Source organism: Paenibacillus sp. Mc5Re-14 (genome assembly GCF_001049835.1).
GTDB classification, from domain to species: Bacteria; Bacillota; Bacilli; order Paenibacillales; family Paenibacillaceae; genus Paenibacillus; species Paenibacillus polymyxa_C.
Window position 1 is genome coordinate 2097501 of sequence record NZ_CVPD01000001.1, and the last position, 230686, is coordinate 2328186.

The window sequence follows — 230686 nt, forward strand, 5'->3', positions numbered from 1 at the left end:
CCTTCTGGTTCGAACACCTCTACTGGCCAATGCAGCTCCACACCTTGACGAAGGAGAACATTTTGAAAACGTCCAAGATGTTCTTCTGACCGGCTCACTTCAATAGGATATACTCCGTTGGAGACACAGTAAGCCGCCAAGCTTCCCGATGACTCTCCTATATTCCATTCTGTAGGATGTAGCCGATAGCAACCATTGGCTATTTGAGTCATCCCTATATTTTTGCAAGCAGGAAGCAAATTACGAACTCTGACAGGAATCAGTGAACCCAATGGAATTTCATAAGGATAGTTAGGGATGTAAAAGGTTCGCTGAGATACCGTAGTCGGATGAAGATCTAAATGATAGCTGCCCACACCTACACTGTCTGAATACCGTTTGGGTCCCTCCTTCCCCCGAAGCTCACGACTTACATCAAACTCCGAAATCGTATACTTGGCCTTAATCCGGCGCGACTCGCGAATATAAGCCGTTTTAGCCAGACCGTCAGAAGTGCCAAGAAAATCACCCCGTGGTCGAATTCCTGGATAGCCGAAACCTCCATCTAATCGGGGAGCCTCAGTTTGAAGCCAATATATTAATGAACGAGTCAACTCACGCGCTCCTTCTCGATGCCTTGCCTGCTCCTGAGCGGTGACACCGATCAATGGTCCCAGGTAATAATCATTTTGAGCCCAGTTTAAAAGAGTAACCTCACCATCGTTTAGCGGTTCGCTCCATATGGAAGGATCTACGATACGACGATAATCCCATAAGGATACAATACCCTGATCGTTAGGGAATAATGTAAACTGTTTTAGCTTACTGGTATCATCTGCATCTGTTGCAAACCAGCTCAAAATCGGAAAACGGGAAAAGGACGGGATATAATTTCTCCAGAAATCGTATTGTTGCGGTCGCTCTATAATGAAGCTTTCCTGAGGAATGTAATCTACAGCAGCCACATGCGTGATAGATTGCATATCAAGAGGATTAGCATACTCCAGTGCATGAGGCTCCCCCGTTGCAGCTCGGGACTCCGCTCCACTCGTATGCTCCACACCCGCCATGGGAAGGAGATCACCACACTCTGTGGCATCCAGATAAAACGTTCCATGCAGCACTCTGAGGCCACTCTTATGATCAGGATTATACGAGGTACGGACGGTAACAGAAGTGATAGTATCTCCATCTGTCTGAACAGCAATAGGCACGGTGTGATAATATACACGAACACGTCCCGTATTTAAATAAGGAGCAAGCATATCCTCAAGCACCTGTAGAGCTACCCGTGGTTCATGAGCCAGACGACTTACCCAGCCGTTCCCAGGATTAAGAATCGGATCATTGTAGGCTTCTTCAGTTAATGGATAGTTCTGACGGTAGTAGTCGCGTACACGATTGCGGAACTCACGATACGTTGCTGTGCAACCAAACTGTTCGATCCAGCGGTGCTCATCCGGAGGAACAGCCTGTGAAGTTAATTGCCCTCCCAGCCAGTCCGTCTCCTCTGTCATGATGACTCTCATACCAGCTTTCGCCGCTGCAAGGGCTGCCGATGTCCCACCCAGACCTCCGCCAATCACAACAATATCGGCATCAAGCCGTTTTTGCGTCATGGTTCGTTCCCCTTTCATTTTTACTAAGATTCCGTCATCTCAAAAGCAAGCCTGGCAGCGCCAATGAATCCAGCGCGGTTTCCCAACATTGCCCGACTTACTTCTGTCTGAACTCCCAGTCGGTCCAGATGCTTTTCCAGCAAGGGCCACCAGACATCTCCCGCGTCCGCTACTCCTCCCCCAACAATGATCAACTCAGGATCAAGAGTCACCGATATATTAGCCAGAAGAACAGCTAAATCTGCTGTGTAGTCATCTAGCGCCTGAATTGTCTTCAGGTTGCCGTGAGCGGCCTCTTCCACAATCTCGTTCCCAGAACAATACAGTTTTCCGGTGCATTCACTACCTCGACGTAACAGGGCGCTACCTGATACGTATTGCTCAGCACATCCCTTTTTCCCGCAATTGCAGGGGTGACCTCCAGGAAACAAAATACTGTGCCCCCAATCGCCGCCGCTCCAATGAGCACCTCTACACAAGAGGCCATTTTCCATATACGCGCCTCCGACCCCTGTTCCCAAGGTGAGCATGGCTAGGCGCTGCTTACCCTTCCCGGCCCCCTGCCAAGCTTCTCCAAGTAACGCAGCGTTCGCATCATTATCAGCAACCGCACGTAAAGCAAGCTTTTCTCTAGCCCACCTCACCAAGGATGTACCCTGCCAGCCAGGTAGGTTATCTGTAGCGTACACAACTTCACCGCTCTCCACATTCACTCTGCCAGCAGTAGCAATACCTAAAGCGCCTATACCTACAGGGGTACTCACACTGGTATCCCCAAAAGAACGCATCAGTCCGAATACAGACTCAGATACACGCGACAACACCCAGTCACGCCCACGGGAGGCATCTGTATCCATTCGAATTTCATCAAGTACAGATCCATCCCGTGCCACTATGGCGGCCTTTACAGAAGTCCCCCCAATGTCGATCCCAATGACTTTGTTCAATGCAACTGCCACCACCATATCCTCCTTGTTCCCCCACATAAAAGCTTACGAGCTCTTAGCACAAACCTTCTATAGATAGAAAAACATGATGAACTGTCGGAGCGTGCCGTATTCCAATCCACAATCGCAGAATTTCAATAACTTCGTTCAATCACCGCTCTCGCTGTTTTTTCCTTCATTTGTTTGGTGTGACTCGTGTGCTTGCGAGCAAGTCCTTCACAGATGAGGTCAATCACGAATAGCTGTGAGATTTTGGCGCCGATTGAACCGCCTTCTATCGGAGCTTCCTTCCCTGCGGTCAGTAAAACAATATCTGCAATGGAGGTAATAGGTGATTTTGCATAATTCGTAATTGCGATAACTGTTGCACCGTTCTGCTTGGCCTTGTGCAGCATGTCATTCGTATCCAGCGTACTTCCTGATACACTGATACCAATAGCGACATCACCAGGACTCATGGACACCGCCATCATCGACTGAATATGTCCGTCTGCCACAGCCTCGGCGCGCCGCCCAATCCGCAAGAAGCGGTTTTTAGCATCCTGCGCGGAAATGCCCGATGCACCTACCCCGAAAAATTGAACATAACCCGCTTGATCGAGACACGCTATCGCACGACTAAGCTCCGAACGATCCAAGAGCCCCATACTGGAATGCAATATATCGAGCATATTGTGATACACCGTGCGGGTAATATCATGTTCGTTATCTGGGTCGATGTTCTCCTCGCTCATATCGGTTTTGCGATAAGTCTGGTTTTGCGCCAACGACAGTCGGAAATCCTGATACCCTTTAAAACCAATTTTCCGGCAAAAACGCATAACAGTCGTTTCGCCTGTACCTGCAAAGTCAGCCAGCTCCGTCACGGAGAAATATATGATGTCAGCGGGGCACTCCAGTACGCACAAAGCGACCTTTTGCTCCGATTTCGTTAATGAAGGATAATACGTGTTAATTCGGTCGTTCATCTCCATAGATGCATTTCACTGCCTTCCTTGCGGCATCGGCAAACCGCTGCGTAATCAATTGGGGTCTAGTAATCGCCGAGCCTACAACCACTGCATGTGCACCCAGCCGAAACGCTTCCTCTACTTGTGCCGGATCATGGATTCTGCCCTCTGCAATGACAGGAACAGGAACCAGCTCTGATGCTCTCCGAACCAATTCCAGATCCGGACCCTCTATCTGAGTAGAATATGGCGTATAACCGGATAACGTCGTGGATACGCAGCCTATACCAAGGGAAGCCGCATGAAGTGCTTCCTCTAGTGTCGATATATCCGCCATGGAAGCGACTCCGTGCTCATGGGCGTAATCTATGAGGTGTTTCAACTTACACCCCGCTGGGCGCGGTCTCAATGTGGCATCCAGCGCAATGATATCCGCACCTGCCTCCACCAGTTCCTCCATTTCACGGAGGGTAGGCGTAATGTAAATATCAGAATCATTATAATCCCGTTTAATCAAACCAATGACTGGTAGAGGGATCGCCTGTTTAATCGCACGTACATCCGATGCACCATTGGCACGAATCGCTACAGCTCCACCCTCCTGTGCAGCACGCGCCATTTTGACCATAGAATCTGCTCCATGCAACGGTTCGCCTGGTAGCGCCTGACAGGAAACGATCAGTCCATGCCGAACCTTGGATAATACACCTTCCATTCCCATAGGAATCACTCCCTCCCCTCGGCATAATGCCGTACAGTCAATCCAACTTCAAAGGTACGGTTCCACGGCATGTAGCAATCTGTAATTTCCACGCGACCTTCCGGCCCGTTTACATATTCATCGAGTGCCTGCTCCAGCCGTCCGCGAATGACTGCAGCTACCGACCCTCTAGAGCCATCGAGCATAAACTTGTTAAAACCCATCTGCTCCACAATTCCATTATTCATAGCTGTACGTACCACGGCGCAATAACAGGCATCCTCAGCGTAGCGTAGCCCCAGAAAATCCAGGTGTTCCTCCGTAGGACCATAGCGGACATAAAGCATAGACTGAGCAATGACAGTACCGAGCGTGTTAGAACTAGTATTCCAGCCTGCATAGCCTGCCAGCTTAAATAGCAATCCCTTTTGCCTCAATAGTCTAAGTAGCTTGAGATCGGCGCCGTTGGCATAGGCTACATCCGCAATTGCAATATTTTTATTGGTATGATGCTGCATATGAGCACCGTACTCAACCAGCTCTACCAGATTCCGATGTACATCATATCCGGCCATCGCATGCTGCTGGGATGAAGCTTCTGCCATCGTGTCGCCGGGCGTGTTCGCCAGCAAAATCAAATCAGCCTCCGCTGCTGAGGAAGCAATCAGCCCACCTGCCGCTATAATCTGATACTTTAACGTCTCGTAAAAATAACGATCCTCAAAAAGCGGGACTACAAATGCTCCCTGCAAAGCAGACAATCGAGGATACACCAGTGGAACTACATGATTCGTCTGATTCACCCAACGAGCTAGCAACGTACAACCCACTTCGTCTGCCCCCGGGTACATATATACTTTCAAATCTAACCCAAGCTCGGAAATACGACTTCTTAGCCGCTGTTGATCCTTGGCGGTATAGCCGTAGGGAGCCGAATCATCCTGTGGGATGATCATAAAATCAATCACGCCTTCTGCTACCAGTTCCAGTGCTACTTGATTGGCTTCCAAATTCACACGGCGACGCCCTAGATAATCATCCAAAATCTCTATAGGCAAACGCTCATCGATGTCCGCTAATTCCAGCAACTCTTCTGCGGTAGCAATCGCTAGCTCCTGACGATGCTCAATGAAGCCCTTTCTGAATATCTCACGGCCCCAATCAGCATAGTAGTCTGGTTCCTCATCAGCTAAAGAGTACTGCGGACAACGCATAATCAATTGAAATGCATACAGAGTCAGTTGCGGGTATAGCTGCTTTAACCTGCGAAGACGATTAGCTCTGTCTCCGACCTGCTCACTCGACATTCTGTGTAGCCGAGAGGGTACGATCCCCCCGTACAGCAGCGTATCCATCGCAATAATAGCTCCATCAGCACTCGCCGCACGTTCTTCGAGCCATGCCCATAGTCTAGTCGTATCGCCAGGGGTTTTCTTTTGTCCCATCCATTCTAATGGAGGGCGCTCCATTTCAAGGTCTGTGCCCTGTGCTAGTAAGTACGGAAATTGATAATTACAGGGCCGCTCATCCAGCGGCACAAAAAGTAATCGAGTATTTGGCTTCACCATACGTTCCACCTCTCCTGAAAATCACCGTTATCCTAACGGCAAATGGTAATTTTCAAGGCAGCTATGCTGCCTTGTCTCTTAACCATCACAAATTCTCACAAGATCAGTCGATGTTTGCCTTGTTCATCCTGATCGACATAGCCCCACTGCACGGCGGCACGGATCGCCGGATTGCTCCCCAGCCGAGCCTCCGCTTCCAGGCAAGCCGTAATACTGCGTCGTAGTTCGTCCACGACCTCGTCCGTCAGAGGCGGCGGCTCTTGTCCGTCAGTTGCTTCGCTCTGCATGAGATTTCCTAGCGACTGCACATCCTTCTGGCGCTCGCTACCGAGCGCAGCTTGGCGCAGCACTTGCCACAGGCTCACGTCCAACTTGGCACGTTCCAGCCAAGGCGCAGCCTGTGCCACGAAGCCTGCCGCCGGATCATCGGCAGATATATTCTGTAGGACGCTCACGACGTAAAGCAGCCGCTCGAAGTATATATCCAGCGCAGGGATATCGCGCATTTGCAAGGCAAGGTCCACATCCTCATACGTGCTGCCGCCCAGTCGGCTGTTCTTGTTTTGGCGACAGAAAAACATCAGTTCATCTGTATGCTCCCCCGCCAACTCCCGCACAGCCCATTCCCAGGACAGCTCTGGCATATACCGCTCACTGTTCCACATATAGTGGGACATCGTAATGAGCGTCACTTTGGAGCACTCCCACTGGTTCATCGGGTTGGCTACCATGCCGGTATGTCCGCAATCTGGAAGACCGGAATACCGTCCGCGCAGTGGATCGAGGAATAACCGATCATGGTCACAATCATTCACCGGAACGTTATCCCACAACCACAGCTCATGCCCATAGAACGCATGATTATCGGCAGCATGCTGGCGACTAATCTGTGGAGCAAAAACAAAGTATCCCGTCCAGAACACCTTAATCTCCGGATGCAATCGCTCCCGGAAATCCTTTTTGTATTCGGTATCCCAATAGGACCAATATTCCGAAGGACAGACTGTCAGCGTAAATTCAGGCAGCCGTTCAGCCAACCATGTATGAACCTTATTCGTTAAAAAGACATGGGCGTGGCCCGAGCGGCCCAGCAAATGTCGATTTTCTCCTTTAAGGACATAATCAATGTCATCCATTAATATAGAAAAATGGCGCACGCCAATCGCCATCATGGCCGCCAGCTTTTCCGTTAATTTGAGGAAATCTTCATCGCTGCCAAAACTCAGGTCATTCCCTGGACTGATACAATAATGAAAATCAACCTCGTGCCGTTCACAGGCTTCCTTTAATTCGCGGATTTGGGCAAACGTCTCCTCAGGGTACGGTTCCCTCCATAGCTCACGATGATATGGATCGTCCTTGGGAGCGTACATGAACGTGTTCATCCGATGCGCAGCCATAAAATGGACGGCATCCAACCGATTCGCAAAACTCCACGGTTTCCCATAGAAGCCTTCAATGATTCCTCTGACCGGAAAGGAAGGCTCATCTCGAATAGACATCACCGGTAGCGTACATCGTTCCTGTTCTACTTGAAGCAGGAGATGCAGGGCATCCATGCCGTACTTGAGCCCTCTTTTATTGGACGCATGGATTTCAATTCTACCTTCCTTCTGAATGTCCAAACGATATCCATCTGCAGTAAGCGTTCCGTCATACTCAAGTACCAACTGCACGCTTCCCCTTGTTTCAGTCGGAACACCGGGTCCCGGAGGTGCAATGAGCCTGATCGGTCCCTCGGGGTCCAGTGCACCTTCATATTCCTGGTTCATTGCGAAGCGCGAGGACAGTTCACAGATCAGGTTCGGTTCAGAGATAACCAGTTTGTCCCCACTGTCATACACATCACGAAAATAATATTGAATCTCCTGCGGTGTTAGCCCTACACCCGAATTAGGCCTCATTCCTTTGGACAGTTCCATCGCAATCGTCTCCTTCCATTTACGGACTCTCCGTAGCCGAGACTTGAATTATCCCTTTACCGCTCCCGCCAAGCCTTCCATATAATAGCGCTGTGTGAACAGGAACAATATAATGATCGGCAATACCGAAATCATTGTGCCTGCAGCAATCCAGCCAAAATTATAAGCAAACTGACCATTGAGATACGTAAGTGCAGCTGCCAGCGGGTATAGCTCCGTATCGTTCAGAATAACGATAGGCCACAGGAAGCTGTTCCAGAACGACATGGCCTCCAACAGAGAAATCACAGCAAGCGCCGGTTTGACCAGCGGAAGCACCAACTGCCACCAGATTCGAAACTCCGAAGCACCGTCCATTTTACCCGAATCACGCACGTCGGCGGGGATATGAATAAACGTCTGCCGCATTAGAAAAATGTTGAACACAGAGACTGCCCCAGGCAACACTACACCCATATATGTATTGCCCAGATGAAGTCCTTGAATGGTCAGATAATGCACAATAAATGCCGTATAAGAAGGAATAATCATTGTAGCAATCAGCAACGTAAACACCACATTTTTACCTTTAAAACGAAATACAGCCAGGGGATATCCCGTCAAACTGGCCAGTATCACATTGAGCACAACGCCCAACACCGTAATGATGACTGTATTCAGCATATATTTAGGAAAATCCATGAACTGCCACACCTGAACATAGTTGTCGAAATTAATAAAGGTCGGGAAGATCGCAGGCGGCGTTGAAAAAATATTACGGCCTGGCATGAGGGATACACTAAGCAGCCATAGAAACGGTCCCATTAAAAAGAGGGCTAGCAGCACTAAAAGCAAATACATTATCGTCATTCTGAGCACTCGACCAAGACTACGCATGATGCGACTGCTCTCCTTTTTAGGAAGAGACGAGTGTAGCATTTTATCATTCTGTAGATTCATCAATAGGGATTGACACCGCCTTTCCTATTGAATCGGAATACGATAATACTAAGTACTGCAATCATTGCACCGACAATTAAGCCAAGTGCCGAAGCGTACCCAAAATTAAACTGCTCCATCCCCTTTTGAAAAATATACAAGCTGGATGTCAACGTGGCCGTTCCCGGTCCACCCTTGGTTAACACATATACCTCATCAAAAACACGAATAGCTGCCATAAGCGATATGAGGGTACAGAATAAAACGTAAGGTTTTAGCAGCGGAAGCGTAATATGAATAATCAAACGCCATCGACTTGCTCCGTCCACCCTAGCGGCTTCGTACAGATCATGAGGAATGTTTTGTAATCCTGCCAGATAGAGCATCATATAATACCCGAGTCCCTTCCACATCGTGATGAACATCAGTACATACAAGGCTAAATTACTGTCCGATAGCCAGTGTATGTCTTTGCTAATCAAACCTGCCTGTATAAGCAAATAGTTCACTACGCTGTTATTGCCCAACAGCCAACTCCAAATTAAGGCCACAGCTACCATCGAAGTCACAACAGGGATGTAGTAGGTCGTACGAAATATTTTAATTCCAGGGATACGGCTGTTCACCAGCACAGCCATCAGGATAGAGAAAAGTTGAAGAAAGGGGACAATGAGCACGTATAACAATGAATTCCAAATCGAAATAAGAAAGTTACGGTCCTTAAACGCTGCTTCAAAATTATCCAAGCCGACAAAATGGGTATCTGATATGACAGAGTAGTCCGTCAATGCCAGCGGAATGCTGTAAATAATAGGCCAAAATACAAAGACGGCAAGCAATAACAGTCCCGGCGTCATAAAGGCCCAGGCCGTAAAGGACTCCGACCTCAACCATTTGATCATGCTGCATCACCACCTGATTTTGATAAATGAACAGGGGAGTATTCGCATTACTCCCCTGTCATACCTATTGCTTTAAAATATCGTTTACTTCCTGCTCCAGGGCAGTAAGCGTCTCCTTCGCATCTCTTCCGTTCAATAAAATATTTTGCAAGGCTCGCGCGATTGCACTGTTCACATCCTTGGCATTAGGCACACCGACCATATAATCTGTCGCCTTATCCAAGCTTTGTGCAGATACTACCTTGGCTTGTGCTTCTAATGATTGGTCAGACTGAGTAAAATACGGGTCTTTAATGGATTCTTTCGTGGAAGGTAGGGTATTGGCCTCTTTAGAAAAAGCCGTTTGACTCTCAGCATTTGTTAAGAAAACAGCAAATTTCACCGCCTCGTCTATATGTGCAGACTTAGTAGGTACGACCAGGTCCATAGAGTTGGAGAGCCGCACATCAGCTTTGCCAGTTGGGACGGGAACAGCAATCGTATTCTTATATACGTCCGGCGCCGCCGTTTTGATAAAATTGATGAACGTCGGACCTGCCAGCTCAAAGGCAACCTGCTCGCCGGCATAATATTTCACTTGCTGTGAAAAATCAGCATCTTCCTTGAGCACGACACCATCTTCCATCTGTTTTTTTAGATTATCAACCATGGTGACTGCGTCTGGAGTGTTGAATGCAGCTGCTGTCTTCTCTTTATTTAGAATGGGAATACCGTCAACCGCAAAAAGCTTGGATACGAGCTGCTGAGCATAGCCGGCCTTACCGATTTTTCTATTGATTTGGCGGCCCCATTCTGACAATTCTTCCCGCGTTTTGGGCGGATGAGCAGGGTCCAATCCAGCAGCTTTAACCAGCTTTGTATTCATGTAAAGTACTTCCGTGCCGGTATACCAGGGTAGTGCATAAGCTTTACCGTTAATAACCGTAGAATTATAAATACCCTCGAAATAAGCAGCCTTTTCCTCGGGCGACAAGTGTTCATTCATATCAACAACAGCACCCTTAGAGCCCATTTGGCTAGCAAATTCCGTATTGAGATTCACTACATCCGGGCTGCTGTTGCTAGCAATACTCGTCAATAACTTATTGGTCACTGCATCATACGGGTAATCCTTCCAATCAATTTTGACATTAGGGTTCTTCTGCTCATAATCGGCAATGACCCGATTAAAATACGGGGTAAATGTAGGTTGTAGCGCAATGGTCCAAAATTGCAGTGTCACTTTCCCTCCGTCTACCTTTTCCGGCTTTGAGCCTCCGCCACCGCAGCCGCTCAGCAGTACAACCAGTGCCAGCATAGATACAAGCAACCGTAACCTGCCTTTCGCTTTCTTTGTCACATGGTGACCCCCTTGTTCTTAGTTGATTAAGGTAAATTATAACAGAAATACCGTTATAGAAGGAACATTTTTTCAATAAAATAAATTTAGAAGGAATAATTTTTCTTTTATTGGATACAAAAAAGACGCCTCTTCAATAGAGACGCCATGTTTTCCAAATCAACCTACAAAGGATTCACATCTATTAATAATATGGAGCCATGAAAACGTACACCAAAACCCCAGTCAAGCTCACATATAGCCAAATAGGCATCGTCCAACGGGCAATTTTACGATGTTTCGCTACCTGCATCGTCCATCCCCATACAACTGTGAATAGTGCCAGCGGTACGATAATCGCAGCCAGTATACTGTGCGAAATCAACAGCGTAAAGTAAATCGGCCGCAGGATACCCACACCACCATATTTTGCAGTTTCCGGCGAAATGTAATGGAAGGTTAGGTAGGAAAATAAAAACAAAACGGTACTGGCAAAGGCCAGCAGAATAAAGGTTTTATGCACCTTAATGTTTTTCTTGAAAATCGCAACCAATGCAGCCACCAAGAAAATAAATGTGAAGCTGTTAAAAATCGCATTCAACCTTGGGAAAATAGTGAGATCAAAACTAACACTCCCCTGGTATCCGATCGGCGAAAAGAACAGCAGCAAAATAATCACATTGGCTATAATGGAAACGGTGATAATCAAGGCTGTAAAATTACGATTGCTCGTTGGAACGTACTGCTTGTCCTCACTCGCTTTATTCATCATGAGCGTCTCCTTCGTTTAAATTCAGGTTTTCGTTATTTTTGCGGTCATAACCATAATATATTATATAGAACTCATAGATAGCCTGTGAAGTGACAACAGTATGAACAATTTCATAGCCATTCTCCAGAAAATATGCTTCATCGATTTGGGAATCGCTCTCATTTCCCCATATCAACGGTAGAATGCATTCATTTTACAAGCTTTATGCACACAAAAAACACCGAAAAGGGATCGTTCCCCACTCCGGTGTTGTGTCGGCTATGCAATACGCTGCCATGATATCATATTTATTGCTGCCAGACGTCACTGTATTCCTGATGACGCTTGAACAGAGCCAGCGCGTACGAGCAAGCAGGGATCACCTTTTTGTGCTGTTCCCTTGCCATAGCAACAACTTTGTCGATAAGCTCCTTGCCAATTTTTTGACCCCGTAACTGCTCGGATACAAATGTATGGTCAATGACCAAAGAGTGGTCATCTACGGATTTATAACCTACTTCTGCAACTACCTGTCCATCATCCACCATGACTACTGCATGGTCTTCCTCGCGAATTTGTCTCATGAGACCAATCCCCTTTCTGACTGAAGAAAATGCCGGTACAACTCCATGCGAACGAGTACTGCAATCACTTGATGCCCACGCTAGATATCCTTATCATTCCCCTATTTAGGGGACAGCGAAACATCACATACATAAAAAAGGAACTATCGTCGACACTATATTTATTCCAATTAAGGTAAAGGGAGGTGCTGTGTTGGGCACGGAAATGAAGCCTGTCATCCCGTTTGAACCGGAACTGAGCGAAAAAGTCCCTGTAGATGCAGGCCTTTGGCGTTACGAAATAAAATGGGACGGTACAAGAATTTTAACGTATCACGATCAGGGCAGCACGCGTCTGTTCAATCGCAAGCAGCATGAACGAACGCTATTGTATCCGGAGCTTGCTCACTTCTCCTCCTACTGCAGGGCAGATTCAGTCATACTGGACGGGGAGATGATCGCACTTGGTGCCGACGGTAAACCGTCGTTCCATGAAATTATGCGCCGGGATCTGATTCGCCGGACGGATCGAATTCAGGCAGCCTATACAGCCGTACCCGCTACTTACATGTTGTTCGATATTGTTTATCTAAATGGGGAATGGGTTCATCGCAAACCGTTACAGGAAAGGCTTGAACTGCTGCATCAGATCATCATACCGAATGAACGGATCCAACTGGCTCCCGCTCATCCTGATGGACAAGCTCTATTTCAGGTTATGTGCAGCCAAGGAATGGAAGGTATTGTGTGCAAAAAACTGGATAGTCCATACACATTGGGCGGACAGGACAGACGATGGGTCAAGGTCAAAAATTATGGTGATATCATTGCCGTTATCGGTGGCTATACCCTAAACGGAGGCGTTATCAACGCTGTATTGCTGGGCCAGTATGATAGACAAGGAATGCTGCGCTATATCGGGCACGTGGGTACAGGTAAGCTGACTCGTGGAGATTGGCGTCAGCTAACTGAGCGCCTCTTGCCACATACCATATCGGAGCGACCTTTTATTAATAAACCGGATCGGCATCAAGACGCATTTTGGGTAAAGCCCATGTTTACCGCCAAGATTCAATATAGTGAGTGGCGCTGGCAAGAAGGACGTACCTTGCGGCAGCCCTCCATCCAAGCTCTTGTGGATCAAGGTATTGAACAGTGCATCGGACCTTGGAAGTGACGTTTTACCGATACTTTTTCAAAAAATGCAGAACAAAGTTTGTATAAATCATTGCAACCAGTGGTTAATTAAATTACAGTTAACTAATTAACTACATCGAGGTGGATCGCATGTTCTTTTTTTTGGACTCCGAAATTCGTCAACTGGCCTATAATCTATTTCCAGGTGGCAATAAGCCGATTGGTGTTTTGGTAGATTTATTTTCTATAACGTACGAAATAAGAAAAAATATGGAAAAACGTTCGCGTGAATTTGGTCTCTCCTACGGGCAATATATTGCACTTTGTGTACTTTCTGCGCAAAGAGATGAAATGTCCTCTCCTTCTGCTTTAGCTGAAAAGATGGGTGTCAGCCGAGCAGCAATCAGTTCTATGGTCATTTCTCTTGAACAAGAAGGATTCATTAATAAATACGACGATCCCAATGACAAGCGGGGAGTGTTTGTTTCCCTGAATGATAAAGGAAGAAGTAAAATTCAGCAGATGGACCCTTTTTTTATAGGGCTGGCTTCACGTCTGATGTCAGACTTTACTGAAGCGGAACTCTGCCAGTTTCAGACCTATTTGTCACGCGTACGAGATGCTTTTGAAGATGTTAAAGGTTCGCGTCTAACCACCCCCAGTGCCCTCAGAGAGGAGAAAGACCAATAGTGCGAAGACTGAGACAAAATCTGTTCGTCAAACTTGCCCGCAGATCGGCTGGCCGGATGATAACAGCATCCGATTTTAAACCTTCGCATTCTCCCAAAGTACATCGGACAGAGAGGATGATTCCCACCTCTGTAGGTGATTCCAGGGTGATTGTATATGAGCCTTCCCTCAGGTCTGCTGATCCACTCCCAGTATTCGTCAATTTTCATGGTAGCGGATTCATTATGGGCAGCGCTGAAATGGATGACCCCTGGTGCCCGGTCATTGCCGAACGTGCGAATTGCGTCGTCGTTAATGTCGATTATCGCTTAGCCCCGGAGCACAAATTCCCTATTCCGCTACAGGAAAGCTATGATGTGACCCAATGGGTGTACAAGCATCCTAACGTGCTGAACATCGATCCCCAACGCATTGCGGTCGGCGGACATAGCGCAGGAGGTAATCTTGCAGCAGCACTGTGTCTTATGGCCCGAGATCGCAAGGAATTCCCGATTGTGTATCAGGTGCTGGATTACCCTTCACTGGATATCGCTACAGATCCCAAGCTGAAGCCTCAATTTGAGAAGGCGATTCCGCCTCGCGTGGCAAAAATCTTCAATGAAAGCTATTTGCGCTCGCCAGATGAGGCGCAAAATCCGTTGGCTTCTCCTATTTATGCAGAATCGCTACATGATCTCCCTCCTGCGCTGATCATAACGGCCGAGCTGGACTCCTTGGCTGATGAAGCTGAGTTGTATGCCAAGCGGCTGATTGAAGCGGATGTACCCGTAATGTATAAGAAATACATGGGTGCCGCACATGCTTTTACTCATAGCGGGGATCTCGCTGTAGCTGAAAGTGCCTGGCACCTGATGAGCGACCAGTTGAAATTGGCATTTGAATTTCGTATCGAGGACGTTCTGGAAGATCTGAGGAAATAAAAATAAGCCTCCTGCTACCACTGCCTTCATGCAGTCGGGTTCAGGAGGCTTATTTTATATCATTACAAACTGTTAAAAGCTTCTGTCAATACAGGCACAATTTGCGATTTGCGCGATACGACACCTTTCAGAACAGCTTTGTTGTCATCCAACTGTACATTGTAGGCTTTTTCAACTGCTTGGGCTTGGCTTCCCAGCGCAATACCAATGGAATCACTGTTCACAATGTCTGTTACGACGAACAAGAACAGATCAAGATTTTTAGCTGCAATGGTTTGGGCCAATGCAGCTTCCAAATCAGCTTGACGGGACAGCACATCGTTTACGTCTACTGCGTTCACTTGTGCAATTTCCACTTTGCGTCCATTCATCTGGAATTCTTTTGCGTCCAAGCTTACTAACTGCTCAATCGTGTGACCACTCAAATCAGCACCCGCTTTAAGCAAGTCAAAACCGTAACGATCTGCATCTACACCAGCAATTTCGGCCAGTTCGCGGGCAGCGGCTACGTCCTGATCTGTGCAGGTCGGGGATTTGAACAACAGGGAATCGGAAATAATCGCGGACAACATCAGACCTGCGATTTCTTTGGGAATGGCTACACCGTTTTCCTTGTAGAGCTTGTTCAAAATGGTGGCTGTGCAACCTACTGGCTCAGCGCGGAAGTACAGCGGCTGGCTTGTTTCAAAGTTAGCGATCCGGTGGTGATCGATGACTTCAGTTACGCGCACCTTGTCAATGTCCGTTGCGCTTTGCTGGCGTTCATTATGATCGACCAGAATGACGCTGTCTGTTTCAGTAGCAACCTGCTCAACCAGACGCGGCGCGCTCACTTTGAAATAATCCAGCGCATACTGCGTTTCCCCGTTAACCTCTCCCAGACGAACCGGCTCTACGTCCGCGCCCAGTTTGGTTTTCAAGTCTGCATAAGCAATAGCTGAGCAAATGGTATCCGTATCCGGATTTTTATGCCCGAAAATCAATGTTTTTGCCAACATAATCGACTCCTTCACCTTAAGCAATTTACGTGATTGTGTAACCTCAACAATTCCAATGCAGATTATATCATTAAATCTTGCATTCTCCCATTCCCCTTCGATTGATTTCAAAAATAATCTAGTAAATTCATAACATTTCCATGGAATCTATATGTGAAGTTAACCTTATTTTTTCTAAAAATATAAAAAACATATAGTAATATATCCCACCATTATGGTAAGATATGCCTCAAAACTGGCAAGTTAGTCACCAGTGGTCAATTCTATTATTTTAGATATTAAGGGAGGCGTGAGAACAACGGCAGTGGCTTCAAATCCTAGTATGTAGAGATATCATATTTTGATTGAAAAGAGGGAAATCTTTGAAAAAGCCGATCATTTTGCAAAAAATACCTGTCGTATCACTCGCTCTTGCCTTGACGGTAAGCTTATCTCTGCCGTCTTTCAGTTCTGCCGCTCCTGCGGATCTGTCCATCGACTCATTTTTAAAAGCTCAGGAAGCATTAACTATTGAGTCGGCTCCGGCCTTTATCTCACCTGAGCTGAGTACAGACTCCTCCCGTCAGGTCAGAGTCATCGTGCAGCTTGATGGTGAGCCCCTAGCAGTGGACAAATATGCAGCACGTTCAAGCGCCAAAGCTTTCACCGCTCAATCCGAGCAAAAAGCCGAATCTGCGATCGCCACCGAGCAAACCACGTTCGTAGACCAAGCCGCTGAGCACGGTATTTCTCTTCAAGTTAATTACCAGTACAACACGGTGCTTAACGGACTGGAGGTTACGGTGCCAGCCAATAAAATTCCAGAGTTGGCTAAACTGCCAGGCGTTAAATCCATTCACGAAAACAAAACATATTATTCTATCCCCGTGCAGGACCCGCCAACACTTACAGCCAGTGAAGCCACTTATGACAATGCGCCACTGGACCAAATTGGTGTTCCTGAAGCCTGGGCCAAAGGATTGAACGGCGAGGGAATCAAGGTCGGGGTTATTGATACCGGTATCGATTATGAGCATCCGGATTTGAAAGAAGCCTACAAAGGCGGTTATGACTCTTTTGAACAGGACAACGACCCTTACGAGGAACCGTTCCTTGAAAAAGAGAATGATCCATACGGCACAGGTTTTAGTGGAACGACACATGGTACTCACGTCTCCGGTACAATTGCCGGGAAAGCCGCGAATAAATCCTCAGATATTGTACAAAAAGGGATTGCCTATAAATCGGACTTATACGTATATAAGGTGCTTGGACGCAATACCAAGACCGGTCGTTCCTCCGGTTCCTCGGCACAGGTCATTGACGGTATAGAACGTGCTGTCAAAGATGGCATGAACGTCATCAACCTGTCGCTAGGCTCGGATTCTGAAAAGGATCCCAACTCCCCAGACGCCATTGCCATCAATAATGCGGTACTTTCCGGGGTAGTCGCGGTCATCGCGAACGGTAACGCTGCACAACAAGGGCCCTATTTTTACTCCATGGGTTCTCCCGCAACATCTCAGCTGGCGATTTCCGTTGGTGCAGCCACTTCCCCCAGCCACAGCTATTCCAATAAAGCATCCGTCAATCTTGTAACCTATGGTGATGATGAAAAGCCGATAACAGTTACATCAGATACCTATTACAATTTTAACATGATGGGTTGGCAAACATTTCACGAGGATTTTTCTTCTATTTTGGGGACAGAACCATTGGAATTAGTTTATGCCAACTTGGGATATCCAGATGATTTCACTTCTAAAGATGTAAAAGGTAAGGTTGTAATCGTATCGCGTGGCGTCTTGGGCTTCGTAGATAAAATCGCGAACGCACAACTAAATGGTGCAAAGGCTATTATTATTTTTAATGGTCAAGCGAAATCTAGCGACAGTACACAAGCCAATCTGAGTGAAGCTATCCCTGGTTACGACGGTTACATTAATTCGAATCAAGGAGACAATGTAGATTATATTCCTACCTTTGACATGATAGGAAAAGAAGGTAGAGCACTGGCAAGACAAATCATTGAAAGCCAAAACCACAAACAAAAATTCTTTATTACTTTTGGTGAAGAGTATCGTCGTACTGACAATCCTGGTAATACCATGGCCGGATTTAGCTCCCGCGGACCAAATGGCGATGAACTGCTGAGCATCAAGCCGGACGTGAGCGCACCAGGGGTTGGCATTATGTCAACGTACCCTGCCTTCGCCAAGTTCTATCCAGATGCATCCTATGAGCAAGCTTACAAACGCAGCAACGGAACGAGTATGGCATCTCCGCATGTGGCTGGACTTGCCGTGCTGCTGAAGCAGCAGCATCCGAACTGGACACCGTTTGATATCCGCGCTGCTCTGGCAAACACTTCGGTTACACTATTTGATGAGGATAAAATCCAATATGATGTGTATTCCCAAGGTGCAGGTCTTGTAAACATTGCGAATGCGATTCAGACTCCAGCCCTGCTGGAAACCGTTGAAAAGATTACGATTCTTGACAAGAACTTTAATCGGCAGGAGGTTGTGAATTATAATCCTTCCGCCAGCTTCGGGCTGTTACGACCTGGTAGTGATGCGAAGCAGATCCAGCTTCAACTCAAAAACTTGTCCGCAAACCCTGTGCAGTATGAAGCCAGCTACGTTTTACATGATAATGTCACCTCTGATCCGACTAAGCCTATTGCTACCCCCGATGTGAGCAATATTAGCGTTCAGTTGCAGGGTATTGGCGCGAATGGATCTATCTCGGCAGAACCAGGCAAATCGCAACCGTTCTTCCTGTCTGTACAACCAAGTGCGAATGCAGCTACTGGTGTATATGAAGGAGAGGTTATTCTAAAAAGCGCTGGACAGCCGACACTTCATCTTCCGTTCGTTGTGCATGTCGGCAAAGAAAATCCAACGACAGGCTTCGGCTTGCAGGACCTGAGTTTCACGAACCCGATTATTTACCCAAATCGCACAGGTGCGCAGCGCACAACAGATTTGACTTTCCGTCTGACCACAGATAAAACCAATCAGATCGCGCTCTATGTATATGGATTAGATGATAAGCTGATCGGTCTGATTGATGGGATTGCCACTACCAAGGAACAAGGTGCTAACGCTCGCCTCAAACAAGGCGCATATTCCTTCAAGGGGATTAACGGAAGTTACGTTGAATTTGATGACAATGGCAAGCCTGTTCTGGATGCTAACGGTCAGCCTGTTATTCAGCACTTGAAGGATGGCGTGTACAAGCTGGAAGTCAGCTCTCCAGAACTGAATGAAAAGGGAGAAGTCGAACGCAATACCGATGGTCCTAGACTGTTCACTGCCACTAAATCGATCCGTGTGGATAATAGTGCCCCATCCGGTGGTAGTAGTGGCGGCGGAGGGGGTGGAGGTGGCGGCAGAAGCAATACTACACCTTCTGCTGCAACTAATACATCCACCCCTGTCGCTACATCTGCACCTTCACTGCAAAGCGTAGTGAAGCAAGGACAAGCTGTAAAAGCTGTGCCTACAGCCGTTGCGTTAAACAATAATGTACAGTCACTGACAGTAGCTGATGCAGACCTGCAGGCTGCTGTGACAACAGCTGGCTCCAGTCCGACAGCTATTGTATTGTCGGCTACTAGCCAAGCAGGCCAAACGACTAAAGCATCACTCACTTCGTCACAGCTGGCAACGCTGGGCAAAGCCGCAGCAGGAAGCAGCCTGATTGTGAGTAATACAGGTTCTTCCCTGGCATTGCCAGTATCTGCTCTAAAAAATGCACCTGAAGGTGCGGGCATTGAAGTGGTCATCAGTAGCCAAGCAGAGGCGAGCGGCACATTTACAGGCAAGCTTAAAGGCTCGAATGTGATCGGCACCCCGGTAGGGTTTGAGGCCAACGTAATCACTGGCGGTAAGAGCCAACCGCTCAAAGTTTCGCCAGGACAATTTATTAGCCGATCCTTTACCGTACCTGGTCAAATTGATCCTAATACAGCCGGTGTGCTCTATACAGCGAACGGAAATGTCTATCCCGTCCCATCCGTCTTCACCAAGCAAGTTGATGGATCTACCGTCGTTAAGGTAAGCCGTCCGGGCTTCTCGACGTATGCAGCGGCGACACGACCTGTTAGCTTTGAAGATATTTCATCGTCGTATGCCCAATCCGAAATTCAATCGCTTGCAAATAAATTGCTCATTAACGGCACAACCGACACGAAATTCTCACCGAAGCAAAACGTGACGCGTGCAGAATTTGCAGCCTTGGTCACCCGGGCACTTGGCCTGACACCAGGTACTGCTGCACCATTTAGTGATATTCCGGCAGGTAGCTGGTATGCCGGGGATGTGGCGGCCGCTTATGGGGCCGGATTGATTACAGGTCGCAACAACGACAAGTTTGATCCGCAAGCAAATATCAGTCGTCAAGAAATTGCTGTTGTGCTGGGCAAAGCAGTAGACTTGCTTCAAATCAAAACAGCAGCCGATGGTCCTGCACGCACACCATACCATGATACTTCATCCTTTGCAGGCTATGCCAAGGACAGTATTGAAAAAGTAAGTGCGGCAGGTATTATTAACGGAGCCACGATTAAAGGCTCTTCCTACTTCCAGCCGAATGCACCTACAACACGTGAGGCATCTGCCAAGGTGCTGCATGTGCTCTTACAAAAAGCTGCACTCATTAACTAACAATTACAAAGCCCCCCGAGCCGTTATTTAACCAAAGTCGCGGTTCGGGGGGCTATTCTTATGTTAGACCATAATCTGCGATACTATACTGTTCCTGCTAAAGGCAGCGTTACTTTAAATATACTTCCCGTTCCCAGTGTACTTTCAGCTGTAATGCTCCCTCCGTGTGCTTCCACGATTGATTGCGTAATAGCCAGACCAAGGCCCGCTCCGCCTGAGCTGCGTGTACGCGATTCATCTCCACGATAAAATCGCTCAAATATCCGCTCCAGCTGTTCCTTCCCAATGCCGGGTCCATTATCACGAATTTGAATATCTGCCAGCTTCTTACCAGCCGATAGGTTGACATGGATCACGCCCTGCTCTATATCGGTATGTTGAACAGCATTGTGAAACAGGTTAAGTACGACCTGTTTGATCTTATCGCCTTCTGCCAATACGCGAACACCTGCCGTCATATCAAAAAATACCTTACGTGTGCCTGCCAGCATAAGGAGCTGTGGCTTCATTTCCAGCAGCAATGCATCTAGCGATATATCTTCCAGCTTCAACTCCGGTGTTCGGTCCAGCTTAGCCAACAATAGCAAATCAGAGACAAGCTTGTTCATGCGCTTGGATTCACCATACATACTTTCTAGTGCTGATTGGAGCTGCTTCGGATTGGATGCTGCTCCACGAAGCAGCACTTCCAAAAAACCGTGGATGGATGTGAGCGGGGTACGCAGTTCATGAGAAGCATCCGCAATAAATCGTCGCATTTGCATCTGCAATTCCCGCTCGGCAGCAAAAGAATGCTCCAGCCGCTCCAGCATTCCATTAAATGAAACTGCCAGGCGATCTACTTCATACTGACCCTGCTCTGCGTCAAAGCGCTCGTCCAAATTGCCCGCATCAATACGTTTGACTGCCTCGACCATTCTGGAAAGGGGCACTAATGTACGGCGAAGCACAGGAAGCATAAGCGCCAAACCAATCGCAAGTGCAATCAGAGACAATAAAATAAAGGTGCGGAGTTGATTAATCAGCTGCTCTTGCATGGAATTCGTGGATACGCCCATTTGCAGTAACCCTGACGAACGGTCTGGTGGACCGAGCGGGCGAAATACAACCAGCTGCTCTTTTCCCTGTGCATCCGTAATTAATTGATAGCCGTGACGCATACGCTTGCTCTGTTGCATTGCTTGATACTGCTGAGTGGTGAGGCGCGGCGGTTTAAGCCCATTTTCGTTGGACAAGCTCTGGAAGGTGCCGTCTATACCTATAGAAGCAAGCGACATATCCGGCCAAAACAGAAACGGCCCCGGTCGATTACCTCTCCGATTGGTATCATCTTGGGGAGCGGCGATCCCATCCCTACTATTTTCCTGTGAATCCTTAATCAATAAGTCGACAGGAATTGAATTCAGCTGTGTATTCATAGCGTCTGCTCGACTGCGATACAGAAAATCTTTCATTAGAAAGTATTGGAGAAAACCGATCAACACGAGCAGCAATGCCAAAATGAGTAAGGTTCTGGCCAAAAGCTGGGACCGGAGAGAACGAAGCGCATATTTTCTCCGTTTTTTCCTCCCCGCCTTCATAACAGATCCACTCGGTACCCAACACCACGCAGCGTCCGAATGACCCGATGCTCCTTATCTTTGAGTTTTTCTCGCAAGGAGCGAATGTACACTTCCACAATATTATCCTCTCCCCCAAAGTCATACCCCCAGACTCGGTCCAGAATACGACTTTTACTCAGCACGATTCCGTGGTTTAACACCAAAAACTTCAATAGTTCGTATTCGGTAGGCGATAGCTCCAGCACCTGACTCTGATAGCGAATCTCCTTTCGTCGATCATCCACTTGAAAGGGTCCGTGAACCACTTCCCCCAACAGGTCAGGGAACTGATTTCGCAAACGCGCTTCAATACGAGCCAGCAGCTCATTAAAACTGAAGGGCTTAACGATATAATCATCCGCGCCGAGCTTGAGCCCTTTTACCCGATCGTCCACATCATCCTTGGCGGTCAGCATAATAACTGCGATGTTATCCTCTGTCTCCTTGAGACTTTGGCATACCTCAAATCCGTTCATTTCAGGCATCATTACATCCAGCACCGCTACATGCGGACGAAACTCTCTTGCCAGATCGAGTGCATCACTCCCGTTCTCGGCGGTTCTGACTTCATATCCTTCATTAATCAGTCCAAGCTCTAAAAATTGCAAAATATGAGGCTCGTCGTCCGCCAGCATAATCTTAACTCCGTGTATTGGATTCATTATTAATCTTCCCTTTCATATTGCTTCATTTTTATCATATTAAAAGTCGATTCATTTTTACCTGTATCTAATATACCTGAATCCTGCCGTAAAAAAAGCACCTCACCCCAGCTTTCAGCTAACGTTCAGGGAGCACTCAGAACCCATTAAGGTACGTCTGGCATGATAATAGCAAGCCGGTAGTTCACCGGGCCAAGATCGGAATAAATACAAAGAAACTTTCACAGGGAGTGGAATGAACATGATTAAGAAATGGTTTAAGACCAGGGCGGACATCCCCTTGATCATCATTATGCTGATATCCGCATTTTTGAACGGATACAACATCTGGCAAGACAAGTACGTAAACACCTACTACACGACGGCAGTAGCAAGCATGCTGCAAAGCTTTCACAATTTCTTTTTCGCCTCACTTGATTCTGCAGGATCGGTAACGGTAGACAAACCGCCTGTGGTGTTCTGGATTCAGACGTTGAGCGCCTATATATTCGGACTTCACGGATGGAGCGTGATCCTGCCGCAGGCACTGGCTCAGGTCGGCTCGGTCTTGCTCGTTTACTTACTCGTTAAACCAAGCTTTGGTACACTGGCCGCACGTTTGGCTGCCTTCGCCATGGCAACAACACCGATAGCCGTAGCGGTTAGCCGCACGAATAACATTGACGCTATGTTGGTCTTCACATTATTGCTCGCAACTTGGCTATTGTTCAGAGGCCTTAAAAATAGCAAAACCGGGCTGATCCTGGCTGCTTTCGCAGTCGTCGGCATTGCCTTTAACGAAAAAATGTTGCAAGCCTATATGATCGTTCCTGCGTTGGGCCTGTTCTATCTGCTGGCTTCCAAGTATAACTGGAAACGAAAAGCCATAACGTTGGCAGGATCGGCAGTGGTTCTCCTGATTGTATCGCTCTCTTGGGCAGTCGTAGTGGATTCCACTCCGGCCGATGAACGTCCTTATATGGGGAGTAGCGGAACCAACTCTGTACTGAATTTGGCCTTCGGTTATAACGGCCTGTCTCGCCTGACAGGAGATCAGGGGACAGGTGGCAATCGTGGCGGTCAACGCTCAGAGCAAAACAATAACGCTGCAACGAATAGCAACATTACGAACACGGATCAGATCCAGACGACTACATCCTCCAACAGCACTACCACTACGGATGACTCTGGTGCCAACAACATGGCAGCAGGCGGACCCGGTGCAGGTGGTCAAATACCACCCGGCGGATTCGGGGGGAACGGACAAGGTGGAGAGGGCCAGGGTGGTCCAGGCGGTGGCCAGGGTGGAAATTCCGGTGGCGGCATGTTCGGTACTGGTGAAAAGGGACCTTTGCGGTTGTTCCAATCTTCCCTGTCAGGCCAAGCCAGCTGGCTGCTTCCGTTCGCAATCATTGCTTCCATCGGCCTGCTTGCCAGTATTCGACGCCGTAATATCACACGGAAACATAAAGAAGTTATCTTCTGGCTCGCCTGGTTGATTCCCGTAGCTGCATTTTTCAGCGTAGCAGGTTTCTTCCATCATTATTACCTAATTATGCTCGCACCACCGATTGCAGCGCTCTTCGGAGCAGGATTCGTAGAATTGTGGCAGCAGTATCGTGAGCGTTCCAACTGGCTCTCCTGGCTGTTACCCGTGGCAGTATTAGCAACATCGGTATTTAGCTGGTTCATTCTACAAAATTACAACGATACCATCGGCAGTGGCTGGTCCATCGCGGTATTGATCCTAGGGATCATCGGCACAGCACTCCTGGTGGTAGCACGAATGAAATCCGAGAAGTTCACAAGATACGCTATTATCGCAAGTGTACTCGCTATGTTTATCGGCCCTGTGTACTGGGCATTGACACCAATCGTCTACGGGGGGAACAGCATGATTCCGCAAGCTGGACCGACTCAATTTGGCGGCGGCGGTGGCGGAATGCCAGGCCGCAATGATGGCAATAGAGGTGCAAGCTTCAATGGTCAACAAGCCGAAGGAACTCAAATGAATAACCAGACTCAAAATGCAGAGAATTCCAACTCTGATGGAAATACCTCAAGCACACAAACAAGTGCAGACGCGGAACAGAAATCTTCTACCCGCTCCAGAGGAATGGGAGGTCCGAACGGCAGCCAAAGTTTAGATCAAAAAACATTGAGCTACTTGCAAAAAAATAACACAGGTGAAACCTATCTTTTCGCAGCAAGTAATTATTCAACAGCCGCTCCTTACCTGGTCGAGGCCGGACAAAAAGTAATTATTATGAACGGTTTTGTGTCTTCCGATCCGGTCTATACCGTCGATAGAATCAAGGCGCTGGTCGAAAGTGGGCAAGTGAAATACTTTATGATTTCTGGTGGCGGCGGTGGACCGGACGGCGGCAACTCCGAAGTCACTGCTTGGATCAAAGAACACGGCAAAGTAATCCCTACAGATGAATGGAAAACAACAACCACAGCAGAAACAAGTACAGCAGTGAAAGCAACGAACAGCGGAAACGACACCACGAACACCAACGCAAGCGCTCAGGATGGTCAAGGTGGATTTGGCGGAGACGAGCGTGGCGGAAGCGGTACTTTATACGAAATCACATTATAAATGAGGAGGAACTACGAATGAGTGAACCTATCCGTTATTCCATAGTTATCCCGATGTACAACGAGGAAGCCGTTATTACAGAAACCTATCGGAGACTGAAACAAGTCATGGGCTCAATGGGCGAGCCCTACGAGCTGATCTTCGTAAATGATGGAAGTTCGGACCGCAGCGTCCAACTCATCAAGGAATTCAGTCTCAGAGATGACACGATTATATTGATTGATTTCTCTCGCAACTTTGGTCATCAGCTAGCAATTACCGCCGGGATGGATTATGCGGTGGGAGAGGCGGTCGTCGTCATTGACGCTGACCTCCAAGACCCGCCGGAACTGATTGTTGAGATGGCTAACAAGTGGAAGGAAGGCTATGAAGTCGTCTACGCCAAACGACTCAAACGCAATGGCGAAACTCGCTTCAAGAAATGGTCTGCCAGCCTCTTTTACCGCGTACTTAAAGCATCAACGGATATTAATATCCCGGTCGACACCGGGGACTTCCGCCTAATGGATCGCAAGGTCATAAATGAATTGAAACGTCTGCCGGAAAATAACCGATTCGTACGCGGTCTGGTCAGTTGGATCGGTTTTAAACAAACTGCTGTTGAATATGAGCGCGATGAGCGGCTCGCAGGCGAAACCAAGTATCCGCTAAAACGCATGATCAAGCTCAGTCTCGACGGGATCACATCCTTTTCGATTAAGCCGCTCAAGCTGGCAGGTTATATCGGCGTACTTTTGTCCATGTCCGGCTTCCTGTATCTGATGTATGTATTGTTTCTTAACTTTTTCACCGATTCCTATGTGATGAAAGGCTGGTCATCCATGATTAGCATCAGCCTGATCTTCGACGGAGTGATTCTGATTATTCTCGGTATCATGGGTGAATATATTGGACGGATTTATGACGAAACCAAAGCACGTCCACTCTACATTGTCCGTGAGCGTCTAGGTGGACAATACGATAACGGTCCGACACATGCTATGAAGGTTCCTGAACAACGCGAGTCCCTGTACATGAAAGGAGCCCGTGACAGTCTGATTTCGGGTGGACGTACAGTACGCGACAACAGCGCGGTATATACTGGACCCCAATCCGGTCATGGGGCCTAATCTATGAAAAGTCGCATGGCCCAGCTGCTTCCTATGATCCGATTTGGCATCGTAGGTCTGGTGAATACAGGAGTAGATTATATCATTTTTATGCTACTGGCTTGGAGCGGAGTGCCGGTCGTGGTGGCGCAGATCATTTCGTACAGCTGCGGCACAGCCAACAGTTATATTTTGAACAGCAAATGGACATTCAGCAAACAACAAGCAAACAACACAAGCAAAGGTCAGTTACTCAAATTTATCGTCATCAACCTCATCGTATTGGGGATAACCTCCTTATTGCTGCAAGTGCTTCACACTGAAACCGAGCTGCCGCTTGCTTTAGGCAAGCTGATCGCCACCGCAGCCGGAATGATCATCAATTATATCGGGAGCCGATACTGGGTGTTCGGTTCCCCATCCCGAAAGGAAAGTGAATCTCTATGAGAAAAATTACAAAAGCCGTTATCCCTGCCGCCGGTTTGGGAACCCGTTTTTTGCCAGCTACGAAAGCTTTACCAAAAGAGATGCTTCCAATCGTAGATAAACCAGCCATTCAATATATCGTTGAAGAAGCCATCAAATCTGGAATTGAGAGCATCATTATCGTTACGGGGCGTAATAAAAAAGCCATCGAAGACCATTTTGACAAGTCTGTAGAGCTGGAGCAAGTACTGGAGAGCAAGGGAAAATATGATCTTCTGCGTGAAGTTCAAAGCATCGGGGGCAAAGCCGTCATTCACTATATCCGTCAAAAAGAACCGCTCGGCTTGGGACATGCGGTGCGCTGCGCCCGTCAGTTCATTGGCGATGAGCCCTTCGCCGTGTTATTGGGCGATGATATTATGAATTCCTCCACTCCGGCGATTCGTCAGATGATGGATGTATACGAAGCCACTGGCAAGCAAGTGGTCGGCGTGCGTACGGTAGAAGAACAGGATGTAAGTAAATACGGCATTATTGGCTCCACTCACCAAAATGGCCTTATTCATGAAGTCGGCGGACTTGTTGAAAAACCATCCCCGGCAGATGCTCCTTCGCGGCAGGCTGTCATTGGTCGCTATGTATTGGAGCCTTCTATTTTCTCCATATTGGAGAACATGTCCACTGGAGCGGGCGGTGAATACCAATTGACAGATGCTCTGCATCAAGTAGCATTGCAAAACCAGCTGCTTGCATTGGAACTGGAGGGCACACGCTACGATATTGGTAATAAAGCTGGCTATCTGGAAGCAGTGCTCCACATGGGCATGCAGCGCGAAGATTTGCGTCCAATGCTTGACTCCATGATGCGTGAGTGGGCACTTGCTTCAATGATAAAATAGGCAAATTTCCTCCTACCGAAATCCGATGATGTTGTGAAATCACGAAAGTAGCTGGTTAAGCACATAAACTTGTACAATGTAAAAGTATAGAGCATCGGAATTTACGCGGTCGCCCGGCCGAAACTAAGGAGGAAAAGAAGCCCCTATGATACCTGAGGGAAATCTGCAAAGTAATGTGGATCGTTTCAATGGCTTTGCCGACAACTACGATCAACACCGTCCAGAAGCGCCATCACTCGTCGTGGAAATCATCAGCCGCTATCTGGATCGGAACGTAGCGCTAGTTGCCGATATTGGCTGCGGTACTGGGCTCTCTACTTTCATATGGAAAGACACCGCTCGTCGAATCGTCGGCATCGAGCCTAACCCGGACATGAGAGGGATAGCGCAGCGCAAGCTGGAGAGAGCAGGAACGACAATGACAGGTACCATTTCCTTCGAAAGCGGGTTCTCCAACAACCTGCCCTTTGAGGACGGCACTGTAGATGTCATCACCTGTTCTCAGTCCTTTCACTGGATGGACCCCGAGAGCACACTCCAGGAAGCAGGCAGGGTCTTGGCACAAGGCGGCGTGTTCGCAGCCTTTGACTGTGACTGGCCTCCTGTGCTGCAATGGCAGATAGAGCAGACTTATACAGAGCTTATCACCAAAGCTGATACCGTTTTGGAACAGGAAGCTCCTGTAGAGCAACAGGCTCATAAATGGAGCAAGGATCAGCATCTAGCTAATCTGCATCATAGCGGGCAATTCCGCTATATTCGGGAGATTGTCTTCCACAATCGTGAGCAATGTGACGCTGCTCGTTATACTGGGCTCGCTCTTAGCCAGGGAGGAATTCAGAGCCTGTTCAAACTTGGCAATCGAACGCTTGACGACGATATAGCCGGCTTCGTGAAGCTGGTTGAGAATCATTTTGAAGGCAGAACACTGGATATCCTGTTCAGCTATCGTATGAGACTCGGCATCAAGTAGAACGGAATCAAAATCGTCGTGATGATATTCACTTCGGCTCAAGCCAAAAAAAGACTCTCCTTGTCTCGTGAAAGCGAGTACGTAGGAGAGTCTTTTTTCTTTTAATACATAGCTACATCTACTTCCCTACACTCCTTAGCTGTAGGTTTACTGCGTCTTCCTCTTAGGAAGAGTGGACAGCTAGAATGTGCGCCAACCGATCAGGATAGTCTGTGATGATCCCGTTCACTCCGGCCTCCAGCAGACGCTCCATTTCCTCCGGCTCATTCACCGTCCATGGGTGGTAGACGACGCCTAATGCCAAAGCCTCGGACACCGCTTCCGGTGTAACCACTTGCTTGTAGGCATGAAGTGCTGTAGCCCCGAATTGGGTTGCATACTCCGATGGGCGAACCATAATCTCAATATAGAGCGCTCCCGTCTTGATCTCGGGGGCAATCTGCGCACAGAGCGCGAGCGATTCATGATTGAAGCTGGATAAGATCACCCGCTCTTCCAATCCAAAGCACTTCACAGCGGCAATGACCTCTTCCTCCATCCCCGGATAGAGATGAATGCTATTTTTCAGTTCCAGATTAATAATAGTATCCGAGGACTGTGCCAGTTCCAGTAACTCACCCAGCATCGGTACCCGCTCGCCTCGAAATTTCTCATCAAACCAACTGCCTGCATCCAGTTTATTTAATTCTTCCAGCGTGATATCTCTTACATCCAGCGGGCAACCTGTCGTGCGCTCCAGCGACTCATCGTGAATCAGCACCAAATGCCCATCTTGGGTACGCTGCACATCCGTTTCAATGCCTGTTGCTCCCAGTTCCAACGCGTGGCGGAAAGCCGCCATCGTATTTTCAGGACATACCCCGGAAGCTCCGCGATGCGCAAAATTAATTACCTTCTGGGTCATAGTCACGATATAATCCCTCCTGTCATTTCAAACAAGAATATTCTACTCGTTCATTGTTTGGGCTGTATAAAATATTCGCCACAGTCGCCTGTTCTTCTACGCCGGTTGAACAATCTTCCCAATCCATTTCGAATAAAATGCATTTCCATTCCGTCGATCAAATTCAGCTACCGCAGACTCTGCCAGTGGTCTGAAGTACGCAATGATCTCTTCTAACGTACGTTCCTGTTTGCCCCATTCAAAAGATGCAGGCATCCGAATCAAACGAAGTTTTCTCGAAGTATCCAGCTTTTGCAGCAGCCCTACCATCGCTGCGTAAAAATACATTTGCTCCAATCCGCTCTCATAGTCCAATGCGATGTGCAAATGACGTTCCACCACTCCGATTCCTTCAATCGGATTTGCAACCGTCAAATACTCAATATGCTCTGCTATCGTTTTCAGGAAGTCACGGTCATCACGAACCAGGCGATAGCCTTTGCGATGCTGCTCCTTCGCTTGATCAACCTCGCCTTGACGATACAGCGGCAAAAGCACCTGTGAGAGCGTCACATGCGGCACTTCTGCACATCTCATCCGTCCCGACAAAATCGGCTTGGCCACGGCAAGCGCCTGCTCGTCTTCTCCGGTCAAGTAATAGAACCGCACCATCTGGCTCTGCTCACAGGCTTCACAATCACTCATACTGTCTGGCTCAATCACGCGGAACATATCCAGATACCGCCGTGCTTCATCCAATTCACCCATGTCCATCGCGATGCGGAATTTATAATAGTAATATGGACGCTCATTATATCCGTACTCGGCATAACGTCTGCGCATATCCTCTACCAGATCCTCGATTTGAGTCTTCGATATATTCGGAAAACTGCACACCTTCCCGAGTATCCATTTATAGTTCCACAACAGCTCAACGGGGTCGTACTCCTCTGGATTTTGGTCAAATTGACCCAGCTGCCATGAAAAAGCAATCAGCGATTTCAATGGATATCCGTTAAAAATAGCACAGTCTACAATCTCTCCCCGAATTTCATAAGCGAGCTCCTTCAAGCCTGAAGAATCGGCCAAGCGAACAGCCTCTTCCAGAATCGCCAGCTTTGCCGCCCCTCCGGGCATATCCTGCGCCTGCTCCATCAATTCATATATCGTCTCTTCCATTTGAATCCTCCTCTAGTTACGCAATTACGTGTTCTGTCCGTTCCCTAATCCCCAATTGATAAAATACAGTACACTTCGGTTCATCAGCCCTAGCTCACTGCGGTTCATCGGATAGTGACCCATCATAAGCGCATTCACATACATCATTTCGGTCGCAGCCGTAATCATCTGTGTATCAGTAGCCTCAAAAATCCGTGCCACTACCGGGTTATTCAAATTAAAATATAAGGTCGAGTAGCCTGCGTTCTGCTGGACTCCTGCCTTTAGACTATCGAGCACATTGGAAAAAAGTGAAGTTGTCTCTTCAACGGTGTTTTCCATAGAGCGCAAGGTTAGTGCATCCTGTGAAATGGTGTACAGCACAGGCAAGCTCGCAGGCTCAAAACGTTTCAACTCAGCGCGGCAACGCATCGGCTGTAAAGCAGCATCCATCACACGCAGCACACCGTAATACTTTGTATGCTCTTCCTGCGTCAGTCCGGTAAAAGAAAGAGATACGTCTTCAGGGCTAAGTCGTTCTGTGTGCAGGGTAGCGTCGACCCAGTGCAGCCTTTTTAAAATTTCCGAATCATAGATATATCCGCCATTGATCACTAGCATGGATTGTGCTGCCGCCACATGCGTAATCTGACGATACTCATCCACGGTCGCCGTGTAATGGAGCGGACGTCCGCCCGCCTCTCGGATCAGATCACTCAGCTCGCGCCGTCCAAATGTACTTTCGAAGGAAAACCAGCGATGCATAATCCGCAGAAATTCATCATCCTCGACCGCGAGCGCCTTCATGGACAGCTCGTGTAAATAAATCCAGTTCTGCAAGCGGTCTGGCTCATATTCCGCCATGCGTAGCAGTTCTTCGCGAATACAGGTCCCCAATTCAGAACGAACCGCATCAAGCTGCTCATTTTCATAAAAGTATTCACGAGATGCCGTTGGTTGCAATTCGTCTGTCCAAATCAGGCTTTTAATGAAAAATGCCCATTCTGGCAATACATTTTCCGCTTTGTCGGACACGAGCATATGCTTCAGATACACCCGATGCAGCCGCTTGCTGTTCAGATTAACACTGCGAGGCAAAATGAATGCAATCCCGCCTGTTCTGCCCGATGCCGTCCGCAGCGGTATAAAATCACTGAAGCGCTCACCCATTAGGCGATAGCCTAAATCCAGCACCTCACCGCGTCGACTCCGTAATTGTTCCGGGTCCTGCATCCAGCTTGTCGATGGAAGATTGACCTGCTTAGTCTCCCCGTCTACAGACAGCAGGACAGGATATGGCAGCAAGGCTCCATAATAAAATAAGGAGTCTTTCACCTGCGCTGGCTCATAATAAAACTCGCTCCCCGGCTTACAGCGCAAATAAATTTGCGTCCCTATAGGCAGCTCAGTCTCTAATCGACGAATCGTATACGTCCCATCTGGCTTCCCTCTCCATTCCATAGAGATGCCTTCCTTCACCGAACGGGTCAGTACTACAATTTCATCGCTCACCATAAAACAAGACAGCAAGCCAATCCCAAAACGCCCGATAAATGAAGTCTCCGAGGTTAGCAAATCAGCCCCCTTCTTGGAAGACTGCCCGATGATCGACAGAAACCGATGAATGTCTTCTTCAGACAATCCAATACCGTTATCCTGAATCATCAATACCTGCTGATCCCCGGCACCGGATAGCTCTACGATGACTTTGCCTTCATAGTCGTTACTCTCAGAAACTGTATCTTCAAAGGTATTGTCTTCTTTCAATGATCTACTTTCAGCTTCAGTCTTTCGTAGCTCCTTGCGAGCCGTGATCGCATCTGTTGCATTTTGTAGTATTTCACGTATAAACACCCGTGGACTGCTATATAAATGATTGGCCAAAATATCAATCATGCCGCCCAAATTTACTTGAAAACGATATTCGTCTGTTTGACTCATAGAGATCATTCCTTTCACGAAATGCTACAGCCATCTTTTATTTAAAATAGCTATCTTTTAAAGTATAACGTGGATTTAAGACGGATTACACACCTTCATTTCAGATATCAATTCATTGACAACGGTACAACAGGGCCTTTTTTCACCCAGGAGTGTGGGCACTGGGTCTAATTAACTTCACAAAAATGTACGAGGCACGAACACTTAGTGATTAAGGATCATCTTTACCTAGTTAAATTTAGGAATAAATATAATATTTATTGAAATTACCTCTTCCTTTCGAGCACTATGTTGATGGAGGGACAAATGGCTCATTTTATACAAAAAGCCCGCATTCCTGCTCTTGTAGTAGCCTTACAAGAGAGAATGCGGACTTTTTTAGGTATAACTCAGTCCGTTCCTTTTAGAAAGAGAATTAATGAGATTTAGCAAGACGAATAACGTTCCACGAGGCTTTGCCCAAATGAGCTTTTACAATTCCGTCTTCAAGCTTGGCATTGCCACCGTTATGAGGCGTAACCTTTTCTCCAGCTGGGCTATTGGTCGCTTTGAGATCATCATGCTCCAGCACGGTATGCTCGACAATACGGTAGCCTTCGAAACTGCGTACATCTACCGTCAGCTCCAGCGATTCAGACAAGTGACGGTTCACTGCAAAGACAGTCAGCGCGTCTCCCTCTTCATCATAAACCACAGCGCTATCCAGATAAGGAATGTCTGTAAAGTCCTTGGAATCGTATTTTTCGGAATCCACTACAGGCATCAGTGATACCCCACGACCATAACGGGAAGCATGCAGATACGGATAGAAGATCGTTTGCTTCCACGCTTTTCCGTTATTCTCGGTCATGATTGGCGCAATAACGTTGACCAGTTGAGCCAGGCAAGCCATTTTTACACGGTCCGCGTGACGCAAGAACGTAATCAACATGCTGCCCACCAACAATGCATCCTCAAAGTTGTAAATATCCTCAAGCTGCGGTGGTGCCACAGACCATGGATCGATTTTTTTGTCTGCATCATTGGAGTGGTACCATACGTTCCATTCGTCAAAGCTGAGCATCATTTTTTTCTTGCTACGTTTCTTCGCTTTGATATAATCACAAGTCGAAATGACAGTATGAATAAAATGATCCATGTCCATGGAACGTGCCAGATAATTAGCCGTATCATTGTCATGGTTGCCGTAGTATTGGTGCAGGGAAATATAGTCGGCTACCTCGTACGTATGATCCAGTGTGGTTGCCTCCCATTCCGGGAACGTCGGCATCGTGGAGCTGGAGCTTCCACAGGATACAAGTTCAATGTCAGGATCAATCAGCCTCATGGCTTTTGCAGATTCTATAGCCAGACGACCATATTCCTCCGCTGTCTTGTGCCCAATCTGCCACGGTCCGTCCATCTCATTGCCAAGACACCAGGTTTTAATCTTATGTGGCTGCTCTATACCGTGACTACGACGTAAATCACTCCAATAGGAGCCTCCTGGATGATTGCAATATTCCACCAGATTACGCGCCGCATCAATTCCACGCGTACCCAGATTTACCGCCATCATTACTTCAGAGCCAACATCCTTGGCCCATTTAAAGAATTCATTCGTTCCTACTTCATTCGGCTCCACTGTTCTCCACGCCAGCTCCAACTGTCTAGGTCTGGATGCAACAGGGCCGACACCATCCTCCCAATTGTAACCGGATACAAAATTGCCGCCCGGATAGCGTATAATAGGAACATCCAGCTCTTTTACCAGTTCTTTAACATCATTGCGGAAACCGCTTTCATCACTAGTCGAATGAGTAGGCTCATAAATACCACCATATACAGCACGCCCGAGATGCTCTACAAAAGAACCATAAATGCGTTTATCGACTTCAGCAATACGAAAAGATTTGTCTACAATCATCTTTGCTTTTACAGCTGCTGCCACCTAAACCATCCTCTCTGAATGCGAAAATAAAATTTGTTGTACCTAAAATTAACAAGCCATTTTATTAACGCTTCCAATATAACACACCGTAATTAGCATGGTCAATATTATTGTTAAATACTTAATAATAATATTAAGTATTTAACAATAAAAGATAAGCATTTGGTTACGTATTTTGAACACTTCATTTTATAAACAAACCTATTGAGCAAATAGCCTCTTTACTAAATAGCAATAATAGTCCGATTAAACTGCAATATTAATCTTCACACCTGCATTCTTAGCTTTGTCTTTAGTCGAATCTACATAGGCATTGATCTCTTGTTCAGTCCACACCCTACCAACCTCTATACTTGATTCTTTCTCATCCTTTGGTTCATCTCGATCTATTATCGTCGCTTCCTCATTCACTGCTTTTCTAATGCACTCATTGATATTTGAGGCAATCTCCATAATTTTCCCATTAAGGCCTTCTGCCTTCTCACGCAAAGTAGTTGATCTTGAAGGGTTAGTGTTTTCCCAACCTTTAGCTTCGCTTTCTAATGTAATTTGTGCCCTTTTAGTGATTTTGGAAATCTTCAGCTGGTTGTTTGCTGAAACAATACTATGCATCGTATAAGTCATGAGACTTTGCTTCTGCTCCTCTGCAGTCTTGTGCGTATATTGTTCCTTTTTATCTTCCTGGGCTTCTTTTTTACTTTCCTCATCCATTCCAAATGCTTTTTTTTGTTCTTCTATTGATTGCTTCTGAATATTCTCGTCAATTTGTTGAATCTGCTTATCTATCTTTTCCATTTCAGCTTTTACAGCCTCCGAACCGAGGCCACGTTTTAGAGCATTACTTATATAGTCCGAACGCCTCTCCATCAGATTTTGCTTCTGCTCTATTAATTGCTGAATAATCTTGTTTTGCGGCTTGCCTATACTCTTCCTTTCAGCCTGAGGGGAAAGGGGATGCCGTAGTTCAAGTCGGTTGTTATCTGTGGTGTGGAACGGCGATTGGTGAGATGGTGTAAAAGATACATTCATCTTAAAACCTCCATTTCTCTTCTAAATAGTAATTCTAGAGGTATATCGGTTTTTTTGTATGTTTTTGTATATTTTATCATCACTTTTCATATTCGCACATTATCCCATCAATATTGGCTAACTCATATAGAAAATGTCCAATGTGAAGCCCAAAAGCGGGGCCTCTCGAAGGGAAGCTCCGCTTTTTTTGTTATAGTCTACTTCTCATAAGGTAAAAAACAATTCTGTTCGCAGTCCCACTATTTGCCAGAATCTCAATGCACAGTTAGCGTACATCATTAATAACTAGCGCTTTCTGGAATGTATGAATTTCGTCAGAAAATAAATTATAGTAAAACCCTCTATTTTCAATTAGTTCTTGGTGGGTTCCTCCTTCTACTATCTGACCCTTTTCCATAACTAAAATTTTATCTGCATATAAAACAGAGGTATAGCGATGAGATATGTAGAGGCATAGTCTATTATCAACGAATTTTTGAAATTGTTTAAATACTTGTTTTTCCGATTCTGGATCAAGAAATGAACTAGGCTCATCTAATACATAAACGTCAGCATCTTTGAAGAGCGCTCTCGATATAGCAATCTTTTGCCACTGCCCTCCTGAAAGCTGTATCCCCCCTTCGAAGTTTCTTCCTAGCTGTTGTTCTAATTGATTAGGCAAATCCCGTATTACCGAATCTACTCCTGTATGTTGCGCCGATTCCCATATCCTGGTATCAAGTTCAAGATCCCCTATACTGCCAAAACCTATATTTTCTCTTACTGAAAAATCAAATTGGACAAAATCTTGAAATATAACACCTACTTTCTTGTAAAGCATTTCTTTATTGTAATTTCGAACCGAGATAGAATTGATTAAAATATCTCCTTCAAAGTCTTCATATAACCCCGTTAAAAGTTTTATCACTGTTGTTTTCCCTGATCCATTCCTGCCCACTAGAGCAAGAGATTCACCACGTTTCATTTTAAAACTTATATCTTTGAGAGCCAATTCTTTTTGATCTGGGTAAGCAAATGAAACATTCTTAAATTCTATGCATTCTATCGTTGAATCAGCTTGTATACCTGACTCTCTTAGCAACATTCTAGAACTGTCTTGTTTAGGTTTTATGTTAAAAAAAGCGAATAATTCATCTAGATACAGATTATGATCACACAATGAAATCAATCCTTGAGATACTGTGTTAATATTTTGATTAGCTAATAATACTGCTTGAACTAATGCATAAATACTGCCAACGAGAAATTCTTCTTTCCATGATATTTGTATAATCATAATCAAAGCAATGGCTATAAATAATGTACTTATTACTTGAAAAGACAAATATAACGCAATACGTTTTTTGGCTAAATGCTTATCCTCTTTATAGAAAACATCAAAAATGCTCTTATATCTTGCCGTTAAATAGTCACTAAGTTGATACAATACGATTTCTTTAAAAGACTTGTCATTAGTGAGCAAATAATTAATATACCTAGATTTGCGTTGTAAAGGAGCACGTTTCTTTTTAGCTATATACTGAATTTGTGTGAACCTCAGTAAAGAATAAAAGGATGCTAGGGGAGAAAGAATGAGAATAAGTAAAATCCACCATCTGAACGCTAGTAAAATGGCAATACTAGAGCATAGTGTAACCATGGAACTTAACAAATTAATGAGTTCTTTATAGATCTGGATAGGTCTATCTATCGAGTCGTTCTGAACTCTTTTGAGCTGATTATGTACTTGCGGGTTTTCAAAATCCGAAAGATTAAATGTTGATGTTTGTTGTACTATCAATGTTTGTAATTGGTTTATCAGAGTAATTTGGAACAGTTTATCAGAGTATTCAATTAAACTTGAAATGAGCAGACCACAAAACATCACAAGAACTAAAGGGTACACTGTGCTTATTTGAAGCATATGCGATAATGGTCTTGTTTCTATTTCAGAAACCAAAAACTGTATGGAAAGGAGATTGGCAATCGGGAGTATTCCTTTTAAAAGATAACCAATGATGATGATAATAAAATAGATAGGTTTTGTATTCCATAACAACCTAGTTAATTTCGGCCAATATTGGAATGAATGAAATATAGCTCTTATATTCAAATGGTCTATCTCACGTTCCATTCATTCCATCCCTTTCTTTTATATCCACTATTATTGGTTCTTCACGAATTCTCGTTATTTTAGCTCTCAATCTCCCTGAATTGTATAGACATTTCCGGGATTTTTTCTGCGAACTTCCACAATGATATTACTTTTGACGCGCCTAAATGCGTCCACTTGCTCATTGGAGAAGTGAGTTGATTGCGGCAAAATGTAATCAATCCACTTACTCGCCCAATCCATTCCGAAATTAAACTCTAAAAGCTTATTTGAATAAATATTGATTTGAAGTTTATTATAATTTTGAACTATTATTTTCGGCTCGAACGATGACATGGAGTGTATTCGGGTGATTTCCAAGGTATAGCGAACCGGGTGTGTCCCATTTTTCTTAGCCACTTGATACAGCGTTTCGAAAAGGGTGGCAAATTGCCTCGCCTGATACAAACTAATTCCCTTATACTCTACTTGTGTTTGCCCCACAGTTATTTTTTGAAACGACGATGTCTGTACATTCTCATTAAATAGCCTCTCATATCCCCATACGCCCATCAATATACTACAAGCAAGGACTGTACTAATCCAAGGGATTATAGACTTTTTGCCGCCTCCACGCCGACTGGATAACATTGTGCCTAATCCGTAAAATAATAAACTACAGCCTAAGAGTCCAAAAAGATTTCGCCAGTTGACCATATAGGGGTTGAATATATTCACTACAGGAGATATATAACGTAACTTTTCATTAAAAGACCAGGAAACTAAACCTATAGGAAGGTAAAAAGCAATGAGAAAAGTAAAGGCTAACCCATAATGCTTTACTACCTGCCCCAGGAAGAGACCCAACATCGATGAAAAAACACTAGAAAAAAATACAATGATAACCAAATTCCATAGTGAAACATCAGCGAATGATTTCCATAAAAGTCCTACCATCATGAGCAAGAGAGGAAACGAAAGAATTAAAGAAACATAAAGCTGGTAAGCGATTAGACGGTAATTAGGAAAGACAGAAATATATATATACGGTTCTGTATGATTACGATTGTGTATACTCGCAATCTGTAAAGAAAAAAAAGCTACAAATAACAAGTTAACACTATAAGTTATTGCAATACCTTCATTCATTATTAAATTGAATAAAAGAACCACACTAAAGGAAACGAGCAAGGTTACTGCTTGTTCTCTTCGAAATAAAAGCTGTAGCCAGAAACGAACTATAATTCCATTCATCCTTGTACCCTCGCCATCCATAGATGATTACTGACTTTCATCAATACCCATATAAGCAAAAATAGGAATACTCGCCCAAAAGAAAACGACTGTGTGAAGAAATTGGAAATAATCCAATCCGGATTAAACCAGATTGAAATGTAAGGAAAGTTGATAGTAATACTGATTAGAAGGTAAACGAGCATCACAATGTTCACATACAGTTGTTTACGTAAGACCAAGTTCAATATGACGGTAATTTGAACAGAATACCCCATAGTTGCTACACCTGCTGCTGTTAGCTGAAGCAGTATCAAGAATGGAGCCTTACTATGAGTCGTCCATTGAACTACACCAATCATAGCTAAAGCGACAAATTGAAATAAGCAAACCACTCCCCATAATACACAGCTCTTACAATAAAAATATTGGGCTCCTTTAAGTAATTTAGGCATAATAACAGAAGAGATCATTTTTTGCTTCTCACTATCATAAAGAACAGAATACATTAACGGCATTAGTAATATGGTAAAGAACATTTGTCCATGATGCAAAAATATCCATAACTCGTTATTCTTATTCCCTGCTCCTAGATATAAAAATAAAGGAATTAAAAAACAAGAGAACGTTAGTGCTATAAAAAACACTACACTCTTTTTCATAAGCAAAACTTCAAATTGAACTAGGGCTCTGATTACTTGTCCCATTCTGCTAACTCTCCTCCGGATCGGAAATGTACAGATACGCATCCTCAAGATTAGCCGTTTCGGGTGTGACTTCTGTACAACAATCTGGAGGGTAGTTACACAATAATCGAGCCTGAACTCTTCCTTCCTTCCGCACAATGGAAGTGATTCGAGCTTGTTGGCTTAATTGTTCCAATTGACGCTTTCCAACATCAACCAACCACACTTTACCCTCGACAGTTCGAATCATATCGTCTATAGCCCCTTGGTACAGACAACGGCCTTCTTTTAAAACGAGTAGTTTGTCACATGTGCTTGAAACGTCAGGAACAATATGAGTAGATAACAATATAATCCTGTCTTCTCCATAATTTTGAAGCAAGTTTCGAAAAGCAATTCGTTCTTTGGGGTCCAGTCCAACCGTAGGCTCATCAACAATTAACAACTTAGGCTGTCCTAACATAGCTTGAGCAATTCCTAAGCGCTGCTTCATTCCCCCAGACAGCTGTTTTATTTTTTTATCAACTTGATCGATAAGTCCCACCTCAATTAATCGCTGTGATGTCTCCTCTTGAATATGATGTTTACCTTGAATACCTTTTAAAGCCGCAAAATAGTTCATGGATTCCAAAATAGTCACATTTGGAAAAAAATCAAAATACTGAGGCAAGTAACCTAGTAAAGAACGAATAGCATCAGGTTCTTTTTTCAAAGAATGTCCGAATATTTCAACTTCCCCTCGGTCGAATCTAAGTAAAGTGGCAAGAATTTTCATTAAAGTGGTCTTACCCGCTCCATTGTCTCCGAGCAGTCCGAATATACCATTATCAATGTGAAAATGAAGCTCGTTAAGTACTTGGTGAGAACCATATGACTTACTTAAAGCTTGAATATCAATTGTCAAATGAGGCATCCTCCAATAGTTGCTCTCGCTGCCGCTTAGCAGAGAACAGGTTTTTCTTGTCTTCTTTAGTTAATCGTAAATACAATTTCATACAATCCATTATTGCACTACGAGTAAAGTTACAGTATTTATCCACTGGCTCATTAATTGAACCACTAAGCACCATATTTTCTTGAGGACAACCTCCACCACATAGATTCTTAGCCCAACATTCTCCGCATACAGTTCTCTTCTCTAAACGCATCTCACTAAGCATGCCACTCTTCTTTCTTACATCCATCCCTTCCCTTACATTTCCTAAAGAGTAATCCTTTTCATTAACAAATCGTTGACAAGGATAAAGATTACCATGCACATCAACGGCAAGCATATGCGAGACCGCTCCACAAAAATAATCTCGCTTAGAAGAAGAATGAATCATCTTCAAGTATTTTAGAATGTTCGATATTTGACGTGCTTCCCCATATTTTTTGACCTGAAGCAAAGATTCAAAATGAACAACCAATTTGGTGAATTCTTGTGCATACTTCTCAAAGTCATCCTCACTAAGCATCTCGACTGCAGGATACATCGCAACATGGCGGATACCAATCCCCAATAAATGTGTAAGTGTATGTGTTATATCCAATTGTACTGGTGAAATCGTAGCTCTTGCTGTTATGGCACCTTTTTTTCTTAAACTTTCTGTTCTATTTAAAATGATTTCATAGGTACCTTTTCTGTTCTGATAATATCGATTGAAATCGTGCGTCATTTGATCACCATCTAGACTTATCTGAATAGAAACATGATGATCTAATAAGAAATTTTCAATTTCTTTGGGAATCAAGGTGCCGTTCGTTGTCATACTATATGTAACACGTTTATTTGATTTTTCTTGTTTTAGCTTAGTGTAGGCTACAACTTCTTTAATCACTTCAATGTTCAGAAGTGGCTCCCCTCCAAAAAAGCAAATATTCAGTTCTTCTTCCTCGCCAGAATGATTAAACAGATAATCAACTGCTTTTAATGCGGTCTCTGTGTCCATGCGTCCTCGATCATTATATTCTCCGTCTCCTCCATAACAGTAAGAGCATCTTAGATTACACTCTTGAACCAGCATAAGGATTATAGATGATAGACTCACTTGCTCATCATTGCAACTTTTACATTCCTTTTGAACAGACAAATCTTTATTATATATAACCGATGCTTCCTTCAGACTGGCTAATAACCTATCTACCTCTTCTCTACTAGAACGATGCTTAAGTAATTCATATATTTCTTCAATTTCCTTACCTTCGCTATTGCATATATCTACTACGACATCATCAATCTGAAAAAGCCCATTTGTTTTTTATATTGTATAAGTGTAACTTTTCATTTTGTTCTATGATTTTGACGGGATTTTTTTCAAATGGAGCACTAATCACTATTAATCATCCTCTCAAAGTTACAAAATAGGAGGAAGTCCAAGAAGATTAGTTCCCAGACCTCCTAAGTTGACTACCTGTGTTTGAAAGCTCTATCGTTGCGAGTTTTACTTCAATTAATCGAATTTATCGCTATCATTATTAGTACACCAATGACCACTTTCTTTGCTACAAAACCAGTCGGTAGCATCACAACCTACACAACGATCACGTGTATCACAAAAAACACACGTCATAGGAGAAACACTGCCTTCAGCTGCTTGGTTAATAGGATCAAACAATTTGATTCACCTCATTTTTTGTATTTTTTTATTTTTTTTCCAATATAATCATTTTTTTAATTGGCCTCTATACTTTTTTTGAAGTAATTATGTAAAATTTGTTAACATATTATTTTTGAAATATTTTCAAATAAATATAATAAAAGTATAGTTCACTTTGCTGAAAAAAGCCGGTCGTTGTTAATGTAATGCATACCCTAATGATTCTGGAGACCGAAACTTTTATTCACCTTCGTAACACTCAATCTGAATTCTAATTCTTTCATTTTTCCGTTCCCCATATATAAACAAAATCCTGATGCAGCTTCTCTAAGAATGAACATGAGCTGACCAGGAATTTTCGTTTTTTTATACACAAAAAACGGAGGGCTTCTTTTGCCCAAACTAGGAAGTCCTCCGTTTTTGTGTTTTTATCAATTTACGTATTAAGCTATTACTTAATCCCCGAAATCGTATAATTCTCGATAATATACTTTTGGAAAATAATGAAGATAATCATGATCGGAACGACCATGAAGGTCGAGCCCGCCATTTGCAGAGCAAATTGACTTTCGTTCTGTCCCTTGAGCAGTGACAGACCGACGGACAAGGTGTACAGCTTTTCATCGTTCGCAATAATGAGCGGCCATAAGAAGCTGTTCCAGCCGCCGATGAAGGTCAGGATGGCCTGTACCGCGATAATCGGCGTCGAAATGGGTAGCACGATTTGTAAAAAAGTGCGGAACTCACCTGCTCCATCAAGACGGGTCGCCTCCAGCAGTTCTTCTGGGATATCGGACATGAACTGCCGGAAGAGGAAGATCGCAAACGCGCCCACCAATCCAGGAAGGACAATCCCCAGCATAGAGTTGGTCAACCCCATCTGGTTCAGAATCAAATAGACGGGAATCATCGTCACTTGACCTGGAATCATCATGGTTGCCAGCACCAAATAGAACAGGAAGCCCTTGCCCTTAAACTGAAATTTGGCAAAACCATAACCCGCCATGGCGTTAAGGAATAATCCGAAGAAGGAAGCTAGGACAATGATCAGCGTATTCGTCAGATAGGTTCCAAACGCCATGCTATCGAATAGGATTTTAAAATTATCCAGTGTAAAATGCTCCGGCCAGATGGTTGGAGGAATTTTGGTTACCTCGCCCTCTGTCTTAAAGGAGGATAAAATCATCCACGCAAAAGGCAGCACCATCAACAGACCTCCCACAGTCAGGAGAATCGCCACGAACCATTGAAATGTTTTTTCACCACTGCGCGTATTGGCGCGGGCTTGCTGAACAGCTGTTTTCACGTTCATCACCTCTCTCTATCAGGACTCCGCTTTATTTTGCAAACGGAACTGAATCAGCGTTACCGCGATGATCGCAAAGAACAGAATGAACGATCCCGCCGCGGCATACCCGAATTTACTAAATTGGAAGCCGTTATTGTAAATGAACAAGGATGCCGTTAGCGTGCCGTCCAGCGGTTTCCCTTTGGTCATGACAAAAGGTTCCTCGAAAAATTGCAGCCAGCCGATCATCGTTGTGATGGACACGAAGAAAATAGCGTAACGAAGCTGCGGAAGCGTAATATAACGAATTTGCTGCCATGTATTGGCCCCGTCAAGCTGTGCCGCTTCATAATAAGAGCCCGGAATCCCTTTAATAGCCGCAATAAAAATAATCATGTTTAAGCCGATGCCCCGCCAAACCGCTAACACAATCAGCGAAATTTTCGCTACTGTTGGATCGGTCAGCCATGGGACGGGACCTAAATTCATCAGACCAAGTACGTAGTTGAATAATCCAAGCGTCGGATTATACAGATAGCTCCAAACGACTGCGACCGCAACTACATTCGTTACGGACGGCAGATAGAACACGACGCGGAATATTTTGAAAGCACGTGATTTACCCATGTTAATCAGGATCGCGATGCTGAGCGAAAATATCAGCACCAACGGAACACCAATGATGACAAAGAACAACGTATTACCAATGGACTTCAAAAAGGAAGGGTCCAAAAGCACGTTCGTGTAATTTTCCAATCCTATAAAGCGAATACTTTCATAATTAACGAGTCCGGACAGATCCATATCCGTGAAGCTGATCACGAGCGCCAGTAGTATCGGCAACAACGAAAACAGCGTTAACAGGATGATGGAGGGACCGATAAACAAGTATGGCGCAAGCTTCTGCGAGCTTCCTTTCATGCCTTCACTCCCTTTGACAATGACGGATATGGATCATTATTTTTTCATTATACTTGCAGCCTGCTGATTAAAGTCATCCATTTCCTTCTGTACATCGGCATGACCGCGGTAAATACGTTCGAAGCTCTTGATGAATTGTTGAGAAACCTCTTCCCATGCGGCCAGTTGCGGCAATGCTGCGGAATGATCCAACTGTTTGCGAATCGTCCGAAGCATCGGATCACTCTTCAGTTTGGCATCTTCCCACGATTTAGTAGTCGCAGGCAAGTTACTGGACAGATCCATCCATTTCAGCTGTGTTTCTGGTTTGCTCATGTAAGCCAGGAATTTGGCCGACTCCTCTGGGTGCTTGCTGAATTTCATAATTGAAAGGTTGGCTCCACCCAAAACGGACAGGTTGTTTACTTTGCCAGGAAGCTCCGCTATATTCCACTTACCTTCCAATTCTGGTGCCTTGCTCTTGATTTCTTTAATCATGAAAGGACCGCTGATAAACATTGGAACAATACCCTCGCCTTGCAAACCTTGAACGGAATCAATTCCAATATCCACTGCGTTAGAGCCATTTTGGAAAAAGGTATTTACATACTTCACAGCATCTACAAACGGTGCTTGGTTAAATAGCGGATTGCCCTGCTCGTCAACCAGCTTGGAACCGTTCTGGAGAGCAAACATAAAGCCCATGGACTGCTCCTTTGCACTAAAGGAGATACCATATTTGCCTTTACCCCGAGCCGCTAGCTTTTGAGCAGCATCGGACAGTTCCTCCCACGTTTTAGGTGCTACATTATATCCAACCTGTTTCAGTAGGTCCGAACGATAGAATAAAACTCGCGTTTCAGTGTACCAAGGTACGGCGACCGGTTTACCTTCAAATTGAGCCGTACTCACAGCGCCCTTGAAGAAATTTCTCGCTTCAAGCTCAGGGTATTTGCTGATGTAAGGCGTGATATCTGTTAATGCACCCGCAGATGCTAATTCCGGCACCCATGACGTACCTAACTGAACAACATCCGGACCGGATTTTGAAGCAACCGCTGTGAGCAATTTGTCATGAGCGTTATCCCAAGGCAACGCCTGTACATCAACGTGAATATCTGGATTTTCTTTCTCAAAATCTTTTACGATCTCAGGCAGCAGCTTTCCTTCCGCTCCCATGCCCCACATGGTGATGGTCGTCTTACCATTTGCATCTTTGCCTGACGAATCATCCTTGGATGAACAGCCTGCCAACGCCCCCCCCAGTAATAAGGTGCTTGCCAAAATGATCCCCAATGTTCTTTTCATCATACGAATTCCTCCCGAGATGATCTGTTTACCGATCATGCAATATAATAACGGATTCAAGTACATGAGTTTTGCAAAATTCTGATACATGCAAATACATAGCAGTTAAAGCATACCGTTATAACAATTATGTTTAAAGCCTAAGGACCATACTCATCAATAGAAACGTTTCGATAGTCATTATAGAACAAATTGAAACCGTATTCAATAGGGATATTATTTTTTATTTACTTAGAATCGCATCTTTTTTTCATTTATTTTATCTTTATTACGCTACTTATCCTATAAAAAGACCTCCGTTTTGCATTTGACTCTCTATTTGAAAGCGTATATAATCCAACTGAGTTCAACAATAGAAACGTTTCGATTAATAATACAACAGAATATTATGCTTCTATACTAGCTATTAGCCTGTTCAGCACTTTTTTGAATCAACTTATCCAAAAAATCTCATGAATCTGAAAAAGAGAGCTGTTCTACCAACCATACAGCTTATGGAGGATTATGATGGAACAACACCTGAATTCCTATTTACAAAACATGACGCTTGAAGAAAAAGTTGACCAACTGCTACAGCTTGTGGGTGGCTTTTTTGAAGAAGCGGGTACAGAGGGCCAAATTACTGGTCCTATGGCTTCTCTCGGCATTACCGAGCAAACGGTTCACAATGTTGGTTCCGTGCTCGGCCTTGCAGGAGCTCAGGAAGCGATTCGTGTTCAGCAGGCTCATTTGAGTAAAAATCGTCTGGGTATTCCGCTTTTAATTATGGCAGATATTGTACACGGCTTCAAAACGATTTTCCCGATCCCGCTGGCTATTGGTTGCTCATGGGATATGGAACTTGCAGAAGAGAGCGCTACTATCGCTGCCCGGGAAGCAGCCGTATCTGGTGTTCACGTCACATTCGCTCCTATGGTCGATCTGGTACGTGACCCCCGCTGGGGTCGTGTAATGGAATCCACTGGGGAAGACCCTTATCTCAACAGTCAATTTGCCCGTGCGTTTGTGCGCGGATTTCAGGGTAAAGATCTGACGAATGATACCGAGCGGGTAGCCGCATGCGTGAAGCACTTTGCTGCATATGGAGCCGGTGAAGGCGGACGAGATTACAATACCGTAGATGTATCCGCATGGCAGCTGCGAGAGTATTATCTCCCCTCCTACAAAGCTGCTTTAGATGAAGGCTGCGAAATGGTGATGACGTCCTTCAATACCGTAGAAGGCGTAGCGGCAACGGGCAATAAGCGCCTGATGCGTGATCTGCTTCGTGATGAATGGGGATTTGACGGTGTACTCATTTCGGATTGGGCCGCGATCAAAGAGCTTATTCCTCATGGCATCGCCGAAGATGAGCGGGAGGCAGCAAAGAAAGCATTGCTGGCAGGCGTAGATATTGAAATGATGACCTCCTGCTATAATGGACACCTGCCTGAGCTGATTCGCAGCGGACAGCTGGATGAAGCCCTCGTTGATGAAGCAGTGATGCGTATATTGAAGCTCAAGCAAAAGCTGGGCTTGTTCGAGAATCCGCTACGCGGCGCAGACCCTGAGCGTGAACGTGAAGTTGTGTTCTGCGAAGCCCATCGTGCGGTTGCCAAAGAACTAGCCATTAAATCATGCGTGCTGCTCAAAAATGATTCCGTGCTTCCATTGAATCGCAATCAACGTATTGCATTGATCGGACCTTTTGCAGAGAGCGGCGATATTTTGGGTTCTTGGTCGTGGAGCGGTTCACAAGAGGAAGCCATTCGTGTTGTCGACGGGTTTCATTCGAAAATATCCTCCTCGCTGCTCACCGTAGCGGCAGGATGCTCTGTAGACGACATAACAGAGGAGCAATATACAGAAGCTCTGCATGCTGCCAGTCAAGCAGAGGTCATCGTATTAGCGCTTGGTGAGCGCTCGGATATGAGTGGTGAAGCAGGCAGCCGTTCGAATATTCGCCTGCCACAGGCCCAATTGGAATTGGTGAAGCGCCTGAAGACACTGAATAAACCAATGGTAGCCGTACTGTTTAATGGTCGTCCATTGGATCTGCACGGTGTCATCGAAGAAGCAGACGCTGTACTGGAAGCCTGGTTCCCTGGTGGCGAAGGCGGCGCAGCAATTGCCGATTTGTTATACGGTGATGCCCAACCTACGGGTCGTCTGACGATGTCCTTCCCGCAATCGGTCGGGCAGGTGCCTGTGTATTACAATCATTTTAATACAGGACGTCCACAGTTAGATCCGAACACGACAGAACGCTATGTGTCCCAGTATCTAGATATACCGAACGAACCTTTATTCCCGTTCGGCTATGGCCTGAGCTACACCGATGTAGCCTATGACAGCTTACAGCTTTCCGGCGATACCCTTATTCCCGGTCAAGAACTGACCGTTAGAGTACAAGTAACGAACACAGGAACACGTCCAGTCGAGGAAACGGTTCAGTTCTATGTCCGTGATATCAGCGGTGATACGGTTCGTCCGATGAAAGAACTGAAAGATTTCTGCAAAGTCCTGCTTGCCCCAGGCGAAAGCCAGGAAGTGGAATTTACAGTGACCGAGCCTCAGCTGCGCTATCATCATGCAGATTTGAGCTTCGACAGTGACAGCGGTGAATTTGCCGTCTTTACAGGACCTAACAGCCGAGATACTACAGAAGGCCGTTTTCGGTTAGTAAAAGAAACAGGAAAGTGAGGCGTTCCCTTTGATGAATACAAGTCTAGATCAAAATATTTTGCTGCGAGCCGGAGACCTGTCTTTTACCTTCTTAAGCAGCGGTGATGTGTACAAGATCGCTCACGGCTCAACGATGATCAACCAGCTGTTGACCAATTCAGTCGATGGTTCCTTGAATAATCTGTACCTGAGACTGTATCGTCCTTCTGGCGTAAGCATCACTCCACTGCTTGGAGTTCGTTCGCCCGGCGTAATCAGACAAACGGATCAGCAGATTATTTGGGAAGGCTTCACCGCCGGTGTAGGCTATCAGGTGACCTTCACACTAAGCCGCCTGGGAGTATGGTTCTGGGATGTAACCCTACAGGGCGATGACGTTGAAGCAGATATTGTGTACGGTCAGGATATCGGTATTGCCGATACCGCTGCTGTGCGCAGTAATGAAGCTTATTTGTCTCAATATATTGACCATACTGTCTATCATGATGAACAAAGAGGCTATACCGTTTGCTCACGTCAGAATCAGCCGCAAAGCCAGGCATTCCCTTACATTCAACAAGGCTCGTTAACCCGTACTGTCGGATACTCGACTGACGGATTTCAGTTCTTTGGACTTTCTTACAAGGAAACGAATGAGCCGGAAGCACTGCGCCGCGACTCGCTCGCCAATGAAGTGTATCAATACGAATTCGCTTATACAGCGCTGCAATCTGAGCGGGTAAAACTCGCCGGGGAAGCACGCTTTACGTTTTACGGTCTGTTCCAGCCGAGCCATCCGGCTGCAGTGACGAAGCTGGAGTATCAGGACCTGGTAACCAAAGCACGCGATGAAGTAGTTGGCGTTCTAGCGGACGCTTCCGCGACCATCATACCAGCGCGCATCGCAAGTGACTTCCAGGCAGAACGTGTAGCTACAGGGCAAACCATCGGTGAACCGCTGCGCACGCTGGACTTGACCGATGCCGAAGTGGATCAGCTTTTCCCGAAACGCCAGGAAGAAGAACGGGATGGCGATGAACTACTTTCCTTTTTTACGGATAGCTATGAGCATGTTGTACTCAAATCCAAAGAGCTTCGTGTAGAGCGTCCTCACGGGCACATTTTAATGGGTGGGCATTACTCTGGAGGTAAGGAAGAAACCATTACAACCACCTCCTATATGTACGGGGTATTCAATTCCCAACTCGTGATCGGTAATACCAATTTCAACAAAATGATCACCAACGTGCGTAATGCGCTCAACATTCCCAAGACATCCGGTCAACGTATCTACGTCGGAATTCAAGGAAAATACCGCCTGCTCACCATGCCTTCCCTGTTCGAGATTGGCTTTAATTATGTGCGCTGGTATTACAAAACGGCTGACGATACATTCATTATTACAAACCATACGAATGCCGATCGCCCAGAAGTGCGGCTTCACATGCGCTCGGCAAGCGGTAAAGCCTACCCATTCCTGATCACTCAGCAAATGTCTATGCATGTGAACGAATACGAGCTTCCGTTTCATATGGAACGCGAAGGTGACGAGCTGCTCTTTAGAGCTGATTCCGCTTCCCTAAGCGCCGAGGCTTACCCGGATCTTTTGTACCGAATGCACATAGCAGGCGCTTCGTTACAGCAAGTGAGCGATGCTCAAGCGATGCTACAGGGTGGAGCCTCTCCTGATGCATCGCTGGTCGTTTTGGAACTGGACGACAGCAGCGAATGGACCTGCACTGTACAGGGCTGGCTGCATGGCCGCTCGACCGGAAAGGACCGAGCACACAAGGAGCTTCACGTCTCCTTTGAAGGTGAGCGCGAGCGCTACCGGGAATATTTTGCCGAGCTTATGAATGGCTTCCATCTGACGCTTGGCCAACAGGAAACCAGCGAGCTATTCCGTGTGAACGCAGTGGCTTGGTGGTACACCCACAATATGCTCGTCCACTATTCTGTGCCTCACGGTCTGGAGCAATACGGCGGAGCAGCCTGGGGAACACGCGATGTATGTCAGGGGCCTGTGGAATATTTTTCGGCGGTGCAAAAGTTTGATGAGGTTCGTTCCATTTTGCTAACTGTATTCAGCCATCAGTATGAAGACAGCGGAAACTGGCCGCAATGGTTTATGTTTGACAACTATACTCACGTGCAGCAAGAAGAAAGCCATGGGGATATTATCGTTTGGCCACTCAAGGTACTGGGCGATTATTTGACCGCTACCCGTGATTACAGTATTCTGGGAGAAAATGTGCCTTACACTCATCGGCATACTTTCGATTATACCAAGCAGACTGCGACCCTCATGGAACATGCTATGAAGGAAATCGAATATATTCGGGAAAATTTCCTGCATGACACGTACTTATCGGCTTATGGCGATGGCGATTGGGACGACACGCTCCAGCCAGCCAATGCGCAGCTGAAGCAATACATGGCGAGCAGCTGGACGGTTGCCCTCACCTACCAAGTGGTTCGTAATTTTGCTGCTGCGTTGGAGCAAGCACCTGCAGATGTAGTAAGCGAAGCTGATAAGATCGCACAAGATCTACATCAGATGGCGAACGGCATCCGTAAAGACTTCAATCGCTACATGCTGGAGAGTGGAATTATTCCAGGCTTCGTATATATGGAAGAGCCCGGTCAACCCAAGCTGATGCTCCATCCGTCCGACACCGAGACGGGAATCCACTACCGCTTGCTGCCGATGACACGCAGCATGATTAGCCAATTACTCACGCCTGAGCAAGCATTGGCTCATGAGCAGCTCATCCGCGACCACTTCCTCTGCCCGGATGGTGTGCGTCTGATGAACCGCCCTGCACAATATGACGGCGGTGTGAGTTCGCACTTCAAGCGTGCAGAGCAAGCGGCCAACTTTGGACGTGAGGTCGGGCTGCAATATGTGCATGCCCATATCCGCTTTGTGGAAGCTATGGCCAAATTAGGACGCAAGGATGACGCTTGGCATAGCCTGAAGCTCATCAATCCGGTCGGCATCCGTGCGACCGTACCGAATGCCGAATGGCGCCAAAGCAACGCGTATTTCAGCAGCTCGGACGGTAAATTTAACACCCGCTATGAAGCACAGGAACGTTTTGGTGAACTGCGGGAAGGAGCCGTGCCCGTCAAGGGTGGCTGGAGAATCTATTCCAGCGGTCCGGGAATCTACATGAATCAGCTCATATCGAATGTCCTTGGTATTCGTCAGTCAGGCGAGGACCTGATCCTGGACCCTGTGCTGCCAGACGATCTCGACGGATTGGAATTTAAATTTTCCTTTGCAGGAAAGCCAATCACCTTCGTCTACCGCATGCTGCAAGAGCATACGAGCGGTGAGCAAGGCCGTACAGTATTGAACGGTGCCCCTCTGGAAAGCGAGCCAGCCGATGATAATCGCTACCGTTCCGGTGCCTTGCGCATCAAACGCAAAACTTTCGAGCAAGCGTTAGCAGAACATGATGGTGTACACCGCCTGGAGATTATTTTATAAAATCGAATGATGCATAAGCAAAATCAGGTATAGGCAACAAAGTGATGGCGATCTTGCGGGATCGCCCTTTGCTGCTTGCATGTAGAACTACGACATTTGGAATAGATATGTGGTTAATAATGAATATACAATAGCAGATATAAGACGGACACAAGGAGGTGACGCTGTGGTCAGCATTAAAGATATCGCCAAACAGGCGGGCGTTTCCATATCTACCGTTTCATATGCTTTGAACGGTAGCGATAAGGTAACAGAAGAGACTTGCGCACGTATTTTGGCCATTGCCAAAGAGCTTAACTATGTGCCAAATGCCGCCGCACGGAATCTCAAAAAAAGGCAAACCAAAATTATTGGCGTATTCCTGACTGATTTTCGCGGAGATGTTTATGGAGATTTGCTGTACGGCATCAAGGAAATTTTGAACCGCAAGGGCTATGACCTCATTGTATGCAGCGGAAAGCAATCACATCGAATGCTGCCAGAACGCATGATTGACGGAGCTATTGTACTGGATCAGACGTTTGATAGTCAGGAGCTGCTGAACTACGCCGAGCGGGGACATAAAATTGTCGTATTGGACCGTGAACTGAATCATCCTAACATTAACCAGGTGCTGCTGGATAACAAAGCAGGTGCCGCGCTTGCAATAGAACATCTATTGGAATTGGGACACCGCAAGTTATATGTTGTGACCGGACCAGAAGGTTCTTATGATTCCTGGCAGCGGATGCAGGCGGTCAAGCAGACCATTGAGCGTAGCGGCGTCGCCGAGATGATTGAAATAGGCGGCAATTTCGAGAAATCGGGCGGCGAGCAGGCGGCTGAAATCATTTTACAGCAGCAAGCTGACCCGGATTCGAAGCCTGTAGCCGTATTTTGTCTCAATGATGAAATGGCCGTAGGCTTTTACAATCGAATGGCTCAGTCAGAGCTTACCATTGGCAAGGATGTTCATATCGTCGGCTTTGATAATATCGAGCTGGCGCAATATATTCAGCCCCGGCTGACAACGATTGACTATTCCAAACGAAAATGGGGCGCTGTAGCCGCCGAACAGGTTCTCAAAATCATTGCCGGGGAAGACGTGGAGCATGAGCGGTTGTACGTTACGCTTGTTCAAAGAGAATCGGCAGGCGCAACATTCATCACCCAAGACCAACAGAATCTCTAATGAACAGCAAAAGAGGTGCCCCACCCGCCAACCTCCAAAAAAAGAACTTCCACTGTCCCAAAAATGGGTTGGAAGTTCTTTTAGCTATACTTATTTAACCTAACAAAACCTTAATTAAATTCGCCAACGACCGTAAGGGATTGGCAATCGTCCGCCCCGTCTCCAGCTCTACTTGCAATGCAGCATCAACCATGGATAACTGTGCGACAGCCAGCTCTCTGCTTGGATCAGCATTCCTCAGACCATGCAATGAGCGAACCAGCAATTCCTCATACTCATCTTTACGTCCCTGCATAATCAGTTCAAAAGCGCTCTCCACCACCTTGACCTCTATCAGTGAAGAGAGTTCCGGCTTGCCTAATAGAGTGGCCGTATGATAAAGACGCTTCATCGTGCCCTCTACAGTAGCTGGATTCGTGAATACCAAGGTTCGTGGCAGCAAATCATCGCACATCTCATGAAAAAAGGGTTCATCCAGTGCGACTATTGGTGTAGACACGGCCCCTTGAGCCTTCTCCGCCAAAGCAATATAATTCGTGCACGTTATCAAAATAACGTCTAGATCGCTTTGAGACATCCAACTCAGTTGCTCTTCTACCTTGCGACTGGCATCATCCGCAGAAAAGTGCCGGTCCGATGAGACCCGGCGCATAAGTCCCGGTTCCACAAAATGTACCAGTTCCACCTCATAAGAAGCAAAAGCCCGTTCCACATAAGCTATATTCGAGTGATGCGCATGCAGGCAACCCACACGTTCCTTCAAACCTTCCATCGTCATCCCCCTGATCTATGTTTGCATCATTTTAACAAAAACAGGACGGTCTGGAAAGTGCCAATCAGATCGCACTATATGTGCATTTTTTAAAATTTACCGTTCGTATTTTTCCACTCTGTTTTAGCTGGAATCTCCTGAACTACATCCCAATGCTCGGCTATTTTGCCGTTCTCCACACGAAACAGATCATAGACAGCAGCTGAAGTCCCCTTAGGAGATTTCAATTCACTTACAACCAGCACGAAGTTGCCTTCTCCAAGAACCATATGCACCTGATCATATCCAATAGAAGCTCCCTGACCTGCTGCCGATAATGCTTGCTTCAGACTGGATACACCATCACCAAAAAGAGGATTATGCTGAATATACTGATCCCCATTATAATAGCTTTCCAATGCTGCACGATTTTTGCCAACCAGCACATCATCTACAAACTTGCGGATCAGCGTTTTGTTCGTCTCGGTTTGGTTGAGATCCGTAATTTGTGTTGTTCCGTCAATCATGGTATGTCCACTTGGATTGGTTGGAGCTGAGTCCTGCATGTTGTCCCAATGCTCAACAATTTTACCATTGCTATCGAAGCGGAAAATATCAAAACCAATACTCGTTTTCCCTGCAATGGACTTTTTATAATGTACTGCTACATCATTGCCGTCCTGAATAACCCGCTGGACCTCAACCAGTACGTTAGCTCCCTTCGATTGGCTAATCCCTTGCAAAAAGGCATCTCTCCCGCTAGCAAAGCTCGGATTATGCTGAATGTACTGATCTTTGCTGATCCAAGCCTCAGCTGCTTTCGTATTACCCGTTTCAAAGCTTTTCAGAATCTCTACAACCTTATCCTTATTACTCACCCCGATTTGCAAGGTTTGGCTGGCCGGATCCCAAATCACTTGCTTGCCCCACGCTTCTTTGACGACATCGACCGGCACATAGGTTACCCCTTGCTTGGTCAAGATGGTCGAGGTGGACAGTGGTACCTTAATCCCGTTGATTTGTGCTTCCGGACTGCCGGATACTAGTACAACCGTCGCTTGATCATAACGAATCGTCGTACTTTGACGCGCCGTATTGAATGTAATATGCTTGGCGTCCAGTGGAATTCCTAAACTGGTGGCCAACTGTCTCAGGGGGATCAACACCTGCTTGTTTCTCACGATAGGCGCAATTTTGTAAGCCTCCTTCTTGCCATCTACCCAAACCTGAATACCCGTGGCAGGTTTTACGTCGGCTGCTAAAGCCGGTACAGCAGAAGACAGAACAAGCAAGCCAGCAAGTGCAGCAGTAACCGTATGTTTTTTCATGAATGTAAGCCCCTCTCAACCTGTAAAATAGAGTATGAAAATTTTATGTAACCAATATAGTTGTAGTTAACCGCGGAAGTATAAACATTCCCCCCTATCTAACTTTAAACCCCATTTAAATCATTTGAAACCTTAGTAACCCTCCTTTGAATTTTTATACTTATGACTGTTGCCACACAAATCACAAACCTTAGAATAAAGGATATGGAAAGCAATAACAATGTATGATACTCTCCATAATTTTATTATGAATAACATGCACTAATAAAGTTAGCTCAAAAAAACGGCTCCTATCACCAAGCGAATAGACGCTTTTTGAATAGAAAGCCGCTGTTAACCTCATTAATATTGTTATACGGACAACGTTCTCCGGAACTTGATAAAGCTCCCAATTCGCCAGATTGAGATATACACCAGCGCCATCGTAATGGCCAGCATGCTAATTTCGGTCGTACCCAGACTACTGAGGTATTGGGTCAGAACAACGCGAATCAAAATAATAGCGATAATAATATATTTAAAATATTGGTTCGGCTTGGGATAGATGAGACCGTCATCCCGTCTTTCATAGGCCGTATGCAGCAAGATAACGTAGCCAAACAGAGCCCCTAATAACCCAGCAACCAACAGTTCCCAAAAGGCGGGGAGCGCGTACGTTTGACCAGGAATATGCATCAATTGATATACCGATATCATCATAGCTGGGAAAGCAATAAACATGGGAAGCAAAATCCGGAATCCATTTCCTTTTACCGGGCCCCTTCGTCTCTTGGTTCTCAACCAGATCATTAGCCCCACCAGAACAGCCATCAACGCATAAATAAAGATTGTCGTCATGGTGAAATTCCTTTCTAATATATAGTCATTTATCCAAAGTTAAATCGACAGCTTTTTCTCCAACAAATAAGCGTTCAAGCGGATCAATGCATATGCAGCAACCCAACTAATCAACACCGCAACCGGGAAATTCCAGGTAAAAGGAAACCAATGTCCGTTTTGGACACGATCAAACTGCTCATAAATCCGCTGATCGCCTGACCAATAAAAGATACTCCCTCCACCCATCAAAAGAATCCACAGAATCGGGCTAAGTGGCCGCAAAGTGCTGTATTTGGTACTAGCCGTCAGCAGACCCACCGCAATAACCAACGGAGTAAAACCAATAATCATCACAAACCAGTTCAAGCCGGCTATCATAAAAGACGCTGCATCCGCAAACGTATAAGCCTGTATGGTCGATGAGATAAACAGCGCGTATAGAGAACCTACCACAAACAGGATCAATATCACGACAATGGTTTGTAAAATAGCAGCAATCCATTTGGCGCTAATCAACCACATACGCGGATAAGGAAGGGTCAGCCACCAGCCGTAGGTATCATTTTCCCATTCTCTTCTGAGTGTTCCCACACCCATAAAAACGATCATGTACGGCAGGCCCAGGGTGACATACCACAGCCTTGTCAATTCGAGTTGGTTGTGAAGCGCAAAATACAAGGAAATCGTGAACGCCGCAATTAGAAAAAATGAGAAATATACAAGCCTCCATGATCTGGGCAGTCGATTACGGCTTTGCTTTCTCCAACTTCCTTTATTCCGAAATTCATGGCGTATTAAATCTTTGAACAGCCCGGATGAATTCACGCCTTCCACTCCCTTTTGTACAAATTGCGGAACACCTGATTCAGCGAGCCATGCTCTGCACGCAGATCATCCGATTCACCAGACCATATCACTCGCCCGCGGTCCATCATGACCGTGTAATCAAACAAGCCTTCCACTTCCTGAATATCATGTGTGCTAATGAGTATGGATTGTTGCCGATCCTCCAAATAATCAATAATCCCAGCTACGATCGCTTCTCTAGAGAGAACATCTATGCCTACAAAAGGTTCATCCAGGATCATAAGCGGTACTTCTCGTGCCAGGCACAGAATCAGCAGCACACGTGCCTCCTGTCCGCGACTCAACCCGGCCATCTTTAGCTCCAATTCCACATCCATATGGTCAGCAAGTTTATAGGCATCCTTTATATTGAAGCCAGGCAAAAAGGACTTCCCCCATTCCAGCGTCTGCTGAACTGTATGATTGGGATACCAGCGTGCCCGGTCAGGAAGATAGGATATATTCCGGTTGGTTTCCCAGCCTGGCTGTTGGCCCAGCACCTGAAGCTCGCCCCCATCCGGCTGAATCAACCCCGTGATGGCTCGAAAGAAGCTGGACTTCCCGCAGCCATTGGGCCCAAGCACACCTACAATACGTCCTGTCGGAATGACGACATCCAGTTGGTCTAATGCTTTTTTATTTCCATATTGCTTTATCAGCTTCTTTGCGGTTACCACAGACTCTGTCATGCCTTTTCGCCTCCTTCCTCGTGATCTCCGTCCTGTCGGTTTCTTATATATTGCTGTACATCTTCCCAGGATAATCCCAGGCTGCTCATCTGTCCGAGAAACTGATCTATATACGTCATAGCCAGTTGTTCCCGAAAGCTGGCAATCCGCTCACTGGACGAAGTTACATACGTACCCAGGCCACGCCGCTTCTCAGTCAATCCGTCCCGCTCCAACTCCTGATACGCCCGCATCACGGTATTCGGATTCATACGCAATTCCTGCGCCAGATCACGAACAGATGGCATTTTGCTTCCCATTTCGATCTCCCCTTTAGCAATGGAGCTTCGTACTTGATTTAATATTTGTTCATATAATGGCTGGCTAAAGTCAATTAAAAATCGGAACGAGCCAACCCGTTGTTCTTCCATGGGTGTTTTCCCCCTAATTCAGCTGTATCTATCGTGCCTGTAGTGTATTATATCACTTAATACACTTAATACAAGTGCAATTCGTTAAAATGTTAGTTAGTCCTGCCATCCAAATTTCATTCAGTAAATGCTCAGCTTGCGCTCAGATAGCATTCAAGTTAATCCCTTATGATGTATCACGTACCAAACAAACCATAACCGAAAGGTGGAAAATGAAGATGAAGAGCACCAAGAAAGCAATTTTGGCCGGAACGTTGGCGTTGGCATTTTTAGGAGGCGGAGCGCTGTACTCCACAGGCGCAGCCCATGCTGCTTCAACTACACCTGATAAGGCTTCCACTGCAAACAAAGCACAGGCACCTAAGGGAAACCCCGGCGATGCTAACGGTCCACAAATCGCAGGAGGAAACTATGCTGAGAACAAGGCTCTCCTGAAACTATTAAAATTGTCCTCCAGTCAGTTGGATACACAGCTGAAAGCCGGTAAATCCCTTGCTACGATCGCCACAGCACAAGGCGTGAGCGTAAACTCCGTGATTGATGTGATGGTTTCGGATATGAAGTCAAAACTCGCTACGGAAAAACAAAACGGCAAGATTACCACAAGCGAATATAATCAACGTGTTTCCAACCTGAAGCAAATGATTACCGATATGGTGAATGGCATTAAGCCCTCTAAGCCACCAGTGGACGGGGCTAAAGGAGAAACAGGTAAAGCTCCTACTAAAACAGATGCGGCGGCCAAGGCTCCCGCCAAAACAAATACAGCTAAAGCCTCTGCTAAGCAAAAATAGCTACAGCTTCTGTTTTCCAAAAGCTGTAGCTCGATAAGTCATATTCGTAAAAACCATTTGTTAATCTGATACAGCCACTCCATAATAATAAAATCTCCATCCGGCTTCCCTGTACGGATCGAGAATGAATAAGCCTGTCCTCTACTGCGATACAACAGAAGAGGACAGGCTTATTTTTCATGCATTACATACAATATGTGGTAAACTAACATAAACCAGAGATCACATTTTTTATCCTGATTCAGGTAAAGGGAGTATGTAATGAAAATAAATAAACAGGAATTTAATGTACAAGGAGTAAGCTATACCATCAGATCGGCTATGATTCAGGATGCGATGAACTTGTCGGAAATCCGCGTGCTAATTGATGGAGAGACTGAAAATTTAGACAGAGAGAAGGGAGAAGCATTCATAAGTACATCCGGTTTTGAACAGCTTATTAAAGCCGATACAGAGCATGCCAAAAATCTATTTTTAGTTGCGGTCGTTCATGATAAAGTCGTTGGATTTTCAAGATGTGAAGGTCATCTTCTGCGTCGATTCGCTCATAAAGTTGAATTCGGTGTGTGTGTACTAAAGGATTTCTGGGGTTATGGAATCGGTACGAATCTTTTGAAAAAATCTATTTCCTGGGCAGACTCCAACGGTATCCAGAAAATGACTCTACAAGTTTTGGAAACCAATAATAAAGCTATTGAGCTTTATAAAAAGCATGGGTTTGAAATCGAAGGGTTATTAAAAAACGACAAGATTCTCTCAGATGGTCAATACTACAACACCATAATCATGGGAAGATTTCATAACTAAAAAAGATCCTGTTCCACAGGATCTTTCATCATTTCGGCGCGATATTGACCCTAGTAGCGATAATCATCGTAGGGATTGCGATTACGATAGTGATCTCGCGGCTGTTGGGCTGCGGTAATCATCAAAAATATGCCTGAGAGCAAGTGCATTAACCAGCCCACAAATGGAATCCACCCAACAACTGAGGTCACGATCCCTAAAATAGATCCATAATAAGCCTCTTTATTAGTCACCGATAGCACCAACGTAACAATGTGGAAAATCAACATAAAGAACAATACAGTATACGCAGAATTTATGACGAGCAGCCCGCCCAAAACAGGAATAGCAAAAAATAGCTCCAATCCGCCTGTGATCCATTTTAATGTTTTTGATGGTGTCATTGTTCCACTCTCCCAATGCTGTTTCATTCCATAAGTATATCCTATCCCCATGCAGGATGACATACATATTTTACTAATTTCATACCTGCATAGCGACGATCTCACCCCTTTTTCGAATGAGCTAAGCCCTGGCTACATATATGTGAGAGAGAACGAAATTTCGTGATTTTTAAAGGGGGGAGCATCATGGGATATTATATTGAAGTGGAACGTGGCGTTAAGCTGTATGTAGAAGATATAGGAGAAGGCATCCCTGTTCTGATGGTGCACGGCTGGCCGCTGGACCATCGAATGTACGAATACCAGGTCGCCCTGTTGCCTGCTTACGGATACCGCTGTATTCAAGTAGATCTTAGGGGGTTCGGGAAGTCTGATCGACCATGGCATGGCTACCATTATGATCGACTGGCAGACGATCTCCTGGCTGTTATACAGGCCCTTCAATTAAGCCATATACGACTGATCGGCTTTTCCATGGGGGGAGCTATTGTTACGCGCTACATGAGTAGGCACCGGGGATGGGGTGTTGACCAGCTGATTTTGATCGGAGCTGCCACGCCTCGATTCACCCCAACCAGCGACTTTCCTTACGGTACTCCTGTCGCTGAGGTAGATAAACTCATCAAACAAGCCTATACAGATCGCCCGCAACTGGTAACATCATTTGGCGAAATGTTATTCGCCAATCCTGTCAGCCAGAGTTTACGTGACTGGTTACGTGATCAGGGCTTTGCGGCTTCGGTTCATAGCATGGCTTGTACTTTGTATTCACTGCGTGACTCTGATTTACGGCCCGATTTGCCATGTATACACGTGCCTACGTGGATTCTGCACGGCAAGCTGGATCGAGTCTGCCCCTTCCCCCTAGCGATCCAAACTCAAAAAGGAATTGCCGGTTCCAGGCTTATTCCTTTCGAACGAAGTGGTCATGGTGTATTTTATGAAGCACTACCTGAATTTAATTCCACCTTACTGAGCATACTATCCCCATCCTCTTTACACCCTAATTGAAAGCCTGTTCTCAGAAAAACAAAAAAGACGCCTCAGCGCCGTTATGGCTATGGGGCATCTTTCACTACAAACATGTATCCGCTTAGGATTGTTTGGTATGATTAAAGCTCGTATTATTCAAAACAGCCAGCTTTTTCTCGCCCTTCACCATGGCAGAACCGCAAATGGGGCATGTCGGCTCGACAGAAAAAGCGAAGTTATCCCGCATCCAGCCGTTGCATGTATCACTGGCGCAATTCCAAACTGTTGTTATTTCCTCAGGAATCTCATCCATTGGCTTTTTCCGTGAATTGTACATAAACATCCCTCTTTCTTCATGATTTATAAAGCGATAAGATGTAATCAGTTCAAAAACGGTCTTGTGAACAGATAAAAACAAATGCCCCAAACGCTATGTTCGGGGCATCTGAAGTAGGCTGTAATTTAAAATTACAGTTTTACAACGTTCTCAGCTTGTGGTCCACGGTTTCCTTCAACTACGTTGAATTCTACGCGTTGGCCTTCGTCCAAAGATTTGAAACCTTCGCCTTGGATTGCGGAGAAGTGTACGAATACATCGCTTCCACCTTCAACTTCGATGAAACCGAAACCTTTTTCTGCGTTAAACCATTTAACTGTACCTGTTTGCATGGAATTACCTCCAAAATATATTTATATGACCTTTATTTTTTACAAATAAAAATTCACATATTGCACAAGGTTATTTCAACCTAAAACAATAACCCTCTACAATATGTGAATCTCAGGTCACAATTTCAATATACTCATATTACCATAAGTGTATTGAAAACGCAAGCACTGGAGAATTTAATTTATGCAGAGTGCTCATGTCATCTATTGCTGCTTCAACCTGTCTTCATCAGACAAGAGTGAATCATCAACGCCTACTTAAAACATTATATCCGCAATTACCTTCTATTATACCAGTAATCAAGAAATAAATATACACAACGTTGCGCAGGAGATGAACTTCTTGAGAAAAAGTTCATCTTCTGCTTTATTTGCTCATTTTAATTACAAATCCGCCAGTGCTTTAATTTCCTCTGCTGTCAGCGCTTTGTTATATAACTGTACCTCATCCAGGCTACCGTTAAAGTAGGCATCGGCAACAAAGCGGCTTTTACCAAGATACGCCTCGTTCGTCAGCAACTCATTGGGGTTAAAGGTAATACCGTCATTTACAGCTACTTCTTCACCATTTACATACAGCTTCCCTGTATTCCCCTCCAGTGTAACCGCCACATGGGTCCACTGGTTTAGAGGTAATGATGATTTGGAAAGCAAGCTCTGATCCGTACCTTCATGGATTGTAAACTGGAGTACACCGCTTCCTTGAGAAGGGGTGAGGAACATATGGCGAGCCTGGCCGTTGCCGAAGTCAAAAATCCGTTGCCAAGCTGCTCCGCCCTTCCAGTTCACCCAAGCGGAAAAGGTAAAGTCTTTCGCATCCGTTACCGTATTGGGCAGCTGCACGTAACCATCCTTGCCGTTCAGGGCAAGAGCACCGCCAAGCTTCCCGTCTTTGTCCCATGTGGCACCGCCATAGGTCTTACCGTCGAGTTGGTTGTATGTGCTGTCAACAACCGAGGTGCCTTGATCCTCACTCCACGAGTAACATGCGAGCTGAGGACCCTGAGCCTGTTCAGGAACAATGGCTGTAAAACTTTTCTTTGCAGTCGCTTTGTCCTTTTTAATAGTCGCTGTCAATGTAACTGCTGCAGGCTGGGAACCAGCTTCTGGACGGTACACTTCACCAGTGACAGAAATAATCTCGGGGCGGGAAGATTCCCACGAAATAGTGGTATCTTGTGCAGCTTGAGTAGGTAACGTGAGATCATAAAAAACGTTGCTCGTATCGCCTAGGCTCAAATCCTTCTGCACCGCAGCTACAATCTTGCTGGCCTTCAGGTCAGGCTTTAGCGAACCCCATACCGCAACACCCTTGGAGGACAATGCGGTAAAAGCAAGCGTCTTGGCTCCCGTGTCTGGATCACGGTGCCGTAGGAATACCCCTTTGTACTTCGCACCATCTGCTGTAATTTCCAGCTGATTGTCTGCCCCCAGCTTCCATGTACCGTTCACTCCGCCAGACAGTTTGCCACCGCGATCCAGACTGACGGTAACAGCTTGCTTAATATTGGCCGAAATTTCCTTCCCGTGATTTACATACGAGTATTGACCGATGACATCCTTCTCTGACAGCTTTTTCAGTGAATCCTCATCTCCTGTATAGCGATAAGGAGCAACTACAGGCCAACCGTCGGCGTTCATGAACATTTCATGTACACGTACTTCAAACTGCTCGCCTCTCCCCGGAAAACGGGAGTGAAAAATGACAAAATGCTTTTTCGTCTTGGGATCATAATAAGCCGAGTTGTGTCCAGGCGACACATAGCCCATACCCAGCCCTGTTCCCGGATCGCCAATTTCTCTTGGAATCAAGTAATTACCTATTAACTTGACACCATATGGCTCAATGGAAGCGTCATCAAAAAGAGGTTTATCAGGATTCGCTTTAACCTTGATCATGTCGTTGCCCTCAGCATCGTAGAAAGGGCCATCTGGTGTTTTGGACCGAGCCACACGCAGGTTGTATCCGCCATCCGCTGACAATCCGCCATAGGATAGGAACAAGTAATAGTAGTCCGTTTGTGGACTGTATTGTATGTACGGCCCCTCCATACGAGCATGGTTACCGCCCGTCAGCTTTTTCCCGTAGCCTTGGCCTGGCAGAGGCTTCCCTGTTTTTTCATCCATCTGCAAAATGAAAATGCCTCCGGAGTAGGAGCCATATACCATCCACAGCTTGCCGTTCTTATCATAGAAAGTGTCAGGGTCTACGGCATTGGGATGCTTGGTTGCGTCATAGATCGTCCCATCTTCACTCGGTTGACCCCACATGCCGGATTTCAGAAAAATCCCTTTATTCTTATAAGGTCCTTCAATTTTATCAGCAACTGCTAGGCCCATAGCTGAACGCGGGGAGTCACCTTTGCAAGCGTTATAGTACATATAGAACTTGCCATCCGCCAGTTGAATGACATCAGCTGCCCACAGCGTGTCTGTCTGCGCCCAATCCAGCGCTTCCTTTAATTCCTCTTTGACGTTGGGAATCAATGCATTACCATTTGCCACACCTGTCGCAATTGTATCCCAATTCATAAGGTCCTTGGACTTGGCAGCCGCCAGATGTGAGCCAAAAATGTAAAATGTGTCTTTCACTTTCAGGATGGATGGATCATGTACGGAAGTCTCCTTGAAGGAGACGGCCTTTTTACTTTGGCTTAAAACATTTTCCAGACCTTGAGCTTGAAGGGAAGTTTGCTCTACACTTTGAATCCCAGCTGTATCTGAATTGAGTGTTGACTCGGCGCCCACCAGAGAAGCAGGCAACAACAGCGCACCTGCCAGAGAAGCGGCCGTTACTTTACGAACAAATAATTGCTTCATAAATCAATCTCCTCTCGTTTTGAACATTCCTGATAACATAAAACAATAATGAATAAGACGGTCAGGATTATGTTTGTATTAACTTCCTCACTCTCAAATTAAATGTTGATCATCTCCTCCTTTGTATTAAAGCGCTTTCAAATAATTCGAAAAATAAAACCTCCTTCTATTAAGAAGGACGATTCAAACCAGATGGTAATCGTATCTCTATATTATTCAATGGGTATAGAAAATTCAATATGTAATTTTATATTTTTATAAATAATTCATTTAATTATTAACATTAATAAATGTGTTGCTTTAATTCCTAGTTTAAAGTTATAATTTGACAAGTAAAATCCTATATGTTACCTGCCGATATATTTAAAAATAACTGTTTTATGATAATTGTAATACAAATATTTACATTTTATGAGGAGGTGAAAATTTATGCAATGGTATTTAAAAGTGCTGCAAAACTATGTAGGATTCCAAGGTAGAGCAAGACGTACAGAATACTGGATGTTTACTTTGTTCAATGCGATAGCTGGCCTGGTATTATACTTGTTGGATTTCCTCTTAGGACTTCCTTTCGTATTGTCATTTATCTATGGCTTGGCTGTTTTGTTACCGTCTCTGGCAGTTCTTTTCCGCAGACTACACGACACGGGCAAAACCGGGTGGTGGATTCTGATCGCTTTGGTTCCTTTTGGGAGCATTGTGCTGCTTGTATTCACATGTCTAGACAGTCAGCCTGGCGACAATAAGTATGGGCAAAACCCTAAATTGTAATTTGATGTAGTTGTCTAAAACCTCTTTCACTTTTGTGAAGGAGGTTTTTTTCATATCCTCTTTTTGTCATCTGCGAATTTTTTTAGCGCTACCTGTTTACAATCTTCTCTTTTAGTTTATTTTAAACGAGTATTAAGCTGGCGCTAAGATTGGGCGTGTATGATGTATTTAAGAATCTGGTAACTACATAGGCCGGATGGGCTAAAGGCATAAACATCACTCCCGTTGGATATCCATATACCGTTCCACCCCGTCAGAAATTTAATGAAACACAAAAGGAGATTTACACTTATGAATCGAAAACGAATGTTGGTCATCTGCACACTGTTGCTGGCGTTATCTATTGGGCAGTCATCCACTTGGGGAAGTCGGACTAATGCTGCTGCACTGGCTCCAGAGAGAGCCCTTCATGTACAGGACAATGAAGCTTCCAAGGATGATGACTTGTTGAAAACACTGGGTATATCCTCTGATGAGCAATTATATGATGCGTTATATAATGGTCAAACCTTGGCTGATATTGCACAAACCAATAATCAGGATGCTCAGGCTATCGTTGATTTACAGGTAGCTCAGTTGACGGAGCAGTTGGATCAACGACTGGCCAATAAGAGCATTACCCTTGAGCAATACCAAGCCCATAAGGCAGAACTGACACAAGTCGTTGCCAAAAGTGTGTTCGGCCTATAAGCCTAGGACACGACCGAACATAAAAAAGGCGCTGAATCCATAGAGGATCAGCGCCTTTTTTTGTATTTGATGTAACTTACGCTTGATATACCCGAATCAGATTGGTAGTGCCCGCCTCAGCGACAGGAACACCTGCTGACAGGACTACAGTATCTCCTTTATGGATATAGCCTGCATTCAGCGCGTTACGGATGGAAGATTCGAACATTTCATCCGTTGTGGCTACCTTATCCCCTTTAATCGGGAATACACCGGACAAGAGGCAAATTTTAGCGAATACTGTGTTATTCGGAGTAACCGCAATGATCGGTGCCTTCGGACGATATTTGGACACCATACGAGCCGTGAATCCACTGGCAGTCGAGGTAATAATCGCTTTGGCATCCAGCTCCAGAGACGAACTCACCGCACCCTGACTAATGACTTCAGTAATGTTGGTGCTTTGGCGTGCTCTGCGCTTATCGAACTGCTCCTGGTAATCCAATTGGGATTCTGCACTGGCAGCTACCGCAGCCATGGTCCGTACGGATTCAACAGGGTATTTACCTGCAGCAGATTCGCCCGACAGCATCACTACGTCAGCTCCCTGCATAACGGCATTGAACACGTCACTAACTTCAGCTCTCGTCGGACGCGGGTTCACCTGCATGGACTCCAACATGTGAGTAGCGACAATAACGGGCTTACCGACCAGATTACACTTGTCGATCATTTCTTTTTGCATCACAGGCACGTCTTGAATCGGCACTTCCACGCCCAGGTCGCCACGAGCTACCATAATACCGTCCGAAGCTTCGATGATATCATCCAGGTTTTCCATGCCCTCGGCATTTTCAATTTTGGAATAAATCTGTACGTGCTCGGCATGATGTCCCTTCAAAATCTCACGGATTTCACGGATGTCGTCGCCTTTACGCACAAAAGAAGCCGCAATAAGCTCGATACGCTGCTCCACCCCAAATTGAATGTGCTTCACGTCGCGCTCTGTCACGCCTGGAAGAGTTGTATGAATCCCTGGCAGATTCACACCTTTTCTCGGCTTCAAAATACCGCCGCTTACGATATTACAAATCATCTCGGTTCCTTCGATGGAGGTTACAGTCAGATCAACCAAACCGTCGTCGATGAGAATGCGGTCACCTGCTTTGATATCCTTCGGCATATCTGGGTAATTCACCGAAATACGATGCTCGTCCCCCAAAATCTCTTCCGTGGTCAGAATGAGCTGGCTGCCTGGCTTCAGTAGAACAGATGCCTCTTTCAGCTTGCCAATCCGTATTTCCGGTCCTTTAATATCCATCATGACAGGGATACAGGTATTCATTTCCTTCGCTGCCTGTCTTACATTTTCAATACGTTTAACATGATCCTCCAGCTCCCCATGAGCCATGTTTAAGCGAGCTACCGTCATACCAGCTTGGATCATTTCTTTTAACAAATCAATGGAGTCACAGGCAGGTCCCATAGTACAAATAATTTTCGTTTTAAGCATAGTAATGTCATCCTCCTGAATGTCTTTACTGTATGGTTTCTATTCCACTTTGCTTCTCTATCTACATTAAACTTATATGCTTCTATTCTACCTGTACCCGTGCACCAAGACTATGAACTATAGTATGATGAATGTACTACAGTATAGTGAATGTTGAAGACATCGGGGAGTGAGTTTCGTGATTACATTGGTGGATATACGGCAGGACAACGGTGTGGACTGGTATGAAAAGACTGGTGCAAATAGCGGCCACGATGACTTACTGTTCATTTTGGTCACCTTTGGCAAATGTGTATATTGGGTGAACGATTGCAAGTTCATTCTTGGCAAGGGTGAAGCACTGCTTTTACCCGCTCATCTGAATTACTATGGTAAGAGTATCCCTACGCTTTTCCATACCAAGTATGTGATACATTGCCGCAAAACATGTACGAACAGCGCACTTCCCATACTGAATACAGACCAGCCGTTATTGATCAAACCAGGATGCTACGATATGCTGCATGAACGGATCAAATCGATGTATTATCAATGGACAGAACACCCAAGCTACTATACTCTGATGGCTGACTGTCTGCTGACCGAGGCCATGATTTATATGAACCAGGAATGGGACAAAGGCGCCATTTCTTGCGATAAAGAGCGGCATGTGGAACATATGAAACAGTATATACAGAATCACTACAGGGAAAAGGTAACCAAAGAAGAGCTTGGCGACGCCATCCGCAAAACCCCCAACTATGCGGCGACACTGCTGCGTGAGGTCACACGCCAAACGATTAGCGAGCATGTACATACGCAACGTATTAAAACCGCCATCTACATGCTAACCGAGTCGCGGCTAACGATTCGTGAAATTTCGGAGTATGTGGGCTATAGCGATGTTTCCTATTTTCATCGGATCTTCAAACGCTTAACAGGCTGCTCGCCGTCCGAATTTCTGGATGAACGTTCCTCCATCGTCTAATCTGATAGCCTGAAGCGGAATATCATAGATAAAAAAATGGTCGCCCTACATGGAGTTCATGTAAAAGCGACCATTATCATTATACTTACGCGATAAATCTGCGTGTATTTGGGCTGACTGGATGATATTATTTGGAGGAACCCGCTGTTTTGACTTTATCCAGCATTTTATCGCTAAAGCCAAACATCCAAGTCAGGACAAAAGATACAGCCATAGCAGCCAAGTTCGCCAAAATGTAAAGCGGAAGCTGATGGTTCATGTAGAGCAACGTACCCGGAATAACTGTAACCGCCATCCCTGTAGCCGCCAAATGGAAGACTGAAGCAATAAAACCACCAACCGCTCCGCCGATGAGACCCATGACAAAAGGCTTCATATATCTCAGATTGACTCCGAAGATAGCCGGCTCTGTAATCCCCAGGAAAGCAGAGAACGAAGAAGGAAGCGCCAACGCTTTCAGCTTGCTGTCCTTCGTTTTCAGACCAACCGCCAGGCAGGCAGCTCCCTGTGCAGCCATTGCGCAGGTAATAATAGCATTGAAGGCATTTACGCCGTTCTTTTCAAGCAGTTGGATCTCCAGAAAATTAAATATATGATGCACACCTGTAACGACGATAATCTGATGCAAAAAGCCGATGACGATCCCTGCAATACCGAAAGGCAAATCAAGTACAAATATTGTTCCGTGCAGCACCCATTCTTCAAGTGAATGGAACACTGGACCGATAGCAAACAGTCCCAAAGTGATCATAATCAACAGTGTTAAAAACGGTGTCAGAATCAGATCCAGCGCTTCAGGCACCCGTTTACGCAGCGCCCGCTCCAGTTTGGCTCCGATCAAACCCACGAAGAAGGCTGGCAATACTGAGCCCTGATAGCCCACCACTGGAATGAATCCGAACATCGTCAACGGATGAGCTGAGCCGTCCGCAACACTATACGCGTTAGGGAGAGCCGGGTTTACCAGCATCAGACCGAGAACGATACCCAGCACCGGACTACCGCCGAATACTCTAAAGGCTGACCATGCGACTAACGCAGGCAGAAAGGCAAAAGCCGTATCCGTTAATACCTGTGTATATAATAAAAAGTTAGGTGAAATATCCTGCGGCGTCATACCGAGCAGAGCGAGAATTTGCGGCTGAGTAAGCAAACCGCGCAGTCCCATGAACAACCCCGTAGCGACCAGCACTGGAATAATCGGTACAAACACATCGCCAAAGGTACGAATGGACCGCTGGAAGACGTTGCCCTCCTTTTTCGCCTGACTCTTCACCTCTTCTTTAGATGAACCCGTCACGCCAAGCTTCTCAACCTCTTCAAAAATCCGATTTACCGTTCCTGTACCAAAAATAATCTGATATTGACCTGAATTGAAGAAAGCACCCTTAACCTTGTCGATCTCTTCAACTTTTTTCTGATCAATCTTCTCTTTATCATGCACCATAATCCGTAAGCGCGTTGCACAGTGAGCAAACGAAGCGATATTCTCCTTTCCACCGATCGCCTCGATCACTTCTTTAGCTATCTCTCTGTTTTCCGCCATGATGTTCATCCCCTCGTTCATTCCGTTATGTTTGATGATTAACGATCCACTTGATGAATTAGCCTACTCATGTAAAATTCCATTTTACCGCTTGGAAGAGAGCCTCTCCCTTGTCGGCAAAAAAGCGTATTTCGTCACTCTCTGGGTGCGGAAAAATACGACTGGTGAACACTTCTTCCCCATCATTGATGAAAATCTCAACCGAAGATGTATCTACAAACAGATGAAGTTTGATATGATCTTTATCCCATGCACACTGCCGCACTTCACCATACTCAGCGGCTACAGGCTCACCCGATTGCGAACGGTCCAATACAAGTTTGCGGCTGACGGCGTTATATTTTATCACCGTTTTCTCCGTCTCACTCGCACGGAATTCGATACCAAATGCCTTCGCATCCAAAAGATCTACTTCACAGATCAGCTCATACGCTGTACCTTTAAATCCTTCATAGGTTTTGCTCTCTGAAGACAACGTATCAGCTACCCGATCCTCACTATTTCTACGCAATGTGGTTAGTTCTGGGATTGGCCGCTGCAAGAGTTTTCCCTCATGAAGCGTAAGTTCTCTCGGTAACGTCAGACAATGGGCCCATCCGTTCGGATCTGTCGGGTATTCGATATCCGGCAGCCCCATCCAGGCCACCATAATACGCCGCCCCTGCGGGTCAATCATCGTCTGTGGTGCATAGAAATCAAAGCCTCTATCGAGCTCGTGGAATGCGCCATGCTCCAGTGTTCTTGTCTCTGTATTCAGCAGTTTGCCGATGACGTAGCCCGATTGATAAATATTGTGGTTTTCGTCCCCTGAAGGCTCCAAGCCCTGTGGAGAAAAGACCAAGACCCCTGCTCCGTTCAGTTCAAAATAATCCGGACATTCCCACATATATCCAAACAATTCCAGCCCAGTGTTCAGTTCCCCCTCGAACTGCCAAGTATGAAGATCGGTTGAACGGTAAAGGACAACGCAGCCTGTTGAATTCGTTCTCTGGGCACCAATCACACAATAGAAACTATCGCCGTCCTTCCACAGCTTGGGATCACGAAAATGATCTGTATAGCCTTCTGGTACATGGTCAATAACAGGATGCTCCCACTTGGTAATGCGACCGCTCTCATCCATCACAGCCATGCATTGATAAGGATGTCTAATCCAGTTTTCGTCTCTTGTATTTCCTGTATACATCATGTATAACTTGTCCTCATGCTCTAGCGCGCTGCCGGAATAAGCCCCATGCGAGTCGAAATCGTCCCCAGGTGTGATGCCAATGCCTGCACTATGCCATGTGACCAAATCTTTGGATTTCAAATGATACCAATATTTCATCCCATGATCGGTTCCGAGCGGGAACCACTGATAAAATAAATGGTATTCACCTTGATAATATGAAAATCCATTCGGATCATTGAGTAAACCTGTCGGTGGCTGGATATGAAACGACTGTCGCCACTGACATTGCTCCACCTTTTTCTGCAAGCTTGCTATTTCGCCAGGCTCTGCCTGCTCGATCAATCGATACTTTTGTTCTTTTGTCATTTTCATAGGTGTACCTCATTTTTTAAAAACTTAGATTTAGGGAACCGGTTCCAAATAAACGAAAAAAATATTATAACGGAACCGGTTCCTATACGATTAAAAAAATACTCATCCATGGATTTGCAACCGATTCCAATTTGCAAGAGTAAAATGGAACCGGTTTCGAAGAAATTATAATCCACTTGTTTAACGTTTGTCAACGCTTTCTCTTTCAATAAGGGAATAATCCATGACTGTTACTTGCTCTACCGTTTTATGTTCTACCAGCCGTACAATATTTTGTGCTGCTACACGTCCAGCCTCCATATACGGATATTGAACAGTTGTTAGCGCAGGGTGAATGACCTCCGTAATATCGTATCCCCCAAAGCCAGTTACCGACAAATCCGACGGAATGGTAATTCCTCTGGAATAAGCCGCGTTGATTACCCCAAGCGCGATATTATCTGTAGCACACACCATTAACGATGGTTTGAATTTGTCCAAAATAGCGGATGCAGCAATCCGTGCATCGGACATTTTAAACCCGGTTTCATAGTATCTGATATCATATCCTGCGGCTCGCATCGCCTCGTCCGTATAACACGCAGCAGGTAATGCATCGCGAACAGCCTGCCTAAAGCCCTCTTTGCGTTGTACACCGACAGCAACATCCCTTTCAGTCACACCGACATAGGCAATTTCACGGTGGCCCTGTGACAGGACATATGCACCGATATCATATCCGGCACGATAATCATCATGGATAAGACTATGGATCTGCTCATGTTGTTGGCCCACCAGCAATACCGGAATACTGATGTCTCGAATCGCGGTCAGATGGTCGTCTGTAATTTGAGCAGCCAGCAGAATGATACCTGAAATTTTTTGCCGTGCGAACTCATAGATCGCTTCGATTTCACGTTTTACATCCTGACTCGTATTAGAGATCAACATCTGGTAATGCTGGGAACGCAGCTCCTCATCAATCCCCATTAACGTATGAGATGTGGCAAAAGAATCCAGCCGTGGCACGACGGTTCCGATAATGTTGGTTCGTTTTGCCTTTAGACTCTGGGCAAAGGTATTGGGCACATACCCCGTGGCTTTGACCACCTTTTCAATTTTACGCTTTGTATCCAGGCTGACAGATCCGCCGTTCAAAAAGCGGGATACGGTGCTTTTGGATACACCAGCCATTTGGGCTATATCTGCAATCGTCTTATTCATGAGGTCCCCCGGAGATTTTCATTTTCATAAGTGTCCAAAACTTCTCATTTTACATAAATCTATAATACCATATGGCGGGATTGGATTGCTGTAGCTCCAAACTCATCATACACAAAAAGCCGTCCCTTCCATGAAGAAGGAAACGGCGTTTCATGATGAACTGAATTTAAAAATCGAAGTTATCCGGATCTGGACCTACCCGAAGATTGGCATTTAACGCCTGAATTTGATCCATATCCTCACGCGTCAATTCAAAGTCAAAAATATCGGCATTTTCGACGATTCGATGTGCCTTGGTGGACTTGGGAATAGTGACGACTCCTTGCTGTACATCCCAGCGTAAAATCACTTGAGCCACCGATTTACCGTACTTGTTCGCTATGTCTTGCAGTACCGGATGATCGAGCAATTGGCCTTGCATGAGCGGGGACCAGGCTTCCATTTGGATGTTGTTCTTTTGACAGAATTGCAGCAGCTCGGCTTGAGTTAATTGCGGGTGGAATTCCACCTGATTGACCATTGGCTTGATTTCTGCATCCTTCATGAGATCTTCCAAATGATGAATTTGGAAGTTGCTGAGTCCAATTGCCTTAATCCGTCCTTCTTTATACAAGGACTCCAACGCTCTCCATGCTTCTTTGTACTTCCCTTGAACCGGCCAATGAATTAGATATAGATCCAGATAGTCCAGTCCCAACTTGTCCAGGCTCGCTTCATAAGCTGCTCGTGTCTCTTCATAGCCTAAATCTGCATTCCACACTTTGGACGTGACGAACAGATCTTCTCTCGACAGATTATTCTCCGAGAGGGCTTCCTGAATAGCCTGTCCTACACTGTTTTCATTCGCATAGATTGCCGCTGTATCTATACTGCGGTAGCCATGCTTTACAGCAGCCTTTACAGCATTGACCAGCTCTGAACCTTCTTCCACTTTAAATACTCCGATGCCAAACCAAGGCATGCGAACTCCGTTGTGCAATGTTGTTGTGCTTTGTAGGTTTTGTGTCATTGTGTATCTTCCTCTCTATTTTTTAAAAGTTTTAGCCTGCCAAGGCGGTTGTATCCCTTTTTTCGAGCAAACGACTCCAGGCTGTCAGTAGAACCGCAACAAAAACCATTACCCCACCGACCCAAGTCGTATGCATAAGACCCAGTGAATCCGTCACCATTCCTCCCACATATGCTCCAATTGCGATCCCTGCGTTGAAGGCCGCAATATTAACAGCAGAGGCGACATCGACAGCTTTGGGTGCAAAACGTTCGGCTAACATGACTACATATACCTGTAGACCAGGCACATTCATAAACGCAAGCAATCCCATAAAGAAAATCGTTATCAGGCCTGCTGTTTGAAATGGCACGGTAAACCACAGCAGAAACAGGATCACGGCTTGAATGAGAAACATATAAAATAAAGCTGAAAGCGGTCTGCGATTCGCAGCTTTTCCACCGATAACATTCCCGATAGCAATGGCGATTCCATACAATAAGAGAATGAACGTTACCGTATTTTGTCCAAAACCGGTTATGTCATGAAGTAATGGAGATAAATAAGTAAACACGACGAATGTGCCACCATATCCCAAGGCAGTAATGATAAATGCAAGTAGCAAGCGACCATTCGTAACCAGTTTGACCTGCTCGCTGAAAGGAGTCTTATTTCCTTTTCGAAGCGTAGAGGGCAGCAGAATCAGATTGGCAATGAGGGCCACAACACCGACGACCACAATAGCCATAAATGCAGCCCGCCAACCCCATTGCTGCCCAACGTAGGTGCCCAACGGTACCCCTGTGACGGTGGCAACGGTCAAGCCAGAGAACATAATAGAAATAGCACTCGCCCGCCGATCATCGGGAACAAGGTCGGCCGCGATGGTGGACCCGATGGACATGAACACCCCATGGGAGAACGCCGAGATTACACGTGCAATCAGCAGCAGGGTGATTCCGCTAGAAACCGCAGCAAGGCTGTTGCCTGCTATAAATACAATCATGATCCACAGCAGCAGCGTTTTACGAGGAACACTCGATGTTAATGAGGTCAACACAGGTGCCCCAATGGTAACCCCTAATGCATACAGCGTTACGGTTAGTGCGGACATCGTTACGGATATGTGCAAGTCTTCAGCGATCAGGGGAAGCAGTCCTACGCTGATGAACTCAGTTGTCCCAATGGCAAAGGCGCTTACGGCTAAAGCCAGTAATGGCCAGATACTTCGCTTGGATTCTGGCGACATGTTTTTCACTCCTATCTATAGTAATCTTCGACCAGCAGATGTTATTATGAGTTATTCAATCAATTATGAACAGTACGTACTTTTTAGTGATATAGGTACCAAAAAGTACCCTACAGGTGACATACACGGAGGGATCGGCATTGGGAAAGAAAAAATACAATATCTCTGTTGAGGCGACATTAGAGGTAATCGGGGGAAAATGGAAGTGTGTGATTCTGTGTCATTTGACCCATGGAAAAATGCGGACAAGTGAATTAAAGCGAATGATGCCTTCTATAACACAAAAAATGCTGACTCAACAGCTTCGTGAATTAGAGGAAGACGGCATTGTCAATCGAATTAGCTATAATCAGGTTCCACCCAAAGTGGAGTACGAGCTTAGTGAATATGGATGTAGTTTGAAAAGCATTTTGGATTCACTTTGTGCCTGGGGAGAAAGACATATTATTAAAGAATACGGGGATAAATCCGCGGTTTTGGAGGATAATATTCTGAATAAGCTGTAAAGTAAAAAAAGCGTCTGCAATAGATCAGCAGGCGCTTTCTCTCTCTTAGAATTCCAAGAGTTACGAATTGGACATCATTTTATTTTGTGAAATCAATGACCATACGTCCTTGGATTTTGCCATGCTCCATCTCTTCGAAGATCTCATTGATGTCTTCAAGCGGACGTTTTTGTACAAGAGGTACAACTTTACCTTCTGCAGCGAACTGGAATGCTTCTTTAAGGTCTTCACGAGTACCGACCAAGGAGCCGATTACTTGAATGCCGTCCAGAACCAGACGCGGAATGTCGAGATCCATCTTATCAGTTGGAAGACCTACAGCTACGACACGCGCGCCAGCCTTTACAACGTCAATGGCTTGGTTGAAAGGTGTTTTGGCAACAGCAGTAACCACGGTTGCATCCAGACCAGCACCGTTGGTTAATTCCTTAGCTCGGGCGACTGGATCTTCTTTCATGCTGTTAACAATATAGTCAGCACCAATTTTTTTGGCCAGTTCGAGTTTTTCATCACTGATGTCAAAGGCTACAACTTTAGCATTGAACACATTTTTGGCGTATTGTACAGCCAGGTTACCCAAACCGCCAATACCGAAGATACCGATCCATTGCCCTGGTCTGATATCACTCACTTTAACAGCTTTATAGGTTGTAACCCCTGCGCAAGTTACACTGCTTGCAGCAGCAGGATCAAGATTATCTGGTACTTTGACCGCATAGTCAGCTGTGACAATACATTGTTCTGCCATTGCACCATCTACCGTGTATCCGGCATTTTTAACTTCACGACACAAAGTTTCTCGTCCGGTTAAACAATATTCGCAGTGACCGCAGCTTTCGAACATCCAGGCAATACTTACGCGATCGCCAACTTTAAGGCTGGTTACTCCTTCACCTAATTCAATGACTTTCCCAATACCTTCATGTCCCAGAACTCTGCCTGTGACATCACCGAAATCTGCATTTTTTACGTGTAAATCTGTGTGGCAAACCCCGCAATATTCAACTTGGACTAACGCTTCCCCATGTTTCAGGGAGCGCAAAGGTTTCTCTTCTACACTAACTTTCTTGTCTTTTGTAACAATCGCTGCTTTCATGTAGATCTCTCCTTTGAGTGGATATGGAATTAATTTGTAATGCACACCCCACTATTATAGTTACTTCCCCCAAAGAGGACAAACAAATATTTCACCACTCCATTATTCTCTCTACACCCGGTAATAATAAGCAACCAGTTCTACCTTTTTCCTAAGTCCTTGTACCCTTGCAGGAACTTTGTACAATAATTTACAATGTAAAAAGTTTCACATAATCTATTTGGAAGAAGGATAAAGAAACATGAAAAAACACTGGAGAGGTTGCTTGTTCAGCATATTTTCCATAATCTTGGCATTGTCGGTAACAGGATGTACACCATCCGCCACTTCTCGTACTACTAGCGCAACATCATCATCATCCGCTAACAACGTACATGCAGTTGTTCAGAAAAGCCCGCACTGGTCCTACGAAGGGGATGAAGGACCCGATCATTGGGGGGAGCTGGAAAAGGATTTTGTTGCTTGTGGTAATGGTCAGGAACAGTCTCCCATCAACATAGAGCATTCCCATCTAGAAGCTTCGCATACGCAGCAACCGCTACAGGTTCATTATTCAACCACTAAAGTATCCATACTGAATAATGGGCACACCGTCCAAGTCAATGCAGCTAGTCCCAGCAATGATATTGTCGTGGACGGCACTACATTCACTTTAAAGCAGTTTCATTTTCATCATCCAAGCGAACATCAAATAGATGGCAAAAATGCTGAAATGGAGCTTCATTTTGTTCATCAAAGCGACACCGGAAGCACAGCCGTCTTAGGCGTTCTTATTCAAAGCGGCAAAGAAAACAAGGCTTTCAATCGCATCTGGTCCAAACTGCCAAAAGATATTTCCCAAGAAGCGGTTCTGGATGAGGATGTAAATCTCGCTGCGCTGCTGCCAAAAGACCTGCACTCCGTTCGCTACAACGGGTCGCTGACTACCCCGCCATGCACAGAACATGTAAATTGGACGGTATTGGAACAGCCTATTGAAATGTCGGCAGACCAAATTAAACAGTTTGCTGCCATTTTTCCCGATAACCATCGTCCTGTACAACAACTGGGAACCCGTGAGCTGAAGGCCGATAAATAATAAAATATAGTGCCCTACGATGTAAAGTGCATTTATATCTAATACAAACAAGAAGCCTCCTCTGTTCATCTGAATAGAGGGGCTTCTTGTTATTAAAGGTGCTTCCTAGCTTACAATCGTTATAATCGCACCAGTTGCTCCACCTTCACCGGCTGGCCTGTACGCATAGAGCGGTTGGCGGCGATGCCTGTTAAAATGGACCACGCGCCGTCGATATGAGAGGCCGCACGATGAAACCGATCCTCTGCCGGCTTATCGAAAATATCCCGTAGCATGACCGGATCTCCTCCGCCATGTCCCCCCACGCCTTCCTCTACTTCGACCTCGTAAGGTGCTGCAAAGTGAGGATAGATCGTGATGGTTTTCTCTTTTAACGCCCCCTCATCTGCCTTGCTGCCACCGGAATTGACATAGGATTGCTCGGATACCCGAACTTCCATCCGTCCCTTGGTGCCGTTAAATACGATGATAAAGCCCTCCCAAGGCAGATAAGCGTTCAGTGAGTAGTTCATTACCGTTTTATTCTGATACTTCACCATGACACTCAGCGTATCCTCGATACTGATATTGTCGCCAAATACGCTTTGGTCCCGCACGTACCCATCCTCATGCTCCGCATCCAGATACATGTTTTTTAGATGTTCGTTACGATCCAAGTGTAAGGCAAATGGGTCATTTTCCGCCGCCTTGCTGCCGTAAGCGCGTTGATAGAACTCCGTCACGCCACGCTGCTCCGCATTTTCCCGGCCGTAAAATTTCAAGTCGCCCATCGCATATACCGTCTCCGGCTTTGAGCCAAGCCAGAAGTTCATCAGATCAAAATGATGCGTCGATTTATGCACCAGCAGACCGCCGCTATTGCGCTTGTCCCGGTGCCAGCGGCGGAAATAATCTGCGCCATGCTGGGTATTCAGCAGCCATTCAAAATTGACTGACAAGATGTCACCCAGCGTCCCGTCCATGATAACCTCACGGATTTTCGTATTATGCGGGGCATAGCGATAGTTAAAGGTGACGCGCAGCTTCCGTCCCGTGCGGTCTATGGCATCCAGAATGTCTTGGCATTTGTCTTCGTCGACCGTCATCGGCTTCTCGGAAATGACATCACAGCCCAACTCCATCGCCCGGATAATATACCGATGATGCACCCGGTCAATGGTGGTGACGATGACGATATCCGGCTTCGTCTCCGCGATCATTCGGTCAAATTCGTGGGCTTTATAGGTTGGAATCGGATGGTGTTCGTATTTCTCCTGCAACAGCCGATTGGCATAATCCATTCTCGTCTGATTGACGTCACAGAACGCGACCAGCTCTGATGTATCTTTGAAAACGGTAACAACTTCACCGTAAAAAAATTCAGCTCTTCCTCCGGTGCCCACAAGCGCATATTTGATTTTAGCCAATTGGTTCACACCCTTTACATGAATTACTTATATTTTATAGTATAAGAAAGAGCAAAATCTTCACTTTTATTGTGAATTCATCCAAAAAGTATGCATATATTATTCTCATGAATGCTTTCATAAAGGAGAACGCTGCTATGATCGCTACACCCCTTTTTGCCATCGAGCGAGCGCTTCGGATGGTGCCTTTTAGCATGTCTGCCGACCATGTCCATCAAGCGCATGAAATCTATTATCTGCTGGCAGGAGAGCGCTACTATTACATTAATCAACGTGTATACGCGCTACAAAAGGGCGATCTGATCTGGATTAGCAAACATGATTTTCACCGTACGAGTAACAAGGGGAGCGGCAGCCATGAGCGAATTTTAATCAACTTTGATGAAGCGTTTGTAGCCTCGTCCACGTCTGTTACTCCATCCAGCGATCAGAGCCACCTGCTTTTGCCTGAAAAAAGCTTTTTGCTTCGCCCCTCCGCGGAAGAACAACGCGAGCTGGAGCATCTGTTCCAGCAAATGCTGGATGAATACCATCAAGAGCATGCATACCGTCATATGTATCTTCAAAGCCTGTTGCTACAGCTACTGATCCGAATCCGCCGCATACAATCAGCGGCTCCTGACACCATAGCGCCGGAACGCAGCGAGCAGCAGCAACGTGTGTACTCGGTGATTGAGTACCTGCATGCCCACTATGCCGAGAAGCTGTCGTTGGAGCAACTGGCAGGACATTTTTATATTAGCAGCACATATCTGTGTCGCATCTTCAAGCAGACCACAGGTTTTACCCTGGTCGAGTATCTTCAGGATGTACGGGTCCAGCAGGCTCGGGCATATTTGAAGGAAACAAACTGGAAAGTGACCGCCATTGCTGAAAAAACGGGCTTTGACAGCATCGCTCACTTTGGCCGTGTATTCAAGCATTTCACCGGGCGTACTCCGTTACAGTATCGGAAATCGCACAAAAAGGAGTAGGGAAACGCCCCTACCCCTTGATGCCTGTTAAGGTAATGCCTTCAATAATTTGCTTTTGGGCAATGATGTAGACGATGAGCACTGGAACGACAGAGATGGTGGTGCCTGCCATCATCAGTGACCAATCGGCGGTATATAGTCCTTTGAAATTGTTGAGCAAAAGCGGAACCGTAAATTTCTCCGGTGTATTGAGATAGATCAGCGGATCAAGAAAGCTATTCCAGGCACCCAAAAAGGTGAAAATTCCGATCGCCGCCAATGCTGGACGAACGAGTGGCAGAATGACACTCCAGTAAATGCGAATGTATCCCGCCCCGTCCATGACTGCTGCTTCCTCCAGATCGCGTGGAATACCCATGACGAATTGACGGAGCAAAAAGACCGCGAATGCATTAAACAAGGCTCCAGGTACGATCAGCGACCAATGCGTATCCAGCCAACCGATACGATCCATCACCAAGTATAACGGAATCATCGTTACCTGCTTAGGCACCATCATCGTAGCGAGGAACAAAATAAACAATATATCTGAACCTGGAAAACGGATTTTAGCAAAAGCATACGCCGCCATAGAAGCGCTAATCAGGGTTGCTGTCACGATGATAAACGTAATGTAAAAGCTATTCATGTAAGCCTGCACGAAGGGCATGGCCTCTAGCGAAGCCGGATAGTTACTCCATACAAACGGATCGGGAATCCATTGCGGCGGAACGACAAAAATTTGAGAGATATCCTTTAGAGAACTGAGGATGGTCCACAGAAATGGAAAAAACATGATTAAAGAGCCGACAGCGAGCAGCACATGGCGCAGGAACATCCTGCCTCTGCAACTAATCTCCATAGTGCACCCACCTCTTTTGCATTTTAAATTGCAGCAGTGTAAATATGAGAATGATCACGAACAAAATCATTGCCGCTGCCGCACTTTCTCCCATCGTGAAATCTATGAATGCCTGATCGTAAATGTGATACACAAGCGTATAGCTTGCTTTGGCCGGCCCGCCATTTGTCATGACGAACGCCTGATCGAACACCTGGAAAGAGCTGATGACCATCATAATGGTGACGAAAAAGGTTGTTGGTGATAATAGCGGCAATGTGATATACCTTAGCTGCTGGAACTTGCTGGCCCCGTCAATTTCGGCTGCCTCGTAATAGCTTTTGGAGATGCCCTGAAGTCCTGCCAAAAAAATGACCATGTTGTATCCCAGTCCCAGCCATATGCTAAGTAGAGCAATCGATGGGATTACCCAATGCGTATCGGTAAGCCACATCGGGCCTACAATCCCAATCGTTCGCAGCAAGTGGTTTAAAATGCCGAATTCGCCGTTCAGTATCCACATCCAGATGACCCCAACCGATACCGAACTGGTTACGACAGGCATGAAAAAAAACAAGCGATAGATTTCCCTGCCCTTCACTTTATTGAGTACGATGGCTACGAGCAGAGCCAACACAATCCCCACCGGAATGACCAGCACCATATAGTAGACCGTATTGATAAGTGCCTTCCAAAAGTCAGGATCAGATAATTGACCTTTAAAATTGTCCAAGCCGACAAACAAAGGTACCCCGAAACCATCCCAATTTACAAAACTTAAGTAAAACGCATATAGCAAGGGCAACAGCGAAAAACATAACAGACCAAGAAACTGGGGGCCAATGAACAGATAGCCCCACAGCGCTTGATACTTTTTCTGCATCTTGTCACCTTCCTCCCTGGTCACGGCCGATCCCGTGTTTACTTGACCGCCTTGGATATGATCTGATTCAACTTTTCAATGGTTGTCGCAGCATCCTGCTTGCCCAGGAACATCAGGTCAATGGTTTCCGTGATATCGGAGTTCAACCCCGGCACCTGTGCATCATACGCCAATGCAGAACCATAAGCATGCCCTTTATCTCGTCCCTCAGTCAGATAGCCCGAGTGCTCAATCGTCGCCTTTTTCATGATGCTCTCGTCTGCGGCAGCAAGCGTACCCATGGCATTGCCACCTTCAACCAGCCGCTCCTCCTGCCCTTTCACAGAGACGTAGAAGGCTGCCAGTTTCATGGCCTCTTGCACATGCGGACTATTTTTGTTTACAGCTACATATGCAACCGGAATGGCAACAGGTTCATTTTTACCGGTGTTAGAGGGCCAGTAGATATAATCAAAGTCGAGGCTTTTATTTTGGCTAAACAAGGGCTCCAGCCATCTTCCTGCCGCCAGCATGCCGACTTGATTGGACATGAACATCGCATCTGCCCCCTGCCCTTTCGGAAGCGAACCAAGGTATACCGCATTTCCCTTTTTCACCATATCGTGCATGAAAGCGAAGGCTTCCTTACCCTTTTCATTGTGGTCCAGCACATATTTGCCTTGTTCATCAAAGATCCGGCCACCATTCGACCACACCCATGAATACCAGTGAGCCCACCAGTTTTCCGCAATATAGCCCTGCTTTCCGGCGGCCTTCAGCTTGGATGTAACCTCCTCAAAGGCGTCCCAGTTCCACTTGCCCTCATCATAGTATTCCTGCGGTGTCTTCACGCCTGCTTCCTTGAATACTTTTTTGTTGTAGTACATGACCATCGGGTTGGAGTCAGGAGTGACTCCATAGATTTCCCCATCACGCTTGGCCGGCCCCCATAATCCTTCCGGAAAATGCTCGGCCTTCACGTCACTTGCGTCACTTTTTAAAAATTCACCCAAAGGCTGCACCTGTTTTGCTCCGATCAAACGCGCCATCGTCGATTCATAGGAATAAAAGACATCCGGTCCGCGGCTTCCCTGTAACTGTGTCAACAGCTTTTGCTCATATTGGTCTCCTGGTACAGGTACCAGCTTAACCTCGATATTCGGATTCTCTTTTTCAAATGCATCCAGTGCCCGCTGATACACCTTCACCTCCGCAGGATTACCCCAAACCTGCATCGTAAGCCGCACTTTTTGCCCAGCTGTGTTCTCTATCTTGGGAGAAGTGCTGCATGCCGCTGCAAGTAAAAACAGAACGCTGAGGAAAAATCCAATCTTTATCCAGCTCATGTAATTATCCACCTTAACCGCCTCCTGTAGCTTCGCATGGTTGTATATCACCCTTCATTTGAAGCGCTTACAAACTTTCCCTATCATCATATGTAGAAGGAGAAAGCGCGATATCCCCATTTTCATTTTTATATAATTTTTTTTCTTTTGAGTGGATCTGATATGACAGCAATCCAGAAGAAAGACATCACGAGGACGTAAAGGTCTGCACAACAAAAAAAGAAGAATGCAGATCACCTGCTTCCTTCTTTTGTATTCCTTCAATTAGGATTCGTTTTTCTATGACTTTATTAGCATCTTTTCAAAAGTGTTATAGCCATTCGTTTCGCCCATATAAGTATAGCCGCATTGTTTGTAAAACCCACTAAGCTTGTCATTGCCCGCAATACAATCTAGACGGATTCGATCCTTGCCTGCAAAACGGATGCCTTGCTCAATCCACTGCATGAGCTCACGGCCCAGTCCCTTCCCACTATTATCTCGATCTACAACCAAACGATGCAGATATACGGAAGTTCCTTCCTCAGAATCTGTCTCCTCTAATCCCCACAATCTACTATCCCAAGCACTGGGCTGCTGCTGCAAAATTACTGCACCTGCCAAGCGATGATCCTCTGACGTTCGGAAAATAACCACTTCTCCGCGTGCAATAGCACCACCCAGATTGTGATCATCTTCTCCTTTTAGTAATTTGCCCCATTGCGTGGAGCCCTTGCTGTGCAGCCATCTAGCCGTCTTTAAAATTAATTCGTGAACCTCAGCCTGATCTTCAGCACTTGCCTGAAAAGCTGTTAATCCTGGTTTGACGGATGGATCGACAATAGTCATTGATGTCATGCTGCACCTCAACCCTCTGATTATTTTATTAATGTATAAAATATAGCATAAAAAAGAGAGTATGATGAGCTGGCAGAGCAGTATGATAACAGTCTAGCTGTCCGGTAAATATTACGTTTGATAATCTAGTACTTCTCAAGCAGAGAGCTTCTTTTCCATTCTCCCCGCACCATAAAGACCAAGAAGGGTATGCCAACGCAGGCCAGCACCGGGGTTAAGGGCAACCCAACCGGCTCGTTGATTCTAGCGGAAATGACTTTGGCCAGCATTAATAGGCCTCCCCCCCAAAGGATGGAGCCCAAAATGAGAAGCCGCGGACGGTTTCCTATCATACAACGCATGAAATAAGGCACAATAAGTCCTATATATCCGATGGCACCACACGCCCACACCGTAGCGGCGGTCAACACCATTGCAAAGGGAATGTACAGTGGTCTAAGCTGCTTGGGGAATGCGGAGACAGATCCTGCAACGAGAAGTGTAACCAAGGCAAGCCAAAACGTGAATGATCCTTCCCTTATTCCCCAGCCTCCCACAGAAATTGCCCACTCTTGCTGATTTTCTCCAAGTAGCACAATAAACCCAGAGATTGAACGAAGGGCTACATCCATAATGAAACCAATCATGAATAAATGAATTCCCGCAGACCGCCCTCGAATGAAACGGATTCTATTTAATTTAAATACAATGAATCCCCCAAATACCGCTCCTGCAATACAAAGGGCCATACTACCAAAAGAGTCTATGTCTAATCCCAATAAAAGGACAACACATAGCCCCACCATTGCCCCAGGCATAAGTCCGGTTAAGGTTGGTGATGCAAATCGATTAACTGTTCGTAATTGTAAAAGAGTTCCTGATACGGCCAGACATCCTCCGAGCAACAACATATCCAAGGCAAATGGCATACGAGTTTGGTATACAACTTCCTTTAATATGGGATCGGGATTGGAAGAAAACAAAACTTCCCATAACTCCGCATAGCTGATAGGGAATATGCCTGTGATTAGAGAAAGGGAGAAACTAAAGATCAAGAAAGCCAATCCTGCAACCAGGGTCAAAACAATTCTTTGTGGACGTGGTGAAATTGCGTTCGGTTCAGCGACGATCGTCCCACCTCCATATTCACTCCTATGTATTTCTTGTTCACTCATCAGTTTTAAAATATCCCCTTTCCTCACTTTCCATAAAATATAAATACTACTATACTTTTATCGGTCATATATGGTGAAAAATGTAACCTTTCTAATCATTTCAATCGATGATATCCGTATGAGAAAAGATGGAAAGGTTGTGAATGAGGCGCCAAGCCGTAACCGTATCTTCTCAAGTATGAAAATGATGAAGAAGAATCGCATTAAAAAACGAGCTGGCCTCCCTGGCCAGCTCGTTTCAATTTCTGGTAAAGTGGGTTACTCCCTCCCCACGATTTAATTCGTCTTTGCAGCAGGCACAATTCGGTACAATCCTGCAGTATCGCCAGTCGCGGGACGTGCTTCCTGAATGACCCAGCCTAACGACAGCACCTGCTCCAGCCGATCATACTCAGCCTGCGTCAGTTCGGATGTCACAGCTTCGCTTCCTTCTTCCAGAGACAGCTCAGGCTCACGTCCGGGCGCCACGGCAATCCACGAACGAATGCCACGGATCGTATTATATTTGATCTGATACCCGTCTGTTACCGCGTTGACAAACACCTCCGGCTCTTTGGACGCCAGCCCGGTGGCCAGTTCCGTATAATCAAACTGTCCGTCCGTTGGCAGCTCATTTTGCTGCGCCCGATGGATGAGTTCCTCATGGGACCAGCCTAATGAACGTAAAGATTCCAGCATGAGCGCGTCCCACTGGGAAATACGTACTCTTTTCGTCGATTCAGTCATCGTTTTTTACCTCCTATGGGTTATGTGCACCGTACCATCGATCTTAACCTAACGGCCAACCGGGTACGCCACATAATGGCCGGGACTAATTTCTTTCAGCTCGCCGGTATCGCTGCTATCCTTGTCCCATGCCCATTTTAATGAACGAAATGTGATCGAATGAGCAAAAAAGACACCCGTTAAGAGTGTCATTTAGAAGACCAGCAAACTGATTAATGCCAGAATGGCAGGCAAGCCTTGCTTTAGTAAAATAGATTTATTGGCAGTTAATGCACCATACACCGCAGCCACTACCACGCAAATGACAAAAAATAATTGGATTTGCCGCCCGATCACAGGATCGGGATAGAACAAGCCCCAGACCAATCCAGCAGCCAGAAATCCGTTATACAGCCCCTGATTGGCTGCCAGAGATTTGGTCACTCCTGCCAGTTCCTTCGAGGTACCGAACGTACGAATCGCGCGTGGAGTCGTCCACAGAAACATTTCCAACACTAAAATGTACACGTGCTCCAGCGCTACAATTCCAACCAATATTGAACTAAGTAGGCTCAAATCGTTTCCTCTTTTCCACATGAAGTTACTATGAGGTCATTTTTAGATCGATCGTCAAAAGTATAGTTCATCTACCAAAAACAGTAAAGAGACCGAGCCTATGGCCCGGTCTAATATTCACCTGAAATCTAAAACCTTACATCGTTCTCGCAAAATCCAACAAAGCTTTGGACATACTGTTGATCTCGTCCGTAGATGCATTCACTTGCTGCGTTAGCGCGGCTTGTGTTTGTGTCAGCGTAGACATGTTCCCGATGTTGTGCAGAATTCGCTCAATGAGTGTTTTCATTTCGTCCAGGCTGGTCTCGATATTCCCGGTCGCATCAGCACTATGGATGGCAAGTTTTCTCACTTCATCTGCAACTACTGCAAAACCACGTCCCTGCTCGCCTGCTCGCGATGCCTCGATTGCAGCATTCAGACCCAACAGATTCGTTTGATTCGCAATCTCTTTAATGAAGTTCGAAATGTTTTGCGTCTCTTCTGCACTGACTTTGGCTTGATTCGCTGCCTCTGTCGATTGCTCTTGAGCGGTAGCCAATTCCTGTGCCTGGTTACTAACCGAGTTAACACCGTTCACCATTTCTGTAATGGAATCAGAGAGATGCTGAATTTTGAGCGTAAGCTCATCCGCCACAGCCTGCTTTTCCTTTTCCACTGTGATATCACGGATTGTTCCGGCAATGCGAATAGGTACTCCCCTGCTATCGCGCAATGTTTTCCCACTGCAATAGTACCAGCGATGTTCACCATTCTTACGCACTAAACGGCATTCCATTTCGTACGGTGTGCGCCCCGTATAATCATTTAAATGATCATTCAAAACTTTAATCGCCATTTCAGCATCCTCAGGATACAGGATTGAAGCCCAGCTGCTAAGCTTGCTTGGAAAATCCTGCTCGTCCTTAAAACCCAGCGTTTCGCGGAATTGCGGTGACCACCAAAATGTATTATCCGGATTCTCTATGTCCCCTCCGATAATATTTACATCGTAAGGAGCTTCAACCAACACGAGGTTAATGAGGTCGTATCTTGTAACTAGAGCCTGAAGCTCCTCCGACTTAATCTTCTGATCGTGCACATCCAGCAGAGCGCCCGCAATCCGAAGCGGCACTCCCTTCTCGTCGCGGATCGTCGTTCCGGTAGCCCGGAACCAGCGGTATTCTCCATGCTTCAGCTTCAAACGATACTGTACGTCATATGGCGTCTTTCCCGTAAAATCCAGCAAATGATCAGACAATTCTGCCAAAGACCTGTCATAATCTTCGGGGTGCAGTCGAGATGACCAGCTGTCCAATACATTGGGGAATTCTTTTTCGCTCTGATATCCCAGCATAGAACGGAATTCTTCCGACCATGTGAACGTATTATTGGGATTGACAGGATCACCCGCAATGACCTCCATGTCCCATAATCCAATCTCTATCGCCTTGGTAACAAGCTTCAAACGGATATCAACATGCTGAGCATCATTTTTCATGGACTCTATCGCTTGGTTAACATTGTTTGCGATTTCTTGAACCTCAGGAGATGCTGAGGAGACTTGTATTGCAGCAGCATAATCCTTTTGCTGTATTCTCTGTGAAAGTTTGCGGCTTTCTTCTACTAAAGGAGCAAGTGATTGAGACTCATTTTTCTTGAGAAACATGCATGATCTTCCCTTCTAAGCCAATATATAAAACGGTATAATTTAATATCGGTATTTTATTAAGAATCATTATAAATAATTCTATAATCACATAGGTACTAAGGCTTATTTTTCATGCCCATATACCTATATATCCATACAAAAAACATCGAAAAATGTCGAAAAAGGAAGTGTGTTAACAAGTCTGGAAACAAAAAGAACACCTCTGCATTACTTCGCAAAGGTGCTCTTTTTATCCACTATACGGTTCAATGTATCTTATTTAATTGAGGCAACGTATTCCTCGCCTTTTTCTTTATCATATTGGCCTTCCCATTTGGACATGACTACAGCCGCAAGTGAGTTCCCTAAAACATTGACTACCGTACGCGCCATATCCAGAATACGATCAATACCAGCGATAAAGGCCAGACCTTCCAGCGGGAGATTCACTGCTCCCAGCGTAGCGAGCAACACGACAAAGGAAGCACCCGGCACACCAGCAATCCCTTTGGAGGAAATAATCAGTACGAGTACAAGCGTGATTTGGGTCGTGATCGGCATATCAATGCCATACATTTGGGCAATAAAAATGGCAGCTAGTGCCTGATACAGAGTGGAGCCATCCAGATTAAAAGAATATCCGATCGGAATGACAAAGGACGTGATTCCCTTCGGACATCCGAATTTCTCCATCTTCTCCATGATCTTAGGCAGGACACTTTCCGAGCTGGCCGTCGAATACGCAAGCAACAGCTCACTTTTCAAAATTTTAACCATGGTCCAGAGACGGGTACCGCAAAGCTTGGCGATAATTCCAAAAACAATCACAATGAACAGTAACATGGAGCCGTACACTGACAGGACAAGCTTCAATAACGGCCATAACGAAGCTAATCCAAACTTGGCCACTGTCGTTCCAATCAGTGCAAATACGCCAAACGGAGCCAAGCGCATAACCTGATTGGTTACCCAGAACATGGCGTCGGCTACACCTTCAAAGAAGTTCAGCACAGGCTTGCCCTTGTTACCAATCGCAGCTACTCCTAGTCCAAACAACACGGAGAAGAATATAATAGCCAGCATATCTCCTTCGCCCAGAGCTTGAATAACATTGGTAGGTACAATATGCACAATTGTATCTATAAAGTTATGGCCAGACTTTTCTGCAGTCTCCACATAGGAATGGATATCGCTTTTGGCCAGGTGGGACATGTCCACGCCCTCACCGGGTCGAACCAGATTGGCAACAAGCAGACCAAATAGGATTGCAATGGTTGTTACAATTTCAAAGTACAGAATCGACTTCCCGCCGAGTTTCCCCAGTTTCTTCATATCTCCGACGCCGGCTACACCGATAATGAGCGTTGAGATCACAATAGGTACGACAATCATCTTAATTAAGCGGATGAAAATATCACCGATCGGCTTTAAGTAGACTTCCACCCCTGAATTGCCGTAAAATAAGGCACCAACAATAATACCTAAAGCCAGACCGATAAAGATTTGCATTGTTAAATTAATCTTTTTCACTTCATGTCCCCCCTGGCTGGTTTGTATATTTTTGCAGTATGCAGCTCTTAATATTCAAATGATGTTATTTATACTACAATCCGAACTATAAAAACCGACAGTTATCTACACATGTATTTCTTTTTTTCTATAAATTCACAAACATTAATGTTGAGCCTGTGAATTTATCTTACATTGCCTTTCTGAAACAAATATCCGGAGGTGAATTGGGATGAAGCTAAATACCCTTCTTTTCCTGCTGATGCTTATCTTTGTACCACTGGCAGGTGAGTTGAATATTCACCCGTTCGATAATACATTTCGTCTCAGCTTCGGTACGCCTGTGTTTTTTTTCTTTCTGTTATCCATACGTCAAATTCCGCCTGCACTCTCGGGTGTGCTTGTCGGGATCGCAGTAGTCGCTTTTCGCATTTCACTCAATCATTATCTCCATCCCGGGTCTTCCTTTGAAGCGTTGGTGACCTTGCATGGACCTACCTTTTTTTATTACATGGTTTATGGCCTGCTCTTTCAGGTCCTTAACATTAATGCCGAGCCTTACCGCGCACTGCGCGTAGGCCTCCTCTCGGTGGGGATTGAGGTTGCCGCAAGTGTGGCGGAACTTAGTGTCCGGCGAAGCATTGACGGCGATTTCTGGGACATCATGAAGATCAGCAAAGTGGCTTTTATGGCCATGATCCGCAGCTTCTTCGTGCTTGGGTTCTATAATATGATTCGATTAAATCAATCTGTTCAGCATGAAGAGGCACAAAGACAGCAGACAGAGCGAATTTTACTTCTGGTGTCGGACCTGTACGAGGAGTCAGTCCAGTTAGGCAAAACTCTATCGCACGCAGAGCGGATTACCCGTGAAAGCTATGAACTCTACCGTGAACTGCAGCAGGATGAATCTCTGAAAGATAGAGAGCATTACGCCAGACAGGCGCTACGTATTTCCGGACAGGTCCATGAGATTAAAAAAGACAGCCAGCGGATCTTTGCCGGTTTGTCCAAGCTCATTGATTCGGAAAGCGACGTGCATTATATGACTTCACAGGAACTTGGTGAGCTGATCGTCCGAACGAACAGCAAATACGCCCAATCGCTGGGCAAGTCTATCCGTTTCACACTGAATTTCGATCCTTTGTTGCCTAAACTGCATGTTTATACAGTTCTCACGCTGATTAACAATCTGACATCCAATTCAGTGGAAGCGATGAAGGACAGCGGAAGGATTGACGTTTCCATTCATTTTCTACCGGGACAAGAGGATATAATATCCTTTAGTGTCACCGATAACGGTCCAGGTATTCCTCAGCGTAAACGGGAAATGATCTTCACACCGGGATACACGACCAAGTATGATGAGGGAGGACAACCTTCGACCGGCATGGGTTTATTTTATGTGCGTGAAGTCGCGGAGAGCCTTGATGGAACGCTTGAACTACTACAAAATGAAGATGAGCACACAGATAGATCACAGACCACTTTTAGAGTCATATTGCCTTTACGGAAACTGACGGAGAAAGGAAGATAGCCCGGATGCGTTTTTATATAGTAGATGACGATCAGGGGATTCGTTCTATGCTGGCAGACATTATTGAAGACGAGGGTTTAGGGGAGGTCGTTGGGGAAGCGGAGGACGGTTCCTACGTGAATAGCAGCCTGCTGGAGTTGAACCGAATTGATGTGTTACTGATTGACCTGCTGATGCCGCTTCGTGACGGCATTCAGACCGTGCGTGCACTCGGTGATCAATTTAGCGGAAAAATCATTATGATTTCTCGGATTGAATCCAAAAACATGATCGGTGAGGCGTACTCGCTAGGTATTGAATATTATATTGCCAAGCCCTTGAATCGACTGGAAATTATCGCAGTTATCCAAAAGGTGACCGAACGCCTGCGCATGCAACAGTCCATTACAGATATCCAGCGCACACTGCAAGGACTGTCGATGTTCACATCGAATAGCCCATCAGCGACACTGGAACCGACCCGAAACATTGTCAGTTCGGGGCAGTTTCTGCTCTCCGAGATGGGAATGATCGGCGAAGCCGGAAGTGTGGATTTACTGGATATGCTGGAATATCTGGAGCAATATGAGGAAGAAACCGGCAATCTATCGCCCTATCTGTTTCCCTCGCTAAAGGATATATTTGCGAATATAGCGTCCAAACGATTAGGAGACTCGGCCTCAGCAATAGAGCTGAGCAAGGAAATCAAGGCATCGGAGCAGCGTGTCCGCCGCGCCATTTTCCAGACATTAAGCCATATAGTATCGCTCGGATTGACCGACTATACCCATCCTAAGTTTGAAAATTATGCATCCAAATTTTTTGATTTTACAGAAATCCGCAAAAAAATGCTGGAGCTGCAAAACAATGTGGAGCCTTCACTGTCCCAAGCCCGCATTAATACGAAAAAGTTCGTCCAGGTGCTCTATATGGAAGCAAAACGACTATTGCATTAAAAGAAAAGCACCTGCATCTCCCCATGTGGCTATCACACAGAGATGAAACAGGTGCACATTGTCGATGATTTAAATGTCTCTTGTATTAAGATTCTTGTTCTGCTACTCCATAGCTTCCAAGAAACCTACGCCATCGGACAGCAGACGCTTCAAGACATGTAGTTCTTCCGAGCTATAACGATCTAAAAATTGAAATAACTGATGCTGTACCTTAGCATGCAGCCGCTCATGTACAAGAAAGAGCTTTTTCCCTAACGGGGTTAGCCGAAAATAAATTTCTTTCTTGTTGTCATTCAGCTGGGTTCTGCGAATCCAGCCTTCCTTGAGCAGCTTGGTGCTAACTTTCGAAATGGTACCTTTGCTCAGCTCCATTCGTTCCGCTAATGTCGTAACATTGATCGGCTCATGCCTACCAATACAATCCATAACGTGCACATCCGTCATATTGAGCGAAGTCATTCCATCAAAGTGCTCGCGGATTTCTTCGAGAAAGGTCATGCTCTCTCTCTGCTGATGCTGCTCCAGCTGGTGATTCATCTTAATAAGCAAATCATAGACATGCTGAACCGATGTCGCCTTCTCCATACGAACAAGTAGTCACTCCTTTGGCATACTCCTCCTTTCATTATAGCCCACATTTGTTTCACAGGAAACAATATGGTCATGATCATACCTTTTTCCTTTATATTAACGTGACAATGCCATCCTTAATAACACTCGCTATATCCGTTTGTTCCACCGAAATGGCCCAGGCGATATACCCATCGGGACGGATGAAAACCGTATGCACACCTCTCCATCCAACGGGCAATTCTTCGGCTACGGCCTCCACATATGAAATATGTGAAAGGAAGATATGGCGAAACTCATTCGATACCTTAGAATCCTGTGCAAGATGGAGAAGTACAAAGCGGCCTTCATGAAGAAGATCGTAAGCATACGATGTCACTCCGTCAGGCAACTGCAATTCAAAATCCGCAAACCGTTTTCCGTTCAGCGGATGCTGCGGTATATTGCCAGCCGCTGGATAACATACATCCAGTGCACTAATCTGCTCTGCCATAGACCGATTAATTTCCGGATGGCGGAACCATTCCTCGTGTAATTGGCGGTGTGCCAATACAGCAGGCGTAAAATCCAATAAGCGAGTCTGAACCTCGGTATTCCGTAAAAACTGCGTATTAACCGGATAACGTTCGTCATGATAACTATTCAGCAGCGTGTCTGGAGCCCAGCCACGAATCACTCCTGCCAGCTTCCATCCCAGATTCGCCGCCTCTTGCAAGCCAACATTCATTCCCTGTCCACCTGCCGGGAAGTGAATATGCGCAGCATCACCTGCTAGTAGGATTCTCCCTTTTCGATATGTCTGCGCTTGCCGCGTTGCATTCCCGAATCGGGATAACCAGCGAGGATTGGTGACGCCAAGATCTGTACCAAGCAGATCGCGCAGTTCTGTCCGCACTTCTTCCAGCGTCACAGGTACGTCTTTGGGGACATTTATCAGTCGAGGTGTAGTCAAAATAACCCGATAAATATCTGGAGACACAGGGGCAATCATCACCCCACCTCGTTCACTATATTCGGAATGTACGCCATTTTCAGGCGGATTGGCTAACTCTACATCCGCTAATACAGCGGTCAGAGTCGTATCCGTGCCCGGAAAAGCAATCCCGGCTTGTTTGCGCACGATACTCCCGGCCCCATCCGCTCCTACGACATAGGCAGCAGTCATCACCGATACATTGGCTTGTGCTCCAGATGCACATACACTAACCACCTCTACGCCCTGCTCTTGCTCTCGCACAGATACCACTTCCATACCACGGTGAACGACAACTCCCAGCTTGAGCGCATGCTCCTCGATCACTTGCTCTGTAATCACCTGTGGAATAAACAACGTATAATTGGAGGAACTATCAAGCACAGAAAAGTCCAAGCGGGTATTCAGCATTGAAAAGTGACCCGTACGTATAGGTCTGCCGCGCTTCATAAACCGCTCCTTTAATCCACGCATATCAAACATCTCAAGCGTCCGTGGATGTAGCGTAAGCGCACGCGACTGGCGAATAGGCTCCTCTAAACGTTCAATTACACATACGCTTACCCTCGCCAATGCCAACTCAGCAGCTAACCACATCCCAACAGGTCCGCCGCCTACTACAATCACTTCGTAATCCATGTTCGCACCCCTTATTTAAAAACTTTATTTCCACCACCTAATTGTTTCTAAAGAAACAATATACATATACGGAAAGCTCCCCTTAACATTTCCGTATATATTAAACAACACATACAAATGTCTTTTATTGTTTCTCTTGAAACAATATTATTGTAATTTAATTGATAACAATTATCAACTACTTTATTAAAATGATTTCTGCCCTTTACTTTAGACCACGCATTTATTTCCATTTCGAAAAATATAATTGTATAATTGCTAAATAAGACTAAGCAAGAAACAAGCTCTCCATAGAAGGGATGATTATACATGTCGGATGCCAACCAATTATTCGCTCAAGCACTGGTTAAATCACTGGTCGGGGATCGTGGGCATATTCGCGTGGCTCGGGCTTTGCCAGACATTGACGTTGAGCTGGCAGGGAAGAAAAACGCGGAAATGCCCTACAGCATTTATCAACTGCTGAAGCATATGATTTACTGGCAGCAATTTATGCTGGAGCATTTGGAAGGACGGAAGCCCCAGCTTCCAGGCAATGTCATGGAGAGCTGGCCCGAAGAAACTGGACCGCAAAGCGAAGAGGCATGGCAGGCTGTCATTAATGAATTTTTACAGGGCGTATATCGTGCTGTGCAAATTGCTGAAACCGCGCAACTGGATGAATTACTGGCTCATTTCCCAGGGGAAACAAAAGCGGGATTGCTGCGGAATATCGCTTCCCACAATTCCTATCATTTGGGTGAAATCGTACTGTTGCGCCGGATTTATGGAGCTTGGCCACCCCCAGGAGGCGGCTTCCCTGCTTAAAGGCTACGCCACTCCCTTGTCATACGTGTCACACCTCCAAAATTGCACTGGGATTTAGGCACAGCGTGGAGTACACCTGCGTATCCTATGAAGGAACCCACTAGCTCGAATGGAAGCCGTTCATTCATTATAAAGAGTCATCGAAAAAAACGGTCCCCATGATGCAAGCTCAAAGAGAGGTCTCGAGGATATGGTAAGAAACTTATATTTAAACCGTAATATTGCCTGTATGATCGTGATCAGCCTTATTGCTAACATGAGTGGAAGTATGATCCTTCCACTCTTTGCTATTTATGTAGAGCAATTCGGGATATCTACACTTGGCATGAGCATTTTATTTTCTTTGTTTTATGTGGGAAGATTTCTTGGCGGAGGCATGGCAGGACGAATCTATGAAAAGATTGGCGCAAAACGCTTGGGGTTAGGCTTACTCATCGCTGAAATCGCTTGTATGCTCCTGTTTCCGATTGCAACAAGCTTCATCATTCTATCCATACTGAGACTTCTTCAAGGCTTGGTGGCTATAGGGCTAACCGTCTTTGTAAGAGTCACGGTCAATCACATGAGCACCGCAGAGAATCGAGGCACGCTAAATGGATATATTAGCAGCAGTGAAGGTGCCGGTATGATTTTAGGCCCTCTTATAAGTGGAGTCATTGTTTCCTATTTTTCTTTATCCGTACCGTTTTACTTCGTTGCTATTTTTGCATGTATATCCTTCATTGCCGCTTCAAGAATGACTTTCGCTAATTCTCCCTTAAAGCCACAGCAACAGCATCCCCCCCTTCAAAAACCGCAAAGAAGAATCATATTAACAAAACAGTTGCTGCTTTATTCCACCGTTCATTTCCTTGAAATGAGTGCATTTGCTATATTTTTAACATACTTCTCTGTGTATGCAACCTACAAGCTCCATTGGAGTCCAGCAGAAATCAGCTTAGCTTTTACAATCATCGGCATATCTACCTTTGTATCAGCACCCTTTATTGGTAGAATATCTGATATGCTCAAGGATCGCTTGCTGCTATGTATCATTGGTCTATTATTAATCATGATGGAAATTATCTTATTTTTATGGTTCACAGAACCGTGGATCGTATACTTGGGGATGTTCATCGGAGGTATAGGAGGAGCCAGCTATCTGGATTCCTTTTACTCGCAGCTAGGGGATGTTATTCCTGAAGAAAATAGAAGCTTATTTATCGGCAACGTCGTATCTTTGTCCGAATTGGGGGCCATTGTGTCTCCAATCATTGCAGGCGCGCTCATGGACTGTTTTAGCATCAATACTCCCTTTTATTACAATATGATTTTGGTATTGATTGCGATTGTTATTCAATATACCATTCGATTAAAATCGAAATCCGTAAGAAAAAGGCCAATTGCATAAGCAAATGGCCTCCTTTGTGTGTTCATCACAGTTCCAACTCGACTGCAACGCCGAAATGATCGGATACAACCGGTCCTGTTTTCCCATTCAGTACAACTGCTGAGGATTGAACCTGTGCTGCCTTACTGAAGAAAATATAGTCAATACGAAGCGGCTCCGCGTTACTTTCCCAGCCAGCAATAGCTTTGATAACTGTGTGTCCTGCATCACGTACTGTAGCGTTCGAATAGGTGTCTGACCAACCGGATTGCATTACATAGTCGTATCCCTCTCCGCGCACTTCAGCCGCGTTGTTGAAATCCCCCATCACAAATACAGGAGCCGGAGCTAAAGGATCGAGCACTTCGGTTGTACGATCCCATAGTCCGCGGAAGGATTCCTCATCATTCCACCAGTTATAATGCCCACTGACAAACCAGGCCTGTACTCTGTCCACCACAGTCTGAATGCCTACAATTTTACGCGAGCGGTAGTTGTCATAATCCTGGATTGAGGAAATATATTCGTTCACCGTCGCTGTAATCGGTGTTTTGGACAGAATCGCCAAACCCTCGTCATATTTGGCAAAACCAATATGCGCGGGAGCCCACGTCCAGTGATAAGTATCGGACAATAGACCGTTCAGCACATAAGCATAGTTGTCGCGTTTAATGACAACTTCAGGATCTGCACTATAGTACGCGCCCAAATCGTCCGGTGTCAACGGAGTCTCTTCTATGGACTGGTTGACTTCCTGCAAAGCAATGACATCAAACTGCTGTTCATCAATAAAAGCAGCCAATTGCTTCAGCTTATCGTGTTGGTTTTCTTCCATCCAAGCATGTGCATTTAAGGTTAATAATTTCAAGCTAATCACCTATTGAGTATGTCTTGTATATCTGATTTAAGCACATCGGCCTTTGGTCCGTAAACCGCCTGTACCCCATTATCTACTTTAATTAAGCCCAAGGCGCCTAACGCTTTCCACGTCTTTTCATCCCCGACGGCTTCTGTATCCTTCACCGTTACACGCAGTCGGGTCATGCAAGCATCCACCTCGACAATGTTCTGCTCACCCCCAAGTGTCTTGATGATATCCGCAGCCAATTGATTTTTAGTTGAAACCGCTGCCAAACCATCGGCTTTTGTACTCTCTGCCTCGGAAGTCGCTTGAGGCTCTTCATCTGTATAATTCCCGAGTCTTCCTGGCGTAGCCATTTTTAATTTGCCGATCATAAAATAAGCGATAAAGTAGGTTGCTACCGCAAACACTACACAAGTCAGCACAAAGTTAATGATATCCTGCACCAACCCTGCATTTATAGACAATGGCAAGCGAGTCAGCAGCTCAATCATACCAAACGAATGTAAACGCAAATGTATAATATCAGCCATTCCGAAAGCAATACCGGTAAGAATAGCATAAACCACATACAATACAGGCGCCACGAACATAAACATGAATTCCAGCGGCTCCGTCACCCCTGTTAAAAAAACGGCTGCTGCTGCAGAGAAAATCATCGACTTGTACTTGCCGCGTTTATCTTTGTCTACACGGCGATACATTGCTACTGCCAGCCCCATAAGGATGCCCGCTCCGCCGATCATTTGTCCTACCTTGAAACGGGCAGGCGTCACGCCTCCCAGCAAGCTGTTGTAGGCTGCCGGATCGGTACCACGAAGCGCACTGAGATCACTAGCCCAAGCCAGCCACAGCGGGTCTTGCCCAGCAACAACACTTCCTGCTCCAGAACCCGTGAGTACCGTGTAAACGCCACCAAGTTGAGTATAGTTAATAGGAACGGTCAGCATATGATGAAGACCAAAAGGAATCAACAGTCTCTCCAGTGTACCATAGACAAATGGCGCTATAAAAGGAGCCGACTCTCCTGAAGTCGCCAACCAAACGCCAAATTGGTTAATCCCGCCTTGGACAAATGGCCAGACAGCAGACATGATCAAACTCACGATCACAGACCAGAGAATCACGACAAACGGAACAAAGCGCTTACCGTTAAAAAAAGCTAGAGCATCGGGGAGCTTGCGATAATTATAGTATTTATTAAACACCACGGCCCCGACAAAGCCGGAGATGATACCGACAAACACACCCATATTGAGTGCAGGAGCCCCCAAAATAGAGGTGAAATAACCACTGACCGGAATCGATGCACCGAAAAGAGTATGAGTGGTTGCTCCTTCCTGGGTTAGCATCTTCGAGGATACGCCCAAAATCGTTCCTGTTGATATATTGATGAGAACAAAAGCAATTAAGGCCGCAAAAGCTCCGCCCGCCCGTTCCTTAGCCCAGGAACCACCAATCGCCACGGCAAACAGGATGTGTAAGTTGTTGATAATACCCCAACCCAGATTCTCCATGACCCCGCCGACAGTCACCCAGAAATGAATATCGCCAGCCAACATCGCCACTACTTTACCAAGTGAAATCATAATCCCGGCTGCTGGCATGACAGCAACAACCACAAGAAGTGCCTTCCCAAGCTTTTGCCAAAAATCAAATGATAGAAGTTTTTTCATGCTCGTTCAGTCTCCATCCCTTATAGTATGTATAGCATGGGTAGTGCTCAATAAGAAAATTATGCAATCGGTTGCACGATTATTATAATGATATCGCTTTCTATTGGCAATACCCTAGTTATAAATATCTTGGTTAATGCTGATAGAAATACTCGAAAAAGCCGCTAATTTGTTGAAATTGGAGCAATATCGTATGATAGAACATAATATTTTCTGCTTGAGATAGCAAAAGGAGACGAAGACGATGGCAGTAACCATCAAAGATGTCGCAAAACGTGCTAAAGTTGCTACTTCCACCGTATCCCGTGTCATTCAAGACAGCCCCAAAATCAGCGAAGCCACCAAGGCACGCGTTCGCAAAGAAATGAAGGCGCTTGGCTATGAACCCAACTATTCCGCTCAAAGCCTGGCTAACCGTGTCACACAGTCAATAGGCATTATTATGCCTGAATCGGACGTGGCGATCTTTCAGAATCCTTTCTTTCCGGAAAGCCTACGCGGGATCAGCGAATGGGTAAACGAGCACAACTATACACTGTCGATTGTCACAGGCAAAACGAGTGATGAATTGCTATCCCGCGTAAAGCTAATGACCCGGACCGGACGCGTTGACGGCTACATTGTCCTGTACTCCAAGCAAAAGGATAGCATCGTGGAGTATCTTCATAAAGAGAAAATTCCCTATACCGTTATCGGCAAGCCTCAGCAGTTTGTCAGTGAAACTACCCATGTAGACAACGATAACTACCAGGCTGCCAAAGATGTGGTCACTTATTTGACGGGGCTGAATCATGAGCGCATTGCTTATGTTGGCGGTGATCAGGAACACATCGTAAATCTTGAAAGACTCCGAGGCTACCAAGACGCACTACGAGAAGCCGGCTTGCCTCTACCGAAGGAATACGTGGTCAGGGAGCCCTTTAATCTGGAGGACATGCGCACGTTATTGCAGGCTACCCCGCCGCCTACTGCGATGATCGTTAGCGACGACCTTGTAGCCATGGCCGTACAGAAAATGCTTGCTCAGTTAGGCGTATCTATGCCAGAGCAGCTGTCCATGGTGAGCTTCAATAACTTGATGCTGGCTGAGCTGATGAATCCCCCACTTACTTCCGTGGATATTGATATCTTCAGCCTTGGTTATCAGGCTGCCAAAAGTCTGATCGAAAAAATTGAAGACCCGAAAGAATTGACCAAGCACATCATTGTTCCCCACCGAATTGTAGAGCGCAAATCAAGCCAGACACTATGAATCTCTAAGAAATGAACAAGAACTGATTTTGTGGATATTCATAAAATCAGTTTTTTTTTGCGTTGACAGGGCAAACGGTTGCACTATATACTGAACTCGCTCATATATTGGTTCCGTTAAAACAACGATCTCATTTTCCGAGAGGGGTACGCAATCATGGTTTACAACCGATTATTTGACGTAGATAGTTGGAAGCTGACAACACACACTCTACATAGCACACACATGCGATTACAGGAAAGCTTAACGTCCATAGGCAACGGTTATATGGGCATGCGCGGCAATTTTGAGGAAACTTATTCAGGGGATCATCATCAGGGGACGTATATCTCCGGTATATGGTTCCCTGACAAAACAAAGGTAGGCTGGTGGAAGAACGGCTATCCTGAATATTTCGGCAAGGTCATCAATGCCATGAATTTCATCGGCATCCGTCTGATTGTAAACCAAGATGAAGTGGACTTATTTACGGCACAGATCAGCGATTTTGTGCAGGAACTGGACATGAAGCAGGGAATCCTGCGGCGCGCTTGTACTGTGAACGACCAGGTTCGTATCACTACAGAGCGTTTTCTGAGCATTACTACACGTGAATTATGCCTGATTGATTATCAGGTCGAAAATATAAGCGATCAGCCTTTAAGCATTGAGCTTGTTCCTTATTTGGATGGCAATACGAAAAATGAGGACACAAACTATGACGAGGTATTTTGGCTGGAAGAAGCCCGTGAGGTTCAAGAGCAATTCATCAGCCTGTCTACAACGACGATAGATAATCCCTTCGGTATTCCGCGCTTTACCGTAAACGCTACCATGGGTATTGTAACCGAGGGACAAGATGAGCAGACGACGGAAGAGAGCTTTTTGTATGCTGCACGCCACTATCAATACAACGTCTCGCCAGGTGACCGTATCCAACTGCAAAAAATTGTAGCCGTCACCACTTCACGCGATATGGAAAAGGATGCATTGATTCCGCAAGCTGAACGCATCGCCGTGGAAGCTGTCAACAAAGGCTACACCTCTCTTAAGCAAGAGCATATCGACGCTTGGGCCAGACGCTGGGACAAGGCAGATGTTGAAATTGAGGGGGATACGGAGGCCCAACAGGGAATACGCTTTAACATTTTCCAGCTATTCTCTACGTACTACGGTGAAGATGCCCGTCTAAATATCGGACCGAAGGGCTTTACGGGTGAAAAATATGGCGGTGCCACCTATTGGGATACAGAAGCATATGCCGTACCTATGTACCTCGCGCTTGCCGACCCGGAGGTAACGCGAAATCTGCTGCTGTACCGTCACCAACAACTGGAGGGTGCCAAGCATAACGCAACCCAGCAAGGGCTTCGAGGGGCATTGTACCCTATGGTCACTTTTACAGGCGTGGAATGCCATAACGAATGGGAAATTACCTTCGAGGAAATTCATCGTAATGGTGCGATTGCCTATGCCATTTACAATTACACCAATTATACGGGGGACTTGACCTATCTGCATGACTACGGAATCGACGTACTGGTCGAAATTAGCCGTTTCTGGGCTGATCGGGTTCATTTCTCCAAGAGCCGTCAGCAGTATATGATCCACGGGGTTACCGGGCCAAACGAATACGAAAATAACGTTAATAACAACTGGTATACCAATACGCTGGCTGCGTGGGTTCTGAAATATACATTATCAGTCTTGCCTCAAATTTCGACTGAGAAATCGCAGCGCCTGGCAGTTACAGCTGATGAGCGTGCACATTGGCAAGATATCATCAACAACATGTATTATCCTTATGATGAAGAGCGGGGCGTCTTCGTACAGCACGATACCTTTATGGATAAGGATTTGCAGCCTGTATCCACTTTGCATCCTAGCAATCTGCCACTTAATCAGAAATGGTCTTGGGATAAAATCCTGCGTTCCTGCTTCATTAAGCAAGCGGATGTACTGCAAGGGCTCTATTTCTTTGGAGACCAGTTCACGCTGGAGGAAAAAGCACGCAATTTTGCATTTTACGAGCCAATGACCGTTCATGAATCCAGTCTGTCTCCTTCGATTCATGCCGTACTGGCCGCTGAACTCAAAATGGAGGATAAGGCAGTCGAAATGTATAAACGGACGGCCCGTCTGGATCTGGATAACTATAATAATGACACCGAAGACGGACTTCATATCACCTCCATGACAGGAAGCTGGCTGGCGATTGTACAGGGATTTGCCGGGATGAGAACCTATAATGAAACACTCAGCTTTTCCCCTTTTCTGCCGAAGGACTGGAACAAATATACGTTTAAAATCAACTATCGCGGCCGCTTGCTAAGTATTCTCGTACAGGAGGGTGAAGTAGTCATTACCCTGCTGGACGGAGAACCGCTCACGTTGGAGCTGTATGGACAGCCAACGCATATTACCAGTGGACAGTCGTTAATGGCGAGCAGTGCTTCATAAATGGACCAGACAGGGGGAAAGCAAATGAAAGCAGTTATTTTTGATCTGGACGGAGTCATTACAGATACCGCCGAATATCATTTTCAGGCATGGGGTAGCTTGGCGGCAGCGCTCAGCATCCCTTTTGATCGGGAATTTAATGAACAGTTAAAGGGAATCAGCCGTACGGAATCGCTCGACAAAATACTGGCGCGCGGTAACCTGTCCGATACGTTATCAGAAGAAGGCAAGCAAGACCTGGCGGTGCGAAAGAACACCGAGTATCAGCGGCTCATCTCGGCTTTAACTCCCGCAGATGTTCTACCGGGCATTCAAGCGCTTCTGAAGGAGCTTCGTGAAGCCCGAGTTGGCATCGCGCTGGCCTCTGCGAGCAAAAATGCAGCGTTTATACTGGATCGGCTGGAGCTGACGCACTATTTCGACAGTGTGGTGGATGTCACAGCCATTCGGAATGGAAAGCCTGACCCGGAAATTTTCCTCGCCGGAGCTGCGAATCTGGGCGTTCGACCTGCCGACTGTATCGGCATAGAAGACGCACAGGCAGGCATACAGGCGATCAAGGGTGCCGGGATGTTCGCGGTCGGTGTAGGAACACCTTCGCAAATGCAAGGTGCAGATATCGTGGTAGCCACTACAGCCGAGCTTTCCTTGAGCATGCTGGAGGAACATTTTTACGAGTTCAAAAAATGATCGCATTCTGATTAAGTTCATATAGCGTTATGTATGACTAGAGACGAACACCATTAGGTGTTCGTTTTTGCTTTTGCTGGGAAAAACGATCAATGAATATTTATCACTATTTTACACATATTACATGCATATCATGCTTTAAGCTTTTTGAAGGGGGAAACGTCAGTGGCAAGATCACTCGAGGCAAAATTAGATTATCTTGAAAAGACTCTGGGTCATCTTCCTGATGTCGTCTTCAAAAAAATGAATGTGGGTCAAACGGGAATTCATGTCATTATGATCTATCTCTCCGGTATTGCGGATACAAGTATGATTAACGAACAAATCGTCAAGCCGCTCATTTTAACTGGAGTCCGTGAAAGCCACTCCCAAGTTAATCCCGAGAAAATAAAGGAGGAGCTGATACAACAGACAGCATTTACGATCGATATGGAAGAAGAGACAGACCTTGAGACGTGTGTACACGAAGTGTTATCGGGGAATACCTGTCTGCTGATCGAAGGAACCAATGAAGTCTTTTTTGCTTCTACGGGCCAGTTTCCATCGCGAAGTGTCGATGAACCAAGCACCGAAACTTTGGTTAGAGGGCCGAGAGAAGGTTTTATTGAAGATTTGGAAAGCAACCTAGCAATGGTAAGGCGGCATATCAAAGATCTAAGTTTCAAAATAGATAAAATAACCATGGGAAGGAGATCTTCACGGAAGTTAGCGATCTTGTACATATCAGATATCGCAAATCCGGAGCTAGTTCAGGAAGTTAAACGAAGAGTCGAAACGATTGATGTGGATGATGCTCCCGATACCGGGATTATTGAGCAATGGATTGAGGAACATCCATGGTCTCCGTTTCCCCAGATTCAGGCCTCTGAACGCTCGGATAAAGCTATAAATGCTTTAATGTCCGGAAGAGTTGTCATTATGCTTGATGGCACTCCTTTTGTCCTGATTGCTCCCATGACCTTCTGGATGTTGGCTCAATCCCCAGAGGATTATTACGAGCGTTTTCCTTTAGGAACATTTTTCCGTATGCTTCGTTTAATGGCTCTGTTCATTGCAACATTCCTGCCTTCGCTGTACGTTGCACTTATTTCTTTCCATCCAGGATTAATCCCGCCTGAGCTGGTGATGTCTATCGTTGCCTCAAGGGAAGGGATTCCTTTTCCCGTTTTTGTGGAAGCTCTCATTATGGAGTTATCATTGGAAATACTGCGCGAGGCAAGTCTGCGGCTACCTAAAGGCATAGGACAAGTTATCGGTATTGTAGGCGGTCTTGTTATTGGACAAGCCGCTGTCGAGGCGGCGGTCGTAAGTGCCTTTCTGATTATTGTCGTTGGTCTTACTGCCATTGCGTCCTTTGCAAGCCCGCAGTACAGCGGCAGTATTGGAATCCGGCTTCTTCGTTTCCCCATTATGATGATTGCAGGAATTTATGGGCTGTATGGTGTAATTTTAGCCTTTATTTGTTTAGGCGTACACATGGTCCAGATCAAAAGCTTTGGAGTTCCTTATATGTCACCTCTAGCCCCAATTCGCTTAAGAGATCAACAAGATACTTTAGTTCGGGTTCCTTTTAAATATCTCAAAAAGCGTCCTATGATGCTAAAGACAAAGGATGAGACACATTCTAAATGGAAAGGGAAGTAAGCCTATGAGCTCCTATATCTTTCTACTTCGTCGAACCCTGTGGGTGCAAAAATGCATCGCCACATGGATCGCATGTGCCCTCCTCACCGGTTGTTGGGATAGCAGGGAGATCGATAAATTGAGTATCATACAGGGCGTCGCCATTGATATGGATCAGGATATGCTGGAACTAACCTACCAGCACTTAATATCGCAGAAATCCAAAAAAAGTATGTACAGAAACGTAACCACCTTTAACAAGGATTCCATTCAGTCTGCTTCCAGAGAACAGGCCAAGCAGGTATCCCATGCTCCTTTATATAGTTTTATTCGCTTGATTTTGATTAGTGACCAAGCTATACAAGAAAGAAGAATCGACCAATTGTTAGATACATTTACTCGCTCCTATAAACCGAGTCGAAAATCACTTGTTATGATCACAAAAGGCAGCGCGAAAGAAGCGTTTAATAAGATGGGCAAACATCAAGATATACCTACCATTGACCTTGAGGCTTTGGCCAAAAATAGCGATCTCAACTCCGAGATTCCCCATGAAATAACATTAGGGGAGATCTCTACACAAACTTCACAAGAAGCTGACTTCCTCATTCAATGCATAGAAACCAATGGAGGCAACCACTTCTCAGGCGCAGCTTTGGTCCGCGGCAAAACGAAGAAATTTGCTAATTGGATAGATGAAAAGGAAGTCACCGGGATCAACTGGATACTAGGGAAAACGAAGGATTCAGTTATTAAAACAGAGGACCCAGAGTCAAAACAATCCATGGTCTTTGAAGTTGAGGATGTCCATACAAAACTTATTCCCCACCTCAACGGGCAGGACCTCTCATTCACAGTTCGTATTAAAACAGATGTCAAACTAAACGAAAGCACGGATAATTCTGTAGATTTCCTGAAGGAATCATTCATTCGATCGGCTAAAGAAGCGGTGCAGGATGAAATCAAACAGATAGTATCCCAATCGCTAAACACACTTCAGAAAGAATTGAGAGCAGACGTAGTCGGTTTTGGCACAAAAGTAAAAGTAAACTATCCCGCTTACTGGGATCGAGTAAAGGAAAATTGGCAAGACACTTTCAGTCAAATACCGATTGATGTTAAGGCTAAAGTACAAATCGAGCGAACTGGTGCTTATTCAAAAGAAGAGGGTGAGTAAATGTCTAACATACCTTCCATGAAACAGGAAAAAATATCCACACCACAAGCCTTATTCACCGTCACTTCGACTGTATATGCTGTGGGTATTGTTAGTTTACCAAGAACCATTGCGGAGAAGACGCAAACACCCGACGTGTGGCAGGGACTTTTGCTGGCAACTCTGCTTGGGATCGGCGTCATTTTTATCCACGTTAAATTGTGCCATAGATTTCCAGGGAAGACGTTCTATGAGTTCAATCCTGTGATTGCAGGTAAATTCATCGGCTTTCTGATCAATATCGCATTTATTGTATTTTGCACGATGATCTGCTCTCTTGTATGTAGAATGATGGCGGAATTCCTCAAAGGTCTTGCACTGGAGAGAACCCCGATAAGCATGATTCTCTTGCCGTTTCTTCTGCTTATTGGGTATTTGACCTGGGGCGGTCTCCATGCAATGGTGCGATTGATCGAGCTTTTTTTCCCTTTAACCTTTATTGTTTTTTTATTGTTGATCATTCTTAATATCAACCATTTTAATCTTGATAATTTGCGCCCTGTTTTCCATAAAGGTTGGCGTCCAATCTTTGAATCACTTAAAGTTATACCTTTCTCTACAATGGGTTTTGAATCGATCCTTATATTAACTAATGTGATGACCCACCCACAAAAAGCATGGAAGGCTGGGTGGATTGGCTACTCGATTGCAATGGGTTTGTATATTTTAATGGTAACGATGGTCATTGGCTGTATGTCAGTAGAAGAAGTTTCCCGATTGCAGTGGCCCGTCGTTTCTTTTGCACAGCAAATTGAATTCCCCGGTGCGTTCCTGGAACGATTTGAAATATTATTTATTATTTTGTGGACGATCAAAATTTTCATGACCGCCTCAAATTATTATTTCTATATTGTTGCTGGGATCAGCCAACTCACCCAAAAGTGGAACAGGTATATCTGTTATCTCCCGTTAATTATATTATTTTGCCTGAGCATGTATCCCCAAAATTTTATTGAAATAGGCAATTTCGATAAAATAATAGGTTATTCAGGAATTGTCGTATGCGCGGCAATACCCTTGGTGCTTCTTATCATCTCTAAGGTCTTCCATCGAACAGAGAATGCGGATGGGAAACAGTAGAGGATACTTCCTCCTCGCTCTTGCCAATGACTCCCCCCTTATGCTATAGCGTAAGGGGATTTTCACTTTTCACCCTGCGGTTATTCTTCGGAATTTTCCAACTGCTCCCTCCACTCAATTTACATCTGTGAACTGATATAATGGAAGAGTTAAGCTATTATCAGATCAACTATTCTCTCTTAGGAGACTATTGCATATGAAACCAACCTATCTTATGGATGATATACAGTGGCGGCAGCTTATTCAGAACGTGGCTGACCATTTTAATGATGTGACGATCAAACGAGGTTTCCAGTATTTCAAACAGGGAAAGGTAAAAGAATTTGCAATGCCTGATGCTGACCATATTGCGGCTGTCGTGGATGGGAATGAGCTCTACGAAGTGGATCTCCACTTGAGTGCTTTTGCTGCTAGCAGATGTACATGCCCTGTTCGCACCAACTGCAAGCATATGATCGCCGTATTGCTGAATTACGCGAATGAACAGGAACGTTCCGTTCATGCATTAGTGAACGCTCATTCGGCGGGATTCACTCGGCTGGCTGCAAAAGCAGACACCCGTACCCCACCTACTTTCCGGTCGAACCTTTCGCTGGAGCACAAGGAAACAACACGAGATGCTCTCAGTAAAACAGCAAGCAACATACCGGACATGCCCGTTTCCGAATGGCATGATCTGTTTGATCAGTGTATCGCCCTTAATCATGTACACACCCAAAATTCTCAATATGTCCAAAGTGCTTTAGCTTCGATCTATGCCGTGAAGCCGCAGCTCTCATCTGGCATGCAGCAGCTATATGGATTGCATGCTCATCTGCGTGTGTTGGAAAAGCTGGTGCCTCAGACCCCCGTGACGGGTTACCCTACTCATACCTATATGGGTTACTACACACAAATTGCCGCAGATGAGCTTAAAGAAGCGATTGAGCGTGATTTTGAAAGTCCACTGGAGCTGACTGATGAACCGATGCATGAGGCCCGTATGGCAGAAACTTTAGCTTATTTGCGCCGAAAAATGCTGACAGAGTCGCGGAACGGTACTTATTTTTCAGACACGTATTATCAGTTTTGGCTATACTGGGTGCATCCTGCAAGGCAGGACTCCAACATATATACGGAGGAATTGCAGCATTTACATGCAGCTGAGGAGGAGCATAGTGCAACGTTGGCACGGCTTCCGTGGATGCTGGCTCAGAGCTGGATGTATGTTTACCAAGCGCAGGATCATAAAGCCTGGGAACTGCTACAGGAGGCGGAACGGGCTTTTCCACTAAAAATCTCCTCCAGCCAATTGCTGTTGTTCTTACATGCGTTGCGACAGGCCGAAGATTGGGGACGTCTCAAAGACGGACTGCGACATATCGGCCCCCTCCTTCACAGTCATCGGGATGATCATTTACAGGATTATATGCATGATTGGGAGCTGGTTTTGCAGCACCTTCCAGAAGCAGAGGAGGACATGTGGGACACGCTGAAGGGTATGCTTCCATTTGCGGGTGGAATGTACGAAGAGGCTCTACTTGCTCATGAAAAATGGCGGCAATGGATCGACTATCAGCTAAGCATACGCAGTGAACCTTTAAGTTTTCGGGTGAGCGTGCTGCAACCGATTGAAAAGAACGCGCCTGAGTTGTTGCTGCCCTTTTACCATCAAGCGGTAGAACGTTATGTGCTGGAAAAAAACAGATCTAGCTATAAAGCAGCGGTTAAGCTGTTAAAGCGATTGTTCAAGCTGTACAAGAAAATGAAGCAAGAAACACGCTGGGAGCTGTTCTTCACGACCTTTACCAGCCGTCACAGCCGCCTGCGGGCGCTGCAGGAGGAATTGCGGAAAGGGAAATTGTTATCATGAGCCAATATACCGAAACGATTACGGTGCATATTCAATTAACTACCTATGGGGACGCGCTGATCTATGGCGATTCCTCCATGAACTATAGCATTTCCGGTCAAATGTTGAAGCAGCGTTTGTTTGCTTGGCATGAGGCTTCATTTTATGGCACCGAGCTGGAGATTCAGCATGTTCAAGACACAGATATTATCGTGCTGCCCTCGGAGCAAGTAATTCCTTTTCTGGCAGAGCAGGAGCTTCTACAGCATATCGAATGGATCTGGGACGAGGGCAATGCCCCGTGGCTTCGGCTGATCCCTCTATTGGCTCACTGTATTGAAACGAAAGCCTATGTGCCCAACTTCACGTCGTTCCAAGCAGGGAAGCTGCAATGGAAGTGGGATGCAGAAGCATTGGAAAACATCCAACCAGCAGAGCTTGCTTTGCTGGACAGCCTGGATGAGAACGAGCGCGATGGGCTGGTAGCGGCGTTCTCGGCCGCTGTATTTCAGCGCTGGTACGGCACTGAAGCGGAAGCCGCTGATTTGCGAAGAGAATATCCGATTCTCTTCGCTCCCCAACGCCAGGTCGCGGCAGGCCTGGATGCCCAAGCCTGGCTGATCGCCATTGGATGGAAGGCAGATACCGCGCCATTTCGTCCGCTTCTGCAACTGCTGGAGCCAGAGCTGGAGGACGACGAGCCATCTTGGAAGCTCAAGCTTGTGTTGCAGGACAAGCAGGACCCGGCCTTGCTGGTACCTGTACAGCTCGCCGATGATGGATATGCATCCGGCTCATGGCCCGATGCGTGGACGGTGCATGTGCGTGAGCGCTCAGGCGGATGGCTGGAACGCTTGACCGCTATTTTGCCCGCAGGGCAGCGTGCCGGAAGCCGCGATGACATACTGAGTCGCCCGCTCTCCGACGAAGCAGCGTGGCAATTCCTGACGACCGACAGCCAACGTCTGCTGGAAAGTGGTTGGCAGGTGCTGCTGCCAGCTTGGTGGGAGGCAGCCACCCGCAAGAAGCCAAAGCTGCGGGCCAAGGTTCGCCCCGGCGAGGGAGCGGGAGAGCGCTCGAAGGGCAGCTCGCTGTTCGGACTGGACTCGATTGTCCAGTTCGATTGGCGTGTGGCCATCGGCGATGCCGATCTGAGCGAGTCGGAATTCGCCGAGCTCGTGGCTCGCAACGAGCGCTTGGTGCGCTTCCGCGGGCAATGGATCGCGCTCGACCCTGCGCTGCTGGCGCAAATCCGCCGCGCCATGGACGGAGTCGACAGCGCTCAGGGATTGTCCTTTCAGGACATTCTGCAGCTGCATCTGCTTGGCAACACCGACGAGCCTGAAGGCGATGCCTCAGGCGAGCAGCCGGAGGACCCGGCACGCTTCCGACTGGAAGTAGAGCTGAACGCTCATCTACTGAAGCTGATCAGCCAGCTCGGACGGCAATCGGAATGGCCCGCTCTGGACGTGCCGGATGGACTGCAAGCCGAGCTGCGGACATATCAGCGGGACGGATACGCATGGCTTGCCTTTTTACGGCGCTTTGGATTGGGCGCCTGTCTGGCCGATGATATGGGGCTCGGCAAAACGGTGCAATTTATTACTTATTTACTGCACCTACAGGAAATTGCCGCTGAGACGGGTGTACGCTCCAGTTCGTTGCTGATTTGCCCGACTTCGGTGCTGGGCAACTGGCAGAAAGAGCTCAGCCGCTTCGCTCCTTCATTAAGGGTCATGCTGCACTATGGAAGCAAGCGGGAGCAGGGAGACTTGTTCCGCGAAAAAGTCGAGCAGGCCGATGTCATCCTGACCTCCTTCGCTACGGCAACCCTGGATCAAGAGCTACTACAAAGCATGACCTGGGATTCGGTCTGTCTGGATGAAGCGCAAAACATTAAAAATGCGCAAACCAAGCAATCCACAGCTGTGCGCAGTTTCCCTGCACGTCATCGTATCGCGTTGACAGGAACACCTATTGAAAATCGGTTGTCCGAACTATGGTCCATTTATGATTTTATCAATCCAGGTTATCTGGGCAGCTCACGCGCCTTCAGCAATCGCTTTATGAATGCTATTGAGAAAGAACATAATGAGCAACGCACGATGGATTTGCAGAAGCTGGTTCAGCCCTTCATGCTGCGGCGCAAAAAGAAGGACCCTGCGATACAACTTGATTTGCCTGACAAGAACGAGATGAAAACATACATTCACCTTACCTCCGAGCAGGGTGCGCTCTATGATCAGATTGTTAAAGAACTGATGGAACGGATGCAGAAGCTGGAGGGGATCGAGCGCAAAGGAGCTATTTTGTCAGCTCTGACCCAGTTGAAGCAGCTTTGTGACCACCCTGCTCTTTTAACTAAGGAGGCGCTTCTGGATGCAGCAGCTTCTGGTTATAGTCAGCCCGATCTTGAGGCGATCATTAGCCGTTCATCCAAACTGGAGCGCATTCTGGCTATGGTCAAGGAGCTACGGGAAGAGGGCGAGCGCTGCCTTATTTTTACGCAGTATATTGGTATGGGTCAGATGCTCCAGCAGGTACTCGCTCAGGAGCTCCAAGAACCTGTGCTCTATCTAAACGGCAGTACATCCAAAACTGCGCGTGACCGAATGATTGATCAATTCCAATCGCATACGCTCTCTCCTGACGAGCAGCCGTCCGTGTTTATTTTATCGCTCAAAGCCGGGGGGGTGGGTCTCAACCTGACGGCTGCCAACCATGTCTTTCACTTTGATCGCTGGTGGAATCCGGCTGTTGAAAATCAGGCTACAGACCGAGCCTACCGGATGGGACAAACCAAGAATGTACAGGTTCACAAATTTATCTCGTTGGGTACGCTAGAGGAACGCATTGACGAGATGCTGGAGAGCAAGCAGCAGCTCAGCGACCAAATTATCACCAGCACCGAGGGCTGGATTACTGAGCTGTCTACAGACGCGTTAAAAGACCTCTTTACGCTACGCCGTGAGTGGGCATAATGATGTCCCAAATCGAACTATAATGTATATGGAGTACCAGTTTGAGTTCACTACATGCCTATTTTTAGGAAGCCGTAGTTTATAGCACGGTCCAAAGCTCCTTTGTGTGCATTTACTATCTCATCACAACAAAGGAGTTGATTTGAAGTGGCCATTCGTCCTCCACAAACGCTGAAATCTACGGGCAGAAAGGTTCCTGTTACGAGATATCGCAATGTGAGTCCAACACAAACCCTTCGTAGATTTACAGTTATCTGGGCTAACAATGATGGTGTACCTTTTAACACGTCTGGATTTTTTGCAACACTCCGGCGTTTAGATGGAACCTTTGTTCAAGCTGCAGGCTTCGACCGCTTTGGTACTGCCCGATTCAACAGAGTCCGCACACCTACGAACCAGCCTTATATTCTGCGTACTTTTAGAGATGATGGAGTATTATTCCGTGTTAGATCCGTACCTGCTGGCGTGTCCTCATTTGTCGTAATCGGTTAAGTTCGTACCGAACGCAGCCTAGACGTAGTTAACAAAAAGAGCAGTCAGGAACAGAGCGTATCTGTCCTGACTGCTTTTTTCAAACTACCTACCTACTCAGAATCTTCTTCTACTTGTACGTCTTTCGTAGCGGCTGTATTGTACACCGTTTTGAGCCAGTTCTCACTCGACCAGTTCAGCTTGCCTGCGCCCGCTCCATCCTTGGCCTGCAATTGAGCAACCAGGTTGGCAGGGTCTTCGGCTGTATAGCTGTATGGCAACGTTGTGAACCCATTCCAAGAGAAGCTCTTAGCCTTCGCTGGATAAGGAGCTACCGGGCTATTCGCAGCGTCACTGCCTCCTCTGAACACGGCACCGTTGTCCGAAAAGATAACATCCTCGGCTTTGATTTTACCTGTATAATCCGCTTTGTTAGGGTCTTTTTGATTATTACGCACTGGAGAAAACACATCTATTAAATACGATTTTTCTAGCAAAACCGCCCCGTTTTCTGTTGAAATCGCACCATTACCCACGACGTCAAAATGATATCCTTTGGCAGCAATCGCCTTGGCCATGTCGGACGTAATTCTTTTTTTGGCTCTGGCCAATCCAGCATCATCCATAACGATGTTATATGCATGAGCATTACCACCGCGCAAACGTGGCATACGGTCTTGAATATCCAGATAGTAATTATGATGCAGCGTCACTTCCAAATCCGCATTGTCGCCTGCCATTTCCGTGGCACCCACCAGATGCGCTTTCTTTTGTCCTGCTGCAATATCAATGATATCTTCTTTACTCATGCCCACTGCACTGCTTCTCAAATAAGCGTACATAGGATAGGAGGACTTATCTGCTTCCATGGCATTGACTTGTTGGGTTACCCAGCTGTTGGAGCTGCGGTCATCTCCTTTGAACAAGGACCAGGAAATCGTAACTCCGTTACTGCCCTTTTTCACATCTACCAGGCCATCATAGGCTTTGTTAAACGTACAATGGTCGATCCATACCTTAGAGCTTGCACCTTCGATGGTAATATAATCCCAGTCATTCTTGTCATAGTTTCCTTTGGTTGCTTCATCCCATTCCCACAGTTCATCAAATTCAAGGTTACGAAAAATCAAATTAGAGCTTCGTTTGATGACAAAACCGGCATGCTTGATTTTCGCACCATTGGCCGAGAAAATCGTAACTCCATTCATATTCTCGATATAGACTTTGCTCACCCCTGTCTTTTTCAGAACAGGATGTGTTTGTACAGGATTGTTGGCGCTAAATGGCATTGCCTTCGCAGCGCTAGGGATTTCATTCCAGCCAAGGTCCAGATCGTTCATAATTTCAATCACTTTAACCTTGCTGCCTTTTTTCAGTGCTTCGTTGAGATCTACAGCATTGTACACCTTTTTGTAATTAGCATCTGTATCGGTAATATTCCCACCACCTGTATTACCATACGAAAAGCCAGTCAAATTATAATTATTTTTGGAGGTTACACCGGGGTCCATCCCTGGAGTTGGTTGTTCTGTACCCGGTGTCGGCTTCACAGGTGGTGTACTTGCATTCCCTTCTGAAGAAGCACCCGATACAATCACATTGTCGAACTGGGCAACTGCTTTAGACGTTACCAGACCCATAGCTCCAGCAGTGAGACTAGTGTCTGTGGCGGACAACTCCAGCTGATCATTAACATACATTTTGATTTCCGAATCGGATAGCTCCAGCTTCACTCTGTACCATGTATTGGTGTCTAGTTTGTATTTTTTATTGGTAGCCAATGTCTTCATAGAGCCTTTAACCTTTTTACGAATCTCAAGGGCTCCGCCTTTCTTATTGTACAACGATGCTGCATAGAAATTGTTTGAATCTGTGTATCTACCTGCCACATATACTCGATTAGAGCCATTAAAATCATTTACATATACATCTGCTTGCACACTATAATTCGTCCATGAGGTATTGCCTTTAACGGAATGGCTTTCGCTTCGACTAGATTGTTGGTATGTAGAACCATTCCCGTCCTTGACCACAGACCAGTTCCCTGAACCTGCAGACCATCCTTGAGCTTCTCCTTGTTCAAAATCATCACTTACCTGTACATTCTCATCAGCCTGTGCATGGCCTAAAAGCGGTAGTGATAAAGACAGTGCCAACGTACTGCTTAACATTACACTTGCACATTTTTTTAACAAACTCGATTTCATATCACAATTCCCTTCTCAATTAGATTCATGAATACTAAAGCAAACGGTATATAACGTACTGATGGATGGAATCATATCCACACACCAATGAGGGCCCTAATCGCTATACTCCAATAATTATAGGCACTTAAATAAATATTAAAATATGTCTAATTACTTATCTTTTGTCTTAATTTTTCTATTAATTTTTCGTTTTTTTTCGCGAACACACCAAATGATGTTTCATAAAATCACAAAAAACGAGATTTTTTTATTTTTGAATAAGACATACGGTTGTCATATTGAGAATGGTACATATAAAGGAGTGAGTATCACCCATATCATGTAAAGGAGCGATTAGATGTCTAGCTACGAATATGCTTCCAAATCAGAGTTAAAAGAAGCCATTCATACCTCCTACTTACGGTTTGACAGTGAGTTCCAAGAGATCGACGAAAGCCACAAGGATACTCGAATCGACGAAGTCGATAAAACACCCGCAGAGATGATTGCCTACCAGCTCGGATGGCTTCATCTTGTCATGAGTTGGGACAGAGACGAACGGGAGGGAAAAACCGTCATCATGCCCGCCGCGAATTATAAGTGGAATAGACTAGGCGAACTATACCAATCATTCTACAAGACCTATTCCGACCACTCTCTATATGAATTACGAAATATGCTCAAGCTGGCTGAGCAAACGTGGCTGGATTGGGTGGACACACTCAGTCATGAAGAACTCTTCACCCAGGGCGTTCACAAGTGGACGGGCACCAATCCGAACTGGCCTATGGCGAGATGGATTCACATCAACTCTGTAGCACCGTTTAAAACATTCAGAGCCAAGATACGGAAATGGAAGAAATACAACGCGCAACAGTGATGAAAAAAAGTGTGCATTGTGCTACAATACTTTAGTTGTATCGGGATACATTTAGGGAAGGGTAAGTGAAACGCCATGCTTATTATTGGTATTGCCGGCGGTACAGGTTCCGGTAAATCGACGGTCGCACGCGCCGTCGTTGAGCGTCTGGGATCTAATAAAGTGACTTTCATATCTCAGGATAACTACTATAAAGACCATTCACATCTGAGTTATGACGAACGCGCTTTGGTCAACTATGATCATCCGTTTGCCTTTGACAACGACTTGCTGATTGAGCATCTCCAATGTCTAAAAAAAGGACAAGCAACTCAAGCGCCCGTGTATGACTTTACGGTTCATGCCCGCTCCACGGACGAGACGGTAGAGCTTTTGCCAAATCATATCGTTATGTTGGAAGGTCTGCACGTACTGTCAGACGAAAAACTCCGCAGCCTACTTGATATTAAGGTGTTTGTGGATACGGATCCTGATGTGCGCATTCTTCGTCGGGTTCTTCGCGATATTGAGGAACGCGGTCGCACCATCCATTCGATCCATGATCACTATTTGACGACGGTTAAGCCAATGCACGAGGCATTTATTGAGCCTTCCAAGAAATACGCCGACCTGATCCTTCCTGAGGGAGGACATAACGAGGTCGGTATTCAACTGCTGTCTATTTTGACTGAAAAATATTTGGCAGGAGATCGGACATGGGGTACTGTATAAAGTAATCCCGGTTGTTCAGGCTGTCGAGATTTTCTCGGCAGCCTTTTTTGTCTTTTATATGCCATTGGAACTAAATTATCTTTGGAATCACCGTGTCGTTTATGTTAGCATGTAAAGATTAAATGCATTCGTTTTTAGTTAAAGTTGGAAGCGTTATCAACTATGTCCGTCAGGTGATTAGGCCCTCGCCTTAATGGCGTCTTTTTTGAATAGATATAATTATGGAGAGTGCTGTCATGAATGAGCTATGCAACATTTTGATTGTAGATGATGAGATATTGGTACGGCAAGGGATCAAGCATCATTTGTCGTGGGAACAATACGGATTTCGAATTGTAGGTGAGGCCTCCAACGGGAAAGAGGCGCTGGAGCTGATTGAAGCCTTACGTCCTCATATTATCATTACGGATATCGTGATGCCGATCATGGACGGCGAGGAGCTGACACGCATAGTCAGACAGAACTATCCAGATATCGAGGTCATTGTGCTCAGCAGCTACGGCGAGTTTAATTACGTACGCTCCACCTTTCAGCAAGGTGTGGCTGACTATATTTTGAAGCCGAAGCTGGACACAGATGAGCTGCTTCAAGTGCTTCAGCGAACGGCCCGCAAAATCCCATCCATTCAGTATCAGGAAGATGCCGGGAATAATCGAATTACGATGGATCATGTGATCGAAAAATTGATCTCCGGCTATACCATAGATTATGACGCTGAACTGCTGAAGCAAGCATTTCCTTATCCCCGTTTTGCGCTCATAGGTATAGAACAGTCGGTACAGCAAGATAAGGGGCGCTCTACTACTACCTCTGCTTCGGACCTATTTTCCAAGCTTACAGATCGGTTAGCCTCTGCCTGTGAACATATGGTTCTGCGACAACTGCCATCTGATGTCTATACAGCTATTTTTTTAGCCAATTTGGAGCCACGGGAATTAGACGCCTGGATGGCTACGGTTAGGGAAGTTGCTCAAGAGACGAAGCAGGTCGAGCCACAGACAGGCTGGGCGGTCAGCCATCTATTTGATGATTTTAACCAGATTAGCAATGTCTATCAGGATGAGCTGCCCAAATTACTGAGTTACCGCTTTTATTTCCCAGAAACGGCGCTACTGATGGAAGATGAACTCCCTCAGCCTGTTCAGGTGAATAGTTCGTTTAACCTAAAACTGTTTACGGAAGAGATGAAGCGTGAGCATTTTGATACGGCTTTTCAGGATTTGAGGTCCTATGTAGCCGCCATGTCCGGTAACTATACCTCTACCGCTTTTGAATTCAAATCGCTGCTCGGAAATATCGTGTTCAACATTACAATTTTGCTCGGGAATCAGGGGTATGATATGAAGGAGCTGGATGCGGCGAAATATTCGTATTTCAAAACAATTAATGATGCTCCTCATGTACATGAAGCCGTGCGGTTGCTGGAGACTTTTTTGGAGGAAGCGAACCGACAGATCCTGGCCAAAACACAGCAAGGAAGTAGTGCAAGCATGAAAAAACTGCTGGAGTATATTGAGGAACATCATGCTGAAACACTCAATTTGACGACCCTTGGGCAATATTTTCATTTTAACCCCTCTTATTTGTCCAGTTATTTTACGGCACACCATACAGAGGGATTTAGCGAGTATCTGAACAAAATCCGGGTTGAGAAGGCTGCTGAATTACTGCGATCGGGGACGCTGCCTATTTCAGATATTAGTAGTACAGTAGGTTATTCGGACCCCAGCTATTTTACTAAAGTGTTCAAAAAAGTGAAGGGCTACTCACCCAGCCAGTACCGCCGGGAGCATCTCCATTAGAGAGCAAGCGCATATCTGCCAGCAGAAAAGAGATTAAATATGAAAAGATATATCCACAAGATCAAATATCAAGGTCTGTTCTTCAAAATCTTTATTGTTATGGTGGTCAGCATCACTGCGGTGTCCTTGCTGACCTCTTTGGTGACGATTCGAATGTCTGAACGACTATTCGCTGAGACATTCAGTATTACGAATGCCAAGGTGCTTAGCCAGATTCAATCCAGCTTTGAATCCTTCAATGACTCTATCGTGAATGCTGTAACCCATGCTTCGGAAAATGGAACCGTCAAAAACTATTTGACTGGCGGCCAATCTGACTCGATTAACTCGGCAAGGATTTACTTTGGTATGGCACAGCAAATGAAGCAAATTAAATCGAACGTCGATGCTTATGATGTCGGTGTCGCTGTAACAGGGATGAACGGTCGGAGCTTTTACTCCGACGCGTCCTATTGGCCTGTAACTGCGGAACAGCTTAAGAGCAGTGCCATTACAGCCCGAAGCGTGACACGGCCAGCACAGCTTATGTATCAAATGGATACGGAGTTGTTTCATCAACAAATGAATAGCACCGCACAGAAGCCAACTCCCTATATTATTGCCTCCAAAGTATTTATGGAGCGAACGAGCGGCACCATGTACGGTATGATCTACATCGCTATCCGAGAGCCGGAATTCCGGCGTTTTTATAACAATTTCACGAGTAACGGTAATGATGTGCTTATTATGGACAAGACGGGACTGATTGTATCAAGCAACCGCCAGGATCTGATCGGACAACGCTCCAGTGAACTGCTGGGCTATGCCACCAAAATCAATGAACAGGGACTGAACTATATTAATGCAGGTGTGATGAATAAGGAGAGTATCGTTCTTTCCAACTATATTCCTTCATTTGATTTTTATCTGGTGAACATGATCGATAGACAAACGGCGGTTGGGCAAATTATTGACGTTAAATCTGTTGTATGGATCTGTATCGCCATCGTACTGATTGCTTTGGTGATTGTTTTTCTCATTTCCCGACGCCTGATCCGTTCCTTGACTCGGTTGGTCAAGCAAATGTCGACGATACGCGAGAAAAATTTTGATAATTATATCCCGGTCACAGGCAGCTACGAAGTCAGACAATTAAGTCATGCTTACAACTACATGCTCGATGAACTGAATGACTATATTCGTAAGCTTTTAGAAACGCAAAAAGGCCAACGAAATGCAGAGCTTGCTGCACTACAACGGCAGATCAATCCACATTTTCTGTACAATACATTGGCTTCCATCAAAATGCTAGTGCTCAAAGGAAACAAGGAAACCGCTGCCGAGACGATTAATGCGCTCATTTCCCTGCTGCAAAATACAATCAGCAATGTGAGCGAAACGATCACCATCGAGCAGGAAATGGACAACATGCAAAATTATGTATTTATTAATCATGTACGTTACGGGCAGCGGGTACAAGTGAATTATTTTGTATCCCCCGATTGTCTGGAGTACCATGTGCCCAAGCTCATCATTCAGCCATTTATCGAAAATTCCTTTTTTCATGCCTTTAATGAGAAAAATGCAGGGCACATCTATATATTGGTGTCCAAAACGGATGATACATTAATCTGTGAGGTGGTCGACGACGGAGACGGTATGGATTTGGATGGGCATACAGTGCAAGACGGACTGCCGAATCCCAAGAGCAAACGCCAACTATTTACGGGCATCGGCATCCAGAATGTACACAATCGCATTACCCTTCTGTATGGAGAAGAATATGGCGTAACCATCTCTAGCAAGAAGGGCGAGGGCACCAAAGTGAGGCTGACCCTGCCACTGATCCTAAAACCCGTCCCTCCTACCCCATAAAAATATAGGCTGAACTAAACAAAGAAGGTGGAACAAGAACGGAGTAGGCGGAATGATGCTTCGTGAAGAACTTTAGTTCAGTCTATAAAAAGTACCTAAAACTAAAAAAAGTACAAATGTAAGCGGTACCTTTTTAGATAAATCATAATAATAAGACCAATCTGTATAAAGATATTCCTAACTGCCAGCAAAGCAAGGATGATAAACTAAATTCATAAACAAGGTAACCGCTTTCAAAGAAAGTTTTACATGATTAGCAACATATAAAAAAAGAGTAGGGGTTGAACAAAATGAAAAAAATGTCTTTCCTTCTGCTGATCGCAAGCTTGATCTTGCTATCCGCGTGCTCCAGCAATTCCGAGAAAGCAGCTACGACCACAGATTCAGGCAAGAAAGAAATCACAGTCTGGGCTTGGGACCCGAACTTTAATATCGCAGCCCTGAAGCTGGCAAAAGATCGCTATGTTGCCAAACATCCAGATGTAACCGTAAACATTGTTGAATATGCTCAAAATGATATCGTACAAAAAATGAATGCCGGCCTCAACTCCGGTTCTACTAAAGGATTGCCGAACGTGGTTCTAATTGAGGATTACCGGGCACAGAACTTCCTGCAAGCCTATCCCGATTCTTTCCATGATATGACTAATTCGATCAAAGCATCCGACTTCGCGGATTATAAAATCGGGCCGACCAGCTACAACGGCAAGCAGTATGGAGTTCCATTTGACTCCGGCGTTATGGGATTGTATGTAAGAACGGATTATCTGGAACAAGCCGGCTACAAAGTAGCGGACTTGACCAATATTGATTGGGACAAATTTATTGAAATCGGTAAAGCTGTAAAACAGAAAACAGGCAAAGATATGCTGACTCAAGATCCGAATGACCTGGGTCTGATCCGTGGCATGATCCAAACTGCAGGTTCTTGGTACCTGAAAGAAGACGGTAAAACACCAAACCTGGCTGGTAACCCAGCTCTGAAGGAAGCACTCTTGACGTACAAATCCTTGTTCGACGCTAACATTGTTAAAATGAATGCCGACTGGAGTCAATTCTTGGCCGCGTTCAACAGCGGTGCAGTTGCTTCCGTACCTACAGGTAACTGGATTACGCCTTCGATTAAAGCTGAAGCTTCGCAATCCGGTAAATGGGCTGTAGTTCCTTTCCCTAAGCTGAAAAATATACCTGAATCCGTGAATGCTTCCAGCCTCGGCGGCAGCTCCTGGTATGTCCTCAACTCGGACGGTCAAGATACCGCTGCTGATTTCCTGAAAGAAACATTTGGTTCAGATCCAGAGCTGTATCAAGATATGCTGAGCAAAATCGGAATTGTCGGTTCATTGAACGCTGCTTCCAGCGGTAAAGCTTATGACGTGGAAGATGCTTACTTCGGTGGCGACAAAGTATACAAGAAGTTTGCTGATTGGACTAAGCAAGTTCCAAAAGTCAATTATGGCCTGCACACTTATGCCATTGAGGACATCATGACCGTTGAAATTCAAAACTACCTGAACGGGAAAGATGTAGACACAGTTCTGAAGGACGCTCAAGGACAAGCGGAAGCACAGCTTAAATAAGACAGTCCATCTAGCCAAGGCTAAACAATAAAACGATAAGCACTTAAAACCTTGGGCTTGCGAGTTCAAGGTTTTATTGCTGCATAGGGAGTTGACATGGTATGAAGACAGCCGCGCCCAAAATGACTACAACACGTCTCAAAGCAGGTATGACAGGATGGTTGTTCATATCCATCGCAGTGATCATGATTGCCGCCTTTTATTTTTATCCGATGATTCAGGCGCTGATCTTATCCTTTAAAACGGGTACAGGGTCTAATCTGAGTTTTAACGGCATTGATAACTATAAGCGCCTGTTCACCGACAAAATGTTCATCACCGCCGTAAAGAATACGTTTATCTACTTAATTTTCCAGGTACCTTTAATGGTCATTCTGGCTCTGTTCATTTCCGTATTGTTGAACGATAAAAACCTGAAATTCAAGGGCTTTTTCCGCACCGCCATCTTCTTGCCGTGTATCACATCTCTTGTAGCCTATTCGGTTGTTTTCAAGTATCTGTTCTCATCTGACGGTTTGGTAAACTCCTTGTTGCTGAATCTGCATGTGATTGGTACGCCAATCCAATGGATTACAGATCCTTTCTGGGCCAAAGTAACAATTATTATTGCGATCACATGGCGCTGGACTGGGTACAACATGATCTTTTATCTGTCGGGTCTTCAGAACATTGACAGCTCTATCTACGAAGCAGCCCGCATTGACGGAGCTTCCCCGATTCGGCAGTTTTTCAGCATTACCGTTCCACTGCTTAAGCCGATTATCCTGTTCACCTCGATTACATCGACGATTGGTACACTCCAGCTCTTCGATGAAATTATGAATATTACGAAGGGTGGACCCGGTAACGCGACATCTTCTATTTCGCAATATATCTATAATCTGTCCTTCAAGTATTCATCCGACTTTGGTTATGCGGCGACCGTATCTTATTCCATCGTCATTATGATCATTATCTTGTCGATTATCCAGTTTAAAGTGGCAGGTGAGAAAAAATGATGAAAACAAAAAGAGCATTTACGTACGCCTTTCTGATTCTTGTATCATTCATTTCGATTTTCCCGTTCCTGTGGATGCTATCCAGCTCCACGAACCTGTCAGTCGATGTAACAAAAGGCAAACTTCTGCCTGGCTCCCATCTGATGGATAACATGCACAATCTGCTGGAACAAGTAGACATCGTTACTGCACTCAGTAATTCTGCAAAGGTTTCCATCTCAACGACGTTGCTAGCTATGCTCATTGCATCACTGGCTGGCTATGGCTTTGAAATTTACAGAAGCAAAGCGAAAGACGTTGTCTTCAATATCCTGCTGATGTCGATGATGATTCCGTTTGCGGCAATCATGATCCCGCTTTACCGGATGTTCGGCAGCATTTCTAATGTCATACCATGGATCGGCATTGATACGCTCTCTTCTGTCGTTATTCCGACCGTAACTACGGCGTTCCTGATCTTCTTTTTCCGTCAAAGCACCAAGATGTTTCCCAAGGATCTGCTGGAAGCTGGCCGGATGGATGGATTATCCGAGCTAGGTCTGTTCTTCCGGGTGTATATGCCTACGATGAAAACAACCTATGCCGCTGCCGCAATCATCACGTTCATGTCCAGCTGGAACAACTACCTCTGGCCTCTGATTGTACTGCAAACGCCAGAAAATCAGACCATCCCGCTGTTGATCTCGAACCTCGGCTCCAGCTATGCACCGGACTACGGCGTTATCATGATCGCTATTGTCCTGTCCACATTGCCGACTGCGCTGGTATTCTTCCTGATGCAGAAGCACTTTGTCGCAGGTATGGTCGGCTCGGTAAAATAATAGATTTGTGTGTACGGTCTTCATTCAATTTAAAAATAAGGAGTGTTCGCCTTGACCATTCATACCCCTAGTCTGGACTGGCTCACCGATGTGACCAAGTTCGCGGTAAATCGCTTGCCTGCCTATTCCGACCATAAGTATTACGCCACGCTTCAGGAAGCAGAGCACCAGGCCGATATGGCCTGGCGTCACAGCCTGAATGGGAGCTGGAAGTTCAACTATGCGACGAATCCGGCCACTCGCCCAGTAGAATTCTATGCCCCTGACTTTGAGTATGGCGGCTGGAGCGATATTCAGGTACCAGGTCATATTCAGACACAAGGCTTCGGCCAAATGCAGTACGCCAATACGATGTACCCGTGGGACGGACATTCAGACGTTCGTCCACCCCATATTCCAGAAGACCACAATCCGGTCGGTAGCTATATCAAAAGATTTGTTTTGCCCGAAAATATGGCTTCTGACGCGCAACCTGTGTTCATCTCTTTTCAAGGTGTCGAGTCGGCCTTCTATGTATGGCTGAACGGACAATTTGTCGGTTACAGCGAGGACAGTTTTACACCGTCTGACTTTGAGCTAACACCCTACCTGCAAACTGGTGAAAACAAGCTGGCGGTAGAGGTATATCAAAGAAGTACAGGAGCTTGGCTGGAGGATCAGGATTTTTGGCGTTTTTCCGGCATTTTCAGAGACGTATATCTGTACACGATCCCTACTGTTCACGTACGCGACCTGCATGCCAAGGCGGATCTGGATGCTACCTACACGCAGGGCCTGCTGGAATTGAAACTGACTTTGGAACAACCGGCAACGGCCCATACAACTGTCGATGTGAAGGATGCCGCCGGTCATATCGTAGCTTGTTTAAAAGCTGACTTTACAGATGGCATCGCCTCGCTGTCGGCAACCTTGGAGCAAGTAGAGCGCTGGAGCGCGGAGAAACCTTATTTGTACACGTTGTTCATTCAAATTTATGATGCTGATGGATCACTTGTCGAGGTGATCCCACAAAAGGTCGGCTTCCGCAAATTCGAGATGGTCAACAAGGTTATGCATCTGAACGGCAAACGCATCGTCTTTAAAGGTGTGAACCGTCATGAATTTAACGCTCGTACCGGACGTGCGATTTCCCGTGAAGATATGCTGTGGGATATTCGGACACTCAAGCAGAACAATATAAACGCTGTCCGTACCTCTCATTACCCGAATCAGACACTGTGGTATGAGCTCTGCGATGAATACGGGATATACGTGATTGACGAAATGAACTTGGAAACACACGGTTCCTGGCAAAAACTCGGCGCAGTCGAGCCTTCGTGGAATATTCCGGCCAATCTGCCGGAGTGGCAGGATATCGTTATGGATCGCGCCATTTCCATGCTGGAACGGGACAAAAACCATGCATCCATTCTGATCTGGTCTTGCGGAAATGAGTCGTATGCAGGTGAAGTGCTGCGCAATGTCGCTAACTATTTCCGGTCCACCGATCCGAGCCGTCTGGTACACTACGAAGGCGTGTTTCACAATCGTACGTACGATGATACCAGCGATATGGAGAGCCGGATGTACGCCAAGCCCGCAGATATCGAGCAATACTTAAACGATAATCCACAAAAGCCGTATATCAGTTGCGAATACATGCATGCAATGGGCAATTCCGTAGGCGGCATGCACAAGTATACCGAACTGGAGAACAAATATGAGCTGTATCAGGGCGGTTTTATTTGGGATTATATCGATCAGGCGGTTATGAAAAAAGATCGCTACGGACGCGAGTACCTCGCGATCGGCGGTGACTTTGACGACCGTCCAACAGACTATGGTTTCTGTACGGACGGTATTGTCTATGCGGACCGGAAGATTTCACCAAAGATGCAGGAGGTCAAATTCCTGTACCAAAATCTGAAGCTCATCCCGGATACCAAAGGTGTGACCATTCGCAACGAAAACCTGTTCGAGGGTACAGGAGACTATGAACTGGTATACAGCCTGTTGCATGAAGGTCAAGAGATCGCGCGAAATGTGAGTCATGTGGATGTGGCGGCTCAGACCGAAGCCTATATTCCATTGACATTCCCGAGCACAGACGAGAAGCCTGGGGAATATGTCATTCACACAGCGCTCGTATTGACGGAAGCGACGCTCTGGGCTGAGGCTGGGCATGAAGTGGCCTTCGGACAACATATTTTCATTGTGGAAGATCCAAGTCCGCTGAAAGCTCCTACAGGTGGAGCCCTACGAGTAGTACATGGCGATGTAAATATTGGCGTTCACGGTACGGATTTCACCATCATGTTCTCCAAAGGAGCAGGCAGCCTGACTTCACTTCGCTACGCTGGACGTGAGATGATCGCTACGCCTCCTGCCCCGCTGTTCTGGCGAGCGACCACAGACAATGATCGGGGAACGGCACTGGGTTTTGAAGCTGGTGGTTGGTTCGCCGCAAGCCTGACGCATAAATGTGTGGATATCGAGGTTACGGAAGAGCAGACAGACCGTGTGACCATTACGTTCCGCTACACCCTAAGCATTCATGCTGACGTACAGGTAACGGTAACCTACACCGTCCTGGCGGATGGCAGTTTGAACGTAAAATCCACCTATGAAGGTGTATCAGGGCTGCCTAACCTGCCGATCTTTGCCCTTTCGTTCAAGGTTCCAGCGGACTATCGCCATCTGGACTGGTATGCGATGGGACCGGAGGAGAATTACATTGACCGAGCCCTTGGTGCTAGACTCGGCGTATTCCGCAACGAAGCTGCGGATAATGTGTCCGGGTATGTCGTGCCACAGGAATCCGGCAACCGTACAGGCGTGCGCCGGGTCGATATTACCGACGATTCCCAGCGAGGCATTCGCATTACAGCACCTGCCACCGCACCAGTGGAATGCAATATTTCGCCGTATACGGCATTTGAGTTGGAAAGTGCAGGCCATCTGTATGAACTGCCCAATGTGTATTACACCGTTGTCACCGTAGCTGGCAAGCAAATGGGCGTAGGCGGTGACGACAGCTGGGGTGCCCCGGTACATGAGGAATATCAAATTCCGGCCGATCAAAAGCTGGAATTCGAGTTTACCGTGCAGCGGATATAAATAAACTCTCCGTATAGACAAGTATATGTAATAAAAGCCCTTCCGCTGCTTCCCTCATGGAAAGCCGGAAGGGCTTTAATATTTACGTACCAAATAGTTGTACTTATCCTAATCGTATGGACTACTCTTCCTAAATTGACCTTATCTGTAGAATAGGCGGTGAACACCCTATCTATTTCAAAACAACTTCAATATTACGTCCAGGATCGCTGTACTTGTAGAGGCCAGGATTTAGTTCCAATTTTCCGTCTAATTCAATATCTTTATAACGGTCAACATTAACTCCTGTGGATACCATACCCTTCGCAATGATCTCAGGTACTACTTCTTTGCCGTTAATTCGCATCGTTGTTTGGTTGACACCTTTGAAGCCAGGGGAAACGGATTTCGATTCGACAATCAAATCTTTTCTCTCTGTATAGTATGTGAAATCAATTTGATAACCGTCTACATTAAGCTCAGCGAACTGTTTTTCTTCTTTGGGTTTATGAAGAGTAATCCAATTCTTGGAAGTATCACGTTTCTGGATGACAGCATCTTTCAATATAAGTTTCATTGGAACATCAGACCAGTCCTTATACCACTCTGAGGATTCAAATTGATATAAGTGTTGATAATTTTCAGGACCAGCCCCTTTAAGATTCCATCCTCCGTTAATTTTTTTATCACCTATAACCAACTGAGCCGTTTTATAATGGACATTTCCTTTTTTAAGTGAATCACGCTCTGTTACTAGAATTTCAATATCCAAGGGGGTAATAATCAGTTGGTCTAAGGTAGCGCCTGTATTTTCCTGGAATTCCGCGCTGCTATGCAGCTTCTTAGAATAAATCGCTTCACTTGCTTTTTTTCCATCCGCTTCAAATTCGAACTTCCAAGTACCTTCAATTCGTTTTGCTTCCTCAATGTAACAGAAATGAAGGTTTGCCTTTCTCCAATCTTGTGCAGTCATGTTGAATACCTGCTCAATATGCAACTCTGGGCTGTCACTAGGTAGAATGGTTGGGATGGCGTCTATTTCTTTGTCGCCCACTTTCATTACCAAATGCGGGTTCCCACGTCCTAAATCGGATGGAGCTGCAGCAACTCTAAAGCGGACAACAGTCTTGTTATTGGTTTGTCGAACGGATTCTATATAAATGTTAGGATACTGCTTGGTCCCCGTAACGAGGGTATCCCCAGCTTGATGATTCGTCTTTAAAGGAATATCCTGATTACGATAAAAAATTAGATTCTGTGCCTCAAGTGTATAATCTTTTTTACGATCCTTTAATGTATCAACAGTTTCATAAATGCCTAGGAGTTTCTGGCTTTTAGGATCGTAATTCAAATATCCGTGTGCTCGTTCCTTGTTATTAGAATTGCTAGTTACCATAGTTTTCTCTATAGCAAACCCAATATAACTGCTTGGGTCGGTTCCCGGATCCAGAGAGATGAGCATTTTCATTTTTTCGCCATCTGTTACAACACCATTCAAATTCATCGTAATGCCTGCATCGGTTACTTTTAGATCATACCGCTGACCAATACCACTATTTATCGCGTTGGTTACACTACGTCCGCCTATTCTATCCCAATTGATAGTCACACTAGCGAATACAGGGATGGCAATGAGCAGAAAACATGAGAATACAATACTCGCAGGAACAATTTTTGTTCTATGCATAGGTGCTTCCTGTGACTGTTGCAGAGTTGCTTTTCGTTTGGTTGCTTCCTGTTCTATATTTACCCACATTGCATCATATTCGGGTTGAGGAATGTGCTGTTCTTTCTCAAAATACCGACTCACTGCTATTCATCTCCTTTACTTGGGATACCACCATTTTTTTTAGCAGTTTAAGCCCTCGATTTAATCTGGATTTAGCTGTTCCTTCGGGTATATTTATAACTCTAGAGATCTCCGGCACAGTCAATTCGTTTACATAACGAAGGACCACGACCATTCGAATTTTATCTGGAAGCTTGTTATATAGCTGGTGTAGCTCTGTCTTAGTTTCTCGATGATATAAGCTCTCTTCCACCGGATTAAATGAATGAGGACGTGACAATAAAAAAGTTCGTATTTCCTTCATCAGCCCAGTTTTTCGCCTTCTAAGCACATTGCTGCACTCATTGGAAGCAATTCGTAAAATCCATGATTTGAGATCTTGTACTTTGGACCTGTCGGCCAAGATTGCTTTGACAAATACCTCCTGGCAAACATCTTCTGCATCTGCTTGATTTTGCATCAGATAATAACAAAAATAATATATCTGTTCCTTATATAGTTCAAACAGCTCTCGATCAGTCATATACGTGCACCTCCCTTGTTGTGGTCTCATCTATTAAGACTATTAACGGAGTACAATCGTTCATTTACATCGAAAAAAGGCAGTCCTATATAGGACCACCTATTATTGATCGTTCAATTCCCAACGCTCGGATACTGTGCCACATGCTCAATTCACTTCTTTTATCAATCAAAAAAAACCACCCTGCTCTAACCCCTGTCATTAGCCTCCAAAATAAACATGAGTCCTGGCGACCCGGCTAGCTTGTAGCCAGATTAACATACGTTCGCGTGAAATCAAGGTTTTGCAAGTCTCTTTGATCTATAAAAAATTCCAAATACCCTGCGTCCCACCAGCACATACCGACCTCATCCAAAGAAGATACCGAGAGCAGAACATGCCAATTTTCCGAAGCTTGATCGTGCTTTTCCCGATTCGCCTGGTATTCTTGCAGCTGAGGCAGCACTTCGGATCGCAAATGCTCCGCATACTCCGTACTTCCCCTATGCATAGCTTGCTCGGCTTCCTTATGGATCTGACTCTCACTCTTATGCCAATTAAACAGAAGACCCTTTAGCCCGTTACGGCACAGATAAGCATCCCGACGAGTGTTCCCGGCAAAAGACTGATGCTGTCCCCACACCGTGTCGCTATGTTCATATAAAAGCTCATAAAGCTCTTCGTACTGATCTAATAGAATATCTCCTAGCTCACCCTCCGATGGTAGCGTCAGGATCGGATGAAAAGAAATTGCATACGCAGTGAAATCCCGTTGATCCGCCGACACCTCTACGCGCCCAGCGGGCGGTAATGTTTTCTGCAAAGCACTGCTGTCGCCGTTATAGTAAAAGATTTTATGCTCAATATCGTAAGCTGGCTCATCCAGCCCAAGAAAAAAGTATAGTATGCCCTGATGAGGCAATCCCTCAAATGGTGAAAAAGGCAACTCGCTTAAATTGATCTGAGCAATAAACGTATAATATTCTCCGTCTGAATTACACGGCCACTCTATTGTGGGCGGCAGATCTGGATAGCCGGCGATCCGACTATTCCCAACGTGTTCATAGTTTTCCTCATGCTCTAGCTGAAATTGTATAGTAGCTTCGGCATCCTGATAGATCTCTTCTTTTAACTCATCATCAAGTGAATGCTCTTCGAGTATTCGAGTCAGTTCTTCCTTTAATGGTGGTTGCAGCATCTCACTCGCCCCTTTTGACAAAGTATTATGTATTGATTGCTCTCATTCAATCTCTCTTAAATCAGATTATCAAATTATGGTCTGATAAGCTATGCTGCTGTGAAGCGGAAATAGACTAGACATTGTTCATAAATGTTTTGTGATAGGCATTCCGATACTGTGAAGGAGTCATATGTACTCTCTTTTTAAACAACCGCATAAAATACTTCTCATCCGTGTATCCTGCTTCTTCCGCTACCTGCTTAATGCTCATATCTGTACGGGAAATCAATTCCTTAGCTTTGTTGATTCGAATACTGTGAATGAACTCCAATGGACGCATGCCCGTATTCTGCATGAACAAACGGGATATATAATCCTTGTTGTAATTGAACTTCTGAGCCAAATCGGTCACGGTCAGCGGTTCTCCAGCATGAATTCGAGTCCACTCAATAATCTTGTTCATGCTCACATTCCCCTGTGAATGGACAGGATTGGAGATCAAGCGACTGAGGGCCAGTTCGGATATCTCGATCAGCAGTGAGGTGAACAAATAGTTAGCACTGTGATACGTAAGATAATGCGAGTTGGCGACATGCAAGATTTGATTGACGATAATATGAATCCGATCTCCGTTATCTGCCTGTACACTTTGCGGCAAATAGATATCGCGTATCACGCCATGACGCTGTACAAGCCCGTCCATTGCACTTGTTTCCTGCTTTATTTCCTCACTAGATAATACATTCGGGGTCGCAGGTACATCGAAATGAAACCAATAAAATTTAACCCCAGGCAACGATTCCCGGTATCCTCGATGCGTACGACCGGGGTACAGCAATAGAATATCTCCTTCCCCTACTTCAAAATACTCCTCTTCCTCCCGTATATATACCGTCTCTTGGACACCAAGGATCAGCTCAAAGTTCTCAATGGAACGGCTCATATGCTTCCATGGCACCTCGGAAACGAACTCGCCTGCCGAGATCAGTTGGATCGGAGCATCTACATTCACTTTCAGATAGGTCATGTTATCGCCTCTTTAGATTCATGTTCGGATTTGTCCACCTATTGTATGGTTAAGCTACTGACATACCGCGGTTGCAATGCTAATGTAGTGGAGAAATATACACTTTCATCTTAGCTAAGGAGCGATGATTTTGAAAGCACAAGCTTTTGACTTGCATAAAGTAAGCATTGATTCCGGCCCACTTTACCACGCCATGGAGCTGAATACGACCTATCTGCTGAGTTTGGAACCTGACCGTTTATTGTCACGCTTTCGTGAATATGCGGGATTGGAGCCCAAAGCGGCTCATTATGAGGGCTGGGAGGCACGCGGCATCAGTGGACATACACTTGGTCACTACCTGTCTGGCTGTGCGCTGATGTTTGCCTCCACAGGCGACAAAAGACTACTGGAACGAGTAAACTATGTGATCGACGAGTTGGAAATATGCCAAAATAGTCATGGAAACGGATACATTTCCGGCATCCCGCGTGGGAAAGAGATTTTTGAAGAAGTCAAAGCCGGAGATATTCGTTCCCAGGGCTTTGATCTTAACGGAGGCTGGGTTCCGCTATATACGATGCACAAGCTCTTCGCAGGCTTGCGTGATGCCCACCTGCTCGCTCATCATCCCAAGGCTTTAGCGATGGAAATCCAACTCGGCGACTGGCTGGAGGATGTATTCCAAGGACTGAGCGATGAGCAGGTGCAACAGGTACTCCATTGCGAGTTTGGCGGTATGAACGAGGTGCTGACCGATCTGGCGGAACATTCCGGAGAAAAACGCTTTTTGAACCTGGCGGAACGCTTTTATCATGGAGAGGTGCTGAATGATCTGGCAGACAGTCGCGATACGCTGGCAGGACGACATGCTAATACGCAAATTCCTAAGATCATCGGTGCAGCACGGCAGTTCGAAGTGACAGGCAAACCTCTATATGCGGATCTTTCCCGATTTTTCTGGGATCGGGTGGTTCACAAGCATTCCTACGTAATCGGCGGCAATAGCTATAATGAACATTTTGGTGAACCCGGCAAGCTGAATGATCGTTTGGGCGAAGGCACCTGTGAAACCTGCAACACCTACAATATGCTGAAATTAACAAGACATATGTTCGAATGGGACGCGTACGCAGCCTATGCCGACTACTATGAACGAGCGATGTTCAATCATATTCTGGCTTCACAGCAGCCTGTAGATGGACGTGTATGCTATTTTGTATCGCTGGAAATGGGAGGACACAAGTCCTTCAATTCTCAATATGAGGATTTTACATGCTGTGTCGGGTCCGGTATGGAGAGTCACTCTATGTACGGCACGGCGATTTATTTTCACACGGCAAACACAATCTATGTCAACCAATATGTCCCTTCTACCGTGACGTGGGATGAGATGAACATACAGCTCAAACAAGAAACCCTCTTTCCGCAAAATGGGCGGGGAACGCTTCATGTCATAAGCAAGGAACCCAAGTTCTTCACGATTAAACTAAGATGCCCGCACTGGGCGGAGCAGGGAATGAAGATTAAAATCAACGGAGAAGAGTATGCCGCAGAGGCTTGTCCTACCAGCTATATTGTAATTGAACGAGAATGGAACGATGGGGATACGGTCGAGTACGATATTCCTATGACAGTAAGAGTTGAGGAAATGCCGGATAATCCGCGTCGGATTGCATTCATGTATGGCCCACTTGTGCTGGCTGGAGATCTGGGTCCTGTTGTACAGGAGTCCAACGAGGAACGTCTGCTGGCATCTGTTCTGATTGGATCGGCCGATTCCCTGACAGCCAAGCTGATTACTGATGAGAAGGAGCCGAATACATTCCATCTAAACGACCTGGGCTATATCGGAGACTTGCAGCTTCGTCCGTTTTATCAGATATATGATCGTTCTTATACCGTCTACTGGGATCTCTTTTCCAAGGAGGAATGGGTAGCAACAGAGGCAGAATACCGTACCGCGTTAGCGTACCAGCTAGAGCTGGAACGACTTACAGTGGATGTTGTGCAGCCTGCCGAAATGCAGCCTGAACGGGATCATGCCTTCACTGGAGAACACGTTGGCCTGGGGTCCATTTATAATCGCAAATATCGCGACACATGGTCTGGGGGCTGGTTCTCTTTTGTCATGAAGGTGCTCCCTGATAAGCCTGTCCAATTAGCAGTGACCTATCTGAAGGACTCCGACCGCTCTCATCGTGACTTTGACATCACTGCAGATGGTCAGAACTTAGGAGAAGGCAAGCTGGAATCCGAGGAAATGAATAAATTCGAGACATTTATCTATGAGCTGCCTCTGTCTGTGACGAATGAAAAGAATGAAGTTACGATTCGATTCACAGCCCAGCCACAAGGCAAGGTGGCGAGGGTGGCTGGATTGCGAGTGATCAAAAGTCATCTATAGCACCATTCCGTAGCACTATCCCGCCTATATAACAACAAGCAGACGCTTCTATAAGCTGTCTGCTTGTTCTGCTTACCGTCTTATAATTTGAATCATCGTTATTGCTCCATGTTCACTTTACATCATGTTCATTTCACGGAAACTGTCTCTAATCTTGCGCAGCTCTTGCTGTGCCCTGCTGTATCGCGAGGCGTAGGTCCAGGCAAGCACCTGATGATAATGCGAAGGTGTTTCAATTGTGGTCACGTTATACATGGCCAGATTCCCGTCTATTTCTCCTTTTAGGGTAAACTCAATGGCAGGATATCCGTTCACCACCATATCTGAAGCAGTCCCCAATTCAGGGTCCGTAATTCCTGACACCAAATGATCCTCAATGATTCCTTTATATTCTTGAAGGGTCATACTGCTGTCAAAGTCGCTTTTCGGTTCAGACAATACAATCAAATATCTATCGGTAAATTCATTTTTAATGGAAATATCCGCTTCCTCATTAATCCTATTATCTCGTGACCAATTCCACGGAGCCGTAACTGCAAACTGATTATCCTTACTGGTAAATACCTCAGGCTTCACGATTTGAGTAATGAGCGTAGAAATTAAGGATACAGCAAAGACAATCGAAGTGATCGTCATCAGGATGATTGCTCCTGCAATAATCCCGGTTTTCTTTTTGCTCACCTTCCCCAAATCCCGTGTCCTAACTACATATGTATTGGCGGCCATATCTCCAATTCGTTGTTTCCGAGGTGTCACCAGCACACATATACCGGCGGGCAGCCCCCAGAAAAGCAGCGGGTTCGTATCCACCAGATGTATGAGCGTACGGATCAACGATTTAATCATGCCTGGCGGCATTCCTTCTCCATTCACGACCTGAATGCGAAGTACAAACTTGCCCAGCGTATAGCCTGTAAGTCCTTCCAGCAACAGATAATAGCAGAAAGAGCCAATCAAGAAGAGTATCACTACCATACCCATATTTGGGATTTCCGCTTCAGCTACTTTTTTCGCTATAAAATAGACAAGCCCACCATACCCAAAGACGATAAGAATGAAGTCAATCATCCAGGCGGCCCATCTCCTGAAAAAGATAGAGGCTCCGTATGTTTCTGATAATACCGCCATCCTATCTGGTTCTCGTCGTTGATAGCCGCCATTCCTCACAAATTCTCCCGGAGCTACTGTAGATGGATTTTTCGATAAATTATGTTCTTCCAAATGATACACCCCTGATGTCAATTTAATCCCAGTTAAGTATAACATCCTTTTTCATCCAGTGGAGCAATCCTGACAGCGCACTGGAGTAAACCGAATCCCGCCGATGAACAAACCACACCTCTAATTTACGATAGGTTTCGGGTAAACGATGCGAAGCAATACTTCCCTCCTTCTTCGCCTTTACAATTGACGAGTGTGGAAGCATGGACACCCCTAGACCAGAGGCTACACCACCTAAAATGACTTCCAATGTTCCGAATTCCATAATCTGATACGCATCCACACCTGCATCGCTCAGAAAACTTTCCGCTCTTGCCCGATGTGTGCAGCCTACATCGAAGAACAGCATAGGCTTGGCAAGCAACTTGCTCATATCACTTTCTCCCGGTTCCGAAATAAGCACCAACTCCTCTTCAAACGCCGCAACATGCTCTATATTCGGATCATCGACAGGGCCATAGACGAATGCCCCATCTAATTCGTAATTTAATACCTTTTGTACAAGGGCATGCGTCCCCCCGGTCATCAGCGATAGCTGCACATTAGGGTATTCAGCGTAATATCCCGTCAATAAAGTCGTTAGATGCGTAACCGCAGTCGTCTCAATCGAGCCCAATCGCAACGGTCCCGCAGGCTGGTCCGAATATTGAGTAGACTTCTCTGCCTCGTCGAGCAAAGTCAATATGGATTCCGCATACTCCAGCAGATTCTCTCCTGCCGACGTTAGTGTCATTCCGCGATTAGATCTGCGAAATAGCGGTACGTTCAATTGTGCCTCAAGCTGCTGAATCCGTGAGGTCACATTGGACTGTACATAGTTCAACACTTGCGCAGCCCTTGTGATGCTGCCCTCGCGAGCAACCGCCCGAAAAATTTTCAAATCACTGCTTTCCATATATACATCACCTGCTTGGTATGATCATTTATGATACTGACGTTCGATTTTGTTCATTTTACCGGATGCTTGCCACTCTGTACAATTCAAAGTACATGCAAATGCATCTAAAATCGACCACAGGAGGCTTTAAAATGAAAGCTGTAATACATACCGACAAACACGGCCTTGAGGGCCTGATGTATAAGGACGTTACGGACAGACAGCCGGGGCACAGCGAAGTGAAGGTCAGACTCAAAGCCGCAGGCTTGAACCATCGGGATCTGTTCCTCATGGCGGATCGAACCGCCAACGATGCTCCACTCATTCTAGGATCGGATGGAGCAGGCGTGATCGAGGCTGTGGGCGCTGGCGTCCCAACCTCACTGGCAGGCACTGACGTAATCATCAATCCATGTATCGGATGGGAGAAGACGAACCACGTTCCCTTGGTTCCTGCCATTCTGGGCGTTCCTTCAGACGGGACATTGGCCGAATCGGTTATCGTTCCCGTTCAAAATGCCGTCAGCAAGCCAGCTTACCTGTCCTGGGAAGAAGCAGGGGTACTGCCTTTGTCTGCCTTGACCGCTTACCGCGCTCTCTTCACTAGAGGCCAATTACAGCAGGGTGACCATGTCCTCATTCCCGGTATTGGCGGCGGTGTAGCCACGTATGCCATGCTAATGGCTTTAGCGGCGGGCGCACGGGTCAGCGTCACATCACGTAGCGAAACAAAAAAACAAGCTGCCCTCGCCCATGGCGCTCATCATGCATTCGACAGTGATAGCGATTGGAAAGAAAGCATGAACGGAGACACCGTGGATCTGATCCTTGACAGCATCGGACCCGCTACGTTCGACAAATATCTGGATGTCATCAAACCGGATGGCCGGATCATTACATTTGGCGCAAGCTCAGGAGATCACATAGAGATTCCGCTGCGTTCTATATTTTTCCCACAGATTAGCATCATCGGTACCTCTATGGGGAGCGGTGAGGAATTCGCAGATATGCTCCAATTCATGGAGCGCCATTCCCTTCATCCCATTATAGATAGCGTCTTCCCTCTACAAGATACAGCGCAAGCCTTTTACCGTATGCAGCAGGGAGTGCAGTTAGGCAATATAGGGATCAGAATAGAATAAGGCGTACGTAACCATATGTATCTAGAAAAAAATCCACTACTATAAAGTGCCTCATCCCGAGGTCAATTTTATAGTAGTGGACCTATTCAGTCGATCAAACGATGCTGGACCCATTTGTTGCCACGGAAGCGCCAGAGGAAAACGATCCCCCGCACACCCCATTCAATATCCATGGCCAGCCAGACACCAACAATTCCCAAGTTGAACACAATGCCCAAAACATACCCGAGCACTACCCGGCACAACCACATGGACAGCATCGAGGTGAGGGACGTAAATTTGGAATCACCTGCTGCCCTAAGCGCAGAGGGTGTAATAAAGGCGATGGACCAGAGTGGAATCTGGGCCAGCGTATTAATCAGCATGACCATAAAAATGTCATCTACAATTTCAGCAGGTGGATGAAACAACCCCACCATCGGCTTAAACAAAGGCATTAGGATTAGCCCCATTACAATAAACGAACCGGACGACAGCCAAATAAACGATTTGGTAAACTTGCGGGCATCGTGTACATTTCGCCGTCCCATGCATTGACCCACCACGGTCACAATCGTAAGAGCCAAAGCATTCGCAGGAATTTGGAACACGTTAGCTAGGGATGAGCAAATGGCATTCGTCGCCAATGCATTGGTCCCCAGGTTCACAATGAAGATTTGCGTTAAAATTTTACCTCCATTAAAAAACATCTGTTCCGCTGCAAAAGGAAGACCAATAAACAGGATCTTTTTAAGCATGGCTAGATTAAAATAAAGCATATCTCTAAGCTGAACACGCAAGTCGTCATCTACCCTAACCAAATAAATCAACGCGCAGGCAGCTCCTGCATATCTGGACACATTGACTGCAATCGTCATGCCCAGTACACCCATATCTAACAAGTTAATAAATACGACATTCAGCAGCACATACGAAAGGTTCATGATGAGCGAAAGAGCCAGCGACGCCCTCGTCTTGCCGATCCCTCTCAGCGCTCCACATACGGCCTCAACGATCGCAATCCCCACGAAAGACATACAGCTTCCCAGCAGGTACACCTTGCCGTTAGCCAATACATCAGTCGAGGCAGAGCCAAACAGGACGCTTAAAATGGGATTGTACAACAGGATCATAAACAGACTGATACATAAGGCCAGCAAGGAAACGGAGGATATAGTACCGGATGTTGCTTTAGAGACCATAAGATCGTTGCCGCTCCCCTTATACTGCGCTACAACAACCGTACCCCCGGTAGACACTGCCACAAACACATTAATTAGGAAAATATTTAATGAATCAATCATATTTACGGCACTGACCGCCGCCATCCCTGACGAGCTAATCATTGCTGTGTTCACCAAATTAAGACCCACGATAAAAGCCTGATCAATTAGAAGCGGGATAAACAAGGCAATCATCTGCCGATAATCAATAGACTCTCCAGAAAAATGCCGATTCAGAAAGCCGTGCGTTCTCATCCTTACACTCAGTTGACTCATATCATCACATTCTTTTTATCAAATTGAAAAAAAACCCTTCAACAGAAGAGTCTTTCATAGCGAAAAAATGTATAAAGTTGCAAGGCTAGATGTCTCTGGCTCTTGATTCTGTACACTTTTCTCTACATAGAAGTATCACTCCAAAAGAAAATTCTGTCAATGCGTTTGCTCACATTAGAATAGAAAAAAGGTGAAAAACCTGCTCAGCTCGGTGAACAGGTTTTGAAACAGGATTACACCATCCCTAGGTATGCATAACACCTTGTTAAGAGAATACCTATGATCTTCTCGCAATTAAGTCTTGTTGAATAGAAGCTTCATTCTTTTCGAATTTCTTATAGAAAAACATAGGGATAATTCCGATCAAGAAGACGATAAACGGCAGCCAGATGAAGCTGAACTGAATGCCAGACAAAGCAGTCGGGGTCTGAACCTTTCCAGCAATATAGCCCGTGCTACCCATAACCCATGCTGGCAATAATCCGCCAATTCCGCTACCTGCTTTAATACAGAATGCGCTTCCAATAGAAGTCAGGAATCCACTTGCCCGAATTCCATTTTTCCATTCCCCATAATCAACCGTATCGGACAACATGGCAAATGGCATAGAACACGCAAAGCCTGATCCTAATGCTCCAATGATCCAGCCGGCAATAATAAGGGTTAAGTTTGTACTTCCCATTAAAATCACAACTTGACCTAATGCAGCTAATATCAATCCGATAATCATGATCGTATTTTTACTTAATTTTCTGGCAAACAACGGAATCAGAACCATAGAGATTAATTGCAAAGAGGTCAGTCCGTTGATTAAAGGCACCAAGTCCTTACTGTCCAGATTGTATTGCAGATAAAAGATAAGCGTGGCAGAACGAATATTCAAACCGATCCAGTAACACAGGTTAGCAGCTACAACGAGCATCCAGGGCCAGTTTCGCTTGATGGCTGTAAAGCTTTTAGCAATGGGAACAGATTTCGTTTTCACTGCCGCATTTTCACGCAAATCGGCGAACGCTATGAAAAACATAATAATCGCCATAATTCCAAATAAAACGAGCGTTAGAGAAAATCCTTTTTGGTCATTCCCCTGTCCAAAGAAGGCGACCAGAGGTAAGGTGAACGTGGTGGCGATGAAGAAGCCCACGTTTCCCCCGACCATACGGAAAGAGTTCAAGACCACGCGTTCATTGGAGTTGGTGCTTAGGTTAGGCAGAATAGACGTAATCGGTGTACTGATTCCCGTATACAAAATACCCGCTATGATATAAGTGATGGCCGCATATGCAATTTTCCCCGATTCACTCCAATTGGGCGTCGTAAACGTAAGGACCATGAACACGGCAAACGGAACAGCTAGCCATAGAAAATAAGGTCTGCTCTGGCCGTATTTTGATTTGGTTCGGTCAATCAGGATGCCCCAGATCGGGGCATCAATGGCATCAATAAAACGGGTGATAAATAGTAATGTTCCGGCAATCCCAATAGAAAGACCGAATACATCCGTATAAAAATATAATAGATAACTGGAAATAACACAGTATAGTAGATTGCCTGCCGTATCCGTTAACGAATAGCTGATTTTACGATGAAAAGGAACGGTACTGGCTGCTTTTTCGGGTGGTTCCGTACTCACAATTCTCGTACTCATGATCTTTCCTCTCCCCATGCGAATGAATTATGATTCATAAACCCATACACGCATTTCCCCTTTGGCCCGATTGCACCAGGCGTAGTAAGGAATGGCGGTAATTTGTTGAGGAACAAGTTCAGGGGGCTCCGAGCTGTATAATGCATTTGAACCTTTTACCCGATATCCCTCTATGGTCAGCTTTACAATGCCACCCAGCAGATTTTCGCTAAATTCTTCTGTAACGGGGTTATCCTTTGGTAATCTTAATCCTGCCAGATTCGCCCCATTATCCGCTTCTTCCAGACAGTACACAACTGGACCACGTTGAAGAGCAACTTGCTGCTGGTTCATGGAGACAAGCGGGTTGCTCCGAATACGCTCCACCGGCATAGCCAAGTGCAAAGTTACCATATCCCCATCCTTCCAAGTGCGCTGAATCTCGACATAGCCTTTTTCAAGATGGTCTAGTGATATGACTTCCCCATTCACCTTGACCTCTGCCTGCTTGCACCACCCTGGAATTCGCAGTGCCCATTTAAATGCAGTTGGCTCTGTTACATGGATCGAAAGAGCAAGATCTGCATCCCACGGATAATGATGGGTTTGTGTAATTTCAACCTCTTGTCCAGATAAAGTCATGTTCACCTTGCTGGCAATATACAGATGCGTATACAACGTATCCTCGGTCTGGGTGTACATATTGTCCTCCACCGATGCAATCATTCGCGCCAAATTGGGTGGACAGCAGGCGCAGAAGAACCATTTTTGCCGCTCTGTTTTTACATGTTCCTGATCTTTTCTCGATTTTTGAAAAGGATTGACTTCCAGCGGATTCACGTAGAAAAACCGTTTCCCATCCAGATCCATTCCACTAATCGTTCCATTGTAGAGCGCACGCTCCAGAACATCGGCATATTTCCGGTCCGGCGCTAAGCGCAGCATACGATTGGCCCAGAAAGCCAGCCCTACAGAGGCGCAAGTTTCGCAGTACATGCTGTCATTGGGAAGATCATGATGGCAAGTGAATGCTTCCGCGTTCACCGTAGATCCGATTCCGGCAGTAATGTACATTTTGTGGTTCGTGACATCATCCCACAGCGTTTCACAGGTTTGTAGCAGAGAAGCATCTCCCGTTTTTGCAGCTAGGTCCGCCATCGCAATATACAGATACACTGCTCTTACCGCATGACCAACGGCCTCTTTTTGTTCTCGCACAGGTTGGTGTGCCTGCTGATATTCGAAGCCTAGGCCAAAATTAATATTGTTATCATCATTCCAGGTGGGCTCTGTTTGAATATGCTTTCTCTTTTCTTGCTCCTCCACAAAATAAATAGGATACTGTCCCCGCTGTTCGATAAAATATTGCGCTAATTTGAGGTATTGATCCTTAGCCGTTACGTCGTATAATTTGATCAAGGCCAACTCAATTTCTTCATGCCCCGGATAGCCTTTCCGCTTCCCTTCTTCTGTACCAAATATCTGCTGAATCAGGTCTACGTATTTCTCCATAATGTTGAGGAATTTCGTCTTACCCGTCGTTTCGTAATAAGCAACAGCCGCTTCTATAAAGTGTCCCGCACAATACAGCTCATGATTGTCCCTTAAGTTTGTCCAACGATTGTCAGGTTCCTTCAGCAAATAGTACGTATTCAGATATCCATCCTCAGCTTGTGCTCTTCCCAATAGATCAATGACTTCATCAGCCCGCTCTTCAAGCGCAGAATTTGGATGATCCCTTAAACTAAAAGCAACCGTCTCCAACCATTTGGCAAGATCACTATCTTGGAAAACGGTTCCATAATACTCTCCACTAGATTCCCCGGCCGCAATTCTAAAGTTCTCAATCGCATGGCTGGGTTCTGTATCTGGTAATTCATCATTTAATGCTTTCCACTGATAAGGAATAACCTCTTCCGCCACAACCTGCTTATACTTTTTCCAAAATGAATCATCGACGATGACATGCTTCACTGGTTTTGCCGTTTTCATTGGATAAACATCCCTTCCTGAAAATAGAACGCTTTCATTTTTGAAAAAATAAGGATAAAGTAATGATAATATCGAACAAGCTAACCTGAACTCCCCTTGCTACAGTCCTTATTTTATCAACCTGAATTTATAAAAAAAATCGCGATCTTTAACTAAAACTTATACGATTTCACACACAAAGGAGCTGACTTCCATGAGCAAAACAGACTTTCTATCTTTCCTTGTCCCTCCATTGCCTTATTTCATTGAGGGGAATTTTACTACATACCAAAAAGGGGACTGGCATCCGAATCGCTATAACTTGGGATATTTTGACGTAATTATTATTAAAGAAGGACTACTGCACATCGGTGAGGAGGATGAGTCGTGGAAGATAACTGAAAATCATGCACTTATTCTTGAGCCGGATAAGCACCATTTCCCCATAGAGGCATGTACAGAACAAACCTCCTTTTACTGGTTTCATTTTCAAACTAATAGTATGTGGTGCGCCCAATCCTCGCCGAATCTTATTATCCCTAGCACCCCCATTCCTGAGCTGCATTTTCACTCAGAACATACCACCATCCATCTACCCAAATATCAAAAACTAATTAATCCCCATGAGCTGTTCTCCAAATTGGACTATTTACTAGCCTCTACTTTAAAAACTCGAAAGCTGGCTCTATGGGAGACTCAACAAACATTTGTGAATATTTTTCAGAGTTTGGAATATGATGAGAATTACAAAAGCAGTTCCTCCAAGTTAGCTGAACAAATCGAAATATTCTTAAAACAAAACTACAGAAATGCCATCACGAATAAAGACCTGGAGGCACATTTTCACGTACATCAAAACTATCTTGCCAGATGCATGAAGGCCACCTTCCAGCGCACACCACTTGAATATTTGATGGACTATCGTCTGGATCAGGGACGCAGTCTTTTGCTGCAAACCGACTGGTCCATCCAGCAAATTACGGAGGAAACAGGATTTTCTCAAGCCAGCTATTTTTCAAAGTGTTTCAAAGAGAGATTTGGAATGTCACCGAAAAATTACAGACAACAATACTGGAAACCAGCCAATTGAATGTTTACGTCTCTTTTACATTTTGATTGTATTCTTTTGATATTGTCACTTTATACTGAGTCGGTTATATCATTTTCGCTTCAGAAAAGGGGCATACATATGAAGGTAAATAAACTAGCATTATTAACCATGTTAACAGGGATTCTGGTATCACCAGAACTGACCCATGCGGCAGACACTCAGCCATCCGGGTACGCATCACTACGAACACAAGCAGATAAAATGGGGGCAACCATTACATGGGATAGTGATGACCATTCAGTATTGATCAAGCTGAAAAATGGCATTGTCGGAACCTTTACAGTCGGTGAGAAGCAATATCGTCTAGCTGGCCAAAGCGGAAAAGCAGACCGAGAAATTAAGATGATCAATGGAAATGTATATCTTCCTACAAAAGTGATTACTACGCTTGAAGCAGAGAACAGCAAATATACAGATCCCAAGGACGCAGTCCCCACCTATAAAGTGCTCCCCTCTGTCGAAACAGAAGCCGTGGAGGATGGAGAAGATGCAGCTGACGACCCTGCAATCTGGCTTAGTCCGGTTGATCCGGATAAAAGCAGAATTTTAGCTACCAATAAGGGCGGCGGAATTTTAGTCTATGACCTGGATGGCAAGCAACTGCAAAACATGAAAGTCGGAAAAATGAACAACGTGGATCTTCGTTACGGTTTCACATTGGGCGGTAAAAAAGTCGATATTGCAGGTGCAACCAATCGAACCAACAACACAATCGATATCTTTACCATTGATGGTGTATCAGGAACGTTGACCAATGTGGTTGACAAACCTATTAAAGCAACCATGAAAGAAGTATATGGATTCAGTTTGTACCATAGCCTCAAGACAGATAAGTTTTATGCGCTCGTTTTGGGCAAAGAGGGTGAATTTGAGCAATATGAGCTGACTGACAATGGAAACGGTAAAATTGCCGGCAAGCTTGTCCGCCAATTTAAGCTGGCTACGCAATCCGAGGGCATGGTCGCTGATGATGAATATGGTACGCTCTACATTGCTGAAGAGGATTACGCCATTTGGAAATATAGTGCCGAGCCAGACGGTTCATCCAAGCCGCTGCGACGTGTTGATATTGCAGATGGACGTAGACTTCACGATGACATAGAGGGACTCACATTGTATTACGGCAAAGATGGCAAGGGGTATCTCATGGCCTCCAGCCAAGGCAACAGCAGCTATGCGATCTATGAACGACAAGGCGACAATGCGTATATAAGCAACTTCACAATCGGCGACAGCCCTACCGTAGATGGTACGTCTGTCACAGACGGTATTGATGTTCTGGGTTACGGATTAGGCGAGAATTTCCCCCATGGTATCTTCGTTGCACAAGATGACGAAAATCTCCAAAACGGCAAGAAGTTAAATCAGAACTTTAAAATGGTACCTTGGGAGCGAATTGCTACAGGTGCGGTTACCCCGCTAACGATAGACGATGGCACCAATCCGCGTGAACTGGTGAACAGAAGCACGAAGTAATGCCCGTCAGGGAAATAAAATCAACAACATTCTGACTTGATCCATAGAAAAACCCGCTCAATTGGTATTATCCCCTTCTAGTAGACAAGAGAGAAAAGACATCTGTTAAGATGGACTTAATCTTGTTGAACGGAGGGGATTTTTCATGGCTAAAAAGGGACAATCATTCCGGCAATACTCCTTAGATGTAAAGATGGAGGCAGTCCGGTTGGTGAACGAAGAACATATGAGTATTCGTGAAGTGACGAAACAATTGGACATTCGTAATAAATCCCAAGTGCAAAGCTGGGTGATGAAACATCGAGCGGGGGAGAACCTCCAGCCAACGACCACAAGGCAGGGACGACCCAAAACGAAATTTTCCAGTATCGAAGAGGAGATGGCGTATCTACGGGCGGAGATTGAATATTTAAAAAAGCAGTATCCAAATCTACACAAGGAGTGACGAGGAAAGAAGCGAGGTTTGAAATTATTGAGGGAATGCGAACACGATATTCGTTGAAATGGTTACTTGAATTAGCCCATGTTTCTCGGGCAGGATATTATAAATGGAGAAAGAATCAGCAAACAACCCAGCAGCGTAAGCAAGAAGAAGAGCTTCTGGAATCGCATATGTTGTCGATCCACCGGATCCATCCCTATTTTGGTTATCTGCGGATGACCGTTGCTTTACGTAGAGAAGGTATCTTGGTCAATCACAAAAAGGTATACCGCCTAATGAAGAAATTAGGGATCCGTTCCGTCATTCGAAAGAAGCGGCGCTTTTTTGGCAAACAGGCATCTGTGGTAAATGCCAACCGATTAGATCGACAATTTCAGGCAGATTCTCCTTTATCCAAGCTGGTTACCGATATTACATACATACGAGCTGGAGAGCGGTTTGTATATCTCTCTGTCATTCAAGATCTGTTTAACAATGAAATCGTGGCTTGGCGTCTTTCGGAACGAAATGACCTTGCTCTAGTTAGCGAGACCCTAGACGTTCTAAGTAAGAACGTGAACATGGAGGGTGTCATTCTCCATTCAGACCAGGGTTTTCAGTATACCTCCAAGCCGTTTAACCGCAAACTTAAGCGGCTTGGCATGCTTGGGAGCCATTCAAGGCGTGGAAATTGCCTAGACAATGCCTGCATAGAATCCTTCTTCTCCCATCTTAAAACAGAGAAGATTTATTTAACGAAACCCGGAACCCTAGCGGAGGTAGAACAACACGTACGGGAGTACATTTCTTTTTATAATGAAAATAGATTTCAGAAAAAATTAAACAACCGTTCCCCGATTGAATACCGAGAAACGGTTGCTGCTTAAAGATGTCTTTTTAGTTCTGTCTACTTGACAGGGGTATGACCAAATGAGCGGGTTTTCATTTTTTACGCTTTAAGATCCAGTACCAATACATTTACCGAGTTAGCCGGTAATTGTAAGAGGACAGAATCCGTATGAAGTGTGACCTGCTGTTCGGTAGGCACTACCTTTTCATCATTTTTCTTATTCACGTTAGGTACATGAACAAGCGAGGAATCGCCGGTTAGTGTAATCAGCTTGGCACTGGATTCAACATTCAAATCTTCCAGATTCAGCTGTGTTGCCTTATCTACGTTATCGGAATTCACAAGCTTCACATATACATGTTCAGCATCTTGGGTCACCGAATTAAACACGTCTCTGTTGTAAGCCTCCAACTTGTAGTCCAGCACTTTACTGGTAGTTTTGCCGTCGGTGTATGAGCAAATCAGGTTGTTGCCCGTTTCCCCCCCATAGTTCACCGTGATGGTGTAGTCGGTGTTGTCGGCCAACTCTTCATAGCTCGCCGCTCTCAGGTTGCCCGCCGCTGTACTGGAAGAGTAATCACCCATGGTATAGCCTTCTATGCCTTGCTTGTAAACCTTCACGCCAGTAGCATTGCCGCCATAGCCAATCGCGTATTCGATGACGTTCTTTTTCTCAGTGGTAATATCCGTGAGGCCTGCACCCACATAAAAACCATCCGTGCCGGAAAGGCGAGAAGCAACCACCTCTACCTTGTAGTTGTTCCAGCTGTCGTTCAAGATGTACAAGCCATTCAGACCGCTATCTTGGGCTTTGAGGACAAGCCCCTTGCCTTCCTCCAACGTAGATCCTACAGAGCCAGGAATAACTTTCCATAATGAATTCAATTCCTTAGTAAAATCTTGATCCAGCAGTACACTGCCGTCCTTATTGGAGGTAACGGTCACACGCTTAACTACAACCTCGGCGTTGCCTGTCGCGATTTCGATTCCACCCTGAGGAATGAGGTCGATCGGCTTGCCATTTTTGTAAGTAGAGAACGAAGTGGCCAATACTTTATCGCCCAAATATTGGGCATACATTTGCTGCACATAATAGTTTGGTGTAAACCACACGGTTTCGTCATCGAACCAGATACAATCCGGTGTCCATCTGTAAGTTCCGTCCGTCAGGACTTTGTTAAACAGCGGCGCATAGGCAGCCAACCGGACGACATCAGCATTATTTTCGAAGCCCGCCATCACTGCTGCTTCTGCTACTGCGCCTGCCAATGTATTTTTATCTGTCGAGGCATATTCCCCAACAAAAACCTTCGACGTTTCTTTCCAGTTGACACTGCCATCCGCGTTATAAGCTCTATAGTAGTAATTATAGCGGTCCACATTATTCAACAGATACTCATTAGAACGGTAATAGTGTTCATCGGCAATGGTGTCCATATAGTCTTTTTGCTTCTCATACCAGGTTACAGTTTCTTCCGTCACCTGGCTACCATCTGCAAAGGCAACCTTGGCAGAGCCCTTCATATTACCACTCAGGAACTTCCAGCCCTGCTGATAAGCATCGTCGTCTGCTTGAGCGCCAACCGTGGAGATGATATGCAGTTCATATCCCGGATAATTTTTCTCCATGTACTCATCAATTGATGTCTTGAACACCTCAAAGTTGGCGAAGAACTCTGTACCCCAGTTTTCGTTGCCCACGCCCAGATAACGCAAATCGAACGGTGCTTCATGACCCATTTTTTTACGCATGGCGGCCCATTCATTATGCTCAAAATCAACGCTGATCGCAAAGTCGATCAGATCCGTAAAATTCTTGATATAGTATTCTCTTAATGCACCTCCAGCCGGATGAGCATAATCCGAGCGGGCTTGGCAAAGCACACCACAGGCCATAACCGGAAGCGGAGCTGCATTGAGGTCTTCTGCCAACTGGAAGTATTCCATATAACCAAGACCCATGGTCATCATATAGCCCCATACATTAAAGTTTTCCTTGCGCAGCTCGATATCCCCAATGGATTCCTTCCAGTCGTATACATTTTCCCATATAAACGATCCTTCGGAAATACAACCACCTGGAAAACGCAAAAACTTCGGATGCATGCCAACCAGTGCGTTCACCAGATCTTTTCTCAATCGGTAGTTCGGATTACCCTGATAGTTGGCGTGTGCCGACGGGGATTGCTCTTCCTCTCCTGCTCCCCATACATCTTGTGGGAATAAGGAAACCATATCAATGGAAATGTCCCCTTCAAATGTAAGTGCCAGCTGTCCCAGCACCGTAGCTGTACCTGTCAGCACCAGCTTGGAGTCGACACCGTATTTTTTCCACGTGCTGCCACCTTCCACCTGTACGGTTACCGGATCACTGATGTCCTTTTCCTTCGAGTCTTGAAGTTGCAGTGTGATGGTACCCGTCGAATCGGCCTTTGCCCAGATGGTGAACTCATACTTGGCACCCTCTTGGATGGACATGGCACAATTCTGGTTAGAATCGGAGAAGCCTTTGTTCCGGATCGTTGCCCCATCCGCTACCGTCACATAATAAGAGTTCACATCCTTATCCTTTGCGCCCAAAAACTCATTCAATCCACCGCTATGTTGTGGAGTCATCTTGTCCGTATCACCAGACCAGGCGAACAGCGGATTGCGATTCCGTCCTGTAGAGCATCCACATTCACCCGAAGCATGGGAATACGTATCAAACTCGAAGGATTCGAATGAGCGATTTTGTACAAGTTCTGCATATATCCCGCCATCTGCGGCGTTATTGATATCCTCATAGAATAAGCCGTACATCACTTCGCTGACATCCACAACTTCTTTATTCCCATGAATGGTCAGCGTGTATGGAGGCAATTGTTCTGGGAGAACGGATACTTCAAAGCTTTCTTCAATCCGACTTGAACCTCTGGTCAAGAGAGCCGTAACGGTGACCCCCTCTGCGGAAGTAATCGCCTGAACCTGTCCATTGTCAGAGAGTATACTAGGTTGGCTGGATTTCCAGGTCACTTCTACTCTTCCACCCATCAGAACCGTTGGTAGAGATATGTCTTTGGTTATAATCGTCGTCGGAAATGATAAATACTTATCGCGGGCAAGCTTCACAATCTCCTCATCTGTCAATGAATCGCACATGACCTCAATGACTTCATCCGCCGTCAAGCCTGTTTTATAAATTCGGAAATCCGAAACCAAGCCAGCAAAGTCAACATCCGCTGCATGTTGGGAACGACCAATAAAATTGTTACTATAGTTGGTCGAATCTGCAAACGTTTCGAACCATTTGCGCAGCTTGGCATAGTTGCCGCTGGAGGTTTGGCTGATGGAACCGTCTGCTGCCACTTCACCATTGACATATACCACCGGGCCCGCACTACTTAATGTGCCCCCTTCCGTGCCGATTACAGACAGGGCTATGTGCATCCATTCATCTCTGACAAAACCTCTTCCTGGGTCTACGGATAAGTCAGCCTCAGTGAAAAGAGTTCCACGCAGATTCCGTGTCATAAACATGTAAGGACCCGTGTGGGATTTACCAAAGTCAAAAACACGTTCCCACATATCCGTGAATCTGCCGAAGTTTACCCAAGCCGTCACTGTAACACCGGTGTTATCGCTTACATCTTTAAACAGATCAGAAGGTAGCTGAATATAAGATGTTCCGTTGGGACCTCCCTCAAGTGCCAAAGCCGCTCTTCCGGTAGTATGGGAGATCGTAGGTGCTGCTGTGCCTGAAGCAATCCCGTCATTACCTTGTCCAGAGCTATCCTTGCCGACATTCTCTGCATCATCAAACTTGTACCGCGCAATGATTTGATCTTGGAATTTGGTCATCTTTATGGCTCCTATATCTATAGTTTATTAATGTAATACCTAATTAGTTAATATAAATACGTACTATATAGTTATAGTACCTTATCTTGTGTACCTTTTTCAATCCAATAAATCGGATTTATAAAGAAAATGCTTGAACAATCTATATTAAAAAAGCAGTCATCACAGAGAATACTCTGCAACAACTGCTGTTTGGTTTATAGAATTACTTAGCCAGTCGGCAATTTCCTGAAAGGAAACAGTTCAGCGGTTAGCTATGGCTACCTGTTCAATTTCTGTCCACAATTCGGACAAAAGTTAGCTCCCTCGTTTTTTGTGCCACAATTCGGACAAAAATTAGGTCTTTTACCGTCACCCGAAGGAGTGGGAGCATCGGATGCAGGCTGAGTCTCAGCCGGGGGCTTCTGGCTTGGGTTCAAGTTTTTCATCATTTCATTCGCTATATTCATGCCCATCATCATACTCGCCATATCCGAAGCAGCACCGCCGCCTTTTACATTCCCCGATGCAATACCGTCGGTCATCGTCACTTGTTGGTACTTTTGTAGATTACCGATCATTTCATGAGAAGCTGTCTTTGTAATCATATCCTGGATTTCTTGAGGATAATTGAAGCTCATCACATGAAACCCTGTAATCGTCATACCGTTGTCCATCACTTGCATATCCAGATCTTCCTGAATGCCCTTCGAAATATCAGAAGCATTTGCCTGTAGATTAAACATATCCTTGCCTTCTCTGCTGATCCACTTCATCAATAACTGATCCAACACCGAAGTAATCCGTATTTTTACATCCTCAACAAGATAACTGTCCTTTACCCCGGCAATCTTATCAATAAGCGTAACATAATCGTTTACTTTAAAATTAAATGTGCCGTTGGCACGAATCGGCATCCCGCCTGGCAGTTGGGGAGTAGGGATCAAAACCGGGTTTTGTGTTCCCCATTTGACCGTAAACTCCTTCGTATTAACGAATAAGACCTCCACCCGCATGCCACTGTTAAAGCCGAATTTAAATCCTTTTAATGTCGATAGAAATGGAATAATATCCGAGTCCATGTTATATGACCCTTCATTCTCAAAAATGCCCTCGATCTTGCCGTTATTTACAAAAATGGCGTCCTGACCGGAGCGAATAATCAATTTACTGCCTTTTTTAATTTCACGATTGCTCCACTTCCAAAAAATCATATCATCCCTAAATTCTTCCCATTCAACAACATTTGCAAATTGATTCCTGAAGAACCCCATGTGCTGTATCCATCCCTTCCATTAAAATGATCCTCTGCTGCCGCTATGCGAATGACCGCCGCTGGTGGTTCCGCCTCCTCCACCTGATGAGCTGCTGCTACTGCTCTTTTCAATCTTCCGCTTCGTTGTCGTTGTGTGAGTGTACAGATCTTGATGTGCCAGAACCCCTGACGTGCTTGCATCCTCGTAGGTCTGCCGATTTACCGTAACCCGACCGCCGGAACTCGAAACCATCTTACCTACAATAATAGACGCCAATCCCAGCGCAACCGCCAAATGAAGCCAGCCTTTGAAAAATATGCTGTCCGGATTCACGCCTGGGCGGATGGCCAAATATTTGTGCGCGCCGAGAATATACTTTTGAAACGCAAGCCCATAGTTACCGTTCGTCAGATCCGGGGTAATCTCATGCCGGATTTTAGTAAGCCTGTCGTCATCCAGATACCGTTCTGCTTTGTAAAAGCCAGCTAAATAAACCTCTCTATTCCTCATATCCATCGTTAAAATGACTGCATTCCCATGGGACCTGTCATACCCCGGGCCATGGTCATCATAAAAATCCTGCGTCATTTTCATAACATCCATATTGTCGGGGTTGTTGGTCGTATAAACAATAATGTCTGTTTCTCTTTCGGCTCCGTATTGGTTAGCCATAGTATTCAACACATCATACTCTTCCTGATTAAGCAGCCCCGCCTCATCAAAAATCAATGGCTTCATTTCTGTCGTTGCTGCTTCGCCCTTCATTTCCATAGGAACCGCTAGAAAGGCGGCAAAGAACAACAAAACAGCCACAATGGCTCTATATTTTTTCAATAGAATTCTCCTCCCATGATTAGCCAAGTGATTAACCTTAATGAAAAGAGAGTTATGCCGAAAATGCCTGCAAACCAAGCTGTCACTTTGAACTTGCTAATCGGAGGTTTACCAACTACCTTGCCCGTCTGACCGTTCATCGCAAACGTATGCTCCAATTGATTGTAGTCATAGTGTATGACCCATACCGGGAGCAGGACATAATCCGCTTGTTTTAATGTAGTATCAATTTGCTTTTCCGTGTAACTCACGGACGTATACTCTGACACCGTAGACTGAATATAAGCATCAATATATTCCTTCACTTTGTCTTTTACTCGCGGGAAAAGCTCTTCTTCGTTATAACTATACTTTTCCGCAATATAACCCGCTAGATATGGCGTTTTAAAAGGCTTGAGCTGATCATAGGGAAAAGGCTCCAATTTATCCATCAGCTCGTCATTCATTTTCTCCGCAGCATCAATCGGAACCTTCACATAATTTAAACGGATTTTCCGATATACATCAAAATGCTTCGTTTCTGTATATTCGTAATCTCCGCTTGTATAGGTTCTCACTTGGGTACCCTCACCTTGAACCTCAATATGATTATGTAATTCATATAACCAGAAGGGGACATACATACCAGTTATTCCCTTGATTCGGTCGGCCATCATGAATCGGTTCGGTGTCAGACGGCCATTCTTGCACCATTTTTTGAATGCAGCTATGGCTTCTTCCTTGCTGATCGAAAAAGGAATAACCTGCGCCGGAGCTAGCTCTCCGGTCAGTCGATCACCCAGCACCACGGCAGAACCACAAAAGCTGCACACCGTTGCACTCGTCTCCACTTCGGTCATAATCACTGCTCCACAGTTATTGCAATGATACTCATGGGCTTCATCTTCTGAAAAAATACGATTAGTCAGAGGATCAGGAATCGTATCGATGTTGTCCTCTCTTCCGCAGCTATGGCAAGATAACATTCCTGTCTCACTGTCAAAGACCATGCCGCTGCCGCAGTTGGGGCATTTGTATTCGATAACCGGCATCTGCTCACCTCTTCATGTAGAAACTATTATGATTCTTTGGGATTGATTTTCTTCTTGATTGCAGCCAGCTCATCTTCTGGATTGGTACTCTTCTCATATTGTGCGAATAACGCATCCAGGTCGTCCTTCGCTCCTGTTCGGAGCTCGGCTATCGCCATCGCTTCATCATATGCCCTGTTCACCTTTTCTTCCAAGGCCTCGAAAACAGAATCATGGTCACCCATAGAATTCAAGGTTTGCTGTGCTTTGGCGATCGCCAGCTTCCCTTTAAGTTCGGCACGCCGCAACTCCAGTTGCCCTATATCGGACACCAATTTCTCCTGCATTTGTTTCATATGTACGGCGTTTGCCGAAGCTAAGTCATAGGATGTCTGTAACGATTCCAATTTCTCCGCCTGCAAACCTTTACGCTCCAAAAACTTTCGAGCTTCCTCTTCATTGCCAGCTTCCACAGACTTACTTGCATAATGCTGGAGCTTTTTGATCTCAGTTCTACATTCATCCAGTGCTCTTTTCGCCCTTTTCTCATCAGCCAGCACTGAAGCCGTTTCCGCTTTCACCTTGCCCAGATCACTATTTAGATTTTGCATATAATCATCAATCGTCTTCTCCGGATCACTCGCCTTATCCATTAAGGCGTTGATATTCATCTTCATAATATCCCTAAACCTTGACAAAATCCCCATGATGACCTCCTTCGAAAGGACTACATTCCCCCATATCATACATCAAATCCTATTAAAAATGTTCATCATTCATCATAGCTATATATGGACCCTATCGCATGCTTTCGGTTATCACTAAAAGCGAAGGGTTCAAAAACCTTCCACAGATTTTTGAACCCTTCTCATTCATTCTTGTAGATCATAGCTCTTCATAGGAATTGGGGTCCTGCCCCCATAGCCGTCCATCTGCCCTGCTAAGTGCCGAGATTACGTTTATTTCCTCAGGCGACAACTCAAAATCAAAAATATTCAGATTTTCCGTCTGATGTTTTACAGAAGAGGCCTTAGGAAGTACAGAACTCTGCCGGACAGCTTTCCCGACAGCACCCTCATTTTCATAGTTGAAAGCTGTGTCAATCAGACGGTAACCTGCATCAATCGCGCTAGCTATCGCTGTTACTCCATCTGCCCCCTTCAATCCAGCAGTTCCAAACCCAATGACAGGCACCTTAGTGCCATCATTCAATACCTTCTCCGGAATTGGATGGTTCATATTAACAGCCTCCTCTCCTATTCTCTTATACCATAACACCTCTTCAATATTCAGACAAAATGCAGCGAACCATTCAGTTCCCCATATACTTATTACCCACTTGCTCGTGACTTCCCTATTAAATTCTCTGTGTGCTACATCAAAAAGTGCCTGATCCCCGTTGAAATCAAGGGGGTCAGGCACTTCTATTCTGCTACCAAATCATATATTTCACTTCATGCTAGACTGCTTGGTTGTCCAACACAAAGCTGAAATGTACTGTACTTTTTTTATTTCAGGCCTTCCCATACCCAGTTCTCTACCTCTGGCAAGTCAATGCCTTCTTCGCGAATGAATTGATGATGCTTCTTAACCATTGCATCCATTTCATCCGCAATATTCGCGTACTTTCCAGCGTCAGGTAAGTTTAGAACAGCTTCCTTCACTAAATCAAAACGGTCCATTTGATTCAATACACGCATATCAAATGGTGTCGTAATATCGCCATTTTCACGGTAACCATGTACATGCAGGTTATGGTTGTGACGATCAAAGAACAGATCTTTGATCAGACCTTCGTAACCATGGAAAGCGAATACGACTGGTTTGTCCTTTGTGAAAAATTGATCAAACTCAGCGTCAGATAATCCACGAGGATCTAACTTTTGGCTTCTCAGCTTCAGTAAGTCTACTACGTTGATGTAACGAATCTTCAAATCAGGCAGTTTTTTATGCAAGATAGAGATCGCAGCTAAGCTTTCAATCGTTGGCTCTGTACCGGCAGAAGCGATAACAATATCAGGCTCTCCACCTTGATCTGTACTTGCCCAGTCAATGATCTTTAACCCTTTGTCCACCAATTCCTTCGCTTCATCAGCAGAAAACCATTGTGGGCGTGGGTGTTTGGACGAAACAACCAAATTGATCTTTTGACGGTCATTTAAAATGGTGTCAAAAACAGCTAGCAGAGAGTTGGCGTCAGCTGGCAGATACTCACGAATAAATTCTGGTTTCTTATCAGCCAAATGACCTAACAAACCTGGATCTTGGTGTGTATACCCATTATGATCCTGTTGGAAGACCGTTGAAGTAGCTACAACATTCAATGATGGGATGTCTGCACGCCATCCTTGATCCGTTGCTTTACGCAGCCATTTGAAGTGTTGAGTGATCATCGAGTCAACCACACGCAGGAAGGCTTCGTAACTTGCGAAGAAACCATGACGGCCTGTTAACACATAACCTTCCAGCAATCCTTCAGCTTGGTGTTCAGACAATTGGGAATCAATGACACGACCATAAGATGACAAGAATTCATCATTAGGCTCAATAATTTGATCCATCCATTGGCGTTTGGTTACTTCAAAAACAGGAGCCAAGCGGTTAGACATCGTTTCGTCAGGTCCGAAGATTCTGAAATTGCGATTCTCTTCATTTAATACAACCACATCTTTAACGTATTTGCCCAAAACCGACATATCTTGCGCAATCACTTTACCAGGCGTGGAGTTATCCAGCGCATAGTTACGGAAATCTGGCAATTTCAGGTCTTTAATAAGGTTACCCGCATTCGCAACAGGGTTCATTCCCATTCGTTTATCGCCTGTAGGCAGAATTTCAGCAATCTCAGCTTTTAAACGACCGTTTTCGTCGAACAATTCCTCTGGTCTATAGCTATTCAGCCATTCTAATAAGGCAGGTGCGTGCTGCATATTTTTTTGATCAACCGGAATTGGAACCTGATGGGCACGGAACGAATTTGTATTCGGCACTCCGTCCCATTCCTTTGGACCCGTCCAGCCTTTAGGTGAACGGAAGATAAGTACTGGCCACGCCGGACGAGTAAGGTCATTATTTTCACGTGCATTCTTCTGGATAGCTTCGATCTTCTCGATGGCAGTATCCAATACTTTCGCCATTTCTGGATGCATGTGATCAGGGTCTTCACCTTCAACAAAAAACGGTTCCCAACCCAAACCTTTAAAGAACGAAGTTAACTCTTCTTTCGATTGGCGAGATATAATCGTTGGGTTACTAATTTTGAAGCCATTCAAGTGTAAGATTGGCAGCACTGCGCCATCCGTGATTGGATTGATAAATCTGTTAGAGAACCACGAAGCGGCTAATGGTCCCGTTTCAGCTTCACCATCCCCAATAACAACAGCCGAAATCAGATTCGGATTATCTAAAATAGCACCTACACCATGAGAAAGGGAATAGCCCAGCTCTCCACCTTCATGGATAGATCCAGGTGTTTCAGGAGCAGCATGCGAAGCAATACCGCCAGGGAACGAAAATTGTTTGAACAGTTTCTTCATGCCTGGGATATCTTGAGTGATTTGTGGATAGATTTCAGTGTAGCTTCCATCAAGATATGAATTTGAAACCATAACCTGGCCGCCGTGACCAGGACCTTCAATATAAAGCATGTTCAAATCATATTTATTAATAACACGATTAAGATGAGCATAAATAAAGTTTTGGCCTGGAATCGTGCCCCAGTGTCCAATAGGCTTCACCTTTACATCCGAATCTTTCAAAGGTTCTCTCAACAAAGGATTGTCTTTTAAATAAAGCTGACCTACTGAAATGTAGTTGGTTGCACGCCAGTATGCATCAAGTTTTTTCAAATATGTTTGAGATGAGTATTCTGCTAACACGGGTGTTAAGGCCATGGTGTCCACTCCCTAGTAATTTGGTTTGTAATTTATTTCCGGAAATTTCATCTACATGTACATCATAACGCTACGCTAAATTAATTCAACCTTTTTCACAAGTGATACGGTCCAATTTTGTGAAATCTTGAACATACTATGAAATATAAATTAAAAAGACAGTAAAAAAGCTCTTACATTAAAATATATAGAAAGATAAACCAATAAAATTTGTGATAAATGAAAGGTTTGCAGACTCTAATTCTTTTTCAAAACCATAAAAAAAGACCGGAGAATTCTCCAGTCTTTTCGTTAGTGTACCGATACAAAGGTATTAAATTTCAAATATTTGTAATGAAACCGCATATGTGAAAATTCAAATGGCGTGCCGTTATCTAAAAAGAAAACCCCCTCCATAATGCCTACCGGTTCATTTTCTTTCAATTCTAGTAGCTTTTGGTCATTCTCTTGGGACGGTTCTGCAAAAATGGATAAAAAAGATTTGGTGACGGCCAGGTTCCGCGAGTCTTCCAAATAATTAAAAATGGAACCCTCAATAATCGTCTGATTTAAATCTTGGACAATTTTAATGGGGATGTAGCCCGTTTCAATCATAAAGGGATCGTCATCAAACAGGCGTAAGCGAACGATTTTATAAACAAAATCATGGGTATCCAAGAACAAATCGCGCTGTAGTTCTTCTGTCGGTGGAATGACCTCGAAACTCAATACTTTGATTTTTGGCTTTTTGCCATGCATTTGAAAATTATCAGTAACTCCTAGATTAGAGCCTTCATAGTTAAAGATAGATTCATTTCTTATGTATAAGGGATTAATAAATGTCCCGGAGCCTTGTTTTTTGAAAATAATTCCGACACTCTCCATTTTAGTCAGAGCGCGTTTAATGGAACTACGACTAACCTGGTAAGTCTCACTAAGACTACGTTCATCTGGCAATCTCATATCTGCAAACTTTCCAGCGAAAATTTTCATTTTAAGATCGTCAATAATTTGCTTATAGACAAATTGTGTCATATAGTACTCCTCTTTCAGGTCTTCTATAACTCCATATAGTTTACCATAAACATGTCCATTTCATCTCATGTTTGTTTGTATCTCTTTTACTTTACATCCTTATGCGTAATGCTGCCATGACATATACATCACACCACTGAAAATACCTGCAAAATAGCAAAAAATACAGAACCTCCACCTTAACATTCTCAATATGACCAAGCCTGTTTCGCACCTTGAGGGGTGTTTGACCAGACCAGGCTAAAATCCTTGAATACATTGTTATTATTTATCTTGTTCAAACGTGTTCTAATAAAAGTGGTGGGGGGAGATCACATTGGCTATCCGCTACAGCGTCATCATTCCAACCTATAATCGAGCCCAGCAGCTGCTGCTCACACTCGCCTCATTTGAAGCGCAAACCTATTCCAAGCAACTATTCGAAGTGATTGTAGCTGATGACGGCTCTACAGATGGAACGAAAGAAATGGTTGAAGACTTCAAAGCATCCTATCCTCTTATCTATGTGTCACACCCGGAACAACGTGGTCGATCTGCCGTTCGAAATTTGGGACTGCGCCAGGCAAAAGGGATATATATCATTTTCTGCGACGCTGACTTTTTGGTGCTACCTCATTTCATTAAAACCGTGAGTCGTTATCACCGCAAGTATCCCAAATCCGTGCTTTCAGGCATTCCTCACTCGTGGGACGATGCATTTACCCATTATCACCCTGACTTTTCTGTGGAAGAAAAAGAACATTGTCGGAGCATACTTACACAATCAGGCTTATGGAATCCCGACTTTGAAACAGCGAATGAAATTATCCCGATCATCACCCCTCATGATGTCCTGCATCAAACGGGTGCATTGTCTAAAGTCGTTAGCCCCACCAGGGTTCCGCCCAGTACTCAAAAACAATTTGCCTCAACGGACGTAGCTCCCTGGATGATGCTAGTAACTCGTTGTGTAGCCATCAGACGCAACCACTTGATTCGTATTGGAGGTTTCAATGAACGGTTTGTGCTGTACGGACTCGAAGACTGGGACTTGGGCTATAGACTGCATCGCTTAAAAATCCCTTTTTATTGCATCAAAGAGGTGGTCGGATATCATCAGGAACATCCAACCCATCTTAGAGGTAACGTTTTAAATACGGAAAATCTGAGAATCATGTATGAAACTTACGGGTTCAATGACTCCTCGTTAAATTTATTCGCTCTAATTCCTCCATCCGAGGATTTTGAGACCTACAAAAATACGCTGCGCGTGCTACGCAGGGGACTCCGTTCTAGGTTAACACGAACATCAGCTATGTTGTTGAGAAGGACACTACGCATTGCTGCCAAGCAGTTTTATTATCACAACAATACCCCAGCATACCAGCAATCATTACGGGTGATAAAAAAGAAAGCAGAGAACCGGAAAAGCCGAGTCGCCCACGTGTTACGAGAAATGCTGGTAAAGTCTGAAAAGCTGTTGGAATAAAAAGAGGACGGTAGCACACGAGACACATATCTGGAAGCAGGTTCTGTCTTGGATAGATAATGTCGTATATTAGATTAGTCAAATCATAAATATAGGTTAATTGCGGAGGATTTCATTTTCAGGAGGTAATTCATCGAATGAAAAATCCACAATCGAATGAGATTGTGGATTTATGTGACTTTATCTGGATGCAAAACAGCAGCTATTTCGTTTGATTTCGTTTACTTTTGTTTATCTGTTAATGTTCTCACTTCAATAGGATGCAGGTTTGCCTCGATCTGAGCCCGCTGTGGTTCATACCACTCTGGCAGCATTAATTTCTGCCCCAAAGATTCAGCAGGCTCATCGTTAGCAAATCCCGGTGGATCTGTAGCAATTTCAAAAAGTATGCCGCCCGCCTCTCTGAAATAAATCGCATTAAAATATTGGCGGTCGATAATTGGTGTCGGCTGATAGCCATAATGTTGGACTGTGCTTCTCCAATCTTCATGTTGCTCGAAATCTTTTGCGCGCCATGCAATGTGATGTACCGTGCCTGCTCCACCGAAGCCTAAGCCCATTTTGACGAGCGGAACATCCACAATGTTGCCGATTTCTCCAGCAGATTGATAACGAGCATATTCGGCGTCTTCGTAGATTTTCGTAAATCCGAGTATGCTCTCCAATGCATCCATCGTTTTCTGTGGATTGACGCTAAATAGTACGGCGCCTCCGAACCCTTTAATGGCGTTATCAGCCGAAATGCCATCGTAAGACCAAGTACTGCTCGCTCCCTCTGCACGTTCAACAAGCTCAAGACGTAGGCCCTCATTATCCTCGAATTGAAGATATTGTTCATTAAACCGGCTTGTTTTCGTAACTTGAATACCAAAGCTTTGCAAACGATGCTGCCAAAAATCAAGCGAACCTGGCGGTACCACATACGAGGTTATGCCCACCTGACCACCTCCGATGCGCCCTTTGGGAGTTCCTGGTGCAGGGAAAAAAGTAATGATCGTTCCGGGGCTTCCTGCCTCGTTACCAAAGTACAAGTGGTAAACCTCAGGGGCATCGAAGTTGATGGTTTTCTTCACTAACCGAAGTCCAAGAATACTTGCATAGAAATCGACATTTGCCTGCGGATTACCAGCAAAAGCTGTAATATGATGGATACCTGTCGTTTGAAGTGACATATGAAACCCTCCTTTTAATTGTAGAAATCCTTATTTTTCATTATCGTTCAATTTTTAATGATCTAAGTTCATGTATTAATGAAGTATTGCATCAATGGAATATGAACCTGCACCTGTCAACGCAATCCCGATTACGACAGCAATAAGAACCAGTGGATATTCATAGCCATTAGCGGTTGCCCAGATTCCGTTTTGACCATGCACTTTGACAATCGCTCCAAGCATCGCCATCGTAATCAACAGTGCAGCCAGTGGAGTGAGCAGTCCTACAGTAAATAGAGCCCCTCCCAGCAATTCCATCAATCCAGCGGCCACAGCCATCAATACCCCAGGCTTGATCCCGATTGATTCCATCCAACCACCGGTACCTTTTGGGCCATAGCCACCAAACCAGCCAAAAAGCTTCTGAGCCCCGTGCCCCACGAATAGCAATCCAACCACCAAACGTATCAACAACAATCCACTCGCCAACATAAAATCACTCTCCATAGTTATTACTTATTGTTTAAAGATTTTTTAATTTAAGATATTAGACAAAATTAAATTCATGGCTTAACGATTTGCGCCTGTTCTTTTCTTAATTTTTCAGGAGTAACATCATCTCCATTCGGATCATAAATCGTAGCATTCAAAAGTATGCTTTTGATAGAGCCTCGAAAGATTTGAAGATATTCTTTGCGAAGATCCATTTGTTCCGTTTTTTCAATTTCAGTTAACCCAACTTCTTTTGCTTTTTTTGCCAACTGGTTAATTCTTTCTAAAATCGCAAGCATGTGTATACCTCCCTATTCAAAATTTGCTGTTGTTTTATCTTTAATTTATTTATCTTGATATAAAGATATAATATTTTATTGTTCTTGTCAACACTTTATTAAAGAGAGGAGAAAATGAATCCTTGAGTTGCTTCTCCCCCTAATATCAATGCTATCTCCATGCTGGTAATACTGGTATTTTTGTACCATCGCAGTGACCTGATCATCGTAGGTCAATGGATATCCTGATAAGATCGTCTCTTCATCTGGATATCCATCTAGTACGAATGCGAAGCACCCTTCAGTTCAACTGTATACACGTCCCGAATCCAAAACCCAACGGCTTTGAAACAGACTCTTAATCCAGCTCCTGTCCATCATTTTCAATTTGGATATGACCACAATACAGACACTGATGGGTACAGTTTTGTGTCAAGGCCGGCTGTCCCTCGATCTTCACATCACTTTTCCCATTCAGCCACGGCATGGTCAGAACTGGAACACACGGAGCTTTTTTCACGCCATAGATGTCCACCATCTCACTAGCCTGTACAGCCGGATTTAAAGGACTGGAGCAATTTCCAAAAGACTGAATGTTCACTCCTGGAACGTAATCTCCAATGTTCATTTGTGCTTTGTTTTTTACGTAGACACCATGGCTAAAAGGTCTTTTCAAACGGGTAGGTTGTGTGCCATAACTACAACTTAAGATCGCTCCTGCCACGACATAGCTTTTTTTTGCGCCCGTTCCCGGGTTCACTTGGGCTTCTTCCACTTACCCCATCCTCCTTAGTGCTTCCATCTCGACTCTTTGCACTCGAATGCCTGTAAAAGATCGGCGCAGCAGGCTTTCTGCCACAGCCAAATGGATATAGATATGAGGTTCGATCAGTCCCTCAATCCGAAAAACAGGGGGCTCTATCTCCCCCTGTCTCAGTATCAAACGCTTCAACGTACCATTGGGATACCATTCCGTTTGTGCGGACAAACAGTCCACCATCGGCGGACGAAGCACCCAGTATACCTCCTGTCTGGCCTGCTGGAAATCGGTAAGGATGGCCGCTTTCCATTTCAGTCCCGGCATATATTTCTCCAATAATACTTTCATCCGATCAGACACCAGCGGCAGGGGAAATTCCAGAAAATCCGGGTACACTGTTCGTGGATCGCTATGTACAGCCAAAAAAAGAGGATCATCCTTCTGTTGATCTCCCTCAGCTTCTGTCAGGATTTTCTCTACTTGCAAAGGAGACAGCGCAGCAGGCTCCACCCGATGTTTTACCCGCTCGTCTATCATCAGTCGAAAATATCTCAATGCAGCCACTCCTTTTTGCTAGCATCATCCCTTACCTGTGTAGACCACTCCAAACCAATGGCTCCTCTACGCTGCTCATCGGTAAAAATGACTCCTTGTACGTTTGCACCCGTAAAATCGGTTCCGATCAAACAAGCCCCTTTAAAGGATGCACCTGTCGCATCTGCTCCAACAAAGCAGGCATCCGTGAGGTCTGCCCCGTCCAAGGACGCTTTTTGTAGTAACGCCTCTTGAAAAATGGCTCCTCGTAACTGTGCATCATGAAAACGGGCTCCCTGCAAGCTCGCCCCTGTGAAATCTACGCCAGCAAAACCCAATGCCTCCCAATCCAATGAAGCATCTGATCCATATCCGGCGTTACCCATAACGACATCCAATATGGCCCCTTTCATCGAGCATCCGCTAAAATTGGCTCCATGAAGCAAGCTGTATGTCAAATCGATTCCATTTAACTCACTTTCCTGCCACACCGTTCCTACCAGGATACAGCCATGCAGACGACTATGTTCCATCCTGATTTGGCGAAAGGCTGTATAACGAAAATCCAACAGACTATAATCCCCATCTGACAATTGAACTTGGGTCAACGCCTGATAGCTGTACGCATGTTCTTCTTTTTCCTCCAACCATGACCGGATATCATTTGCCTCCATGACTCTGCGATCTTCTCGATATACTGACACACTATGATCCAAAAATTCACCCACACGAATCTCGAACGTCTCTTCCCGCTCCAGCTCTTGAAACTCCGGTAAGCACACCGCCTGTTTCATCGCCAAGCGCACCACATTCACAACGAGAGCATGAATGTGTACCGCTGCCTCCAGCATAACCTGCTCCCATTCAAGCTCCGTTAGAGAAACATGCTGCTTCTCTACCTCCCTTCGCAATTGTCGCTGCAAATCGGTCCAGTAGGAATATGCCCAGCTTGTATCCCATTCCAATCGGATCGGCTGCGGATCAAGCATCCATAAAGCATCGGAAGCCTCTACGAGATAAGCAGGCCGTTCTTCCAGCCATGCGGTACGTAGCATGGAGTACGTGATATAACCGATCCTTCCCTTTCTTCCTTGAAGCTGCTCTCGCCGAATGTGCTGGCAATATCCCCGGAACTCTTCGACACAAGCCTGAACCCGTTGCTCCTGCGTCACCTTGAACTTCAGCGCCCAGTCTCTGCGGATGAGAAGCCACGCCTGATTCAAAAAGGCATGCCATTGCGGTTCTAACTCATCAATAGACTTCTCCATTTGTACCCAACCACCACCTAAAGCTCTTCATAAATTTATGTCTTCAGGCTGACGCCATTCACCCGCTGCCCTATAGCCTAATTCGACTTTACTTCACTGCCCTTCATGTCCGCTGATCCACTCAATTGAATATGACTGCCATTGCAATCCATACGCAGCTCGCTGCCTGCCGACAAATTCATCGTTTTCCCTGCCGACAAGCTCAGATTACCACCCGCCGAGATACTTACCTGTTTATTGCTCACAATATGAATGCCTTCCTTGTCGTCCAGCTTGATAAAAATAGCACCATCTTTACCCGTCACGACCAGTTCATCCGGTCCCAAACGAATTTCTTTTCCATGAGGTGTTCGCCATATTTTCATCTGCGGATTGGAAAGCTTGTTATGTCCGCTCCCTCTGTCTGCACGTCGGACTGCACTGCCTGCTACCCCATCCTCTTCACGGCTGCCCGGAAAATAAAGTGAAACCGGGTCCCCTTTTTCCGGCATTACGTACCAGCCTGTATGTCCCCCGCCGCTATATACCGTCGAATAATTGAACCAATGCGCCTGATCGACCGCCTGCTTCTCGTCGCAATCCAGATGGATACGTACCTGATCCTGACGCACATCCACGACTACTCCGCCTAATGAAGCGCCCGCCAGCTTTTCCTGATAGTAGCCTTTCTGTCGTAAGCCTTTGTACGAGGCAAGCACATATTGATGCCGCAACAGCCCCTGTCTCATTTCCGTATAAGCCTCAATGACATACAAACTGTGTCCCTGAAAGGTCAACTGAGCGCCCAAATCCAGCACCTCGTCTGTCTCCACCTCATAAAAAATAAAGTCATTTTCGTTTACCTTTGCCTGCTCACTTTCCTGAAAGTAGCGGAAAGGCAGCATCTGCTTGCGTACCGTATAACGGGTATGATCCAGTACGGCCTGTGCAGGGCTGTCTTCAATGCCAAAATAAAATTTGGGACTATCAAAACGCGACACAGGCATCAGGCTCGTATGATAGCGGGAAGCCATGCGTCTTAAAAAAGCCCAATCCGTCTCCTGATACTGGATGGCAATCCGTCCGATAGGCTCTCCACCGGTCGCTCCATCAATCACATCCAACCCCTCATAATCCTTACCAATCTGCTCCAGCATCTGAGGAATTGTCATTTTGGTATATTGAAAAGAACGGGTGCGTTGCTGGATATCCATCCGATAAGTATGGGAGATGGCCTCTACCTCCAGATAGTACACATCCCGCACAACCTTCACTTCGACCGATAGCGCAATTCCGCTGAATAGCGGCTTACTTTCACCCGATTCATTGCGCTGGCTTACCTCAATAATCGTGTTCTTTTCCGTCGTTTCCACATAGCTGTCCTGCATTTCTTCCGGGATGATTCCTGTAAAATAGAGCCGAGTATGCTCGTTGATTTTCTTCGCGAGGGTAAGCTGCTCCAGCTCAACCAGCTCGTAAGGCTGGATTTGGATATTATCGTAGCCCAAATTCATAGCGAATCCGCTCCTTTCTCAAGTGAAGATTGTAAGGGAAATGAAACTGCATGGAGCGAATGTACTGTATTTTCCGCTACAGGCAGCCATGCCTCCATGTCCGATTCCATACAGTTAAACGTCCCCATCATCACCTGTCCTGCATGGGTGAACAGCAGGATTTCGTTGTACAAATTCTTATCCACACCTGCAGCTATAAAACGGATCAACCCAATGGACAGACCAGAATGATTCACGATCACTTGAGTGCCCAGCCAATTACGGATTGGTTGTACAGATCGCAAAACGTCCGCCATTTGCTCCACAAACTCAGGAAGCTCCTCATTTGCCAAAGTGGATTCTGTCCGATTAAAGGTAATATTCACCGTTCCATCCTCCGAGGTATAAATGACCTCCGGACGATACTCCGAAGGATACTTAAATTTGGCCTGCTCCAGCGGCATCAAGCTAAAGGATTTCGGCACGCTAACCTCCACTTGTCCGTCCAAAATCACCCTTAACTCCAGCGGAATGAGCTCATCACCTAACCGTAACGCCAAATTTTTCTCAGAAACGGAGTGATCCTGTTCGGAAATAACAGTTTGAGAAAGACTCGTATTTACGTTATTAGATGCAACATTATAATTAAGCTTATTTTTAAGACTTAAAATATGCTCGTCCATATAGTTCATAGGGTTAGTCCCTTCTTCTTAAAAAAGATGAGTATTTAATTCAAAATATAAAAGAAAAAGGGCATATTTAACAATAACCCATCTTATGTATGTATCGGCCAGAATAGATATTTTGTTTGCAGAAAGAACCATAGCATGCGTTATTTTCAATGTATATTTCTGAAATCAATATGGATAAGAGGATTGATCGGAACGGACTATGGATCAAATTGAATCCATCCTTGCTCAGAATGAAAGCAGGTATCATGACTTGGAAAGGCAGCTACCATAATACAAATGATTTTTATCAAGTGGTTTGGATAATGGGGGTTTGTAAAGTTAAAGTTACACTTGGTCCGCAATCGAACCTACTAAAAAGCAAAAACCCGCTTTATGAGCGGGTTTTTAAATGGAGGCGAACCGTGGCTCAGCAAATCCACAATCCGTCGTCGAGTAATGTTGAGATTGTTTGGTGAGGTGGCATAATTATTTACGAAATTGAATTCAACAAATTAAGTGCACCCGAGCATAAAGCTTGAGCATTATTGTAAAATGAAAATAATGTGTTTATCTTGCTCATAAGCCCAATTGAACTATTTATGTACTCTTTTCCGTCCTCTGTCTCTTTAAGTTTTTCCTGATTTAGAACCACAAAATTGGTTGGGCATATCCTAAAATTACTGACGAAACAAAGCGAATCATTCGATACGTTCTTGATTAACTGAGATGTGTCTCCAATCGCTAGAAAAACGGTTGGATTCATTGAAGAGTCGCCGGCTGATATGAACAGAGATGCCGATCGAGGTGGATCAACTGGGAGGAAAAAACACATACATTAAAGGGTTTGTCCTAGCTGTGAGGACGTCTGTTCGATCATTAAAACAGGTGCGAATCATTTTCGGACTGTAAGGAACACTTTATTGAAGAGCCGGCTTAGGAAAAAAAGACGTTGAAAAGTTATGGATAAACAGAATTTAAATGGTATTGTATACCTGTACAAATTCATATAACAGGAATAAAATTACTGTATTAACAGCTAGTGCCCATCAAGCAACAGCGGATAAGTTTGGTCAGCACCAACTCAATTTAATAATAAGGAGCTTTAAGCATGAAAAAGAAAATCGGATTTGTTTTAGTTTCGATGGTCCTTGGTATGTCTTTTATTTCAGGAACATCAAATGCATATGGATTAAATGGAATTATTGCCGGCAAGTTTTCCGTAGAAGAAAAGCCGACGTATAAGTTTACTCTCACTTCTGCTGCCTTAAAAAAGGATGGAGGTATAGTTGCAACGGGTCGAACGTCGAATATTCGTGCTTGGTACAATTCTTACGACGAAAATGGCCGAGTGTTTTGGTCTTCTCAGTCTGAAGTTTTGATTGAACCAGGCACTACAATTGTCTTATCAGATGGAAGTACACTTTCTTCATCAGAATATGGTGAATGGGAAATCAAAGATGAGTCAGGAAGTACAGTTCAGACTGGGAAATGGGATATGGGGGGACCTGTATATAAAATTAAGCAGCTAAAAAATGGGAAAATACTTTTTGCAGGCTCACGAGGAGCTTACCAAATTTTTGAACCTGACATGACTCCTTTTCGAAGTGGGATGTGGAGTGCAAACGCAGTTATTTATGATGCCGAAGAAATGGATAATGGCAATATATTGTTAGTTGGGACACACGGGAATTGGTCTGTAATCAACAATGAAGGTGAAGGTTTGAAGTCAGGAAGGTATAAAACTTCAGCCATAACAAGTGTTGCCCGATTGTCTGACGGTAATTTAATAGCCGTAACTACTCCTGGTTCATATATTTTGTTCAACCAAGAAGGGACAATTATTGGAGATGGATTGGTGTCAGGAAAAAATGTCGTCAGCTCTCTTCGATCCGTAACATCTTTTCCAGGTAATCATGTAGTAGTCAGAGATGGCAGCAAAGTCCACATATTAAAAATTGAAAATAATACTGCTATGAATGTTTATACTGGAAAAACAATTGTTGTTCCGGATGAAATAGATAATAAAACTACAGTTAAAATTTCTGATAATAAAATTTTCTTTGGTGGAAAAAATGGTGTATTCCAAATATTAGAAGTTGATTTGACTCCTTAACTATCATAAATATAATTTCTTTAAAAAGAAGAAAGAGAAGTCCTCTTTCCAGGCTGTTGAGAAAGTCTCGACAGCTTTTTTTATGTTAATTTTATTTAAGACGACACCGCGTTAATGTTGTATAATATAGGTAACTATGTAGAACGGACGGTGTTGATATGTTGCGACCTCATCGAGACAAACAACAATCTTTTGAATTGGTTTCTCTGGAAGAACTGGTACCGCAAGATCATCTGCTTCGTAAAGTGGATAAATATAATAGACTTCTCCGTTATTCATGAGAAGGTAGGCCCGCTGTATTGTGCGGACAACGGACATCCTGCCATTAATCCTACCGTGTTGTTTAAAATGATCTTTCTCGGTTATTTCTATGGCATTCGCTCAGAACGGCAACTCGAGCGTGAAATTCAGACGAACCTAGCCTATCGCTGGTTCCTTGAGCTGGGATTAACGGATAAAGTTCCAGATCATACGACGATTAGTAAATGAAGAATAAAAAAACTCAAGTATGTTCTTGACGCAGAAGTTATTCAAGTAAGTTCTTGTCCAATATTCAAGCAAGTTCATGTCGCTACACGAATATGAAGGATGCGTATAAGCTTGCTGATCATATGGACGTGGAGTTGGGTTGAAAATGGCCGGGTTGAGTCGCGGACAGGAGGCGCGTGTGCTACTGATTTTATGTCTGGCACGTGAGGTTCTCCACTCATAATCCTGGATAAGCGTTCGCAGGTATTGATGTCCTCTCCAGAGAGGCGATTGTGGCCGGGATTATTGATTATTTGGAGGGTCGGCAGCAATCTATACTCATTAGCACGCATGATATTCAGGAAGTGGAAGGCTTGTTTGACTATACTCAATATCCCTTTCAATCTAAAAAACAACGGTACCAACGAAAGCATCATTCAACGCGAGGTCGTCGGTACCGTTTAATCTTGATTTAATACTACTTAGAAAATTTTAATTAGAAAAAATACTTACAGTTTCGAAATATAGAAATCTGCACTCTTCTTTCTGATCTTCTTGGGAAAGTTCAATAAACCAATCCTCAAGCTTATCTTCTTCTTTAAAAATTCCCGATCTCCAAAAGTTCAATCCTAGTTCTGGAAATGAATACATCAACCCACCTCTGGATCATTTTCATCATAAGGTGATTTCTCATTAACCATCTTAACTAGATTTTCAGCTTTAGTGTTAAACACATCAGTGCCATCAAACAAGCAATTGAACTCTTCCTTTAGATGCGAAGCAATTTCGATGAAGTTCCACAGTTCCAGCAAATGATTGTTGATAGTGAATAAGGATTATTTGATGTGCTCATTGTTCATAAGTTGGATCGTTTCAGCCGGGACAAATATGACAGCGCTAAATACAAACGCAAATTGAAATTAAATGGCATTCAACTGTACAGCGTCACCGAAAACCTAGATGGCTCCCCCGAAAGTGTCATACTGGAATCTTTGCTGAAAGGTATGGCTGAATACTATTCCAAAAACTTGGCCCGTGAGGTCATGAAGGGGATGAAAGAAACCGCGTACCAATGCAAACATACAGGTGGTCTGCCTCCTATTGGTTACGCTGTAGACCCTGTAACACGGAAATACATCATTAATGAAGAGGAGCACGGCATCGTTGAAACTGTTTTTTCGATGTTCCTCGCTGGTCACGGCTATAATCAAATCATTAGGGAACTAACGGAGCAAGGCTACACATCTCGTTATGGGAAACCGATCAGCAAAGGAACCTTAGGTACCATTCTTCGCAATGAAAAGTACACAGGCACCTACATTTTCAACCTCACCGACAGCAAGGATGCGGCTGGTAAGCGTAATGGCAATCGGCATAAAAATAGTGAAGATGTAATTCGTGTCGAAGGTGGTATGCCACAACTTGTAACCAAGGAAGATTTTCAGAAGGCACAGGATAAGATGAATCAAAACAAGCGCCAACCTGGCGCTTACAAGGCAAAAGAAATGTACCTGCTTAGCGGACTCATTGTTTGCGGGGAATGTTTGAAAAACGTAGGTATTCAGTATGCCATGATGGGCAATACCAAGCATAGCGGCAGAAGCAAGTTGAAATATGTTACTTACCGTTGAGGCAACCGTGATCGGACAAAGGCATGTAAAAACCCTGAGCTGCATCGGGATTACATTGAAGCCTACGTGCTGGCTCAGCTTCAGGAAAAGATTTTTAACGATCAGGCCATCCCTGTTCTGGCTAAACAGCTTAATGAGTACCAGAATTCCAAGCAAACGAGCGTCAAAGCCGATCAACAACGCCTGTCCAAGAGCTTAGAGGGTGTAGATCGCCAAATCGAGAACATCGTGAATGCAGTGGCTAGTGGTTTGAATAACCCTACCATTCTCGAAAAGTTAGGAGCGTTGGAGGAACAAAAGGTTGAACTGGAAACCAAACTCCTAAAAGCCCAACAGGTAAAAGAAAAAGCAGCCATCACAGAGGAGCTCTGCGACAACTGCTTTCTGGTTTTCAGGACCACATCACCAGCCGGAACCTTCCTGAGATCAAGAAGTTCATCGGCAGCTATGTAGAAAAAGTGATCGTCTACCAAGAACACGTAGAAGTCATCTTTAAGCTACAAGTTGTGGATTTGATCGATGGAGGCGAGGGGAGTCGAACCCCTGTCCGAAGATAACGACACATAAGCTTCTACGGGTGTAGTCACAGTTTTGATGTCACCCGAGTATCGCCCCGTAACCGGCTATACGTTGGGTCAGCCTGATTGTCTTCTTCAGCACACCCCAGGCGGAGATGTGGCAGCGTATCCCACTATAGGTTAGCCCCTACATCCGGCACATGGGCGATACAGGAGAGGAGCACGCTCACAGGTTATTAAGCTGCGAAAGCGTAGTTGTTTTGTTGTTTGCCGTTTAATAGGCTTTAGCGTTGATGAAGTGGACGCGTCCCCACTACCCGCTACCCATGCTCGAACTATCCCCGTCGAATCCATAAACGCCCCCTTATTATAAAAGGGCTCCACGGATAAATCCGGAAATACCGGAGCATAAGTGCATAATATCAAAAGCTGAATCCTAAGATCCAACACTCGAATCAAGTTAAATCCAAGATCTTTGAAAACTTACTACTTCGTTAGTATAACATATTATATGTCATAACGAAACGGATTGAAGCCATTCTAGCTCGATAAAATAGCACCATTACAGGAACAAGTAACTTATCCACGTAATTTGTACCATACAGAGTAAGCAAACTGCTTATCTCGCTATTTTTTGCTTCTCGCGCAGAGCACGTTGGATATCACGCTGTGCATCACGTTTGGCAGCTGTTTCTCGCTTGTCATACTGCTTTTTACCTCTACCCAGTCCAAGCAGCAGTTTGGCATAACCGTTGCGAACATAAATTTTGAGCGGCACGATGGTGTAGCCTTCCTGTTTCGAGAGACCAATAAGCTTACGAATCTGCTCTTTATGCAGCAGCAACTTACGCGTACGCGTCGGATCAGTCGGATTGTTACGATTACCTTGTTCAAAAGGGCTAATATGCATATTGTGAATATGAATTTCGCCATTACGGATCGTAGCAAAAGCATCGCTTATATTAGAGCGACCATTCCGCAGAGACTTAATCTCTGTTCCCGTTAACACCATGCCCGCCTCGTAGGTGTCTTCAATAAAATAGTCATGGGAAGCTTTTTTGTTCTGGGCGAGCACTTTCCCGTCTGCCTTCTTACCCATGAATACCACTCCTTATGAATAACTTAGATTCAATCTAGAATTCCTGCTACAAAGAGCTACCTAGAAATATATTGTAACAAATTTCGGAGGGTAAAAGCAAGAAAGGTCAAGCCTTCTACATTTCTCATTACACTTATAGCACACTAAAACCAAGCGGCTTCTATCCATTACTACAGACAGAAACCGCTCATATACCTAAGCATCCGTAAGCTTCATTCACTGCTCTCGGAAGCCCCAATCTCCTAACAGTAAGTTATATCAACCTACTTTTTCTTTTTCCGCACAAACCCAGCGGTGCTATTCCCGCCGTTAGCGCCCTTTTTTTTCCGCTTGCGACGTGCTGCGCCTTCACCACCTGGTCTGGCATCACTACCTGGGGTAGCTGCATCACCAATGAATATCCCGCTGGCAGACGTCTTCTTCCGTCGCTTGCTTGCACCCGTTGCTGGCGAATTGTATCCGCCCTTGCCACTACCAAAGCCGAAGCTGCCTGGCGAGCCTGTACCGACACCGTTTCCACCACCACGACCTGCGCGACCTGTGGTGCTGATTCCTCCGTTGCCGCCCTCTTTAGGCTTTCCAGCCGCCTCACGACCGACTTTACGCTCTCTACCAGCCTTGTCCTTACCGCCCTTACGGTCACGTCCTTCTCGGCCTTTGCCTTTAGCACGGCCCTCGCCACGTGCAAAATCTCCACCCTGGCCCGAGCCTCCCGTCCGTTCACGACGTTGTCGTTGCTTCATATCGACGAGTTCAAAGTCAATTGTGTAATCTTCCATATTCACACGCGCGACGCGAACCTTAACCTCATCCCCAATGCGGAATACCTTAGAGGTGCGTTCTCCGATTAACGCCATATGCTGCTCGTCAAAATGATAATAGTCGTCCGTAAGTGCACTCAGACGCGTTAAGCCCTCGACTGTGTTGTCCAGCTCAATGAACATCCCAAAGCTGGTTACACTGCTGATGATCCCTTCGAACTCCTCGCCGACCTTATCCAGCATGTATTCAGCCTTTTTCATTTGCTCTGTGTCGCGCTCTGCATCCACAGCCACACGTTCACGCTCGGAGGATTGCTGAGCAATATCTGGCATGCGTGCAGTCAAATATTCCTGACGCTCGTCTGTTAAAGCCCCGCCATTCTCTAATACCTCACGAATGACACGGTGAATTACCAAGTCAGGGTAACGACGAATCGGTGATGTAAAATGAGAGTAATACTCAGCAGCCAGTCCAAAATGTCCTGTAGACTCCGCATCATATTTTGCCTGCTTCATCGAACGCAGCATCATTGTGCTAAGCACCGTTTGCTCCTTCGTACCCTGAATGTCTTCTAACAATGTTTGGAGTGCACGCGGATGAATGGAATTTCCTCGACCTTTGATCTGATGACCAAAATTAGCTGCAAAAGCCATAAAGTTTTGCAGCTTCTCTGGATCGGGGTCCTCATGAATCCGGTACAAGAACGGTACCTTGAGCCAGTGAAAATGTTCGGCTACCGTTTCATTGGCCGCCAGCATAAACTCTTCGATTATTTGTTCGGCTATCGTACGATCCCTCTTCACAATATCGACAGCTTTGCCTTCATCATCTACAATCACTTTGGCCTCATCAAAATCAAAATCAACTGCACCGCGGCGCATCCGATTCGCACGTAGCTTCAATGCTAAATCCTTCATCGTACGGAATACATCAACCAGGTCCTTGTACCGTTCCATCAGTTCTGCATCTTCCTCTTCGAGGATTTTGCGAACGTTAGTATAGGTCATCCGTTCCTTCGTTTTAATCACGCTGGTGAAAATATCATGCTTTACGACCTTCATATGCTCATTGAATTCCATCTCACAGGATAAAGTCAGTCGATCCACCTGAGGATTCAATGAACAAATTCCGTTTGAAAGTCGATGTGGAAGCATCGGAATGACACGGTCAACCAAATACACACTACAACCGCGGTTATATGCCTCTAGATCCAGCTTGGAGTTCTCACGCACATAATACCCTACGTCAGCAATATGAACGCCCAGACGATAGTTTCCGTTCGGCAAACGCTCTACATTAACCGCATCATCGAGGTCTTTGGCATCCTCCCCGTCAATGGTGACAATGATCTTATCGCGCAAATCACGCCGTCCCTGACGTATAATCTCTTCTTCCGTAATCGCATCAGGAGCCTCATCCGCTTCCGCCATCACTTCATCCGGAAAAGCTTCTGGGAGCTGATGCTTGCGAATAACGGACAAGATGTCAACGCCCGGATCATCCTTATGACCCAGCACCTCCAGCACTTCGCCTTCTGCCGCTGCACGTCCTTCCGGATAGCTCACAATACGCACGACGACCTTTTGTCCGTTTACAGCTCCGTTAAAGCTGTCCTTAGGAATGAAAATGTCCCGGTTAATACGTTTATCATCCGGTAAAACAAAACCGTATGCTTCGTGGCTCTGAAACACACCGACTACCTGAAGCACTGCGCGCTTCACGATCCGCACAACTTCGCCTTCTAATCGGCCACCCGCAGGTCCCTTTGACGTCACTCTTACCAGCACTGTATCTCCATTCATCGCGCTCTTTAAATCGTTAGCATGAATGTATACATCCGGGTGCTCCCGGTCCTCTGGAATCAAAAAAGCAAAGCCCTTGGCATGGGCCTGCAAACGCCCGCGCTGCAAATCCATCCGTTCTGGAACACCATAACGGTTCGTGCGGGTCAGCAGAATTTTCCCGTCTTCCTCCAATGCGTTCAAGAGCTTAAGAAATTCACGAAACTCTTCTGCATCCTTAATGTCAAAATGTTGCTCCAGCTCCTGGTATGTCATAGGCTTGTATGCGGTCTCGCGCATGAAATCAAGTAGTTGTTGCTCTGTTATCATAATTTTGTCCACCTCGGGTGACCTTTAATTTTCAGTAATAAATCCGCATGTTCCTTGTTCCTGATACAAGGCTCTTTATATACTCATACCCTAGTATACACGAATTTAATCGACGGCATCCCTGCCTGTCCAAAATCCAAAAAAGCCCCCGTTTCCCGTGAAACGAAGGCTTAAGGTGTATATTTATCTTATTTTGCGAAAAATGCAACCAAAACGGAAACGATCATAAAACATGCACCCAAAACAGCAGTTACGCGTTGTAAAATCAAATCCATACCGCGAGCTTTGGTCTTGCCGAACAGATGCTCAGCACCGCCAGAGATGGCACCGGACAAACCTGCGCTTTTCCCCTTTTGCAGTAACACAACCGCAATAACAGCAATCGAGAACACAACGAGCAGCACTTTCAAAAAGATTTCCATGAAAAATCCCACCTCCTGAGCTTATACATCTGTTTTGCAAAACAACACAGCCTCTTTTATGAAAACATGCACATATCATGCTTTAAATAGCCGGAAATTAACGCAAAACACTATTTTCATTCTACCACAGCTTCCAGTAGATAACAACAGCTACAGCAAGACACTTAGCCATTAAGCTTCTGTAGATAATAGATTATCCATAACAAAAAAACAGACCTGCTTGCATATAGCGAGCAGGTCTGTTTTATTATGCGCAAAAGCTTCGAGCGTCCTGACCCTATGATAAATCATAGGCCCGAGACACCACCAGCATTTTTGGCAATATTATTTTTTCAGGTTGTAGAAAGATTTCAGGCCGTGGTATTGAGCCAGTTCACCCAGTTGATCCTCAATGCGGAGCAATTGGTTGTACTTCGCAATACGGTCAGTACGGGAAGGAGCACCAGTTTTGATTTGGCCTGCATTTGTTGCAACAGCGATATCAGCGATTGTGCTGTCTTCGGATTCACCGGAACGGTGAGAGATTACAGCTGTGTATCCTGCACGTTTAGCCAATTCGATAGCATCGAATGTTTCAGTCAGCGTACCGATTTGGTTTACTTTGATCAGGATAGAGTTACCGATGTTTTCATCGATACCTTTAGCCAGACGCTCTGTGTTAGTTACGAACAGGTCGTCACCAACCAATTGGATTTTGTTGCCCAGTTTTTCAGTGAGCAATTTCCAACCTTCCCAGTCATCTTCGGAGCAACCATCTTCAATAGTGATGATTGGGTATTTATCAACCCAAGAAGCAAGCAGGTCAACGAACTCAGCAGAAGTGAAGGATTTGCCTTCGCCTTCCAAAGTGTATTTTCCATCTTTGAAGAACTCAGTGGAAGCAACGTCCATACCGAGGAATACGTCAACGCCTGGTTTGTAACCAGCTTTTTCGATCGCTTCGATAATAGTGGACAGAGCTTCTTCGTTGGATTTGAAGTTAGGAGCAAAACCACCTTCATCACCAACAGCTGTGTTCAAACCTTTGGAATTCAGTACGGATTTCAGGTTGTGGAAGATTTCTGCGCCAACACGCAGAGCTTCTTTGAATGTAGGAGCGCCTACAGGCAGAACCATGAATTCTTGTACGTCAACGTTGTTGTCGGCATGAGCACCACCGTTAACGATGTTCATCATTGGTACTGGCAATTGTTTAGCGTTGAATCCGCCCAGGTAAGTGTACAGTGGCAAGCCCAGAGCTTCAGCAGCAGCGCGAGCTACAGCCATGGATACAGCCAGAATTGCATTCGCACCCAGTTTACCTTTGTTTGGAGTACCGTCCAATTTGATCATCAATGTATCGATTTCTACTTGGTTCACAGCATCCAAGCCGATTACTTCAGGAGCAATAATTTCGTTCACGTTTTTAACAGCTTGCAGAACGCCTTTACCCAGGTAACGGGATTTGTCGTTATCGCGAAGCTCTACAGCTTCGTGAGCGCCTGTGGATGCACCAGAAGGAACGATAGCGCGACCAATCGCACCGGATTCCAGATATACTTCAACTTCAACCGTAGGGTTACCACGGGAGTCGAGGACTTCGCGAGCGTACACGTCAGAAATAATAGTCATTTGTACTTAATCTCCTTTGTAATTCATAATTTATTGGTCAAGCCTATACTTATTAAATCAAGCTTACTTGCGGGATGCAATCATAGATTTTCCTGTCATTTCCGCAGGTTGCGGAAGTTGCATCAAATCCAGAAGCGTTGGAGCTACGTCAGCCAGAATTCCATGCTCACGCAGAACGATATTTTCGTCAGTCAAAATGAACGGAACCGGATTCGTTGTGTGAGCTGTGAACGGACGTCCCTGCTCATCAATTTCCATATCCGCGTTACCATGGTCAGCGATGATAATTACCACGCCACCTTTGGCTTTAACTGCATCTACAACACGTCCAACACATTCATCCGTCGTCTCTACTGCCTTAATTGTTGGTTCCAGCATACCGGAGTGTCCAACCATATCCGGATTGGCAAAGTTCAGGATAATCGCATCATGCTTGTCAGCTTCGATTTCCTTAACAGCAGCATCCGCTACTTCATACGCACTCATTTCAGGCTGCAGATCATATGTAGCCACTTTAGGCGAGTTGATCAAAATACGAGTTTCGCCAGGAAGCTCCACATCGCGTCCGCCACTGAAAAAGAAAGTAACGTGCGGATACTTTTCTGTCTCAGCAATACGCAATTGCTTTTTGTTGTTTTGTACCAGCACCTCGCCAAACGTGTTGTCCAGGTTTTTCGGTTCATAGGCAACAAAGCCTCCAACCGTTTCACTGAACAAGGTCAGGCAAACAAAGTGCAGATCCTTAGGCCATTTTGGCCCACGGTCAAAACCACGGAAATCTTCATTGGTAAATACTTGAGACAATTGAATCGCACGGTCAGGACGGAAATTCAGGAATACGACAGAGTCATTGCTTTCGACCAGCCCTACAGGGCTTCCATCAGCCTTCACAATAACAGTTGGCTCCACGAATTCATCGAACACTGACTTTTCATACGATTCCTTCAATGCTTCAAGTGGATCGGTATATTGAGGACCTTCACCGTATACGATTGCACGGTAAGACTTCTCAACACGTTCCCAACGTTTGTCGCGGTCCATTGCATAATAGCGCCCTTGTACGGTTGCAATTTGGCCAATGCCTACTTCCTGAATTTTAGCGACCAGTTGTTGCATAAAGCCTACGCCGCTATCAGGCATAACGTCACGTCCATCCATAAAAGCATGAATGTACACTTCAGTTAAACCTTCTTTTTTAGCCAGATCCAGCATAGCGAACAGATGGCTGATATGACTATGCACACCACCGTCGGACAGAAGTCCGTACAGGTGAAGTTTAGTGTTGTTCTTCTTCGCATGTTGCACGGCTTTAACCAATGTTTCATTGTCGAAGAACTCGCCTTCACGGATGGACTTCGAAATACGAGTCAAATCTTGATATACAATTCGACCTGCGCCGATGTTCAAGTGACCTACTTCGGAGTTACCCATTTGTCCTTCCGGCAGACCCACCGCTTCACCAGAAGCCGTCAACGTGGTATGTGGATACTGTTTTAAATACCGGTCGTAATTCGGTTTGTTGGCCTGTGCAACCGCATTGCCTTCCACAGTGTCACGCAGTCCGAATCCGTCCATAATAATTAAAGCTACCGGTTTTGGTGCTGTCATCTTACTTCGCCCCCTCAACAAGCGCGATGTACGACGCCGGTTGAAGACTGGCACCGCCCACGAGCGCGCCGTCGATATCGCTTTGACCCAGGTACTCAGTAACATTTTCAGGTTTTACACTACCACCGTACTGAATACGTACAGCATTTGCTGTATTTTCATCATACAGCTCTTTAATCAGACTACGGATGTAGGAAATCACTTCATTCGCATCCTGCGAAGTAGAGGATTTGCCTGTTCCGATGGCCCAGATTGGCTCATAAGCAACTACGACTTGTGCTGCTTGATCTTTAGCCAGACCAGCAAAAGCTGCTACAGTTTGCACTTTTACAACTTCTTTGGTTTGACCTGCTTCACGGTCTTCCAGCTTTTCGCCTACACATACAATTGGTGTCAGGCCATGACGGAATGCTGCATGAACCTTTTTGTTCACCGTTTCGTCTGTTTCGTTGAAATACTCACGACGCTCGGAGTGTCCGATCACAACGTAGTCTACGCCCAGATCTTTAAGCATTCCGCCGCTGATTTCACCTGTAAATGCGCCATCTTCTGCAAAGTGCAGGTTTTGTGCGCCGATTTTAATAGATGTGCCTTTTACTGCTTCAACCAGAGCAGGAAGATTTGTAAATGGAGCACATATAACGCTCTCCACTCCTGCAACCTCTGCTTTACCTTTGATCTCTTCGATGAAGGTTTTAGCTTCTGGTACGGTTTTGAACATCTTCCAGTTACCCGCGATAATCGGTGTTCTCAATGGTTTCAACTCCTAACTATTAGGTGCCCTAAAGCCTTTATTACGCGTAATGCGTTTGATTATTTATCGTTAAGTGCAACAACACCCGGAAGTGCTTTCCCTTCCATGAATTCCAGGGATGCGCCGCCGCCAGTGGAGATGTGATCCATTTTGTCAGCCAAGTGGAATTTTTCAGCCGCAGCCGCAGAATCACCGCCACCAATGATGGTGTATGCTTCTGTTGTAGCACAAGCTTCCGCTACTTCACGAGTACCGCCAGCGAAAGGCTCGATTTCAAATACACCCATTGGTCCATTCCAAACAACCAATTTGGAGTTTTTGATAACATCTGCATAAATTTTACGAGTTTTCGGTCCGATATCCACGCCTTCCCAATCTGCAGGAATGCCGTCGATGTCCACAATGTTCGTGTTCGCTGTAGCACTGAAATCGTCAGAGATAACGATATCCACAGGAAGGTAGAAGTTTTTGCCAAGCTTCTTCGCTTTTTCAATAAATCCAAGAGCTACGTCCAGTTTGGATTCATCCAGCAAAGATTGACCCACTTCATGACCTTGAGCTTTGAAGAATGTATAAGTCAAACCGCCGCCAATAATTACGTTATCTGCAATGTTCAGCAGGTTGTCGATTACGTCGATTTTGTCTTTTACTTTGGAACCACCAATAATGGCTGTAAAAGGACGATCTGGATTCGACAAAGCTTTACCAATAACAGACAACTCTTTTTCCATCAGCAAGCCGGAAACAGCCGGAAGGAAATGCGCGATACCTTCTGTAGAAGCATGAGCACGGTGTGCTGCACCAAAAGCATCATTCACGAAAATGTCAGCCAGTTCAGCAAATTGCTTAGCCAGTTCAGGATCATTTTTCTCTTCTCCTGGGTAGAAGCGTACATTTTCAAGCAATAGCACATCGCCGTTTTGCAGTTCAGCCACTTTCGCTTTAACAGCTTCACCAACTGCTTCGTCCACTTTAACAACTGGCTTTTTCAGCAGTTCGGACAAACGTACACCAGCAGCAGTCAGACGCATGGATTCAACGACTTGACCCTTTGGACGTCCAAAGTGACTCGCCAAAATAACTTTTGCACCTTTTTCAATCAGGTAGTTAATGGTTGGCAAGGTTTCGCGAATACGCTTGTCATCTGTAATTTTACCATCTTCAACCGGAACGTTAAAATCTACACGAACAAACACCCGTTTTCCATTCAGTTCTATATCACGTACGCTCTTTTTGTTCATCTCCATATTCCTCCGCACCCTTATAATTTTACGAAACAGGAATTTAAGGCACATTTTGATATATAAAGAGCGGAAACAATAACACCTGTTTCCGCTCTATGATGTTGCTCGATAAGGAAATTCTTATTTAGCCAATTTAGCGAAGTATTCCAAAGTACGGATCAATTGTGCAGTGTAGGACATTTCGTTGTCGTACCAAGCTACAGTTTTAACCAGTTGTTTGTCGCCAACAGTCAGAACTTTAGTTTGAGTTGCATCAAACAGGGATCCGAAAGTCAGACCTTTGATGTCAGAAGAAACGATTTGATCTTCAGTGTATCCGTAAGTTTCAGGATCGGAAGCTTCTTTCATCGCTGCGTTGATTTCTTCAGCAGTTACGTTTTTCTCCAGAACTGTTACCAGCTCAGTCAGGGAACCTGTTGGTACTGGAACACGTTGAGCTGCGCCATCCAATTTACCTTTCAGCTCAGGGATAACCAGACCGATTGCTTTAGCAGCACCAGTAGTGTTAGGGATGATGTTTTCAGCTGCTGCGCGAGCACGACGGAAGTCACCTTTAGCATGTGGAGCATCCAAAGTGTTTTGGTCGCCAGTGTAAGCGTGAATTGTAGTCATCAAGCCTTCAACGATACCAAATTTGTCTTGCAATGTTTTAGCCATAGGAGCCAGGCAGTTAGTTGTGCAAGAAGCACCGGAAATTACAGTTTCAGATCCGTCCAGAATTTCATGGTTTACGTTGTAAACGACAGTTTTCATGTCGCCAGTAGCTGGAGCGGAGATAACAACCTTTTTAGCGCCGCCTTTCAAATGTTTCTCAGCAGCTTCTTTAGTTGTGAAGAAACCTGTGCATTCCAGAACGATGTCTACACCCAGGTCTCCCCAAGGCAATTCTTCTGGGTTACGGTTAGCCAAAACTTTAACTTCTTTACCGTTTACTTTGAAGAAACCATCATGTACTTCTACTTCCCCTTGGAAAGTACCTTGTGTTGTATCATATTTCAACAGATGCGCCAGCATTTTGGAATCTGTCAAGTCGTTAATTGCTACTACTTCAATACCTTCTACGTCTTGAATACGGCGGAAAGCAAGGCGTCCAATACGTCCGAAACCGTTAATACCAACTTTAACTGTCATGAGTGAGTTCCTCCCAAAGTTCGTTTAGTTTAGTTTTATATATTCAAGACAGACCCGAAAGCCCGTCAAGACAACACAATTAAAAAACCTTATCAATCTCTTAAATAACGGCTTACAATCTCGGCAGCAGCGCCTTCGTCGGTGACAAGAATGTCTTCCTGTCCGAAACGCAATACCGCATGAATAGCAGCCGCCTTGCTCTTGCCTCCAGCCACACCTAACACCGTCTCCGTGCGCCTGATGTCCTCCAAACGGAGTCCAAGCGTCAGCATTCTGTGAACAACGACGCCGTCTTCGTTAAAATAATAACCAAACGATTCGGCGACCGCGCCCTCATTGCTGATCTGGGCAAAGGTTTCAGGGTCAAGCTTGCGTCTGTGGGCCATTGCTATGGCGTTGCCTATCCCGTGAATGATAATACGACTCTCTCGAATCAGGCTCAATATATCCTGAATATTCGTATCCTCAAGCAAGGAGTTGTAAGCATGATTGCTGAGCAAATCCGGTACATGGAGCAGACGGTATTGAGCGCCGACCTTGCGAGCCATCGTGGAAGCAATTGTATTTGCCTGCATTTCCATGCTCTCTCCCAAACCCCCGCGTGCCGGTACAAACCATCCGCCTTTAAGCGGGCCGTTAGCAGGTAATGTCAGTTGTTCCGCCACATCTGCAATCGTCGTGCCACCTGTTACAGCGACCACGTCCTCGTCATCCATAACACTCAGCAGCGCCTTTGCGCCAGCACGGCCCAGTTCCTGCTTCGCTAACGGTGAAGCATCCGAATCCCCTGGAACGACAACCACCTTCCTCAAACCGTAGGCTTGACGAATCTGATCCTCCAATTGGGACAGGCCGAACAAGTTGTTCGCAATCGGCTCCAGCTGTTCCAGCAGATCCAGTCCTGCTTTGCTCACCTTCATGCCCACACTCTCAATCTCAATTAGCCCTTGCGCTTTAAGGAGATCAGTCTCAGCGCGCAGTACGCGCTCGGTCATATCCAGTGAAGCTGCCAGTGTTCTGCGTCCAATAACTTCGGACAGCATAATCTGATGCAGGATCGTGTACCTTTTTTTCAAAACATCCATGAGGTCGGGCAGAAGCTGCTTCTGTATTTCTAATATCTTTCGCATGCTTTCCACTCCCGCACACTTCTAAGTTCTGTCTCTATGCTATATCTCTAACTGGTCTTAAAATGTCCCGGGATAACTTTTTAAGTCCCACGTATATCTTACCCAATATTTGCTTCACATGCAAGTCTATCTGAACCTATATTTCTCAACTTTTTATGTGAATATGCGCACGTAATAAAAGCTTGCAATTCAATGCCGTATATCATATAATCATCTTTGTTTCCAAATTAATTAGTTAGTTGCTTGTAATGTTCATCTGTGCGCCCGTGGTCCAACGGATATGACGTAGGCCTCCGGAGCCTGAGATCGAGGTTCGATTCCTCGCGGGCGCGTCGTTTTATATGATTGGCTAAATGTTCCATATAATGTTTTTAACCAAAAAGAGCGCTGAGCGCTCTTTTTTTAATCAATAGTTTGACTTTCTTTGACTTTTTGTTTGAAATTGTTTATCATGTGGTTAATACGGTAACAGTTTATAAATAGGGATGTGTAATCGGCATATCCACCAAATCCACTAACGATATTTAAGGGAGGTTTTTTGACGTGAGCTATGTTCCTATGGTAGTAGAACAAAGTAACCGCGGCGAACGCGCCTATGACATTTATTCCAGACTGTTGAAGGATCGCATTATTTTGTTGGGCTCGGACGTCAATGACGTTGTAGCCAACTCAATTATTGCACAAATGCTGTTTTTGGCTGCTGAAGATCCTGAAAAAGACATTCACTTGTATATTAACAGTCCTGGCGGTTCCATCACAGCTGGTATGGCCATTTTCGATACGATGCAATACATTAAACCTGACGTATCTACCATTTGTGTAGGTATGGCTGCTTCCATGGGTGCTTTCTTGCTGAATGCAGGTGCCAAAGGCAAACGTTTTGCCTTGCCAAACAGTGAAATTATGATTCACCAACCACTGGGCGGTGCACAAGGACAGGCAACGGATATCGAAATTCGCGCCCGTCGCATTCTGAAAATGCGTGACAAATTGAACCGCATTCTCGCAGATCGCACAGGTCAACCACTGGAACGCATCGAAAAAGACACAGACCGTGACTATTTCATGTCCGCTGATGATGCCAAAGAATACGGTATTATTGATAAAGTGTTAACTAGCTCCTCTCCAGAAGGTGTATAAGAAAAGTGGTTTACTTCTGAATAGCTGGTAAATAGAAAGGCTGCCTCGGATTTTTGTATCCAGTAGGCAGCCTTTTTGATTTGCTATTTTTTAAAAATATAGGTCATCCAAATTATTGATTTTGTCCCGCAAAAGGCTTTCCGCCCTGAGGTAGCAGTTGAGCGAACGAGTAAGTAAACTCCGGAATTCCATACGCGTATGGGGCATAATCATACAAATCAAACACGATGGTTACTCCACTATTGGTCACATAAAAATTCTGATCTGCGGCCAACTCTTTAAATTTTTCAAAACCTTCGCCAGCCTGGAGCGCATCAATTTTTTTCTTCAAATCAGCATTCAAAAATTTTTTATAGTTCGGATTTGCCTTCAATACGTCAGACAATTGCAGCAGCTTGCCATCAGCGAGCGAGAACGTGTATCCTTTACGCGCCGTCATGCCATGTGCGCCACCTGTATACGAGTAGTCCTGCATAATCACACTTAGAATACCGTCCTTGTTATAGGCAATTGCAAAATCATTCTCGAAATCATACGGTCTTTCTGCTGTAACCTCTCCCTCTGCCACCATCTTTTTGCCTGCTGCCAATACTGTCTCTGCATGCTTTTTTAGCACATTATTAATGGTCTGTTGAGCCTCAGGATTCAGCTGGCTGCCGCTGATTTGTGGATACTTAATCTTATAAGATACCTTTGCATTGCTCGAAGCTGGAAGCGTCTGAGATGCAATTGTGATTGGATTTAGCTGGCTTTTACTCAATGTTACGGTTTTCTGAGCTGCATTCCACTGAGCATCGATACCCAGATAGTCTTTCAGCAGACTCATAGGAATGTACAGCTTCCCGGCGATCATTTTGGCATCCATGCTGCGCGTGTTGATTCCGTTCACATTGACATAGGCATCCGAGGAGGAGACCACGATATAGAGCTTGTTGTACCCACTCCCCACTGTATATGTCCCTTCTTTGGTGTCATAGCTCACCGGAATTCCCAAGCTGTCACGCAGTGCTGCCACTGGAATCATGGTGTTCCCGTTCACTTGAATACCTTTAGCGGCCAACGTTTTACCATTCCATTGGATGGCGATCCCTGGTTGCTGTGTTGTCGCTTGCTGCTGTTTGGTCGATGCTGCCCCAATATAGGAAACGGGAATAACCGCAACCCCTGCTAAAATTCCCGCTGCCAGCAATGCTGAGCCCCATTTTTTTGTATGTTTGTTCATCGTAAGTATTCCTCCTATTGCAAATCTGTATAATCTATGTGTTTTGATCACTTTTCTTATTATATCTATACCCTATTGTATGTAGTTTACAATCTGTACACTCCTTGATTTCAATCTGTACACCTAACAGCCATTAGCTATGACAGACTCATTACAAAACGGTTTCAATAGACAAAAGAAGCCAACAAGTCATCCTGCAATGTTGCAGGCGCTTGCGGCTCCGCTTAATGGTCTATACTAGTTCATCTCATATTGGGCAGACACTTGGACTTTCACCGTTACTTGACCCGACTGTATCTCTGTTCCGCCACTCATATCCATGAGCGCTTTGGACATGGCATTCTCACGTTGTGTGAAAACCTGAGCTTCCCCGCCATCTACTGTAACATTCACCAGAGCTCCTAAACCGCGTTTAGCTGATTTTGCTACAGCATTGGCTTTGGATTGAGCATTATCCAACGCCTTTGCAATGGCCGCTTCCTCATAAGCGGAAGGATTCTCTACGGAAAACTGTATATTATCTACGTTGTTTGCACCGGAGTTTGTAGCCTCATCCAACAGTTGACCAATTTTGTCCAAATTGCGGTATTTCACTGAAAGTGTATGGTTGGCCATGTAGCCTTTGAGCTTTTGTCCTTCTTTCTCGTTATAGGTATAGTTAGGCTGTACAGAGAACTGGCTTGTCTGAATATCGTCTGCACTAATGCTCCATTTTTCTTTTAACAGCTGTGTAACCTTGTTTATTTTCGCAGCATTGGCTTTTTGAGCAGAAGCAGCGGTGTTTCCTTCCGATTGCACACCAATAGAGAGATAAGCGATATCTGGCTTAGCCATTATTTCGCCACTTCCGCTCACGTTAATCACACCATTCGCCGTCGTCGCCGTTGCTGCATAAGCGCGATCAGCTCCCGTCCACAGCCCTCCTGCTACTCCTCCAGCTAATAATGCTCCTGCAAGAATTGCTGTGCTTACTGTTTTTGTCCAAACTCTCATTGTAGTCAGCCTCTTTCTTGAAAATGTTTGTACCTTCCAGACGGAAAAAACGGGAAAAGGTTGCAGTCAAGCGGTATAAATTTCCGAAACAGAGCATTGCCCAGGGGTTTTAATTATTTGTAGCTTGGACTTAACGCGGTCGCTATATTCAAATAAATATACACAAATAGCTTAATGGTGGGGCTGGTTGAATATTTTTTTCTGGATACAAAAAAAAGCCCCCGAGGGGGCTTTCACTAAGAGCATACATCATATCACAAAGCAAATGTTCGTTTATTGATTTTCCAGCTCTACCTTACTAACCAGACTTACTAAAGCGTTTACAGCCTGTTCGGCGTCCGCACCTTCAGCACTAATATTGATTTCAGTACCTGTACTGATGGCGAGGCTCATAATACCCATGATGCTCTTGGCATTAACCTTTTTGTCTTCTTTTTCCACAAAAATTTCAGATGAATATTTATTCGCTTCCTGTACGAACAACGCAGCAGGTCTGGCGTGCAGTCCTGTTTTCAAGCGTACGACTACTGGATGTTTTGACATGTCAGCTTACCCCCTCATCAAATAAATCTGGACGCTATTTACTCCATTTTATTTATCACATTATAACATTAACCCGGGACAGACACTAGAAAAAAAACTAAAAAAACCGGTTCTAAAAGCCCCACAGACCCTCTTTTACGGAATCAGGCCGTTTTCCCCCCTGATTTTGTCAGCCATCTCATCAATTTTGCGAAGTCGATGATTTACACCCGATTTACTCACGACCCCTTTGAGCATTTCCCCGACTTCTTTCAAATTCAAATCGGGATGAGCGAGCCGAATTTCTGCCACTTCACGCAGTTTATCTGGCAAGGTCTCCAAACCAACTTCCCTCTCCAGCAACTTAATATTCTCAATTTGCCGGACAGCAGCTCCGATCGTCTTGTTCAAATTAGCTGTTTCGCAATTAACAATACGGTTTACGGAATTGCGCATATCGCGCATGATACGTACATCTTCAAATTTGAACAAGGCTTGGTGCGCCCCAATGATACTGAGCAGCTCAATGATCTTCTCGCCTTCCTTGATGTAAAGGATAAAGCCTTTTTTTCGCTCAATACAGCGGGCATTGAGATGAAACTCATTAGCAAGGTCAACTAGCGCCTGACAATGCTCCTCATACATCGAAGAAATTTCAAGGTGGTAAGACGATCCCTCTGGATTATTTACAGAGCCACCTGCCATAAAGGCACCCCGCAGATAAGCCCGCTTACAACAGTTTTTCCGAATGATATCCCGATTAATCCCGTCAGTGAACAAGAAACCTTCTGAGACAATATAAAGCTCCTTTAGCAGCTCTTGTACACCATTAGGAATACGGACAATATACACATTATTTTTTTTCAAGCGCATTTTTTTCCGTACAAGCAGTTCGATGTGAAGTTGAAAATGCTTTTTGATCAAGGAGTAAATCCGCCTTGCAATCGCGGCATTTTCTGTGGACACGTCCAATATCACCCTTTTATTCGACAGTTGTACGGATCCGAGCATACGTATGAGCGCAGACAGTTCCGCTTTTTCACAGCAGGGCTGGCTTTCAATCATCGTAAGCTCTTTTTTCGTTTGTGCCGCAAAGGACAAGGGACTCACCTCCTTCTTAACATCCAGTTTTGTACCAATTGGTAAATATGCTGGCTCAGTTTGTCGGCGTCATGCCGTAAATACGTGCGGAACAGAACTAACGTATCTGCCACTACTTTATATCCTCGATCAGCCAGCTCGCCCATGTCTACTTGAACAGGCTTAGCTCCCTGCTCGGCATACATTTCCTGTACTTGGGGTGGAATTTCTCCGTTATTTACAATGACATAGTCGAACAGATGATGCCCTACATGCTCATAGATCGCTTGCAGGTGATCTCCCACTGTATAGCCATCGGTTTCCCCCGGCTGGGTCATCACGTTGCAGACAAATATTTTGATAGCATCTGATTTCACCACAGCCTCAGCAAGTTTCGGTACAAGCAAATTCGGTAAAATGCTGGTATATAGACTGCCGGGACCAATCAGAATCGCATCGGCTTCATTAATGGCTTCCACAGCCTCAGGCAACGGCTCCACGTGAGTCGGTTCAAGAAAAACACGTTTGATTCGTCCGCCCGCTTCTGGGATTTTGGACTCCCCGGTGATCACCGTGCCATCCTCCATCTCGGCGCTGAGCACAACGCCTTCTTCAGCCGCCGGCAGTACGCGCCCTCGGACAGCAAATACACGGCTAAGCTCACGCACCGCCGTTACAAAATCCCCCGATATATCAGTCATCGCTGCTAAGATCAAATTCCCCAAGCTATGGCCTGACAACCCTGATCCAGCACCGAAACGGTATTTTAGCATATCTGACATGACTGGTTCCACGTCAGCCAAGGCAGTCAGCACATTGCGGATATCCCCTGGAGGGGGCATCTGCAGCTCACTGCGCAATATCCCGGAGCTTCCGCCATCGTCAGCGACTGTAACAATAGCCGTAATATCCAGCGGCTTTTGCTTCAAGCCCCGCAGCATGACGGACAAGCCGGTTCCGCCGCCCATAACAACAATACGTGGGCGCTCCCGTTGTGATCCGGTCTCTTTCATGATTTCACCTCATTAATGCCGGTCCCGATCAGCATCCCGATGCGAAACAGAAACGGATTCTGTCTCGCTGGCACCCAGCATTTTTCCTAAATACTCCGATATTGCAACTGAACGATGCTTACCTCCAGTACAGCCAATACCGATAATGACCTGGCTTTTACCTTCTTTGCGATACTGCGGAATCAAAAAGTGCAACATATCCAGCAACTTGGTCAGGAACGCCTGAGTCTCCGGCCACTTCATGACATAATCATATACATCGCTATCCTGTCCCGTGTGTGGACGTAGCTGGTCCACATAGTGGGGATTAGGCAGGAAGCGCACATCGAATACAAGATCGGCATCAATGGGAATACCATATTTGAAGCCAAAAGAAGTAATATTCACGGACAGCATACTGCTCTCCAGATGAGAAAATCTCGAAATAATCCTCGCCTTTAAGGTTGCAGGCTTCATCGTACTTGTATCAATAACCTGTGTAGCGGAGCTTTTGAGTTCCTCCAACATCTTACGCTCCAAACGAATCCCATCCAAAGGCATACCATCTGGAGCAAGCGGATGCCGTCGACGGCTTTCTTTGTACCGCTGTACGAGAACACCGTCATTCGCATTCAAGAATAAAATTTCACAATGAATCGTAAAATGATCTTTAATATAATTAAGCGATTCCGACAAGGCGGTGAAAAATTCTCGTCCGCGTAAATCAATGACAAGAGCCACTTTGCCTATTTTACCGTTAGACTGCTCAATCAACTCGGCAAATTTGGGAATCAGCACAGGGGGTAAATTATCAACGCAGAAGAAGCCCAAGTCTTCAAGGCTCTGCACCGCAATGGTCTTCCCTGCGCCTGACATCCCCGTAATAATAATGAGCGTTGCCCACGGCGCAGCATTTTTTAGATTGTCTGTCATATGGACTTCCCTCTCCTTTTGCTTCTTCGCTCTATGCCAGTACCCCTATCATCAACCTGTGGATTAGGAGCGTAGCAGCAACCCTGCAGCCCCTACGATACCCGCGTCATTCCCTAACACCGCTGGTACGATATATACACCTTTTTGAAGCGGTTCAGGTGCCAGCTTGGCGTATACGCGACGCATCTCTTCAAACAAAAAGTCGCCTGCTTTAGAAACACCGCCGCCTATAATAAACAATTCTGGATTGAGCACAGCGGCAACAGCTGCCATCGATTTCCCCAAATAAAAGGCAGCCCGGTTCACGATACGCAGCGCGACTTCATCCCCGGCTTTAGCAGCATCGAATACTTCCTTAGCAGCAATGTGATCTTCCAGCGCCAGAGAGGTCCGGTCGCCACGTTCCACAGCATCCTTGGCCATACGAATGATGCCTGTTGCGGAAGATACAGTTTCCAAGCAACCTATTTTGCCGCATCCACACTGAATAGCCTCCAGATCAGGCACGACGCTGATATGGCCAATTTCCCCAGCCATGCCCGAAGAACCTTGATATATTTTACCGTTTATAATAATACCGCCACCTACGCCTGTTCCCAGGGTATAGCATACGCAGTTTTCAATGCCTTTGCCTGCACCAGCCCAAGCCTCACCCAGCGCAGCAACATTCGCATCATTGTCTATTTTCACAGGCTTGCCAATCCGGTTCTCTAGGAGCGCACGGATCGGTACGTCACGAAAGCCAATATTAGGAGCGAGGACAATAATACCATCACGAACATTCGTAAAACCTGCAACGCCTGCACCGACACCCTTTAGTTGATCCCACTCATAAGGAGATTCCTCAACAATGTGCCGCACATATTTTTCGATATTACCAATGACAACGTCTACACCTTTATCGGTTTCGGTTGGTCCCTCATATGTGTGCAAAAGCTGTCCGTTTTCATTACAAATGCCGACTTTAATCGCGGTACCGCCCAAATCGACACCTACATAGATACTTTCAGACATGTTCCAAGCCACCTTTTATGTTTACTTAAAAATCTGGTATGAAATATAGCTTAAAATTCCTGCCTCATAATAGTAATCCTACGTTCCAACTATAATTGAAGCCCCCGTTACGGTCAAGGACACTTGCCTGTTGAAAAATGTACGATTAGCTGAACTTTTAACCTCATGCCTCCATAAGAAAAACGTCTATTGACGTACTTTCAAGGAAGCCAGACCACGCTTAACGGAAATTTTCCTTGCGATTAAAGAATTGTTCAGCTCCGCTGAACATTTATAAATACTATAATCATAAAAAGGAGAAAGCCTGTGCAAATGCACCAGGCTTTCTCTTCCTGAACAAACAACGGAGCTTAACAGAGGGCCATTAGCCCCTCACATTAGCCACTTTGTGTATTATAGACACCCTTTATTGATCCAGTGTTTCGCTCCAGTCGTGGACAGCGCTGCCTTCAAGATACTTCTCGCAATCCATAGCCGCCATACAGCCCGTTCCCGCAGCCGTAATGGCTTGTCGATAACGGTTATCCTGAACGTCCCCACAGGCAAAAACACCCGGGATATTCGTTTCCGTCGTGCCTGGCTTCACTTCAATATAGCCGTGTTCATCGGTATGGATCTGTCCGTTCAGAAAGCCTGTATTCGGTGTATGCCCAATCGCCACGAACACGCCATCTGCCTCTATTAGCTCATCCTGGTTGGTCTCATTATTGTGTACTTTCAGGCCCTTTAAGCCAGTTTCTCCCGTCACAACTTCCAGAGGAGTCCGGTTTAATGCCCAATGTACTTTTTCATTTTCGCGTGCGCGGTCTTGCATAATTTTAGATGCCCGCAATTCGTCACGACGATGGACCAAGGTTACACTGGAAGCAAAACGGGTCAAGAAGCTCGCTTCCTCCATGGCTGAATCGCCACCGCCGACCACGATAATCTTTTTCCCACGGAAAAAGAAGCCGTCGCAAGTTGCGCATGTGCTAACTCCGCGACCTACATTGTCCTGCTCACCTGGAATGCCGAGGTATTTGGCGGACGCACCTGTAGCAATAATAACCGACTCCGCCTCAATGATACCTTTACCCTCTACCTTCACTTTAAAAGGGCGCTTGCTGAAATCGACTTCCTCTACCCAACCGGAAGTAAACTCAGCGCCAAAACGTTCGGCCTGCTTGCGCATGTTATCCATCAGCTCAGGTCCGAGGATACCTTGCTCAAAACCCGGGAAATTTTCAATTTCAGTCGTTGTGGTCAGCTGCCCACCGGGCTGCATTCCTTCAATGATCAGCGGATTCATGTTGGCGCGTGCCAAATAAATAGCGGCTGTGTAGCCTGCAGGACCTGTACCAATAATTATGGATTTATACATACGTTTGTTGCCTCCTTTAAGTGATGTTTGGAGCAGGTCTCAGACCTGCTTTTTAAACGTGGAGAGCGGCTGCTTCAGCTTCTGTTTGATACCACACACGCTGTCAATTTGACGTGCGTAGCGGCTTACGGTCGATACGGAAATACCATAGCGGTCGGCTACTTCCTGATAGGTGACTGAATGATGATGCATTTTGGCTGTCAAATATTCCAGCGCAGCTGCCCATCCCTCAGTATGCTGAACCATCGGGACTTCTGGAGCAAGCCGATCCAGATACTCCTGCCAAAGTGATCTCAAATCATGCTGCATGGCCGGATCGGATGATTTGCTCATGACGGTCAGTACCTTGTCCAGCACGGCCTGCCATTGTGGATCAACTGACGAAGCAGAGCTATCACCTTCGGTTGTATGCGGATCTTTCTCAGCCTCCAACCGCTCAGGATGCTCCGTAACCGCGTGTGTATTCTGTACTTCCTGCTCTGCCAGCTCTTGCAATACTTGCAGAGCACGGCGTTTGAGTTCACTCTCCTGATCCGGGTCTTCTACGAAGGACTCCAGCGCCTGACGCACCTCATCGTCACCGATCAGGCTTAACGCCTGAATGACCTGAAGCTGAGTCGCCCGGTCTCCGTGGCGCAAGGCCCAAAAGAAAGATGACCGGATTAGCGGGTCCTTCTTCATACTGTCAGGCACCTGCTCAGCACCAAACTTCTCCCACATGCGGAATTGCTCTTCAAACGGGAGATGATAGTGATAGCTGAGCACTTGCAGCGGTGTACCTTCCTGCTGAAGCTCTTCCAATCTGGACAGGAAAAATCTTGGAACCTCCGAGGAAGCATCCTGCTTTTGCAAATGACTCCATAACCGCCGAGCTTCCGCATATCTTCCTGTATTGCTGGCAGCTACCGCTGTGTAATGGTACAAAGAAGCGTCCGCATTGTTCTCTCCATTGCCATGAAGCAACCTACGAAAATGTCTGTAGGCCTCCTCATGACGTCCGAGAATCCCCATAGTGGTCGCCAGCTTGAATACCTGCTCCTCCTGAAACGGTATAGTGACCGCCAAGGTTTGAACCAGACGATCCAATTCCGGACCGCCGCCTTCGTGCTGATAAAAAATCGCCAAGTTGCACAATGCGTGTAAATTACCTGGCTCATCCTCCAACACTTGAATAATGGTAGCCTTAGCATTTTGGAACAATCCCATGTAGTAATACGCTAGCGCGAGATTATTCCGCGCAGCGAACATGTCTGGTTGCTCCTCCGAAATTTGCTTGAGCAGTTGGGCTGCCTGAGCAAATTTCCCTTCCTCCAGCAGAACACGGGCCTGATCATGCTCAACCACTCCCTGCCGGGCCTTAATGCGGTTCAGCTTCGTCGGACGGTCCAGCTCATAATAGAGCAGCTCCATCATTTCCTCGGCTTCATCAAGAAACTGGCCTTCTTCGTCCTCCTCCAGGTACGTGACCAATGCTTTTTCCGCTTCTTCAAACTGCTCCATATTAGCGTAATTATTCGCCATATAGAAATAACATTCTGTCATCGACGAGTCTACGTCACTCAGAACAGAGGACAGGATCTCATTCGAACCTGCATAATCCCCCATCTCTGATAATATACCCGCCATATTGCAATGATTCACCGGATTATCCGGTTCATATTCAACGGCTTTGCGAAAATATTTCAATGCCTTGTCATAATGATTGCGATCAAGCGAGCGCACAGCTTTCTCAAAAAAGAAAGATGCGTCGAAACGCAAAGCAATAATCTTAGGGCTAGGTTCCGAAACTCGCAGATGTTTCCCTTTCATAAATAACCAAGGCACCTCCTTTAAAAGTAACTGACATGTTCATACCCTTCAGTATACCACAACTTCAAAACGACTTGACAGTCGATCCTGCCTTATTCCAAAAAACGGTTTCGTGCTCGTATCCCGGTAGATACATATACAAAAATACGCAAAATAGCCGAGCGCATTTTCCCTGTATGAAAGGCGCGTTCGGCTAGCAACTAGATATAACATTTTGATCCAATAAATAAGTATTATAGCGTTAACGGAACCCGTGAACGTTCACGATGCTGAAATACGGCAAGCTCGCGATAGCCGACTTCATATAAAAGTGATCGCGCCTTCTCCAAGTGCTCAGACAGCTTCGCTGGATCATGGGCATCCGAGCCGATGGTCAACGGGATACCTAGCGTGAAAGCTTGCTCCAGCATGCGGCGGCTCGGAAACATTTCGGCACAGGGTTTGGAAAGCCCTGATGCATTGAGTTCCATTGCCCGACCGCTGCGGGCTACGGCTGAGAGTGCGGAGCGCTCCAATTCACGCAGCTCCTCCTCTTCCTCTGGTTTCGGATGATAGCCGAAGCGCTTAATGACATCCAAATGACCCATGATGTCATACAACCCCGTAGCGGCCGCCTTGGAAACCGCATCATAATATGTGCGGTACACCTCTAGCACATTTTTACCTTCCCAATGGTGTACCTGACGGAAGTCGGTGACATCCCACTCACCGAGAAAGTGGACGGAACCAATCACATAATCCCATGGGTATGCATGGACGATATCTTCGATTTCGCGTTCCCAGCCCTCGATATAGTCGCCTTCCAAACCAACACGAATATCAATTTGCCCTTTATAACGCTCCTTCAGATCCAAGCATTCTTCCACGTATCGGGGCAGCTCATCCATAGGCATCGCCATTTCTGGATAATAGTTGGCTGGTTCTACATGCAGCAGCGGCATATGATCGGATAAGCCGAGCTGATCCAGCCCCAGCCGGATCCCCTGCTGCACATACTCCTCCAGACTTCCTATCGCATGCCCGCAGCGGGAATGATGCGTATGATAGTCAATTTTCATGCAGCCCTCCCCCTTTCAAATCCTACAATAGCCGTCCTAATCACGACGAGGGCGTTCATGACGGCGATTCAGCTCAGCCAGCACGTCATCGAGTGGTAGCTTGCGCTCCTGCAACAGCACCAGCAGGTGATAAATCAGGTCGCTGACCTCCAGACGCAACTCCTCATTATCTTTATTTTTGGCTGCAATGATGGTCTCAGATGCTTCTTCGCCAACCTTTTTCAGGATTTTGTCTACACCTTTATCAAAAAGATAGGTCGTGTAGGCTCCTTCAGGACGCGTCTCCTCGCGTTCCTTAATAATTGCTTCCAATTGGGCAAGCACCTCAAAGCGGCCTTCTGAAGCAATGGGAATAGCATCGGTACGAGTTACCGACACTTGAGCTCCTGCTTTTCCTGCCACAGGTGTTACAGCTGTTCCTGGCACGGAAATATCACGAGAAAAGCAACTCGTTGCGCCTGTATGACAGGCCGGACCGCTCGGAATGACACGCACCAATAGAGCATCGCCGTCACAATCCAGCTGGATGGAGGAGATCTTTTGCGTATTCCCAGAAGTTGCTCCTTTGTGCCACAGCTCCTGTCTGGAACGTGACCAGAACCAGGTCTCTCCTGACTCCAAAGACCGTTTCAGTGACTCGCGGTTCATATAGGCCAGCGTCAACACCTGAAGTGTAGCATCATCCTGCACAATCGCCGAGACAAGCCCCGCCTCGTTCCAGCGGACATTATCCAGTATCTGCTCCAGTGGTAGCTGTTGGTTCAATTCGTTGCTCATCGTATCTCCACTCCTCTGCGCTTCAAATCCCGTTTCAGCTCAGGGATTCCGATTTCTTTATAGTGAAAAATCGTTGCTGCTAATCCAGCATCCGCCTTACCTGACGTAAACACGTCATAGAAATGTTCCTGTTTGCCTGCTCCGCCGGAAGCAATAACTGGAATCCCTACGGTATCCGAAACCGCGGAAGTCAGCGGCAGGTCAAAGCCATCCTTAGTTCCGTCTGCATTCATGCTGGTCAGCAGAATCTCACCGGCCCCCAGCTGCTCTGCTTCCTTGGCCCAGGCCAAGGCGCGAATACCCGATGGCGTGCGGCCTCCGTGCGTGTATACTTCCCATTCGCCCCACGCCTCATTGTACTTGGCATCGATGGCAACAACGATACATTGTGAACCAAAGCTGCGCGCACCTTCCGCGATCAGCTGAGGGTTGCGGACAGCCGCCGTATTTACGCCGATTTTATCAGCACCGGCACGCAAAATGCGTTTCATATCATCGACATGAGATATCCCGCCACCTACGGTGAAAGGAATAGCAATTTCTCCGGCTGTCTGTCGAACTACTTCTTCCATCGTGGCACGATCTTCAACCGAAGCGGAAATATCCAGAAATACGATTTCGTCCGCCCCTTCCCGGTCATAAAGCGCAGCCAGCTCCACCGGGTCACCTGCATCGCGCAAGTTCACAAAATTAACGCCCTTAACCACCCTGCCATCCTTTACATCCAGACAGGGAATAACACGTTTAGCCAGCATGCCTACTCCCCCTATGCCTTTACTACAGCTTGTACGGCAACCTGTAAATCAATGCTCCCTGTATACAATGCTTTACCCACAATAGCTCCGCCCACGCCTTCTTTCGCATAGGTACTCAGTGTGATTAGATCATCCATCTTGCTGACTCCGCCGGATGCAATCACGGTTCGTCCACTGCTTTTGGCAAGCGCTGCAATAGCCTCTACATTCGGGCCCTGCATCATGCCGTCACGGGAAATATCTGTGAAAATAAATGTTTCCGCTCCCTTGGAGGCCAGCTCAGCAGCCAATTCATCTGCTCGAACCCCCGAGGTTTCGAGCCATCCACGCGTAGCCACATAGCCATTTCGCGCATCTAGACCGATGGCGATCCGATCACCGTAGGTACCCAATACCGCTTCCGTAAAAGCACGATCCTCAATAGCTGCCGTGCCCAAAATCACCCGGCTCACGCCCAGCAACAACAGCCGCTCCACATGCTCAAGCGTACGTAAGCCACCGCCCACTTGTACAGGCACTTGCACCGCAGAAGCAATCCGTCCAATGAGCGCATCATTCACCGGTTGACCTGCTTTGGCACCGTCCAAATCAACCAAATGAATGTAGGAGCCGCCCAAGCGCTCCCATTCTCGTGCTACTTCCACCGGATTTTCGTTGTATATTGTCTCCTGGTTATAATCACCTTGTACCAGTCGTACACATTTGCCATCGCGAATATCAATCGCCGGGTATATCGTGAACAAAGTATGACCCCCTTATGAACTAATCAACAGCTATATACCTTCACACCCATCAACGCCCAAATTTGAGCCTACCAACACAAATGCTCAAGTAGTTATGCTCGCTTTTCCGCTTCCGCCAATTCCAAAAACTGACGAAGCAGACGCATTCCCATTTCTCCGCTTTTCTCCGGATGAAACTGCATACCGTATACATGTCCTCTGCCAACAATAGCCGTTACAGGTCCACCATAGTCGGTTACTGCCAGCAGGTCACTTTCGGTCTCCGGCTTTGCATGATAGGAATGCACAAAATATACATGTCCTTCCTCCAGACCCTGCAATAACGGATGCTCTGGCTGGGTGATATGCAGACGATTCCAGCCCATATGTGGCACTTTAACGCCCAGATCAGGAGCAAACCGAACGACCTCGCCTGGTAAAATATTAAGTCCTTCGTGACTGCCGTATTCTTCACCACGAGTGAACAATAGCTGCATTCCCAAACAAACACCGAGCAGCGGTTGTCCAGCACTTGCAACCTCCTGAATAACCCGATCCAATCCGCTGGAACGCAGATGTTCCATCGCGTCCCCGAAAGCCCCTACCCCCGGCAAAATTACACCGCTAGAGGTACGAATCACTTGAGCATCTCCTGTCACTACAGCCTCATAGCCAAGGCGCTCAACCGCCCTGCTCACACTATGCAGATTCCCTCTGCCGTAATCCACAATGGCAATGGACATGGACTACAGCACTCCCTTCGTTGAAGGCACTCCTGTCACGCGCGGATCAATGGAGGTCGCCTCATCCAAAGCACGCCCCAGCGCTTTGAACACCGCCTCAATCATATGGTGGGTATTTTGCCCGTAGTGAACAATGACGTGCAGCGTCATGCGAGCCTCCAATGCAAATTTCCATAGAAATTCATGCACCAGCTCTGTCGAGAAGCTGCCTACCTGCTGAGACGGGTACTCTGCGCGATACTCAAAATGAGGTCGATTGCTCAGATCAATAACAACCTGCGCGAGTGCCTCATCCATCGGTACAAAGACGCTGGCATAGCGCTTGATACCTTTTTTATCACCCAATGCTTCCAGCAAGGTTTGCCCCAGACAGATACCAATGTCCTCGACGGTATGATGATCGTCAATGTCCACATCCCCTCTGGCCTGTACATTCAGATCAAATTGTCCGTGCTTGGTGAACAAATCCAGCATGTGATTCAGAAAAGGAACATCCGTTTCAATCTCGGCCTGCCCTGTCCCGTCTACTGCAAATGACAGCTGAATGTCTGTTTCGTTCGTTTTCCGGCTGACACTGCCTGTACGCTCTGCTTTGTTATTTTCGTTCCCCATCGCCATCCACCGCCTTCTTCTCATTGTCCAATCGAACTTGTATCGCCCGTGCGTGGCCTTCCAGCCCTTCATGCCGGGCAAGCTGCATAATGGTCTCTCCATTGCGCAGCAGTGCTTCCTTGCTGTAATAGATCATACTCGACTTCTTGATAAAATCATCAATATCCACTGGCGAAGAAAAGCGCGCTGTTCCATTCGTCGGAATGATATGGTTAGGTCCGGCAAAATAATCGCCTACCGGCTCCGAGCTGTACGCTCCCAGAAAAATAGCTCCCGCATTTTCAATCAGCCCCATATGCTCCATCGGCTGCTCTGTCATGATCTCCAAATGCTCTGGCGCAAGCCGGTTGACAATACGGATGCCCTCTTCCAAATTGTCAACGACAATGATGGCTCCGTATGCCTCCACCGATGCAGCAGCGATATCTCTGCGCGGCAACTCCGCCAATTGGCGCTGTACCTCGGCTGATACTTCTTCGGCCAAGCGTTGCGAAGGCGTAACCAGAATGGCTGAGGCCATTTCGTCATGTTCCGCCTGTGAAAGTAGGTCGGCCGCTACATAAGAGGGATTCGCCGTGTCGTCTGCCAATACGACAATTTCACTCGGTCCCGCAATACTGTCGATATCCACTGCACCGTATACCTCTCGCTTCGCCAGCGCTACGTAAATGTTGCCGGGACCGCAAATTTTATCAACCGGTTCAATACTATGTGTCCCGTATGCAAGAGAGGCAATAGCCTGCGCTCCGCCAACCCTGTATATTTCCGTTACACCAGCCTCTGCCGCAGCTACCAGTGTATAGGGGTCGATCCCTGCCTTGCCGCCTGTCGCCGGGGGTGTCACCATGACGATCTCCGGTACTCCAGCCACTTGAGCTGGAATAACATTCATCAATACCGAGGAGGGATAGGCAGCTTTACCACCTGGAACATACACGCCTACACGTTTCAATGGTCGGATGATTTGACCGAGCAAGCTACCATCTGATTGTAAATCTATCCATGAGTTACGCTTTTGCTTGGTATGAAAAGCGCGAATATGAGCGGCCGCTTCTCGAATCGCCTGTATAAATGAAGGCTCTACCTTATCATAGGCCAACTTTAATTCTCCATCTGTCACACGAAGCTGCTCCGCTGTCAGCGATACACCGTCAAACATTTCTGTATACCGCAGGACAGCCTCATCTCCCTCTTGGCGTACCGATTGAATAATCGTACGCACAGCCTCGTTTTGCTCAGGTGTTCCGTAATCTACCTCTCGTTGGAGATTGAAATCACGGGCTGCTACGATCTTCATTTGCTCATTCCCCCTTACCTGCTGCTTGCTTGCAGAATGCTCCTTAACCGTTGCCGTTCCTTTAACCCTTCGGTACTACTTCAGTTGGAATCACCTGATGCAATCGATCACACAATGCCTGAATCGGACCATTTTTCATCCGGTAACTGACCCGGTTGGCAATCAAACGACTGGTAATATCCAGTATGCTAATCTGCTCAACCAATCCGTTCTCCCGCAAGGTCTGCCCCGTCTCCACCATATCTACAATGCGATCTGCCAGACCAATTAACGGCGCCAGCTCGATGGAGCCATTCAGCTTAATGACCTCCACCTGCTGACCTTGCTCCCGAAAATACTGGGAAGCCACATTTGGATATTTGGTTGCGACCCGCTGACGAATACCTGGTTGCCAATCGGGTAAAGCAATCACCGACATCCGGCAACGGGCAATCCCCAGATCCAGCAGCTCATATACATCCTTGTTTTCTTCCAGCAAAACATCCTTACCTACAATGCCGATGTCAGCTGCACCGTACTCCACATACGTAGGAACATCGACGGGCTTCGCCATAATAAATTCCATCCCCAGTTCAGGCAATGGAATGACCAGCTTGCGGGTTTCGTCCACATCCAGTGGAATTGGAACCCCTGCCTGGCGAAACAACTTGGAAGCCTGCTTATAAATCCGTCCCTTCGGCATGGCTACCTTCAATGTTTCCGTCATGGCAATTCCCTCCTTTGTACTGGCTGTCTTCCTTCAGCTGTATAGCTGTATACCTCTGCGTACAGATCCTGCTGCTCACGACGTCGATCTTCCGGTCCCCCCGTGAGTCCTGTCACCACAGTAAGCCCCTCTGCACGTAGCTGTGCCGCTGCAGATAACGCCTCTCGACGTTCCTGCTCGTCATAACAAATAAGTACAGGACGCTTCGTCTCAATTGCAACACCATCCACACCATCGACGATTCGGTTCGTCTTCAATGCGAATCCCGTTGCTGGTACAGATCGCCCAAACTGCTGAAGCAGATTGTCATAACGACCTCCGTTGCATACCGGGAACCCGATTTCTGCTGCATAGCCCTCAAAAGTCATTCCTGTATAATATGAAAAATCCCCGATCATGGTAAGGTCAATTAACACATGCTCAGATACGCCGTATGCCTCCAGGACTTCCCACACCTCGCACAAATGTGCAATGGTTTGAAGCGTCTGCTGCTCCACACTAAGGCGGGTAGCCTGCTCGCAAATTTCCTTCCCGCCACGCAGCCGAAGAATGGCCTCCAGCTTATCGCGATGCTCGGGCGCCAAACCTAAAGCTTCAATCGCCGTTCGGTAGCCCACTACATCACGATTGAGCAACAGTTCTTTTAGCGCCTGCTGTTCAGCCTGGCGACCTGGAATGATCTCCTCAAATAACCCGTTCAGGAATCCCACATGTCCCATGGCAATTTTAAAAGAGGTAACACCCGCTGCCTGCAATGATGCAATGGCCAATGCTACCACTTCTGCATCAGCCTCAGGCGAGTCATCCCCTACCAGCTCCACGCCTGTTTGAAAAAACTCTGCCTCTCTTCCTGCCTCTTCCTCAATCGCTCGAAATACATTGGCGTGATAGGAAAGGCGAAGCGGTACTTCCTCTTCCTTTAGCAACGAAGATACCACCCGTGCAATTGGAGCAGTCATATCAGAACGAAGTACCAACGTAGTCCCTCGGTTGTTGAGCAATTTAAACAGCTTCCGATCAGAAGTAGAGCTAGCTACTCCTACCGTATCGTAGTATTCCATCGTAGGCGTCATAATCTGCCGGTAACCCCAACGTTCCATACATGCGAGTACATTCAGTTCAATGGCCCGCAGCTTCGACACTGCACGTGGAAGGTAATCCCGAACCCCTACAGGAATCTCGAATCCTTTTGGCTTAGACATCTCTATCACCTCATGATTTCAATATCTTTATCATGGTAAAGTGCTAACAAACTAAAGTATATTCGATATATTATCATGCCCTACTTATGAACGTCAACCAAACGAAGCAGCCCATTTTTACAGGTCAGACAAGTCGCTGTCCTTCTCTATATTTTATCCAATGCAAAATGCATGAATCCTAAAAAAAGACTGTCAGCCTTAAGCCAACAGTCCAAGTCAAAATATTTAGCAATTTGCCTTTTTATCTTTACTCTGGAACGGAAACTTCGGAACTGTACCCAAACCGATCCATGAAAATGGTACATATCGGAAAAACAACGTCACAATCAGCCATGATCCAAACAGCGCCAACACCCATCCGCCAGCAACAGAGAAGACATATTCTATCGGTGTACCATGCAAATCCAGTTTGCGATACACTCGTAATAACGCCGGATGAAGTAAATATATACCGAAAGAACATGCTCCCAGCCAACTGATGAACATTCGCAGTCTATCACTAGTATGACGATATAATAAAACCGATAACTGAAACAGCACCAATGCAGATACGAGAGCATATGCATTATGTAGCAGTTCATAAACCAGCGAGTCCGCATAAATGGCTTTGCGGTAGGCTACAAACCATATTTGTACATAAACGATCCCGAGTAATAACCAAGCCGCCCACAGGGCCCACCAGCTGATCAACTGGCCGCGACCCATTACCGTACCTGGGACTGGAAAAAGCCACTTTTTAAACCCTTCATATCCAATCGCTACAGCGGCACCCAAGGCAAAGTAACTGATATACGTAATCGCAAGGCTTCCTCTCTCCTCTTGCCAAACATATTTGTTCAGCAGTACAAACCCCCATTGAATGACCAACCCTACTGCCAAAATGACAAAAGCTGCTCTCCGTGGACTCGATATCCAATGACGTAAACGCTGCACTCCCCACAACAGTAGCGGAAAGGCCAAATAAAATTGGATGATAATAATGACATAATACAAATGCGTATACGCCTTTCCCGTTAGCAGCACGAGCGGAAGATCACTAAGCGGCATCAACCCACGTGTCACCAAGGTCAAATAGTACATAAGAGAAAATAAAACGTAGGGTAACACAATAAACATCAGTCTTTTTCGAAAAAACAAAAGCATACTCTTTCCACGAAGTGGCCGATCGACATAATTGTAAAATAAAACAAAACCGCTCACAAAAATAAATACAGGCACTGCAAAGCTGCTAAACATATTTAAAAATAAAAAGGGGTAAAACAATAGAGAATGACGCGCATCAATCAATGCCATTGAAGTTGCATGAATAGTAATGACGGCCGCAATTAATATTCCTCGGTAAATATCAAGCTCTGGTATACGTTCTTTTTTGACCAAATCAACACGCTCCCATATCGCCTTGCAAAAATAACTATTATCAACTTTTAAACATAACCAATATGCATTACCCCACTTATTATACAGAAAAACAGCACAAGAAAGACCCCTTAATACATAAGGGGCCTTTCTTATCGTGCTATTTACTTTTCATCCACACCAGAGCGTCTTAAATCACGCAACGGATTACCGCCTACAAATGCACCTGCCGGTACATCTTTATGCACAACCGCTCCGGCCGCTACCACAGCTCCGTCACCGATGGTAACACCCGGCAATATGGTTGTATTCGCGCCGATCAGCACACGATCCCCGATCACCACTTTACCGATGCGATACTCCTGTATAAGGTATTCATGAGCCAGTATGGTTGTGTTATATCCAATGACCGAATTGTTCCCGATCGTAATATGCTCTGGAAAAAAAACATCCACCATCACCATCAGGCCAAAAGCAGCATGTTGCCCAACCTTCATCCCCAGCATTCTGCGGTAAATAACATTTTTCAGAGAAAGCACAGGACAATACCGGGCAATCTGTATGAAAATGAAGTTCTTAACGCCTTTCCAAGGGCTCACCGTCCGATAAATTTGCCACAACGCATTGGGACCTTCTACAGGATAGCGGTTCACCTTTCTCACGATACATTGACACCTTGAAGCTCCAGCTTCAGCAAATCCCTCATATCATATAGCATGTAGTCTGGTCCATATCCGCGCAGAGTTTCCTCACCCTTGAGCGACCAGGCCACTCCCGCAGATTTCACACCTGCCGCCTGAGCTGACAAAATATCAAAGGAGCTATCTCCAACCATCAACGTATGTTCCGCTTCAGCATTCAGACCTGCCAAGGCCTTAAGCACTGGCTCCGCGTGAGGCTTCGGATGTTCCACATCGTCTACCGTCACAATGTAATCCATAGACGAAGTCAGATCAAACAGGTTAAGTACACGCATCGTGGATGGTCGTATTTTAGTTGTCACAACCCCTAGCTTAATTCCTCGTGTACGTAGCTCCTGAATAACCTCAATAACATATGGAAATGGCTTCACCATTTGATCATGATGAATTTGATTATAAGCACGGTAGTCTTTAACTAGCCCAGATACATCCGTTAATCCCGTAAAAGTACGGAGTTGATCGTCCAGCGTTCCCCCCATATGAGGAATAATATGCTCCCGCGTTAGCGGATCAGCATCTGGATGGTTCAAAATGTGTAAAAATGTGCTGATAATCAACTCATTCGTATCCATAATGGTACCGTCTAAATCAAACAAAATCGTATTTATCATAGATGCTCCTTCTTGTCCTTATCCGTGTCTTCCTTAGATAGCTTATCCGCCGTGGCAGTTGGAGAAACCGCATCCTGCCCAGGACGGGACACCTGTTCTGGCGTCACATCAGGTACCTGATCAATCCCTGTCTTGCTGGAGACAATCGGGTCGCTATATCTCGCAACAGCTGAGCCCTTCCGACGACGAACCAAGATGAAAATCACGGCAGCTACAATGATGAAAATAGCAAGCAACTGTGAGATCCGTACGTTACCGTAATTCGGATCCAAGTACCCCGGTTCAAACCCTAGCCATACCATAGGGGACCACAGAGCATTCACAAAGGAAGCCAGCCAGTCCGGTCCCTGAAAGGCCAAGCTGTCCGTCCGCACCCGCTCGATGAAAAAACGACCAATAGAGTACCAAATGAAGTAAAATGCAAACATTTCACCTGCACGTACAAATTTCATCCGGCGAATCACAAGCAGCAAAATCACGCCTACAATACTCCACAGCGATTCGTACAGGAACGTAGGGTGATGAAACACCCCGTTAACGTTCATCTGATTCACAATGAAGTCCGGTAGATGTAGCTGATTGCGCAAAAAAGTCTCTTCCGTTGGTCCACCGTAAGCCTCTTGATTGACAAAATTACCCCAGCGTCCAATCGCTTGACCGATTAATAGACCCGGCGCACAAATATCAGCGATACGCCAGAAGTTATACCCTTTATAGCGGAAATAAATAACCGCACATATAATGGCACCAATCAAAGCACCATATATCGCGATACCGCCGTTCCAAATTTTAAAGACATCCCATAGATTATCTCGGTAGTCTTCCCATTTGAAGGCTACATAATAAATACGCGCTCCAATAATGGCCGATGGAACACCCAGAAGCAGCATATCCATAAAGAATTCCTGCGGAATACCGAATCTTTTTCCCTCACGGATGGCGAGATATAAACCCACAAGTGCCGCCAGCCCCAAAATAAGCCCATACCAATGGACCTTGATTGCCCCGATTGAAAAAGCAATCGGATTCAGCAGTAATGTTGCCGTTGACATATGTTTCTCTCACTCCTTGTTCTTCCTTGCAACCGAACGAACCTTAATCCATCTCTTCCATATCTTCAGAAATCGTCGCAGTCAGCTTGTTTGTAAATTGCAGAGCTGCATTAACGCCCATTTGTTTCAACCGATAGTTCATGGCCGCTACCTCGATAATAACAGCCAGATTTCGGCCCGGACGTACTGGAATCGTAACGAGTGGAACATCTGTATCAATAATGCGTGTGGTTTCTTCATCGAGACCGAGACGGTCATACTGCTTGTCCTGTTGCCATGCCTCTAGACGGACAACCAATGTAATCCGCTTATTATTACGAACTGCACCAGCACCAAACAGTGTCATCACATTAATAATGCCCACGCCACGAATTTCAAGCAGGTGACGAATTAGTTCAGGTGCTGTTCCATGCAACTGAAAGTCGGACGTTTGCCGGATTTCTACCGCATCATCTGCTACCAAGCGATGCCCACGTTTAACAAGTTCCAGTGCTGTTTCACTCTTACCAATTCCACTACTGCCAGTGATAAGCATTCCCACGCCATACACGTCACACAGTACACCATGAATAGTCGCCGTAGGTGCCAGCTTTCTTTCCAGAAAACCTGTGATCCGGCTTGATAAAATCGTCGTCGCCATATTGGTTCGCAGTACAGGAATATCTCGCTCTGCGCTTGCCTCCACTAACTCGGCCGGTACCTCCAGGCCACGTGTGATAATAATACATGGAGTCAGCTCTGTACACAAACGCTCCATCCGATCCCGTCGCTCCTCAGGAGGCAGCATACCCAGAAAAGCCAGCTCAGACCTTCCCAAAAGCTGTACCCGCTCCTGTGTATGATATTCAAAATACCCGGCCATCTCCAGGCCTGGGCGATTCAAATCGTCCACGGTGATCAGTCTGCGCAGACCTTTTTCACCGGAAATAACCTCCATTTGAAACTGCTGTACAAGCTCGGATACCTTTACCTGTTTAGCCATTGTATTCTCTCCTTCATCTGCAAAAACCGGATTCTATACGCCATTTGATTTATGTAGCATTATTCTATTAACCATACAAGCCCACACAGTCTATCCTGAATGAGTCCACACTTCACTTGATTTAACAATAGGATTCCAGGCTATCCCTATCCCGATAGTTGGACCTCCAAGCCCCAATCTAGGACTTATGCCAACGAACCTTGTCTGAATCTAAACCTGCACCATTGTACACCCATCGTATCGGAATTTTCCATTGAATGCAATGCCAAAGCTAGTAGCGGATATCATATACAAAAGAGTCGCAGTTCTCCGCTTGGGGAAAACTGCGACTCTCTTCCAGAGGCTATCTTATTCGCCAACCAGAATGCTCAATTCCGATTCCTTATCAAAAATATGAACTTTGTTCATATCAACAGCCAACTTCGCTTTGACACCATCACGAGTATTGGAACGTCCGTCTACACGGGCAATAATCGTATCGTTTCCGGCACCACTCAGGTACAACAGCATTTCATGACCGAGGTTTTCCGTTACATCCACAGTGGATGTAAAGATCGTGTTCGGAGAAGCCTCTAAGAATACAGGCTCTTCATGAATATCCTCAGGACGAATGCCCAAGATCACTTCTTTGCCAATGTAGCCTTTCGCTTTCAAAATCTGTCCCTTACCTTCAGGTACAAATAGATCCAGACCTGCTGCTGCGAAATGCAACGCACCTTCTTTTTCAACCAGCTTACCCGAGATAAAGTTCATCGTAGGAGAGCCGATAAAACCAGCTACGAACAGGTTCACTGGACGGTTGTACAGTTCATCCGGGGAAGCAGCTTGTTGAATGATACCATCCTTCATAACTACAATCCGATCACCCATCGTCATGGCTTCAACCTGATCATGTGTTACATAGATAACGGTCGTCTCCAGACGCTTAGCTAACTTCGTGATTTCCGCACGCATCTGACCACGCAGCTTAGCATCCAAGTTGGACAGTGGCTCATCCATCAAGAAGACTTGTGGATCACGTACAATCGCACGACCCAAGGCAACACGCTGACGCTGACCACCTGATAACGCTTTCGGCTTGCGATCCAGCAGATGCTCAATATCGAGGATTTTAGCCGCTTCACGTACGCGTTTATCAATTTCTTCCTTTTTAACCTTGCGGAGCTTCAGACCAAAAGCCATATTTTGGTATACGTTCATATGCGGATACAAGGCATAGGATTGGAATACCATCGCGATATCGCGGTCTTTTGGAGCCACATCGTTCACAACACGATCACCAATGTACAATTTACCGTCTGAAATTTCCTCCAAACCAGCAATCATACGAAGTGTAGTAGACTTCCCACAACCGGAAGGACCAACCAATACGAGAAATTCTTTATCTTGAATGTCCAAATTGACATCAACAACCGTAGCTTTTTCTGCACCTGGATATTTCTTAAAAATATGCTCTAAACGTACGCCAGCCATAGCTTTTGCCTCCCCAAGGTCAAGTTTTGAAATCGAATACATTTTCTACTTGTATCTTACCCTAGTACCCAAAGTATGACTATTCGCAAACTGCACAAAAATGCTATTTCCTTTTTGTCACTTTGTACAATAGCAGATATAGTTTGACCAAAACCGCATCATTAAACGTCCTCACGTCCAATCCGGTCTCCTGTTTAATCTTGTCCAAACGGTAAATCAACGTATTTCGGTGAACATACAGACGCTTGGCTGTCTCACTCACATTACAATCCAGTTGAAAAAAGATATCTAATGTAGCCATCGTTTCTGAGTCTTCCAGTATGACAGATGACTTCATTACTTGCTCCAAAAATAGCACACGTTGTTCCTTGGGAATGCGATTTAACAGTCTCTCCAAATGAAGCTCCCATGAAAGGTGGATGTGCTCTGTTACATGAAAAAGCTTGCCAAGATGGATCGTCTCCCATAATAAATTCAGCTCGTGGGGAAGACTTTGCAAAGGGATCGAGGGCTTGGAAATCGCCAAATGGAATACACCGACCCATTCATTCGCGATAAGTTCATATAACCCCAAGCTAAAAGCCGTAAGTACCTCCTCCAGCGGTTCCGCAAAATCTGCCTCTCTGGTCTCAGTATCTTTATCCCGTTCATCGTCGGCTCCTAATAAAAGCTCCTTTTTAGCGAGAATCAGCCAAGATTGTTCGTCTAATGGAGTAAGCAGCACATCCCCTCCAAAATAGCTCGCTAACAATCGATGAAGCTGCGTATAGGTAATAGCTCCATCCTGTGTTCCCTCACCATTTAGCAAAAAAGGCACCATACACGCTGATAGCGGATCACGAAGTTCTAATTCAGCAGGAACCTCTTCTTTACTGTTTAGGTTGGCTGCCTCCTGTATGAGCCATTGTCCAAAACGACTCATCCGCTCTTCCTCGCTATAAGCCCGGTTGACCGACAAGCTTGGACCATTGTGCCAAACTTGTTCCATGTTCCCCAGTAGCGCTTCTATCAACTTCCGTTCTCGATCCGACAAGTATCTGGCCTCTACTGCAAAAGCAGCCAGTTCACCTGCCGATGCACGAAACGGAAAATATAATTTATTTTCACTAACAAATGATCTATCCGGTATGACTGAATCGGTTGTTTCTCCTTCTGCCATCATTTCTGGGCACCAAGGCACTATGGTAAAAGGCGCTTGAATTATATTCTGAAGCTGTTGCTGAATCCACTCTGTATCCAAAGTCACGCGATCACCACTTCACTTTTTTTAGAATATAGATAAACACTAAGCGAACATAATGAACTTATTATAACCTGTCGATACCTTAAAACAAAAAGCTATATAAAAACATAACTTAAAACAATGCAAAAAAGCCATCAACTTATAGTTGATGACTTCTGATGAGCCATGAAGGACTCGAACCTTCGACACCCTGATTAAAAGTCAGGTGCTCTACCAACTGAGCTAATGGCTCATAAAACTGGTGGAGGATGATGGATTCGAACCACCGAACCCGTAAGGGAGCAGATTTACAGTCTGATGCGTTTGGCCACTTCGCTAATCCTCCATATAAAGGTGGCTCGGGACGGAATCGAACCGCCGACACGAGGATTTTCAGTCCTCTGCTCTACCGACTGAGCTACCGAGCCATATCCATTGACAAAAAAATAAAGTGCGGAGGGATACCCCTTCCCACTTTAGTACGGTGAAAATATTAAACTGAAAAATGGCGGAACTGACGGGATTCGAACCCGCGATCTCCTGCGTGACAGGCAGGCATGTTAGGCCTCTACACCACAGTTCCCTATATTTTTCAAAAAAATGGTGCCGGCGAGAGGACTTGAACCCCCAACCTACTGATTACAAGTCAGTTGCTCTACCAGTTGAGCTACACCGGCACAATGGTGGAGGCTGAGGGGATCGAACCCCCGACCCTCTGCTTGTAAGGCAGATGCTCTCCCAGCTGAGCTAAGCCTCCTGGGTATGTATGGTAGCGGCGGAGGGGATCGAACCCCCGACCTCACGGGTATGAACCGTACGCTCTAGCCAGCTGAGCTACACCGCCATAACATAATTCACTAGCTTGTCCTAAATGGCGGAGAGAGAGGGATTCGAACCCTCGCACCACTTTCGCAGTCTAACCCCTTAGCAGAGGGTCCCCTTATAGCCACTTGGGTATCTCTCCATATGAATGGACTCGCTTAGTGAAATTCTACAAGATATTCAGATTATCAGCAAAGTGAATTTGAATATCAAGCGTAATTCCAAGGTGTTACACCCTGAAAACTGGATCCGAAACTTCATTGCGTCTTATCTTTAGGATAAGCCCTCGACCGATTAGTATTGGTCAGCTCCATGCATTACTGCACTTCCACCCCCAACCTATCTACCTCGTCGTCTTCAAGGGGTCTTACTAATTGGGAAATCTCATCTTGAGGGGGGCTTCACGCTTAGATGCTTTCAGCGCTTATCCCTTCCGTACATAGCTACCCAGCGGTGCTCCTGGCGGAACAACTGGTACACCAGCGGTACGTCCATCCCGGTCCTCTCGTACTAAGGACAGCTCCTCTCAAATTTCCTACGCCCACGACAGATAGGGACCGAACTGTCTCACGACGTTCTGAACCCAGCTCGCGTACCGCTTTAATGGGCGAACAGCCCAACCCTTGGGACCTACTTCAGCCCCAGGATGCGATGAGCCGACATCGAGGTGCCAAACCTCCCCGTCGATGTGGACTCTTGGGGGAGATAAGCCTGTTATCCCCAGGGTAGCTTTTATCCGTTGAGCGATGGCCCTTCCATGCGGTACCACCGGATCACTAAGCCCGACTTTCGTCCCTGCTCGACTTGTAGGTCTCGCAGTCAAGCTCCCTTCTGCCTTTGCACTCTTCGAATGATTTCCAACCATTCTGAGGGAACCTTGGGGCGCCTCCGTTACTCTTTAGGAGGCGACCGCCCCAGTCAAACTGCCCACCTGACACTGTCCTCGCACCGGATCACGGTACCAAGTTAGAACCTAGATACGATCAGGGTGGTATCCCAAGGATGCCTCCTCTCAAGCTGGCGCTCAAGATTCAACGGCTCCCACCTATCCTGTACAGATCGTACCCAAATTCAATATCAAGCTGCAGTAAAGCTCCATGGGGTCTTTCCGTCTTGTCGCGGGTAACCTGCATCTTCACAGGTATTAAAATTTCACCGGATCTCTCGTTGAGACAGCGCCCAAGTCGTTACGCCATTCGTGCGGGTCAGAATTTACCTGACAAGGAATTTCGCTACCTTAGGACCGTTATAGTTACGGCCGCCGTTTACTGGGGCTTCGGTTCATAGCTTCGCCCGAAGGCTTACCACTCCCCTTAACCTTCCAGCACCGGGCAGGCGTCAGCCCGTATACTTCGCCTTGCGGCTTCGCACAGACCTGTGTTTTTGCTAAACAGTCGCTTGGGCCTTTTCACTGCGGCCCCCTCGGGCTATTCACCCTACCGAGGCACCCCTTCTCCCGAAGTTACGGGGTCATTTTGCCGAGTTCCTTAACGAGAGTTCTTCCGCGCGCCTTAGAATTCTCTTCTCGCCTACCTGTGTCGGTTTGCGGTACGGGCACCTTCTCCTGGCTAGAGGCTTTTCTTGGCAGTCTGAGATCATGACCTTCGCTACTATAATTTTCGCTCCCCATCACAGCCCAGCCTTAACGATGTGCGGATTTGCCTACACATCAGCCTCACTGCTTAGACGGACATCCATCAGTCCGCGTCACTACCCTACTGCGTCACCCCATCGCTCATCACGGATTACGGTGGTACAGGAATTTCTACCTGTTGTCCTTCGACTACGCCTATCGGCCTCGCCTTAGGTCCCGACTTACCCTGAGCGGACGAACCTTCCTCAGGAACCCTTAGGCTTTCGGCGGATCTGATTCTCACAGATCTTTTCGTTACTCATACCGGCATTCTCACTTGAATGCAGTCCAGCGCTCCTTCCGGTACACCTTCAACCCGCATTCAACGCTCCCCTACCCCTGATGCAATGCATCAAGCCATAGCTTCGGTGGTGTGTTTAGCCCCGTTACATTTTCGGCGCAGAGTCACTCGACCAGTGAGCTATTACGCACTCTTTCAATGGTGGCTGCTTCTAAGCCAACATCCTGGTTGTCTGTGCAACTCCACATCCTTTCCCACTTAACACACACTTGGGGACCTTAGCTGATGGTCTGGGCTGTTTCCCTTTCGACAATGGATCTTAGCACTCACTGTCTGACTCCCGGAACTAAATCCATGGCATTCGGAGTTTGACTGAGCTTGGTAACCCTTGCGGGCCCCGCACCCAATCAGTGCTCTACCTCCACGATTCTTCTTTCCGAGGCTAGCCCTAAAGCTATTTCGGGGAGAACCAGCTATCTCCGGGTTCGATTGGAATTTCTCCGCTACCCCCACCTCATCCCCGCATTTTTCAACATGCGTGGGTTCGGGCCTCCAGTGCGTGTTACCGCACCTTCACCCTGGACAGGGGTAGATCACCCGGTTTCGGGTCTACGTCCACGTACTCATTCGCCCTATTCAGACTCGCTTTCGCTGCGGCTTCAGCTCTTCACCTTAACCTTGCACGGGAACGTAACTCGCCGGTTCATTCTACAAAAGGCACGCCATCACCCCTAAATTGGGCTCTGACTTCTTGTAAGCACACGGTTTCAGGATCTATTTCACTCCCCTTCCGGGGTGCTTTTCACCTTTCCCTCACGGTACTGCTTCACTATCGGTCGCCAGGGAGTATTTAGCCTTGGCAGATGGTCCTGCCGGATTCATACGGGGTTTCACGTGCCCCGCACTACTCGGGATCCGTCTCGGAGGGAACGGGTTTTGAACTACAGGGCTTTTACCTTCTCTGGCGGGCCTTTCCAGACCTCTTCATCTAACCGGTTCCTTTGTAACTCCATGTGAGACGTCCCACAACCCCAAGGAGCAAGCTCCTTGGTTTGGGCTAATCCGCGTTCGCTCGCCGCTACTGACGGAATCACTATTGTTTTCTCTTCCTCAGGGTACTTAGATGTTTCAGTTCCCCTGGTCTGCCTCTCACTCACCTATGAATTCAGTGAGTAGTGACTGTCGATGAAGACAGCCGGGTTTCCCCATTCGGACATCCCCGGATCAAAGCTTGCTTACAGCTCCCCGAGGCCTTATCGTTGTTCGCCACGTCCTTCGTCGGCTCCTGGCGCCTAGGCATCCTCCGTGTGCTCTTTGTAGCTTAACCTAGTATCTACATTGTAAATACGATATGCTACCTTTATTTCACTTGTTTACACAAGATCAGCTTAAAGGAATATTCTAAAACGCAATTTCGTTTCGGTATCCAGTTTTCAAGGTGCAATAATAAATCTTTTGGTGGAGCCAAGCGGGATCGAACCGCTGACCTCCTGCTTGCAAGGCAGGCGCTCTCCCAGCTGAGCTATGGCCCCAAAAGAAAATATAAAATTTATGGTGGGCCCTAGTGGACTCGAACCACCGACCTCACCCTTATCAGGGGTGCGCTCTAACCAGCTGAGCTAAGGGCCCATAATAAACCACCAAAAAAAGTTTTTTTCTTTAGTGGTTGCGCTTGGCAGCGTCCTACTCTCCCAGGACCCTGCGGTCCAAGTACCATCGGCGCTGGAGGGCTTAACGGTCGTGTTCGGGATGGGTACGTGTGGAACCCCTCCGCTATCGCCACCAAACGCTTGAGAGTTTAAGCTCTCAAAACTGAGCAACGAGTGAGTAACAGGCCTAAACCTGAGTTTGAAGCTTACGCTTCATATTTGAATGTTTCCATCGCAGGAAACGATTCTCCATAGAAAGGAGGTGATCCAGCCGCACCTTCCGATACGGCTACCTTGTTACGACTTCACCCCAATCATCTACCCCACCTTCGGCGGCTGGCTCCTTGCGGTTACCTCACCGACTTCGGGTGTTGTAAACTCTCGTGGTGTGACGGGCGGTGTGTACAAGACCCGGGAACGTATTCACCGCGGCATGCTGATCCGCGATTACTAGCAATTCCGACTTCATGTAGGCGAGTTGCAGCCTACAATCCGAACTGAGACCGGCTTTTCTAGGATTGGCTCCACCTCGCGGCTTCGCTTCCCGTTGTACCGGCCATTGTAGTACGTGTGTAGCCCAGGTCATAAGGGGCATGATGATTTGACGTCATCCCCACCTTCCTCCGGTTTGTCACCGGCAGTCTGCTTAGAGTGCCCAGCTTGACCTGCTGGCAACTAAGCATAAGGGTTGCGCTCGTTGCGGGACTTAACCCAACATCTCACGACACGAGCTGACGACAACCATGCACCACCTGTCTCCTCTGTCCCGAAGGAAAGGCCTATCTCTAGACCGGTCAAAGGGATGTCAAGACCTGGTAAGGTTCTTCGCGTTGCTTCGAATTAAACCACATACTCCACTGCTTGTGCGGGTCCCCGTCAATTCCTTTGAGTTTCAGTCTTGCGACCGTACTCCCCAGGCGGAATGCTTAATGTGTTAACTTCGGCACCAAGGGTATCGAAACCCCTAACACCTAGCATTCATCGTTTACGGCGTGGACTACCAGGGTATCTAATCCTGTTTGCTCCCCACGCTTTCGCGCCTCAGCGTCAGTTACAGCCCAGAGAGTCGCCTTCGCCACTGGTGTTCCTCCACATCTCTACGCATTTCACCGCTACACGTGGAATTCCACTCTCCTCTTCTGCACTCAAGCTCCCCAGTTTCCAGTGCGACCCGAAGTTGAGCCTCGGGATTAAACACCAGACTTAAAGAGCCGCCTGCGCGCGCTTTACGCCCAATAATTCCGGACAACGCTTGCCCCCTACGTATTACCGCGGCTGCTGGCACGTAGTTAGCCGGGGCTTTCTTCTCAGGTACCGTCACTCTTGTAGCAGTTACTCTACAAGACGTTCTTCCCTGGCAACAGAGCTTTACGATCCGAAAACCTTCATCACTCACGCGGCGTTGCTCCGTCAGGCTTTCGCCCATTGCGGAAGATTCCCTACTGCTGCCTCCCGTAGGAGTCTGGGCCGTGTCTCAGTCCCAGTGTGGCCGATCACCCTCTCAGGTCGGCTACGCATCGTCGCCTTGGTAGGCCTTTACCCCACCAACTAGCTAATGCGCCGCAGGCCCATCCACAAGTGACAGATTGCTCCGTCTTTCCTCCTTCTCCCATGCAGGAAAAGGATGTATCGGGTATTAGCTACCGTTTCCGGTAGTTATCCCTGTCTTGTGGGCAGGTTGCCTACGTGTTACTCACCCGTCCGCCGCTAGGTTATTTAGAAGCAAGCTTCTAAATAACCCCGCTCGACTTGCATGTATTAGGCACGCCGCCAGCGTTCGTCCTGAGCCAGGATCAAACTCTCCATTAAAGACCAACCGAAGTTGGTTATAGAAAGAGCGATTAGCTCATTTTGAAACTGACGAGATAAAATATCTCATTGTTGATTTTGCGAACAAAATCAATTTACTCACTCGTTGTTCAGTTTTCAAAGATCAAACCTTCATTATGTCTTACTTTGCTTCATCACCGCATCTCAGCGGCGACTTAATTAATATAACACACACTCGGGATTTAAGTCAACACTTTTTTAATTTATTTTTCAATTTCATTTAAGCATTGCTCACACAAAAAAAATTCCCGGGCTTTAAAGGCCGAGAATTAATGTATCACATTTTTGAATTCGTCGTCAACTATAATTTAAAAAATAAAACAATACCGCATTGGGCTCACCAATACCCACTTTTTTTGCATACTCTCCCTTCCCTACAATAACGTTTCACACAGCCTGTCCGAACAATATTATTTTCAATCCCAGTAAAAGCGCAATGCCTGGCAAGCCTAATATCGTTACTGCCCCCATCGTCACTGGGTTAATCGGAATGTACACCTGTGTAATCCATCCTGAATAATTGATAACATACAGTGCAATAGCTGCCAGAGCCATATGCGCTCCGAATACTACAAACCAACCGATCCCCAGATGTTTTTTGAGGATTAGATACATCAGTATTCCGGCACAAGCAATCAAAACAAGCCAGACTACCCCTCTCATTCCGCTCTCCGTTTGTGAACCCGGTCAGTATCATTGGCATACCCCGGTTCATCTGCTGGCAGGTGAAAACGATGTAACCCTTGTTGCTTTGCGCTTTTTAAATGTATTTGATATTTACGTTCCGCAGCTTGCAGAACAAAAATGGCGTAGTCGATTTCATCCTTACCCGTAGCTTCATGAAATAAACGATGCGCTCTTAACCATTCCGCATGCGAAGCTCGAATCTGAGCAAACAATTCCTGGCGATACTCCGCTTCTGATTTTCCATTCTCCTGACGACGGAAATTTTGTTTCATCCGTTCCCACATTCATTCATCCTCCTCACAAGCTGAATTATGTGTACAGTCTGCAAGACCACCTTATTCATACTTATTGAGTAGAGGACAAACTTAGAACTGGGAACGTCTATAAAGGCATCTATTACTGCAAATAAAAAAGGAGCCATAACGGCTCCCTAAGCGAGTCAAGGATGTCCCAAGGACATTTCAGACTCATAAATTATAACGTATAACTACACCTACTAATTAAGCTCTCTGCGGCCTTCTAGCGCTTTGGACAGGGTGACCTCGTCGGCATACTCCAAATCCCCGCCCACGGGCAAACCGTGAGCAATACGAGTAACCTTGATTTCAAAAGGACGCACTAGCCGCGAAATGTACATAGCCGTGGCCTCTCCTTCAATGTTCGGATTCGTAGCCAGGATCAACTCCTTGACGCGTTCATCACTTAGCCTAGTCAGCAACTCCTTGAGTTTGATATCCTCAGGGCCAATTCCCTCCATCGGAGAGATTGCCCCGTGAAGTACATGGTACAAACCCTCAAACTCCTTGGTACGCTCCATAGCGACCAAATCCTTAGCATCCTGAACAACACAAATGACGGAAGCATCCCTCGTCTTATCCTGACAGATCCTACAAGGGTCCGTATCTGTAATGTTACCGCAGACTGAACAAAAGTGAAGATTGCGTTTTACATTGACCAGCGCTTTGGCAAAATCAATCACATCATCTTCCTTCATTTTCAGTACGTGAAAGGCCAACCGGGCAGCTGTTTTGGGGCCTACTCCCGGAAGGCGCGTAAAAGCATCAATCAGCTTTGCAATCGGCTCGGGATAATGCAATAGCGTGTTTCTCCTTTATGAGCAGACTAGAACAAGCCCGGAATTTTCATACCACCTGTAAATTTACCCATATCATCATTAGCCAGTTCATCCGCTTTGGACAAAGCATCATTGACTGCAGTGAGTACGAGATCTTGCAGCATTTCTACATCATCAGGATCTACAGCTTCCGGTTTGATTGTGATAGACAATACTTTTTTATGTCCACTTACCTCTACAGTTACCACACCGCCACCAGAAGAACCTTCGATTACTTTCCCACCAAGTTCCTCTTGGGCTTTCAGCATTTGTTCCTGCATTTTTTTCACTTGCTTCATCATTTGGTTCATATTGTTCATTTCAATCATCTCCTTTAATGAAGTATACATCTACATTTGATTATTCTTTAATGACTACCAGATCTTCCCCGAAAAGCTGAATCGCTTCATCAATCCAGGGCTCCTTGGACTTTCCCGGCGCATCATGCTCCGGCTCCAGTTGCAATTCTTCGGCAGGCTGGTCAGAAACTCCTTCAATCGCAGCATTCCAATCCTTTTGCATCATCGTTACCAAACGATAAGGATGCCCCAACTGCTCATGTAAAACCTTCTCGATGACCTGCTTATTGGCAGGTTTTTCGGTAGTTTCACGATGAATGTTGTTCTTAAACGCGACCAATACACTGTCCTCTAACACAGAAACCGGCTCACCATCCATAAACCAAGCATGAACCGTAACTTTCGCCTCTTTCACCCCTTGCAAAATCTGGCTCCACTTACGCCCCACCGCTGCGAATGCTTCGCTTGACTTCTCAGCAATATAGCGATCCAACTGAGACGGGAGTTTAGCCGGCGCTGAAAGACGTGGAGCAGGGGCACGACCAGCAGAAGCCTGACGACCGCCTGACGATGCCTCCTGACCCGCTCCAGCGCCCAAGCCACCTTGCATTGCACGTTCCAGCTTCTTTTCCAACTCAGCAAGCTGGCGCTTTAACATGGCCACTTCTTCCTGACCAGCAGCAGCACCAGAGCGCTGTACAGTCGGCTGAGCAGCAGTTCCCGCTTCCCCCGGAATGCTGCATAACTTCAATAGAGCTACCTCAAATAAAGTTTGGGGCTGAACCGCATATTTCATCTCGCCCTGATAACGATTAAGGGTGTCGATCATTGCAAAGAGCTGCTCCTTGGTAAAAGCATCTGCCACTTCCTTAAACTGCTCCGGATTCAGCACTCGCTCCGTCATTTTGGTCGCCTGCGGCACCATTTTGATCATTAGCAGATCTCGGAAATAGTACAGAAGATTCTCCATACACTTATCCGCACTTTTACCTTCCTGCATAAAGTTCTCGATCAATTGGAGCACTGTGCCCACATCTTCTTTCAGTAATGCCAAGGCCAATTTACCGAATTGCTCGGATGCGATCCCGCCCGTCATATCCAGCACCTGCTGATACGTAACCCGGCCATCAGTAAACGAGGATATCTGATCCAAAACGCTAACCGCATCTCGCATCCCGCCATCTGAAAGACGTGCAATATATTGCAGTGCATCCAAATCAGCTTGGATGTTCTCCTGTTGGCATATCAGGTCAAGTCGCTCTGTCTGCTCCTCCAGCGATACTCGCCGGAAGTCAAAACGCTGGCAACGTGAAATAATTGTCGCGGGAATCCGATGCGGCTCTGTCGTAGCCAATATAAACATTACGTGTGGCGGCGGCTCTTCCAGCGTCTTGAGCAGCGCATTGAACGCTTCCGTCGTCAGCATGTGCACTTCATCAATGATATAAACCTTGTGCCGCACTTCTGTGGGCGCATATTTGACTTTATCGCGCAAATCACGAATCTCTTCAACGCCCCGGTTAGAGGCTGCGTCAATCTCCTGTACATCCATGACCGCTCCGGCCGTGATCCGTTTACAGGCTTCGCATTCGTTGCAAGGTTCCGGCGCAGGTCCATGCTCACAGTTGATTGCCTTGGCCAAAATTTTGGCCGCACTGGTCTTACCCGTTCCTCGCGGACCACTGAACAGGTAGGCATGGGACGTGCGATTTTCACGGATGGCATTCTGCAATGTCTGGATAATATGCTGTTGTCCTACCATGTCCTTGAAAGCCTGCGGCCGCCAAGCACGGTACAACGCTATATGTTCCAATGCGCGTTCCCTCTTTCCCATTCACTTTCATGACCATTTATGGTCACTTCATTATACTATACTCCCGTCCGAATCTAAACCAGACACATTTCAATTTATAAACACAAAAAAACATCTTCGCATAATTGCCAAGATGTTCTAATTCCCAAGTATATACCGTGCACCTGTTATTGATCGTTGTGATCCGAGCGGCAACCCTGAACAACAACTCGGGCTAGGCAACCCTCCGGCACAAGAGTGGGCTTGCTTATGGCTGCTTCCTTCCGGACCTGACCAGGTTCACAAGTACTCATTGCGGAGGACCCAACCGTCAACATTGTGCGCAGGGACCAGCCTCACATCAACAACACCTCTAACAGGAATTCAACCTCGCTATAGCGGATTGCGAGTTACAGGGCACCGCTACCTCCCCATCTAGCACGGTGAAAATAAGTATATCGCATGGTTGCACAAAATGCAAATAGCAAATAACGACAAAAAGAGCCTCCTGCAATTGCAGAAGGCTCTAATAACTTTATCTCTTGCGGCAACTTATTAAATACCGTATTTCTTCTTGAAACGATCCACACGTCCACCAGCATCAATAAACTTCTGCTTACCTGTGAAGAACGGATGGCAAGCGGAGCAAATCTCTACACGCAGAGATTCTTTCACAGAACCAGTTTCAAACGTATTCCCGCAAGCGCAAGTAACATTAGTTACGTTATACTTCGGTTGAATAGCCTGTTGCATTAACTTTCACCTCTTTCCGCCCTGAACGTCCTATCAGCCCAGAGTTGTATAAACACATGTTCAAATTATAGCACTTGAATATAAGTGTTTCAACATCTTTTTAGCACACAAAATGGTGTAAGATCGGTGTGTTTCAAATAACTCCCAACCGTTTAGGTTCTGGCAAATTTGGGACGTGCCAACCCTTGCGGCGGCACATGAGTGTAAGAACCGATAACCACATCCGGCAGTTCCTCACGATAAATCTCAAGCATTTGCTTCATGCCAAGTATCTCCCCTTGAGCCGGTGGAATCAACTCCAGATAGCTTTCAGGATCAATATTCAAATTACGCATTTGAATCAGCTTGAGCTTAGTGCGTTTGGCAAATTCAATCATTGCCTCAATTTCTTCCTCCCGGTCAGTTACACCCGGAAAAATCAAATAGTTAATGGACGTATACACTCCCTGCTCTGACGCATAACGGAGTGACTTCTCCACATTAGTCAGCGTGTATCCGCGCGGCTTGTAATACGCATTGTAATGGTCGTCCAATGCACTAATTGTACTTACTCGCATAAGATCAAGACCCGCATCCACAATTCCCCGGATATGATCATTCAGTCCCGCATTCGTGTTGATATTAATATACCCCATATCTGTAACGGAACGTACTTCTTTGATCGCATCAATAATCAGTTTGGCTTGAGTGGAGGGCTCACCTTCACAACCTTGCCCAAAACTGATAATAGACTCAGGTGTCTTCAAATGTTCCAACATAACTTCTACAATCTCTTCCACGCGGGGACGGAAGTTCATTCTTGTCTGCGGAGATACAAAACCACTGTCATCCGGCTGTTCAGATATACAGCCAAAGCAACCCGCATTACAAGAATAAGATACCGGAACTCCCCCTTCCCAGCGATTCAGGAACGTATTCGAAGAAGTAAGACATTCGTACCCCAGCGCACAGTTAGACAAATGCTGGTACAGCCTATTTTCGGGATACTGTTCTGTCATTCGCTGAACTCCCAATTTAACTTGATTGCGGTCGCAGTTTTCGGGATTCCATTTGGAAGGACTGTCACTCTGCTCTGCTGTTACATAAAATGCCCCATCTTTCCAGACAACGGCCGAATAACCGAACAAGGGGAGTTTATACTCCTTATCTGTCTTCACATATCCCGGCAGACACAGGCGTGTAAAACCTTGCGGTAACAAAGCCCCTACTGCCTGCATATCTCCCGGAAGAGAGACCATTTCCCCTGTTTCAGGGTTCATACCGACCGGGCGGGTGCTGGGCAGGCTTACCAGTGTGGCTCCTTCCGGCAACGGAATAAGCTCATCCTCCATGATTTCAACAATCATGTCTGCACTACGGGCAAGCCCATACAAAGAAGCATGATCATATACATTGCCTTTTTCGTCGGCATACACCAAATACATTATGGAGCTCCTTTCGTTCCATTAAGCGCACCATTAACCAAAAGAATGGCAATGGCTGTCTACTTACAGAACAGATAAAATACATGAATTGGGTTTAATTGGTTGTGGCGGGAACCGACGCTGTGGTAGAACGCGTAGTTCTTCGTTGTTGACCACCAGAGCTACCTTGCGAACCGCTGGAAGAAGGTGCTGTCAAATCAAACGAAGCTAAAAACTCAGCGTTAGTTTTGCTGTTACGCAGCTTTTTGAGGAAGCCTTCCACAAAGTCATGGCTTTCCGTCATATTTTTACGAATAGCCCAGATCGTATCTAATTCTTCCTTTTTCAACAGTACTTCCTCACGACGTGTACCGGAACGACGAATATCAATCGCAGGAAAGATACGACGTTCTGCCAGTTTGCGGTCCAAATGCAGCTCCATGTTACCTGTGCCTTTGAACTCTTCATAAATGATATCGTCCATACGAGATCCTGTATCAATCAGCGCTGTGGCAAGAATCGTTAAGCTACCGCCTTCCTCCACATTCCGAGCTGCACCAAAAAAGCGTTTTGGACGGTGAAATGCTGCCGGATCAATACCCCCACTCAAAGTACGACCAGAAGGAGGGATAACGAGATTGTACGCACGAGCCAACCGTGTAATACTATCCAACAGGATGACAACATCCTTTTTATGTTCTACGAGACGCAGTGCACGCTCCAACACCAGTTCTGCCACTTTGATGTGATTTTCAGGAAGTTCATCAAATGTAGAAGCCACAACTTCACCTTTGACAGAACGCTGCATGTCCGTCACTTCTTCAGGGCGTTCATCAATCAACAAGACAAATAGCTCAATCTCGGGATTGTTGGTAGAAATGCTATTGGCAATTTCTTTGAGGAGAAGCGTCTTCCCAGCTTTGGGAGGTGCCACAATAAGTCCGCGCTGTCCAAGTCCGACAGGGGCCAGTACATCCATAATTCTCGTAGACAAATGGTTGGGGGAAGTTTCAAGGACTAATTTGGTTTGCGGATACAGTGGAGTCAGTGCAGGAAAATGTAGCCGCTCAGCAGCTTGCTCAGGACTTCTTCCATTGACGGCGTTAACTTGAAGCAATCCAAAATACCGTTCATTTTCTTTTGGCGTTCGGCACTTACCGGAAACAAGATCGCCTGTTCTCAAGTCAAACTTGCGGATTTGTGAAGCAGAGATGTAAATATCTTCGGTACTCGGGAGATAATTGATCGGCCTCAGAAAGCCGTAACCTTCAGGAAGTATTTCCAAAACACCCTGCATAAACATTAATCCACTCTTCTCAGCTTGTGCGCGCAGGATGGCGAAAATCAATTCTTTCTTCTTAAGCGTTCCGTAGTACGGGATCTGGTATTGCTTGGCCAGCTTGTACAGGTCGGTCAGCTTCATTTCTTCCAGATCGGAAATTTGCAGATCCATATAATAACCACCTATTCAATTATTAAGTCCATTCATACATCTAAATGATAGACAATGATATCATAAACACCATCAACATAATTTTAACCAAAACAAATAAAGTTATGCAGCCAACTGCCTGGATTATACCGAATTATTCCGGTTTTTTGATAAAAGATTGTTAGGTATGAACCAAATCTTATATCAAGCAGCGGCTGCATAGGTGTTACCTGTTTTATCGCTTTGGTTACGACGAGTTCATACAAAGGACAGACATGGTTTAATTACTCAGTCTGCCGCCATACATCTGCGCCCAGAAGGCGCAGGTTGGAGACGAGGTGATCATAACCACGGTCAATATACTCGACACCTGCCACCTCGGTTACCCCTTCGCTAACTGTAAGTCCAGCAATGACAAGGGCCGCTCCAGCGCGCAGATCTGCAGCCTTCACTTTAGCCGCATTCAGTTGACCACCCTCAATAATGGCAGACCGACCCTCTACGCGAATTTTAGCCCCCATTCGCACCAGTTCAGGGACGTGCTTAAAACGATTGCTGTACACAAAATCGCTCAACACACTGACACCCTGAGCCTGGGTTAGCAAGCTGGTCATGGGAGATTGTAAATCCGTGGGGAAGCCGGGGTATACCAAGGCTTTAACGTCGACATGCCCATAGGAAGGTGCACCCAGTACGCGAATACTTTCATCATATTCCTCGATGCCGATGCCCATTTCCTGCATTTTGGCAGTGAGAGCCTCCATATGTTTGGGGATTACATTGTCAATCAATACATTTCCACGGGTTGCCGCAGCAGCAATCATATATGTGCCTGCTTGTATACGGTCAGGTATGATGGAATGACGGCAGCCATGCAGCTCCGACACACCTTCAATACGAATCGTCTCCGTTCCAGCGCCTTTAATAATCGCCCCCATGGAGTTTAACAGAGTTGCTACATCTATAATCTCAGGCTCTTTAGCCGCATTTTCGATAGTTGTGGCGCCTTTGGCACGTGCGGCCGCCAGCATAATATTAATGGTTGCTCCTACGCTGCTGACATCCAAATAAATCTTGGTGCCGCGCAGTTCTTTGGCGTGCAAATGAATAGCGCCGTGCTCGTTCGTAACCGTGGCACCCAGCGCCTCAAAACCTTTGATATGCTGATCAATGGGCCGGGGTTCAAAATTACATCCTCCTGGCAAACCGATGATCGCTTCCTTGAATCTGCCCAGCATGGCCCCCATCATATAATAAGAGGCTCGTAATTTCTTAACAGGTCCATTCGGCATAGGAATGGATTTAATGGAGGAAGGGTCTATCTTCATCTGGCTACCTTCCCAGGCAACCTTTGCGCCAAGCTCCTCCAATATCTCGGAATACACCGCCACATCACTGAGCAGCGGCAAATTATCCAAAATGACTTCCGACTCTGCCAGAATGGCTGCGGGAATCAAGGCGATGGCACTGTTTTTGGCACCGCTGATGGAAACTGTACCCTGAAGCGGCCGTCCACCGGTGATCATCAATTTTTCCATAAGCTTGAGGGTCCCCCTACGTGTTTTGCAGTCGGTCAAACAATGAACTGAAACCATAAACTTTCAACTTTTTAAGTGGTTAAAATGGAAAGACACCGGCTAAGCGGTGTGCTTTCCATACCAAACTATTCAACTGTACAGATTTAAATGTTTTGTGCAGCATAAATACAGCTACAATGAAAAAAATGCATTCAGTCTATGCAGTCGCATGACTAGTTGGAACATTATTACGCTTTGTTGTTGGAACCGAACTCACGGATTTTACCGATAACGGTTTGTTTGATCGCTTCACGACCTGGTTGGATGAATGTACGTGGATCGTAAGCATCTGGTTTTGCAGCAAGCACTTCACGAACCACTTTCGCAAATGCGATTTGGTTTTCAGTGTTTACGTTGATTTTGGAAGTACCCAGGGAAATGGATTTTTGGATGTCATGTGTAGGGATACCTGTTCCGCCATGAAGAACGAGTGGCAGTTTCACAGCATTACGAATTTCTTCCATTTCTTTAAAGCCCAGGTTTGGCTCACCTTTGTATGGTCCATGAACAGAACCCAGTGCAGGAGCCAGTGTGTCGATGCCTGTTTCTTTAACGATACGTACACAATCGTCCAGCTTAGCGTACATTACGTCACCTACAACATCATCTTCTTGACCGCCAACCATTCCAACTTCAGCTTCAACGGAAACGCCTTTGGAATGTGCATATTCAACAACTTTCTTCGTTGTTTCAATATTTTTCTCGATTGGGCTGTGGGAATCGTCAATCATAACGGATGTGAAACCAGCGTCGATCGCTTCTTTACATTTGTCAAAGCTAGAACCGTGGTCCAAGTGAATTGCAACTGGAACCGTAATTTTCATGTCATGAATAAGACCTTCTACCATTTTAACAACAGTGTAGAATCCGCCCATGTGACGTGCTGCGCCTTCAGAAACACCCAAGATTACTGGGGATTTTTCTTCTTCAGCAGCGCCCAAGATAGCTTGAGTCCACTCTAGGTTATTAATATTGAATTGACCTACTGCATACTTTCCTTCGAGTGCTTTGTTCAACATGTCTTTCATAGATACCAATGGCATGGTTACAGTCCTCCTAAAGGTGTTTGGGTTTGTCTATATTTTTAGCCGACATCACATACGGGCTTATTATACCACAACCCATGTTAAATACTAAACAAGCTTTTGCATATCAACACATACAAAAATCACGCCCAGGACGCCGTTTTTCCATAGAATTGTATAAGGAGAGGATTTACTTTCAGTATTTCCCATAATCACAAACAAAAAACCCTGTTTTGTTAACAGAGTTCTCAACCAAAATGACTTACCTAGTCACCTCTGAGTTGTTTGTTCACGGCGATCCGCATTTCATCAATATCAAAGGGCTTGGTAAAATGCATAAGTGCACCTAGCTCCGTCGCCTCTTTAATCATGTCCAGTTCTCCATACGCTGTCATCATAATAACCTTGATATCGGGATTCATGCTTTTTAGGTGCTTCAGAATTTCGAGTCCGTCCATACCTGGAATTTTCATATCGAGCAGAACCAGATCAGGTGGTTCCTTCTCAACAATCTCAAGAGCAATTTTCCCGTTCGCTGCCTGAAAGGTCTCATAACCCTCACTTCCGAACACTTCCATCAGTAAAATCCGTATTCCATTTTGGTCATCGACGATTAATACTTTTTTCTTTTCCAATGTTTTAACCTCCTAAGATCTTAAAACGAGGATCATGCAGCTATTGCCATAACAGCGTCCGATGACGTACAATATCCGTCCCATACCTAAAACTATATTCGCTCCTGCAAAAAGAAAATCCTTCTCATATACATAATTGTGGAATATTCTTTCATAATCAGGAAGCATGGGATAAAAAAAGACCTCCCAAAGGAGGTCTTTCAAGCTGAAGCATTAACCTTGAAGCTGCAATGCCGCCTTTACAAATTCACGGAACAAAGGCTGTGGACGATTCGGACGGGAAGTAAATTCTGGATGGAATTGTACCGCCAGGAACCATGGATGCTCAGGAAGCTCCACAATTTCCACCAAACGTCCATCCGGTGAAGTACCAGAAATACGAAGGCCTGCTTTTTCAATAACTTCACGATATTCGTTATTGAATTCGTACCGATGACGATGTCTCTCGTATACCAGCTCGTCGTTGTAGCAAGCCGATGCCAGGGAACCTTCCACCAGTTTACATGGATACAAGCCGAGACGCATGGTACCGCCCAAATCTTCGATGTCTTTTTGGTCAGGAAGCAAGTCAATGACAGGATAATCGGTAGCCGGGTTAATTTCCGAGCTGTTGGCTCCTTCGAGACCGGCCAGGGAACGAGCAACCTCTATAACAGATACCTGCATACCCAGGCAAATACCGAAAAACGGAATTTTTTGCTCCCGTGCATAACGAATGGTGCTGATTTTACCTTCAATTCCGCGATCGCCGAAGCCACCCGGTACGAGAATACCGCCAATGCCGCCCAGCATGTCAGCTACGTTCTCGTCCGTTACTTCTTCAGCGTTCACCCAACGGATTTTCACGTCCGCATTTGCATCAAATCCAGCGTGGGAAAGTGACTCCACAACACTTAAGTACGCATCATGTAACGCAACATATTTACCAACAATAGCAATTTCAACCGTTTTGTCCAACTTGCTGATTCGATCAACTAACCCTTCCCATTCGGTCATATCTGGTGCAGGTGTTGTCAGCTTCAGGTGGTTAACTACGATTTCGTCCAAACCTTCTTCACGCAGGTTCAACGGAACCTCGTAGAGAGTCGAAGCATCGCGGCATTCTACCACTGCATTCGCATCAATATCGCAGAACAATGCAATTTTAGCCTTCATGTCGGAGGACAATTCATGCTCTGTACGGCAAACAATAACATTCGGTTGAATGCCGATACTGCGCAGTTCTTTTACACTGTGCTGAGTTGGTTTTGTTTTAACCTCACCAGCAGCTTTAATATAAGGAATGAGCGTTACGTGAATGTACATCACATTCTCGCGCCCAACTTCACTTTTGAGCTGACGAATGGCTTCCAAAAATGGCAAGCTTTCAATATCGCCTACAGTACCGCCGATTTCCGTAATAATGACATCCGAACCCGCTTCACGGCCTGCACGGTACACGCGCTCCTTGATTTCGTTCGTAATATGAGGGATAACCTGTACTGTACCACCCAAATATTCTCCGCGACGCTCTTTGCTGATTACGCTGGAATATACCTTGCCTGTTGTGACATTGCTGTTCTTGGACAGATTAATATCAATAAAGCGCTCATAGTGTCCCAAGTCAAGATCCGTTTCCGCACCATCATCCGTTACAAACACTTCACCGTGCTGGTAAGGGCTCATAGTACCCGGATCGACATTCAGGTAAGGATCAAATTTTTGAATCGTTACCTTCAGTCCCCTGTTCTTCAAAAGCCTCCCCAGTGAAGCTGCCGTAATCCCTTTGCCCAAGGAAGACACAACCCCGCCTGTCACAAAAATATACTTCGTCACTGTTCAAAACCCTCCTAGATAAGATGCAAAAATTCAGGCGACATTATGATGTTATCGTAACCCGTTTGCACGGATTATCATCCATGAAGAAGGCAGCGGTTATATTTTCCAATCCGCCGCCCTTAGCCCTCTTTCATGAGTGAAAACACCCCTATAAAAAACAAAAAAGCACTCCCGTAGTACGGGGCACTTTTATACAAAAAGCAAACATATAAGTGAATCAATCATAAGCCCAAGCAATAGTTTACCCCGTGTCCAATCCGCTGTCAAGGAAGTTATCTGTGTTAATTTGTCCATTGAACCAGATTGGAATAAATCTATCTGAAAGCTATAAATCAGCAGGGTTTTCAAGAAAACGGTCATGAAAAAGGGGAGAGCGTATCTCCCCTTTCAACCTGTTCCTAACGAAGTGAATCGTCGTCTTCGATCGACTCATCATCATTTTCATCATCTGTATCTTCCTCATCACTGAGGTCTTCATCGTCAATAACTACGTCATCGTCACTATCATCGTCATCTTCTCCGTCGAACAGCTCGTCTTCGCCATCCTCGTCTTCGCTATCTGCATCGAAGTCGTCATCGGAGTTGTATGTTTCTTCTTCCTCATGATAGTCATCTTCATCGTCATCGTCTTCATCGTTAATAATACGAGGACGCTTGGCGCCTGTCAGGGCATCTTCGGATTTATCTACCGGATACCAACGTTTCAAGCCCCACAAATTCGTACCGACACAGGCAAAACGCCCGTCAATGTTGATTTCAGTATATAGCTGAGCAATAACGTCATTAATTTCTTCGTCGGACAAGCCGCGCAATTTGGCGACTTCATTCATCAGGTCACGGTAATAATATGGAGTATTGGCTGCTTTCAATACCATAAATGCCAAATCCACCATTGGAGTCTCGTGGACTTTCTCCGGGTCAATCTTCAAGTTGAGTGGTGTACTCACCTAGGGACACTTCCTCTCACACGTAATTCACAAGAACATGTTTCAGAGCATACACGATACATGCAATACTAACATATCCATTATCAAAACTAAGTAAAACCTATTTGGAAGCAAATTGCAAGTTAAACATGGGTATCGTCATAATTTCAAAGAATATCCCTCTGCACAAGACGGCACACGTAAAAAGACGGGGTTCCCCCCGCCTCCGACTGTACCCGCTCCGGGAGAGGCCTCCCAAAGTTGTTGCACAAGAGCTTATGCCCTCCATGTATCGTATGTGTCCACAGCTACTTTGACACGACAAGCAGGCCTATTTCCATAAAAAAAGGGCAAGTTTCCCATGCCGTAGCTGACGCTTGCTCATACAATACCTCAGCATGGCTCATCGGAGGGGGACCGTCTCAAATGGACTATCCGGATTTTTTGCAGCGTTTGCATGAGGGTATTTCGGAGCCGTCCGGCAGTGGACGGAACAAACAGATTATCACATTCGATAAGCCTCACCAATACCAGGAATGTCTGTCCTATCTCAGGAAGCTGAAACCTGAGCTTGTGGGATTACGGCAAGTACAACCGGCTAGGCTAATCCGTGCTCTCATCGCTCCGCTTGCAGGGGGAGACAGGCTGGGCAAATATCACCACGGTGTTACCGTTGAAGAAGATACCCGCATAAAGGTTCACGCAGAAACGGCTTATATGCCGAAAGCAGAGAAAAACCTTTCCATGCCATGGGGAGTTAAACAGGTACGTGCATACAAGGCTTGGCCTTCCTCGACAGGGAATAGGGTCAGAATCGGTGTGATCGACACAGGAGCGGATTTTCATCATCCTGATCTTCGCCATTCCCTCGCCAGAGGTATCAATTTGTTGAACCGGACCATGCTACCCTATGACGACAATGGCCACGGTACTCATATTGCTGGAACCATCGCGGCATCTAATTATGATGAAGGTATGGTTGGCGTAGCACCACGGGCTTTAATTCATCCTGTAAAAGCATTTGATCATAATGGAGCCGCCTATGTCTCTGACATCATTCTCGGTATCGACTGGTGCGTATTAAATCGTGTCGATATTATTAATATGAGCTTTGGCATGAAGTCGCGCAGCAAGGCACTACTTGATATGGTGAATAAAGCATATCATAACGGCATTGTAATCGTAGCTTCCTCGGGAAATGAGGGCAAGCGTCGAAGTATTGACTATCCAGCCCGCTATTCCCAGACGATTTCAGTCGGAGCTACCGACAAATACAGACGTATCGCTCCTTTCAGCAATCGGGGGCAATTCGTAGACGTGTATGCACCTGGTGAGAAGATCAGATCCTCCTGGATTCATGGAAAGCATCATGAAATGAGCGGCACCTCTATGGCTACTTCCCATGTGACCGGGAGCATCGCACTTCTCCTTTCACTGAAACCGGAGCTGGAGCCTGGAGAAATTAAAGCACTGCTTAAACGCACCGCCACACCGCTACGCCTTCGTAAAAGCGCCGGACGCAGTTCCATCTCCACCAAGCTTGGAGAAGTGGATGCCTTCCGATTGATGCAGGAGGGCACAAAGTGAACCACGATCTGATGATACTAAACCTCTATCGTTGAACCTGGCTCCACAGAATGAACTTCTCTGGCAGGACCTCCATGTGCATTATTTTCTTCTCTTATCAACACATCACGTACAAGGTCGGTCTGCGGTTTTGGTGCATGAACGAGTACAGCCTGTTTGCTAGGCAGATCCTTCAACATTTGCCTCACATCCGATAATCCCTGATGCACCTTGTAAGTCAAATGCTGAGCTATACAGATGTCATTGGAGTCCGCACGTTCTAACAGATGCTTTCCAAAAGAACCATTGGAAGCATGACCGGTCAATATCACACTGTTCCTAATGTTTTCTCCGCTGTCCATATCATTCAGCATATGGCGGTTATCCGACAGATATTGATAATACCAACGTGCCTGCGGGGAATCCATCATGCCATCCCTTGTTACAATAATAGTGGCCGTGTTCCGTTCTAGCAGACTTATTCGTTCCGCAGCATCACGAGGCACGAACACCCTGTCACTATTTAACACATGTTTTATTCGCGTGGAAGCTCCCGGCCGTAGCCACTCTCTCCAGCGATTTAACTGTTTCAATCCGTGCCACAGGTCAGGCTCTACAATTATTGCTTGTTCAGGGAATTGCTCACTGGCCCATACGATCAACTCCTGTCCTCTGCCAAAGGCAGGCACTGGCAACAACACATGACCGCCAGACCGTAATATCTGCTCCATCTCGACCCTCAGCCGCTCCAGCTTAACAGGCTGCGGGTCTATATCCATGCCATAGGCATTGTCCATGATAGATATGTCCACTAGATAGGACTGTGGCTTGCATTCAGGAAGGTCATCTATCCCCTCCCCCATACACAAGTCCGGTGCATCGGCAGCAAGCAACTCAGACTCACGGCTATAGTCTCCAGAAAAGAACAACCGCTTCCCTTCCATTTCTATGATATACCACACTGCACCAGCCAAATGTCCACTGCGTCCCCACATCATTCTCACACCCGGACAAGCTTTACACCACACTCCTGAAGGCGCTTCGTCTTCTAGATAGCGATAGGTAATGGATTGGATATCCTGTTCACTGTAAGGCAATTCACCACCTCTCGATTCAACATAAGTCTGCCAGGAGCGAAAATAGGAGCCCAGCTGCTCAGCGGTGGCCTTGGTCGTCCAGACCTCTCCCCGGTATCCGTACTTGTACAGTAAGGGGAGCGCCATGGAATGATCCTCATGTGCATGAGACAGCAAAACAGTAGTTAGCTCCTTCACCTTCTGTGGCGGAAAAATCGGATATTGCCCGATTCCTTCCTTTTTTACGCCACAATCCAGCATGATACGATGCTGCTTTCCTTCAAAAACATAACAGGAGCGGCCATGTTCGCCTGCTCCGC

At 45.9% G+C, this 230686-nt stretch carries 185 protein-coding genes, 11 tRNA genes, 3 rRNA genes, 2 other RNA genes and 1 pseudogene (2 of these 202 only partly in view); 55 read left to right on the top strand and 147 right to left on the bottom strand.

Going from position 1 to position 230686, the window contains the following annotated elements:
- From BN1546_RS09615 to BN1546_RS09670, 11 genes are all read right to left on the bottom strand, one after another.
- On the bottom strand, positions 1–1598 hold the 5' portion of the coding sequence (locus BN1546_RS09615) for an FAD-dependent oxidoreductase (RefSeq protein WP_090737269.1). The gene continues 13 nt to the left of window position 1, outside the view; 1598 of the gene's 1611 nt are visible here — the first part of the coding sequence; the start codon lies at positions 1596–1598; its stop codon lies beyond the left edge, outside the window.
- Between the two features lie 23 nt (positions 1599–1621).
- Positions 1622–2563 carry an ROK family protein gene (locus BN1546_RS09620; protein ID WP_255305283.1) on the bottom strand — a complete coding sequence of 314 codons (942 nt, stop codon included), beginning with the start codon at positions 2561–2563 and terminating at the stop codon, positions 1622–1624.
- A 116-nt stretch (positions 2564–2679) separates the two neighbouring features.
- Positions 2680–3519 carry a MurR/RpiR family transcriptional regulator gene (locus tag BN1546_RS09625; protein WP_013369019.1) on the bottom strand — a complete coding sequence of 280 codons (840 nt, stop codon included), beginning with the start codon at positions 3517–3519 and terminating at the stop codon, positions 2680–2682.
- A complete protein-coding gene (locus tag BN1546_RS09630) occupies positions 3497–4216 on the bottom strand; it encodes an N-acetylmannosamine-6-phosphate 2-epimerase (RefSeq protein ID WP_013369018.1) in 720 nt (239 codons plus the stop codon). Before BN1546_RS09630 ends, BN1546_RS09625 begins: the two co-directional genes overlap by 23 nt.
- Before the next feature lie 5 nt (positions 4217–4221).
- Entirely contained in the window at positions 4222–5763 is a 1542-nt protein-coding gene (locus BN1546_RS09635; protein ID WP_090737273.1) for a DUF4127 family protein, read from the bottom strand.
- 95 nt (positions 5764–5858) lie between these two features.
- On the bottom strand, positions 5859–7685 hold the full coding sequence (locus BN1546_RS09640) for a protein O-GlcNAcase (protein ID WP_090737275.1): 1827 nt from the start codon (positions 7683–7685) through the stop codon (positions 5859–5861).
- Between the two features lie 48 nt (positions 7686–7733).
- Positions 7734–8624, bottom strand: coding sequence for a carbohydrate ABC transporter permease (locus BN1546_RS09645; protein ID WP_090737277.1), 891 nt, complete (start codon positions 8622–8624; stop codon positions 7734–7736).
- Positions 8624–9505: a carbohydrate ABC transporter permease gene (locus BN1546_RS09650; RefSeq protein ID WP_013369014.1), complete on the bottom strand. Its 882-nt coding sequence runs from the start codon at positions 9503–9505 to the stop codon at positions 8624–8626. The genes BN1546_RS09645 and BN1546_RS09650 overlap by 1 nt, the downstream gene beginning before the upstream one ends.
- 64 nt (positions 9506–9569) lie before the next feature.
- A complete protein-coding gene (locus BN1546_RS09655; RefSeq protein ID WP_090737279.1) occupies positions 9570–10844 on the bottom strand; it encodes an ABC transporter substrate-binding protein in 1275 nt (424 codons plus the stop codon).
- A gap of 184 nt (positions 10845–11028) precedes the next feature.
- Positions 11029–11592: a DUF420 domain-containing protein gene (locus BN1546_RS09660; RefSeq protein WP_017425709.1), complete on the bottom strand. Its 564-nt coding sequence runs from the start codon at positions 11590–11592 to the stop codon at positions 11029–11031.
- Between the two features lie 290 nt (positions 11593–11882).
- The gene (locus BN1546_RS09670; RefSeq protein ID WP_013369011.1) at positions 11883–12158 is read right to left on the bottom strand and encodes a GNAT family N-acetyltransferase; all 276 of its coding nucleotides are present in this window, start codon (positions 12156–12158) and stop codon (positions 11883–11885) included.
- A 193-nt stretch (positions 12159–12351) separates the two neighbouring features.
- On the opposite strand from BN1546_RS09670, the gene BN1546_RS09675 reads away from it, so the two are divergent.
- The 3 genes from BN1546_RS09675 to BN1546_RS09685 all read left to right on the top strand — a co-directional run bounded on the left by BN1546_RS09675 (position 12352) and on the right by BN1546_RS09685 (position 14884).
- Complete coding sequence (locus BN1546_RS09675) at positions 12352–13314, top strand: ATP-dependent DNA ligase (RefSeq protein ID WP_090737283.1); 963 nt, start codon at positions 12352–12354, stop codon at positions 13312–13314.
- 110 nt (positions 13315–13424) lie between these two features.
- Positions 13425–13964, top strand: a complete 540-nt coding sequence (locus BN1546_RS09680; RefSeq protein ID WP_058831196.1) for a MarR family winged helix-turn-helix transcriptional regulator — start codon at positions 13425–13427, stop codon at positions 13962–13964.
- A complete protein-coding gene (locus BN1546_RS09685; protein WP_090737285.1) occupies positions 13961–14884 on the top strand; it encodes an alpha/beta hydrolase in 924 nt (307 codons plus the stop codon). Before BN1546_RS09680 ends, BN1546_RS09685 begins: the two co-directional genes overlap by 4 nt.
- 62 nt (positions 14885–14946) lie before the next feature.
- On the opposite strand, the gene BN1546_RS09690 is transcribed toward BN1546_RS09685, so the two are convergent.
- Positions 14947–15882: a manganese-dependent inorganic pyrophosphatase gene (locus BN1546_RS09690; RefSeq protein WP_013369007.1), complete on the bottom strand. Its 936-nt coding sequence runs from the start codon at positions 15880–15882 to the stop codon at positions 14947–14949.
- A gap of 362 nt (positions 15883–16244) precedes the next feature.
- Between BN1546_RS09690 and BN1546_RS09695 the strand changes: the two genes are divergently transcribed.
- Positions 16245–20531, top strand: a complete 4287-nt coding sequence (locus BN1546_RS09695; protein ID WP_090737287.1) for a S8 family serine peptidase — start codon at positions 16245–16247, stop codon at positions 20529–20531.
- An 83-nt stretch (positions 20532–20614) separates the two neighbouring features.
- Here the strand turns inward: BN1546_RS09695 and BN1546_RS09700 are convergent, their stop codons facing one another.
- Together BN1546_RS09700 and BN1546_RS09705 are read right to left on the bottom strand one after the other, a co-directional pair.
- Positions 20615–22111, bottom strand: coding sequence for a sensor histidine kinase (locus BN1546_RS09700; protein WP_090737289.1), 1497 nt, complete (start codon positions 22109–22111; stop codon positions 20615–20617).
- Positions 22108–22794: a response regulator transcription factor gene (locus tag BN1546_RS09705; protein ID WP_014599406.1), complete on the bottom strand. Its 687-nt coding sequence runs from the start codon at positions 22792–22794 to the stop codon at positions 22108–22110. Before BN1546_RS09705 ends, BN1546_RS09700 begins: the two co-directional genes overlap by 4 nt.
- A gap of 241 nt (positions 22795–23035) precedes the next feature.
- Here BN1546_RS09705 and BN1546_RS09710 point away from each other — a divergent pair, with 241 nt between their 5' ends.
- From BN1546_RS09710 to BN1546_RS09730, 5 genes are all read left to right on the top strand, one after another.
- Entirely contained in the window at positions 23036–25375 is a 2340-nt protein-coding gene (locus tag BN1546_RS09710) for an ArnT family glycosyltransferase (protein ID WP_090737291.1), read from the top strand.
- Positions 25376–25392: 17 nt separating this feature from the next.
- A complete protein-coding gene (locus BN1546_RS09715) occupies positions 25393–26484 on the top strand; it encodes a glycosyltransferase family 2 protein (protein ID WP_090737293.1) in 1092 nt (363 codons plus the stop codon).
- A 3-nt stretch (positions 26485–26487) separates the two neighbouring features.
- The gene (locus BN1546_RS09720; RefSeq protein ID WP_090737295.1) at positions 26488–26910 is read left to right on the top strand and encodes a GtrA family protein; all 423 of its coding nucleotides are present in this window, start codon (positions 26488–26490) and stop codon (positions 26908–26910) included.
- Positions 26907–27788 (top strand): UTP--glucose-1-phosphate uridylyltransferase GalU, encoded by an 882-nt coding sequence (gene galU / locus BN1546_RS09725; protein ID WP_058711948.1) that lies wholly within the window; start codon positions 26907–26909, stop codon positions 27786–27788. The genes BN1546_RS09720 and galU overlap by 4 nt, the downstream gene beginning before the upstream one ends.
- Before the next feature lie 145 nt (positions 27789–27933).
- Positions 27934–28761 carry a class I SAM-dependent methyltransferase gene (locus BN1546_RS09730; protein ID WP_090737298.1) on the top strand — a complete coding sequence of 276 codons (828 nt, stop codon included), beginning with the start codon at positions 27934–27936 and terminating at the stop codon, positions 28759–28761.
- 163 nt (positions 28762–28924) lie between these two features.
- Here the strand turns inward: BN1546_RS09730 and BN1546_RS09735 are convergent, their stop codons facing one another.
- The 13 genes from BN1546_RS09735 to BN1546_RS09800 all read right to left on the bottom strand — a co-directional run bounded on the left by BN1546_RS09735 (position 28925) and on the right by BN1546_RS09800 (position 45770).
- Positions 28925–29671 carry a glycerophosphodiester phosphodiesterase gene (locus BN1546_RS09735; RefSeq protein WP_058831189.1) on the bottom strand — a complete coding sequence of 249 codons (747 nt, stop codon included), beginning with the start codon at positions 29669–29671 and terminating at the stop codon, positions 28925–28927.
- 90 nt (positions 29672–29761) lie between these two features.
- Positions 29762–30823 (bottom strand): hypothetical protein, encoded by a 1062-nt coding sequence (locus BN1546_RS09740; RefSeq protein ID WP_058831188.1) that lies wholly within the window; start codon positions 30821–30823, stop codon positions 29762–29764.
- 24 nt (positions 30824–30847) lie between these two features.
- Positions 30848–32743 (bottom strand): HSP90 family protein, encoded by a 1896-nt coding sequence (locus tag BN1546_RS09745; protein WP_090737300.1) that lies wholly within the window; start codon positions 32741–32743, stop codon positions 30848–30850.
- 415 nt (positions 32744–33158) lie between these two features.
- Positions 33159–34673 carry an arabinosylfuranosidase ArfA gene (locus tag BN1546_RS09750; protein ID WP_090737302.1) on the bottom strand — a complete coding sequence of 505 codons (1515 nt, stop codon included), beginning with the start codon at positions 34671–34673 and terminating at the stop codon, positions 33159–33161.
- 246 nt (positions 34674–34919) lie between these two features.
- A complete protein-coding gene (locus tag BN1546_RS09755; protein ID WP_090737304.1) occupies positions 34920–35702 on the bottom strand; it encodes a muscle M-line assembly protein unc-89 Uncoordinated protein 89 in 783 nt (260 codons plus the stop codon).
- A gap of 265 nt (positions 35703–35967) precedes the next feature.
- The gene (locus tag BN1546_RS09760; protein ID WP_090737306.1) at positions 35968–37815 is read right to left on the bottom strand and encodes an ABC transporter ATP-binding protein; all 1848 of its coding nucleotides are present in this window, start codon (positions 37813–37815) and stop codon (positions 35968–35970) included.
- A 66-nt stretch (positions 37816–37881) separates the two neighbouring features.
- On the bottom strand, positions 37882–39027 hold the full coding sequence (locus BN1546_RS09765; RefSeq protein WP_090737308.1) for a hypothetical protein: 1146 nt from the start codon (positions 39025–39027) through the stop codon (positions 37882–37884).
- Positions 39024–39713: an ABC transporter permease gene (locus BN1546_RS09770; protein WP_090737310.1), complete on the bottom strand. Its 690-nt coding sequence runs from the start codon at positions 39711–39713 to the stop codon at positions 39024–39026. The genes BN1546_RS09765 and BN1546_RS09770 overlap by 4 nt, the downstream gene beginning before the upstream one ends.
- 4 nt (positions 39714–39717) lie before the next feature.
- Positions 39718–40596 carry an ABC transporter ATP-binding protein gene (locus BN1546_RS09775; RefSeq protein WP_013368990.1) on the bottom strand — a complete coding sequence of 293 codons (879 nt, stop codon included), beginning with the start codon at positions 40594–40596 and terminating at the stop codon, positions 39718–39720.
- Entirely contained in the window at positions 40586–41698 is a 1113-nt protein-coding gene (locus BN1546_RS09780) for a PapB family radical SAM/SPASM ranthipeptide maturase (RefSeq protein ID WP_240664163.1), read from the bottom strand. The genes BN1546_RS09775 and BN1546_RS09780 overlap by 11 nt, the downstream gene beginning before the upstream one ends.
- 1024 nt (positions 41699–42722) lie before the next feature.
- Positions 42723–43577 (bottom strand): carbohydrate ABC transporter permease, encoded by an 855-nt coding sequence (locus BN1546_RS09790; protein WP_013368987.1) that lies wholly within the window; start codon positions 43575–43577, stop codon positions 42723–42725.
- A gap of 18 nt (positions 43578–43595) precedes the next feature.
- On the bottom strand, positions 43596–44480 hold the full coding sequence (locus tag BN1546_RS09795) for a carbohydrate ABC transporter permease (RefSeq protein ID WP_013368986.1): 885 nt from the start codon (positions 44478–44480) through the stop codon (positions 43596–43598).
- 36 nt (positions 44481–44516) lie between these two features.
- Positions 44517–45770: an extracellular solute-binding protein gene (locus tag BN1546_RS09800; protein ID WP_090737314.1), complete on the bottom strand. Its 1254-nt coding sequence runs from the start codon at positions 45768–45770 to the stop codon at positions 44517–44519.
- Between the two features lie 504 nt (positions 45771–46274).
- Here BN1546_RS09800 and BN1546_RS09805 point away from each other — a divergent pair.
- From BN1546_RS09805 to BN1546_RS09815, 3 genes are all read left to right on the top strand, one after another.
- The gene (locus BN1546_RS09805) at positions 46275–48449 is read left to right on the top strand and encodes a glycoside hydrolase family 3 N-terminal domain-containing protein (RefSeq protein ID WP_080771871.1); all 2175 of its coding nucleotides are present in this window, start codon (positions 46275–46277) and stop codon (positions 48447–48449) included.
- 13 nt (positions 48450–48462) lie between these two features.
- Entirely contained in the window at positions 48463–51903 is a 3441-nt protein-coding gene (locus BN1546_RS09810; protein ID WP_090737316.1) for a GH36-type glycosyl hydrolase domain-containing protein, read from the top strand.
- Between the two features lie 166 nt (positions 51904–52069).
- Positions 52070–53074: a LacI family DNA-binding transcriptional regulator gene (locus BN1546_RS09815; protein WP_090737318.1), complete on the top strand. Its 1005-nt coding sequence runs from the start codon at positions 52070–52072 to the stop codon at positions 53072–53074.
- Positions 53075–53168: 94 nt separating this feature from the next.
- Here BN1546_RS09815 and BN1546_RS09820 read toward each other — a convergent pair whose 3' ends face one another.
- From BN1546_RS09820 to BN1546_RS09845, 6 genes are all read right to left on the bottom strand, one after another.
- Positions 53169–53846 carry a hypothetical protein gene (locus BN1546_RS09820; RefSeq protein ID WP_090737320.1) on the bottom strand — a complete coding sequence of 226 codons (678 nt, stop codon included), beginning with the start codon at positions 53844–53846 and terminating at the stop codon, positions 53169–53171.
- A gap of 89 nt (positions 53847–53935) precedes the next feature.
- A complete protein-coding gene (locus BN1546_RS09825; protein WP_058711938.1) occupies positions 53936–55153 on the bottom strand; it encodes a stalk domain-containing protein in 1218 nt (405 codons plus the stop codon).
- Between the two features lie 351 nt (positions 55154–55504).
- Complete coding sequence (locus BN1546_RS09830) at positions 55505–55990, bottom strand: CcdC protein domain-containing protein (RefSeq protein ID WP_025674386.1); 486 nt, start codon at positions 55988–55990, stop codon at positions 55505–55507.
- Positions 55991–56029: 39 nt separating this feature from the next.
- Positions 56030–56797: an ABC transporter permease subunit gene (locus tag BN1546_RS09835; protein ID WP_090737321.1), complete on the bottom strand. Its 768-nt coding sequence runs from the start codon at positions 56795–56797 to the stop codon at positions 56030–56032.
- Positions 56794–57507, bottom strand: coding sequence for an ABC transporter ATP-binding protein (locus BN1546_RS09840; protein WP_025674383.1), 714 nt, complete (start codon positions 57505–57507; stop codon positions 56794–56796). Before BN1546_RS09840 ends, BN1546_RS09835 begins: the two co-directional genes overlap by 4 nt.
- Entirely contained in the window at positions 57504–57917 is a 414-nt protein-coding gene (locus BN1546_RS09845) for a GntR family transcriptional regulator (RefSeq protein ID WP_013368976.1), read from the bottom strand. The genes BN1546_RS09840 and BN1546_RS09845 overlap by 4 nt, the downstream gene beginning before the upstream one ends.
- Before the next feature lie 218 nt (positions 57918–58135).
- On the opposite strand from BN1546_RS09845, the gene BN1546_RS09850 reads away from it, so the two are divergent.
- Both BN1546_RS09850 and BN1546_RS09855 read left to right on the top strand, forming a co-directional pair.
- On the top strand, positions 58136–58711 hold the full coding sequence (locus BN1546_RS09850; RefSeq protein WP_025674381.1) for a hypothetical protein: 576 nt from the start codon (positions 58136–58138) through the stop codon (positions 58709–58711).
- Positions 58712–58972: 261 nt separating this feature from the next.
- Positions 58973–59518 (top strand): GNAT family N-acetyltransferase, encoded by a 546-nt coding sequence (locus BN1546_RS09855; protein ID WP_025674379.1) that lies wholly within the window; start codon positions 58973–58975, stop codon positions 59516–59518.
- 50 nt (positions 59519–59568) lie between these two features.
- Here the strand turns inward: BN1546_RS09855 and BN1546_RS09860 are convergent, their stop codons facing one another.
- Positions 59569–59901, bottom strand: coding sequence for a hypothetical protein (locus tag BN1546_RS09860; RefSeq protein ID WP_025674377.1), 333 nt, complete (start codon positions 59899–59901; stop codon positions 59569–59571).
- Positions 59902–60087: 186 nt separating this feature from the next.
- On the opposite strand from BN1546_RS09860, the gene BN1546_RS09865 reads away from it, so the two are divergent.
- Positions 60088–60912: an alpha/beta fold hydrolase gene (locus BN1546_RS09865; RefSeq protein WP_058711935.1), complete on the top strand. Its 825-nt coding sequence runs from the start codon at positions 60088–60090 to the stop codon at positions 60910–60912.
- An 82-nt stretch (positions 60913–60994) separates the two neighbouring features.
- Here BN1546_RS09865 and BN1546_RS09870 read toward each other — a convergent pair whose 3' ends face one another.
- From BN1546_RS09870 to BN1546_RS09880, 3 genes are all read right to left on the bottom strand, one after another.
- Positions 60995–61210 carry a cold-shock protein gene (locus BN1546_RS09870; protein WP_013308357.1) on the bottom strand — a complete coding sequence of 72 codons (216 nt, stop codon included), beginning with the start codon at positions 61208–61210 and terminating at the stop codon, positions 60995–60997.
- A 131-nt stretch (positions 61211–61341) separates the two neighbouring features.
- Positions 61342–61542: a cold-shock protein gene (locus tag BN1546_RS09875; protein WP_007428290.1), complete on the bottom strand. Its 201-nt coding sequence runs from the start codon at positions 61540–61542 to the stop codon at positions 61342–61344.
- A gap of 384 nt (positions 61543–61926) precedes the next feature.
- Positions 61927–64362 carry a LamG-like jellyroll fold domain-containing protein gene (locus BN1546_RS09880; protein WP_090737323.1) on the bottom strand — a complete coding sequence of 812 codons (2436 nt, stop codon included), beginning with the start codon at positions 64360–64362 and terminating at the stop codon, positions 61927–61929.
- 429 nt (positions 64363–64791) lie between these two features.
- Here BN1546_RS09880 and BN1546_RS09885 point away from each other — a divergent pair, with 429 nt between their 5' ends.
- Both BN1546_RS09885 and BN1546_RS09890 read left to right on the top strand, forming a co-directional pair.
- Complete coding sequence (locus tag BN1546_RS09885) at positions 64792–65133, top strand: DUF805 domain-containing protein (protein ID WP_013368969.1); 342 nt, start codon at positions 64792–64794, stop codon at positions 65131–65133.
- Between the two features lie 291 nt (positions 65134–65424).
- Positions 65425–65823 (top strand): hypothetical protein, encoded by a 399-nt coding sequence (locus BN1546_RS09890; RefSeq protein ID WP_058712128.1) that lies wholly within the window; start codon positions 65425–65427, stop codon positions 65821–65823.
- Positions 65824–65899: 76 nt separating this feature from the next.
- Here the strand turns inward: BN1546_RS09890 and pyk are convergent, their stop codons facing one another.
- On the bottom strand, positions 65900–67315 hold the full coding sequence (gene pyk / locus BN1546_RS09895) for a pyruvate kinase (protein WP_016820210.1): 1416 nt from the start codon (positions 67313–67315) through the stop codon (positions 65900–65902).
- 178 nt (positions 67316–67493) lie between these two features.
- Here pyk and BN1546_RS09900 point away from each other — a divergent pair, with 178 nt between their 5' ends.
- Positions 67494–68282, top strand: a complete 789-nt coding sequence (locus BN1546_RS09900; RefSeq protein ID WP_058831171.1) for a helix-turn-helix domain-containing protein — start codon at positions 67494–67496, stop codon at positions 68280–68282.
- 127 nt (positions 68283–68409) lie between these two features.
- On the opposite strand, the gene BN1546_RS09905 is transcribed toward BN1546_RS09900, so the two are convergent.
- The 5 genes from BN1546_RS09905 to BN1546_RS09930 form a co-directional block, all read right to left on the bottom strand.
- Entirely contained in the window at positions 68410–69828 is a 1419-nt protein-coding gene (locus BN1546_RS09905) for a sucrose-specific PTS transporter subunit IIBC (protein ID WP_013368965.1), read from the bottom strand.
- A gap of 67 nt (positions 69829–69895) precedes the next feature.
- The gene (locus BN1546_RS09910; protein WP_090737325.1) at positions 69896–71371 is read right to left on the bottom strand and encodes a glycoside hydrolase family 32 protein; all 1476 of its coding nucleotides are present in this window, start codon (positions 71369–71371) and stop codon (positions 69896–69898) included.
- 180 nt (positions 71372–71551) lie between these two features.
- On the bottom strand, positions 71552–72574 hold the full coding sequence (locus BN1546_RS09920) for a LacI family DNA-binding transcriptional regulator (protein ID WP_090737329.1): 1023 nt from the start codon (positions 72572–72574) through the stop codon (positions 71552–71554).
- A 166-nt stretch (positions 72575–72740) separates the two neighbouring features.
- Positions 72741–73583 carry an aldo/keto reductase gene (locus BN1546_RS09925; protein WP_090737331.1) on the bottom strand — a complete coding sequence of 281 codons (843 nt, stop codon included), beginning with the start codon at positions 73581–73583 and terminating at the stop codon, positions 72741–72743.
- Between the two features lie 31 nt (positions 73584–73614).
- The gene (locus BN1546_RS09930; protein WP_090737332.1) at positions 73615–74811 is read right to left on the bottom strand and encodes an MFS transporter; all 1197 of its coding nucleotides are present in this window, start codon (positions 74809–74811) and stop codon (positions 73615–73617) included.
- Between the two features lie 140 nt (positions 74812–74951).
- On the opposite strand from BN1546_RS09930, the gene BN1546_RS09935 reads away from it, so the two are divergent.
- Positions 74952–75317, top strand: a complete 366-nt coding sequence (locus BN1546_RS09935) for a winged helix-turn-helix transcriptional regulator (RefSeq protein ID WP_013368959.1) — start codon at positions 74952–74954, stop codon at positions 75315–75317.
- Between the two features lie 79 nt (positions 75318–75396).
- Here BN1546_RS09935 and adhP read toward each other — a convergent pair whose 3' ends face one another.
- Positions 75397–76413, bottom strand: a complete 1017-nt coding sequence (gene adhP, locus BN1546_RS09940; protein ID WP_013368958.1) for an alcohol dehydrogenase AdhP — start codon at positions 76411–76413, stop codon at positions 75397–75399.
- A gap of 241 nt (positions 76414–76654) precedes the next feature.
- Here adhP and BN1546_RS09945 point away from each other — a divergent pair, with 241 nt between their 5' ends.
- Positions 76655–77491, top strand: coding sequence for a carbonic anhydrase (locus BN1546_RS09945; protein WP_090737334.1), 837 nt, complete (start codon positions 76655–76657; stop codon positions 77489–77491).
- Positions 77492–77610: 119 nt separating this feature from the next.
- On the opposite strand, the gene BN1546_RS09950 is transcribed toward BN1546_RS09945, so the two are convergent.
- The gene (locus BN1546_RS09950; RefSeq protein WP_090737336.1) at positions 77611–78897 is read right to left on the bottom strand and encodes a Gfo/Idh/MocA family protein; all 1287 of its coding nucleotides are present in this window, start codon (positions 78895–78897) and stop codon (positions 77611–77613) included.
- Between the two features lie 137 nt (positions 78898–79034).
- On the opposite strand from BN1546_RS09950, the gene BN1546_RS09955 reads away from it, so the two are divergent.
- On the top strand, positions 79035–79871 hold the full coding sequence (locus tag BN1546_RS09955; RefSeq protein WP_058831166.1) for a helix-turn-helix transcriptional regulator: 837 nt from the start codon (positions 79035–79037) through the stop codon (positions 79869–79871).
- A 10-nt stretch (positions 79872–79881) separates the two neighbouring features.
- Here the strand turns inward: BN1546_RS09955 and BN1546_RS09960 are convergent, their stop codons facing one another.
- The 9 genes from BN1546_RS09960 to BN1546_RS10005 all read right to left on the bottom strand — a co-directional run bounded on the left by BN1546_RS09960 (position 79882) and on the right by BN1546_RS10005 (position 89331).
- Positions 79882–80712: a carbohydrate ABC transporter permease gene (locus BN1546_RS09960; protein ID WP_013368954.1), complete on the bottom strand. Its 831-nt coding sequence runs from the start codon at positions 80710–80712 to the stop codon at positions 79882–79884.
- A complete protein-coding gene (locus BN1546_RS09965; protein WP_090737338.1) occupies positions 80702–81574 on the bottom strand; it encodes a carbohydrate ABC transporter permease in 873 nt (290 codons plus the stop codon). The genes BN1546_RS09960 and BN1546_RS09965 overlap by 11 nt, the downstream gene beginning before the upstream one ends.
- 38 nt (positions 81575–81612) lie before the next feature.
- Complete coding sequence (locus BN1546_RS09970) at positions 81613–82911, bottom strand: ABC transporter substrate-binding protein (RefSeq protein ID WP_013368952.1); 1299 nt, start codon at positions 82909–82911, stop codon at positions 81613–81615.
- A 267-nt stretch (positions 82912–83178) separates the two neighbouring features.
- The gene (locus BN1546_RS09975) at positions 83179–83736 is read right to left on the bottom strand and encodes a GNAT family N-acetyltransferase (RefSeq protein ID WP_014599394.1); all 558 of its coding nucleotides are present in this window, start codon (positions 83734–83736) and stop codon (positions 83179–83181) included.
- Positions 83737–83861: 125 nt separating this feature from the next.
- Positions 83862–84890: an iron ABC transporter permease gene (locus tag BN1546_RS09980; protein ID WP_090737340.1), complete on the bottom strand. Its 1029-nt coding sequence runs from the start codon at positions 84888–84890 to the stop codon at positions 83862–83864.
- Positions 84891–85166: 276 nt separating this feature from the next.
- Complete coding sequence (locus BN1546_RS09990; protein ID WP_090737344.1) at positions 85167–85616, bottom strand: hypothetical protein; 450 nt, start codon at positions 85614–85616, stop codon at positions 85167–85169.
- Positions 85617–85808: 192 nt separating this feature from the next.
- On the bottom strand, positions 85809–86171 hold the full coding sequence (locus tag BN1546_RS09995) for a DUF1304 domain-containing protein (protein ID WP_013368946.1): 363 nt from the start codon (positions 86169–86171) through the stop codon (positions 85809–85811).
- A gap of 136 nt (positions 86172–86307) precedes the next feature.
- On the bottom strand, positions 86308–87819 hold the full coding sequence (locus BN1546_RS28395) for a methyl-accepting chemotaxis protein (RefSeq protein WP_090737345.1): 1512 nt from the start codon (positions 87817–87819) through the stop codon (positions 86308–86310).
- 258 nt (positions 87820–88077) lie between these two features.
- On the bottom strand, positions 88078–89331 hold the full coding sequence (locus BN1546_RS10005) for a cation:dicarboxylate symporter family transporter (RefSeq protein WP_040102351.1): 1254 nt from the start codon (positions 89329–89331) through the stop codon (positions 88078–88080).
- A 211-nt stretch (positions 89332–89542) separates the two neighbouring features.
- Between BN1546_RS10005 and BN1546_RS10010 the strand changes: the two genes are divergently transcribed.
- Entirely contained in the window at positions 89543–90847 is a 1305-nt protein-coding gene (locus BN1546_RS10010) for a sensor histidine kinase (RefSeq protein ID WP_040102352.1), read from the top strand.
- Positions 90848–90852: 5 nt separating this feature from the next.
- Positions 90853–91782, top strand: coding sequence for a response regulator (locus BN1546_RS10015; protein ID WP_013368942.1), 930 nt, complete (start codon positions 90853–90855; stop codon positions 91780–91782).
- A 102-nt stretch (positions 91783–91884) separates the two neighbouring features.
- Here BN1546_RS10015 and BN1546_RS10020 read toward each other — a convergent pair whose 3' ends face one another.
- Positions 91885–92367: a MarR family transcriptional regulator gene (locus BN1546_RS10020; RefSeq protein ID WP_013368941.1), complete on the bottom strand. Its 483-nt coding sequence runs from the start codon at positions 92365–92367 to the stop codon at positions 91885–91887.
- A 97-nt stretch (positions 92368–92464) separates the two neighbouring features.
- Positions 92465–93964 carry a monooxygenase gene (locus tag BN1546_RS10025; protein ID WP_090737347.1) on the bottom strand — a complete coding sequence of 500 codons (1500 nt, stop codon included), beginning with the start codon at positions 93962–93964 and terminating at the stop codon, positions 92465–92467.
- A gap of 309 nt (positions 93965–94273) precedes the next feature.
- Between BN1546_RS10025 and BN1546_RS10030 the strand changes: the two genes are divergently transcribed.
- Both BN1546_RS10030 and BN1546_RS10035 read left to right on the top strand, forming a co-directional pair.
- Positions 94274–94771 carry a DinB family protein gene (locus tag BN1546_RS10030; protein WP_058831157.1) on the top strand — a complete coding sequence of 166 codons (498 nt, stop codon included), beginning with the start codon at positions 94274–94276 and terminating at the stop codon, positions 94769–94771.
- A gap of 190 nt (positions 94772–94961) precedes the next feature.
- Positions 94962–96161, top strand: coding sequence for an MFS transporter (locus BN1546_RS10035; RefSeq protein ID WP_090737349.1), 1200 nt, complete (start codon positions 94962–94964; stop codon positions 96159–96161).
- A 25-nt stretch (positions 96162–96186) separates the two neighbouring features.
- Here the strand turns inward: BN1546_RS10035 and BN1546_RS10040 are convergent, their stop codons facing one another.
- On the bottom strand, positions 96187–97008 hold the full coding sequence (locus tag BN1546_RS10040; RefSeq protein ID WP_090737351.1) for an endonuclease/exonuclease/phosphatase family protein: 822 nt from the start codon (positions 97006–97008) through the stop codon (positions 96187–96189).
- A 5-nt stretch (positions 97009–97013) separates the two neighbouring features.
- A complete protein-coding gene (locus tag BN1546_RS10045) occupies positions 97014–98678 on the bottom strand; it encodes a PTS transporter subunit IIBC (protein ID WP_090737353.1) in 1665 nt (554 codons plus the stop codon).
- A gap of 244 nt (positions 98679–98922) precedes the next feature.
- Here BN1546_RS10045 and BN1546_RS10050 point away from each other — a divergent pair, with 244 nt between their 5' ends.
- The 9 genes from BN1546_RS10050 (at position 98923) to BN1546_RS10090 (ending at position 112282) form a co-directional block, all read left to right on the top strand.
- Positions 98923–99930 carry a LacI family DNA-binding transcriptional regulator gene (locus BN1546_RS10050; protein WP_013368935.1) on the top strand — a complete coding sequence of 336 codons (1008 nt, stop codon included), beginning with the start codon at positions 98923–98925 and terminating at the stop codon, positions 99928–99930.
- A gap of 156 nt (positions 99931–100086) precedes the next feature.
- Complete coding sequence (locus tag BN1546_RS10055; protein WP_090737355.1) at positions 100087–102369, top strand: glycoside hydrolase family 65 protein; 2283 nt, start codon at positions 100087–100089, stop codon at positions 102367–102369.
- Positions 102370–102393: 24 nt separating this feature from the next.
- A complete protein-coding gene (pgmB, locus tag BN1546_RS10060; RefSeq protein ID WP_090737357.1) occupies positions 102394–103059 on the top strand; it encodes a beta-phosphoglucomutase in 666 nt (221 codons plus the stop codon).
- Between the two features lie 165 nt (positions 103060–103224).
- Complete coding sequence (locus BN1546_RS10065; protein ID WP_090737359.1) at positions 103225–104703, top strand: spore germination protein; 1479 nt, start codon at positions 103225–103227, stop codon at positions 104701–104703.
- A 4-nt stretch (positions 104704–104707) separates the two neighbouring features.
- Positions 104708–105859 carry a Ger(x)C family spore germination protein gene (locus tag BN1546_RS10070; RefSeq protein ID WP_090737360.1) on the top strand — a complete coding sequence of 384 codons (1152 nt, stop codon included), beginning with the start codon at positions 104708–104710 and terminating at the stop codon, positions 105857–105859.
- On the top strand, positions 105860–106978 hold the full coding sequence (locus BN1546_RS10075; protein ID WP_058831149.1) for a GerAB/ArcD/ProY family transporter: 1119 nt from the start codon (positions 105860–105862) through the stop codon (positions 106976–106978).
- Positions 106979–107174: 196 nt separating this feature from the next.
- A complete protein-coding gene (locus BN1546_RS10080) occupies positions 107175–108830 on the top strand; it encodes an SWIM zinc finger family protein (protein ID WP_090737362.1) in 1656 nt (551 codons plus the stop codon).
- Positions 108827–111790, top strand: a complete 2964-nt coding sequence (locus BN1546_RS10085; RefSeq protein ID WP_090737364.1) for a DEAD/DEAH box helicase — start codon at positions 108827–108829, stop codon at positions 111788–111790. The genes BN1546_RS10080 and BN1546_RS10085 overlap by 4 nt, the downstream gene beginning before the upstream one ends.
- A 147-nt stretch (positions 111791–111937) precedes the next feature.
- Positions 111938–112282 carry a hypothetical protein gene (locus BN1546_RS10090; RefSeq protein WP_016820169.1) on the top strand — a complete coding sequence of 115 codons (345 nt, stop codon included), beginning with the start codon at positions 111938–111940 and terminating at the stop codon, positions 112280–112282.
- 92 nt (positions 112283–112374) lie between these two features.
- On the opposite strand, the gene BN1546_RS10095 is transcribed toward BN1546_RS10090, so the two are convergent.
- On the bottom strand, positions 112375–114468 hold the full coding sequence (locus BN1546_RS10095; protein WP_090737367.1) for a pectate lyase family protein: 2094 nt from the start codon (positions 114466–114468) through the stop codon (positions 112375–112377).
- 340 nt (positions 114469–114808) lie between these two features.
- Between BN1546_RS10095 and BN1546_RS10100 the strand changes: the two genes are divergently transcribed.
- The 8 genes from BN1546_RS10100 (at position 114809) to BN1546_RS10135 (ending at position 126192) form a co-directional block, all read left to right on the top strand.
- Positions 114809–115330: a ClbS/DfsB family four-helix bundle protein gene (locus BN1546_RS10100; protein ID WP_090737369.1), complete on the top strand. Its 522-nt coding sequence runs from the start codon at positions 114809–114811 to the stop codon at positions 115328–115330.
- Between the two features lie 75 nt (positions 115331–115405).
- Positions 115406–116041 (top strand): uridine kinase, encoded by a 636-nt coding sequence (gene udk, locus BN1546_RS10105; RefSeq protein WP_013368919.1) that lies wholly within the window; start codon positions 115406–115408, stop codon positions 116039–116041.
- Between the two features lie 236 nt (positions 116042–116277).
- On the top strand, positions 116278–117843 hold the full coding sequence (locus BN1546_RS10110; RefSeq protein ID WP_090737371.1) for a response regulator transcription factor: 1566 nt from the start codon (positions 116278–116280) through the stop codon (positions 117841–117843).
- 39 nt (positions 117844–117882) lie between these two features.
- Entirely contained in the window at positions 117883–119697 is a 1815-nt protein-coding gene (locus BN1546_RS10115; protein ID WP_090737373.1) for a cache domain-containing sensor histidine kinase, read from the top strand.
- A gap of 290 nt (positions 119698–119987) precedes the next feature.
- Positions 119988–121277, top strand: coding sequence for an ABC transporter substrate-binding protein (locus BN1546_RS10120; RefSeq protein WP_013368916.1), 1290 nt, complete (start codon positions 119988–119990; stop codon positions 121275–121277).
- A 101-nt stretch (positions 121278–121378) separates the two neighbouring features.
- A complete protein-coding gene (locus BN1546_RS10125; RefSeq protein WP_013368915.1) occupies positions 121379–122275 on the top strand; it encodes a carbohydrate ABC transporter permease in 897 nt (298 codons plus the stop codon).
- The gene (locus BN1546_RS10130; RefSeq protein ID WP_013368914.1) at positions 122272–123096 is read left to right on the top strand and encodes a carbohydrate ABC transporter permease; all 825 of its coding nucleotides are present in this window, start codon (positions 122272–122274) and stop codon (positions 123094–123096) included. The genes BN1546_RS10125 and BN1546_RS10130 overlap by 4 nt, the downstream gene beginning before the upstream one ends.
- A 51-nt stretch (positions 123097–123147) precedes the next feature.
- The gene (locus tag BN1546_RS10135) at positions 123148–126192 is read left to right on the top strand and encodes a beta-galactosidase, LacZ type (protein WP_090737375.1); all 3045 of its coding nucleotides are present in this window, start codon (positions 123148–123150) and stop codon (positions 126190–126192) included.
- 172 nt (positions 126193–126364) lie between these two features.
- Here the strand turns inward: BN1546_RS10135 and BN1546_RS10140 are convergent, their stop codons facing one another.
- The 4 genes from BN1546_RS10140 to BN1546_RS10155 form a co-directional block, all read right to left on the bottom strand.
- Positions 126365–127981, bottom strand: coding sequence for a DUF4179 domain-containing protein (locus BN1546_RS10140; RefSeq protein ID WP_090737377.1), 1617 nt, complete (start codon positions 127979–127981; stop codon positions 126365–126367).
- Positions 127965–128483, bottom strand: a complete 519-nt coding sequence (locus BN1546_RS10145) for an RNA polymerase sigma factor (RefSeq protein WP_013368911.1) — start codon at positions 128481–128483, stop codon at positions 127965–127967. The genes BN1546_RS10140 and BN1546_RS10145 overlap by 17 nt, the downstream gene beginning before the upstream one ends.
- 238 nt (positions 128484–128721) lie before the next feature.
- Positions 128722–129660 carry a YwqG family protein gene (locus BN1546_RS10150; RefSeq protein ID WP_090737379.1) on the bottom strand — a complete coding sequence of 313 codons (939 nt, stop codon included), beginning with the start codon at positions 129658–129660 and terminating at the stop codon, positions 128722–128724.
- Positions 129661–129775: 115 nt separating this feature from the next.
- Entirely contained in the window at positions 129776–130669 is an 894-nt protein-coding gene (locus BN1546_RS10155) for a helix-turn-helix transcriptional regulator (RefSeq protein ID WP_090737381.1), read from the bottom strand.
- Between the two features lie 130 nt (positions 130670–130799).
- Between BN1546_RS10155 and BN1546_RS10160 the strand changes: the two genes are divergently transcribed.
- Positions 130800–133055 carry a glycoside hydrolase family 127 protein gene (locus BN1546_RS10160; RefSeq protein WP_090737383.1) on the top strand — a complete coding sequence of 752 codons (2256 nt, stop codon included), beginning with the start codon at positions 130800–130802 and terminating at the stop codon, positions 133053–133055.
- A gap of 117 nt (positions 133056–133172) precedes the next feature.
- Here BN1546_RS10160 and BN1546_RS10165 read toward each other — a convergent pair whose 3' ends face one another.
- Complete coding sequence (locus BN1546_RS10165; RefSeq protein WP_013368907.1) at positions 133173–134321, bottom strand: RDD family protein; 1149 nt, start codon at positions 134319–134321, stop codon at positions 133173–133175.
- Positions 134299–135171, bottom strand: coding sequence for a LysR family transcriptional regulator (locus tag BN1546_RS10170; protein WP_013368906.1), 873 nt, complete (start codon positions 135169–135171; stop codon positions 134299–134301). The genes BN1546_RS10165 and BN1546_RS10170 overlap by 23 nt, the downstream gene beginning before the upstream one ends.
- A gap of 134 nt (positions 135172–135305) precedes the next feature.
- Between BN1546_RS10170 and BN1546_RS10175 the strand changes: the two genes are divergently transcribed.
- On the top strand, positions 135306–136295 hold the full coding sequence (locus BN1546_RS10175) for a zinc-binding dehydrogenase (protein ID WP_090737384.1): 990 nt from the start codon (positions 135306–135308) through the stop codon (positions 136293–136295).
- An 86-nt stretch (positions 136296–136381) separates the two neighbouring features.
- On the opposite strand, the gene BN1546_RS10180 is transcribed toward BN1546_RS10175, so the two are convergent.
- The 3 genes from BN1546_RS10180 to BN1546_RS10190 all read right to left on the bottom strand — a co-directional run bounded on the left by BN1546_RS10180 (position 136382) and on the right by BN1546_RS10190 (position 141392).
- A complete protein-coding gene (locus BN1546_RS10180) occupies positions 136382–137773 on the bottom strand; it encodes an MATE family efflux transporter (RefSeq protein WP_064962697.1) in 1392 nt (463 codons plus the stop codon).
- A gap of 277 nt (positions 137774–138050) precedes the next feature.
- Positions 138051–139421, bottom strand: a complete 1371-nt coding sequence (locus BN1546_RS10185) for a glycoside-pentoside-hexuronide (GPH):cation symporter (protein ID WP_013368903.1) — start codon at positions 139419–139421, stop codon at positions 138051–138053.
- Positions 139422–139448: 27 nt separating this feature from the next.
- The gene (locus BN1546_RS10190) at positions 139449–141392 is read right to left on the bottom strand and encodes a glycoside hydrolase family 127 protein (protein ID WP_090737386.1); all 1944 of its coding nucleotides are present in this window, start codon (positions 141390–141392) and stop codon (positions 139449–139451) included.
- A gap of 193 nt (positions 141393–141585) precedes the next feature.
- On the opposite strand from BN1546_RS10190, the gene BN1546_RS10195 reads away from it, so the two are divergent.
- The 3 genes from BN1546_RS10195 (at position 141586) to BN1546_RS10205 (ending at position 145266) form a co-directional block, all read left to right on the top strand.
- Positions 141586–142461 carry a helix-turn-helix transcriptional regulator gene (locus BN1546_RS10195; RefSeq protein WP_064962695.1) on the top strand — a complete coding sequence of 292 codons (876 nt, stop codon included), beginning with the start codon at positions 141586–141588 and terminating at the stop codon, positions 142459–142461.
- Positions 142462–142560: 99 nt separating this feature from the next.
- Positions 142561–143958: a phytase gene (locus BN1546_RS10200; RefSeq protein WP_090737388.1), complete on the top strand. Its 1398-nt coding sequence runs from the start codon at positions 142561–142563 to the stop codon at positions 143956–143958.
- Between the two features lie 145 nt (positions 143959–144103).
- Positions 144104–145266 (top strand): IS3 family transposase gene (locus BN1546_RS10205; RefSeq protein ID WP_369690576.1). Its coding sequence is split into 2 segments (ribosomal slippage): positions 144104–144368 and positions 144368–145266, totalling 1164 coding nucleotides; the frame shifts between segments, so codons are not numbered across the junction.
- Positions 145267–145328: 62 nt separating this feature from the next.
- Here the strand turns inward: BN1546_RS10205 and BN1546_RS10210 are convergent.
- The 8 genes from BN1546_RS10210 to BN1546_RS10245 all read right to left on the bottom strand — a co-directional run bounded on the left by BN1546_RS10210 (position 145329) and on the right by BN1546_RS10245 (position 157055).
- Entirely contained in the window at positions 145329–149069 is a 3741-nt protein-coding gene (locus BN1546_RS10210) for an alpha-L-arabinofuranosidase C-terminal domain-containing protein (protein ID WP_090737390.1), read from the bottom strand.
- 260 nt (positions 149070–149329) lie between these two features.
- Positions 149330–150322 carry an SPFH domain-containing protein gene (locus tag BN1546_RS10215; protein ID WP_090737392.1) on the bottom strand — a complete coding sequence of 331 codons (993 nt, stop codon included), beginning with the start codon at positions 150320–150322 and terminating at the stop codon, positions 149330–149332.
- 21 nt (positions 150323–150343) lie between these two features.
- Entirely contained in the window at positions 150344–151138 is a 795-nt protein-coding gene (locus tag BN1546_RS10220; RefSeq protein WP_040102383.1) for a TPM domain-containing protein, read from the bottom strand.
- Positions 151135–152169 carry a TFIIB-type zinc ribbon-containing protein gene (locus BN1546_RS10225; RefSeq protein ID WP_025677120.1) on the bottom strand — a complete coding sequence of 345 codons (1035 nt, stop codon included), beginning with the start codon at positions 152167–152169 and terminating at the stop codon, positions 151135–151137. The genes BN1546_RS10220 and BN1546_RS10225 overlap by 4 nt, the downstream gene beginning before the upstream one ends.
- Before the next feature lie 26 nt (positions 152170–152195).
- Positions 152196–152855, bottom strand: a complete 660-nt coding sequence (locus BN1546_RS10230; protein ID WP_090737394.1) for a PspA/IM30 family protein — start codon at positions 152853–152855, stop codon at positions 152196–152198.
- A gap of 178 nt (positions 152856–153033) precedes the next feature.
- Positions 153034–153387 (bottom strand): aldo-keto reductase family protein, encoded by a 354-nt coding sequence (locus tag BN1546_RS10235; protein WP_090737396.1) that lies wholly within the window; start codon positions 153385–153387, stop codon positions 153034–153036.
- Between the two features lie 269 nt (positions 153388–153656).
- On the bottom strand, positions 153657–156041 hold the full coding sequence (locus BN1546_RS10240) for a phosphoketolase family protein (protein ID WP_090737398.1): 2385 nt from the start codon (positions 156039–156041) through the stop codon (positions 153657–153659).
- A gap of 291 nt (positions 156042–156332) precedes the next feature.
- Complete coding sequence (locus BN1546_RS10245) at positions 156333–157055, bottom strand: GntR family transcriptional regulator (RefSeq protein ID WP_058711433.1); 723 nt, start codon at positions 157053–157055, stop codon at positions 156333–156335.
- A gap of 316 nt (positions 157056–157371) precedes the next feature.
- On the opposite strand from BN1546_RS10245, the gene BN1546_RS10250 reads away from it, so the two are divergent.
- A complete protein-coding gene (locus BN1546_RS10250) occupies positions 157372–158523 on the top strand; it encodes a glycosyltransferase (protein WP_090737399.1) in 1152 nt (383 codons plus the stop codon).
- 221 nt (positions 158524–158744) lie between these two features.
- Here the strand turns inward: BN1546_RS10250 and BN1546_RS10255 are convergent, their stop codons facing one another.
- The 8 genes from BN1546_RS10255 to BN1546_RS10290 form a co-directional block, all read right to left on the bottom strand.
- Positions 158745–159695 (bottom strand): ring-cleaving dioxygenase, encoded by a 951-nt coding sequence (locus BN1546_RS10255; RefSeq protein WP_090737401.1) that lies wholly within the window; start codon positions 159693–159695, stop codon positions 158745–158747.
- Positions 159696–159770: 75 nt separating this feature from the next.
- Complete coding sequence (locus tag BN1546_RS10260; RefSeq protein WP_013368890.1) at positions 159771–160169, bottom strand: DoxX family protein; 399 nt, start codon at positions 160167–160169, stop codon at positions 159771–159773.
- Between the two features lie 71 nt (positions 160170–160240).
- Positions 160241–160468, bottom strand: a complete 228-nt coding sequence (locus tag BN1546_RS10265) for a DUF896 domain-containing protein (protein WP_090737404.1) — start codon at positions 160466–160468, stop codon at positions 160241–160243.
- A 337-nt stretch (positions 160469–160805) separates the two neighbouring features.
- Positions 160806–161222, bottom strand: coding sequence for a DUF4280 domain-containing protein (locus BN1546_RS10270; protein WP_058831124.1), 417 nt, complete (start codon positions 161220–161222; stop codon positions 160806–160808).
- On the bottom strand, positions 161223–161744 hold the full coding sequence (locus BN1546_RS10275) for a hypothetical protein (protein ID WP_025677133.1): 522 nt from the start codon (positions 161742–161744) through the stop codon (positions 161223–161225).
- Positions 161745–161758: 14 nt separating this feature from the next.
- Positions 161759–163009: a pentapeptide repeat-containing protein gene (locus tag BN1546_RS10280; RefSeq protein WP_058831123.1), complete on the bottom strand. Its 1251-nt coding sequence runs from the start codon at positions 163007–163009 to the stop codon at positions 161759–161761.
- A 77-nt stretch (positions 163010–163086) separates the two neighbouring features.
- On the bottom strand, positions 163087–164502 hold the full coding sequence (locus BN1546_RS10285) for a contractile injection system protein, VgrG/Pvc8 family (RefSeq protein WP_058831122.1): 1416 nt from the start codon (positions 164500–164502) through the stop codon (positions 163087–163089).
- Entirely contained in the window at positions 164499–165173 is a 675-nt protein-coding gene (locus BN1546_RS10290) for a hypothetical protein (protein WP_090737406.1), read from the bottom strand. The genes BN1546_RS10285 and BN1546_RS10290 overlap by 4 nt, the downstream gene beginning before the upstream one ends.
- A 1087-nt stretch (positions 165174–166260) precedes the next feature.
- Between BN1546_RS10290 and BN1546_RS10295 the strand changes: the two genes are divergently transcribed.
- The 4 genes and pseudogenes from BN1546_RS10295 to BN1546_RS27840 all read left to right on the top strand — a co-directional run bounded on the left by BN1546_RS10295 (position 166261) and on the right by BN1546_RS27840 (position 169817).
- Complete coding sequence (locus BN1546_RS10295; RefSeq protein ID WP_058831120.1) at positions 166261–167265, top strand: hypothetical protein; 1005 nt, start codon at positions 166261–166263, stop codon at positions 167263–167265.
- 158 nt (positions 167266–167423) lie between these two features.
- Positions 167424–167748: pseudogene (locus BN1546_RS10300) on the top strand (transposase); the annotation flags it as partial.
- 830 nt (positions 167749–168578) lie between these two features.
- The gene (locus BN1546_RS27835; RefSeq protein ID WP_058831119.1) at positions 168579–169364 is read left to right on the top strand and encodes a recombinase family protein; all 786 of its coding nucleotides are present in this window, start codon (positions 168579–168581) and stop codon (positions 169362–169364) included.
- Positions 169365–169430: 66 nt separating this feature from the next.
- The gene (locus BN1546_RS27840; RefSeq protein WP_058831118.1) at positions 169431–169817 is read left to right on the top strand and encodes a hypothetical protein; all 387 of its coding nucleotides are present in this window, start codon (positions 169431–169433) and stop codon (positions 169815–169817) included.
- Between the two features lie 64 nt (positions 169818–169881).
- Here the strand turns inward: BN1546_RS27840 and ssrA are convergent.
- From ssrA to BN1546_RS10360, 10 genes are all read right to left on the bottom strand, one after another.
- Positions 169882–170246, bottom strand: a transfer-messenger RNA (tmRNA) gene (ssrA, locus tag BN1546_RS10315).
- 255 nt (positions 170247–170501) lie between these two features.
- Complete coding sequence (gene smpB / locus BN1546_RS10320) at positions 170502–170981, bottom strand: SsrA-binding protein SmpB (RefSeq protein ID WP_007428162.1); 480 nt, start codon at positions 170979–170981, stop codon at positions 170502–170504.
- Between the two features lie 263 nt (positions 170982–171244).
- Positions 171245–173854, bottom strand: coding sequence for a ribonuclease R (rnr, locus tag BN1546_RS10325; RefSeq protein WP_090737408.1), 2610 nt, complete (start codon positions 173852–173854; stop codon positions 171245–171247).
- 188 nt (positions 173855–174042) lie between these two features.
- Positions 174043–174276 carry a preprotein translocase subunit SecG gene (gene secG / locus BN1546_RS10330; RefSeq protein ID WP_013368823.1) on the bottom strand — a complete coding sequence of 78 codons (234 nt, stop codon included), beginning with the start codon at positions 174274–174276 and terminating at the stop codon, positions 174043–174045.
- 324 nt (positions 174277–174600) lie between these two features.
- Positions 174601–175887 carry a phosphopyruvate hydratase gene (gene eno / locus BN1546_RS10335; protein WP_013368821.1) on the bottom strand — a complete coding sequence of 429 codons (1287 nt, stop codon included), beginning with the start codon at positions 175885–175887 and terminating at the stop codon, positions 174601–174603.
- A 63-nt stretch (positions 175888–175950) separates the two neighbouring features.
- Complete coding sequence (gene gpmI, locus BN1546_RS10340; RefSeq protein WP_013368820.1) at positions 175951–177495, bottom strand: 2,3-bisphosphoglycerate-independent phosphoglycerate mutase; 1545 nt, start codon at positions 177493–177495, stop codon at positions 175951–175953.
- Position 177496: 1 nt separating this feature from the next.
- The gene (tpiA, locus tag BN1546_RS10345; protein WP_013308264.1) at positions 177497–178249 is read right to left on the bottom strand and encodes a triose-phosphate isomerase; all 753 of its coding nucleotides are present in this window, start codon (positions 178247–178249) and stop codon (positions 177497–177499) included.
- Between the two features lie 59 nt (positions 178250–178308).
- Complete coding sequence (gene pgk, locus BN1546_RS10350) at positions 178309–179490, bottom strand: phosphoglycerate kinase (RefSeq protein WP_044786793.1); 1182 nt, start codon at positions 179488–179490, stop codon at positions 178309–178311.
- 123 nt (positions 179491–179613) lie between these two features.
- A complete protein-coding gene (gap, locus tag BN1546_RS10355) occupies positions 179614–180624 on the bottom strand; it encodes a type I glyceraldehyde-3-phosphate dehydrogenase (RefSeq protein ID WP_013368817.1) in 1011 nt (336 codons plus the stop codon).
- Positions 180625–180716: 92 nt separating this feature from the next.
- Positions 180717–181754, bottom strand: a complete 1038-nt coding sequence (locus tag BN1546_RS10360) for a sugar-binding transcriptional regulator (protein WP_013368816.1) — start codon at positions 181752–181754, stop codon at positions 180717–180719.
- 260 nt (positions 181755–182014) lie between these two features.
- On the opposite strand from BN1546_RS10360, the gene BN1546_RS10365 reads away from it, so the two are divergent.
- Positions 182015–182086 (top strand) — tRNA-Arg (locus BN1546_RS10365).
- Between the two features lie 211 nt (positions 182087–182297).
- Complete coding sequence (gene clpP, locus BN1546_RS10370) at positions 182298–182894, top strand: ATP-dependent Clp endopeptidase proteolytic subunit ClpP (protein WP_013368815.1); 597 nt, start codon at positions 182298–182300, stop codon at positions 182892–182894.
- Between the two features lie 112 nt (positions 182895–183006).
- On the opposite strand, the gene BN1546_RS10375 is transcribed toward clpP, so the two are convergent.
- From BN1546_RS10375 to rpoE, 52 genes are all read right to left on the bottom strand, one after another.
- Positions 183007–184116, bottom strand: coding sequence for a PdaC/SigV domain-containing protein (locus BN1546_RS10375; protein WP_013368813.1), 1110 nt, complete (start codon positions 184114–184116; stop codon positions 183007–183009).
- Positions 184117–184353: 237 nt separating this feature from the next.
- Positions 184354–185109 carry an SIMPL domain-containing protein gene (locus tag BN1546_RS10380; protein WP_090737410.1) on the bottom strand — a complete coding sequence of 252 codons (756 nt, stop codon included), beginning with the start codon at positions 185107–185109 and terminating at the stop codon, positions 184354–184356.
- Positions 185110–185382: 273 nt separating this feature from the next.
- The gene (locus tag BN1546_RS10385) at positions 185383–185652 is read right to left on the bottom strand and encodes an HPr family phosphocarrier protein (protein ID WP_013368811.1); all 270 of its coding nucleotides are present in this window, start codon (positions 185650–185652) and stop codon (positions 185383–185385) included.
- Positions 185653–185787: 135 nt separating this feature from the next.
- Positions 185788–186732 carry a DNA-binding protein WhiA gene (gene whiA, locus BN1546_RS10390; protein WP_013368810.1) on the bottom strand — a complete coding sequence of 315 codons (945 nt, stop codon included), beginning with the start codon at positions 186730–186732 and terminating at the stop codon, positions 185788–185790.
- Positions 186733–186737: 5 nt separating this feature from the next.
- On the bottom strand, positions 186738–187724 hold the full coding sequence (gene yvcK, locus BN1546_RS10395; RefSeq protein ID WP_013368809.1) for a gluconeogenesis factor YvcK family protein: 987 nt from the start codon (positions 187722–187724) through the stop codon (positions 186738–186740).
- Between the two features lie 12 nt (positions 187725–187736).
- The gene (gene rapZ, locus BN1546_RS10400) at positions 187737–188636 is read right to left on the bottom strand and encodes an RNase adapter RapZ (RefSeq protein WP_013368808.1); all 900 of its coding nucleotides are present in this window, start codon (positions 188634–188636) and stop codon (positions 187737–187739) included.
- A gap of 63 nt (positions 188637–188699) precedes the next feature.
- Positions 188700–189650, bottom strand: coding sequence for an ROK family glucokinase (locus tag BN1546_RS10405; protein ID WP_058831115.1), 951 nt, complete (start codon positions 189648–189650; stop codon positions 188700–188702).
- A 406-nt stretch (positions 189651–190056) separates the two neighbouring features.
- Positions 190057–191010, bottom strand: coding sequence for a thioredoxin-disulfide reductase (gene trxB / locus BN1546_RS10410; RefSeq protein WP_013368806.1), 954 nt, complete (start codon positions 191008–191010; stop codon positions 190057–190059).
- 39 nt (positions 191011–191049) lie between these two features.
- Entirely contained in the window at positions 191050–192819 is a 1770-nt protein-coding gene (locus BN1546_RS10415) for a tetratricopeptide repeat protein (RefSeq protein ID WP_090737412.1), read from the bottom strand.
- 233 nt (positions 192820–193052) lie between these two features.
- The gene (gene hisJ / locus BN1546_RS10420) at positions 193053–193877 is read right to left on the bottom strand and encodes a histidinol-phosphatase HisJ (RefSeq protein ID WP_025675864.1); all 825 of its coding nucleotides are present in this window, start codon (positions 193875–193877) and stop codon (positions 193053–193055) included.
- Positions 193878–193913: 36 nt separating this feature from the next.
- The gene (hisIE, locus tag BN1546_RS10425) at positions 193914–194654 is read right to left on the bottom strand and encodes a bifunctional phosphoribosyl-AMP cyclohydrolase/phosphoribosyl-ATP diphosphatase HisIE (RefSeq protein ID WP_090737414.1); all 741 of its coding nucleotides are present in this window, start codon (positions 194652–194654) and stop codon (positions 193914–193916) included.
- Entirely contained in the window at positions 194651–195409 is a 759-nt protein-coding gene (gene hisF, locus BN1546_RS10430; RefSeq protein ID WP_090737416.1) for an imidazole glycerol phosphate synthase subunit HisF, read from the bottom strand. Before hisF ends, hisIE begins: the two co-directional genes overlap by 4 nt.
- 11 nt (positions 195410–195420) lie before the next feature.
- A complete protein-coding gene (hisA, locus tag BN1546_RS10435) occupies positions 195421–196152 on the bottom strand; it encodes a 1-(5-phosphoribosyl)-5-[(5-phosphoribosylamino)methylideneamino]imidazole-4-carboxamide isomerase (protein ID WP_090737418.1) in 732 nt (243 codons plus the stop codon).
- Between the two features lie 92 nt (positions 196153–196244).
- Entirely contained in the window at positions 196245–196874 is a 630-nt protein-coding gene (hisH, locus tag BN1546_RS10440) for an imidazole glycerol phosphate synthase subunit HisH (RefSeq protein ID WP_090737420.1), read from the bottom strand.
- Between the two features lie 3 nt (positions 196875–196877).
- Positions 196878–197486: an imidazoleglycerol-phosphate dehydratase HisB gene (gene hisB, locus BN1546_RS10445; protein ID WP_013368799.1), complete on the bottom strand. Its 609-nt coding sequence runs from the start codon at positions 197484–197486 to the stop codon at positions 196878–196880.
- Positions 197470–198783 carry a histidinol dehydrogenase gene (gene hisD / locus BN1546_RS10450; protein ID WP_058831109.1) on the bottom strand — a complete coding sequence of 438 codons (1314 nt, stop codon included), beginning with the start codon at positions 198781–198783 and terminating at the stop codon, positions 197470–197472. Before hisD ends, hisB begins: the two co-directional genes overlap by 17 nt.
- 61 nt (positions 198784–198844) lie before the next feature.
- Positions 198845–199489, bottom strand: a complete 645-nt coding sequence (gene hisG, locus BN1546_RS10455) for an ATP phosphoribosyltransferase (RefSeq protein WP_013368797.1) — start codon at positions 199487–199489, stop codon at positions 198845–198847.
- Positions 199486–200691, bottom strand: coding sequence for an ATP phosphoribosyltransferase regulatory subunit (locus BN1546_RS10460; RefSeq protein ID WP_090737422.1), 1206 nt, complete (start codon positions 200689–200691; stop codon positions 199486–199488). The genes hisG and BN1546_RS10460 overlap by 4 nt, the downstream gene beginning before the upstream one ends.
- 225 nt (positions 200692–200916) lie before the next feature.
- A complete protein-coding gene (locus BN1546_RS10465) occupies positions 200917–202068 on the bottom strand; it encodes an acyltransferase (RefSeq protein WP_090737423.1) in 1152 nt (383 codons plus the stop codon).
- 143 nt (positions 202069–202211) lie between these two features.
- Entirely contained in the window at positions 202212–202709 is a 498-nt protein-coding gene (locus BN1546_RS10470) for an acyltransferase (protein ID WP_013368793.1), read from the bottom strand.
- Positions 202706–203359, bottom strand: a complete 654-nt coding sequence (gene ppaX / locus BN1546_RS10475; protein ID WP_090737425.1) for a pyrophosphatase PpaX — start codon at positions 203357–203359, stop codon at positions 202706–202708. Before ppaX ends, BN1546_RS10470 begins: the two co-directional genes overlap by 4 nt.
- Positions 203356–204411, bottom strand: a complete 1056-nt coding sequence (lgt, locus tag BN1546_RS10480) for a prolipoprotein diacylglyceryl transferase (RefSeq protein ID WP_090737427.1) — start codon at positions 204409–204411, stop codon at positions 203356–203358. The genes ppaX and lgt overlap by 4 nt, the downstream gene beginning before the upstream one ends.
- A 43-nt stretch (positions 204412–204454) precedes the next feature.
- A complete protein-coding gene (gene hprK / locus BN1546_RS10485) occupies positions 204455–205393 on the bottom strand; it encodes an HPr(Ser) kinase/phosphatase (RefSeq protein WP_013308232.1) in 939 nt (312 codons plus the stop codon).
- A 348-nt stretch (positions 205394–205741) separates the two neighbouring features.
- Positions 205742–206866: an ABC transporter ATP-binding protein gene (locus BN1546_RS10490; protein WP_090737428.1), complete on the bottom strand. Its 1125-nt coding sequence runs from the start codon at positions 206864–206866 to the stop codon at positions 205742–205744.
- Positions 206867–206969: 103 nt separating this feature from the next.
- The gene (locus tag BN1546_RS10495) at positions 206970–208112 is read right to left on the bottom strand and encodes a PucR family transcriptional regulator (protein ID WP_090737430.1); all 1143 of its coding nucleotides are present in this window, start codon (positions 208110–208112) and stop codon (positions 206970–206972) included.
- Between the two features lie 156 nt (positions 208113–208268).
- Positions 208269–208341, bottom strand: a tRNA-Lys gene (locus BN1546_RS10500).
- 7 nt (positions 208342–208348) lie between these two features.
- A tRNA-Tyr gene (locus BN1546_RS10505) sits at positions 208349–208434 on the bottom strand.
- A 9-nt stretch (positions 208435–208443) separates the two neighbouring features.
- Positions 208444–208516, bottom strand: a tRNA-Phe gene (locus BN1546_RS10510).
- A 78-nt stretch (positions 208517–208594) separates the two neighbouring features.
- Positions 208595–208671: transfer RNA gene (locus BN1546_RS10515), tRNA-Asp, on the bottom strand.
- A gap of 18 nt (positions 208672–208689) precedes the next feature.
- Positions 208690–208765 (bottom strand) — tRNA-Thr (locus BN1546_RS10520).
- Positions 208766–208769: 4 nt separating this feature from the next.
- Positions 208770–208845: transfer RNA gene (locus BN1546_RS10525), tRNA-Val, on the bottom strand.
- A 10-nt stretch (positions 208846–208855) separates the two neighbouring features.
- Positions 208856–208932 (bottom strand) — tRNA-Met (locus tag BN1546_RS10530).
- A 28-nt stretch (positions 208933–208960) separates the two neighbouring features.
- Positions 208961–209052: transfer RNA gene (locus tag BN1546_RS10535), tRNA-Ser, on the bottom strand.
- Between the two features lie 132 nt (positions 209053–209184).
- Positions 209185–212111 (bottom strand): 23S ribosomal RNA (locus tag BN1546_RS10540).
- A gap of 129 nt (positions 212112–212240) precedes the next feature.
- Positions 212241–212316, bottom strand: a tRNA-Ala gene (locus BN1546_RS10545).
- 20 nt (positions 212317–212336) lie between these two features.
- Positions 212337–212413 (bottom strand) — tRNA-Ile (locus BN1546_RS10550).
- Between the two features lie 41 nt (positions 212414–212454).
- Positions 212455–212571: ribosomal RNA gene (gene rrf, locus BN1546_RS10555) — 5S ribosomal RNA — on the bottom strand.
- Positions 212572–212688: 117 nt separating this feature from the next.
- Positions 212689–214242, bottom strand: a 16S ribosomal RNA gene (locus BN1546_RS10560).
- The 16S, 23S and 5S rRNA genes sit together here with 10 tRNA genes alongside, the layout of an rRNA operon.
- A gap of 408 nt (positions 214243–214650) precedes the next feature.
- The gene (locus BN1546_RS10565; protein ID WP_013368787.1) at positions 214651–214926 is read right to left on the bottom strand and encodes a pro-sigmaK processing inhibitor BofA family protein; all 276 of its coding nucleotides are present in this window, start codon (positions 214924–214926) and stop codon (positions 214651–214653) included.
- Positions 214923–215234, bottom strand: a complete 312-nt coding sequence (locus BN1546_RS10570; RefSeq protein ID WP_013368786.1) for a DUF2508 family protein — start codon at positions 215232–215234, stop codon at positions 214923–214925. The genes BN1546_RS10565 and BN1546_RS10570 overlap by 4 nt, the downstream gene beginning before the upstream one ends.
- A gap of 212 nt (positions 215235–215446) precedes the next feature.
- Positions 215447–216046: a recombination mediator RecR gene (gene recR, locus BN1546_RS10575; RefSeq protein ID WP_013368785.1), complete on the bottom strand. Its 600-nt coding sequence runs from the start codon at positions 216044–216046 to the stop codon at positions 215447–215449.
- 26 nt (positions 216047–216072) lie between these two features.
- Complete coding sequence (locus BN1546_RS10580) at positions 216073–216384, bottom strand: YbaB/EbfC family nucleoid-associated protein (RefSeq protein WP_013368784.1); 312 nt, start codon at positions 216382–216384, stop codon at positions 216073–216075.
- A 40-nt stretch (positions 216385–216424) separates the two neighbouring features.
- Positions 216425–218176, bottom strand: a complete 1752-nt coding sequence (dnaX, locus tag BN1546_RS10585) for a DNA polymerase III subunit gamma/tau (protein ID WP_090737432.1) — start codon at positions 218174–218176, stop codon at positions 216425–216427.
- A gap of 156 nt (positions 218177–218332) precedes the next feature.
- An RNA gene (ffs, locus tag BN1546_RS10590) (signal recognition particle sRNA large type) lies at positions 218333–218599 on the bottom strand.
- Between the two features lie 111 nt (positions 218600–218710).
- Entirely contained in the window at positions 218711–218908 is a 198-nt protein-coding gene (gene rpmE, locus BN1546_RS10595) for a 50S ribosomal protein L31 (RefSeq protein ID WP_013368781.1), read from the bottom strand.
- Positions 218909–219060: 152 nt separating this feature from the next.
- Positions 219061–220332 (bottom strand): radical SAM family protein, encoded by a 1272-nt coding sequence (locus BN1546_RS10600; protein ID WP_090737434.1) that lies wholly within the window; start codon positions 220330–220332, stop codon positions 219061–219063.
- Between the two features lie 94 nt (positions 220333–220426).
- On the bottom strand, positions 220427–221764 hold the full coding sequence (gene rho / locus BN1546_RS10605; RefSeq protein ID WP_013368779.1) for a transcription termination factor Rho: 1338 nt from the start codon (positions 221762–221764) through the stop codon (positions 220427–220429).
- Between the two features lie 263 nt (positions 221765–222027).
- Positions 222028–223281: a UDP-N-acetylglucosamine 1-carboxyvinyltransferase gene (locus BN1546_RS10610; RefSeq protein WP_013368778.1), complete on the bottom strand. Its 1254-nt coding sequence runs from the start codon at positions 223279–223281 to the stop codon at positions 222028–222030.
- Between the two features lie 227 nt (positions 223282–223508).
- Positions 223509–224363, bottom strand: a complete 855-nt coding sequence (fba, locus tag BN1546_RS10615; RefSeq protein WP_013368776.1) for a class II fructose-1,6-bisphosphate aldolase — start codon at positions 224361–224363, stop codon at positions 223509–223511.
- A 248-nt stretch (positions 224364–224611) separates the two neighbouring features.
- Entirely contained in the window at positions 224612–224980 is a 369-nt protein-coding gene (locus tag BN1546_RS10620) for a response regulator (protein WP_014599366.1), read from the bottom strand.
- A gap of 213 nt (positions 224981–225193) precedes the next feature.
- On the bottom strand, positions 225194–226795 hold the full coding sequence (locus BN1546_RS10625) for a CTP synthase (protein WP_013368772.1): 1602 nt from the start codon (positions 226793–226795) through the stop codon (positions 225194–225196).
- Positions 226796–227196: 401 nt separating this feature from the next.
- Positions 227197–227745 carry a DNA-directed RNA polymerase subunit delta gene (gene rpoE / locus BN1546_RS10630; protein ID WP_025363684.1) on the bottom strand — a complete coding sequence of 183 codons (549 nt, stop codon included), beginning with the start codon at positions 227743–227745 and terminating at the stop codon, positions 227197–227199.
- A gap of 405 nt (positions 227746–228150) precedes the next feature.
- On the opposite strand from rpoE, the gene BN1546_RS10635 reads away from it, so the two are divergent.
- Entirely contained in the window at positions 228151–229311 is a 1161-nt protein-coding gene (locus tag BN1546_RS10635; RefSeq protein WP_064961915.1) for a S8 family peptidase, read from the top strand.
- A gap of 17 nt (positions 229312–229328) precedes the next feature.
- Here the strand turns inward: BN1546_RS10635 and BN1546_RS10640 are convergent, their stop codons facing one another.
- On the bottom strand, positions 229329–230686 hold the 3' portion of the coding sequence (locus tag BN1546_RS10640) for an MBL fold metallo-hydrolase (RefSeq protein WP_090737435.1). The gene runs 28 nt beyond the window's last position; 1358 of the gene's 1386 nt are visible here — the last part of the coding sequence; its start codon lies off the right edge, out of view; its stop codon occupies positions 229329–229331.

Bases quoted from the DNA above. Each gene is read 5' to 3' on its own strand.
- BN1546_RS10280 (WP_058831123.1), bottom strand. From the start codon at position 163,009: ATGGAGAAGTCTATTGATGAGTTAGAACCGCAATGGCATGCCTTTTTG.
- BN1546_RS10025 (WP_090737347.1), bottom strand. From the start codon at position 93,964: ATGGATTACGAAGTGATTGTAGTAGGCGGCGGACCTGTTGGGATGTGG.
- BN1546_RS10570 (WP_013368786.1), bottom strand. From the start codon at position 215,234: ATGTGGGAACGGATGAAACAAAATTTCCGTCGTCAGGAGAATGGAAAA.
- BN1546_RS10110 (WP_090737371.1), top strand. From the start codon at position 116,278: ATGAATGAGCTATGCAACATTTTGATTGTAGATGATGAGATATTGGTA.
- BN1546_RS09875 (WP_007428290.1), bottom strand. From the start codon at position 61,542: ATGCAAACAGGTACAGTTAAATGGTTTAACGCAGAAAAAGGTTTCGGT.
- BN1546_RS09640 (WP_090737275.1), bottom strand. From the start codon at position 7,685: ATGGAACTGTCCAAAGGAATGAGGCCTAATTCGGGTGTAGGGCTAACA.
- adhP (WP_013368958.1), bottom strand. From the start codon at position 76,413: ATGAAAGCAGCGATTGTTACAAAAGACAAGAAAGTTAGTGTAGAAGAG.
- ppaX (WP_090737425.1), bottom strand. From the start codon at position 203,359: ATGATAAATACGATTTTGTTTGATTTAGACGGTACCATTATGGATACG.
- BN1546_RS09820 (WP_090737320.1), bottom strand. From the start codon at position 53,846: ATGGAAGGTTTGAAGGAACGTGTGGGTTGCCTGCATGCGCATCACTCG.
- BN1546_RS10165 (WP_013368907.1), bottom strand. From the start codon at position 134,321: ATGTTATACTTAACTGGGATTAAATTGACATCAGGGGTGTATCATTTG.
- hisD (WP_058831109.1), bottom strand. From the start codon at position 198,783: ATGAAGATCGTAGCAGCCCGTGATTTCAATCTCCAACGAGAGGTAGAT.
- BN1546_RS10195 (WP_064962695.1), top strand. From the start codon at position 141,586: ATGAGCAAAACAGACTTTCTATCTTTCCTTGTCCCTCCATTGCCTTAT.
- BN1546_RS09920 (WP_090737329.1), bottom strand. From the start codon at position 72,574: ATGAATAAGACGATTGCAGATATAGCCCAAATGGCTGGTGTATCCAAA.
- BN1546_RS09870 (WP_013308357.1), bottom strand. From the start codon at position 61,210: ATGTACAATTCACGGAAAAAGCCAATGGATGAGATTCCTGAGGAAATA.
- BN1546_RS10460 (WP_090737422.1), bottom strand. From the start codon at position 200,691: ATGTCTAAGCCAAAAGGATTCGAGATTCCTGTAGGGGTTCGGGATTAC.
- BN1546_RS10610 (WP_013368778.1), bottom strand. From the start codon at position 223,281: ATGGAAAAATTGATGATCACCGGTGGACGGCCGCTTCAGGGTACAGTT.
- BN1546_RS10150 (WP_090737379.1), bottom strand. From the start codon at position 129,660: ATGCTGCAACCACCATTAAAGGAAGAACTGACTCGAATACTCGAAGAG.
- fba (WP_013368776.1), bottom strand. From the start codon at position 224,363: ATGCCATTGGTATCTATGAAAGACATGTTGAACAAAGCACTCGAAGGA.
- hisF (WP_090737416.1), bottom strand. From the start codon at position 195,409: ATGCTGGCTAAACGTGTTATTCCCTGTCTGGATGTAAAGGATGGCAGG.
- gpmI (WP_013368820.1), bottom strand. From the start codon at position 177,495: ATGACAGCACCAAAACCGGTAGCTTTAATTATTATGGACGGATTCGGA.
- BN1546_RS09650 (WP_013369014.1), bottom strand. From the start codon at position 9,505: ATGATCAAATGGTTGAGGTCGGAGTCCTTTACGGCCTGGGCCTTTATG.
- BN1546_RS10045 (WP_090737353.1), bottom strand. From the start codon at position 98,678: ATGAAAAAACTTCTATCATTTGATTTTTGGCAAAAGCTTGGGAAGGCA.
- BN1546_RS09670 (WP_013369011.1), bottom strand. From the start codon at position 12,158: ATGAGACAAATTCGCGAGGAAGACCATGCAGTAGTCATGGTGGATGAT.
- BN1546_RS09620 (WP_255305283.1), bottom strand. From the start codon at position 2,563: ATGGTGGTGGCAGTTGCATTGAACAAAGTCATTGGGATCGACATTGGG.
- BN1546_RS10215 (WP_090737392.1), bottom strand. From the start codon at position 150,322: ATGGGGTTCTTCAGGAATCAATTTGCAAATGTTGTTGAATGGGAAGAA.
- BN1546_RS09980 (WP_090737340.1), bottom strand. From the start codon at position 84,890: ATGAGTGAACAAGAAATACATAGGAGTGAATATGGAGGTGGGACGATC.
- BN1546_RS10030 (WP_058831157.1), top strand. From the start codon at position 94,274: ATGTCGGATGCCAACCAATTATTCGCTCAAGCACTGGTTAAATCACTG.
- BN1546_RS09690 (WP_013369007.1), bottom strand. From the start codon at position 15,882: ATGTTGGCAAAAACATTGATTTTCGGGCATAAAAATCCGGATACGGAT.
- BN1546_RS10170 (WP_013368906.1), bottom strand. From the start codon at position 135,171: ATGGAAAGCAGTGATTTGAAAATTTTTCGGGCGGTTGCTCGCGAGGGC.
- BN1546_RS10070 (WP_090737360.1), top strand. From the start codon at position 104,708: ATGAGCTCCTATATCTTTCTACTTCGTCGAACCCTGTGGGTGCAAAAA.
- BN1546_RS10230 (WP_090737394.1), bottom strand. From the start codon at position 152,855: ATGGGGATTTTGTCAAGGTTTAGGGATATTATGAAGATGAATATCAAC.
- BN1546_RS10240 (WP_090737398.1), bottom strand. From the start codon at position 156,041: ATGGCCTTAACACCCGTGTTAGCAGAATACTCATCTCAAACATATTTG.
- BN1546_RS10375 (WP_013368813.1), bottom strand. From the start codon at position 184,116: ATGAACAAACATACAAAAAAATGGGGCTCAGCATTGCTGGCAGCGGGA.
- eno (WP_013368821.1), bottom strand. From the start codon at position 175,887: ATGACTATTATTTCTGACGTGTACGCTCGCGAAGTCCTCGACTCCCGT.
- BN1546_RS10635 (WP_064961915.1), top strand. From the start codon at position 228,151: ATGGACTATCCGGATTTTTTGCAGCGTTTGCATGAGGGTATTTCGGAG.
- BN1546_RS10125 (WP_013368915.1), top strand. From the start codon at position 121,379: ATGAAGACAGCCGCGCCCAAAATGACTACAACACGTCTCAAAGCAGGT.
- BN1546_RS09770 (WP_090737310.1), bottom strand. From the start codon at position 39,713: ATGGGACAAGTAATCAGAGCCCTAGTTCAATTTGAAGTTTTGCTTATG.
- BN1546_RS09635 (WP_090737273.1), bottom strand. From the start codon at position 5,763: ATGGTGAAGCCAAATACTCGATTACTTTTTGTGCCGCTGGATGAGCGG.
- BN1546_RS09780 (WP_240664163.1), bottom strand. From the start codon at position 41,698: ATGCTGGTTCAAGAGTGTAATCTAAGATGCTCTTACTGTTATGGAGGA.
- hisB (WP_013368799.1), bottom strand. From the start codon at position 197,486: ATGGGGAACGAAAATAACAAAGCAGAGCGTACAGGCAGTGTCAGCCGG.
- BN1546_RS10380 (WP_090737410.1), bottom strand. From the start codon at position 185,109: ATGAGAGTTTGGACAAAAACAGTAAGCACAGCAATTCTTGCAGGAGCA.
- BN1546_RS10100 (WP_090737369.1), top strand. From the start codon at position 114,809: ATGTCTAGCTACGAATATGCTTCCAAATCAGAGTTAAAAGAAGCCATT.
- BN1546_RS09795 (WP_013368986.1), bottom strand. From the start codon at position 44,480: ATGAAAGGAAGCTCGCAGAAGCTTGCGCCATACTTGTTTATCGGTCCC.
- hisIE (WP_090737414.1), bottom strand. From the start codon at position 194,654: ATGAGCAACGAATTGAACCAACAGCTACCACTGGAGCAGATACTGGAT.
- BN1546_RS10415 (WP_090737412.1), bottom strand. From the start codon at position 192,819: ATGAAAGGGAAACATCTGCGAGTTTCGGAACCTAGCCCTAAGATTATT.
- rho (WP_013368779.1), bottom strand. From the start codon at position 221,764: ATGGATCTGCAAATTTCCGATCTGGAAGAAATGAAGCTGACCGACCTG.
- BN1546_RS10095 (WP_090737367.1), bottom strand. From the start codon at position 114,468: ATGAAATCGAGTTTGTTAAAAAAATGTGCAAGTGTAATGTTAAGCAGT.
- BN1546_RS10260 (WP_013368890.1), bottom strand. From the start codon at position 160,169: ATGTTGGCGAGTGGATTGTTGTTGATACGTTTGGTGGTTGGATTGCTA.
- BN1546_RS09825 (WP_058711938.1), bottom strand. From the start codon at position 55,153: ATGAAAAAACATACGGTTACTGCTGCACTTGCTGGCTTGCTTGTTCTG.
- BN1546_RS09865 (WP_058711935.1), top strand. From the start codon at position 60,088: ATGGGATATTATATTGAAGTGGAACGTGGCGTTAAGCTGTATGTAGAA.
- BN1546_RS10490 (WP_090737428.1), bottom strand. From the start codon at position 206,866: ATGGCTGGCGTACGTTTAGAGCATATTTTTAAGAAATATCCAGGTGCA.
- BN1546_RS09810 (WP_090737316.1), top strand. From the start codon at position 48,463: ATGAATACAAGTCTAGATCAAAATATTTTGCTGCGAGCCGGAGACCTG.
- hprK (WP_013308232.1), bottom strand. From the start codon at position 205,393: ATGGCTAAACAGGTAAAGGTATCCGAGCTTGTACAGCAGTTTCAAATG.
- BN1546_RS10185 (WP_013368903.1), bottom strand. From the start codon at position 139,421: ATGAGTACGAGAATTGTGAGTACGGAACCACCCGAAAAAGCAGCCAGT.
- BN1546_RS09700 (WP_090737289.1), bottom strand. From the start codon at position 22,111: ATGAAGGCGGGGAGGAAAAAACGGAGAAAATATGCGCTTCGTTCTCTC.
- BN1546_RS10075 (WP_058831149.1), top strand. From the start codon at position 105,860: ATGTCTAACATACCTTCCATGAAACAGGAAAAAATATCCACACCACAA.
- BN1546_RS10225 (WP_025677120.1), bottom strand. From the start codon at position 152,169: ATGCCGGTTATCGAATACAAATGCCCCAACTGCGGCAGCGGCATGGTC.
- BN1546_RS10015 (WP_013368942.1), top strand. From the start codon at position 90,853: ATGCGTTTTTATATAGTAGATGACGATCAGGGGATTCGTTCTATGCTG.
- BN1546_RS10130 (WP_013368914.1), top strand. From the start codon at position 122,272: ATGATGAAAACAAAAAGAGCATTTACGTACGCCTTTCTGATTCTTGTA.
- BN1546_RS09805 (WP_080771871.1), top strand. From the start codon at position 46,275: ATGGAACAACACCTGAATTCCTATTTACAAAACATGACGCTTGAAGAA.
- BN1546_RS09760 (WP_090737306.1), bottom strand. From the start codon at position 37,815: ATGGAACGTGAGATAGACCATTTGAATATAAGAGCTATATTTCATTCA.
- BN1546_RS09630 (WP_013369018.1), bottom strand. From the start codon at position 4,216: ATGGGAATGGAAGGTGTATTATCCAAGGTTCGGCATGGACTGATCGTT.
- BN1546_RS09845 (WP_013368976.1), bottom strand. From the start codon at position 57,917: ATGGAAGAACAACGGGTTGGCTCGTTCCGATTTTTAATTGACTTTAGC.
- BN1546_RS09955 (WP_058831166.1), top strand. From the start codon at position 79,035: ATGATCGCTACACCCCTTTTTGCCATCGAGCGAGCGCTTCGGATGGTG.
- BN1546_RS09720 (WP_090737295.1), top strand. From the start codon at position 26,488: ATGAAAAGTCGCATGGCCCAGCTGCTTCCTATGATCCGATTTGGCATC.
- BN1546_RS09730 (WP_090737298.1), top strand. From the start codon at position 27,934: ATGATACCTGAGGGAAATCTGCAAAGTAATGTGGATCGTTTCAATGGC.
- BN1546_RS09880 (WP_090737323.1), bottom strand. From the start codon at position 64,362: ATGAAGCAATTATTTGTTCGTAAAGTAACGGCCGCTTCTCTGGCAGGT.
- BN1546_RS09855 (WP_025674379.1), top strand. From the start codon at position 58,973: ATGAAAATAAATAAACAGGAATTTAATGTACAAGGAGTAAGCTATACC.
- hisH (WP_090737420.1), bottom strand. From the start codon at position 196,874: ATGTCCATTGCCATTGTGGATTACGGCAGAGGGAATCTGCATAGTGTG.
- BN1546_RS10190 (WP_090737386.1), bottom strand. From the start codon at position 141,392: ATGAAAACGGCAAAACCAGTGAAGCATGTCATCGTCGATGATTCATTT.
- BN1546_RS09680 (WP_058831196.1), top strand. From the start codon at position 13,425: ATGTTCTTTTTTTTGGACTCCGAAATTCGTCAACTGGCCTATAATCTA.
- BN1546_RS09960 (WP_013368954.1), bottom strand. From the start codon at position 80,712: ATGGAGATTAGTTGCAGAGGCAGGATGTTCCTGCGCCATGTGCTGCTC.
- pgk (WP_044786793.1), bottom strand. From the start codon at position 179,490: ATGAACAAAAAGAGCGTACGTGATATAGAACTGAATGGAAAACGGGTG.
- BN1546_RS09645 (WP_090737277.1), bottom strand. From the start codon at position 8,624: ATGAATCTACAGAATGATAAAATGCTACACTCGTCTCTTCCTAAAAAG.
- BN1546_RS09740 (WP_058831188.1), bottom strand. From the start codon at position 30,823: ATGGAAGAGACGATATATGAATTGATGGAGCAGGCGCAGGATATGCCC.
- BN1546_RS10235 (WP_090737396.1), bottom strand. From the start codon at position 153,387: ATGAACCATCCAATTCCGGAGAAGGTATTGAATGATGGCACTAAGGTG.
- udk (WP_013368919.1), top strand. From the start codon at position 115,406: ATGCTTATTATTGGTATTGCCGGCGGTACAGGTTCCGGTAAATCGACG.
- BN1546_RS09800 (WP_090737314.1), bottom strand. From the start codon at position 45,770: ATGATGAAAAGAACATTGGGGATCATTTTGGCAAGCACCTTATTACTG.
- BN1546_RS10175 (WP_090737384.1), top strand. From the start codon at position 135,306: ATGAAAGCTGTAATACATACCGACAAACACGGCCTTGAGGGCCTGATG.
- BN1546_RS10145 (WP_013368911.1), bottom strand. From the start codon at position 128,483: ATGACTGATCGAGAGCTGTTTGAACTATATAAGGAACAGATATATTAT.
- BN1546_RS10295 (WP_058831120.1), top strand. From the start codon at position 166,261: ATGAAAAAGAAAATCGGATTTGTTTTAGTTTCGATGGTCCTTGGTATG.
- BN1546_RS10035 (WP_090737349.1), top strand. From the start codon at position 94,962: ATGGTAAGAAACTTATATTTAAACCGTAATATTGCCTGTATGATCGTG.
- BN1546_RS10290 (WP_090737406.1), bottom strand. From the start codon at position 165,173: ATGAACTATATGGACGAGCATATTTTAAGTCTTAAAAATAAGCTTAAT.
- BN1546_RS09975 (WP_014599394.1), bottom strand. From the start codon at position 83,736: ATGACATCAATGACTATTGTCGATCCATCCGTCAAACCAGGATTAACA.
- yvcK (WP_013368809.1), bottom strand. From the start codon at position 187,724: ATGAAAGAGACCGGATCACAACGGGAGCGCCCACGTATTGTTGTTATG.
- hisG (WP_013368797.1), bottom strand. From the start codon at position 199,489: ATGACGGAAACATTGAAGGTAGCCATGCCGAAGGGACGGATTTATAAG.
- BN1546_RS09755 (WP_090737304.1), bottom strand. From the start codon at position 35,702: ATGAATGTATCTTTTACACCATCTCACCAATCGCCGTTCCACACCACA.
- pgmB (WP_090737357.1), top strand. From the start codon at position 102,394: ATGAAAGCAGTTATTTTTGATCTGGACGGAGTCATTACAGATACCGCC.
- BN1546_RS09945 (WP_090737334.1), top strand. From the start codon at position 76,655: ATGAAAAAACACTGGAGAGGTTGCTTGTTCAGCATATTTTCCATAATC.
- BN1546_RS10385 (WP_013368811.1), bottom strand. From the start codon at position 185,652: ATGTCAAAACATCCAGTAGTCGTACGCTTGAAAACAGGACTGCACGCC.
- BN1546_RS09905 (WP_013368965.1), bottom strand. From the start codon at position 69,828: ATGGCGGAAAACAGAGAGATAGCTAAAGAAGTGATCGAGGCGATCGGT.
- BN1546_RS09925 (WP_090737331.1), bottom strand. From the start codon at position 73,583: ATGACACAAAACCTACAAAGCACAACAACATTGCACAACGGAGTTCGC.
- BN1546_RS10285 (WP_058831122.1), bottom strand. From the start codon at position 164,502: ATGAATTTGGGCTACGATAATATCCAAATCCAGCCTTACGAGCTGGTT.
- BN1546_RS09990 (WP_090737344.1), bottom strand. From the start codon at position 85,616: ATGACTGAATCGACGAAAAGAGTACGTATTTCCCAGTGGGACGCGCTC.
- BN1546_RS09930 (WP_090737332.1), bottom strand. From the start codon at position 74,811: ATGTCGCCAGAATCCAAGCGAAGTATCTGGCCATTACTGGCTTTAGCC.
- trxB (WP_013368806.1), bottom strand. From the start codon at position 191,010: ATGTATAAATCCATAATTATTGGTACAGGTCCTGCAGGCTACACAGCC.
- rpmE (WP_013368781.1), bottom strand. From the start codon at position 218,908: ATGCAACAGGCTATTCAACCGAAGTATAACGTAACTAATGTTACTTGC.
- BN1546_RS10255 (WP_090737401.1), bottom strand. From the start codon at position 159,695: ATGTCACTTCAAACGACAGGTATCCATCATATTACAGCTTTTGCTGGT.
- pyk (WP_016820210.1), bottom strand. From the start codon at position 67,315: ATGCTTAAAACGAAAATTATTTGTACTATGGGACCTGCCTGTGACTCC.
- BN1546_RS10050 (WP_013368935.1), top strand. From the start codon at position 98,923: ATGGCAGTAACCATCAAAGATGTCGCAAAACGTGCTAAAGTTGCTACT.
- BN1546_RS10565 (WP_013368787.1), bottom strand. From the start codon at position 214,926: ATGAGAGGGGTAGTCTGGCTTGTTTTGATTGCTTGTGCCGGAATACTG.
- hisJ (WP_025675864.1), bottom strand. From the start codon at position 193,877: ATGAAAATTGACTATCATACGCATCATTCCCGCTGCGGGCATGCGATA.
- BN1546_RS10360 (WP_013368816.1), bottom strand. From the start codon at position 181,754: ATGCGAAAGATATTAGAAATACAGAAGCAGCTTCTGCCCGACCTCATG.
- BN1546_RS10055 (WP_090737355.1), top strand. From the start codon at position 100,087: ATGGTTTACAACCGATTATTTGACGTAGATAGTTGGAAGCTGACAACA.
- BN1546_RS09850 (WP_025674381.1), top strand. From the start codon at position 58,136: ATGAAGAGCACCAAGAAAGCAATTTTGGCCGGAACGTTGGCGTTGGCA.
- BN1546_RS10200 (WP_090737388.1), top strand. From the start codon at position 142,561: ATGAAGGTAAATAAACTAGCATTATTAACCATGTTAACAGGGATTCTG.
- BN1546_RS10080 (WP_090737362.1), top strand. From the start codon at position 107,175: ATGAAACCAACCTATCTTATGGATGATATACAGTGGCGGCAGCTTATT.
- rapZ (WP_013368808.1), bottom strand. From the start codon at position 188,636: ATGACAGACAATCTAAAAAATGCTGCGCCGTGGGCAACGCTCATTATT.
- BN1546_RS09715 (WP_090737293.1), top strand. From the start codon at position 25,393: ATGAGTGAACCTATCCGTTATTCCATAGTTATCCCGATGTACAACGAG.
- BN1546_RS09710 (WP_090737291.1), top strand. From the start codon at position 23,036: ATGATTAAGAAATGGTTTAAGACCAGGGCGGACATCCCCTTGATCATC.
- BN1546_RS09965 (WP_090737338.1), bottom strand. From the start codon at position 81,574: ATGCAGAAAAAGTATCAAGCGCTGTGGGGCTATCTGTTCATTGGCCCC.
- BN1546_RS09830 (WP_025674386.1), bottom strand. From the start codon at position 55,990: ATGACGACAATCTTTATTTATGCGTTGATGGCTGTTCTGGTGGGGCTA.
- BN1546_RS10600 (WP_090737434.1), bottom strand. From the start codon at position 220,332: ATGTATTTGGTGTATGCCGACGAAAAAGGCAATGTATATGATCATGCT.
- BN1546_RS09860 (WP_025674377.1), bottom strand. From the start codon at position 59,901: ATGACACCATCAAAAACATTAAAATGGATCACAGGCGGATTGGAGCTA.
- BN1546_RS09910 (WP_090737325.1), bottom strand. From the start codon at position 71,371: ATGAAAATGACAAAAGAACAAAAGTATCGATTGATCGAGCAGGCAGAG.
- secG (WP_013368823.1), bottom strand. From the start codon at position 174,276: ATGGAAATCTTTTTGAAAGTGCTGCTCGTTGTGTTCTCGATTGCTGTT.
- BN1546_RS09745 (WP_090737300.1), bottom strand. From the start codon at position 32,743: ATGAGTCAAACAGACGAATATCGTTTTCAAGTAAATTTGGGCGGCATG.
- BN1546_RS09885 (WP_013368969.1), top strand. From the start codon at position 64,792: ATGCAATGGTATTTAAAAGTGCTGCAAAACTATGTAGGATTCCAAGGT.
- BN1546_RS10120 (WP_013368916.1), top strand. From the start codon at position 119,988: ATGAAAAAAATGTCTTTCCTTCTGCTGATCGCAAGCTTGATCTTGCTA.
- BN1546_RS09890 (WP_058712128.1), top strand. From the start codon at position 65,425: ATGAATCGAAAACGAATGTTGGTCATCTGCACACTGTTGCTGGCGTTA.
- BN1546_RS10180 (WP_064962697.1), bottom strand. From the start codon at position 137,773: ATGAGTCAACTGAGTGTAAGGATGAGAACGCACGGCTTTCTGAATCGG.
- lgt (WP_090737427.1), bottom strand. From the start codon at position 204,411: ATGTCAACGGCAACATTACTGCTGAATCCGATTGCTTTTTCAATCGGG.
- BN1546_RS09840 (WP_025674383.1), bottom strand. From the start codon at position 57,507: ATGACAGAGTCTGTGGTAACCGCAAAGAAGCTGATAAAGCAATATGGA.
- rnr (WP_090737408.1), bottom strand. From the start codon at position 173,854: ATGATAACAGAGCAACAACTACTTGATTTCATGCGCGAGACCGCATAC.
- BN1546_RS09660 (WP_017425709.1), bottom strand. From the start codon at position 11,592: ATGAATAAAGCGAGTGAGGACAAGCAGTACGTTCCAACGAGCAATCGT.
- galU (WP_058711948.1), top strand. From the start codon at position 26,907: ATGAGAAAAATTACAAAAGCCGTTATCCCTGCCGCCGGTTTGGGAACC.
- BN1546_RS09765 (WP_090737308.1), bottom strand. From the start codon at position 39,027: ATGAATGGAATTATAGTTCGTTTCTGGCTACAGCTTTTATTTCGAAGA.
- BN1546_RS10010 (WP_040102352.1), top strand. From the start codon at position 89,543: ATGAAGCTAAATACCCTTCTTTTCCTGCTGATGCTTATCTTTGTACCA.
- BN1546_RS10245 (WP_058711433.1), bottom strand. From the start codon at position 157,055: ATGACACAATTTGTCTATAAGCAAATTATTGACGATCTTAAAATGAAA.
- BN1546_RS10265 (WP_090737404.1), bottom strand. From the start codon at position 160,468: ATGCTTGCGATTTTAGAAAGAATTAACCAGTTGGCAAAAAAAGCAAAA.
- BN1546_RS10085 (WP_090737364.1), top strand. From the start codon at position 108,827: ATGAGCCAATATACCGAAACGATTACGGTGCATATTCAATTAACTACC.
- BN1546_RS09625 (WP_013369019.1), bottom strand. From the start codon at position 3,519: ATGGAGATGAACGACCGAATTAACACGTATTATCCTTCATTAACGAAA.
- BN1546_RS09705 (WP_014599406.1), bottom strand. From the start codon at position 22,794: ATGAATCCAATACACGGAGTTAAGATTATGCTGGCGGACGACGAGCCT.
- smpB (WP_007428162.1), bottom strand. From the start codon at position 170,981: ATGGGTAAGAAGGCAGACGGGAAAGTGCTCGCCCAGAACAAAAAAGCT.
- BN1546_RS10155 (WP_090737381.1), bottom strand. From the start codon at position 130,669: ATGACCTATCTGAAAGTGAATGTAGATGCTCCGATCCAACTGATCTCG.
- BN1546_RS10275 (WP_025677133.1), bottom strand. From the start codon at position 161,744: ATGATAGACGAGCGGGTAAAACATCGGGTGGAGCCTGCTGCGCTGTCT.
- BN1546_RS10580 (WP_013368784.1), bottom strand. From the start codon at position 216,384: ATGAACAATATGAACCAAATGATGAAGCAAGTGAAAAAAATGCAGGAA.
- gap (WP_013368817.1), bottom strand. From the start codon at position 180,624: ATGACAGTTAAAGTTGGTATTAACGGTTTCGGACGTATTGGACGCCTT.
- BN1546_RS10115 (WP_090737373.1), top strand. From the start codon at position 117,883: ATGAAAAGATATATCCACAAGATCAAATATCAAGGTCTGTTCTTCAAA.
- BN1546_RS10020 (WP_013368941.1), bottom strand. From the start codon at position 92,367: ATGGAGAAGGCGACATCGGTTCAGCATGTCTATGATTTGCTTATTAAG.
- BN1546_RS28395 (WP_090737345.1), bottom strand. From the start codon at position 87,819: ATGTTTCTCAAGAAAAATGAGTCTCAATCACTTGCTCCTTTAGTAGAA.
- BN1546_RS10210 (WP_090737390.1), bottom strand. From the start codon at position 149,069: ATGACCAAATTCCAAGATCAAATCATTGCGCGGTACAAGTTTGATGAT.
- BN1546_RS10405 (WP_058831115.1), bottom strand. From the start codon at position 189,650: ATGTCTGAAAGTATCTATGTAGGTGTCGATTTGGGCGGTACCGCGATT.